Source organism: Chitinophaga sp. GbtcB8 (assembly GCF_019091455.1).
GTDB lineage: Bacteria > Bacteroidota > Bacteroidia > Chitinophagales > Chitinophagaceae > Chitinophaga.
Genome location: NZ_JAGXJN010000004.1, coordinates 1 through 230,686, shown reverse-complemented (window position 1 = coordinate 230,686; position 230,686 = coordinate 1). Strand labels below are relative to the sequence as shown.

The 230,686-nt window shown below is 47.1% G+C and carries 195 protein-coding genes (1 of these 195 cut by a window edge); 128 read left to right on the top strand and 67 right to left on the bottom strand.

Annotation, left to right across the window (positions count from 1 at the left end):
• Both metH and KVT36_RS07440 read right to left on the bottom strand, forming a co-directional pair.
• Positions 1 to 2,068 carry the 5' portion of a methionine synthase gene (metH, locus tag KVT36_RS07445; RefSeq protein ID WP_217602856.1) on the bottom strand. 671 nt of this gene lie to the left of the window's left edge, so only the first 2,068 of its 2,739 coding nucleotides appear in the window; it begins with the start codon at positions 2,066 to 2,068; its stop codon lies off the left edge, out of view.
• 14 nt (positions 2,069 to 2,082) lie between these two features.
• Positions 2,083 to 3,099: a homocysteine S-methyltransferase family protein gene (locus KVT36_RS07440; RefSeq protein WP_217602855.1), complete on the bottom strand. Its 1,017-nt coding sequence runs from the start codon at positions 3,097 to 3,099 to the stop codon at positions 2,083 to 2,085.
• A 483-nt stretch (positions 3,100 to 3,582) separates the two neighbouring features.
• On the opposite strand from KVT36_RS07440, the gene KVT36_RS07435 reads away from it, so the two are divergent.
• The gene (locus KVT36_RS07435; protein WP_217602854.1) at positions 3,583 to 3,783 is read left to right on the top strand and encodes a hypothetical protein; all 201 of its coding nucleotides are present in this window, start codon (positions 3,583 to 3,585) and stop codon (positions 3,781 to 3,783) included.
• A gap of 163 nt (positions 3,784 to 3,946) precedes the next feature.
• On the opposite strand, the gene recR is transcribed toward KVT36_RS07435, so the two are convergent.
• The 4 genes from recR to KVT36_RS07415 all read right to left on the bottom strand — a co-directional run bounded on the left by recR (position 3,947) and on the right by KVT36_RS07415 (position 10,562).
• Positions 3,947 to 4,564, bottom strand: a complete 618-nt coding sequence (gene recR / locus KVT36_RS07430; RefSeq protein WP_089907214.1) for a recombination mediator RecR — start codon at positions 4,562 to 4,564, stop codon at positions 3,947 to 3,949.
• A gap of 66 nt (positions 4,565 to 4,630) precedes the next feature.
• Entirely contained in the window at positions 4,631 to 6,106 is a 1,476-nt protein-coding gene (locus KVT36_RS07425; protein WP_217602853.1) for an Ig-like domain-containing protein, read from the bottom strand.
• A 193-nt stretch (positions 6,107 to 6,299) separates the two neighbouring features.
• The gene (locus KVT36_RS07420) at positions 6,300 to 9,470 is read right to left on the bottom strand and encodes an ATP-dependent DNA helicase (protein ID WP_217602852.1); all 3,171 of its coding nucleotides are present in this window, start codon (positions 9,468 to 9,470) and stop codon (positions 6,300 to 6,302) included.
• A gap of 93 nt (positions 9,471 to 9,563) precedes the next feature.
• Positions 9,564 to 10,562 carry a lipid A deacylase LpxR family protein gene (locus KVT36_RS07415; RefSeq protein WP_217602851.1) on the bottom strand — a complete coding sequence of 333 codons (999 nt, stop codon included), beginning with the start codon at positions 10,560 to 10,562 and terminating at the stop codon, positions 9,564 to 9,566.
• A 420-nt stretch (positions 10,563 to 10,982) separates the two neighbouring features.
• Between KVT36_RS07415 and KVT36_RS07410 the strand changes: the two genes are divergently transcribed.
• The 6 genes from KVT36_RS07410 to KVT36_RS07385 all read left to right on the top strand — a co-directional run bounded on the left by KVT36_RS07410 (position 10,983) and on the right by KVT36_RS07385 (position 14,613).
• Entirely contained in the window at positions 10,983 to 11,144 is a 162-nt protein-coding gene (locus KVT36_RS07410) for a microviridin/marinostatin family tricyclic proteinase inhibitor (RefSeq protein WP_217602850.1), read from the top strand.
• A 59-nt stretch (positions 11,145 to 11,203) separates the two neighbouring features.
• Positions 11,204 to 11,374 (top strand): microviridin/marinostatin family tricyclic proteinase inhibitor, encoded by a 171-nt coding sequence (locus KVT36_RS07405; RefSeq protein ID WP_217602849.1) that lies wholly within the window; start codon positions 11,204 to 11,206, stop codon positions 11,372 to 11,374.
• 18 nt (positions 11,375 to 11,392) lie between these two features.
• A complete protein-coding gene (locus KVT36_RS07400) occupies positions 11,393 to 12,406 on the top strand; it encodes an MvdC/MvdD family ATP grasp protein (protein WP_217602848.1) in 1,014 nt (337 codons plus the stop codon).
• Positions 12,399 to 13,397, top strand: a complete 999-nt coding sequence (locus KVT36_RS07395) for an MvdC/MvdD family ATP grasp protein (protein ID WP_217602847.1) — start codon at positions 12,399 to 12,401, stop codon at positions 13,395 to 13,397. The genes KVT36_RS07400 and KVT36_RS07395 overlap by 8 nt, the downstream gene beginning before the upstream one ends.
• A 149-nt stretch (positions 13,398 to 13,546) precedes the next feature.
• Positions 13,547 to 14,020 carry a hypothetical protein gene (locus KVT36_RS07390; protein WP_217602846.1) on the top strand — a complete coding sequence of 158 codons (474 nt, stop codon included), beginning with the start codon at positions 13,547 to 13,549 and terminating at the stop codon, positions 14,018 to 14,020.
• An 89-nt stretch (positions 14,021 to 14,109) separates the two neighbouring features.
• Positions 14,110 to 14,613, top strand: a complete 504-nt coding sequence (locus tag KVT36_RS07385; protein ID WP_217602845.1) for a lipocalin family protein — start codon at positions 14,110 to 14,112, stop codon at positions 14,611 to 14,613.
• A gap of 189 nt (positions 14,614 to 14,802) precedes the next feature.
• Here KVT36_RS07385 and KVT36_RS07380 read toward each other — a convergent pair whose 3' ends face one another.
• The 3 genes from KVT36_RS07380 to ispG form a co-directional block, all read right to left on the bottom strand.
• A complete protein-coding gene (locus tag KVT36_RS07380; RefSeq protein ID WP_217602844.1) occupies positions 14,803 to 15,714 on the bottom strand; it encodes a LysR substrate-binding domain-containing protein in 912 nt (303 codons plus the stop codon).
• Positions 15,715 to 15,939: 225 nt separating this feature from the next.
• A complete protein-coding gene (locus KVT36_RS07375; RefSeq protein WP_217602843.1) occupies positions 15,940 to 16,200 on the bottom strand; it encodes a hypothetical protein in 261 nt (86 codons plus the stop codon).
• 245 nt (positions 16,201 to 16,445) lie between these two features.
• Entirely contained in the window at positions 16,446 to 18,398 is a 1,953-nt protein-coding gene (gene ispG, locus KVT36_RS07370; RefSeq protein WP_217602842.1) for a (E)-4-hydroxy-3-methylbut-2-enyl-diphosphate synthase, read from the bottom strand.
• Positions 18,399 to 18,486: 88 nt separating this feature from the next.
• Between ispG and KVT36_RS07365 the strand changes: the two genes are divergently transcribed.
• A complete protein-coding gene (locus tag KVT36_RS07365; protein WP_217602841.1) occupies positions 18,487 to 19,347 on the top strand; it encodes a helix-turn-helix domain-containing protein in 861 nt (286 codons plus the stop codon).
• A gap of 83 nt (positions 19,348 to 19,430) precedes the next feature.
• Positions 19,431 to 19,811, top strand: coding sequence for an efflux RND transporter permease subunit (locus tag KVT36_RS07360; protein WP_217602840.1), 381 nt, complete (start codon positions 19,431 to 19,433; stop codon positions 19,809 to 19,811).
• 136 nt (positions 19,812 to 19,947) lie between these two features.
• Here the strand turns inward: KVT36_RS07360 and KVT36_RS07355 are convergent, their stop codons facing one another.
• From KVT36_RS07355 to kbl, 4 genes are all read right to left on the bottom strand, one after another.
• Positions 19,948 to 20,685: a tetratricopeptide repeat protein gene (locus tag KVT36_RS07355; RefSeq protein ID WP_217602839.1), complete on the bottom strand. Its 738-nt coding sequence runs from the start codon at positions 20,683 to 20,685 to the stop codon at positions 19,948 to 19,950.
• A gap of 2 nt (positions 20,686 to 20,687) precedes the next feature.
• A complete protein-coding gene (locus KVT36_RS07350; RefSeq protein ID WP_217602838.1) occupies positions 20,688 to 21,716 on the bottom strand; it encodes a VWA domain-containing protein in 1,029 nt (342 codons plus the stop codon).
• Positions 21,717 to 21,804: 88 nt separating this feature from the next.
• Positions 21,805 to 22,605, bottom strand: a complete 801-nt coding sequence (blaOXA, locus tag KVT36_RS07345; protein WP_217602837.1) for a class D beta-lactamase — start codon at positions 22,603 to 22,605, stop codon at positions 21,805 to 21,807.
• A gap of 316 nt (positions 22,606 to 22,921) precedes the next feature.
• Positions 22,922 to 24,127, bottom strand: coding sequence for a glycine C-acetyltransferase (gene kbl / locus KVT36_RS07340; protein ID WP_217602836.1), 1,206 nt, complete (start codon positions 24,125 to 24,127; stop codon positions 22,922 to 22,924).
• Between the two features lie 350 nt (positions 24,128 to 24,477).
• On the opposite strand from kbl, the gene KVT36_RS07335 reads away from it, so the two are divergent.
• The 6 genes from KVT36_RS07335 (at position 24,478) to KVT36_RS07310 (ending at position 31,490) form a co-directional block, all read left to right on the top strand.
• Positions 24,478 to 24,963, top strand: a complete 486-nt coding sequence (locus KVT36_RS07335) for an RNA polymerase sigma factor (RefSeq protein ID WP_089907257.1) — start codon at positions 24,478 to 24,480, stop codon at positions 24,961 to 24,963.
• A 2-nt stretch (positions 24,964 to 24,965) separates the two neighbouring features.
• Entirely contained in the window at positions 24,966 to 26,282 is a 1,317-nt protein-coding gene (locus KVT36_RS07330; RefSeq protein WP_217602835.1) for an anti-sigma factor, read from the top strand.
• Between the two features lie 31 nt (positions 26,283 to 26,313).
• Positions 26,314 to 27,258, top strand: coding sequence for an outer membrane beta-barrel protein (locus tag KVT36_RS07325; protein ID WP_217602834.1), 945 nt, complete (start codon positions 26,314 to 26,316; stop codon positions 27,256 to 27,258).
• Positions 27,259 to 27,412: 154 nt separating this feature from the next.
• Positions 27,413 to 27,628, top strand: coding sequence for a hypothetical protein (locus KVT36_RS07320; protein WP_217602833.1), 216 nt, complete (start codon positions 27,413 to 27,415; stop codon positions 27,626 to 27,628).
• A 196-nt stretch (positions 27,629 to 27,824) separates the two neighbouring features.
• Complete coding sequence (locus tag KVT36_RS07315; RefSeq protein WP_217602832.1) at positions 27,825 to 30,770, top strand: insulinase family protein; 2,946 nt, start codon at positions 27,825 to 27,827, stop codon at positions 30,768 to 30,770.
• 159 nt (positions 30,771 to 30,929) lie between these two features.
• Positions 30,930 to 31,490 (top strand): murein L,D-transpeptidase family protein, encoded by a 561-nt coding sequence (locus tag KVT36_RS07310; RefSeq protein WP_217602831.1) that lies wholly within the window; start codon positions 30,930 to 30,932, stop codon positions 31,488 to 31,490.
• 6 nt (positions 31,491 to 31,496) lie between these two features.
• Here the strand turns inward: KVT36_RS07310 and KVT36_RS07305 are convergent, their stop codons facing one another.
• The 5 genes from KVT36_RS07305 to KVT36_RS07285 form a co-directional block, all read right to left on the bottom strand.
• A complete protein-coding gene (locus KVT36_RS07305) occupies positions 31,497 to 32,438 on the bottom strand; it encodes an alpha/beta hydrolase (RefSeq protein WP_217602830.1) in 942 nt (313 codons plus the stop codon).
• A 171-nt stretch (positions 32,439 to 32,609) separates the two neighbouring features.
• Positions 32,610 to 34,529 (bottom strand): acetate--CoA ligase, encoded by a 1,920-nt coding sequence (acs, locus tag KVT36_RS07300; RefSeq protein WP_217602829.1) that lies wholly within the window; start codon positions 34,527 to 34,529, stop codon positions 32,610 to 32,612.
• A gap of 148 nt (positions 34,530 to 34,677) precedes the next feature.
• Positions 34,678 to 35,214, bottom strand: coding sequence for a hypothetical protein (locus KVT36_RS07295; RefSeq protein ID WP_217602828.1), 537 nt, complete (start codon positions 35,212 to 35,214; stop codon positions 34,678 to 34,680).
• A gap of 99 nt (positions 35,215 to 35,313) precedes the next feature.
• Positions 35,314 to 36,468 (bottom strand): lipopolysaccharide assembly protein LapB, encoded by a 1,155-nt coding sequence (locus KVT36_RS07290; protein ID WP_217602827.1) that lies wholly within the window; start codon positions 36,466 to 36,468, stop codon positions 35,314 to 35,316.
• A 510-nt stretch (positions 36,469 to 36,978) separates the two neighbouring features.
• Positions 36,979 to 37,269: a hypothetical protein gene (locus KVT36_RS07285; RefSeq protein ID WP_089907278.1), complete on the bottom strand. Its 291-nt coding sequence runs from the start codon at positions 37,267 to 37,269 to the stop codon at positions 36,979 to 36,981.
• Between the two features lie 433 nt (positions 37,270 to 37,702).
• Between KVT36_RS07285 and KVT36_RS07280 the strand changes: the two genes are divergently transcribed.
• A complete protein-coding gene (locus tag KVT36_RS07280; protein WP_217602826.1) occupies positions 37,703 to 38,329 on the top strand; it encodes a helix-turn-helix transcriptional regulator in 627 nt (208 codons plus the stop codon).
• Between the two features lie 216 nt (positions 38,330 to 38,545).
• The gene (locus tag KVT36_RS07275; RefSeq protein WP_217602825.1) at positions 38,546 to 39,079 is read left to right on the top strand and encodes a hypothetical protein; all 534 of its coding nucleotides are present in this window, start codon (positions 38,546 to 38,548) and stop codon (positions 39,077 to 39,079) included.
• Positions 39,080 to 39,084: 5 nt separating this feature from the next.
• Here the strand turns inward: KVT36_RS07275 and KVT36_RS07270 are convergent, their stop codons facing one another.
• Positions 39,085 to 39,603 (bottom strand): 5'(3')-deoxyribonucleotidase, encoded by a 519-nt coding sequence (locus KVT36_RS07270; RefSeq protein ID WP_217602824.1) that lies wholly within the window; start codon positions 39,601 to 39,603, stop codon positions 39,085 to 39,087.
• Between the two features lie 104 nt (positions 39,604 to 39,707).
• On the opposite strand from KVT36_RS07270, the gene KVT36_RS07265 reads away from it, so the two are divergent.
• The 7 genes from KVT36_RS07265 to KVT36_RS07235 all read left to right on the top strand — a co-directional run bounded on the left by KVT36_RS07265 (position 39,708) and on the right by KVT36_RS07235 (position 51,440).
• The gene (locus KVT36_RS07265) at positions 39,708 to 40,454 is read left to right on the top strand and encodes a DeoR/GlpR family DNA-binding transcription regulator (RefSeq protein WP_217602823.1); all 747 of its coding nucleotides are present in this window, start codon (positions 39,708 to 39,710) and stop codon (positions 40,452 to 40,454) included.
• Between the two features lie 52 nt (positions 40,455 to 40,506).
• Positions 40,507 to 41,727, top strand: a complete 1,221-nt coding sequence (locus KVT36_RS07260) for an MFS transporter (protein WP_254639884.1) — start codon at positions 40,507 to 40,509, stop codon at positions 41,725 to 41,727.
• A gap of 255 nt (positions 41,728 to 41,982) precedes the next feature.
• Positions 41,983 to 44,799, top strand: a complete 2,817-nt coding sequence (gene carB / locus KVT36_RS07255; protein ID WP_217602821.1) for a carbamoyl-phosphate synthase large subunit — start codon at positions 41,983 to 41,985, stop codon at positions 44,797 to 44,799.
• A 929-nt stretch (positions 44,800 to 45,728) separates the two neighbouring features.
• On the top strand, positions 45,729 to 47,795 hold the full coding sequence (locus KVT36_RS07250) for a ComEC/Rec2 family competence protein (RefSeq protein ID WP_217602820.1): 2,067 nt from the start codon (positions 45,729 to 45,731) through the stop codon (positions 47,793 to 47,795).
• A 12-nt stretch (positions 47,796 to 47,807) separates the two neighbouring features.
• Positions 47,808 to 49,322, top strand: a complete 1,515-nt coding sequence (gene purH, locus KVT36_RS07245) for a bifunctional phosphoribosylaminoimidazolecarboxamide formyltransferase/IMP cyclohydrolase (RefSeq protein ID WP_217602819.1) — start codon at positions 47,808 to 47,810, stop codon at positions 49,320 to 49,322.
• Positions 49,323 to 49,504: 182 nt separating this feature from the next.
• Positions 49,505 to 50,062 carry an RNA polymerase sigma factor gene (locus tag KVT36_RS07240; protein WP_254639883.1) on the top strand — a complete coding sequence of 186 codons (558 nt, stop codon included), beginning with the start codon at positions 49,505 to 49,507 and terminating at the stop codon, positions 50,060 to 50,062.
• Positions 50,055 to 51,440 (top strand): GDSL-type esterase/lipase family protein, encoded by a 1,386-nt coding sequence (locus KVT36_RS07235; protein WP_217602817.1) that lies wholly within the window; start codon positions 50,055 to 50,057, stop codon positions 51,438 to 51,440. Before KVT36_RS07240 ends, KVT36_RS07235 begins: the two co-directional genes overlap by 8 nt.
• 66 nt (positions 51,441 to 51,506) lie before the next feature.
• On the opposite strand, the gene KVT36_RS07230 is transcribed toward KVT36_RS07235, so the two are convergent.
• From KVT36_RS07230 to mutY, 7 genes are all read right to left on the bottom strand, one after another.
• Positions 51,507 to 51,704, bottom strand: a complete 198-nt coding sequence (locus KVT36_RS07230) for a YqaE/Pmp3 family membrane protein (protein ID WP_217602816.1) — start codon at positions 51,702 to 51,704, stop codon at positions 51,507 to 51,509.
• 10 nt (positions 51,705 to 51,714) lie between these two features.
• Positions 51,715 to 53,094 carry a LutB/LldF family L-lactate oxidation iron-sulfur protein gene (locus KVT36_RS07225; protein ID WP_217602815.1) on the bottom strand — a complete coding sequence of 460 codons (1,380 nt, stop codon included), beginning with the start codon at positions 53,092 to 53,094 and terminating at the stop codon, positions 51,715 to 51,717.
• Positions 53,095 to 53,256: 162 nt separating this feature from the next.
• On the bottom strand, positions 53,257 to 53,871 hold the full coding sequence (locus KVT36_RS07220) for a DUF3109 family protein (RefSeq protein ID WP_254639882.1): 615 nt from the start codon (positions 53,869 to 53,871) through the stop codon (positions 53,257 to 53,259).
• Positions 53,872 to 53,931: 60 nt separating this feature from the next.
• Positions 53,932 to 54,510, bottom strand: a complete 579-nt coding sequence (gldD, locus tag KVT36_RS07215) for a gliding motility lipoprotein GldD (RefSeq protein WP_217602814.1) — start codon at positions 54,508 to 54,510, stop codon at positions 53,932 to 53,934.
• A gap of 33 nt (positions 54,511 to 54,543) precedes the next feature.
• Entirely contained in the window at positions 54,544 to 55,905 is a 1,362-nt protein-coding gene (gene gldE / locus KVT36_RS07210; RefSeq protein WP_254639881.1) for a gliding motility-associated protein GldE, read from the bottom strand.
• A 153-nt stretch (positions 55,906 to 56,058) separates the two neighbouring features.
• On the bottom strand, positions 56,059 to 56,514 hold the full coding sequence (locus KVT36_RS07205) for a single-stranded DNA-binding protein (RefSeq protein ID WP_089907311.1): 456 nt from the start codon (positions 56,512 to 56,514) through the stop codon (positions 56,059 to 56,061).
• A gap of 97 nt (positions 56,515 to 56,611) precedes the next feature.
• Positions 56,612 to 57,676 carry an A/G-specific adenine glycosylase gene (gene mutY, locus KVT36_RS07200; protein WP_217602813.1) on the bottom strand — a complete coding sequence of 355 codons (1,065 nt, stop codon included), beginning with the start codon at positions 57,674 to 57,676 and terminating at the stop codon, positions 56,612 to 56,614.
• Between the two features lie 385 nt (positions 57,677 to 58,061).
• Between mutY and KVT36_RS07195 the strand changes: the two genes are divergently transcribed.
• The 3 genes from KVT36_RS07195 to KVT36_RS07185 all read left to right on the top strand — a co-directional run bounded on the left by KVT36_RS07195 (position 58,062) and on the right by KVT36_RS07185 (position 61,256).
• The gene (locus KVT36_RS07195; RefSeq protein ID WP_029464490.1) at positions 58,062 to 58,349 is read left to right on the top strand and encodes an HU family DNA-binding protein; all 288 of its coding nucleotides are present in this window, start codon (positions 58,062 to 58,064) and stop codon (positions 58,347 to 58,349) included.
• 24 nt (positions 58,350 to 58,373) lie between these two features.
• Positions 58,374 to 59,222, top strand: coding sequence for a tetratricopeptide repeat protein (locus tag KVT36_RS07190; RefSeq protein WP_217602812.1), 849 nt, complete (start codon positions 58,374 to 58,376; stop codon positions 59,220 to 59,222).
• 483 nt (positions 59,223 to 59,705) lie between these two features.
• On the top strand, positions 59,706 to 61,256 hold the full coding sequence (locus KVT36_RS07185) for an Rne/Rng family ribonuclease (protein ID WP_217602811.1): 1,551 nt from the start codon (positions 59,706 to 59,708) through the stop codon (positions 61,254 to 61,256).
• A 91-nt stretch (positions 61,257 to 61,347) separates the two neighbouring features.
• Here the strand turns inward: KVT36_RS07185 and KVT36_RS07180 are convergent, their stop codons facing one another.
• Entirely contained in the window at positions 61,348 to 61,674 is a 327-nt protein-coding gene (locus KVT36_RS07180) for a cupin domain-containing protein (protein ID WP_217602810.1), read from the bottom strand.
• Positions 61,675 to 61,825: 151 nt separating this feature from the next.
• Between KVT36_RS07180 and KVT36_RS07175 the strand changes: the two genes are divergently transcribed.
• Positions 61,826 to 63,481, top strand: coding sequence for a murein L,D-transpeptidase (locus KVT36_RS07175; RefSeq protein ID WP_217602809.1), 1,656 nt, complete (start codon positions 61,826 to 61,828; stop codon positions 63,479 to 63,481).
• Between the two features lie 131 nt (positions 63,482 to 63,612).
• On the opposite strand, the gene KVT36_RS07170 is transcribed toward KVT36_RS07175, so the two are convergent.
• Positions 63,613 to 63,993, bottom strand: a complete 381-nt coding sequence (locus tag KVT36_RS07170) for a RidA family protein (RefSeq protein ID WP_217602808.1) — start codon at positions 63,991 to 63,993, stop codon at positions 63,613 to 63,615.
• Between the two features lie 121 nt (positions 63,994 to 64,114).
• Between KVT36_RS07170 and KVT36_RS07165 the strand changes: the two genes are divergently transcribed.
• The 6 genes from KVT36_RS07165 (at position 64,115) to KVT36_RS07140 (ending at position 68,964) form a co-directional block, all read left to right on the top strand.
• On the top strand, positions 64,115 to 64,777 hold the full coding sequence (locus KVT36_RS07165; protein ID WP_217602807.1) for a 3-hydroxyacyl-CoA dehydrogenase family protein: 663 nt from the start codon (positions 64,115 to 64,117) through the stop codon (positions 64,775 to 64,777).
• Between the two features lie 5 nt (positions 64,778 to 64,782).
• Positions 64,783 to 65,460: a tRNA (adenosine(37)-N6)-threonylcarbamoyltransferase complex dimerization subunit type 1 TsaB gene (tsaB, locus tag KVT36_RS07160; protein ID WP_217602806.1), complete on the top strand. Its 678-nt coding sequence runs from the start codon at positions 64,783 to 64,785 to the stop codon at positions 65,458 to 65,460.
• A gap of 310 nt (positions 65,461 to 65,770) precedes the next feature.
• Positions 65,771 to 66,130, top strand: a complete 360-nt coding sequence (locus KVT36_RS07155) for a helix-turn-helix transcriptional regulator (RefSeq protein WP_073084462.1) — start codon at positions 65,771 to 65,773, stop codon at positions 66,128 to 66,130.
• 181 nt (positions 66,131 to 66,311) lie between these two features.
• The gene (locus KVT36_RS07150) at positions 66,312 to 67,733 is read left to right on the top strand and encodes a rhodanese-like domain-containing protein (RefSeq protein ID WP_368670004.1); all 1,422 of its coding nucleotides are present in this window, start codon (positions 66,312 to 66,314) and stop codon (positions 67,731 to 67,733) included.
• Between the two features lie 348 nt (positions 67,734 to 68,081).
• On the top strand, positions 68,082 to 68,561 hold the full coding sequence (locus tag KVT36_RS07145; RefSeq protein WP_217602805.1) for a BON domain-containing protein: 480 nt from the start codon (positions 68,082 to 68,084) through the stop codon (positions 68,559 to 68,561).
• Between the two features lie 19 nt (positions 68,562 to 68,580).
• Positions 68,581 to 68,964: a LysM peptidoglycan-binding domain-containing protein gene (locus KVT36_RS07140; RefSeq protein ID WP_217602804.1), complete on the top strand. Its 384-nt coding sequence runs from the start codon at positions 68,581 to 68,583 to the stop codon at positions 68,962 to 68,964.
• Here KVT36_RS07140 and KVT36_RS07135 read toward each other — a convergent pair.
• The 5 genes from KVT36_RS07135 to KVT36_RS07115 all read right to left on the bottom strand — a co-directional run bounded on the left by KVT36_RS07135 (position 68,961) and on the right by KVT36_RS07115 (position 74,999).
• On the bottom strand, positions 68,961 to 69,821 hold the full coding sequence (locus tag KVT36_RS07135; protein ID WP_217602803.1) for a lysophospholipid acyltransferase family protein: 861 nt from the start codon (positions 69,819 to 69,821) through the stop codon (positions 68,961 to 68,963). The genes KVT36_RS07140 and KVT36_RS07135 overlap by 4 nt on opposite strands.
• 16 nt (positions 69,822 to 69,837) lie before the next feature.
• Complete coding sequence (nadB, locus tag KVT36_RS07130) at positions 69,838 to 71,433, bottom strand: L-aspartate oxidase (protein ID WP_217602802.1); 1,596 nt, start codon at positions 71,431 to 71,433, stop codon at positions 69,838 to 69,840.
• Positions 71,434 to 71,529: 96 nt separating this feature from the next.
• A complete protein-coding gene (locus tag KVT36_RS07125) occupies positions 71,530 to 72,204 on the bottom strand; it encodes a lysoplasmalogenase (protein ID WP_217602801.1) in 675 nt (224 codons plus the stop codon).
• A 50-nt stretch (positions 72,205 to 72,254) separates the two neighbouring features.
• Positions 72,255 to 73,592: a PAS domain-containing sensor histidine kinase gene (locus tag KVT36_RS07120; RefSeq protein WP_217602800.1), complete on the bottom strand. Its 1,338-nt coding sequence runs from the start codon at positions 73,590 to 73,592 to the stop codon at positions 72,255 to 72,257.
• Positions 73,593 to 73,679: 87 nt separating this feature from the next.
• Complete coding sequence (locus KVT36_RS07115) at positions 73,680 to 74,999, bottom strand: sigma-54 dependent transcriptional regulator (RefSeq protein ID WP_254639880.1); 1,320 nt, start codon at positions 74,997 to 74,999, stop codon at positions 73,680 to 73,682.
• 293 nt (positions 75,000 to 75,292) lie between these two features.
• Between KVT36_RS07115 and KVT36_RS07110 the strand changes: the two genes are divergently transcribed.
• The 9 genes from KVT36_RS07110 to KVT36_RS07070 all read left to right on the top strand — a co-directional run bounded on the left by KVT36_RS07110 (position 75,293) and on the right by KVT36_RS07070 (position 89,575).
• Positions 75,293 to 76,540: an efflux RND transporter periplasmic adaptor subunit gene (locus KVT36_RS07110; protein ID WP_217602799.1), complete on the top strand. Its 1,248-nt coding sequence runs from the start codon at positions 75,293 to 75,295 to the stop codon at positions 76,538 to 76,540.
• Positions 76,541 to 76,600: 60 nt separating this feature from the next.
• Entirely contained in the window at positions 76,601 to 77,290 is a 690-nt protein-coding gene (locus KVT36_RS07105; protein ID WP_217602798.1) for an ABC transporter ATP-binding protein, read from the top strand.
• Positions 77,283 to 79,715: an ABC transporter permease gene (locus KVT36_RS07100; protein WP_217602797.1), complete on the top strand. Its 2,433-nt coding sequence runs from the start codon at positions 77,283 to 77,285 to the stop codon at positions 79,713 to 79,715. The genes KVT36_RS07105 and KVT36_RS07100 overlap by 8 nt, the downstream gene beginning before the upstream one ends.
• Before the next feature lie 251 nt (positions 79,716 to 79,966).
• The gene (locus tag KVT36_RS07095) at positions 79,967 to 82,333 is read left to right on the top strand and encodes an ABC transporter permease (RefSeq protein WP_217602796.1); all 2,367 of its coding nucleotides are present in this window, start codon (positions 79,967 to 79,969) and stop codon (positions 82,331 to 82,333) included.
• A 12-nt stretch (positions 82,334 to 82,345) separates the two neighbouring features.
• Complete coding sequence (locus tag KVT36_RS07090) at positions 82,346 to 84,757, top strand: ABC transporter permease (RefSeq protein WP_217602795.1); 2,412 nt, start codon at positions 82,346 to 82,348, stop codon at positions 84,755 to 84,757.
• A gap of 11 nt (positions 84,758 to 84,768) precedes the next feature.
• Positions 84,769 to 85,431 (top strand): ABC transporter ATP-binding protein, encoded by a 663-nt coding sequence (locus tag KVT36_RS07085; RefSeq protein WP_217602794.1) that lies wholly within the window; start codon positions 84,769 to 84,771, stop codon positions 85,429 to 85,431.
• A 167-nt stretch (positions 85,432 to 85,598) separates the two neighbouring features.
• On the top strand, positions 85,599 to 87,059 hold the full coding sequence (locus KVT36_RS07080) for a TolC family protein (RefSeq protein ID WP_217602793.1): 1,461 nt from the start codon (positions 85,599 to 85,601) through the stop codon (positions 87,057 to 87,059).
• Between the two features lie 27 nt (positions 87,060 to 87,086).
• Positions 87,087 to 88,469: an efflux RND transporter periplasmic adaptor subunit gene (locus KVT36_RS07075; protein ID WP_217602792.1), complete on the top strand. Its 1,383-nt coding sequence runs from the start codon at positions 87,087 to 87,089 to the stop codon at positions 88,467 to 88,469.
• Between the two features lie 92 nt (positions 88,470 to 88,561).
• Entirely contained in the window at positions 88,562 to 89,575 is a 1,014-nt protein-coding gene (locus KVT36_RS07070) for an NAD(P)H-dependent glycerol-3-phosphate dehydrogenase (RefSeq protein WP_217602791.1), read from the top strand.
• A gap of 109 nt (positions 89,576 to 89,684) precedes the next feature.
• Here KVT36_RS07070 and KVT36_RS07065 read toward each other — a convergent pair whose 3' ends face one another.
• Positions 89,685 to 89,924: a hypothetical protein gene (locus KVT36_RS07065; protein ID WP_089907363.1), complete on the bottom strand. Its 240-nt coding sequence runs from the start codon at positions 89,922 to 89,924 to the stop codon at positions 89,685 to 89,687.
• Between the two features lie 368 nt (positions 89,925 to 90,292).
• Here KVT36_RS07065 and KVT36_RS07060 point away from each other — a divergent pair, with 368 nt between their 5' ends.
• Genes KVT36_RS07060 through KVT36_RS07045 form a run of 4 tightly spaced genes read left to right on the top strand, consistent with a single transcriptional unit; the run spans position 90,293 to position 94,955 of the window.
• Positions 90,293 to 92,581: a glycosyltransferase gene (locus tag KVT36_RS07060; protein WP_217602790.1), complete on the top strand. Its 2,289-nt coding sequence runs from the start codon at positions 90,293 to 90,295 to the stop codon at positions 92,579 to 92,581.
• Between the two features lie 4 nt (positions 92,582 to 92,585).
• Positions 92,586 to 92,948 carry a response regulator gene (locus KVT36_RS07055; protein WP_254639879.1) on the top strand — a complete coding sequence of 121 codons (363 nt, stop codon included), beginning with the start codon at positions 92,586 to 92,588 and terminating at the stop codon, positions 92,946 to 92,948.
• 59 nt (positions 92,949 to 93,007) lie between these two features.
• The gene (locus tag KVT36_RS07050; protein WP_217602788.1) at positions 93,008 to 94,459 is read left to right on the top strand and encodes a sigma-54 dependent transcriptional regulator; all 1,452 of its coding nucleotides are present in this window, start codon (positions 93,008 to 93,010) and stop codon (positions 94,457 to 94,459) included.
• 10 nt (positions 94,460 to 94,469) lie between these two features.
• Complete coding sequence (locus KVT36_RS07045; RefSeq protein ID WP_217602787.1) at positions 94,470 to 94,955, top strand: low affinity iron permease family protein; 486 nt, start codon at positions 94,470 to 94,472, stop codon at positions 94,953 to 94,955.
• Between the two features lie 110 nt (positions 94,956 to 95,065).
• On the opposite strand, the gene KVT36_RS07040 is transcribed toward KVT36_RS07045, so the two are convergent.
• Together KVT36_RS07040 and KVT36_RS07035 are read right to left on the bottom strand one after the other, a co-directional pair.
• A complete protein-coding gene (locus tag KVT36_RS07040; protein ID WP_217602786.1) occupies positions 95,066 to 96,523 on the bottom strand; it encodes a hybrid sensor histidine kinase/response regulator in 1,458 nt (485 codons plus the stop codon).
• Positions 96,524 to 96,627: 104 nt separating this feature from the next.
• Positions 96,628 to 98,046, bottom strand: coding sequence for an ATP-binding protein (locus KVT36_RS07035; RefSeq protein ID WP_217602785.1), 1,419 nt, complete (start codon positions 98,044 to 98,046; stop codon positions 96,628 to 96,630).
• A gap of 279 nt (positions 98,047 to 98,325) precedes the next feature.
• On the opposite strand from KVT36_RS07035, the gene KVT36_RS07030 reads away from it, so the two are divergent.
• From KVT36_RS07030 to KVT36_RS07015, 4 genes are all read left to right on the top strand, one after another.
• Positions 98,326 to 98,517, top strand: coding sequence for a hypothetical protein (locus KVT36_RS07030; RefSeq protein ID WP_217602784.1), 192 nt, complete (start codon positions 98,326 to 98,328; stop codon positions 98,515 to 98,517).
• Between the two features lie 43 nt (positions 98,518 to 98,560).
• On the top strand, positions 98,561 to 99,127 hold the full coding sequence (locus tag KVT36_RS07025; RefSeq protein ID WP_217602783.1) for a ferritin-like domain-containing protein: 567 nt from the start codon (positions 98,561 to 98,563) through the stop codon (positions 99,125 to 99,127).
• Between the two features lie 192 nt (positions 99,128 to 99,319).
• Positions 99,320 to 99,829, top strand: a complete 510-nt coding sequence (locus KVT36_RS07020) for a CinA family protein (RefSeq protein WP_217602782.1) — start codon at positions 99,320 to 99,322, stop codon at positions 99,827 to 99,829.
• Positions 99,830 to 99,927: 98 nt separating this feature from the next.
• Entirely contained in the window at positions 99,928 to 100,971 is a 1,044-nt protein-coding gene (locus KVT36_RS07015) for a DNA topoisomerase IB (protein WP_217602781.1), read from the top strand.
• A 67-nt stretch (positions 100,972 to 101,038) separates the two neighbouring features.
• Here KVT36_RS07015 and KVT36_RS07010 read toward each other — a convergent pair whose 3' ends face one another.
• Complete coding sequence (locus KVT36_RS07010) at positions 101,039 to 101,380, bottom strand: hypothetical protein (protein WP_089908419.1); 342 nt, start codon at positions 101,378 to 101,380, stop codon at positions 101,039 to 101,041.
• A 113-nt stretch (positions 101,381 to 101,493) separates the two neighbouring features.
• Here KVT36_RS07010 and KVT36_RS07005 point away from each other — a divergent pair, with 113 nt between their 5' ends.
• The 3 genes from KVT36_RS07005 (at position 101,494) to KVT36_RS06995 (ending at position 106,384) form a co-directional block, all read left to right on the top strand.
• Positions 101,494 to 102,285: a Ku protein gene (locus tag KVT36_RS07005; protein WP_217602780.1), complete on the top strand. Its 792-nt coding sequence runs from the start codon at positions 101,494 to 101,496 to the stop codon at positions 102,283 to 102,285.
• Positions 102,282 to 104,966: a DNA ligase D gene (ligD, locus tag KVT36_RS07000; protein WP_217602779.1), complete on the top strand. Its 2,685-nt coding sequence runs from the start codon at positions 102,282 to 102,284 to the stop codon at positions 104,964 to 104,966. The genes KVT36_RS07005 and ligD overlap by 4 nt, the downstream gene beginning before the upstream one ends.
• Before the next feature lie 80 nt (positions 104,967 to 105,046).
• Complete coding sequence (locus KVT36_RS06995) at positions 105,047 to 106,384, top strand: sigma-54 dependent transcriptional regulator (RefSeq protein ID WP_217602778.1); 1,338 nt, start codon at positions 105,047 to 105,049, stop codon at positions 106,382 to 106,384.
• Here the strand turns inward: KVT36_RS06995 and chrA are convergent.
• The 4 genes from chrA to asnS all read right to left on the bottom strand — a co-directional run bounded on the left by chrA (position 106,381) and on the right by asnS (position 110,949).
• Positions 106,381 to 107,574, bottom strand: coding sequence for a chromate efflux transporter (gene chrA, locus KVT36_RS06990; RefSeq protein ID WP_217602777.1), 1,194 nt, complete (start codon positions 107,572 to 107,574; stop codon positions 106,381 to 106,383). The genes KVT36_RS06995 and chrA overlap by 4 nt on opposite strands.
• Positions 107,575 to 107,627: 53 nt before the next feature.
• On the bottom strand, positions 107,628 to 108,587 hold the full coding sequence (locus tag KVT36_RS06985; protein WP_217602776.1) for an isopenicillin N synthase family oxygenase: 960 nt from the start codon (positions 108,585 to 108,587) through the stop codon (positions 107,628 to 107,630).
• 147 nt (positions 108,588 to 108,734) lie between these two features.
• Entirely contained in the window at positions 108,735 to 109,262 is a 528-nt protein-coding gene (locus tag KVT36_RS06980) for a biopolymer transporter ExbD (RefSeq protein ID WP_217602775.1), read from the bottom strand.
• A gap of 250 nt (positions 109,263 to 109,512) precedes the next feature.
• The gene (gene asnS / locus KVT36_RS06975; protein ID WP_217602774.1) at positions 109,513 to 110,949 is read right to left on the bottom strand and encodes an asparagine--tRNA ligase; all 1,437 of its coding nucleotides are present in this window, start codon (positions 110,947 to 110,949) and stop codon (positions 109,513 to 109,515) included.
• A gap of 480 nt (positions 110,950 to 111,429) precedes the next feature.
• Here asnS and rho point away from each other — a divergent pair, with 480 nt between their 5' ends.
• The gene (rho, locus tag KVT36_RS06970; RefSeq protein WP_368670003.1) at positions 111,430 to 113,172 is read left to right on the top strand and encodes a transcription termination factor Rho; all 1,743 of its coding nucleotides are present in this window, start codon (positions 111,430 to 111,432) and stop codon (positions 113,170 to 113,172) included.
• A 56-nt stretch (positions 113,173 to 113,228) separates the two neighbouring features.
• On the opposite strand, the gene KVT36_RS06965 is transcribed toward rho, so the two are convergent.
• The 8 genes from KVT36_RS06965 to trmB all read right to left on the bottom strand — a co-directional run bounded on the left by KVT36_RS06965 (position 113,229) and on the right by trmB (position 118,403).
• Positions 113,229 to 113,402: a hypothetical protein gene (locus tag KVT36_RS06965; protein ID WP_202909143.1), complete on the bottom strand. Its 174-nt coding sequence runs from the start codon at positions 113,400 to 113,402 to the stop codon at positions 113,229 to 113,231.
• Positions 113,403 to 113,470: 68 nt separating this feature from the next.
• The gene (locus KVT36_RS06960) at positions 113,471 to 114,217 is read right to left on the bottom strand and encodes a LytTR family DNA-binding domain-containing protein (protein WP_217602773.1); all 747 of its coding nucleotides are present in this window, start codon (positions 114,215 to 114,217) and stop codon (positions 113,471 to 113,473) included.
• Positions 114,218 to 114,246: 29 nt separating this feature from the next.
• Complete coding sequence (locus KVT36_RS06955) at positions 114,247 to 116,232, bottom strand: histidine kinase (protein ID WP_217602772.1); 1,986 nt, start codon at positions 116,230 to 116,232, stop codon at positions 114,247 to 114,249.
• Between the two features lie 107 nt (positions 116,233 to 116,339).
• Positions 116,340 to 116,570: a 4a-hydroxytetrahydrobiopterin dehydratase gene (locus tag KVT36_RS06950; RefSeq protein WP_089907406.1), complete on the bottom strand. Its 231-nt coding sequence runs from the start codon at positions 116,568 to 116,570 to the stop codon at positions 116,340 to 116,342.
• An 83-nt stretch (positions 116,571 to 116,653) separates the two neighbouring features.
• On the bottom strand, positions 116,654 to 117,097 hold the full coding sequence (locus KVT36_RS06945) for an IPExxxVDY family protein (protein WP_217602771.1): 444 nt from the start codon (positions 117,095 to 117,097) through the stop codon (positions 116,654 to 116,656).
• Positions 117,098 to 117,153: 56 nt separating this feature from the next.
• The gene (locus KVT36_RS06940) at positions 117,154 to 117,597 is read right to left on the bottom strand and encodes an MGMT family protein (RefSeq protein ID WP_217602770.1); all 444 of its coding nucleotides are present in this window, start codon (positions 117,595 to 117,597) and stop codon (positions 117,154 to 117,156) included.
• Positions 117,515 to 117,724 (bottom strand): DUF5522 domain-containing protein, encoded by a 210-nt coding sequence (locus KVT36_RS06935; protein WP_217602769.1) that lies wholly within the window; start codon positions 117,722 to 117,724, stop codon positions 117,515 to 117,517. Before KVT36_RS06935 ends, KVT36_RS06940 begins: the two co-directional genes overlap by 83 nt.
• Entirely contained in the window at positions 117,699 to 118,403 is a 705-nt protein-coding gene (gene trmB / locus KVT36_RS06930; RefSeq protein ID WP_217602768.1) for a tRNA (guanosine(46)-N7)-methyltransferase TrmB, read from the bottom strand. Before trmB ends, KVT36_RS06935 begins: the two co-directional genes overlap by 26 nt.
• 525 nt (positions 118,404 to 118,928) lie before the next feature.
• On the opposite strand from trmB, the gene KVT36_RS06925 reads away from it, so the two are divergent.
• On the top strand, positions 118,929 to 119,396 hold the full coding sequence (locus KVT36_RS06925; protein ID WP_029465139.1) for an Lrp/AsnC ligand binding domain-containing protein: 468 nt from the start codon (positions 118,929 to 118,931) through the stop codon (positions 119,394 to 119,396).
• Between the two features lie 118 nt (positions 119,397 to 119,514).
• Here KVT36_RS06925 and KVT36_RS06920 read toward each other — a convergent pair whose 3' ends face one another.
• Positions 119,515 to 120,204, bottom strand: coding sequence for an alpha/beta fold hydrolase (locus KVT36_RS06920; RefSeq protein WP_217602767.1), 690 nt, complete (start codon positions 120,202 to 120,204; stop codon positions 119,515 to 119,517).
• A gap of 154 nt (positions 120,205 to 120,358) precedes the next feature.
• On the opposite strand from KVT36_RS06920, the gene KVT36_RS06915 reads away from it, so the two are divergent.
• The 14 genes from KVT36_RS06915 to KVT36_RS06850 all read left to right on the top strand — a co-directional run bounded on the left by KVT36_RS06915 (position 120,359) and on the right by KVT36_RS06850 (position 136,409).
• Entirely contained in the window at positions 120,359 to 121,087 is a 729-nt protein-coding gene (locus tag KVT36_RS06915; RefSeq protein WP_217602766.1) for a DUF4290 domain-containing protein, read from the top strand.
• Entirely contained in the window at positions 121,084 to 122,394 is a 1,311-nt protein-coding gene (gene murA / locus KVT36_RS06910) for a UDP-N-acetylglucosamine 1-carboxyvinyltransferase (RefSeq protein ID WP_217602765.1), read from the top strand. Before KVT36_RS06915 ends, murA begins: the two co-directional genes overlap by 4 nt.
• A gap of 126 nt (positions 122,395 to 122,520) precedes the next feature.
• Entirely contained in the window at positions 122,521 to 123,087 is a 567-nt protein-coding gene (gene gmk, locus KVT36_RS06905; protein ID WP_217602764.1) for a guanylate kinase, read from the top strand.
• 123 nt (positions 123,088 to 123,210) lie between these two features.
• Positions 123,211 to 124,479, top strand: coding sequence for a hemolysin family protein (locus KVT36_RS06900; protein WP_217602763.1), 1,269 nt, complete (start codon positions 123,211 to 123,213; stop codon positions 124,477 to 124,479).
• A gap of 672 nt (positions 124,480 to 125,151) precedes the next feature.
• Positions 125,152 to 125,970 (top strand): twin-arginine translocase subunit TatC, encoded by an 819-nt coding sequence (gene tatC / locus KVT36_RS06895; RefSeq protein WP_254639877.1) that lies wholly within the window; start codon positions 125,152 to 125,154, stop codon positions 125,968 to 125,970.
• A 50-nt stretch (positions 125,971 to 126,020) separates the two neighbouring features.
• Positions 126,021 to 126,482, top strand: a complete 462-nt coding sequence (gene rpiB, locus KVT36_RS06890; RefSeq protein ID WP_217602761.1) for a ribose 5-phosphate isomerase B — start codon at positions 126,021 to 126,023, stop codon at positions 126,480 to 126,482.
• A 134-nt stretch (positions 126,483 to 126,616) separates the two neighbouring features.
• Entirely contained in the window at positions 126,617 to 128,200 is a 1,584-nt protein-coding gene (locus KVT36_RS06885) for a M28 family peptidase (protein ID WP_217602760.1), read from the top strand.
• 550 nt (positions 128,201 to 128,750) lie between these two features.
• Positions 128,751 to 129,251, top strand: coding sequence for an RNA polymerase sigma factor (locus KVT36_RS06880; protein ID WP_089907435.1), 501 nt, complete (start codon positions 128,751 to 128,753; stop codon positions 129,249 to 129,251).
• Between the two features lie 79 nt (positions 129,252 to 129,330).
• Complete coding sequence (locus tag KVT36_RS06875) at positions 129,331 to 131,682, top strand: ATP-dependent helicase (RefSeq protein WP_217602759.1); 2,352 nt, start codon at positions 129,331 to 129,333, stop codon at positions 131,680 to 131,682.
• Between the two features lie 75 nt (positions 131,683 to 131,757).
• Positions 131,758 to 132,219 carry a regulatory protein RecX gene (locus tag KVT36_RS06870; protein ID WP_217602758.1) on the top strand — a complete coding sequence of 154 codons (462 nt, stop codon included), beginning with the start codon at positions 131,758 to 131,760 and terminating at the stop codon, positions 132,217 to 132,219.
• A 73-nt stretch (positions 132,220 to 132,292) separates the two neighbouring features.
• Positions 132,293 to 133,087, top strand: coding sequence for an amidohydrolase (locus tag KVT36_RS06865; protein WP_217602757.1), 795 nt, complete (start codon positions 132,293 to 132,295; stop codon positions 133,085 to 133,087).
• 53 nt (positions 133,088 to 133,140) lie between these two features.
• Complete coding sequence (locus KVT36_RS06860; RefSeq protein ID WP_217602756.1) at positions 133,141 to 133,530, top strand: VOC family protein; 390 nt, start codon at positions 133,141 to 133,143, stop codon at positions 133,528 to 133,530.
• Between the two features lie 10 nt (positions 133,531 to 133,540).
• Positions 133,541 to 134,644, top strand: a complete 1,104-nt coding sequence (nagA, locus tag KVT36_RS06855; RefSeq protein ID WP_217602755.1) for an N-acetylglucosamine-6-phosphate deacetylase — start codon at positions 133,541 to 133,543, stop codon at positions 134,642 to 134,644.
• A 70-nt stretch (positions 134,645 to 134,714) separates the two neighbouring features.
• Entirely contained in the window at positions 134,715 to 136,409 is a 1,695-nt protein-coding gene (locus KVT36_RS06850) for a glycosyltransferase family 39 protein (RefSeq protein WP_217602754.1), read from the top strand.
• 55 nt (positions 136,410 to 136,464) lie between these two features.
• On the opposite strand, the gene thiL is transcribed toward KVT36_RS06850, so the two are convergent.
• A complete protein-coding gene (gene thiL / locus KVT36_RS06845; RefSeq protein ID WP_217602753.1) occupies positions 136,465 to 137,499 on the bottom strand; it encodes a thiamine-phosphate kinase in 1,035 nt (344 codons plus the stop codon).
• Positions 137,500 to 137,513: 14 nt separating this feature from the next.
• On the bottom strand, positions 137,514 to 138,284 hold the full coding sequence (locus KVT36_RS06840) for an inositol monophosphatase family protein (RefSeq protein WP_217602752.1): 771 nt from the start codon (positions 138,282 to 138,284) through the stop codon (positions 137,514 to 137,516).
• An 85-nt stretch (positions 138,285 to 138,369) separates the two neighbouring features.
• On the opposite strand from KVT36_RS06840, the gene KVT36_RS06835 reads away from it, so the two are divergent.
• Both KVT36_RS06835 and KVT36_RS06830 read left to right on the top strand, forming a co-directional pair.
• Complete coding sequence (locus KVT36_RS06835) at positions 138,370 to 139,914, top strand: GH3 auxin-responsive promoter family protein (RefSeq protein ID WP_217602751.1); 1,545 nt, start codon at positions 138,370 to 138,372, stop codon at positions 139,912 to 139,914.
• 94 nt (positions 139,915 to 140,008) lie between these two features.
• Positions 140,009 to 140,650 (top strand): LysE family translocator, encoded by a 642-nt coding sequence (locus KVT36_RS06830; protein WP_217602750.1) that lies wholly within the window; start codon positions 140,009 to 140,011, stop codon positions 140,648 to 140,650.
• A 92-nt stretch (positions 140,651 to 140,742) separates the two neighbouring features.
• On the opposite strand, the gene KVT36_RS06825 is transcribed toward KVT36_RS06830, so the two are convergent.
• The 4 genes from KVT36_RS06825 to KVT36_RS06810 all read right to left on the bottom strand — a co-directional run bounded on the left by KVT36_RS06825 (position 140,743) and on the right by KVT36_RS06810 (position 146,469).
• Positions 140,743 to 141,777 (bottom strand): 2-oxoacid:ferredoxin oxidoreductase subunit beta, encoded by a 1,035-nt coding sequence (locus tag KVT36_RS06825; protein WP_217602749.1) that lies wholly within the window; start codon positions 141,775 to 141,777, stop codon positions 140,743 to 140,745.
• Between the two features lie 104 nt (positions 141,778 to 141,881).
• Complete coding sequence (locus tag KVT36_RS06820) at positions 141,882 to 142,226, bottom strand: carboxymuconolactone decarboxylase family protein (RefSeq protein WP_217602748.1); 345 nt, start codon at positions 142,224 to 142,226, stop codon at positions 141,882 to 141,884.
• Between the two features lie 561 nt (positions 142,227 to 142,787).
• Positions 142,788 to 144,533, bottom strand: a complete 1,746-nt coding sequence (locus tag KVT36_RS06815) for an N-acetylmuramoyl-L-alanine amidase (RefSeq protein ID WP_217602747.1) — start codon at positions 144,531 to 144,533, stop codon at positions 142,788 to 142,790.
• A gap of 142 nt (positions 144,534 to 144,675) precedes the next feature.
• Complete coding sequence (locus tag KVT36_RS06810; RefSeq protein WP_217602746.1) at positions 144,676 to 146,469, bottom strand: acyl-CoA dehydrogenase family protein; 1,794 nt, start codon at positions 146,467 to 146,469, stop codon at positions 144,676 to 144,678.
• 183 nt (positions 146,470 to 146,652) lie between these two features.
• Here KVT36_RS06810 and KVT36_RS06805 point away from each other — a divergent pair, with 183 nt between their 5' ends.
• The 3 genes from KVT36_RS06805 (at position 146,653) to KVT36_RS06795 (ending at position 149,186) form a co-directional block, all read left to right on the top strand.
• Positions 146,653 to 147,453 carry an alpha/beta fold hydrolase gene (locus KVT36_RS06805; RefSeq protein ID WP_217602745.1) on the top strand — a complete coding sequence of 267 codons (801 nt, stop codon included), beginning with the start codon at positions 146,653 to 146,655 and terminating at the stop codon, positions 147,451 to 147,453.
• Between the two features lie 155 nt (positions 147,454 to 147,608).
• Positions 147,609 to 147,911, top strand: a complete 303-nt coding sequence (locus KVT36_RS06800) for a M23 family metallopeptidase (RefSeq protein ID WP_217602905.1) — start codon at positions 147,609 to 147,611, stop codon at positions 147,909 to 147,911.
• A 132-nt stretch (positions 147,912 to 148,043) separates the two neighbouring features.
• On the top strand, positions 148,044 to 149,186 hold the full coding sequence (locus tag KVT36_RS06795) for a glycosyltransferase (protein ID WP_217602744.1): 1,143 nt from the start codon (positions 148,044 to 148,046) through the stop codon (positions 149,184 to 149,186).
• Here KVT36_RS06795 and KVT36_RS06790 read toward each other — a convergent pair.
• The 4 genes from KVT36_RS06790 to KVT36_RS06775 all read right to left on the bottom strand — a co-directional run bounded on the left by KVT36_RS06790 (position 149,183) and on the right by KVT36_RS06775 (position 154,782).
• The gene (locus KVT36_RS06790) at positions 149,183 to 149,521 is read right to left on the bottom strand and encodes a DUF4280 domain-containing protein (protein ID WP_217602743.1); all 339 of its coding nucleotides are present in this window, start codon (positions 149,519 to 149,521) and stop codon (positions 149,183 to 149,185) included. The two genes, KVT36_RS06795 and KVT36_RS06790, sit on opposite strands and share 4 nt — an antisense overlap.
• A 2-nt stretch (positions 149,522 to 149,523) precedes the next feature.
• Complete coding sequence (locus KVT36_RS06785) at positions 149,524 to 150,147, bottom strand: hypothetical protein (protein WP_217602742.1); 624 nt, start codon at positions 150,145 to 150,147, stop codon at positions 149,524 to 149,526.
• Positions 150,148 to 150,265: 118 nt separating this feature from the next.
• Positions 150,266 to 153,373: a phage baseplate assembly protein V gene (locus KVT36_RS06780; protein ID WP_217602741.1), complete on the bottom strand. Its 3,108-nt coding sequence runs from the start codon at positions 153,371 to 153,373 to the stop codon at positions 150,266 to 150,268.
• A 197-nt stretch (positions 153,374 to 153,570) separates the two neighbouring features.
• Positions 153,571 to 154,782 carry a glycosyltransferase family 87 protein gene (locus KVT36_RS06775; RefSeq protein ID WP_217602740.1) on the bottom strand — a complete coding sequence of 404 codons (1,212 nt, stop codon included), beginning with the start codon at positions 154,780 to 154,782 and terminating at the stop codon, positions 153,571 to 153,573.
• A gap of 63 nt (positions 154,783 to 154,845) precedes the next feature.
• Here KVT36_RS06775 and KVT36_RS06770 point away from each other — a divergent pair, with 63 nt between their 5' ends.
• The 26 genes from KVT36_RS06770 (at position 154,846) to KVT36_RS06645 (ending at position 183,198) form a co-directional block, all read left to right on the top strand.
• Positions 154,846 to 156,012: an ABC transporter permease gene (locus KVT36_RS06770; RefSeq protein WP_368670005.1), complete on the top strand. Its 1,167-nt coding sequence runs from the start codon at positions 154,846 to 154,848 to the stop codon at positions 156,010 to 156,012.
• 54 nt (positions 156,013 to 156,066) lie between these two features.
• Positions 156,067 to 156,522, top strand: a complete 456-nt coding sequence (locus tag KVT36_RS06765; protein ID WP_217602739.1) for a hypothetical protein — start codon at positions 156,067 to 156,069, stop codon at positions 156,520 to 156,522.
• 187 nt (positions 156,523 to 156,709) lie between these two features.
• The gene (locus tag KVT36_RS06760; protein ID WP_217602738.1) at positions 156,710 to 157,825 is read left to right on the top strand and encodes a glycosyltransferase; all 1,116 of its coding nucleotides are present in this window, start codon (positions 156,710 to 156,712) and stop codon (positions 157,823 to 157,825) included.
• A 115-nt stretch (positions 157,826 to 157,940) separates the two neighbouring features.
• Positions 157,941 to 158,291, top strand: a complete 351-nt coding sequence (gene gldC / locus KVT36_RS06755) for a gliding motility protein GldC (protein WP_217602737.1) — start codon at positions 157,941 to 157,943, stop codon at positions 158,289 to 158,291.
• 147 nt (positions 158,292 to 158,438) lie between these two features.
• A complete protein-coding gene (locus KVT36_RS06750) occupies positions 158,439 to 158,891 on the top strand; it encodes a GatB/YqeY domain-containing protein (protein ID WP_089907519.1) in 453 nt (150 codons plus the stop codon).
• Between the two features lie 86 nt (positions 158,892 to 158,977).
• Positions 158,978 to 159,520, top strand: coding sequence for a CvpA family protein (locus tag KVT36_RS06745; RefSeq protein WP_089907522.1), 543 nt, complete (start codon positions 158,978 to 158,980; stop codon positions 159,518 to 159,520).
• A 71-nt stretch (positions 159,521 to 159,591) separates the two neighbouring features.
• Positions 159,592 to 160,356 carry an alpha/beta fold hydrolase gene (locus KVT36_RS06740; protein WP_217602736.1) on the top strand — a complete coding sequence of 255 codons (765 nt, stop codon included), beginning with the start codon at positions 159,592 to 159,594 and terminating at the stop codon, positions 160,354 to 160,356.
• Positions 160,357 to 160,563: 207 nt separating this feature from the next.
• Positions 160,564 to 161,226 (top strand): CBS domain-containing protein, encoded by a 663-nt coding sequence (locus tag KVT36_RS06735; protein WP_089907528.1) that lies wholly within the window; start codon positions 160,564 to 160,566, stop codon positions 161,224 to 161,226.
• 135 nt (positions 161,227 to 161,361) lie between these two features.
• Positions 161,362 to 162,786, top strand: a complete 1,425-nt coding sequence (locus KVT36_RS06730; protein ID WP_217602735.1) for a BamA/TamA family outer membrane protein — start codon at positions 161,362 to 161,364, stop codon at positions 162,784 to 162,786.
• A gap of 70 nt (positions 162,787 to 162,856) precedes the next feature.
• Positions 162,857 to 163,747, top strand: coding sequence for an NAD kinase (locus tag KVT36_RS06725; RefSeq protein WP_089907534.1), 891 nt, complete (start codon positions 162,857 to 162,859; stop codon positions 163,745 to 163,747).
• A 228-nt stretch (positions 163,748 to 163,975) separates the two neighbouring features.
• Positions 163,976 to 164,842 (top strand): DUF6089 family protein, encoded by an 867-nt coding sequence (locus KVT36_RS06720; protein WP_217602734.1) that lies wholly within the window; start codon positions 163,976 to 163,978, stop codon positions 164,840 to 164,842.
• A gap of 263 nt (positions 164,843 to 165,105) precedes the next feature.
• Complete coding sequence (locus KVT36_RS06715; protein ID WP_217602733.1) at positions 165,106 to 165,867, top strand: isoprenyl transferase; 762 nt, start codon at positions 165,106 to 165,108, stop codon at positions 165,865 to 165,867.
• Complete coding sequence (locus KVT36_RS06710) at positions 165,848 to 168,583, top strand: outer membrane protein assembly factor (RefSeq protein ID WP_217602732.1); 2,736 nt, start codon at positions 165,848 to 165,850, stop codon at positions 168,581 to 168,583. Before KVT36_RS06715 ends, KVT36_RS06710 begins: the two co-directional genes overlap by 20 nt.
• A gap of 100 nt (positions 168,584 to 168,683) precedes the next feature.
• Positions 168,684 to 169,202: an OmpH family outer membrane protein gene (locus KVT36_RS06705; RefSeq protein ID WP_089907544.1), complete on the top strand. Its 519-nt coding sequence runs from the start codon at positions 168,684 to 168,686 to the stop codon at positions 169,200 to 169,202.
• Between the two features lie 51 nt (positions 169,203 to 169,253).
• The gene (locus KVT36_RS06700; RefSeq protein ID WP_217602731.1) at positions 169,254 to 169,763 is read left to right on the top strand and encodes an OmpH family outer membrane protein; all 510 of its coding nucleotides are present in this window, start codon (positions 169,254 to 169,256) and stop codon (positions 169,761 to 169,763) included.
• A 505-nt stretch (positions 169,764 to 170,268) separates the two neighbouring features.
• Positions 170,269 to 170,424, top strand: a complete 156-nt coding sequence (gene rpmH, locus KVT36_RS06695) for a 50S ribosomal protein L34 (protein ID WP_012788729.1) — start codon at positions 170,269 to 170,271, stop codon at positions 170,422 to 170,424.
• Between the two features lie 21 nt (positions 170,425 to 170,445).
• A complete protein-coding gene (locus tag KVT36_RS06690) occupies positions 170,446 to 170,841 on the top strand; it encodes a ribonuclease P protein component (protein ID WP_217602903.1) in 396 nt (131 codons plus the stop codon).
• A gap of 88 nt (positions 170,842 to 170,929) precedes the next feature.
• Positions 170,930 to 171,160, top strand: a complete 231-nt coding sequence (gene yidD / locus KVT36_RS06685) for a membrane protein insertion efficiency factor YidD (RefSeq protein WP_089907553.1) — start codon at positions 170,930 to 170,932, stop codon at positions 171,158 to 171,160.
• A gap of 33 nt (positions 171,161 to 171,193) precedes the next feature.
• Entirely contained in the window at positions 171,194 to 172,861 is a 1,668-nt protein-coding gene (locus KVT36_RS06680; RefSeq protein ID WP_217602730.1) for a S41 family peptidase, read from the top strand.
• Positions 172,862 to 173,104: 243 nt separating this feature from the next.
• Positions 173,105 to 173,767 carry an RNA polymerase sigma factor gene (locus KVT36_RS06675; protein WP_217602729.1) on the top strand — a complete coding sequence of 221 codons (663 nt, stop codon included), beginning with the start codon at positions 173,105 to 173,107 and terminating at the stop codon, positions 173,765 to 173,767.
• A gap of 75 nt (positions 173,768 to 173,842) precedes the next feature.
• A complete protein-coding gene (locus KVT36_RS06670) occupies positions 173,843 to 174,871 on the top strand; it encodes a FecR family protein (protein WP_254639875.1) in 1,029 nt (342 codons plus the stop codon).
• A 17-nt stretch (positions 174,872 to 174,888) separates the two neighbouring features.
• Positions 174,889 to 178,395 carry a TonB-dependent receptor gene (locus KVT36_RS06665; protein WP_217602728.1) on the top strand — a complete coding sequence of 1,169 codons (3,507 nt, stop codon included), beginning with the start codon at positions 174,889 to 174,891 and terminating at the stop codon, positions 178,393 to 178,395.
• An 8-nt stretch (positions 178,396 to 178,403) separates the two neighbouring features.
• Positions 178,404 to 180,077 (top strand): RagB/SusD family nutrient uptake outer membrane protein, encoded by a 1,674-nt coding sequence (locus KVT36_RS06660; protein WP_217602727.1) that lies wholly within the window; start codon positions 178,404 to 178,406, stop codon positions 180,075 to 180,077.
• 16 nt (positions 180,078 to 180,093) lie between these two features.
• The gene (locus KVT36_RS06655; RefSeq protein ID WP_217602726.1) at positions 180,094 to 180,906 is read left to right on the top strand and encodes an endonuclease/exonuclease/phosphatase family protein; all 813 of its coding nucleotides are present in this window, start codon (positions 180,094 to 180,096) and stop codon (positions 180,904 to 180,906) included.
• 87 nt (positions 180,907 to 180,993) lie between these two features.
• Positions 180,994 to 182,388, top strand: a complete 1,395-nt coding sequence (locus KVT36_RS06650) for a Gfo/Idh/MocA family protein (RefSeq protein WP_217602725.1) — start codon at positions 180,994 to 180,996, stop codon at positions 182,386 to 182,388.
• A 12-nt stretch (positions 182,389 to 182,400) separates the two neighbouring features.
• Complete coding sequence (locus tag KVT36_RS06645) at positions 182,401 to 183,198, top strand: DUF1080 domain-containing protein (RefSeq protein ID WP_217602724.1); 798 nt, start codon at positions 182,401 to 182,403, stop codon at positions 183,196 to 183,198.
• A 69-nt stretch (positions 183,199 to 183,267) separates the two neighbouring features.
• Here the strand turns inward: KVT36_RS06645 and KVT36_RS06640 are convergent, their stop codons facing one another.
• Positions 183,268 to 183,879, bottom strand: coding sequence for a superoxide dismutase (locus tag KVT36_RS06640; RefSeq protein WP_089908432.1), 612 nt, complete (start codon positions 183,877 to 183,879; stop codon positions 183,268 to 183,270).
• Between the two features lie 419 nt (positions 183,880 to 184,298).
• Here KVT36_RS06640 and KVT36_RS06635 point away from each other — a divergent pair, with 419 nt between their 5' ends.
• Together KVT36_RS06635 and KVT36_RS06630 are read left to right on the top strand one after the other, a co-directional pair.
• Positions 184,299 to 185,006 (top strand): LuxR C-terminal-related transcriptional regulator, encoded by a 708-nt coding sequence (locus tag KVT36_RS06635; RefSeq protein WP_217602723.1) that lies wholly within the window; start codon positions 184,299 to 184,301, stop codon positions 185,004 to 185,006.
• Between the two features lie 209 nt (positions 185,007 to 185,215).
• Positions 185,216 to 186,154, top strand: coding sequence for an SPFH domain-containing protein (locus tag KVT36_RS06630; protein ID WP_217602722.1), 939 nt, complete (start codon positions 185,216 to 185,218; stop codon positions 186,152 to 186,154).
• Positions 186,155 to 186,928: 774 nt separating this feature from the next.
• Here KVT36_RS06630 and KVT36_RS06625 read toward each other — a convergent pair.
• The 3 genes from KVT36_RS06625 to ligA are packed head-to-tail and all read right to left on the bottom strand — an operon-like array spanning position 186,929 to position 190,297.
• Positions 186,929 to 187,372, bottom strand: coding sequence for a nucleoside deaminase (locus KVT36_RS06625; RefSeq protein ID WP_089907588.1), 444 nt, complete (start codon positions 187,370 to 187,372; stop codon positions 186,929 to 186,931).
• 16 nt (positions 187,373 to 187,388) lie between these two features.
• A complete protein-coding gene (locus KVT36_RS06620; protein ID WP_217602721.1) occupies positions 187,389 to 188,183 on the bottom strand; it encodes a class I SAM-dependent methyltransferase in 795 nt (264 codons plus the stop codon).
• Between the two features lie 5 nt (positions 188,184 to 188,188).
• Positions 188,189 to 190,297, bottom strand: coding sequence for an NAD-dependent DNA ligase LigA (ligA, locus tag KVT36_RS06615; protein WP_217602720.1), 2,109 nt, complete (start codon positions 190,295 to 190,297; stop codon positions 188,189 to 188,191).
• 48 nt (positions 190,298 to 190,345) lie between these two features.
• On the opposite strand from ligA, the gene KVT36_RS06610 reads away from it, so the two are divergent.
• Both KVT36_RS06610 and KVT36_RS06605 read left to right on the top strand, forming a co-directional pair.
• A complete protein-coding gene (locus KVT36_RS06610; protein WP_217602719.1) occupies positions 190,346 to 191,995 on the top strand; it encodes an amidohydrolase in 1,650 nt (549 codons plus the stop codon).
• Positions 191,996 to 192,135: 140 nt separating this feature from the next.
• Positions 192,136 to 192,846, top strand: coding sequence for an NUDIX domain-containing protein (locus tag KVT36_RS06605; RefSeq protein ID WP_217602718.1), 711 nt, complete (start codon positions 192,136 to 192,138; stop codon positions 192,844 to 192,846).
• A 485-nt stretch (positions 192,847 to 193,331) separates the two neighbouring features.
• Here KVT36_RS06605 and KVT36_RS06600 read toward each other — a convergent pair whose 3' ends face one another.
• Positions 193,332 to 196,655, bottom strand: a complete 3,324-nt coding sequence (locus KVT36_RS06600) for a methylmalonyl-CoA mutase family protein (RefSeq protein WP_217602717.1) — start codon at positions 196,653 to 196,655, stop codon at positions 193,332 to 193,334.
• Positions 196,656 to 196,824: 169 nt separating this feature from the next.
• Here KVT36_RS06600 and KVT36_RS06595 point away from each other — a divergent pair, with 169 nt between their 5' ends.
• From KVT36_RS06595 to KVT36_RS06560, 8 genes are all read left to right on the top strand, one after another.
• Positions 196,825 to 199,272: a bifunctional YncE family protein/alkaline phosphatase family protein gene (locus KVT36_RS06595; RefSeq protein WP_217602716.1), complete on the top strand. Its 2,448-nt coding sequence runs from the start codon at positions 196,825 to 196,827 to the stop codon at positions 199,270 to 199,272.
• Positions 199,273 to 199,329: 57 nt separating this feature from the next.
• Positions 199,330 to 200,763: a glycoside hydrolase family 125 protein gene (locus tag KVT36_RS06590; RefSeq protein WP_217602715.1), complete on the top strand. Its 1,434-nt coding sequence runs from the start codon at positions 199,330 to 199,332 to the stop codon at positions 200,761 to 200,763.
• Positions 200,764 to 200,785: 22 nt separating this feature from the next.
• Complete coding sequence (locus KVT36_RS06585; RefSeq protein ID WP_217602714.1) at positions 200,786 to 202,564, top strand: hypothetical protein; 1,779 nt, start codon at positions 200,786 to 200,788, stop codon at positions 202,562 to 202,564.
• A 106-nt stretch (positions 202,565 to 202,670) separates the two neighbouring features.
• Complete coding sequence (locus KVT36_RS06580) at positions 202,671 to 203,756, top strand: PA0069 family radical SAM protein (RefSeq protein WP_217602713.1); 1,086 nt, start codon at positions 202,671 to 202,673, stop codon at positions 203,754 to 203,756.
• 632 nt (positions 203,757 to 204,388) lie between these two features.
• Positions 204,389 to 204,961 (top strand): DinB family protein, encoded by a 573-nt coding sequence (locus KVT36_RS06575; protein ID WP_217602712.1) that lies wholly within the window; start codon positions 204,389 to 204,391, stop codon positions 204,959 to 204,961.
• A gap of 735 nt (positions 204,962 to 205,696) precedes the next feature.
• Complete coding sequence (locus KVT36_RS06570; protein ID WP_217602711.1) at positions 205,697 to 206,758, top strand: AAA family ATPase; 1,062 nt, start codon at positions 205,697 to 205,699, stop codon at positions 206,756 to 206,758.
• Positions 206,759 to 206,777: 19 nt separating this feature from the next.
• Entirely contained in the window at positions 206,778 to 208,187 is a 1,410-nt protein-coding gene (locus KVT36_RS06565; protein ID WP_217602710.1) for an RtcB family protein, read from the top strand.
• 194 nt (positions 208,188 to 208,381) lie between these two features.
• Entirely contained in the window at positions 208,382 to 209,596 is a 1,215-nt protein-coding gene (locus KVT36_RS06560) for a sterol desaturase family protein (RefSeq protein ID WP_254639874.1), read from the top strand.
• A 168-nt stretch (positions 209,597 to 209,764) separates the two neighbouring features.
• Here the strand turns inward: KVT36_RS06560 and KVT36_RS06555 are convergent, their stop codons facing one another.
• Positions 209,765 to 210,889, bottom strand: a complete 1,125-nt coding sequence (locus KVT36_RS06555; RefSeq protein WP_217602709.1) for an acyltransferase family protein — start codon at positions 210,887 to 210,889, stop codon at positions 209,765 to 209,767.
• Positions 210,889 to 211,383 (bottom strand): RNA polymerase sigma factor, encoded by a 495-nt coding sequence (locus tag KVT36_RS06550; RefSeq protein ID WP_217602708.1) that lies wholly within the window; start codon positions 211,381 to 211,383, stop codon positions 210,889 to 210,891. The genes KVT36_RS06555 and KVT36_RS06550 overlap by 1 nt, the downstream gene beginning before the upstream one ends.
• A 335-nt stretch (positions 211,384 to 211,718) precedes the next feature.
• Here KVT36_RS06550 and KVT36_RS06545 point away from each other — a divergent pair, with 335 nt between their 5' ends.
• The 15 genes from KVT36_RS06545 to KVT36_RS06475 form a co-directional block, all read left to right on the top strand.
• The gene (locus KVT36_RS06545) at positions 211,719 to 214,217 is read left to right on the top strand and encodes an SLBB domain-containing protein (protein WP_217602707.1); all 2,499 of its coding nucleotides are present in this window, start codon (positions 211,719 to 211,721) and stop codon (positions 214,215 to 214,217) included.
• A 12-nt stretch (positions 214,218 to 214,229) separates the two neighbouring features.
• Entirely contained in the window at positions 214,230 to 215,522 is a 1,293-nt protein-coding gene (locus KVT36_RS06540; protein ID WP_217602900.1) for a nucleotide sugar dehydrogenase, read from the top strand.
• 26 nt (positions 215,523 to 215,548) lie between these two features.
• Positions 215,549 to 216,625: a hypothetical protein gene (locus KVT36_RS06535; protein WP_217602706.1), complete on the top strand. Its 1,077-nt coding sequence runs from the start codon at positions 215,549 to 215,551 to the stop codon at positions 216,623 to 216,625.
• A gap of 38 nt (positions 216,626 to 216,663) precedes the next feature.
• Complete coding sequence (gene pseB, locus KVT36_RS06530) at positions 216,664 to 217,680, top strand: UDP-N-acetylglucosamine 4,6-dehydratase (inverting) (protein ID WP_217602705.1); 1,017 nt, start codon at positions 216,664 to 216,666, stop codon at positions 217,678 to 217,680.
• A gap of 22 nt (positions 217,681 to 217,702) precedes the next feature.
• Positions 217,703 to 218,596 carry an SDR family oxidoreductase gene (locus tag KVT36_RS06525; RefSeq protein WP_217602704.1) on the top strand — a complete coding sequence of 298 codons (894 nt, stop codon included), beginning with the start codon at positions 217,703 to 217,705 and terminating at the stop codon, positions 218,594 to 218,596.
• Positions 218,593 to 219,663 (top strand): N-acetylneuraminate synthase family protein, encoded by a 1,071-nt coding sequence (locus KVT36_RS06520; RefSeq protein WP_217602703.1) that lies wholly within the window; start codon positions 218,593 to 218,595, stop codon positions 219,661 to 219,663. The genes KVT36_RS06525 and KVT36_RS06520 overlap by 4 nt, the downstream gene beginning before the upstream one ends.
• A complete protein-coding gene (locus KVT36_RS06515; RefSeq protein WP_217602702.1) occupies positions 219,663 to 220,193 on the top strand; it encodes a GNAT family N-acetyltransferase in 531 nt (176 codons plus the stop codon). The genes KVT36_RS06520 and KVT36_RS06515 overlap by 1 nt, the downstream gene beginning before the upstream one ends.
• Positions 220,193 to 220,885, top strand: coding sequence for a pseudaminic acid cytidylyltransferase (pseF, locus tag KVT36_RS06510; RefSeq protein ID WP_217602701.1), 693 nt, complete (start codon positions 220,193 to 220,195; stop codon positions 220,883 to 220,885). Before KVT36_RS06515 ends, pseF begins: the two co-directional genes overlap by 1 nt.
• Before the next feature lie 285 nt (positions 220,886 to 221,170).
• Positions 221,171 to 222,622 carry an oligosaccharide flippase family protein gene (locus tag KVT36_RS06505; RefSeq protein ID WP_217602700.1) on the top strand — a complete coding sequence of 484 codons (1,452 nt, stop codon included), beginning with the start codon at positions 221,171 to 221,173 and terminating at the stop codon, positions 222,620 to 222,622.
• Between the two features lie 64 nt (positions 222,623 to 222,686).
• The gene (locus KVT36_RS06500) at positions 222,687 to 223,610 is read left to right on the top strand and encodes an alpha-2,8-polysialyltransferase family protein (protein WP_217602699.1); all 924 of its coding nucleotides are present in this window, start codon (positions 222,687 to 222,689) and stop codon (positions 223,608 to 223,610) included.
• A 1,120-nt stretch (positions 223,611 to 224,730) separates the two neighbouring features.
• A complete protein-coding gene (locus KVT36_RS06495) occupies positions 224,731 to 225,885 on the top strand; it encodes a glycosyltransferase family 4 protein (protein ID WP_217602698.1) in 1,155 nt (384 codons plus the stop codon).
• Positions 225,882 to 227,672, top strand: coding sequence for a DUF4091 domain-containing protein (locus KVT36_RS06490; RefSeq protein WP_217602697.1), 1,791 nt, complete (start codon positions 225,882 to 225,884; stop codon positions 227,670 to 227,672). The genes KVT36_RS06495 and KVT36_RS06490 overlap by 4 nt, the downstream gene beginning before the upstream one ends.
• Before the next feature lie 35 nt (positions 227,673 to 227,707).
• On the top strand, positions 227,708 to 228,787 hold the full coding sequence (locus KVT36_RS06485; RefSeq protein WP_217602696.1) for a DUF1972 domain-containing protein: 1,080 nt from the start codon (positions 227,708 to 227,710) through the stop codon (positions 228,785 to 228,787).
• Positions 228,788 to 229,013: 226 nt separating this feature from the next.
• On the top strand, positions 229,014 to 230,030 hold the full coding sequence (locus tag KVT36_RS06480) for a hypothetical protein (RefSeq protein ID WP_217602695.1): 1,017 nt from the start codon (positions 229,014 to 229,016) through the stop codon (positions 230,028 to 230,030).
• Between the two features lie 155 nt (positions 230,031 to 230,185).
• Positions 230,186 to 230,686, top strand: a 501-nt coding sequence (locus KVT36_RS06475) for a GDP-mannose 4,6-dehydratase (RefSeq protein ID WP_217602694.1), incomplete at its 3' end; no start/stop codon positions are given.

Genomic DNA, 230,686 nt, shown 5'->3' with positions numbered 1-230,686 from the left:
TAAAGATGCCTATTACGGCATTGGCAGTGAGCCACTTTTCATTTACAATACGTTTCAGCATTGCCTGCGCATCCTCATACAAACGGGTGGCTTCCTTACCTACTACCTCATCTGTTAAGATCTGCGGGAATTTGCCGTGCAGCTCCCAGGCAATGAAAAAGGGCTGCCAGTCTATATATGGAGCTATTTCGCCCAGGTCATAATCCTTAAACACCTGTATGCCGGGCTGTTTGGGCTGTACCGGGGTAAAGCCGTTCCAGTCAATGACAGCTTTATTTTTTCTTGCATCTGCTACAGACAAGTATTGTTTTACCGGGCGCTTATTACGGAAGCCTTCATTCAGCTTTTCATATTCTTTTTTAACTTCTGCGAGGAAGTTCTTTTTCAGGGCTTTGTTCAGCAGGCTGCCTGTAACGGTTACGCTGCGGGAGGCATCCAGTACATGCACTACGCCATGCTCATACTCCTGCGCTATTTTTACAGCGGTATGTGTGCGGGAGGTGGTAGCGCCGCCTATAAGCAGCGGTATATCAAACTGCTGGCGTTTCAGCTCCCGGGCTACGTGCACCATTTCATCCAGGCTGGGGGTAATAAGGCCGCTTAAGCCAATAATATCCACCTGTTGTTCCCGGGCGGTTTGTAAGATCTTTTCGGTGGGCACCATTACGCCCATGTCTATTATATCATAGCCATTACAGCCTAATACCACCCCTACTATGTTCTTACCTATATCATGCACATCACCTTTAACGGTAGCTAACAGTATTTTGCCGGCTGACTTTATTTGTCCGCCGTTCTGTGCCACTAGGCGCTTTTTTTCTTCTTCTATAAAAGGGGTGAGCACCGCCACGGATTTCTTCATTACACGTGCGCTCTTTACTACCTGCGGCAGGAACATTTTGCCACTGCCAAACAGGTCGCCTACTATGTTCATGCCGTCCATCAGCGGGCCTTCAATTACATCCAGCGGGCGGTCATATTGCTGGCGCGCCTCTTCCGTATCTGCTTCTATATAATCGGTGATACCGTTTACCAGCGCATGGCTTAGCCGTTCCTGCACCGTACCCTGCCGCCAGCTCTCGTCTTTCTCTATTACCTTGCCTTTGGCTTTCACGGTTTCGGCAAAATTGATCAGCCTTTCCGTTGCATCGTCCCGGCGGTTCAGTATTGCATCTTCACACAGATCGCGCAGCTTCGGTTCTATTTCATCATAGATCTGGATCATGCCTGCATTCACAATGCCCATATCCATACCGGCTTTAATGGCATAGTACAGGAATACGGAGTGCATGGCTTCACGCACCACATCATTACCGCGGAAAGAGAAGGAGATATTACTTACCCCGCCGCTTACACGGGTAAGGGGCATGAGGCGTTTTATTTCACGGGTAGCTTCAATAAAATCTACCGCGTAGTTATTATGCTCTTCAATGCCGGTGGCTATGGCAAAGATGTTGGGATCGAAGATAATATCCTGTGGGTCATAGCCTACCTGCTCTGTAAGGATCTTATAGGCGCGGTGGCTGAAGCTTATTTTTTTCTCCATGGTATCTGCCTGGCCATGCTCATCAAACGCCATTACTACTACGGCTGCACCAAAGCTTTTACAAATAAAGGCCTGCTCAATGAACTTGGCTTCGCCTTCTTTTAAGCTGATGGAGTTTACAATACATTTACCCTGTATACATTTAAGACCCGCTTCAATAATGCTGAACTTACTGGAGTCTATCATGATAGGGATCTTGGAAATATCCGGTTCTGCCACTACCAGGTTCAGGAAGGTGGTCATGGCCTTTTCCCCGTCCAGCAGGGCATCGTCCATGTTCACATCCAGGATCTGGGCGCCGCTTTCCACCTGCTGCCGGGCTACGGACAGGGCTTCTTCGTACTGGCCTTCCCGTATGAGGCGGGCAAACTTTTTGGAACCGGTTACGTTGGTACGCTCCCCTATGTTCAGGAAATTGGTCTCCGGCCTTACTACCAGCGGTTCCAGCCCGCTTAGCCGCAGGTATGGTTTAATGACCAGCGTTCCGTTTGATGTATCAGAATTAGTTATTGTTGCACTCATGTTGTTATTGCTGTTTATGCCAGGGTGGGTTCCAGCCTGGGTAAGGGACGGGGCTTAATGGTTTTTACATGTTCTGCAATATGGCGGATATGATCCGGCGTGGTACCGCAGCAGCCACCTACAATATTTACAAAGCCTTCTTTTGCAAAATCTTCAATAATGCAGGCGGTATCTTCCGGCTGCTCGTCATACTCGCCAAAGGCATTGGGCAACCCTGCGTTAGGGTAGCAGCTTACATAACATGCGGCTATGTGAGAGAGCTCCTCCACATGCGGCCGCATTTGTTGTCCGCCCAGTGCGCAGTTCAACCCTACGGAGAAGGGATGCGCATGCATTACGGATATGTAAAAAGCTTCCAGGGTTTGTCCGCTCAGCGTTCTGCCGGAAGCATCGGTAATGGTTCCGGAGATCATGATAGGCAGCTCCGGCTTACCGGTTTCCCGGAAGTATTGTTTAATAGCGTAAATGGCTGCCTTACAGTTAAGCGTATCAAAGATGGTTTCTATTAATAAGATGTCGGCCCCGCCTTCTACCAGTCCTTTGATCTGTTCTGTATAGGCAGTGGCCACCTCATCAAACGTTACAGAGCGGAAGCCCGGGTTATTTACATCCGGGGAAAGGGAGAGGGTTTTATTGAGCGGGCCAATGGCGCCGGCTACAAACCGCGGCTTATCCGGGTTTTTAGCGGTGTACTCCGCAGCGGCCTTTTTGGCAATGCGGGCTGCAGCTACGTTCAGCTCAAAAGCCAGGTGCTGCATGTCGTAATCCGCCATGGCAATGGAAGTGCTGCTGAAGGTATTGGTTTCAATAATATCCGCGCCGGCGTCCAGGTAAGCTTTGTGGATGGCTTCAATAATAGCCGGCTGGGTAAGGTTTAGCAGGTCGTTATTCCCTTTCACATCGCTGTGATGGTCTTTAAAACGTTCTCCCCTGTAGTCGGATTCTTCTAATTTGTAGCGTTGGATCATGGTGCCCATTGCACCATCGATAATCAGGATGCGCTCTGTGGCGCATTGTTGCAAAGATTTCATGTGCTTGATGTTTATTAGTTACGGTTAAGAAGATTGTGAAACCGGGGGGTCGAACAATAAACAAATCCACCCGCCGGGAATCCTGCAAAGATACTAAACTCCTGAGAGAAAAGCATGATTTGGTATATGGAGTATACCAGATGTTAAAGGCCTGTTAAATGGCCCCGCCTTGTGCCTGCGGCATATCAGGAATATATACAGGAGCTTCCGCATGCATTTACAGCCTCTTTTGCCACGGAATAAAAAATAATTTTGTTTAGTATTATTAGTCTACTATATTTGTAGGGTAATTGGAAGCCATGCTTCTTCATGCACTTAGATCATGCAAAACGAATACAACAAATATCTGACAGCTACCACGGTAACCACCAATACTCTTTTCATTACAACGTGTATGCCTGAATGCAGCATGCGCTCCTGTTGTAACTGAAGTATAATACCACCACAGCCTTGTTCTTATTGTTGACTTGTAACAACCCAGCCATGCGAATTGCAGAGCATATCCATAGTTTACAACAGCACCTGGCAGTATTAGGACTGCAGCCGGTACCTGTGGCAGACGGACCCGGTGATAACGACCATTCAGAAGTATTTAAAATATGCTTTCTGAACAAGTATGAAATGCAAAAGTGGAGGCAATTACAGGAAACACAAACAGATCCGGCAGCGGAACCAACCCCATAAAACGCATTGTCAGCGCGCCTTACGGGCTGATACCTTTTTCATAACGTGGAATTACAGGTTAAACACACACGGGTGCTATTAAGCACCTGTATTTTTTATGCTAAATGCTTAACGCCTTAGCAAAACGCAGGAAGCGTTCAGCGTTTGGCATTCAGCATTCAGCTTATTTCTGCATATAGCTTTCCAGCGGCAGCCTGTTCGTAATAGACCTTGCCAGCGTCATTTCATCCGCATATTCCAGCTCACCGCCAAAGGCAATGCCACGGGCAATGGTGGTAATTTTTACGGGCAGCTCCTTGAGCTTTTTGGAAAGATAATAGATGGTGGTATCGCCTTCAATAGTAGGGCTTAAGGCCATAATAACTTCTGTAATGCCTTGCTGCTGCACCCTTTCCACCAGGGAGTGAATGTTCAGCTGGTCCGGGCCAATACCGTCAATAGGGGAGATGATGCCGCCCAGCACATGGTATAGCCCATTGTACTGCTGCGTGTTTTCAATAGCCATTACATCGCGTATGTTCTCCACTACGCATACCAGCTCTTTTTTACGGCTATGGCTGGCGCAAATGCTGCAAATATCTTCGTCGGAAACATTATGGCACTGTTGGCAAAACCTGATCTGCTGGCGCATACGGGCAATTACCTCACTAAACTGCTGTACTTGCGAAGGCTCCTGCTTCAGCAAATGCAACACCAGCCGCAGGGCTGTTTTTTTGCCGATGCCCGGCATCCTGGCAAATTCATTGACCGCATTTTCAATCAGGGCAGAGGAAAAGATCATGCAACAAAATTAATGAAAAGGAGAGTGCGGTGAAAAGTGAAATATCAGCATAAAGGGTGGAAGCTCCTACAACGTAAGATCTTCCTTCACCCCCCAGTTGGCTTTAATATTCTTCTTTTCCGGGAAGCTCACCACCCGTTCCGGCTGTTTTTTAGGATGCTTGTAATATACGCCGCGGTCCCACTTGCCATTGCCATTCTCATCCAGCAAAATACGGATCTCGTACTCTGAAGGGGTGATGAGGGTTTTGGTCCAGGTGCCATTTACCACTACGCCGGAGTATTTAACATCTTTATCTTTTACCAGCTGCACTACAAAATGTATGCTGGTATCGCCTTTCAGGGCAGCGGCAGTACTGTCGCTGAGCTTCAGCTTCAGGAACAGTTTTCCGTAGTCCGATAGTTTTTTGGCGGAGAAGTTAATGGTATCAGCTTTGGTCATTTGCTGGTTCAGCGTATCCGTAGCAGCCGTTTTATCCACAATCAGCCGGTAATGCATACCTTCTTTCCAGAGATATTTAAGGGTTAGCTTACTGCGGGTTGAGTCCAGCTTCATATGGGCAATGTTCACAGGTTTCAGCAAGGTATCTTCCACCAGGTGGAACTGGGTGCTATCCATATGTGCCAGCGGAATGGTGAAGTTCAGCACCATGGGCGTATCCAGCTCCTGCTGGTTCTGGTCCAGCTGCGGCTGTATCTGCAGGCGGGGCTTTTTCTTTTTGTCCTTATCCTTTTCCTTCTCTTTTTCTTCCGGCGCCGGTTCTTCAGTTGGCGGCTGCTCCCCGGGTACTTTTATGGTGCTGTCCTGTTCTATGAACAGCAGCATGGTAAGATCTTTTATGTTAGTTTCCCGCAGGTGTATCAAACTATCCTGGAAGGCAATCAGCTCCGTGGTGGGCTGGGTATATTGCAGGTCGCGGTCCTCTTCCTTAATGGCAAACAGCTTATAATCGCCGGGGGCCAGGTTCTTGAACCAGAAGGTGCCATTGCCTTTGGAACGGGCATAATACACCGGTTTTTCCTTGGATACTACGGAATCCGTGTGATTGCGGTACAGCATCACAGACACGTTACTGTCTATTTTACCGGTTTCCGCATCAATGGTGCGGCCCAGCACCTGCAGGGAATCCAGGTAATCGCCGGTAGATACCACGTAGGCAAAATCAATGATCGGGTTACGCTCATTCACATCCTTGATGGCATCGGAAAAGTTAAAGGTGTAGGTTGTATTTGGCGCCAGGGTATCCTTGATCTCCATGGTTACGGTACGCAGCTTGGAGGTAACGGTGGGCACCCGTTTCAGGGTAGGGGAAACGATCATTTTATCAAACACGTTATCCATCTCCACATATTCATCAAAGGTAAAATGCACCTTGCGGCTTTTAAAATGCAGGGAAGAATCCGGCGGATCAACGGCCAGCAGCAGGGGAGGGAGGGTATCCCTTGGGCCGCCGCCCGGGGGCACTATATTGGCGCAGCGCGACAAAAAAAAGGAAGCGATGACAATTAATCCCAAAACCAGGCTCCGGAAACGTTGGATCATTTGCTTTGATTAATAAACTATTACCAATTTAGGAGGCGAAAAGGAATGTAAAATTTCAAATGCTAAATGTAAAAGTTAACCGGCATTGTTCCGCCACCGCTTACTTTTACATTTAAAAATTTAACATTTAGGATTTTACATTCTTCCAGCCCGCCGTTTTGAACAGCAAACTTAGCGCTTTCGTTCCTTACTTTTACTCCTCTTCGGTCAGGGCTTCCTCTTCCAGGTTGTGCAGGGCTACGTGCAGTTTATTATCCTTCACAAAATTGCACCAGGGACATTCCTCTTTGCCGCAGCCGGTATAAAACTCCTTATTCTGAATCTTTTCCCAGGTGCTCACGATCTGCTGGGTAACGGTGGTTACATCCTGCGGGGTAATCTGCACCTTTTGTTTATGATATACCTTTTGTTTATTGGGCTCAATAAAATCAAACTCCGTGCTTACCACCTGCCAGTTCTTTAGCTTGTAGTTGTCCAGCAGGATCTTATAGAATACGGCCTGCCGCCAGTAATCGCCCCCATTGGGGTGGCGCTCATTGGGCAGCTCAAACTTTTTATATTCCTTGATGGCTTTTTCATAATCACCGGTTTTATAGTCCACTACATTCACCTCGTTGCCATCAAATTCCAGCTTATCTACTTTCCCTTTTATGGGCACGCCGCTTACCACTACGTTGCGCACATTACGTTCCACGCTTACTACGCGGGGCCAGCTGTTAATATAGGTATCGTAATAGTTGTTGAGAATATCCCGCCCGTATTCCATGCGCCGGTCATAGGCTTCTTTGGTAAAAGATTCCCGGTTACGGCGCATGCTCCAGGTAAAATCCCGCAGGAATTCCTCTTTGGCAGGGAAAACGTTTTGCGGGTTTTCCTGCATTTTCTGGAACAGCTTTTCCAGGGCATAGTGCACGGCGGATCCAAACTCCGTATTCTCCGAACGGCCTGTGGGCACCCGTACCAGGTTCTTATAAAAGAAGCCCAGCGGGCAATCCAGGTAATTGTTCAGCGCTGTTACGTTCATCACAAAACCGGCCAGCAGGGTATCAATAAACTGCTGGTCTACCCGCGCTATTTCCGGCGCCTGGCCTTTAGCGTAGTTCAGCAGCTCAAAGGCAAACAGGTCTTCCTCTGCCAGCTCCATTTTGGCGCCTGGCAGCTGATGTTGTTCCAGTATTTCTGTAATGAACATGCTGGGTTCCAGCGGTTTGCCATCCTGCCGGAACTCCGGGTAGCTGATGTATAAGTGTTTTTCCGCCCGGGTAATGGCTACATAGAACAGGCGGCGCAGCTCCTGCTCGTCGGTAGAGGTGCTTTGCGTTACAAACACTGTATCCGGGAAAGAGAAACCGCTGCTGTTCTTACGTTTCTTTTCCCACAGGTGAGAGTTAGTGCCGGCCAGGAACACATGCTCAAACTCCAGCCCTTTGGAGCCGTGCGCGGTAATAAGGTTTATGCCCTTATCGTTCCCGGCCACCTGCACCAGCGGTATGGGAATGCCGTTGCTTTCCATCAGGTTCACCATTTCCATCAGGGAGGTTACGTTCAGGTCCGGGTTGCGGTGGGTTTCTTCTTTAATGAAATCAAACAGCGCCTGTAAGATCTTCATCAGCCAGATCTTTTCCGGCGACTGCATAATGTGGCCCATTACGCCGCCGTCATTAACAATGCTGGCAAACAGCTGCTGCAGCGTAATATTATGCGCTTCGCTGATCCATTTTTCCACCATGCTGCTTACGTTCATCATGGCCAGGTCCGGCGCTTCTGTAAATAAGGTCAGGTTGCGCGTTTTCTGCCATTCCTGTAAATACTGGCGGATGGAGTTTTTTTCCTGGTAACCTTTTTCCGCTACCCGTATACTTAATTTGGCTACTTCTATGGGTGGTATGTTATAAAAATCAAAGTGCAGGATGGAGAACAGCAGGTCGTCCCCGCTGTAGGGCGTATCCAGCTCACAGGCTATGTAACGCAGCAGGGTTAATACTTTGCGGGCAAAGGGTACTTCAAATAAATTAATGTTACGTTTGGAGTAGATGGGCAATCCTCTCAGGCGGAAGTACTGCGCCAGCTCCTCACCATACCGGTTCTCACGATATATGACCGCTATTTTTCCCGGCGCCACGCCTTCTTCCAGCAGGCGGGTAACGGTATTGGTAATACCGGCCATTTCATCACGGGCGGTATTATAACGTTGTATAACAGGCGGTATAGAAAGCGGTGTGAGCCTGGCATTGCTGGCAGTAAGCTCTTTGCTGAGGCCCGGTAGCTGGTTCACCAGGCGGGAGCCGCCGTTATTGTCTATCAGGGCCATGGCCACATCCAGTATATTCTGTACGGAGCGGTAGTTTTGTGTAAGCACCACGGTAAGCAGCGTTTCAGCAAAGCCGCCGGCAAACTGCTCCATGTTTTCTATGTTGGCGCCCTGGAAGCGGTAAATGCTCTGGTCATCATCGCCCACCACAAAAATATTGGGCAGCTCTTCATCTTTGATCAGCAGCTGTATAAGGCGGTTCTGCGTACCGCTGGTATCCTGGTATTCATCTACCAGTATGTACTGGAAGCGTTCCTTATAATCGGCCAGCAGGTTGGGGTTGTTCTCAAATGCGCGGATCACCCAGTTGATCATATCATCAAAATCATAGCGGTTAGCGGCCTGCATCATAGTCTGGAACACATCAAACTGCTCTACTGCGGCCTGTAAGCGGGCCATTTTTTCCTCTTCCACAGCTATTTTATCCGTACGCACATCGCCCTTCTTAAATGTTTTGGTGGCGCGTTTGCAAATGTATTCATCGCGCTGCGGCAGGCTGTCTAAATATTCTTTAATACGGCCGCGAATATAATCTACTGTCCAGCCTTCCCGTTTCATGGTAGAGAAAAGGGCGGCCAGGTTCTTCATATCAAAATACACATCGCCCCGGTAGCGTTTCAGCGGGTTGTCTTTCGCAAAACCATCGATCAGCTTTTTAAGCAGCTGAATTTTTTCCAGCTCGGAAATAGCATCCAGCACATTTTTTTCAAACAGGGCCAGGTTATCCTGGATCACCTCATTACAAAAGGAGTGAAAAGTATGTATGCTTACACGGTACGCATCCGGGCCAATAAAGTCCGTCAGGCGTTTACGCATGGCCACGGTGCCGGCATCTGTATAGGTGAGGCACAGAATGTTCTGCGGCAGGAAATCCGTATCCTGTAAGATCTTACCGATACGGCTGGCCAATATCTGTGTTTTACCGGTACCCGGGCCGGCAATTACCATTACCGGGCCTTCCGTATTATCTACGGCCTGGCGCTGGCGCTCATTCAACCCTGTATATACTTCCTGGAAACGCTGCTGGTGATGTTGTGATAATTCGCGGGACATGTAGCAAAATTACGGGAATCGCTTTACTTCTGGGGAAAGTGAAAGGTGATTGAAATTTTATCAGCAATAGAACAAGGACCGGGAACGGATTGTTCAGCTGCCTAAAGGAATATACACGGATATATTGCCTACCTCATGTGAGCGGGTGCCTTTCAGGGAGGCGCTTTGCGTTTTTTGGGTAAAAGCTACCTGGAAGCGGTGAAAGGCAATGCCCATCCCATAATCTATGCGGGTATTCCAGGGCAGCAGGGTGGCTTTGTTGAAAGATTTACGCACCTCAAACCGGCTATTGCGCCAGCTAAACAGGCCGCCTTCCAGCAGGGCATTGTACCAGGTATACTCCACCGTGGGGCGCAAAAAGGCATAGATCTGCAGCTTTTTTTCCTGCTGTGCGCTGCCGGCCTTGATACCAAAATAAGGGTTCATATGCCCTACACGCAGGGTGGCATGCACGGCGCCGCCATCCAGCATAGTACCTACATTAGCTGAGGCGCCTCCAATAAGCTCTACAGAAGGGCCGGGCTGCCATACCATTCTTTCATAGGTAAAGTTGTAGTTAAGCAGCGGGGCATTGGGCAGCTGGTTTTCCCAACCCATGGGTGGCTCATAGTTCATTACATTATGCACCCATTTCTGGGCATCTTCCGCAAAAGACAGTGGCCCCATTACACCCATGACCAGCTCCGACTGCAGGCTGAACTTTCTTACCGGGTCGTAGGAATCCAGCCCATGGCTCAGGAACAGTGCGCCGGAGTAAGAGTAATCATCCGGCAGGTACTTGGTTTCACTCAGGTTCTCAGGCGTTATCATTACCTGCATCACACTCCAGTGATAGGTGTTAATGGCATTTTTACCCGTACGTGGCAGTATGAGCTTGTCTAAAAAACGGGTGGGTTTCTTTTTCTGGTAAAAGTAATCTATACGGGTGCCGTTGGTATAGGATTCATCAGTACCCTGCCCGCGGATATTCAGAAAATCATTGTCCTCATAGATACGCAGCAGGTGATGAATGCTATCGGCCGTGCTGATCACCTGGCAGTTAGCTTTTGCCGCTAAAAATAATAATAGTGCTCCTGTCAATAATGCTCTCATACTTCCTGTTTTACCGGTTCAGTTTTGTTCAGTGCATTACAGCGGTAGCAGTGGCAGGTTGGCATAACAATATGTCAGTGCTGACTTACATCAACATGGCATAGCAGTAACAATTTTGTCAGTTGCAGGAGTTTGGGATAGTGGTATAGTAAACGACAGATCTGGCGATCAATAACTATGCCGGGGGGCCGGTTATTGACTGGATAAAGATAAGGTTTGGGAACAAGAAATCTTGGTGAAAATTGTCTTGTGCATCATATATTTTCTCTATGAGCGTAACATTGCCGGGAAGCGGCCGTTATAAAAACAGTTGTTCTTTTAACCATTATTTTTACTTAATATGCAAACGTTCGTTTGTGAAACCGCATAAGATTACTGTAGATACATTTTTTATTTTTTAACCATTAAACCCAATTTGGTATGCAACCCAACAACCAAACCCAAAAACCCTTCTTTGCACAATTCCTGGAAGACCAGGCCCCGCAACAGGAAGAAAGCCGTAACACCGGATCAGCAGAAAATTTAATGACATTAAAATTCCCTTCTGACCGGGAAGAGGACGGCGGCGATTGGCTGCACTAAAGTCATCACAACATTGGCAGTACCCCTGCTTTTTTTTAACAATCTAAACCCTTTTAATTATGCAATTGGACAATCAGGTGCAGAAGCCTTTTTTTGCTCAATTCCTGGAGGCGCAACAGTCTGCTGAAGGCCAGGGAAACGGCATTTGGCCCATTATTACAAGTAAGCTGACAGATCATCCGAATGAAACACAAAAGTTTCCTTCTGATGGGGATGAAACCGATATCTAAACCGGTAAAACTTTCATCGTGCAAGCAATAGCCAAGGGGCTATTGCTTGTTTTATTAATAAAGGGCATGATACTTTGCATTACGCACACACAGGATTATTATACCATAGATAAGGTGCAGCAGCACCTGGAAAAACTGGGTCATGCCACCTGGCGCCTGAACTCCGATGAATTTGGCACCCAATACCAGTTTGAATTTACACCGGGTAAGGCTATGTACCTGCAGCAGGGCGCAAAACGTATAGCGGCCGCCGGTATTGCCGGTGTGTGGTACCGGAAGCTGTGGGCGCTGCAAACACCTTCTGCGCTGGATACCGCCTACATACCCGTGTTCAATAAAGAATACCGAACCAGCCTGCATATTTTTTTTGATGCGCTGCAGCATGTTCCATGGATCAATAAAATGGAAACAGACCATGCAGTGAGTAACAATAAGCTGTTACAGCTGCAGGAAGCGCAGCTGAGCGGCTTAACCATACCCCGTACCCTGCTTACCAATAACCCCGAGCAGGTGCAGGCTTTTTATACGGCCTGCCAGGGTAATATGATCATGAAGCTGCACGGGGCTTTAAGCCGCAGCATGGATGCCAGCGGCGCATTTTTTCCTACTACCCGCGTTACAGAACAACATTTATTGCAGCTGGATACGCTGGCTTATTGCCCCATGATATTCCAGGAGCATGTGCCCAAAGCCTATGAGCTGCGCATAGCTTATGTGGATGGGGCTTTTTATACCGGTAAAATTAATGCCACGCTGGATGCCGCCGGGCAAACAGACTGGCGTGCGGCCAATGTAACCCTGCCCTGGGAGCCCTACACGCTGCCGGATGCAGTAGCGGCCGGCTTACATACATTTATGCAGCGGCTGGATTTGCCCTTTGGCGCTATAGATATGATACGGCGGCCGGATGGGGAATATGTGTTCCTGGAAGTAAACCCGCAGGGGGAGTGGGGCATGCTGCAAAAATACCTGGGTTATCCCATTGCCGAAACCATTGCAGAAAAACTTGTAAATAAGATACAACATGGCTAAACAAAAGGTAGTTATCATTACCCATACCGCAGATAATATTTGTATAGATACGGTAAGCCGCTTTGTGCACGAAGCAGGAGGCGAAGCCATCCGCTTTAACGTAGATACTTACCCGTTACATACCCGTTTAAGCTCCATATACCAGCAGCAGCAACAGCACATTTTCCTGGAAAATGAAACCGGCTCTCATACCCTGCATGATGCAGCGGGCATCTGGTACCGGCGCAGCTATAACGTTGGCAAGGGGCTGCAGGATGCGCTGGATAAGGAATTCCGGCAGGCAGCCATGCAGGAAACCAAACGCACCCTGTTTGGTATGATGGAGGCCCTGGATATTTTCCAGATGGAACGTTTCAGCGTATACCGCCGCCTGGAAAGTAAGGAAGAGCAATTACGTATAGCCGTGGCCTGCGGATTAAAGGTGCCCGCCACCTGTATTAGTAATGATGCCGCGGCCATCCGCCGGTTTATAAGTTCAGTAAACGCACCGGTGATCACCAAAATGCAAAGCTCTTTTGCCATTTACCGGCAGGGCGTAGAACATGTGGTATTTACCAATGCGGTAGATGAAAATCATTTGCAGGAGCTGGAGAGTGTGCAGTACTGCCCCATGGTGTTCCAGGAGCGGATTGAAAAACAGCTGGAGCTGCGGGTAACGATCGTTGGGTATGAGGTGTTTGCTTTCAGCATTAACTCCGCCGTGTCGGAACGGGCTGCTACAGACTGGCGTAAAGAAGGCGCTGCCCTGATACAAAGCTGGGAGCCCTACCGCCTGCCGGATGAGGTGCAGCAAAAGCTGCTCACTTTTATGGACCGTTACGGGCTTAACTATGGCGCCATTGACCTGATACTGACGCCTGATAATCAATACTATTTCCTGGAAGTAAATGCCGCAGGGGAGTATTTCTGGCTGGATGAGCTGTGCGATAACGCCATTTCCCGGCAAATAGCCCAGGTGCTTATGGGAAAGGCCGCCCACCGCGGCACCTGACACGAATTATGCATTTTTGTTATCTGATGAAAACGAATGTTATCCGTGCTACGTATATATAATTCTAATACCTGGTACTGATAGATGAATGCGCGGGGAACTGTATATTTAATCCATCATTCTACGTATCCGCCATTAAAAGTTTGTCATTGGATCTCAAATCATATATAGACAGTGGGGCAATTGAGTGCTGCCTGTTAGGGTTGGCTACTCCCGATGAGGAGGGGCAGCTGGACCATATGCGGCGCCGGTATCCTGAGCTGGAATCTGAAATTTCTGTGGTGGCATTTAAACTGCAGCAGGCTGCTATGGCAGGTGGGGTTACGCCACCTGCACAGGTATGGGAATACATTAGCCATAAGGTGCAATGGGAAACCGGCGAAAAACGCCGCCGTCATAAACGCCGGGAGCCACCAGCCTATACCGTTATTAACTTACAGGAAGCGCCGCACAACCAGTATATGCAGATAAGTATCTGGTGGCGTTGTGTTTTTATTGGTTTATGTGTGCTGCTGATAGCGCTGCTGGCAAGCAGCATTTATTTCTATAACAAATACCAGGAACTGGAAAACAGGCTGCTTCATAATTATCCTGCATCAACCGCACCTGCTTCAACAAAATAACCTTCCCCGGTGTTTAACTGGTATATTTCTTGCTTTTGTATCGTGCAAAAGTTGAGATTTGCAGTCAAATTAAATTTTAACAGATGAAGATGAAAAATCTTGCCCTGGCAGCATTATGCCTGATCGTAGCATCCCTGTTTGCAGTTTCCTGCGCCAGCTCATCCGGCGCTACTTCCACCACACAGGACATTTCCAAAAGCAGTGTAAAAGGTAACTGGGTAGTTACCGACATCCAGTTTGAAGGGATCCCCGCCAACAGTAAGGTAACTGTGTTTGATGAGGCTTCCTATAACTGCTTTAAAGGCAGCAACTGGGTATTACCTTCCAATGGCAAAGGTTCTTATACTTTATCGGCCACTTCAGATGGGTGTACTACTGCTACCCAGCCCATTATGTGGTCGTTATACAAAAATGGCGGATCCAGCATGTTCCAGTTCAAGAAACTGTCAGATGGTGTAAAGGCCAAAAATGTTACAGATGGTTATCGGGTAGAGCTTAGCTCTAACGATGGTAATACAATGGTGTGGAGAGCACCGGTAACTTTTGAAGGTAACAGCGCCTATATTATTTATACGCTGCAGAAAACCAGGTAAGCTTACCTGAAGGAATGTAAAATCATAAATGCAAAATTTCAAATGTAAAAGTGAATGCCGCAATACGGGTACAAACCCATGTTCGCGGCATTCACTTTTACATTTATGATTTTACATTTTACATTTTACATTCTTTTTTGGCCCAGCCCCTCCTTTTATAAATAGCGCATCATATTTTTATCGCAGCCTTTAGCCTGCTTCCCCTTTTTCTCCTTTGATCTCTTTGCCGGCAAAGCGCATAAAAAGCTGCGCCAGCTTATCCTGCTGGCCCTGCAGGTGAGTGAACTGGAACTGCCGCACCAGCTTGAAATTTTTCACCGGTAATATTTTAAACTCGCCTGCTTCCAGCTCCCTGCTTACAGCCTGTAAGGAAAGAAAGGCAGCGCCGGGCGCATGATGCAGGTACGACTTCATGCTTTCCGTGCTGCTCATATACATGGCTATATTCAGGTCGGTTAACTTTAGCTTTAAGCGTTTAAGCTCCTCCGTTATAACCTCCAGTGTGCCGGAGCCCTGTTCCCTTACCAGCAGGGGAATGGCCGCCAGCTCTGCTGCGGTTAATACTTCACCGGCGCCGTAGCTGTAATTCACATTGCCAATAAGGGCAATTTCGTCTTTGGCAAACTCCGTGTACTTTAACTGCGGGCTGCGGGAGCTGCCTTCTATAATGCCCAGCTGAATATTCTTTTCCAGCAGGTCCTGTTCTATTTGTTCTGAGTTACCACTGATAAGGGAGGTTTTAATTTCAGGATACCTTTGGTTAAACCTTGCCAGCAGCGGTGGTATAAAATATTGCGCAATAGTGGTGCTGGCGCCTATTTGCAGCCGCCCGCCCCTTTCATGTTTTAACTGGTTAATATCATATTCCAGGTTGCGGTAGCTGGTAAAGATCTCATCTGCATACCGCATTACAATACGGCCTGCCGGCGTAATGGTGATCTTATTGCCAATGCGTTCAAACAGCGCCATACCCAATTGCTGCTCCAGCTCATGAATATGTTTGGTAACGGCCGGTTGTGAAATAAACAGCTCTTCTGCAGCCTTGGTAAAGCTTAAGCGCTTAGCCACGGTATAAAAGACCTTTAATCTGAAATCCAACATGGTGTGAAATTACGAATTATGCTGAATGCGGAACGCTGAATGCTTAACGCTGGTACTGAACCGCTGTGGGGTGAACGCAAGCAATTGAGATCGCCCGGCTAATAACCAATAAATTAGCATTCGGCAGTCAACATCCGGGCTTCGGCGTTAAGCATTCAGCATAAAAAAAGGGGTGTTTCCGAAGAAACGCCCCTTTACTATAACAGTTTTAAACCTTACTAAACGTTAACTTTTCTTTTTTGCAGCATCCTTATTGGCTTTATAGCGCATATCAGCGGTGCCGTCTTTCTTTTTAGGGCCTTCAGTGGCCGTGGTTTTATTGGCTTTGTAGCGTTTGTCCGGTGTACCATCCTTCTTTAAAGGCGTACCGGTGCTGGCTACCGCTTTTTCCGTTTTGGCTTTGGATTTGGCGGTGGCCGGCGTTTGGGCCATGGATACAGAAGCGCCTAAGAGCAGGATCAATATCGCCGTCAGAAATTGCTTCATACAAAAGGTGTTTTAGACTAGTAATATACGTATAAAAAGTATTTCCCCGTAAAAAAACCCGTATAAATACGCTTGTCCGGCATGATCATCAGAATGTACCTTTGTACTGTCCAATAGATGCAGTTAACCCCTAAGATTTCACCACCTATTGATGCAATGTGTTGAAACGCTTTTCTCAACATCCTGTTAACCTCAAAAAATAGCTATAGCAAAATGTCCGCCCCACCCCAGGCGGGCATTTTATTTTAGTTGGCCTGGGTTTCTACCCACATGCCATTCTCTTTTATCAGGTTTATAAGCTCTGTTACGGCTACTTCGCTGTTCAGTCCCCGCTTTACCACTTCCTTACCGCGGTACAGGGTTATTTTACCTACCCCGCTGCCTACATAGCCAAAGTCCGCATCCGCCATTTCACCAGGGCCGTTTACAATACAACCCATAATAGCAATTTTTACCCCTTTCAGGTGGTTGGTTACTGCACGGATCTTAGCGGTGGTTTCCTGCAGGTCAAACAAAGTACGGCCGCAGGAAGGGCAGGAGATGTATTCTGTTTTGGATATACGCGTGCGCGTAGCCTGTAAAATGCCAAAGGCCACGGGATTGATACGGGCCAGGTCCTGCAGGCTGCGTTGCTGTGTGTAATTAATGCCCAGGCCTATACCATCGCCAAAACCATCCAGCAGCAGGGCGCCGGTTTCTATGGCGTATTGCAGCAGGCGGTCATCTACTTCGGTATGTGTGCTGGAGCTTAATAAGATCACCGGGTTAGCTACCTGCTGTTCCATCAGCGTCATTAACATACGGCGCACTTCCGGCATGGCATGCTTATTCTCTGTAGCCACTATGCATAGTACGGCCGTAGTATCTGTTTTCAGCTTTTGCAGCAGGGTACTTGTTAAGGGCTTTCCGCTGTCGGTATCTATTACGTTCAGTACAGCCGATCTTTTGCCCGTGCCCAGGTAAGCTTCCTGCGTCAGATAAGGAAAGTACTTTTCCTTATCTGTGGCCTGTAGCCAGGTTTCATACGGAGTTATCACCTTTAAAGTGCCCGGTAAGGCAAAAGGTAATACCTGCTCTGTAAAAATATAATCAGCTGCCTGGTCGGCAATGTTCCATTTGTCGGTGTCCGCATCGTAATGGTACCCAATGGCTTCCAGGTCATTGGGCTGAACATTTTTAATACCGCCGAAATCTGCTACTACTACCGGTACCTGTTTGCCGCCAATATTATCCACGGCAATGGTTTCCCGGCGTTTGTACTCAAAGGGTGAGTAAGGCGGCTTATCTATGGAAAGGATAGGTGCATGTCCTTCCCGGTTAGTATAACGTTTCACCAGGTCGCGGCACACGGGCAGCTCAAATTCCGGGTCTTCTGTCAGTGATACGCGAATGGTATCGCCCACGCCATCTTCCAGCAGGGCGCCAATTCCAATGGCGGATTTAATACGGCCGTCTTCCCCGTCGCCGGCTTCCGTTACGCCCAGGTGCAGGGGATAACAATGCCCCAGCTCCTGCTGCATGGTATGTACCAGCAGGCGGTAGGCCTGCACCATTACCTGCGGGTTGCTGGATTTCATGCTCAGCACAATGTTATGGTAGTTCAGATCTCCGGCAATGCGCAGGAATTCCATGGCGCTTTCCACCATGCCCATGGGCGTATCCCCGTAGCGGCTCATAATACGGTCGCTGAGGGAGCCATGGTTGGTGCCGATACGCATGGCAGTGCCATATTCCTTACAAATATTCACCAGCGGGGTAAACCGGTCGCGGATGCGCTCTATCTCTTCTGCGTACTCCGTATCAGTATATACCAGGGTCTCAAACTTCTTTTTGTCCACATAGTTGCCCGGGTTCACCCGCACTTTTTCTACGATACGGGCGGCAATTTCAGCTGCATTGGGCGTAAAATGTATATCTGCTACCAGGGGCGTGTGATAGCCTCTTTTGCGTAATTCGTTCTTAATGGGCAGCAGGTTCTCCGCCTCGCTTTTGCTGGGGGCGGTAATACGTACCAGCTCTGCCCCGGCTTCTATACAACGGATAGCTTGCGCCACGGTGCCGGCGGTATCCATGGTATCCGTGGTGGTCATGGTTTGAATACGGATAGGGTGATTGTTCCCGATAAGCAGGTCGCCCACCTTTACTTCCAGGGTGGGTAAACGCTTATATGCTGTGAGTGAAGGGCAATATAGCTGCATAGTGCTGCAAAGGTAAAGAATAGTGGCAAGTTGTTAATTATTATGAGCGGCGTACACCTGCGGTTCCAATTTTTTAAATTTGAAGTGTATGCTGCAAAAACACACGGATATACCATATCAGCAGCTGCCTTTTACAGGGCAGTTCAATATTTTTCCACTGCAGGGCTTTAAAACGGAGCTTACCCGGCAGCCGCACCGGCATGATCATTACCAGGTGGTATGGTTTTCCAAAGGCAGCGGGCAGCATATAGTGGATTTTGTATCCTATGAGCTGGAAGATAATATGCTGTTCCTGCTGGAACCCGGGCAGGTGCACCAGCTGCTGGATGATGCCAAGGAAGGCCACGTGATCACCTTTACGGAGCATTTTTACTTCAGCAACCGCCATGAGCAGGCTACCATGTACGATTTTACCAACCTGTTTGATGCTACCCGCGGGTATGCGCCCATCCGTATCAGTAACCGTACCGCCGCCACTTTCCAGCTGCTGGCAGAGCTGATGTACCGGGAAAAAAGCGCTTCCGGCAGCAGCCGCAGCATCATAAAACATTACCTGAACGCCTTTTTACTACAGGCGGAAAGGGAGAAAAAGCGCAATGCTGCCCAGGCTATTGCGCCCCTGAAGGGCGATGAGCGGGTAGTGCTGCTGCGCCGCCTGCTGGAAAAAAATTTCCGGGCACAGCATCACGTTACCTTTTACGCCAGCGAATTTTCCCTTACGCCCAAACGCCTGAACGAGATAACCCGCGAAAAGACAGGCAAAACCGTTACAGAGCTGCTGCACGACCGCCTGGTGCTGGAAGCCAAACGCAAGCTCTCTTTCAGCCACCAAAGCGTAAAAGAGATCAGCTATGAGCTGGGCTTTGAAGACCCGGCCTATTTTAGCCGCTTTTTTAAGAACCACGCTGGTATTGCCCCGCAGGATTTCCGGGATGTAATGTTCAAATAGTACAAGGCAATAACCGTTTTGTCCTAACAGGAACGCGGCCCGTCTGCTAATTTTGCCCTGTTCCCTTTCACTCAACTACACTCATGAACCTGATCAAGCTAGCCTTACAAAAGCCCATTGCTGTCATTGTAATTGTGATAGGCCTGCTTTTTTTCGGCATTTCATCGTTGCGTGATATTAAGATCGATATTTTCCCGGATCTGAATTTACCTTCCATCTATGTATCACAGCCCTATGGGGGTATGTCGCCGCAGCAAATGGAAGGTTTTATTTCTACCAACTACCAGAACCTGTTCCTGTATGTAACCGGTATTAAAGCCATTGAAATAATATTACCCTGGATATTAAGGGAATTGCTTACAGTATTAACCTTACAGAAGAACAATTTCAAAATTATTACAAACAAGACAATGCACCTAATGAGCTGTTTTCGTTATTACGGGCACAATACAACGATTTCTTAAAGTACACTTATCATAAGATATCCATTGAAGTGGAACTGCCTGATCCACTGGAAGAAGAGGGCCTGGAATAAAATTCAAAGCCACCGGGCGAGGATGGCTTTGAACGGGCATAGCTTATATTATATACTCTATATAACTACCAATCTTTTTCCACCTGCACCGGCTGGCCTTTTGCTTTTTTCATTTTATCCTGGAGCTTCTTTTCCTCCTGGTTCAGGGCCTGCAGCAGGCGTTCCGCTTCCTGTTTATCCAGCTTGCTGGGTTGTGGCTGCGGTTTTTGATCCTGTTGTTCTTTGTCTTTATCCTGCTGGTCCTTTTGTTTATCCTGCTGATCTTTATTCTGGTTTTTGTTCTGCTGGTCCTGCTTTTTCTTGTCTTTATCCTTGTTCTCTTTATTATCCTTATTATTACCACCACCGCCTTGCTGCTGCTTTTTCAGCATAGACTGGGCATAGGCCAGGTTATAACGGGCCTCTTCATCTGCCGGGTTCATTTTCAGGCTTTGTTTGTAGGCCTTAATGCTTTCTTCCCATTTTTTACCTTCCATATAGGTGTTGCCAATGTTATAGTTAGCATCACTTTTTACGGTTTTATCCTTGGAAAGCTTTAGGCTGTTGGTGTACTGGGTACGGGCATCGTCATACCGTTTTTGCTCGTACAGGGAGTTGCCCAGGTTATACCGGCCTACATCCGACTGCTGGTTTTGTTCCAGCGCCTTTTTGTAATTGGCTTCCGCATCCGTATACTGTTTTTGCTGGTACAGCTCATTACCTTTACGGATATACTTATTGCCGGTTTGCGCAAAAGCCGCGCTGCTACAGCATAACAGGCTGACTACAAAAAGCATATGGTAGATAGAACTCAATTTCTGCATGATCATTCTTTAACAATGGTAACAACTTCTTCTTCTTTCCGCCGTCTTACTTCCGGTATAAAAAACTCCGCTACTATCAGCAGCAGGCAGGCTGCCAGGAAGTACTGAAAATAGCTGTTATAGTCTGTAAATATATTTTCGCCAAACTCCTTTTGCTCCATGCCGTCAATTTTACTCACCAGCGTGTTCACTACTTCTTCCGTATTATTATCCAGGTGCTGGTAAATGCCTTTGCCGGCCGCCGCAATAGCTTTCAGCTCGTTTTCATCCAGTTTGGAAATAATGATATTGCCATCCTTATCCTTTTTAGGACCACCGGTTTCCGGATCGGGCAGGGGAGAGCCGGTGGGGGAGCCTACACCAATGGTATTGATCACCACTCCTTCATCAAAAGCTGCGCGGGCTTTTTGCAGGGAGCCTTCGTCATGATCTTCCCCGTCGGAGATAATAATGAGGGCTTTATGTTTGCGCTCTTTTTTATTGAAAGCATCGTTGCTGGCCTGTATAGCCTGGGGAATGGCCGTACCCTGGGTAGGGATCATGTCCGGGCTTACAGTGCTCAGGTACATTTTAGCGGCAGAGTAGTCAATGGTAAGCGGCATTTGCAGGTAGGCATTACCAGCAAATACTACCAGGCCTATTCGGTCATTATCCAGCTTGTCCATTAGCTTGGTAATAAGCTGCTTGGAGCGGGTAAGGCGGTCCGGTTTAATATCGCCGGCCAGCATGCTCTTACTTACGTCCAGGGCAATTATTACATCCACGCCTTTACGGGTGATCTTTTCCATACGGCTGCCCTTTTGCAGGTTAGCCAGCCCTACCACCCCAAAAAAGAAGGCTACAAACAGCAGCAGGAATTTGAGGGTGAACAGGCGGCGGCTATACCCCAGGAATAGTTTTTCCACCAGGGTAGGGTCGCCCAGCCTGCGTATGGAACGGCGTTTCCACCAGGTAACGCTGATGAAAGCCAGCTGCAGCACCAGCAATAACGCCAGCGCCCATAAATATTCACTATGCTGAAAACGTAACATATGGCTCAAATATAATTTTTTTGCCACGTTTTACAGAACGAAAAGATGGGGTTTAGGAGATTTTTAACGGTAACCCCCTCAGGCCACATCACTTATGCCCTTCAAAATATCCTTCCTGCTTCAAAATATCCTTCAGGATCTTCATCCGCACATCAGGCATTTCAATATTCGGATCGTCAGATTCAATATTCAGCACATAAAACGCAGGATGCCCGTTTTCCTCTACCCAACCGGTGATCCAGCCTATTTTTTTGCGGCCGTTAATACCCCAGCCGGTTTTATAGCTCAGCTCATATTTACCGTTTTTTTCCATCAGCATTACGCTGCGCACCCATTGCATAGAGGTTTTGGTAAAAGGTAAATTGTCGAAGTAGAGTTTTTTTACAAAGCCCAGCTCTTCATCCGGGGAGATCTGCAGGGAATTATCTAACCAAAAGGTATCTATCCGGCTCATCTTCATGTTGCCGTATTTAATAGTATCCAGCCAATGCTGCATGGTGGGTTTGCCAATACGGCGGGCCACTTCCTGGAAGTAGGGTACGGATGATAAGCGGAAAGCCTGCTGCATGCTCAGGTCCTGGTCCCATTCCTTTTCACGGGGAATGCCGTCCCATTTGATCACCATAGCGGTATCCCTGATCACCCCGGTTTCCAGACCAACCAGGGCGTTGAATATTTTAAAGGTAGATGCCGGCAGGAAACGTTCCTTGGCCCGGTCAAGGTTATATACCTTAAAGGTGCCCTGGCTGTTGTCATACAGCATAAAGCAGCCTTCTACCTTATTTTCTGTAAAGTATTTTTCCCAGCTTTTTTCTTCACTTACATTGTTAGGAGCGCAGGCATTGATCAGTAAGGTTGCCAGCAGGCCTATCCAGCCTAAATATTTCATCGGTTGTTGAATTAATTGCTGCAAAAGTAGATAAATCAGTGGTAAGGATGCAGGCTATGTCGGGAGCATTCTTAAAAACAAACAGCCCCGGCAAGTTTTTAAACCTGCCAGGGCTTGTATAATATGTCTCCTGAAAAAGTTCCGTAATGGCGCCGCAACCCGTATGCAACCCGTGCGCAATTGCTGCGCAACCAGGGTCCTGCCCTCCTAAAACACCCCTTTTTCCCTACTGACATCCCTGTGCAACTCCTCCCCCCTACATAAAACCCTACATCATTTTGCTACAATTTTCAACCTCCCCACACTAATCATCGCCCTACTTCGCTCCCACTCCCTCCTTAATCACCCCAAGCTCTTTCCCTACCTTGGTAAATGCTGCAATAGCCTTATCAAGGTGCGCCTGCTCATGCGCAGCGCTCAGCTGCACGCGTATACGCGCCTGCCCTTTGGCCACCACCGGGAAAAAGAACCCGATTACATACACCCCTTCCTGCAGCAGCTTATCTGCAAACTGCTGGCTCAGCACCGCATCGTACAGCATTACCGGTACTATAGGGTGGTCGCCGGGTTTTATATCAAAGCCTGCTTCCGTCATTTTGCTGCGGAAGTATTTGGTATTGTATTCCAGCTTATCCCGCAGGGCGGTGGTGTGGCTCAGCATATCCAGCACGGCAATAGAGGCGCCTACAATGCTGGGGGCTACGGAGTTGGAGAACAGGTAGGGCCGGCTACGCTGGCGCAGCATATCTATTACTTCCTTTTTACCGCTGGTAAAACCACCGGAAGCGCCGCCCAGGGCTTTGCCCAGGGTGCCGGTAATAATATCTACCCGGCCCATAACACCCCGGTATTCGTGGGTACCCCGGCCGGTTTTGCCTAAGAAGCCGGAGGAATGGCTTTCGTCGCTCATTACAATGGCGTCGTACTTATCAGCCAGGTCGCAGATCTTGTCCAGCTGGGCAATGGTACCGTCCATGCTAAAGGAGCCGTCCGTTACAATAATGCGGCTACGGGGGCCGGCGGCTTCCTGCAGCTTAGCCTCCAGGTCGGCCATATTATTATGTTCATAACGCAGGCGCTGTGCTTTACACAGGCGCACCCCGTCAATAATAGAAGCATGGTTCAGGGCATCGGAAATAATGGCATCCTGCTCGCCAAACAGGGGCTCAAATACCCCGCCATTGGCATCAAAGGCAGCAGCGTACAGGATGGAGTCTTCCAGGCCCAGGAAAGCAGCTATTTTCTGCTCCAGCTCCCGGTGAATGTCCTGTGTGCCGCAAATAAAACGCACGCTGCTCATACCATAACCATGGCTGTCAATAGCCTGCTTGGCAGCCGCTATTACATCCGGGTGGGAGCTGAGCCCCAGGTAATTGTTGGCGCAAAAATTCACCACGGTTTTACCGTTCACCTGTATTTCAGCTCCCTGTTCGGAAGTAATGATCCGCTCATTTTTATACAGGCCGGCAGTCCGGATCTCATCCAGTTCCTGTTGCAAACGGGTTATAAAGCGCTGGTTCATAAACTTGGGTATTTATGTGACAAATTTATGAGAATAAATGTAGCACCATTCCATGAGCTTGCCCGTCCTTTCCCGGTTTTACCTAAAAAGTTTGACCGGGTTGTAACATTTCCCGCCCGCCCTACGTCATAGTACTATCATTTACGCGATAAATTGAATGAAAGCAATTCCTGCACGGTTATGAAAAAGTGGGCCAGAAGCGGGAATCTGTTAGCCGGCAGTTCCACGTAGGCAGTTTACTATACTGAACTATTCACTGCCTGCTGCGGACAGCCAACTGCCCACTAAAACGGGATGGAGCGGTTTTCAGGTATTTGTCGGAACTTAGCACTAAAATCCCGCAACACCGGATGACGGAAAAGGAGTACAATAAATGCGTGGACCTGTACGCGGATAATCTCTTCCGGTTCATTGTTAAGAACCTGGAACATACGGAAGACGCGAGAGACGTGGTACAAAACGCATTTGAGATATTATGGAAGCACTGTAATGACGTACCTTTTGAAAAGGCGAAGTCGTACCTTTTTACGGTAGCGTATCATAATATGATAGATCATGTGAGGAAAGTGAAACGTATTACCCTGGTGGATCAGTTCCGCGAGGAAACAAAAATATCGGAGCAACGCGTACACAATGCCAAAAATGTGCTGGAAAAGGCATTGAACCGGCTTACGGAAGTACAGCGCTCCCTGATACTGCTGAAAGATTATGAGGGATACAGCTATGAGGAGATCAGCAGCATCATGCACCTGAACCCATCACAGGTAAAAGTTTACCTGCACCGGGCCAGGATACATTTAAAGAACTATCTGGTAAAAATGGAAAACGTTATATAATTGTGCCTGTAGACATCAACATATCGAATTATGAGGAGTTCCTGCTCAGTTATATAGATGGAGAGCTGAACACGGAGAAAAGGGCCGCCCTGGAAGCCTTTCTGAAACAGCACCCTGCACAGGCAAAGGAGCTGGAAGTGTATAAGGCTGCCATTCTGAAACCGGATACCGGCGAGGTGTTTAACGATAAAGCTTTGCTGTACCGCAGCACCATTATTACCCTGGAAAATTATGAACCCTTCCTGCTCAGCTATATTGATGGTGAGCTAAACGCCGCCGAAACTACCGCCCTGCAAGCTTTCCTGGATAAGCACCCGCATGTGGCGCAGGAGCTGGAAACCTGGCAGGCTATGCGCCTGCCTGCTGCGGATACACCGGCCTTTGAGCATAAGGAAATGCTCTACCGTCACACCGCCACCTTAACAACAGATAATTACGAAACGTATTTCTTAAGTTATATTGATGGCGAGCTGACTGCCGCTGAAGAACAAACACTGCAGCAGTTCCTGCAACAGCACCCGGAGCTGCAGGCCAGCCTGCAGCTGTTACAACGTACCAGGCTGCAGGCAGATCTTGCCCTGCGCATGCCCGGTAAAGCCAGCCTGTACCGCAAAACCACAACTAAAGTACGTATAAGCCCCATTTGGTGGGGCGCTGCCGCCGCTGTAGTAGCCGGCGCATTCCTGCTCTGGATACTGCCTTTACAACAAGGCGCACAGAATGCGGCTATGGTTGCAGCCAGCCAGCAACAGCAAACAGCTACGCCTGCAGCACCAGGGCAAAACCTGCAAAGGGCGGCACCCCCCGTACAATCACTCCCGGTTACACAGCAGCCCGCACCTGCGCTGGCTAACAATACCCCGGCTGCAGTACCGGAAAAACATGCGCTGATAGCTAAGAACAATACCCCCATAAAACGTACTGTTACACAAAAAGCGGCTGTAAGCCCATCTGCTGCGGCATCTGCCAATACCAATACCGTTATTGGTAGCAATGCACAACCTGCGCTGGCACAGCTGCCCCAGCCGCGTGCTACCTCTGAAGAGGTGGTACAGCAACACCTGGAAAAGAAGATCCAAACCACGGCAGAAGTGCCTCCTGTACAACAGGATGTAGCTGCCAACCGGGACCAAACCATGGCCAGCTCTGTGAAGATGCCCCATACACCAGCCCCTGATGTGCAGCCGGCAGCCGCCGCACCTGCACCGGAAATACAGGGAGAGCTGATTATGTCCGTAACCAGCAGCAGCGAAAGCCGGTTGCTGAACGGGGTTACCAATGTGGCTAAATTCTTTTCCCGGAAAAAACGTCAGAAATAATGCGGAACCATATCAACACAGAACAGAACATATGAAGTATAAAATTTTACGCTGGATCTTTTTATTGCTCATGCTTACAATAGGGAAGGTACAGGCCCAAAAGCTTGCCCCTGCCGCTACTGTGCCTACGGCAGATACTATCCAGATCAAAGGCCTTATCATCATCAAAGGCAAAGACGCGCGGGGAAAGAACCACTACAAGTTTTATAACGATACCGTATACACGCGCAATAAGCTTAAAAAGAACCTGCACACCCGCTGGCTGGTAATAGACCTGGGCTTTAATAATTACATTGACCGCAGTGACTACGCCGGCGCAGGAGCCGCAGCCCTGATGGCCTATGCCACCCCCGGTTATGCAATGAACGCAGCCGGTAAAAGCTATGATTATTCTGCACAGGGCCTTAATACCTTTGCCCCCCGCAGCGCCAGCGCACCCCTTTCACCGGACGAGTTTAAGCTGATCCCCGATAAATCCATTAATGTTAACATTTGGGTGCTCATGCAGCGCTTAAATATCTATAAGCATAAATTAAACCTCATATACGCTATAGGCGTCGAAATGAACAACTATCGTTATGCCCGTAGCATTACGTATGTGCCAGGGTATCCTACACAAATAATCCGGGAAGATTCTATACATTTTTCAAAGAATAAATTGTTTGCAGAATACCTGAGCGTACCTTTGATGCTGAATTTTACGTCTAATCCGGCCAGGCCCGGCCGCTCTGTGGATGTTAGTATGGGTGTAATGGCAGGCTACCTGGTAAAATCACGCACCAAACAGATCAGTGAAGAGAGAGGCAAAGTAAAGCGTACAGACGATTTCAACCTGAACAAATGGCGGATGGGCATTACCAGTGAGCTGGGCTATGGACCAGTGAAACTTTATGGTAACTTTGCGCTCACACCGCTGCATTCCTACGGGCTGGAGCAATATCCATTTTCCGTAGGCATCCGTTTTAATGGCTTTTGACGTTTTTTCATAACCTTAACCCAGCACACTTAAGACTAGGCTTATGCGTACTTTTTTGACCTTCTTAGCTTGTTCCGGATTTATTGTATGGGCACATTCCTGTGATACACGCATTCTGGGTGTAAACCCTACCCCTGCAAAAAAGGAAACGTTTATGGCTAAACGGTCAGAAGCCCCGCCCAGCAGTTCCCGCCAGCAATATCTTAAGCAGCTTTTCTCCGCCGCCGCATTAACCATGGTAGGCAGCAACCCGCAGCTATACCTGGTAAGCTTCCGCTACCTGGCCAGCCACCATTATCTGTCGCCTAAGGCCGATACCCTGATGACACGCCTGCGCCCCCGGTACCAGTTTGCCAGCCAGCGCCAATAGGCATTTGAGCGTACTTATCAAGTGAGAATATTATTCATTGGAATTTCCGGCCCAAGAGGCTGCGGAACGCTATTGTTATGCCCCTCATTCATCACTTTTCACGTTTTTTCACCTTTCTTCCCTTTTCCCCTGTTTGTGGCTTTCCCCTTTTCTATATATTTGGCGATCTATATTTCATTTTTCCAAAAACCAACGTATGACTATTTTGAAAAGAGCCATTTTCATGCTGTTACTGTCCTGTACTATGTACAGCGTACGTGCACAGGACAAATATGAATGGAAAGAAGCCACTTCAGGGGGATATACCTATCGGTACGTGACCGATGACCCCATGCAGGCACGTTTCTATACACTAAAGAACGGGTTAACCGTTATCCTGAGCGTTAACAAAAAAGAGCCCCGCATTCAAACCCTGATCGGCGTGCGCGCCGGTAGCGACAATGATCCCAAAGACCACACCGGCCTGGCCCACTACCTGGAGCACCTGCTGTTTAAGGGCACCGACAAATTCGGCTCCCTGGACTGGGCGCAGGAAAAAGGTTACCTGGATAAAATAGAAGGTTTATATAATACCTATAACCACACCAGCGGCGCCGGCCCCCGCAAAACGGTATACCACCAGATAGACAGCGTTTCCGGCCTGGCAGCCAAATATGCCATTGCCAATGAGTATGATAAAATGATGGCCGGCATGGGCGCACAAGGCACCAATGCCCATACCTGGGTAGAGGAAACCATTTATGAAGAAGATATTCCCTCCAATGCCGTAGATAAATATTTGTTTGTACAGGGAGAGCGTTTCCGCGAACCCGTTTTCCGCCTGTTCCATACAGAGCTGGAAGCAGTGTATGAAGAAAAGAACCGCGGCCTGGATAATGATAGCCGTAAGATGTATGAAACCATGCTGGCAGCGCTGTTCCCCACGCATAACTACGGGCAGCAGTCAACCATTGGTACCGTGGAGCACCTGAAAAATCCGAACCTGAAAGCCATCCGCGATTTTTATAATGCCTACTATGTGCCCAATAATATGGCCATTGTAATGGCAGGCGATTTTGACCCGGATTATGTGATCAAAAAAATAGACACAGAGTTTGCCTACATGCAGCCCAAACCTATCCACGAATACAAAGCCCCGGTAGAAAAACCTATTGCGGCGCCCGTGGTAAAAGAAGTGTTTGGGCCCGATGCTGAAAACGTGAACATTGCCTTCCGTTTACCCGGAGCAGTGGATACCAAAGCAGCCGTAGTAACAAACGTGCTGGCGCAGATCCTGAACAATGGTAAGGCCGGCCTGCTGGACCTTAACATTAACAAGCAGCAGAAAGTGCTGAACGCCAGCGTAGGCCAGCTGCAATGGAAAGACTATACCGTGTTTTACCTGAGCGGCAAAGCCAAACAGGGCCAAACACTGGAAGAAGTTAAAGATCTGCTGCTGGGCCAGTTGGAGATCCTGAAAAAAGGAGAGTTTGATGAAACCCTGGTAAAAGCCATCGTTAACAACGCCAAGCTTTCTGAGCTACAGGGCCTGGAAAGTAATAACAACCGCGCCAACTCCATTATGGACGGTTTCATTAAGCACCGCGGACAAAACTGGCTGAATGATGTGGAGATGGTAGATGCCATGAGCAAGGTTACGAAAAAGCAGATCGTTGATTTTGCCAACGAATACCTGAAAAATAATTACGTGCTGCTGTATAAGCGTAAAGGGGAAGATAAGAATATTGAAAAGGTAGAAAAGCCCTCTATTACCCCGGTAGAGGTGAACCGCGAAGCGCAGTCCCCCTTCCTGAAAGAAGTAGCCGCCATACCCGCCACACCGGTACAACCGCAATGGCTGGATTATAATAAAGACATTCAGAAAAGCCAGGTAGGCCCGGCAGAAATGCTGTATGTGCAGAACAACGATAACGCGCTGTTCCGCCTCCACTACCGTTTTGATATGGGTAGCTGGAATAACAAAAAGCTGCCCCTGGCCGCGCAGTACCTGCAGTTCCTGGGTACAGACAAGTATACCACAGAGCAGATCAGCAAAGAGTTTTATAACATAGCCTGCAACTTTAACGTAAGCTCAGGTACCGATGTTACTACTATTACTATCTCCGGCCTGCAGGAGAATTTTGATAAAGCCATAGCGTTGTTTGAGCACCTGCTTACCCACTGCCAGCCTAATGAAGCAGCCCTGGCTGCGTTAAAAGGCCGCCTGCAAAAAGCCCGTACAGATAATAAGCTGAGCAAAGTAGCTATTATGCGTGGCCTGGTGCAGTACGGCATGTATGGTCCTAAAAACCCCTACAACAACCAGCTAAGCCAGGCAGACCTGGATGGCTTAACCTCCGCAGAGCTGATAGAAATGCTGCACACACTGCCTTCCTATAAGCATACCGTTATTTATTACGGTCCGCAAACATTGGCAGCAGCATCAGAAGCCGTAAAGAAGGTGCATACCATACCCGCCACCTTCCAAACCGCACCGGCAGCCGTGAAGTTTGAAAAGAGCACGCAGACTGGCAACCAGGTACTGTTTGCCGATTACGATATGGTGCAGGCAGAAGTAAACTGGGTGCGTAACAGCACATCAGCTTACAACCCGGAGAACACCGCAGTGATCTCTTTATTCAATAATTACTTTGGCGGCGGCATGGGATCCATCGTGTTCCAGACCATCCGTGAATCCAAAGCCCTGGCATACTCCACCTACGCCTTCTACGTTTCACCTGATAAAAAGGAGGACCGCTATTCTGTAGTAGCTTATGTAGGCAGCCAGGCCGATAAAATGAATGAAGCCATTACCGGTATGAATGAGCTGCTGAATGATATACCCCGCTCTGACAAGCTGTTTGAAACTGCCCGCGAAAGCATGAAGCAGGACCTGGAAACAGAGCGCATTACACAAGATGGTATTATTATGAGCTACCTGGCCGCCAAAAAGCTGGGCCTGGACACCGATTACCGTAAACAGGTATACGCTGCTGTTGATAAGCTGACCTTTGATGATGTGAAGAAGTTCCATGATCAGAACCTGGCAGGCAAACCTTACACCTATTGTATTTTAGGTTCAGAGAAAAAGGTTAGCCAGGACGATCTTAAAAAATACGGCGAAGTAAAAAAAGTAACGCTGGACGAGTTGTTCGGATACTAAAAAAGCGCAAAGCATAAAGCTGAAAGCACAAAGCAAATGCGAAAAAGCAGAAAGGCTACTATAACCTTTAAGCTTTCTGCTTTTTGCTTTCAGCTTTGCGCTTCATACAATAAACGATTTAACAGCATCGTTATCATTGTACTAAATTACCCTTGTGAGATGCCGCGCTACTGTTGGAGTATTTTATTATTACTGCTGATCCCCCTGGCCGGGTTTAATAGCGAGAATGGGTTATACACCGTAAAGCTGAACCCTGCAGCCATTGATGCAGACAAAGTGTTCCTGCTGATAGATAAAAGCGATTACAGGATGTACCTGTATGAGGATGTAACGCTCATTAAAATTTATAAAGTAGTATTCGGCAGCCGTGATATGCTGGATAAACAAAGGCAGGGCGACCGGCAAACGCCGGAAGGCACTTTTCATATTTCAAGTAAACGGTATGATGGCCGCTGGAGCCGGTTTATGCTGCTGGATTATCCCAATGAAATTTCCTGGGCCAAATTCCATCAGCGCCAGCAGCAGGGCATTCTGCCTGCTAATGCGGATATTGGCGGTGGCATTGGCATTCATGGCGTAGAGTACAACTCCGGCATCCGCGATGCGTATGTGGATAGCCGCATTAACTGGACCTTAGGTTGTGTGAGTATGAAGAATGGGGATGTAAATGAGCTGTACGATGTTATTAAAGTAGGTACCCCGGTAGTAATACGCCGCTAATTTTTTCTATTGCAAAAAATGGCTCACCGCAGCTTTCCATTTCTCCGGCTCATTCCGGCAAAATGATTGGTGACCGGATGTTTCAAAGACCACCAGCTGCTTTTGTTTAGTACCCAGCTGTGTATACACGCTGCGTGTTTCATGCTCCATTACACGTATATCATGTTTACCCCAGCATAATAAAGTGGGCACCTGTATCTTCTTTGCATACTCCGCCGGCTTAAAACCAGCTGCCCAAAAGCCCTGCTCCACACCACCCCAGAAGGTAACGATCTGCGCCAGCGGCGTACCCGGCATATGCACAGCCCACATACGGCTTTTCACGGCATCCGTTAAAGTAGCAAAAGGTGCTTCCAGCATAATCTTGTCCGGCTGTAAATGATATTGCGGCACTGCTTTCAGAATAGCTGCCGCGCCCATGCTCATGCCCCATAGGGAAATGTGCTGATAGCCGCAGCTGCGCACATAATCATACGCCAGCTTTACATCCTCCGCTTCTTTATAACCAATACTGCATACATACCCTTCACTATTGCCATGTGCACGGAAATCCAGCAGAAAGGTATTATACCCCAGCTGCCGGAAATACGCCGCTTCCGCCAGGGGCGAGCTCTTGCTGGCGCCATAACCATGGAACAGGATCACCGTGCCTTTAGCCGGTTGCTGGGCATCTATCCACCAGCCTTCCAGCCGCAGGCCATTTTTAGTATGCAGGTTAATGGTTTTATAAGGCACTGCCGGCCGGTCCCTGTTAACAGATTTTGACAGGTTTACCCCAAACAAAATAATGCGTGTTTTTTCCCAGGCGTTCATCTGCTCCGGGCGTTTGTTCCTGTGGCCCGCGTCGTCATAAAAATGCGTGAACTTCCAGGCATGAAAGGCCAGGATAATGTTGGAGAGAAGGAAGAATACCAACAGTATTTTACCAATACGCTTCAGTAATGACATAGTTCAGGTATTATACAGTCCATGGTCCATAGTCGATGGTCCATGGCATTTAACGTTGTGATATTAAACAAGAACAGGCAATAAACGATCATCCCGGGTGGAAAAATCTTTTATTGCCTACTTGTACCACCGCACCAGGCAATGGACCATCGACTATGGACCATGGACTTTTTAAAGCCTTCCCCGCTTAATCTCATCCACCACCGCAGGGTCCAGCAAGGTGCTGGTATCGCCCAGGTTGTCCAGCTCATTCTCAGCGATCTTGCGCAAAATGCGGCGCATGTTCTTGCCGGAGCGGGTTTTAGGCAGGCCGCTTACAAACTGGATCTTATCCGGTTTGGCAATAGGCCCAATAATGCGGGACACGGTTTGTATAATATCTTTCTTCGTAAGCTCTGCATCTTTAGAGGGATTGGTATCGCAGATCACGTAAGCATAAATACCCTGCCCTTTAATATCGTGGGGATAGCCTACTACGGCGCTTTCCACTACGCCGGCGTGCATATTAATGGCATTTTCCACTTCGGCAGTACCAATACGGTGGCCGCTTACGTTCAGCACATCATCCACACGGCCGGTAATGCGGTAATAGCCGTCTTCATCGCGCATACAGCCATCGCCGGTAAAGTACAGGTTCTCGTATGTAGCAAAGTATGTTTTACGGCAGCGCTCATGATCGCCGTAGGTAGTACGCAGCATACCGGGCCAGGGGAATTTAATGCAGAGGTTCCCGTTTACACCGTTGCCCTGGATCTCCTTACCATTTTCATCTACCAGTATGGGCTGCACTCCCGGCAGCGGCAGGGTAGCATAACCGGGTTTTTCCGGGGTAATGCCTGCAATGGGCGTTATCATATGCCCGCCGGTTTCTGTTTGCCACCAGGTATCAGCAATAGGGCATTTGCCTTTGCCAATATGGTCTTTAAACCAATGCCAGGCCTCTTCATTGATCGGTTCGCCTACGCTGCCCAGTTTTTTCAGGGAGCTCAGGTCTTTATGATTTACGGGGCCTAAGCCAAAGCCCATTAAACTACGTATAGCTGTAGGGGCAGTATATAAAGTATCAACCCGGAATTTATCGGTAATATCCCACAGGCGCCCCGCATCCGGCCAGGTAGGCACGCCTTCAAACAGCACGGTAGTGGCCCCGGCGCTCAGCGGGCCATAGAGGATATAGCTGTGCCCCGTGATCCAGCCAATATCTGCCGTGCAGAAAAATACCTCGCCGGGCTTGTACTGGAAAGTATTTACAAACGTGTAATTGGTGTACACCATGTACCCGGCGCAGGTATGTACTACGCCCTTGGGTTTGCCGGTGCTGCCGGAGGTGTACAGGATGAACAGCATATCTTCCGCATCCATTTCTTCGGCAGAGCAGGGTGGGTTACCCAGGGTCTCTACCTGTTTTATTTCATCCTCCCACCACACATCGCGGCCTTTCAGCATGCTGATGGGGGTACGGGTACGGGTACATACAATTACTTTTTTTACGCTGGGGCAGGCCATCAGGGCATCATCTATTACGGACTTCAGCGGAATGTCTTTATTGCCGCGGAAAGCGCCGTCACAGGTAATTACCAGGTTACACTGCGCATCCTGTATACGGTCGGCAATGGACTGGGCGCTGAAACCGCCAAACACTACGGAGTGTATGGCGCCTATACGGGCGCAGGCCAGCACCGCTATGGCCAGCTCAGGGATCATACCCATGTAAATACAAATACGGTCGCCTTTTTTTATACCATTGTTTTTCAGCACATTGGCAAACTGGCATACCTTGTTATACAGCTCACGATAGGTAAGTATGCGGTGGCGCTCCTCCGGATCATTCGGCTCCCATATAATGGCAGGCGTATTGCCCAGGGTAGCCAGGTGGCGGTCCAGGCAGTATTCAGTAATATTCATTTTTCCACCCTGGAACCACTTTATATCGGGATCTTTGAAATTCCATTCCAGCACCTTATCACATTTCTTGCGCCATAAAAAATGTTCGGCTACATTACCCCAAAAACCTTCGGGGTCTACAACGCTTTGGTTATAGGCTTGCTGGTATTCTTCAAAATTTTTGATCTGATACGGGTAGGAGGCCATAGCTGCTTTGTTTTGTAGTTACGTTTGTTACAACGGAGAGTAAATTTATTTTCTTTTCTCCATTTCTCACAGCAGCTATAAATTATTTAAAAAACAAATGCCCCCGGAAAGGAGGCATTTTGTACTGGTTAAAGTTTGGTATAGGGATCTATTTAGGGATTCTAATGCCGTAGGTATGTACATTTACACCTGCATTGGTATAATATTCTTCATATTTCAGGCGGCCGTCTTTAAAGCTCAGGTTACTCCAGGTAATAGTAATAGGATTGCCCGGAAAACTCACCGTATAAGCGATCCGGCTACTGTCGGAGGTGCTAAAGTCCCAGGTCAGGTTACTTTTACCGCCATTATTATCCGTGTACATACCGGTTTTATCTGTGTTGAAAACAATGTATTCATTGTCAAAGTTGTCCGTATTACCAGTAGCACCCCGCAGGTAATAAAGGGTTTTATTGGTACCCTTCAGTCCACGGATCTCCTGTATTTTCCAGGGGTTGGCAGTAATGATCTGCATATTCACCGAAGTATCTTCCCGGATGATAGTATCCTTCTGAATAACAGTATCTTTCTGTATTACGGTAACCGTGTCAATAGATTCTTTGGTACAGGACACAACGCTCATCTGCAGCGTGGATAACATAACAATAAAGGCAATCAGGGATAAGCCTCCGTAAAATTTTTTCATATACGTCAAATGGTACTCTTGTGAACCCACTGCAAATATAGTGGCAGTCCCCGATAATCATATGGCTAGTAAGTGCTATATTATTTACGCATTGCTTTCTTATTTTCCGCCCCCCATTTCCCTTAACCGCTGGGTTACATACCTGGAAATAGCCGGGTCATCATCCTTATTACGTGCCAGTAACAGGTAACGTTTATAATACCGCTGTGCGATGGCCGGGTTTTGCAGGTGATAGTCATAAATGCGCCCTATGCTATACTGCCGCAGGGGTGCGTGAAACAGGTAGTACGCAGTATCCAGGCAGGCGGTAGCTTTCCTGAATACATGCTGCCCTTCATAGTTCACGCTCATAGCGCTGTAGTAGTCATCCAGGCTTTTGGATTTTGCCAGGTCAATGCAGGTTTGCAGCAGCGTATTGCTGCGGGTATAGTCCTTTAGCTGCGTGCAGGCCATAGCTGCATAATACATAATAGCTTCGGTTGACATATTCATCTGCGTCAGGAAATCATTTACATATATACATTCCTGGTAGCGCTTCAGATTGTAGCAGGCGGCTGCTACAAAAGTATAGGCAGCAACAGAAACAACCTGCTGCCGCATTAGCCGCTGCCCCAGCATAATGGCCTGCGCATAGTCTTTCCGGAAATAGGCCGTTTTCACAGCCGGTATGATCACCGTAGTTTGCAGGGAATCTTTTGCCAGGTAGGGCTGCAGCACACTATCAGCCGCATTGTACCGCTGCCGGTCCAGCCATTCTTCTGCCATGCGCGCCACCACCTTACTGTCAAACGGGTTCAGGGCATATGCCTGTTGCAGGTACACAAAACCACTGTCGGCTTCCCGGGCGGCAAACAGCGCAAAGCTCAGCTGCTTAAAGGTTTGCGCCTGCGGTTGCAGGGCCGCCAGTTTGCGGTAATGCGGAATAGCTAGTCTGGCCTGCTCCTGCTGCATATAAATGCCGCCCAGGTATTGGTAGGCCGGGATATATGTACTGTCTAAATGCAGTATTTGCTGATATGTTTGAATAGTTTCCGGCCACTTACCGGCCTGGTAATAGGCATACCCCAATAATGCCAGCTGTTTAATATTATCCGGCTGTATACGGCTTTGCAGGTATTGGATAGCGGGTTCATATTGCTGGTCCTGGAAGTAGCTCATTACTACTGCCTGGTCTATTTCCGGCGCCTGCTGTGCATAGGTGCTGGAAAGGCCCAGGTGTATCAGCAACAGGAGCAGGTAACAACGTGCATGCATAGGTACATCTTTTCATAAAACTAAGTATTTAGTTTTAAATACTAAAACTTTAGTTGAAGAAAGAATGTTCCTTGAAAAGACACTGGCATACACATTAATCGAGGGTGGCTGTTTTATAGAACATATTTTCAGTACGGAATAAGACACTAGCATTCACCTTAAATCCAGTGCTGCAGTTTATGAACGCATTTCCCATACAGGATAATACACTAGCATTCACCTTAAATCCGGTGCTGCTGTTTATTAAGACATTCCCATACAGGCTAATACACCAGCATTCACATTAAAAACCAGGGTTGCAGTTTATGAACACATTTTCCATACAGGCTAATACACCAGCATTCACATTAAATCCAGGGCTGCTGTTTATGAACACATTTCCAATAAGGGATAATACATCAGTATTCACCTTAAATCCAGGGCTGCTATTTTATAAAACGCATTTCATAACATACACAGTAATCTTCCTACCCGGGAATAGCTAAAACAAAATCCGCAATGGCAAAATGCTTAACGTGGTTTTTTACGGTATTGCTCACTGTAGGTATGCAGCTCCTGGAATGCTTCATCCAGTACCGCCATAATTTTTTCTTTCTCAGCATTACTTAATGCAGGGATCATCTTTTTGTCCCCTTCGGCAGGCTTATCCACTCCCCGCATTTTACGGTAAAAAGTAGGGATGCTCCAGGAACATTCTTCACAAACCTTTTCCCGGAAACGGATGGGGAAGTTAATCAGGTTGGCATGAATATCCTGCAGCATGTTCACAGGCACCGGTGTGTGCGGCACTAATTTCTTCATGGTTTGGAGGTTTAATACGTTGCTATCAAAAAAAGTGTTTGATGTTAGCATTGATAATTAGTTAGGATAATCAATAATTGCCTGCTTTTATATCAGCAAATATATTGATAATGATTTAAATGAACCATTTTTTATTGACTAATTTATCAAATCGCCAACCTGTAGCTAACACTTTACCCTGGCGGGTTTCAGGCCACACACCCTTATTTTGTGGATAATTAATGACGATATCATTCTCACATCTTTTGTAAAATTTCTTTTAGATGAAATCCCTGCTAAATCTTGTTAGTTGTGCCCCAACAGTTGTATAATGCTATGATAAGAATCAAAATGAAATTTTAATTCGCCAAAAGCAACAGAAATAATTTATATTGTAATAATGTTATAATATGAAAAACTGACACCAAACGAAAACCGAAAAATTTGATGTAAGATGCAGCTAGGGTTAATCCACATGGGCCAGCGCTTAAAACAGATACTGAAGCAGCGGAAAATAAAAATTGTTGACTTTGCCCGTATGGCGGGCTTTACCAACCAGATAGCACATTACCACCTGCGTAAAAGCGATATGAAAAGATCCACCCTGGAGCGCTTTTGCACCCTCATAGGGATCAGCAGTGACGAATTTTACAACTGGAATAATAAAGTAGTCCCTAAAGCAGGCAAAGGGCAGGTGCCTACCATCGCCCACCACGGACAGCGCTTTACAGAGCTCATAGAAGAAAAAGGCTTAAACAAAAGTAAGCTGGCACGCCGGCTGGATATGAGCCGCAGAACCATGTACAACCTGTTCGATAAAGCTGTCTTCGATCCGCTGGAGCTGGAAACCGTAACCAAAGCGCTGGAAATAACCGAAACCGCTTTCCTGCACCCCAACGCCGTTGAAGATACCCGCATAGCAGATTCCGAAGAAATGCTGGCCCTGCGCGAAAAATATTATAAGCTCCTCGAAGAATATAACCAGCTTCTCAAACAGCATAACGCCTTAAAAGAAACCATGGATACGTTTAAGAAAGATATTGTACAGCTCCGCAAACAGGTACGCTCCAAAAAAGTCTGAACATTTACCGGATGATAATAATGTAATCAGGAAAATAAAAAGTTGATAGTTTCTGCGCAAATTCGTTTTTGATGGATTTTATCGCAATCTCCATTCTGATATGGATTTTATGAAGATCAAATCAATAGGATTTTTTCGTATGAATCATTTTTGTTTATATTTGTATTATCCTGTTGTAAAAAATATCAGTAAGGTTAAAATTTAATCAGGTTACACATGACTAACCCAAAATTTTCGGAGATCTGGTATTTATCCATGTCCGTGATCGGTGGCCCCAATCTGTTAACAAGACCCCGGTACGCCGGTTTGCTTGCCCGGCGGATCAATGCCAGCCACGAAGCAGAACAGATCATTACCCGGTATTATACCCTGTTGCCCGATCAGTTATTGCTGCTCATTGAACCAGTGAAAATAGCTTACCAGGATTGGATGAAAGAGTTTAAGCATAATACTGCCCGCGATATTTGTAAAAGCCTGGCCACAGATAAGGAGGAAGACCGGCGCGCATGGTACGAGATCTTTGTGAACAGGGATCATAATGGCGAGGACGTATTCTGGTCTAAAACAGAAGCACACCAGGTAGCATCCCGCAATCAGTATGAAACATTCCAGGCCCAAATGTTCAATGCGCCTGTAAAGGCAGGTTATGTAAATGATGGCGGAGCATATCCTTATGGCATGGCCCACATGAACAGGGCCGGCATACTCTATAAAGAAATGGAATTTCCGGAAGATAACAGAGACGTATAACTCCTTTACAACAACAATCCCCCAACCTCTTCCCACGTATTCACCCGCTTATATTCCTGCACATTTACATTATGCGGCGCAGTAAACATCAGCGGCTCTCCTTTAAAAGTGCTCAGGTTCTTCACATGGTCATCAATCAGGTAATCTGCAGCAACAATGTGCTTATGACCGCAAAACACAATGTTATGCCAGCTGATAAAGGGAAAATGTTCCTCCAGCCAGGCCAGCTTCTCTGCCAGGGATAAGGGAAACTCCATAGCGGCAGATACAATGAACACTTCGTGTTTTTCCTGTAAAGCTTTAATTACTTCCTGCGATCCGGCTATTACCGGTTTGGTGCGGAAAAAATTGGGTTCATACAGGAACTGCCTTACCACCCCATCCAGCGGAAAACCCGTGGTTTCAGGTTTGCCCAGCAGGCTTTCCTTAGCTACGGTAACACCGTAACGGTTGGCGTACCAGTTAATGTACTGCTGTGTGCTGTCTGCCATAACTCCATCCATATCAATTGCAATTCTTGCCATATTCTGCTGTTTTCTGCAAATATATGCGCTATTTTTGAGCTGTGCAATGAATGTGTTATTAAATTATTGCAAATTATTTCATAATATTGCAGAAAATAGCAAATATGCTGAAGGAAGAGCGCCTGGATTATATTCTTAAAAAGCTGCAGGCAGATAATAAGGTACTGCAAACAGAGCTCAGTAATGACCTGCAGGTATCTGAAGATACCGTGCGCCGCGACCTGGAATCGCTGGCGCAGAGCGGCTTGCTCATAAAGGTGAGGGGCGGCGCTATTCCGCATTCCCCGCATCCCTACAGCTTTAAAGAACGCATCGGCATTCACGAGGATGATAAACGCACAATTGCCGGCAAGGCCTTATCCTTCCTGCACGACGGGCAAACCATTATCATGGATGGGGGCACCTCTACCTACACCCTGGTAAAAATGTTCCCCGCAAATTTGCGCCTTACCGTTATTACCAACAGCGTACCCATTGCCATGCAGCTCATGGAGCATCCCTCCACAGAGGTGATCCTTACCGGCGGGCGTGTTTTCAAGAACTCGCAGGTAACCTCCGGGCTGGATACCATCCGTATGCTGGAAAAGTTTCGGGCAGATATTTGTTTCCTGGGCGTTTGCAGCCTGCACCCCACGGCCGGCATCACGGGCATTGACCTGGGCGAGGCAGAAGTGAAGTACAGCATGATACGGTCCGCCAGCCGCGTAATGGCGCTGGCTACCATAGATAAAATGGGCACCGCAGAGCCATTCAAAGTATGTGATATAACAGAATTAGATACGATTATAACCGACCGGGTGAATGAAGGGGTGATACAGCCATATCTGAACCTGGGTATTAAAGTGATTTAACGTCCTATCCTATAAAATGATTTAAATGTTGCAGTCATTATCAATTGAAGTCATGCCGCAAAAAAGAGCCACACGTATAGCCGTTAGTTCCCTGTTTTTCCTGACAGGATTATGCTTTGCCAGCTGGGGCTCCCGTATTGCCGCCATTCAGCAGTCGCTGCATATGAGCGACGGTGGTTTGGGTACCGCGCTGCTGGCTTTACCCATTGGTTCCGTATTGTCTATGCCGGTAGCTGGTTATATGATAGCACGGTTTGGCAGCCGGCATGTATTAATGGTGGCCGCCATTTGTTATGCGATCATATTGCCATCACTGGGTCTGGCCCAGGCGCCCTGGCAATTGTTCTGCATTTTAATGTTGTTTGGTTTTGCCGGCAACATGGCCAACATTGCGGTAAATACCCAGGCTGTAGCGGTGGAAGCTTTATATGGCCGTACCATTATGGCCTCTTTTCACGGGTTATGGAGCCTGGCCGGTTTTACCGGCGCTTCAATAGGTGTTTTCATGGCCGGGCAGGGCATAGCGCCCTACCAGCATTTTCTGTTAATAACCGCCATTGCAGTAGTAATAGTGGCGGTAAGCGCTAAATATACAGTAGCACATACTGCAGTAAAAGAAAAGCCCAAACGGCTTCCTTCTGTTGAGGGGCAGCCGCAGCTAAGCACCATCAAAAAAATAAGGCTGTGGGTATTAAAAACGCAGGTTAAGCTGCGCGGCTTATGGTCCCTTGTTATGGCTTTGCGTGTACTGGGGGTTATTGCTTTTTGTTCCATGATCTGCGAGGGCACTATGTTCGACTGGAGTGTGGTATACTTTAAAAAAGTGATCCTTGCACCGGATGGCAGGGCCGGTATAGGCCTCTCAGCCTTCATGTGCACCATGGCCTCTTTCCGCTTTGTGGCCGACTGGCTTACTACCCGCATGGGACACCGCAAGGTATTGCAGCTAAGCGGCATCCTAACCGCATCCGGCTTACTGATAGCAGTAGCGCTGCCTTATTTTGTAACCGGTGTTTTGGGCTTTTTGCTGGTGGGTGCCGGCGTATCATCTGTAGTACCACTGGTATACAGCGCTGCCGGCAAGTCTAAAAAGGCAGAACCGGGCGTGGCCCTGGCCACTGTATCCACAGTAGGTTACCTGGGCTTTTTAATGGGCCCCCCGCTGATAGGTTTTGTAGCGCAGGCATCCAGCCTGGTCATCTCTTTTTCTATTATCGCAGTAATGGGCGCTTGTATTGCCATTATGGGCAGCCGCATTAAAACAGCTGATTAACGTATAAGCATATAATAAATGTAAAAGTCCCGGTAAAGTGTTACCGGGACTTTTTTGACTAAAAACAGGATAGTTATCTAACTTCTTTTCGTGTGCTGGAACAAAGGTACAGCATTTACATTAATAATTATAATAATGTTTGATGAAAAATTTATTGCTGCTAATTCTTTGAAACACTTAATTTTGCACGATTTTTTTTGTCCATCACACGGCATGAAGATCAGTAGGGTTTTTCATTTTCAATAGATTATACAAATGCCAAAAGACTCATCTATCACATCTGTTCTTATTATCGGTTCCGGGCCTATTATTATTGGTCAGGCGTGCGAATTTGATTATTCCGGTTCACAGGCTGCCCGTTCCTTACGGGAAGAGGGTATTAAAGTGATCCTGATCAACTCTAATCCGGCCACTATTATGACAGACCCCATGATGGCCGACAGGGTATACCTGTTGCCGCTGACTGTGGAAAGTATAGAGCAGATACTGGAAGAAAACCAGATAGATGCCGTGCTGCCAACCATGGGCGGACAAACAGCGTTGAACCTCTGTAAAGAGGCCGATGAGCTGGGTGTATGGGAAAAATATAATGTGCGCCTTATTGGGGTGGATATTAAAGCCATTAATAAAGCGGAAGACCGGGAGCTGTTCCGCCAGTACATGATAGAGCTGAAGATACCGGTGGCCCCGGCCCGTACTGCTAACTCTTACCTGGAAGGGAAGGAGTTTGCGCAGGAAATAGGCTTTCCGCTGGTAATACGCCCCTCCTTTACCTTAGGCGGTACCGGTGGTGGTTTTGTGCATAGTAAAGATGAGCTGGACGAGGCGCTGAACCGCGGCCTGCAGGCCTCTCCCATACACGAAGTGCTGGTGGAGAAAGCTGTGCTGGGCTGGAAAGAGTTTGAGCTGGAGCTGCTGCGCGATAATAACGATAACGTAGTGATCATTTGTACGGTGGAGAACCTGGACCCCATGGGCGTGCACACAGGCGACTCTATTACCGTAGCACCGGCCATGACACTGAGTGATACTGCCTTCCAGGACATGCGTAACAAAGCCATGCTGATGATGCGCAACCTGGGGAACTTTTCCGGTGGCTGTAACGTGCAGTTTGCCCTGAACCCGGAAAATGAGGAGCTGATAGCCATAGAAATTAACCCGCGCGTAAGCCGTTCATCAGCCCTGGCCTCCAAAGCCACAGGGTATCCTATTGCCAAAGTAGCCGCCAAGCTGGCCATTGGTTATACGCTGGATGAGCTGAACAACCAGATCACCGGCAATACCTCTGCCTGTTTTGAGCCTGCCCTGGATTATGTAATTGTAAAGGTGCCGCGCTGGAACTTTGATAAATTCAAAGGCGCTGATGAAACCCTGGGCCTGCAAATGAAATCCGTAGGTGAGGTAATGGCCATAGGCCGTACTTTCCCCGAAGCTATACAGAAGGCTTGCCAGAGCCTGGAAAATGAAGCCATTGGCTTAGGCTACTACGGCAAATCGCTTATGAAGAGCGAGCAGCTGCTGGAAAGGCTGAAAACTCCTACCTGGGACCGCATTTTCCGTATTAAAGATGCGCTGATGGAAGGCGTATCCGTAAAAACCATTCAGCAGCTTACCTTAATTGACCGCTGGTTCCTGCATCAGATCAATGATATTGTGAACCTGGAAAAACAGATCCAGGAGCACGACCTGGAATCCATACCGGTGGAGCTGCTGCGCGAAGCCAAACAAATGGGCTTCTCTGATAAGCAGCTGGCCTCCCTGTTTGGTAATTGCGAGGAAGAAGAGGTGTACGAAAAACGTAAAGGCCTCAACATCCGCCGTACCTATAAGATGGTGGATACCTGTGCTGCAGAATTTGAAGCAAAAACCCCTTACTTCTACTCCACCTTTGATACAGAGAACGAAAGTATTCCCTCTGAAAAGAAAAAGGTGATAGTACTGGGTTCCGGTCCTAACAGGATTGGCCAGGGCATTGAGTTTGACTACTGCTGCACCCACGGCCTGCAGGCCATACAGGAATGCGGGTACGATGCCATTATGGTGAACTGTAACCCCGAAACTGTGTCAACTGATTTTGACATGGCCAATAAGCTCTACTTTGAGCCGGTGTTCTGGGAGCACCTGTGGGAGATCATAGAGCTGGAAAAACCGGAAGGGGTAATTGTGCAGCTGGGCGGCCAAACCGCGTTAAAGCTGGCCAAACGCCTGGAAGAAAAAGGTATCCGCATTATCGGTACCTCTTTTGACAACATGGATATTGCGGAAGACCGCGGCCGTTTCTCGGACCTGCTGAAAGATCTGGGCATTCCTTACCCTAACTACGGTACCGCTTACAGTACAGATGATGCCATTGAAGTGGCTAAAGAAGTGGGCTACCCCGTACTGGTGCGCCCCAGCTATGTATTGGGCGGCCAGCGTATGCGCATTGTAATTAATGAGGAGGAGCTGGAAAAGGCGGTGATCAGCCTTCTGAAGCACCTGCCAGGCAACAAAATATTGATTGATCACTTCCTGGACCGTTGCCAGGAAGCTGAGATAGATGCCATTTTTGACGGGGAGGATTTTCATGTGATGGGTGTAATGGAGCACATAGAACCAGCCGGCATTCACAGCGGGGATAGTAACGCAGTATTACCGGCCTTTAACCTTACACCGCTGGAAGTAACCACCATGGAGTACTACGCGGAAAAAATAGCACGTGCGCTCAATATCCGCGGGTTAATAAACATACAGTTTGCCGTGAAGAACGGGAAGGTGTTTGTGATAGAAGCCAACCCCCGCGCATCCCGCACCACGCCGTTTATTGCCAAGGCTTACCAGGTACCTTACCTGAATATAGCTACCCGGGTAATGCTGGGCGCCAATAAGCTGAAGGACTTTACCATTGAGAAAAAGCTGGATGGTTTTGCCATTAAGGAACCGGTGTTCTCTTTCAATAAATTCCCGGGCGTGAACAAAGAGCTGGGCCCTGAAATGAAGTCAACCGGTGAGGCTATCCGCTTCATCAAAGACCTGCGGGATCCTTACTTCCGCCAGCTGTACAAGGAAAAGAGCATGTATTTGAGTAAATAGCGTAAAGCAGAAAGAATAAAGCATAAAGCTGAAAGCGAGGGGTGATACTCCGGTAGCTTTCAGCTTTTTTTGTTTGCTGTATTTTTGATTGATGGTTTTAGCATTCGGCTTTGTATTTACTGTGCCCTTGCGGCTCCTTTGGTGAATTACTCCCGGCGTAGTAAGCCCAGATGGGTGCTACTATAACAGTTATCCCATCAGTATAAGTAACTATAAATACCTGCTGGTATATCCATGGTAGTAAGGCTTCCTTATTTCTTTTCTGGGAAAATGAATAGATGATGCTGCACATACATTTATTGCAATCCATTGCAAATGCAGGCCCTGGCTCGTCAGTCTTATATCACCTGTATAGGCATTCAATTTTATCATAGTTAATAAAGGAGAGGAGTTATAACAGTAGCGCTATCAGAAGTTATTCCTGTAAGGAATAAAAGAATGTTCCGCAACGCATAGATGAATCAATTACGAAAGCTGCCAGTCTCCCTGCGATGTAGCCCTGGCGGTTTACTGGCGGCGGTGTGAATGCGGTAACCCGGAGATGGCTGTAAAAAATCAGAGCCTGATAAAGATCAGGCTCTTTCTTTTCCCTCAAAATAACCATTAAAGACACGACTATTTATAATAAAATAGCGTGACCGGTAATGCATTTTACTATAAATATTATAATTTAAAAAGATGTTAACTAATCAATAACAGATTTTAAATATACATATTTGATATAAACTGATTTTCAATTCATTTCAAATTAATGTTTTTACTATTTGTTAAAGCCTTCTTAAAGGATTGTCCTGTTTTGCACCTTTTTGAGGGGTCTTTTACAGGTGGTTTTTCTATATCATCCCATTAACATATGATAAACTTTTGGAGTAAGGTAGTTCTCCTAAATTCGCTCTTTTCCTGAAAGTTTAATAACCCGGAAAACCCAATTGAGAGCAACACCATTTCTTCGTTTATGCATACCGTTAGCCTTTGGTATCTGCCTGCAAATATGGCTGGTTATAAGCTGGTGGTGGTTAACAGGTATCTTGCTGCTTATGCTTGCAGGCTTGCTGGCCTGGAGCTTCCTGCCTTTGGGAAAACAATATACCACTAACCCGCTTCGTGGGGTATTGTTGTATGTATTGATTATATGTGCAGGCGCTTTGCTGGTGTTGCTGAAAGATATACGCAGCCAGCCCCGTTATTTTGGAAAACTTTTGCAGGGCAGGGATACTTTGCTGGTAAGCATCCAGGAACCCCTGCAGGAGCGTGCCCGCAGCTGGAAAACCACGGCCGTGGTACAAGCCATTGTTCACCACCGGCAGGTAATACCGGTAAAAGGTAACCTGCTGCTCTATTTTCAAAAGCATAACACAGTTAGCAGCCTGCAGTGCGGGGATGTGGTCTGGATAAGCAGCACGCTTAACCCTGTAAGCAGCAGCGGCAATCCCGGCGCCTTTAACTACCGGCAGTACTGCGCTGCTAAACAGATCTTCCACCAGGCTTACCTCAAAGCCGGCAGCTGGAAAAGATCAGCGTATAATAGCAATACACTGGCAGACCGTTACCTGTTACAGGCCCGCGCCTGGTGTATACATACCCTACAACAATACCTGGGCAACGGGCCGGATGCTGCGCTGGCTGCCGCGCTGCTGATAGGCTACCGGTATGATCTGGACCGGGATATGGTGCAGGCCTATACCAATGCAGGCGTAGTACACATCATTGCTATTTCAGGTATGCACCTGGCGCTCATTTATGCATCCCTTTTATGGGTGCTGCAATGGTGGCCGCCGCACCGGCTTTCCAACCTGGCTAAAGCCCTGATCGTGATCAGCATGTTATGGGGTTTTGCCCTGATCACCGGCGCGGCTGCATCTATATTGCGGGCAGCCGTAATGTTCACCGCAGTAGCTCTCGGGCAGTTTGTGCTGGACCGCCATACCAATACCTATAACACCCTGGCGGCATCGGCTTTCCTGTTATTGTGTTATGATCCCTGGCTGTTGTGGGATGCGGGTTTCCAGCTCTCCTACCTGGCAGTATTAAGCATTGTACTATGTTATAAACCGCTGTATGAATTGTGGCTCATTCAAAACAAATGGTTAAATAAGCTATGGGAGGCAGTAGCCCTGACCCTGGCGGCACAGCTGTTTACTATACCGGTATGCCTCTATTACTTTCACCAGTTCCCGAATTTGTTCCTGCCTGCCAATTTATTGATCGTAACACTATCCACTATTATCCTGTATGGGTTAATTGTATTGCTGGTAGTGGCGCCCTGGCCGGCCCTGGCGCATTATACCGGCATGGGTATAAAGTACCTGATCATAGTTATGAACCGCCTGGTACTGTTTATAGAACAATTGCCCTACGCTGTTACCAACAATATTTATATGCCGCTCTATGCTACGGTATGTGCCTATGTGATCATAGCAGCTTTAGTAACAGTATGGTTGGGTAAGCAGCCCAAAGCCTGGCTGCTGGCTTTGTATGCAGGTTTGTGCTGGGTAGGGACAGATGTTACACTGACCATACAGGCTGCTAACCACCGTACTATTATTATTTATAACGTACCCGCCTATACGGCAATAGATGTGATCAGCGGGCATCAGCTGCAATTTGCAGGTGATACGGCCATTCAGCAAAATGATAGCCTACGCAGCCGCTACCTGCAGCCGGCCCGTTTGTTATATGGTGCAGCCCCTGGTGTTATACCCGCCTTTTCCCGCAAAAACGCATTTATAAGCATGGGCCATACCAGGATGGTGGTAGTGGACAGTACCTGGCGGCCTTTTAGCCCGGCAAAAAAATTCAGTACAGATTATATTTTGCTCTCGCACCATCCCCGTTTGACTATCAGCCAATTAAAGAACATGTTTACCTGTAAGATGATTATTTTCGATGCTTCCAACCCATTATGGCAGATACAACGGTGGAAAAATGATTGCAGCACACTAACTTTGCGCTGCTTTTCGGTCCCTGAACAGGGAGCCTATCTTATTAATTTCTAATGTTTTCCATTCATGCAAAAGCAAATTAAATCAGCACTGATCTCCGTTTTCTATAAAGATAACCTGGAGAACATCGTGAAAGAATTGGGTGCGCAGGGCGTAACAATTTACTCCACCGGCGGTACCCAGAAATTTATTGAGGAGCAGGGCGTGAAATGTGTAGCGGTAGAGGACCTCACCGCATATCCTTCTATATTGGGCGGCCGGGTAAAAACCCTGCACCCGAAGGTTTTTGGCGGCATATTGGCACGCCGCGGTAATAACCAGGACCTGGAGCAATTGCAGGAATATGGTATCCCGGAAATAGACCTGGTAATAGTAGACCTGTACCCCTTTGAGGAAACCGTTAAAAGCACTACGGAAGAACAGGCCATTATTGAAAAGATAGATATAGGCGGTGTATCCCTGATACGCGCTGCCGGCAAGAACTATAAAGATGTAGTGATTGTTGCTTCCAAAGACCAGTATGCCGACCTGGAAAAAGTACTGGTAGAAAATAAAGGCGCTACCAGCATAGAAGACCGCCGCCGCTTTGCTGCCAAAGCATTTGAAGTGTGCGCACACTATGATGTAGCCATTGCAGGGTATTTCCTGAACAATGAGCCCCAGCAATATTTCCAGGTATCTGCCCCCCAGGGCCAGGTAATGCGCTACGGGGAAAACCCGCACCAGCGCGGCATTTTCTTCGGTAACCTTCAGGAGCTGTTTAACAAGCTGCATGGTAAGGAGCTGTCTTATAACAACCTGGTGGATGTGGATGCCGCCTGCCAGCTGGTGCAGGAGTTTACGGAAACCACCTTTGTAGTAATAAAACATACCAATGTATGCGGTATTGCCAGCCGCGCTACCCTGAAAGAAGCCTGGGAAGCTGCCCTGGCAGGCGATAAGGAAAGTGCGTTTGGCGGTGTGCTGGCTGCTAATAAAGTAATAGACAAAGCTACCGCAGAAGCGATCAACGAAATTTTCTTTGAAATACTGATAGCGCCCGGGTTTGATGAAGATGCCCTGGCCGTGCTCACCACCAAAAAGAACCGCATTTTGCTGCAGCAGAAACAGGCGGTAAAACAGCCCTATGTGTATAAGAATGTGCTGAACGGTGTACTGGTGCAGGATAGCGATACCGTTAACTATAAAGATTGGACCGATGCTGGCGCCCGCCCTGCGGATACCGCTGAAAAGGCCGACCTGGAGTTTGCCAACCTGGTGTGCAAGCACCTGAAATCAAACGCTATTGCGCTGGTTAAGAACAAACAGCTGATAGGCAAAGGCTGCGGCCAAACCTCCCGTATAGATGCGCTGCGCCATGCCATTGAAAAAGCCAAACAGTTCAACTTTGACCTGAAAGGCGCTGCCATGGCTTCTGACGCTTTCTTCCCCTTTAATGACTGTGTGCAGATAGCGCATGAAGCAGGCATTACTTCCGTAATACAACCCGGTGGTTCTGTACGCGATAACGACTCTGTTGAATACTGTAAGCAGAATGGCATGGTAATGATCATGACTGGCATACGGCACTTTAAACACTAAGGGAATGTAAAATGTAAAATTTCAAATGATAAATGTAAAAGGGAGTGTGGCAATAATGCTGCACTCCCTTTTACATTTGAAATTTAACATTTATGATTTTACATTTTCACTCACCTCCACCCGTTACAGATTTTTTTTATAGTATTGTGCCATAGCCTATGGCATTCCTACACCATAATATCATGCAAAATGCTGCGGATGCAGACCTGATCCGGGAGTACAAAGCTTCCGGTAAGCTGGATTACCTGGCGGCCCTGTATCAGCGTTATATGAACCTGGTGTACGGGGTATGCCTGCGGTATTTTGATGAAGCAGCCAGTAAGGATGCAGTAATGCAGATCTTCGAGGAGCTGATACCCAAGCTGAAACAGCATGAGGTACAGAATTTCAAAAGCTGGCTTCACGTGCTGGCCCGCAACCATTGCCTCATGAAGCTGCGGTCCCTGAAAACAAAGGAGGGCTGGCAGGTTTCCATAGAAGACAGGCCGCTTATGGAAAATGAGGAAATTGCACATCATGAGAACGGAATAAGCCTGGAGGATAATTTGCAGGCCATGGAAAAATGCCTGGAAACCTTACCGGAGGAGCAGCAAAAAAGTGTAAACCTTTTTTACCTGCAGGAGAAAAGCTACCGGGAAGTAGCCGCCCTTACAGGGTATGAAATGAATAAAGTGAAAAGCTATATACAGAACGGGAAGCGTAACCTGAAAATTTGTATGGAGCAACAACAACATGCCTGATAATCATTCAAATAATAAACCCGTCAGCGAAGAGCTGATACGCCAGTACCTGGCCGGTGAGCTGGATGATAAGGCTATGCATGCCCTGGAACGGCAGGCGCTGAACGATCCTTTCCTGACCGATGCGCTGGAAGGTTACGCTGCCCATGGGCCGGACCAGTCAGCCCACCTGGCCGATCTGGAAAACCGCTTAGAGCAGCGGGTGAACAGTGATAAAGGAAAAGTACGGATCATGTATTACCGCTGGGCATCAGCCGCGGCTATTTTGCTGATACTGGGCCTGAGCTTTATCTGGATCAACCATCAGGAGCTTAACCACCGGAAAGATATAGCAAAGGTATCTACCACTGAAAATGCCATTCCCAGCGTACAGGATAGCATTGCACAACCGGCAACACAGGCTAGTGAGCCGGCAGTCAAACCGGGCACCATACCACCGTCACTACCAGCTGTTGCCAGCGCCCCGGCTAAAGATGTAGTGCAGCCATCTGCACCCGCTCTTAAGGTGGAAAAAGCCAGCGATGCCGCCATAAGATCTGCAGAGGCAGAGGCACCGGCAGAAGATGCGCTGGTACAAGCCGCACCTGCAGCGCCCCGTATAATGATGGCAGATACCACAGCGGATGCAAAAAAGGATGCATATAACAACTTCTCCCAGCAAAAAGCGAACGGCAATGCCAATGAAGCAAAGGGTTTTGCCCGTGTGAACCGTAACCAGGCCATGGTAGCCCAGGAGCGTACCCCGGATGAAAAGCTGAGAGCCAAAATGATGATGGCGCCGGTGGCCCGGCATATTGTAGTGCTGGGATCCTCTACCGCGGAAGGTGTTGGGCCTAAAACCAAAGACAGTACCTGGGTAAACCTGCTGCGTAAATACCTGCAGGAAAAAGCGCCGCAATCAACGGTTACCAACCTGGCAGTAGGTGGTTTTACCTCTTACCGCATACTGCCCAGCGATGCGGATGTTCCCTTCCTGAAGCCCAAACCGGATGCTGCTCACAACATTACACAGGCACTGGCCCTGCAGCCGGATATGATCATCATTAACATGCCCTCCAATGATATTAATGTTGGTTACTCATTAAAAGAATACCAGCGTAACCTGGATGCAGTAATGAAGCTGGCGCGCCAGCAGCATGTAACCTGTTATATTACCACCACCCAGCCCCGTAATACGGGGGCGGCTAAACGAAAACAGCTGATAACAATGCGGGATTACATTATCCGGCATTACCCTCATAACTATATTGATTGCTGGGAAGGACTCAGCGCTCCGGATGGCTCTCTGTTACCGCAGTACAATAGTGGCGATGGGGTACACCTCAATGGCCTGGGCCACCAGCTGATGTTTGAGCGGATAAAGGCGAAAGTTAATTGATGTGCGGATGAAATGATATTGAAGGTTAACGTTCTGCTATCATCTCCATCATTTGCATATCTGCAATTACTGGTTTCTTATCGCCCGTATCAGCTTCCGGTTCCTTCTGTCTGCGCGGCTTTCATTCAGGGAAGATAATGCCCAGAGGGCTGCAGGCAGCCAGCCAATAAGGGTGATCTGCAATAGCAGGCAAAGAATACCCCGCAGTATACGTCCCCTTAATAAAAAGGAAAGCCAGGGTAACAAGATTGCTAAGAGGGTCATAAAACAGGTATTAGTGCTTTTTTCTTTCTTTCCACATCTGGTTAAATGATTTAGGGGCAAACACAGGTAGCTCCCGGTCATCGCCCCAGGCTTTGGCAAAAAAACGTTTCATGAAAAAGTTCTTCATTTTGCCATTGGTCATGTTCATCATTCTACGGCTCAGGGAGGCCTGCTTCCAGCCAAACCAGGCCATTTTTTCACCACCGGATGTATAGTTCTCTTCTACTGCTTTGTGGCGGTTGTGTAATAACAGCTCATGCAGGTTAATACGCACGGGGCATACCTCTGTACAGTTGCCGCAGAGGGAGGAGGCATAACTTAAATGCCCATACGATTCCATGCTCTGAAGGTAAGGGGTGATCACCGCGCCTATAGGGCCGCTGTATGTGGTACCGTATGCATGGCCGCCAATATTTTTATATACCGGGCAGGCATTCAGGCAGGATCCGCAGCGTATGCAGTACAGCGCTTCGCGGGCTTCCGTATCCTGTAACAGGCTGGTGCGCCCGTTATCCATGAGTATCACGTACATTTCTTCCGGCCCGTCTGTTTCCCCTTCCTGGCGCGGACCACTGAAAATGGAGTTGTACACCGTTACCTGCTGCCCGGTGCCGTAAGTGGCCAGCAGGGGCCAGAACAGCGCCAGGTCGTTGACGGATGGCAGCACTTTTTCAATGCCTACCAGCACAATATGTGTTTTGGGAAAAGCCGTGCTCAGGCGGGCATTGCCTTCATTTTCACTCACGGCTACAGAGCCGGTATCTGCTATAATAAAATTGGCGCCGGTAATACCTATTTCTGCCTGCAGGTATTTTTGCCGCAGGTTCTCACGGGCTACCAGCGTAAGCTGTTCAGGAGTAAGGCCGGGTGCAGTGCCCAGCTTTTCGGTAAAGAGCTGTGCTACATCTTCCTTGCTTTTATGCATGGCCGGTGTAACAATATGGTAAGGCGGTTCCCCATCCAGCTGTTGAATATATTCACCCAGGTCGGTCTCTACACATTCAATGCCTTGTTTAGCCAGGAAGTCGTTCAGGTGCACTTCTTCCGTTGCCATGGATTTACTTTTTACAATGCTTTTGCATTGTTTGGCCTGGCAAATGGCCAGTATCTCCTCCTGCACCTGCTGGGTATTCTCTGCCCATATCACCTTGCCACCCCGTTTGGTGAACTGCATTTCAAATTCTTCCAGGTATTTATCCAGGTGTTCTATGGCCCGCCACTTAATATTCTTGGCCCGCTCCCGGGCAGTTTGCAGCTCTGTGAACTGCAGCTTGCCCGATTTTACGGCAGTATTATATTTACCAATGTTGAAATTGATAGTACGGCGGTGTCCCAGATCAGCGGCTTTCTGTTCGCTTTTTTCCAGGAAAGTGGATGCAGTTTGTTGCATAAGCAATATAAAATTCCAAGATCCAAAATAAAGATAGGGAACTTCAAGGGATAGGTCAGTTAGTATATCTCAGACCTGACGGGTCTTGTTCTTGTTTGCTATGTTAAAGCTGTCAGGCCGTTTCTAAAACCTGACTGGTCCGGTCAAAAACCCGGCCAGCTTTTAAGGGTACTTTTTCTTTGCTATCTTATCCAACACGGTATAAAACTCTTCCCCGTATTTACGTATAAGCGCTTCTCTTAAAAAACGGTACACTGGTACCTGTAGTTTTTTACCGTTGCGGCAGGCGGGTGCGCAAACATCCCAGCGGTCATAATTCACAGTTTCATAACTGTCGTACTTTTTAATGCGGATGGGGTACAGATGGCAGGAGATAGGTTTCTTAAAATCCACTACGCCGTCATTATATGCTTTTTCAATACCGCAGCCTACTATGCCTTTTTCATCAATGGATGCATAGGCGCAGATCCCTTTATTTACGATGGGGGTTACGTATCCGTATTCATCGTCAATAGTATGGGTGCCTGTTTTTGCTATTTCTTCCAGGCCTTCTGCCCGCAGGTAAGATCTTATTTTAGGTAAGATCTTTTTCAGGGTTTTTACTTCCTGTTTGTCCAGTGGCGCGCCACAGTCGCCGGCCACACAACAGGCGCCCTTACAGGCGCTCAGGTTGCACACGAACTGCTCCTCAATTACTTCGTCACTAATGTATATGTCGTCTATTACAATCATGTTCTTCAGTTCACAGTTCACTGTCCTGTGAATGCCTGGTTGCAAAGTTACAGTTTTTAGTCCACTGTCCACAGAGCACTGTCTGCGAACGTGAATACCAATCCGCTACCGCCACCGCAGTGTCTCCACCAGGTGCCACATATCTTCCTGCAGGAATTTATTCACCGGCGCCAGGGAGTCCGCATTGGGCGTTGCATCAAAGTAAAGCGCGCCGCGTAAAAAATGATGAGTGGAGTCGGTAGCAAAAAATTGTTTGGCGCTGGCGGCATTTCCGCCCACCTCGTAAAACAGGCCGCTTACGCCATGCCCGTTATTAATATCTTTCTCGTCAATATAATCAGCCTTATAGGTGTGCTTATAGGTCATTTTAAAGGCATCGGCCACCAGGTTTTCCAGTTTGTTCTTAGCGCCTATCTCCTTGTAGCTCACGTATATCTTACCATCCAGGGAAGGAAAGTCTATATTGATCCAGTAAGGGTTCTCAGGATGCTCGCCAAAAAAGGTGCTGTCTTTGGTTACCTGTGCGTAGGCCGGGTATTCAAAGGTATAAGGGTATCCGGGCTGGTCAAATACCCGATATTGCTTTTGTGGAAAGGTGATGTTGAAATAGCCTCTTGGCTTGGGTGTGTAGCTTTGCTCGCAGGCGGCAAAAAAAAGTATGCAAATAAAAAGCAGGTACCTCATGTTACAGCGGTTGGAATAGTTGAAAACAGCAGGTTAGCCGGCGGCTACACCTTCATCCTGACGAATGGTTACCTGTACTTTCTGTATGCGCATTTTGCTTACTTCCAGTACGGTAAAGTCAAAGCTGTTGTAATTAATAACGCTGTTCTCTTCCGGAAATTTGCCGGCCAGCTCTAATATCAGCCCGCCAATGGAATCGCTTTCGCCTTTTACATGTTCAAAAGTATCGGGCGGCACGTTCATAATGCGGCAAACATCGTTCAGCATGGTCTTTCCTTCAAACACATAGGTGAAGTTATCTACTTTGCTATAGTTAAATTCTTCCTCGTCAAATTCATCCTTAATATCGCCGATCACTTCCTCCATGATATCTTCCAGGGTTACAATACCGCTGGTGCCGCCAAATTCATCCACCACTACGGCAAAGTGCATACGCCGGGTCTGGAATTCTGTCAGCAGGTCCTCTATCAGCTTGTGGCCATGCACAAAAAAAGGCTGGCGCATTACCTCATGCCAGTCAAAACCAATGGCTTTGCCAAGGTGGGGCAGCAGGTCCTTGGTGTGAATAACACCTACAATATTATCCAGGTTGCCTTTATATACCGGCAGGCGGGAGTAGTGCAGGTCTGCCACCTGTTTGGCTATCTGTTCAAAAGAGCTGTCATATTCAATACCGGAAACATCCAGGCGGGTACGCATGATCTGTTTCACCGTGATGTTGCCGAATTTGAGAATGCCTTTCAGAATATTCTTTTCCTCCTGGGAGGTGGTAGGGTCTACGCTCAGCTCAATGGCTTCATCTATTTCCTGGTAATTAACGGCGCCGCCGCTTAAACGGTGAAACAGGCGGCCTTCTATGCTGGCGCTCATATCTACAAAAAAATCACTTACCGGCTCCAGCGTAGCATGTATAATGCTTACAAACCAGGCAAAGTAAGTGGCAAAGCGAATGTTGTTCTGCGCCGCCCATACACGGGGCAGCACCTGCCCAAAGAACAGGAGTATAAAAGAGATCACTGCTATCCGTACTACCAGGGAAACTACCGGCAGGGTTTGCAGGTCTTCCATTTGGGTGATCAGGTAGTTGGTGACCATTATAAAGGCAATGGCCAGTAAAATGCCGGCTATTTGTAAAGATGCCAGTAATGATTTGGGCTTTTCCAGCAGCTTGGTAATGAGCTTGCCGCTGGTGTTCTGCCTGGTTTTCAATACGTTCAGATCCTTGTAGTTGAGCGTAAAAAAGGCAACCTCAGCACCGGAAACTATAAAGGCCAGTAATAATAATATGAATATTACCAAAAGGTATATAACCACGTTGGGCGTGGCAATAGGGGGCGCTGCAGCCTGTAGCAGCAAAGGCGTGCCGGAAAAAATGCTTGCCGAATGGAACTCCAAAATATGTTCAACTTTAGGTCAAAAATAAGGGGAAAGTAGACCCGTTGTTCATTGCGGATTGCTTTCCCTTATGCAAATATAAGGTAATGTCCCAATTGGGACGGTTATAAAAATACGTAATATTTTTCATGGATAATGGAGTGAAGCCCAATTTTAGAAGGGCAGATCGTCTGCCGGTTCACTCATGGAAGGAGGTATTTCCATGTTGGGGAAATTTTCGCCGGTGGAACTTCCGGTGTTGCTATGGTGGATGGCATGCTCGGCATTATTCAGGTCCATGCGTTTGTCCAGCATAACCAGGTTATCGCCCACTACCTCTGTAGCAAATTTCTTGTTGCCTTCCTTATCTTCCCAGCTGCGGGTACGGAGACGTCCCTCAATATATACCAAACTGCCTTTGTGCAGGTACTTTTGTGCCAGTTCCGCTAATCCGCGCCATAAAACCACCGTATGCCACTCTGTTTGCGAAATGAGCTTCCCAGCCCTGTCCTTAAAAGTTTCAGTCGTAGCGAGAGAGAATTTAGCTACCGCAATATTGCCTTCCAAAAATTGTACATCCGGATCCCTACCTAAGTTGCCAATCAGGATTACTTTATTAACACCTCTCATAGTTGTAGGATTTAATCTATTGATGAAATGTTCTTCTATAAACAACCTCTTTAAAGTTAATGTTTTTTTCCAATCGGCGGATAAATTTTTATAAGTGCTAAAACAATCCCAGCGACTTATTCTGCAGAAAATCCGTGATGGTTTTCGGGAAGGCATAGCTGTTCAGCCGGGCTCGGGGAACGGCCATGTAGTGCGCCAGCTCAGGGGCTTTGGCCGCTGTTAGTAAAATGAACTGGCTGTAAATGGTTTGGTGTGTTAGCTGCTGTTTGAATGCAGGGGATATACCCTGCACAGTGTATGGTATGTTGCGCATCACCTCCTTAAAAGCGGTATATGCTTCCAGCTCATTTGCGTTTACAGGCCCCGGCATTTCTATTAATATGAACTCGTGCAGGTTTTGCCATATATCATTCTCCGTACGTTTACGGATATACAGCTGGTCTTTATATTCCAGCACTATATAATAGAAGTATCTTTTCTTAATGACCAGCTTTTTGGTCTTTGCCGGCAGCTGCGTTACCAGCTGTTGTTTGAAAGCCACACATTTATCAGATAAAGGACATTGGTGGCAGGCCGGCTGCTGGGGCTTACATACTACAGCCCCAAAGTCCATAATGCTTTGATTATAAACGGCTGACTGGTTAGCAGGCAGCAACGACTGGGCCAGCGCGGAAAACTCTTTTTTACCGGCCGTACTATCCACCGGGGTATGAATGCCAAAGTAACGGGCCAGCACACGGAACACATTGCCATCCAGCACAGCATGCGGGCTGTTAAAGGCAAAAGAGGCAATAGCGGCAGCGGTGTAGGGGCCTATGCCTTTCAGGGTTTGTATTTGTTCGTGAGTATCAGGGTATTGTCCCTGGAAAGTATCTACGATCTGTCGGGCGGCGGCCAGCATATTCTTACAGCGGGCATAATAACCCAGGCCCTGCCACATACGGAACACTTCCTCCTCCGGGGCGGCAGCCAGGTGCTGCACGGTAGGGTAGGCCGTGGTGAACTGCTCGTAGTAGGGCAGGCCCTGTTCTACGCGGGTTTGTTGTAGTATAATCTCTGATAACCAGATCTTATAGGGATCTTTAATACCTTTCCAGGGCATGGTGCGGGTGTTTTGTTCCCGGTTCCAGGCCAGCAGCAGCTCCGTAAAAAACTTTTTCATGCGCTGCAAATATAGAAGTTGCGGTGCTAATGTACTGATATGCTGTAGGAGGGATATTAAATATTTATTCAGGATTTAGCTAAAAAGCATAAAAAAAATAATCTGATATGAATATTATTTTTTGTATATTCGTTACTCAATGGTTTTGTGAAATTTTGATTTATGGGGTGGTAACCATTGGAAAGCATGGAGCACACGCATCTGGTCCATTTCCCACAGGGGCTTTTTGCAGGGTCTTTGAGCAGTGAAACGCATCAAAATAAGCAGGTTATACGATTGGAAATAATTAGTATAAAGAAAAAAGATAAAATTTATCTCGCTTAAAATCAGTAATTATAATTTTTTTATATATTTTTGAGACATTAAGTAATCCTCCGCTTCAATTATGAGAAAAGCTGACTTGATAAACAACATTGCTGAAAAAACCGGCATCCCCAAAGTAGATGTGTTAGTGACACTCGAGGCTATGTTTAAGGAGGTAAAAGAAGCGCTTGCTAATGGCGAGCACATTTACATCCGGGGTTTTGGTAGTTTCATCACTAAGAAGAGAGCCGCCAAGATTGGCCGTAACATTAAAAAGAATGTGGCTGTGGAGATCCCAGAGCACTACATTCCAGCCTTTAAGCCGTCGAAAGAATTTGTTGCTGAAGTAAAGAAGCTTAAAAGTTCTTAATTTTGCAGCCTAATTCATTTAGGCATGCAAAAATCACAAGTTCTCCTGGTAGGTACTGCTGTAGCATTACTCGTTGTATTGCTGGCATTTGGCCGTACCCTGCCCCGGCCTGATAAGAATGCAATGCCAACTGTCACACGCCCCATGGGCGGCAACGGACAGGAAGTAAAACCCATCTCATTCAGTGAGCTGCTCGCATCTGCCAAGCAAAAGGTCCCTGCTGAAAAGCTATTGCTGATCAATTCCTGGGAGAATAAAGTGGTCAGAGGCGATGTGAAGAACCAACAAATAGCCGCTTACAAACAACTCTATTCCGCCTGGGATAGCCTAAACCAATTGCCTGTAGCCGCGTACTACTTAGGCCAGGCAGCCAAGTTGGAAAATTCCGAAAAAAGCCTCACCTTTGCAGCCAATTTATTTTTGGAGCACCTGCAGCATGCCCAAGAGCCCGGCGTAATGAAATGGGAGGCCCAGGAGGCCATTACGTTATTGGATCAGGCCATTACCCTGAATCCCGCAAACGATTCCCTGAAGATCAAACAGGCACTGGTGTATATGAACACCGGAGATCCTATGGTTGGCGTTCAGAAGCTAAGGGCGCTGGTAGCAGAACATCCTGATAATATAGAGGCCCAGGTAACACTGGCTAACCTTGCTATTACATCAGGGCAGTACGACAAAGCAATTGAGCGAATGGAAACATTGCTCCAAACGCATCCGGATGAAGCCAAAGCCTATTTTGTGCTGGCAGAAGCTTACCGGGGCAAAGGAGATGTGAAGAAAGCGGTGACCTTGTTTCAGAAATGCAAGGAATTACTAAAAGATCCGGAACTCAAGGCAGAAATAGACGGTTATATTAAAAGCATTCAATAATATTCTATTATTAAACATTTAAAAACTTATTAAAGTATGCCTTGCGGTAAGAAAAGAAAAAGACATAAAATAGCCACACATAAGCGTAAGAAAAGGTTAAGAAAGAACCGGCATAAGAAAAATAAGAAATAAGTATTTCTCCTGTTTCCCGCCATTTATACTTAAACAGGTATATGGCTGACGCGTGATCGCATATTTTCTTTATATAGCCTGCATGATCCCGGCAATGATTATTTAATTGTGAATTGCTCTCAATTTATTAAATTGCCGATGTCATGCAGGTAATTTCCCTAGATCCCGCAACAGCATTCCCGGATATCACCTGCAGATCACTAAACCCTTAAGCAATCCATCATCACGTATGTGACGAAAATGCTGATTGTGTTATACAGTTGGCGATTTTTTGGTATGCAGTTAGTTGTACCACCAACAACAGGCATTCCCAATTTTAGGTGAAGTTATAATGGTAAAAATTTTGGACGCTTGAATAAGGAACTTATTATAAATGCGGCACCCACCGGTGTGGAGATAGCGTTGCTGGAGGATAAGAAGTTAGTGGAGCTGCATCATGAAAGCGGCAATCCCAATTTTGCAGTCGGGGACTTGTACCTGGGAAAAGTTAAAAAACTCATCCCGGGCCTCAATGCAGCTTTTGTAGATGTAGGCTTCGAAAAGGATGCCTTTCTACATTATACGGATCTTAGTCCCTATATACGTTCTATCCTTAAATTCACCCAGCAGGCTGTCAACGATAAATCCCCTGAAGGATTTGACTTTACGAAGTTTAAGAATGAACCGGAAATTGTAAAAACCGGTAAGATCACTGATGTGTTAGGCGGTAAGCCCAACATACTTGTTCAGATATTAAAGGAGCCCATCTCTTCAAAAGGCCCGCGCCTGAGCTGCGAGATCTCTCTTCCAGGAAGATTTATTGTGTTAACACCCTTTAATGATATTGTAGCCGTATCTAAAAAGATACACTCTTCCGAAGAAAGAAAACGCCTGCAGAAAATTGTAGAAGCTATTAAAACGCCCAACTTTGGCGTAATAGTGCGTACCGCAGCTGAAGGCAAGAAAACAGCAGAACTGCATGAGGACCTGACCACCCTGGTAGAAACCTGGAAGAATATACAGGCTAACCTGCGTGGTGCACAGCCCCCGCAGAAAATACTGAGCGAACAGACAAAAACCACCAGCATACTGCGCGACCTGCTGAACGAGAGCTTTAACCGTATAGTTATTAACGATAAGAACATCTACTCCGATACCAGGGCCTATATTCAAAAAATAGCCCCGGAAAAGCAGGACATTGTTACTTACTACCATAACGGCGCACCCATATTTGATCACTTTGGCATTACCCGCCAGGTGAAAGCCTCTTTTGGTAAAACGGTGAACCTGGACAGTGGCGTGTACCTTATTATTGAGGCTACGGAAGCGCTGCACGTGATAGATGTGAACAGCGGTTACAAAAGCTCCAGCAACAACCAGGAGCAGAACGCCCTGGCCAGCAACCTGGAAGCAGCCGCTGAAATAGCCCGCCAGCTGCGCCTCCGCGACCTGGGTGGTATTATTATCATTGACTTCATTGATATGAAGCTGCCGGAGAATAAGAAGGTGGTATATGAAGCTATGGAGAAATTCATGGCCCAGGACCGTGCCAAGCACACCATTCTGCCTATCTCCAAATTCGGCTTAATGCAGATCACCCGCCAAAGGGTAAAACCGGAAGTAACAATTTCTGTTGCGGAAGATTGCCCGGCTTGTAAAGGCACCGGCAAAATAGGCGCCTCTGTATTAATTATAGATGATATAGAAAAGAACCTGCACTACCTGATCAACCATCAGCATAAGGGTTTAACCATCCGCGTGCACCCCATCTTATTTGCCTTTCTTACCAAAGGCTTCCTGAAGAGCAAACAATGGAAATGGTACTTCCAGTTTAAGAAATGGATCCGGATCAAGGCGGATACTAACTACCACCTGACAGAATACCGCTTCTTTGATGCAAGCGACGAAGAGATAAAATTATAATGTGCAAATATGCAGCTATGCGAATGTGCAAATGGAGCTCCATTTGCACATTTTCATTTTAGTACGTTACTGATCACAGGCCCCACTCCCCTTATCTATAATCCTCCCTTACCGGGCAAAACGTATCAATGATCTTACAGGTAGTAATAGCTTTGCCACCGTGCAGGGTATTAGGGGGTATCAGCAGCGTATCACCCTGGTTAAGGGTGTACACGTTATCACCCAGCTGCATTTCAAAGGTACCTTCCGCAATGTAGGTGATCTGCTCATGCATATGCTGGTGTATGGGCGATATAGAACCTTCCGTAATTTCCCAGAAAGCCAGCGTACTTTTTTCCCCGTGTACAAAACGGCCTGTGTGCCCGGGTACGGTAAGGCGCCCGGGAATGTCTTTTACAGATTTAGGTGCAGGTAACATGGGTCAAACTTATTTAGGTGAAAATTGTTTTAAAAATAACCGGATACCGGGATTTTACCAAACCGGCAAATTACCGGGTACGTATATTTGCGTATAGTGATCATTTCCTTTAACACAGTTTGTTACGGACGTTTTAAATCCACTCACGCTTATGCAGGTACGAAATTTACTCTTTTGGCCGGGTATTGTATTGATATTATGGATCAGCGCCTGCCGGCAGTCCGGCGTAAAGGGGCCGCTGGGGCGCGATTCCACCCACTATACCGGGCAGGAGTACCTGGACCGTATGCTGGATAGCAATACCCTGCAGGGATTTTTAAAAGCAGATTCTGCTTACCATGCCTATAGTGATCAGATCCAAAACTTTTACCGGAAGCGGAGCTACCACTACGCCTGGATCTCTAATGAAGGCCGCTTAACAGAGCAGGCAGGTAACTTCCTGAACATGATCAGTAATGATGAACCGGCAGGTACACCAGACAGTAAGATCGTAAACCCTGCGCTTAGAAAATTATATGATAAGGTAACAGAGGACAGCAGCCGTGTAGCCGCCCGTGATATTACCACGCTGGAAATGATGCTCACCGGCCAGTTCTTTGCCTACGGCAATAAAGAATGGGCCGGCATGACAGCGGATACGGCCAAAGACCTGGAATGGTTCATACCCCGTAAAAAGCTGGACATTGAAACCCTGCTGGATTCTTTGGTGCAGGAGCCCAACAATACGTTTGAAGAGCCGGTGAACCGCTATTATATTACCCTGCGCAGCGCATTGAAAAAACTGGTGGCGATGGAGGAACATACCCACTGGGATTCTATTCATGCAGATAAAAAACTATATAAAAAGGGCGATTCCGCAGCAGTGGTCAGCGTAGTAAAGAACCGTTTATATGCCTGGGGCGATCTGAAAGCGCCGGATACCAGCGCACTTTTTACCCCGGCACTGGATACGGCTATACGAAAATTCCAGGAGCGCATGGGGCTTGCTGTGAACGGTACTATACAGCAACCTGTGCTGAATGCGCTGAATGTATCCCTGCAGCAACGTATTCAGCAGATCTTGCTGAACATGGAGCGTATGCGCTGGATCCCCGTAGATCCCGGTAAGGAATACCTGCTGGTAAATATACCGGCATTTAAATTATACGCCTATGAGAACGGGCAGCTGGCCTGGAGCTGTAATGTAGTAGTAGGCAAGCCCGGCGCCAGTACAGTTATTTTTACACGCCCTATGCAGTTCATTGTTTTTAGCCCGTACTGGAATGTAACGCCCAGCATAATAGCGCATGAAATATTGCCGGCCATAAAACGTAACCCCGGTTACCTGGCGCGCCAGAATATGGAAGTAGTAGGCGCCAGCGGTAAAGAGATCCCTGCAGGCAGCATTAGCTGGGGTAAATACAGCGGGAACAATTTCCCCTACATCATCCGGCAAAAGCCCGGTGGCGCCAATGCCCTGGGTAAGGTAAAGTTCCTGTTCCCCAATGAGTATAATATTTACTTACATGATACGCCCTCCCGCCATTTGTTCGGGGAAACCAAACGTTCCTTCAGCCATGGCTGTATCAGGGTAGGGGAGCCGCAGCACCTGGCAGAGTGGCTGCTGCGTAATGATCTGGCGTGGACAAAAGATAAGATCGTGAAAGCCATGAATGCGGCTAAGGAGCAATACGTACCCCTGAAAAATAAGATCCCGGTATTTATTGGCTATTTCACAGCCTATGTTGACAGCCAGGGCCAGCTAAACTTCCGCGATGATGTGTACGGGCATGATGCGAGGTTAGCCGCGCAGCTGTTTGGAAAATGAGTAGATGTGCAAATATGCAGATGTGCAGATGTGCAATTGAAAGTCTGCGAGGTGCAAATATGCAGCTGAAATTGTAAAAACTGTATCCATTTATCTGCACATTTGCATATTTGCACAACCGCACATTGGAACTATTTCGCTGCAATCACAGAGATCTCCACATTTACAGCTTTGGGTAATGCAGATACCTGTACGGTTTCGCGGGCAGGAAAATGACCGCTGAAGTATTTGCCATACACTTCATTCACCTGCGAAAAATTATTCATATCGGTAATGAAAATGGTGGCTTTCACCACATCGCTGAAATCCATATGGGCGGCGGAAAGTATATGTTTAATGTTCTGCATCACCTGGTGCGTTTCATCCATAATGTTTTCCTTTACCAGCTGGCCGGTTTCCGGGTGCAGGGCTATTTGTCCGGATACAAACAACATATTGCCCGCTTTAACGGCCTGGTTATACGGTCCTATGGGCGCAGGGGCATCCTGGGTATTAATGATCTGTTTTTCCATAGCGCAAAAATAGTAAAGAATGAATGATCAAAATTGATCAGGTGCTGCCGGCCTGTATTGCTAAAATGATTAGTTGTTTGTTTTTACCCGGAATTAGATACGTTTGCAAAAACTTTTGAACATGAACATCCTGGTAGTTGGCGATGCCGCCCGTTACGAAGAATTGCAGCAGAAAGGGCTGGGCAGCCACCGGGTACGTTGGGTACAAAATTTAGATATTGTAACTTTGCCCGGCTCATTTGATCTTGTAATAGACCTGGTGCTGGATGATGCATTGCACCATGCAGCTATTTATGCAAAAGCGGCGGCCGTGCCGGTACTGGCAGGCCTGGCAAAAACATCGCTCAGCGATCTGATGCATGCATATGCATTCAGCTATGGGTTTAATATAATAGCCTGTAACTGGCTGCCGGGTTTTATTAACCGTCCGCTTACGGAAACGGCTATACTGGATGAGGAACAAAAGCCTGTGCTGGACAGCCTGATGCAGCAGCTGGGCTGGCAGTATGCGCTGGTGCAGGATAGCGTAGGTATGGTAACGCCGCGGGTAGTGAGCATGATCATTAATGAAGCATATTACACTACAGAAACAGGCATCGCCACCCGGGAAGATATTGATACTGCTATGAAGCTGGGTACCAATTATCCGTACGGGCCATTTGAGTGGGCACAGCATATAGGTATTAAACATGTGTATGATATATTAACTGCAGTGCATACTGCTACCGGCGATGAACGGTACCGCGTATGCAGCCTGCTACAGCAGGAAGCGCAAAAACAATAACACCCTTGGCAATTATATTAAATATAGATACGGCTACGGCCACCGGCTCAGTAGCGCTGTCAAAAGATGGCGTAGTGCTGGCCATGCGTGAGAATACGCAGGAGCGGGATCATGCGGCTGTTCTTACCTTATTTATCCAGGAAATGTTACGTACGCAGAATATATTACCTGCGCAGCTGGATGCTATTGCTGTAAGCGCGGGCCCGGGCTCTTACACCGGTTTACGTGTAGGCGTGGCTACCGCTAAAGGATTGTGTTACGCCTGGAACAAACCGCTGCTGGGTATTTCTACCCTGCAAATGATGGCGCAGGGAATGATCAGCGCTACGCAGGATACGCATGCGCTGTATTGCCCGCTGCTGGACGCGCGCAGGCAGGAAGTGTACACCGCTTTGTATAATGCGCAGCTGGATGAATGTATGGCTCCGCAGGCGCTCATATTAACAGCAGATGCATTTAAAGAATGGCTGGATAAAGAGAAGATCTATTTTTTTGGAGATGGCAGCTTAAAGTGGCAGCAGCTGATGCTGCCGCATAATAATGCTGTTTTTGCATCTTATCATATCAGCGCAGCGCACATGATACCCCTGGCAGAAGCGGCTTGTCAGCAGCAACAGTTTGCAGATGTAGCCTATTTCAGCCCCTATTACCTGAAGCCGTTCTATACACCTGCTAAAGGGTGAAAAAGATCCTTTTTGCGTGTTTTTTGTCCTTTTTCAGCTCCCATTTTATGTCAATTCTAGTTTTTAGCATCTTTCTGAAGCATATTTGCCTCCTATATTCATGCTATAATGTCACAGAATTGTCAAATAACGCTATTTTAGCACATAACGCCAATTATATATGAAAAAATAAGGTATAGAAGTTTTTTTTATTGTGACAAATATTATAATTTTGTATAAATCGATACCCGGTACTGTTTTCTAACAGTTGTGGGTTGAAAACTGTCCGTTGATCCCTTTCATTTCATCATTTTTAAAAAACTATTATGCGATGGAAAAAACATTATTAACGACCTCTTCTAATACTCTTATTATTTCTAGAGGTAACAATGAAAAAGACCAAATCAAATTGGATTACATTGCCGTTAAAAAGGCAGCTATGGTATTGCGTGCAATTAATCATAAGCTGCGCCAGCAAATGATAAAGCTGCTGGAAGATCACAAGAAAATGACCGTAACAGAGATCTACGTAAAGCTTCGACTGGAGCAGTCCGTAGCCTCTCAGCACCTGGCTATTTTACGCCGGGCTGGCATTGTAATTACAGAGAGAGATGGTAAATTTATCCACTATACTATCAACAAGCAGCGCATTGCTGAAGTAGCAAAGTTTGTGGAAGAACTGGTTGGCTAATTTTAGTAAAAGTAAGAATAGCCCTTACCGGAAATTATACCGAATTGAAAAGTATCCGCCGCAATGGTGGATACTTTTTTTATATATACCCATTATCCGGAATGATCATTTTACCTTGAATGTTAAAATAAAGTAATACCCTGAAATCCCCTGTTCAGTAAACCCCCAAACCTTCGTATTTTTGCCAAAATCAAAAACCATGTTCATTAAACAGTTATATACTAATTGTTTGTCGGAAGCTGCGTACTTCATAGCTTCTGATGGAGAGGCGGCCGTTATAGATCCGGTAAGGGATATTGATGCTTACCTGGAGCTGGCCAAAGAACATAACGTAACCATTAAATATATTTTTGAAACGCACTTTCACGCTGATTTTGTTTCCGGCCATCTGGATCTGGCTGCTGCCACTAAGGCGCCCATTGTATACGGGCCTAATGCGGAAACAGGTTTCCCGGTGTATTTAGCGAAAGATGAAGAGCAGTTTAAGATCGGTAAAATAACCTTAAAGGTGCTGCACACCCCCGGCCATACTTTAGAATCATGCTGTTATTTATTGCTGGATGAAAACCAGCAGCCGCACAGCATATTTACCGGCGATACACTTTTTGTTGGAGACGTAGGCCGCCCGGACCTGTTTAGCGGTAACCTGAGTAAAGAAGAATTAGCCGGTTTACTGTTTGACTCACTGAACACTAAAATAAAAACGCTTCCGGATCATGTAACCGTGTACCCGGCGCATGGCCCTGGCTCTGCCTGCGGTAAGAACCTGGGACCGGATACCTATAGCACCATTGGCGATGAAAAAAGCGGCAACTACGCGCTGCTGGCTAATGAGAAGGATGAATTTATACAGGTGGTAACTACAGACCTTACGGCGCCACCCTCTTACTTCCCGGTAAATGCAAAGATCAATAAAGAAGGGTATGATGCCCTGCAGGCCATTATGGAAAAAAGCCTGAAGCCTTTAACCGTAGCGGATTTTAAGCGTAAGATGAAAGATGAGGTGCTGATACTGGATACCCGTAATGCCAATGAATTTGCAGAAGGATTTGTGCCCACCTCCATCAGCATAGGGCTGGAAGGCCGCTTTGCAGAATGGGCCGGCAGCCTGCTGCCCTTTGACCAGGAAATTATACTGGTTACTGCACCGGGGCAGGAAGAAGAAACGGTAGTACGCCTGGCCCGTGTAGGATTTGATAATGTAAGCGGTTACCTGGAAGGCGGTTACCAGGCCTGGGTTGATGCCGGTGAAGACCGTGACCTGATCATTAGCATAGAGCCGGATGAACTGGCCATGGATATTCCGCATGATCCTAACTTAATAGTGGTGGATGTGCGCAAACCCGCAGAGTATGCAGACGGGCACGTGAAAGATGCGCAGAACCTTACTTTGAGCGATATGGCCGATCCCGGTACTATGGCGGATTTTGATGACAATCATAACCTGTATGTACACTGTGCCGGTGGCTACCGCAGCATTATTGCCTGCTCTATATTGAAACGGGAAGGCATTCACAACCTGCGGAATGTAACAGGTGGTTTTGCCAAAATAAAGGAGGAGCAGGGAATTGAGATCGTAAAGGAAAAGAATGTATTGAATTAATGTGTTAATATGCTGATGTGCTGGTACGCATCGGCTGCAAGCAGGCCCTGACAGATGTTTAGATTTGTCAGGGTTTTTGTTGCGCATTCAATTAAACACAAACCGGCACATTAGCACATCAGCATATTAGCACATTAATTCATATCGTAAAATTAGGTTAAGCATAGCGGCGATGTGTGATCCCCGGCAATACTTATCTGTACGGTAATAGCAGCTTTTTATATGATTTACTGGATGCGGTGGTTTGTTAACAAGGCTTATTCTTTTTGCTTGATTAGCAATAACTTAAAACAAAAATTAATTGCCGGTTATCCCCTAATTCGTTAAATTCCTATAAAATACTTAACCATGAAGAAACTATTAATGGCCTGTTGCTTGCTGGCAGGCATCTTCCTTTTTGCCTGCAAACCCAATGACTCCAAACTGCAGCAGGCGGTAAATGAAAAACTGATGGCTACCCCTGGCGTTAGCGCCACCGTAAAGGATGGGGTAGTAACCCTGAATGGCGAAGTAACCGATGATACCGCCAAACAAACAGCGGAAGATGCCGCCAAAAATGTAAAAGGCGTAAAATCGGTAACGAATAATATCACCGTACAGGTGCCTGTGCCCACGCCCTCACCCGTAAGCATTAACCCCGACGACGTGTTAAAGAACACATTGGACTCCACTTACAAAGCAGCTGGTTATTCCGGTGTAACCGTTTCCGTTATGGATGGGGAAGTAACGCTGGAAGGTAAAGCAAAAAAGAGCGACCTGCGCAAGATTATGCAGGCTGCCCAGGAAGCCAAACCTAAAAAAGTGAACAACAAACTCACCTTGCAATAACCATCAAAACTTTACAGCCATGGGCTTACAGGACAAATATAAACAGCTGGTAGACCAGGCTAACAGCGCCGGTATCAGCAACCTGCAGGTAACAGAGCAGGATAATGTATTGTACATAAACGGTACCGCACCTTCTGCACAGGTAAAAGACCAGTTGTGGGATACATATGAAAAGCTGGATCCTGAAATGCGCTCTGCGGATGTGGTCATGAACATCAGCCTTGCAGAAGGAGCCGCTTCCAGTGAGCAGGTGTATGAAGTAAAATCAGGTGATAGTCTGAGCAAGATTGCCAAAAATTATCCCGGTGTAAGCTGGAAAGATATTTTTGAAGCCAATAAAGACCAGATCAAGGATCCAAACATGATACACCCGGGTCAAAAGTTGAAGATACCGGCTGTTTAATCCCCTTTCCATTCATGCTTCCAGCGTTTGTGGCTCCATACCCAAACTTCTGGCTGCTCGCGGATGTTTTTTTCCAGGAACTGTACAAATGCTTCGGTGATCTTACCCTCTGGTACTTCCAGCGGGTTTTCAAACGCGAGGCTTAGCTGTGCTTTGTAATAACCGCGCTTTACTTTCCTGATATCTGCAAATACCACCGGTATATTATTGCGGCGGGCGCTCATTTCAGGGCCTTTGTAAAAAGCGGTCATTTTATTGAGAAAGGGGAACCAGTAACAGCGGCGCGGATCGCCGGGGTTCTGATCCGCCACCAGGGCTATCAGGTATTGTTTGTGCAGCCAGGGCGCCATGGCGTTGCGGATATCATTTGCCGGCAGCAGTGTGCTGCCGGACCTTTCCCGGAAGTGCCGGAAAAACCGGTCAACCGCCTTATTGGTAATAGGCATGTACACCACCAGGAAGGGGAAACGTACGCCCTGTATACAGAACAGGTTAGCCCATTCCCAGTTAAAATTATGGCCCAGGTGCAGCTGGCAGCTTTTACCCTGCTCATACAACTGTTGTAATACGGTAAGGTCGCAGTCAAAGCGGCGGCGCAGCTGTTTTCGACCTATGGTCAGCAGCTTGATGGTTTCCACCATCATATCCGTAAGATTGCGGTAGTATTTGCGGGTAAGCTGTTTTATTTCCTTTGGGCTTTTATCCGGGAAAGCCTGTACCAGGTTGGCATGCACTACAGCGCGGCGGTAACCGGCTATGTGGTACACTACCAGGTACAGCACATCACTTACCCCATACAGCAGCCACAGGGGCAGCAGTGAAATAGCGTAAGCAAATATCAGCAACAGGTAATACATGAGGCGCAAAGGTACGTTACAACACAATATTCTGTACCAGCGCTGCCTTATACGGGTAATCAGTATTATAATGCAGGCCGCGGCTTTCTTTACGGAAATCAGCCGCTTTCACGATCAGGTAGCCTACGGTGATCAGATTACGCAGCTCGCATAGCTGGGGTGAGACCTCTGTTTTCTGATACAGCGCTTCTGTTTCCTCGTGCAAAATATCCAGGCGGCGTGAGGCGCGTTGCAAACGTTCATTGGTACGCACAATGCCCACGTAGTCGCTCATGATCTGCTTTAATTCCTTAAGGCTTTGCGTAATGAGGATCATTTCACGGGGGGCGGTAGTGCCGGCTGCATTCCAGTTTGGCACATCCTCTTTAAAGGCGGTATAGCTTATTTTTTTCACCGCATCCTGGTAACAGCGGTGGGCAAATACCATGGCTTCCAGCAGGGAGTTGGAGGCCAGGCGGTTAGCGCCGTGCAAGCCGGTGCTGGCGCATTCGCCGCAGGCATACAGGTTATTGATAGAGGTACGGCCCCACTCATTGGTTTTAATACCGCCGCAGCTGTAGTGCGCGGAGGGTGCAATGGGTATCATATCCTTACGGATGTCTATACCTATGCTCAAACATTTTTCATAAATATTGGGGAAGTGGTGCACAAACTTCTCATGGTCCATATGCCGGCAATCCAGGTACACATATTCAGTACCGGTTATCTTCATCTCACTGTCTATGGCCCGGGCTACAATGTCGCGTGGGGCCAGGGCAAGGCGGTGGTCATACTTGTGCATGAACTCCTCGCCGTGTATGTTACGCAATATGCCGCCATCGCCACGCACGGCTTCCGTGATCAGGAAGGAGTTGTTAACCCCCGGCTGATACAGCGCAGTAGGGTGGAACTGTATGAACTCCATATTCTCTATTCGGCCTTTTGCGCGGTATACCATGGCCACACCATCACCGGTAGCAATAGAGGGATTGGTGGTGCTGCGGTACACCTGCCCGTTACCACCGGTAGCCAGGAGGGTTACCCGGCTCAGGATCTTTTCGATCTGTTTGGTTTGCAGGTTTAATACATATACGCCGTAACACTCAATATCCGGGGTGCTTTTGGTAACCAGGTAGCCCAGGTGGTGCTGGGTAATTAAGTCTACCACAAAGCAGTGGGTAACCAGCTCTATGTTGGGTTTTTTATGAATAGCGTTCAGCAGGGCCCGTTCAATTTCTTTGCCGGTAACATCTTTATGATGGATAACGCGGAACTCAGAGTGCCCGCCTTCCCGGCCCAGGGAGTATTCACCATCGGGGTTTTTATCAAAGTTGGCGCCCCATTCAATAATTTCGTGTACCCGTTCCGGTCCCTCTTTCACTACTATCTCTACAACATGTTGGTTACACAGGCCATCGCCGGCAATAAGCGTATCTTCTATATGTTTTTCAAAGCTGTCGTTCTCCAGGTCATTTACCACGGCTACCCCGCCCTGCGCGTATTTGGTATTGGTTTCGTCCTCCCGCGTTTTGGTAATGATGGTGATCTTTTTATCCGGATAATACTCTGCTACTTTTAAGGCATAGGTAAGTCCTGCAATACCCGATCCAATCACTAAGAAGTCTGTTTGCATAACCAGTCTGAGTTTAGATTTTAGATGTACGATCTTAGATTTAAAGGTATACTTCCAAAAAATCGTAAATCTAAAATCTAAAATCGCAAATCAAATTTACGCTTTAACGCGTGAATTCAAATACCTGGTGCCGCCTTCTATCAAAGCCCATTGTGCCAGGCCATAAGTGAGCATGATAAGTACACTGGCTGCCGGAAAGTTGTGGTAAAAGCGCTGCAGGGCTATCATGGCATCGGAACAAATGAAAAGGAGGGCGCCGGCAATGCAATACCAGCCCATAGGCTGCTCCCCGAAGCGGAAAGCGTGCATAACACATAACAGGGTAAAGGAAATGGTACTGGCGTATACTATAACGGGCACGCGCATACTACCCAGGTAAGGGAACATAAAGAACAGGAAGGCTATTACTACTGCTTCTGATAAAAAAATGAACAGGTACTTACACAGGGGCAGGGGATAGTTGGTATACCGTACTTTCAGGAAAAAGCCAATGTAGGCCAGGTGGGCCAGCAGAAAACAGCCCAGGCCGGGTAAAAAGTATGCCGGCCACAGTAAAAAAATATCTCCTGCCCAGGAAAAAAAGAGCGCAGCCAGTAAGAAATTACGGAAAACAGCCGGCCGCAAATGGTTAATACGCGCCAGCAAATAAACGCCCAGCAATACCATCAGCAGGGGTTTGGTAACAAATCGGACTGTATCTGCCTGCAGCATAATGGCAATAAGATCAGCCAGCAGCAGGATGAAATAGAGCACGGGCCAGCGTAAGTTCATACAGTGGTGGTTATCAGTGAGGTGTTAGTACAGCATCTAATATAACAAAACTATACCACTCCCAGCACAATGTAAAAGGTGGTGCCTTCTTCATTGCGGCTGCTTACTTTCAGCTGCCCGCCATGTGACTGTATGATCTGCTGGGAAAGGCTTAGCCCAATGCCGCTGCCTTTTTTCTTGGTGGTATAAAAGGGGATGAAGATCTTATTCAGCGCATCGGCATCAATACCGGGGCCGTTATCAATAATGGCAATACATACCTGCTGGGGATTGCTCATGTAGGTTTTAACATGAATATCCGCCGCAGTGGTATGTTCCAGCGCATCCATAGCATTCTTAATAAGGTTAATGAGCACCATTTGCAGCTGGGCAATATCTGCATGTATGTAGGCATCATCTGCTTCCGGGGTGTATTGGTAATGTACGCCGGCCTGCCGCAGCTCCGGCAGCAGCAGGTTACTAACGGAGGTAATAAGCGCCTTCAGGTTCACATCAGTGAACTGTGGTTTGGGCAGGGTAGTATAATCGCGGTAGGCGTTCACAAAGTTCATAATGCCTTTGCTGCGGCTTTCTACGGTTTGCAGGGCTTCCTGCAGGTCGGCTATGGCTTCCGGCTGCTGGGTATAGGGTGCAATATCCTGCTCAACTATTTCCTGCATGGTGCCAATAAGGGATACAATGGGTGTAACGGAGTTCATGATCTCGTGCCGTAAGATCTTGGTAAGGTTTTGCCAGGCTTCCAGCTCCTTTTCCTGCAGCTCCGTATGAATGTTTTGCAGGCTGATAAGCTTTACCAGCCTTCCTTGCAGGCGAATGGTGGCAGCGTGTATAGATAGCTGTTGTTCCTGGCGGGTGCGGTATAGGATCTTATTGCCGGAGCGTAGCTGTAACAGCAGCTCAGGCAGATCGGGGTGGGTGCTTTTTAGTTCTGCAATATTGCGCAGGCGGTAAATATTCAGCAGGCGGAAAGCAGAGGGGTTGATGAGCTCTATTTTTCCTTCTGCATCAAAAGACAGCATACCAATGCTGATATGCTGTACAATTGTATCAATATACTTCAGGTTGGCTTCTTTCTCAGCACGGGTTTGGCGAAAGGCGTCCAGCACTTCATTAAACTGCTGGTTCAGCTCCCGGAAGCTTTTACCCATTTTATTGTCCGCATTAAAACGAATGGAAAAATCTTCATAGCGGATGGATTCCAGGAACAGCGTCAGCTTGCGGTTCACCCGGTTCAGGTAATAATACAAACCATAGATCTGGATAATGATAAGTATGATCAATGCTATACCCGGGATAACGCCTGCCAGCCGCCATAGCCAAACACCTGCTGTTATGGTAACTGTTAGCAGCAGAATGCGGAGAAATATATTTATGCTGAAATGACTCATGGAGTGCTTAACGCTAAGTGCCTGACGCTTAACGCTGAATGCTGCCCGCACTGTGCGTTAAGCGTTAAGCGTTTTGCATTCAGCATTTTAAAGATTGTATTTTTCTAGCCGCCGGTACAACGCAGCTCTGCTCAGCCCCAGCTCCCGTGCGGCCTCTGTAATATTGCCATTCACCTTTTTCATAGCCTGGGTAATAATGGTACGTTCCATTTCTTCCAGGTTATAACCGGTATCCAGCTCCTGCTCTTTAGCCGGGCTTTTCACAAATACGTCTTTAGGCATCAGGCTTTTACCCTGTGACAGGATAACGGCCCTTTCAATGGCATGCTGCAGCTCGCGGATATTGCCCGGCCATTCGTACTGCTTTAGCTGCTGCACCAAAGATTCATGTAAAGTGCTTACCGTACGTTTGTATTTATCGCGGTATAGCTGCAAAAAGTGTTCAGCCAGCGGCACAATATCTTCTAACCGCTCCCGCAGGGGAGGGAGCTGGATCTCTATGGTGTTAATGCGGTATAACAGATCCTGGCGGAACAGGTGCTGGCTGGCCATTTGCTGAATATGGCGGTTGGTGGCGCAGATCAGCCTTACATCTACCGGGATGGTTTTGTTGGAGCCTACTTTGGTAACAGAACGGTTTTGCAGCACCGTTAGCAGCTTGGCCTGGAAGGGGAGGGAAATATTGCCTATCTCATCCAGGAAAATAGTACCCCTGTCAGCTTCTTCAAAACGGCCGTTGCGGTCCTCACGGGCATCCGTAAACGCTTCTTTTACGTGACCAAACAGCTCGCTTTCAAAAAGCGTTTCGCTAATGGCGCCCAGGTCCACACTTACAAAGGGTTGTTTATTACGCTGGCTCAGGTGGTGAATGTGACGGGCCAGCATGTCTTTACCGGTACCGTTCTCGCCCAGTATCAGTATGTTAGCATCCGTGGCAGCTACCCGGTTCACGGTATCCATTACCTGCTGCATGGCAGCGCTGTTGCCGGTTATCAGCTCCCCGTCCGTATTATTTGCGGGCTTTTCTTTTTGGGTGGCGGCACGGTGTTTATTAAAAGCGGCCTGCATGGTAGCCAGCAGCTTTTCATTTTCCCAGGGTTTCAGCACAAAATCAGTGGCGCCGGCTTTAATGGCGCGTACAGCCATCTCTACATCGCCATAAGCTGTGAACATAACTACGGACGACTGGGGTTTCAGGTCCAGGATACGGTCCAGCCACTCAAAACCTTCTTTACCACTGCTCAGGTCGCGGGTAAAGTTCATGTCCAGCAGTATTACATCATAATCAAAGTTGGAAACCAGGTAAGGGATCTTTTGCGGGTTGCGCTCAAAGTCCACCTGTTCAAAATGGCGCTTTAATAACAGGCGGGCAGCCCTCAGCACATCCATATCATCGTCAACTATCAAAATTTTTCCGGGTAGTGTTGTCGTCATCATATTTTTTAGTTCTGCAAACTATATTCCTGTATCGGTGCCAGGGGTTGGATAATGGCGGCAGCCCGCCACTGGCAATATTAATCAAAGATTTCCTTTTTCCCGGCGGTTTTCGCCGGGTTTTAAAAGTGTCCGGAAATGAACAAGTATTGTCCGGTACAGAACGTTTTTAGCCGCCTGTTTTTTCGGAATCCCTTACTGGTAAAGGTTTTATAGCTTTGGCATGTTGGTTGAACTTCCAGGGCAGCCAAATAGGCATGTCAATCATGGATAGAAAATTAGAAAAAAAATTCTGGTCAGGTAAACGTATTCTTCTGATAGGCGGCGGCAGTCTGGTGGTACTGCTGCTGGCATATAACCTCATATTTGCCGATCACCGTTCCCGGCTGAATGTGGAAAAGGATAAGATCACTGTCAGCACTGTTACCAAAGGTACTTTTGATCAATATATAGCCGTTACGGCCGTGGTACAACCATTAAAAACCATTCGCCTGGATGCTATTGAAGGCGGGTATGTAAGCCAGAAATACCTGGAAGGCGGCAGCATGGTTAAGCGGGGCGATTCTATTTTGCGCCTGGAAAACCAGCGTATGCAAATGGAGTTTATGAACCATGAAACAGAAATGTACCGCCTGATCAATGAGCTGCAGAACACCCGCCTTAGCCTGAAACAAAACCGCTATACGCTGGAAAAAGCGCTCAGCGACCTGGATTACAAGATAGACCAGGCCAAGGATATTTACGACCGTAATAAACAGCTGGTGGATGAGAAGATAGTAGCCCGCCAGGAGTTTGTTAAAACCAAGCTGGATTATGAAGGCCTGCTAAAGCAGCGGCAAATTGAAATAGAAAGCCAGAAATACCAGGAAGAAAATGCCAAATTGCAGATAGCACAGCTGGAAGGTACTATTGCACGCACCCAGCGTAATCTGCAGATGATGAAGGACAACCTGAACAACCTGATCGTACGGGCGCCTATTGAAGGGCAGCTGTCGTCCGTGAATGTGGAGGTAGGCTCCAGCATTACCGCGGGGCAAAATATCGGGCAGATAGATGACCTGGATGGTTTTAAGATGCGCGCAGAAGTGGATGAGCATTACCTTTCCCGGGTATTTGCCGGTTTAAAAGCCTCTTTTGAATTTAACGGTAAAACCTATCAGCTGGAAGTTACCAAAGCTTTCCCGGAGGTGATCAACGCGCGTTTTAATGTGGATATGAACTTTGTAAAGGGTACCCCGGAAGGCATACGCCGCGGGCAATCCTCCCCCATACGCCTGGAGCTGGGTAAGTCATCAGAAGCAGTGCTGCTGCCGGTAGGCGGCTTTTTCTCTGATACCGGCGGCAACTGGGTATATGTGCTGGATAAAGGCGGTAAGCGTGCGGTAAAACGCAACATATCCCTGGGTCAAAAGAACCCGCTGTTCTTTGAGGTGCTGGAAGGGCTGCAGCCTGGTGAGCAGGTGATCACTTCCTCTTACGAGAACTTCGGGGATAAGGAGGTATTGGTGTTCTAAGACCGGCCTTCCATCTATTGTATTGTTGGATCAATCTATTGGATATTTAAATTAATCAACATGATAAAAACCGTTAATCTTCAAAAGTTATTTACAACAGAAGAAGTAGAAACTACCGCCCTGAACGGTATTAATATGGAAATTCAGGATGGAGAGTTTGTAGCCATTATGGGCCCCTCCGGCTGTGGTAAATCCACCTTGCTGAACATACTGGGCCTGCTGGATAACCCCAGTGGCGGTGAATATTTTTTCTGGGATAAGGAAGTAGCCCGTATGAGCGAGCGCCAGCGTGCGCAGCTGCGTAAAGGTTCTATTGGTTTTGTGTGCCAGAGCTTTAACCAGATCGAAGAGCTAACGGTGTTTGAAAATGTTGAGCTACCCCTCCTGTACCTGAAAGTGCCGTCCAGTGAAAGAAAGCAAAAAGTGGAGGCAGTGCTGGAGCGCATGAACATTATGCACCGCCGCAACCACTTTCCGCAGCAGCTGTCCGGTGGTCAGCAGCAAAGGGTGGCCATTGCCCGCGCTGTAGTAGCCAAACCTAAAATGATACTGGCGGATGAGCCCACCGGTAACCTGGATAGTACGAATGGTGAAGAAGTAATGAAGCTGCTGCAGGAGCTGAATGATGCCGGTACTACCATGGTAATGGTTACACACAGCCCTTATGATGCAGGTTTTGCACACCGCATTATTAACCTGTTTGATGGTAAGGTGGTAACAGAGAATATCAAAGAACAGTTTCATGTTTAAAAACTACCTGAAAATAGCCTGGCGCAATTTGTGGAAGCAAAAAGTTTTCACGCTCATTAACGTGGGCGGATTAACTATAGGCCTTACCGTAGGCCTGCTGTTACTCTTATGGGTGCAAAATGAGCTGAGCTATGACCGGTATAATAAGCACTGGGAACGTATTTACAGGCTTAGCACCAACATCCGCGTAAATGGCAGCAGCTATATTTCCAGCCTGGTACCAGACCCTATGGGCCCTACCATGGTAAGTGAATACCCGCAGGTTGAAAAAATGGTGCGCCTGCTTACCTCACGGGATATTATGGTGAATAAAGGCCATGAAACCCTGCAGGAAAAAAATGCCACCTGGGCCGATTCTACGATGTTTGAGGTATTTACGCTGCCGCTTATTGCCGGTGATCCCAAAACAGCATTAAGGGATCCCTTTTCGGTAGTAATATCTGAAAGCGCTGCCAGGAAATATTTTCAATCCACTGATGTGGTGGGAAAAATGCTGCACATCAACAATACGGCTGATTACCGTGTAACGGGTGTAATGAAAGACATTCCCGGCCCCTCACACTTCCATTTTAATTTTATTATGAGCATGTCGGAAATAGCCGACAGCCGCAGTAATAACTGGCTTAATAATAACTACTACACCTACCTGCTGGTACGCCCCGGCACCACAGGAGAGTTTCTGAAAGCCCGCGTAAAAGATGTGGTGCGTAAGTACATGGGCGTCCGTTACCAGCAATTGTTCCACATTAGCCTGAACGACCTGGAGAAACAGGGCGGTTATGTACACTACGGTATACTGCCGCTGGCAGATATACACCTGCATGCGGATAAGGCAGACCAGAGTACCATTGAACCGGGCGGAAATGTGCAGTATGTATACATCTTCTCTGCTGCCGGTATTTTCATACTGCTTATTGCCTGTATAAATTTCATGAACCTCTCCACCGCCCGTTCTGCCAGCAGGGCTAAAGAGGTAGGCGTACGTAAAACACTGGGCTCCCTGCGTAAGCAGCTGGTAATGCAGTTCCTGGCAGAAAGCTGGCTTATATGCACCATGGCTATGGGCCTGGCATTGCTGGCCGTAATACTGCTGCTGCCCTACTTTAGCCAGATGGCAGGGCAACAGATGAGCATACACCTCTTATATAGCCCCCGCATAATTGCTTACTTCCTGTTACTGCTACTGGTAGTGGGCATGCTGGCCGGTGCTTATCCCGCATTTTTTCTTTCCGGTTTTAAGCCTTTGCAGGCACTTAAGGGCAGGCTTACTTCCGGCGCTAATACCAAAAACATTCGCAGCACACTGGTAGTGTTCCAGTTTGTAATATCTTCTGTACTTATTGTAGGCACCATTGTTATTTATAACCAGCTGCATTATATACAAAACCGGCAAATAGGCTATAACCGCCACCAGGTGCTGGTTTTGCAGAACACCTACCCGCTGTACAAGCAGGTAAAGGCTTTTAGGGAAGCCGTATTAAAGATAGCGGGTGTGGAAAATGGTACCATGACGGGCTTTTTGCCTACAGGGCAGTACCGTAACAGCCCCGGCTTTTTTAAAGACCGTAACCTGGACCCTGCCAGTGTGGTAACGGCAGAAACCTGGTCCGTGGATGAGCATTATATTCCTACCCTGCGCATGCAAATGGCGGACGGCCGCAATTTTGCGCCGGAAAGTTTTGCATCAGATTCCACCGGTATTATTGTAAATGAAACAGCGGCCCGTTTGCTGGGTTTTAATAACCCGCTGAACCAGGAGCTGTATCTTCCCCAAGGCGCCAATGTAGCCAGCAGGACCACCTTTCACATTATAGGCGTGGTAAAAGATTTTAATTATAACTCTATGCACCAGGCCATAACGCCTTTGCTGTTGTGGATGGATGAGGAAAGAGGCAGCATGGCCTTCCGTATTAAAAGTAACAATATGCCTGCCGTGGTAGCGCAGGTACAAAAACAGTGGGATGCCATGGTGCCCGGCCAGCCTTTCCTGTACTCTTTTATGGATGATGATTTTAACGCTATTTACCAGGCCGACCGGCGTACCGGCAATATCTTCATCTGGTTTGCCGTGCTGGCCATTGTAGTAGCATGCCTGGGCCTTTCCGGCCTTGCCATATTTACTGCAGAACAGCGCACCAAGGAAATAGGCATCCGTAAGGTACATGGCGCATCCGTAGCAGATATTGTTACGCTGTTAAGCCGCGATTTTATTAAGCTGGTGCTGATAGCTATTGTTATAGCTATACCGGTGGGCTGGTATATTATGAATAGCTGGCTGCAGGAGTTTGCATACCGTACCACCATACAATGGTGGGTATTTATACTTTCCGGGAGCATTGCCGTAATAATAGCATTATGTACCATCAGCTTCCAGTCTGTAAAAGCGGCGCTGATGGATCCTGTAAAAAGTTTAAGAACAGAATAAATGAGCTGGCATTGAGTGGTAGATGTTTGTGGTAGCCGGTTTATACGCCGTAGTAATTGCGTTGTTCACTATTAGTTTTCAATTTGTGAAAGCAGCTTTAATGAACCCGGTAAGATCATTGAGAACAGCATAAACGCTTTAAATAACTATGGTTTCAATCAGTACATGTTTACGAGTAGAATAACAAGTCAAATGCCGGGGGATGTGTCTACATGCCCCACATTTTTTTATCAAACAAAAAAAATTAAAGGATGTTCCGTAACTACCTGAAAATAGCCTGGCGTAACCTGTGGCGGCGAAAGCTATTCACCGTTATTAATGTGCTGGGCCTTGCCGTAGGGCTTACGTGTGTAGCCTTCCTGGTGTTGTGTGTACAGCAGATGGTAGTGAAGGATAAGTTTCATAAGAACCTGCCTAACCTGTACCTGCTGCAAACGGATAATGATAATGAGAAAAATGTATTTCCCCTGCTGGAGGTAATGCTGAAAGATTTTCCGCAGGTGATGAACGGCTCCCGTGTTAATAGCTGGGATGCACCCTGGATCAGCTATAACGATAAAACCATTAGTGAAGCCATAACCTATGTGGATACCGGTTTCCTGGATGTATTCACTTACCCGCTTAAATACGGCAGTACCGTTACTGCGTTAAAAGATAAATCTTCCATTGTGCTGTCTGCCCCGGTAGCGGAGGAATTATTTGGCAGCCAGAACCCGTTGGGTAAAAGTGTAACGTTTGCGGATAAACGCCGGTTTACTGTATCCGGCGTAATGCAGCCTATACCGGCCAATGCATCTATACAACCCGCAATACTGTTATGGAATAAGAACTTAACAGACAATAAGGATTTTAGCCCAATGGCAGACTGGTATAACTGTTTTACCAGCAGCTATGTGCTGCTGCGGCCCGGCGCTAATGTAGCGGCTATAGAGGCACAGCTGAAAAAAATAGTGGCCACGCGTTTTGCAGAAGGCGCAAAAGACCGGGTCATGCACCTGTACCCTTACAGTGGATATGCAAAAAAATATGGCGCGCTGAACTTTGACTTTTATGTATATGGCCTCACCTGCATAGCGGTGTTTATTTTATTGCTGGTAGCCATTAACCTGGTGAACCTGAATATGGCAGTATCTTTTACCCGGGTGCAGGAGGTAGCGGTGCGCAAAGTATTAGGCTCCGGCCGCAGGGCTATATTAATGCAGTTCTTTACCGAAGTTGGTTTAATGGTATGTATTGCCTTGCTGCTGGCATGGAGCATGGCATTTATACTGCTGCCCCTGTTGAATGAGCAGCTGAACGGCTTACAGATCACTGCTGTTATGTTGTACAGGCCATCCTTTATTGGTATATGGCTGCTAACCGGCGCTCTGTTAACCCTGGCGGCAGGCGGTTACCCGGCTGCATACATCAGCGCATTAAAGCTGGCCAATGCAGTAAAAGGTAAGCTGCAGGCGGCCCCGCAAAAAGCATATTTACGCCAGGGCCTTATTGTAGCGCAATTTGTAATAGCAGTGGTTTTTATTGCAGGCAGCCTGATAATGCAGCAGCAGGTGCGGTACATGAAACAGGGCGATGTACGGTTTAATAAAGAACAGGTGCTGACCGTAAAGCTGGATCTTGATTTTATGGATACTGCGCAAGCCCGCAGCGGTATTGAGCATTTAATAACGCAGCTGCAGCAGCAGGCCGCAGTAAACAGCGTATCTACCTCCCAGTGTGTACCCGGCCAGTTCTGGGAAAACTACAACACCTTTGTTGCAGATGATAACAGCAGTAAAGAGGTGGGTATGCGCCAAACCGGTATTGACAATGGTTTTGTGCCCACCTATGGCATACGCATGTTACAGGGCCGGAACTTTTCTGAGGATATGGCCCTGGATAAGGAAGCAGTGCTGATCAATGAAACAGCCATGAAGAACCTGGGCTGGACCAGCATTGAAGGTAAAAGCATTCACGCCAAAGGAGGTAAGGAAAGCCTGCGGGTAATTGGCGTAACGGATGATTATCACTACCGTTCCCTGGCGGGCAGCGTAGAGCCGCTGATCCATTTTTTTGCAGGCAAAACCGCTATACAGTCCGGGAAGAATTACCTGAGCATAAGCATTAAACCCCAACGGGCCGCACCCGTGATTGCATTGCTGAAAAAGGCTTTCAGCCAAATGCCCTCTTACCGGGAATTTACTTACAGTTTCGCAGATGAGGTATTCAATAAACAATATAAAACCATTGAAGGCATGCTTACCCTGATCCGTTTTTTCACCATTGTAAGCGTACTCATAGCCTGTGCCGGCATATTTGCGCTGGTAGCGTTGGCCGCACAGCAGCGTACCCGTGAAATAGGCATCCGCAAGGTATTAGGTGCCAGCATTGTTAGCCTGGTATCCCTGTTATCAAAAGACCTGTTAAAGCTGGTGGGTATAGCTATACTCATAGCCGCACCGCTGGCCTGGTGGGCTATGCAGCGCTGGCTGCAGGATTTTGCTTACCGTATCACCATATCCTGGTGGCTGCTGGCCGGGGCGGGTATGGTTACGCTGGCCATTGCCCTGCTAACGGTAAGCATGCAGGCCATAAAAGCCGCTTTAATGAACCCGGTAAAAGCATTGAAAACAGAATAGAAACTAAACCGTATGTTCCGTAACTACCTTAAAATAGCATGGCGTAACCTTTGGAAAACAAAGCTGCTTACCGCTGTAAATATACTGGGCCTGTCTGTTGCCTTTGCTGCCGCCATACTGCTGGTAATGACAGCCTACCGGGAATTTTCCTATGACCGGTTCCATACAAACAAGCAGCTGTACATGCTGTATATTAACACCTACCATGCGCAAGGCCTGGAGCAAAGAGCTAACATGCCTATGCCGCTTACACCGGCCATGAAACAGGAGTTCCCGGAAGTAAAGGCTGCAACGCGTATGTTATATACCTCTGGTATGCTGCGCTACCATGATAAAATATTTGAAACAGACCTGGAAGGAGTGGATGTGGATTTCCTGCACATGTTCTCCTTCCCGCTTATAAAAGGTAACACGCAGGCGCCTTTGGCCAGCCTGGATAACATCGTACTTTCAGCCCAAAAAGCTAAAAGCATTTTTGGCAACGAGGAACCGGTGGGCAGGCAGCTGGAAGTGCGTATAGGCGATAGCTGGAAAAGTTTTATAGTAAGCGCGGTCATGAAAGATGCGCCGGACAATTCCAGTGTTGAATTTGATGCCCTGTGCCGTTTTGAGAATGCAGGCGGTTATGAAAGCCAGAAGGATGCCTGGAGCTCCAGCACACATTCTGTGTACGTGCAGCTGGCAAACCATGCCACTGAAGCGGCTTTTGAGCGCCGTGCCAAAACATTTGTGAACAAATATTTTGCAGAGCGGCTGCGGGACCTGAAAAGGGATGGCGCCACACCCGGCGAAAACGGGGAGCTGATAGGCCTGCACCTCAGAAAACTTACAGACCTGCATTTAAACGGCATTGGCTCAGAAAGCCAGGGCAAATTTTATCCTTACCTGTTATTGCTGGTAGGTGGGTTCATACTTTTCATTGCCTGCATAAATTTCATGAACCTTACTATTGCCGGAGCTTTCACCCGCTCCCGGGAAATAGGCATGCGCAAAATACTGGGTGCATTCCGCTTGCAGCTCATTACCCAAATGTGGGGCGAGGCTGTGCTGGTATGCGGGCTGGCGCTGCTGATAGGGTTAGCGGCAGCTTACCTTTTATTGCCGGGTTATAATTCCTTATTCAATAGCAAGCTTACATTTGGGCTGTTACAGCAACCGCTGTTGCTGGGTATTGCAGCGCTGATATTTTTCCTGGTTACGTTAATGGCCGGCGGTTATCCCGCCTGGGTTATTGCACGTATAAACACCATTAAGGTATTAAAAGGCAGTATGCAGGCCGGCAGGTCAGGCAAGGTGCGTAATGTGCTGATGGTAACACAGTTCGTGATCTCTTCCCTGCTTATTTGCTGCACCCTTATTGCCTGGCAGCAGCTGAACTACCTGCGTAAACAGCCGCTGGGATTTAACAGGGAGCAGGTTATCAGCCTGCCGTTGCCGCATGATGTAAACCCCGGGCAGGCGCTGAAACGTATGCGTAATAAGCTGGCAGGCGAGGCCAATGTATTAAGCGTTAGCGGCACAGATATTAACCTGGGCCGTGGCCGCGATGGCTCGTCCGCCACCTCCAAAGTTTCCTACGACTATAAGGGCCATGTGATAAGCAGTAACTGGCTGCGGGTTGATTATGATTATGTAAAAACACTGGACCTGACCCTGGTAGCCGGCCGCGATTTTTCACCGCAATACGGTGCAGATTCTATGGCCTTAGTGATCAATGAAAAAATGGCGCAGCAGCTGGGCGGCGTAAAAGCTGCGTTAGGCGCGTTACTGCCGGTGAGCGACAGTGCGCACCCTATGCAGGTAATAGGTATTGTGAAGGATTTCAACTTCCACTCCCTGCAGGAAAAAATAGAGCCGCTTTCTATGTTCATGTCGCCAGGGTCCCCGGTACAATATATTTTTGTAAAGGTGCCCCCGGGTAACCTGCCGGCTTCTATGGCGCTGGTAACAAAACGCTGGAACGAGGCCTACCCCGGTAACCAGACAGACCCCTCTTTCCTGGATGAAAATACAGACCGGCAGTATCGTAAAGAAAAACGCTTTTCCAGTATATTTATCAGCGCTGCGGTACTGGCCATTGTAATATCCTGTATGGGGCTGTTTGCTATTTCTGTGCTGGTAATGACACAGCGCACCCGGGAAATAGGCGTGCGCCAGGTGCTGGGCGCAAGCGTTACCAGCATTGTTACCCTGCTGTCAAAAGATTTTGTGAAGCTGGTGCTCCTGTCCGTGATCATTGCCAGCCCTATTGCCTGGTACCTGATGGAGCAATGGCTGCAAAATTATGCATACCGCATCCATATTAATATAGGCATCTTTATAGGAGCCGCTGTAATTGCAGTGCTGGTGGCCGTTATTACCGTAAGCGTACAATCCATCAGGGCTGCTTTAATGAACCCGGTAAAGTCTATCAGAACGGAATAAACAATTTAACTATGATACAATTAAGACATATTTCCAAGCATTACCCGGTAGGATTCGGTAAGAATGAAATTTTAAAGGATGTAGACCTCACGATCTTTGAAGGAGAGTTTGTGTCTATAATGGGCCCCTCAGGGTCGGGAAAATCTACCCTGCTGCATATACTGGGATTGCTGGAAGAACCTTCCAGCGGCGATTACCTGTTTGAAGGGGAGCTGGTAAGTAAGATGAACGAGAAAAAACGTACGCAATTACACCGGGGCAGTATTGGTTTTGTGTTCCAGGCCTATCACCTGATAGATGAGCTGACGGTATACGAGAATATAGAAACTCCATTATTATATAAGAACATGCCTGGCGCGGAACGTAAAAGCCGCGTAGCCGATGTGCTGGACCGTTTCAATATGGTAGCCAAAAAAGACCTGTTCCCCAACCAGCTTTCCGGCGGCCAGCAGCAGCTGGTAGGCATTGCCCGGGCTATTGTGGCAGAACCCCGGGTTATACTGGCCGATGAGCCTACCGGCAACCTGCACTCTGACCAGGCCCGGGTAATTATGCAGTTATTTAAACATTTGAATGAAACGGATAAAATCACCATCATCCAGGTCACACACTCTGAAACAAATGCTGCTTTCGGGCACCGCATCATTGAGATCCGGGATGGAAAGATCCAGTAAAACCCTCGCGTAAAACCTGCGTTAACATACATTTCAGAAAAAACAATAAATAAAATGTTATGTTTTACACTAAATTAGTGTGGCCGTTAGCCATACCTAATAAAAATTTGCCTTTTATAAAGAAATGGCAAAGGCTATCATCACAATTACTATATTTTTGTTACGCTATGAAACTATACCAGTTTCCGGGACCTATCCTGGTAATATGTTTATTGTTTGCTAACACTGTACATGTAGCTGCCCAGGATAAATGGAGCCTCAAACGTTGTGTGGATTATGCGATGGCTAATAATATCTCCATTAAACAACAGGACGTACAAAAGCGCCTGGCAGAGCTTACGTTAAAGCAAAGCCAGTTATCCCAGATCCCGAATCTGAGCGGTAGTGTTAGTGGTAACTACAACGCCGGCCGTAGCGTAAACCCTACCACCTACACGTATGAAACGCAGGGATTCCTTTCTTCCAACGCCAGCCTGAATACGAATGTTACCTTATTCAACTGGTTCAGCAAGCGTAATACTATTGCCTCCAATATTTATCAGGCCAATGCTTACGGCTTTTTACTGGAAAAAGCCAAGAACGATGTGGCCTTTAATATAGCCTCCACCTTTTTACAGATCCTGCAGAACAATGAGCAGGTGCATGTAAATGAAACCCAGCTTACCCTTACCAAAGCACAGCTGTCCAATACGGAGAAGCTGGTGGCTGCCGGCTCTGTACCGGAAAGTAACCAGGCCGATCTGCTGGCCCAGCTGGCAAGGGATAGCGCCAACCTTATTACTGCGCAGAACAATGTAATATTATCTACCCTGCAAATGAAGGCGCTGCTGAACCTGGCTTTTGATATTCCCTTTCAGCCGGAAATACCAACAGATATTTCCAATATACCCTTGCCCAGCCTGAATGAGGTGGATCCGGAAATGGTATACAGTGCTGCTATGAGCACCAACCCGCTGATACGGGCCGATTCTTTGCAGATTAAATCCTGGGAAAGATCGGTAGCAGCATCTAAAGGCGCTATGTTCCCTACCCTTTCTTTAACAGCCGGTATTGGTACTAACTACGCTAATAATGTAAATGATATCAGGAACGTGGTATTAGGCCCCTTCCAGGATACCCTGGGTTCCGTAAGTGTGGGCGGTACCAAGTATGATGTTATTGGCCGGCCTTATACAGTGCCCTCTCAGCAGGTAGGAGGTAAAACCTCCTTCGGCACACAGATCAGCAATAACTTTCAGCAGGCAGTAGGCCTGAACCTGAGCATTCCCATCTTTAATGCATGGCAGGCACGCGCCCAGTATAAACGCAATAAGCTGAACCTGTATAACCAGGAGTTGACCCGCGATAAGGATAACCAGCAGTTAAGACAGGATATTTATACCGCGCATGCCAACGCCGTAGCTGCCATTCAAAAGTTCTATGCCGCCAGCCGGGGAGTAGATGCGTCCCAAAAAGCCTTTGATTTTGCTACAAAACGCTTTAATTTGGGATTAATGAACACGATCGATTATATTACGACCCAAAATAATTTGTTCCAGGCCCAGATAAATAAGGTGTCTGCGCAATATGATTATATATTCAGAATGAAATTGCTGGAGTTTTACCGGGACCAGAAAATAACCCTGTAGGCTCCCCCCTTGTAACAAACCGCCTCTATGAAGAAAAAGACACTTTATTGGATTGTTGGTAGTGTAGCAACGCTGATAATACTATTATTGGTACTAAAAGCCTCCGGTGTGATCGGTAAGGAGGAAGGTACCAAAGTGGCTGCTGATAAAGCTGCCAACAAAGATATTATTGAGGTGGTAGCTGCTACCGGAAAAATTTACCCTGAAATAGAAGTAAAAGTAAGCTCTGATGTATCCGGCGAAATTGTGGACCTGCCCGTACTGGAAGGCGATTCTGTAAAGAAAGGCCAGGTACTGGTACGTATATACGCAGATATTTATGGCTCACAACGCGACAAAGCTACAGCAGCCCTGAGCCAGAGCCAGGCGCAAATGGCCAATTCCGCCGCTGCGCTGAACGCTTACAAGGCAAAGCTGGAGCAATACAAAGCTGCCTATGACAGGAATAAGGAATTGTATGCGCAGAAAGTAGTATCCAAAAGTGAATTTGAAACGGCGGAATCTGCCTACCGATCTGCCCTGGCAGATTTTACTGCCGCCACAGAGCAGGTGAACAGTTATAAGTATGCAGTAGCCAGCGCACAGGCAGGTTTAACAGAAGCTAATAAGAACCTGGGCCGTACTACCATCGTATCGCCCATGCACGGGGTAGTATCCCTGCTGCCGGTTAAAAAAGGGGAGCGTGTAGTAGGTACCCTGCAAATGACCGGTACAGAGATCATGCGCATTGCCGACCTGAATGTAATGGAAGTACAGGTTGATGTAGGAGAGAATGATATACCCCGCGTAAAATATGGTGATACCGCCGTTATTGAGGTAGATGCCTATACCAACCGTAAGTTCAAAGGTATTGTAACACAAATAGCCAGCTCCAGCAAAGGCGCCGCCACGGCCACCGCCTCCGGTACCACCTCCTCGGCAGAGCAGGTAACCAGCTATATTGTACACATCCGCATCCTGAACGATAGTTATAAAGACCTGATAGATCCTTCCCAGCCGAAGAATTTTCCCTTTCGCCCGGGTATGAGCGCCAGTGTGGATATACAAACCAAACGTAAAGCGCAGGTATTATCTGTACCCATTAACGCAGTAACCACCCGCGAAGTGGAAAGTGCTACCGCCAAAGCAGATGCCGCCAAAAAGAAGAAAGCAGAAAATGGTGATGATCCGCCGGCAGCAGGTAACAAGGATACCAAAGAAGTGGTGTTTGTGTTACAAAAAGATAATACGGTAAAACAGGTGGAGGTGAAAACCGGTATCCAGGACGATAATTATATTGAGATCCTCTCCGGCCTGCAACCCGGCGACCAGGTGATCAGCGCGCCTTACGCAGCAGTGTCCCGTGAGTTAAAAAGCGGTAAAAAAGTAAAAGTAGTACCCGCCGCTCAGTTGTTTGACGCCACTAAATAATTGCTTTATAAATTATAGCAGGGTGAAAAGTGAAATCCATATTTCACTTTTCACCCTTTGCCTTTTTAAGTACATTGCGGAAAATTCAACCGGTGAGTACAGGCATTATTGGCAGCGGCAGCTGGGCTACCGCTTTGGCAAAAATTTTAACAGATAATGGTCAGCAGGTGAATTGGTGGATCCGGAGCGAAGATACCATCCGCCATTTGCAGCAGCGCCACCATAACAAACATTACCTTACCTCGGTATATTTTGATACCCACCAGCTAAACCTCAGCAACCGGCTGCAGGAGGTAGTGGCCAATAGTGATGTGCTGGTGCTGGCCGTACCCTCTGCCTTCCTGGAAGAGGTGCTGAAGGTGCTGCCGCCGGAGGCTTTACAGCATAAAAAAGTGATCTCCGCCATCAAGGGGCTGGTGCCGGAAAGCAACCAGTTCATTAATGAGTACCTGGCGGATGATTTTGGGCTGGCGCTGGAACAATACTTCACCATTACGGGCCCCTGCCACGCCGAGGAAGTGGCGAACGAAAAGCTTTCTTACCTTACCTTTTCCGGCTTGCAGCTGGAAGAAACCCAGAACATCGCCGATCTTTTTGCCAACAGCTACCTGCAAACCATTGTGAATAATGATGTAATAGGCGTGCAGCTGGCCGCTGTGTTAAAGAATATTTACGCCATGGGCGCCGGCGTGGCGCATGGTCTGGAGTATGGCGATAATTTCCTGAGCGTGCTTATTACCAACTGCTTCCGGGAAATGCAGCACTTCCTTGAAAAATATACTACCTGGGCCGGGCCTGTACATATGCCGGTTACCCAGCATAATTATAATGCCAGCGCCTACCTGGGCGATCTGCTGGTAACCTGCTACTCCCTGCATAGCCGTAACCGCACCTTTGGCAATATGATAGGCAAGGGCTACAGCGTAAAAGCAGCCCAGCTGGAATTAAATATGGTAGCGGAAGGGTATTACGCCAGTAAATGTATTTTTGAAATGAACCACGAAATAGGGGCCTATATGCCGGTGGCAAGGGCCGTATATGCGGTACTGTGGGAGCATCTGAATGCGGAAGAAGCCTTTCTGGCACTGGAAAAGGGTTTTGTATAAAAAAAAGGCCAGGCCGCAAGTCATTTTAATGGTTGGTTTAAATGACACATGCTTTAAGGCCCGGCCGTTGCGCTAGATTATAACCCTTACTAATAAAAAACCATTTTTTCTAAATAAGCTGTTTCGTATTCTGGAAATAGTGGCGGATCATCCATTCAATATGCGGTAATAATGCTGTGTCGGGCAGTGGGCTGTCGCTCACCGGCTCAATATGATCCTCATCGTTTAATGAATAGTCTATCTGAATGCCTTCTACAGTAACCCGGAATTTTCTTTCTTTCGCTATTTTTTTGAGGCAGATCCGCTTAGGAATGCCATTCACTTTGAATGTACAGGCGAGGTTTCTCATGCGTAGAATTTTATCGTCCCAATAAATGAATTTCAGTATTTGCCAGGAAATACGGCTGGTTGCATTACCTTTAGTTGCTTTGGTGTTAGCGCTCTGTGCGCAAATCTAAAGGCATTGATGCATTTAAATGTGAATACGCCGTTAATGTCGCCAAAAACTTGTTCCCCTCTTTGGTCCCGCCGTGCCAATAAAATATCTCTGGAAATGTTTGGGGAAGCGCAGGAACGAATGTGGAGGTTATTCCACAATTTAAAGTAAGGCTCAATTCCACAGTTGTCCCTAATACAATATAGCCGTGGTTGGAGTGATATTTGACTAGATTGCTTTTTCACAGAGCAGTGAATTTGTCCCGGAAAAAAATTGACACAATGAATAAAACTTTGCTTTTTGTTACAACTTTTCCGCCCCGTGAGTGTGGTATTGCAACCTTTGCCCAGGACCTGGTGAATGCACTGCAGAAGTCATTTGCAGAAAAGCTGGATGTCAGCATTTGCGCATTGCTGGAAGCGGGCAAGTCCCAGGCGCCGGCCTACAAGGCGCCTGTAAAGTATACAGTGGATCCGTTTGATATTGACAGCTGCATCACCTTTGCCCACCGGGTAAATGCGGATGAGCAGATTGACCTGGTGTGTTTTGAGCACGAGTTTGGCCTTTATGGTGGCGATTACGGGCATAATATGCTGGCCATGTTATCCCTGCTGGATAAACCTTTTGTAGTGCGGTTCCATACCGTATTACCTTATCCGGAGCCTAAATGCCTGAAAGTAGTGAGCATTATAGGCGCCCTGGCCAGCAAGATCATAGTAATGACGCAAACCTCTGCAGATATCCTGCTCTCTACCTACCACCTGCCTGCACATAAGATCGTACATATACCGCATGGCGTACATGCGCGTATTACGGAGAACGTGACTGAGCTGAAAGAGCGGTATAACCTGCAGGGCAAAAAAGTGCTGACCACCTTTGGACTGCTGAGTGAGAATAAAGGGATGGAAACAGCCATCCGGGCTATGAAGCCTATTGCAGAACAGTTTCCGGATACCGTGTACCTTATACTGGGTAAAACCCACCCGGTAGTGCTGGCGCGGGAAGGAGAGCAATACCGGCAGCGCCTGCAGCAGCTGATAGCTGAGCTGGGATTGCAGCAGCATGTAAAATTTGTAAACAGCTACTTAAGCCTGGATAACCTGCTGGATTACCTGGCTTTAACTGATATTTACCTGTTCACCTCTAAAGATCCGCACCAGGCAGTAAGCGGTACGTTCTTATACGCCATGAGCGCCGGCTGCCCCATTGTAAGCACGGCCTTTTCCCAGGCCCGCGAAATGCTGGACGAGTGTTGTGGTTACCTGATCGAGATGGGCAGTCATGAGCAGCTGTCAGAAAAAGCCATCCGCCTGCTGAAAGATCAGCAGCTGCGCCAGCAAATGGGCCGCAATGCCATTGAAAAAACACGCAATGCCATCTGGGAAAATGTAGCTATTGCGCATATGTCTATGTTTAAAGAGATCATGGCCGAAAAAGACCTGATGATTCCCAGCCTGCCGCCCGCTTACCTGGATCACATTGACCGTATGACGGACGAATTTGGGATGATACAGTTTTGTAAACATGATCAGCCCGACCCTGCTTCCGGTTACACGCTGGACGATAATGCCCGTGCCCTTATAGCCATGAGCATGTATATCAGCACGGTAAACGGCAGCAGCTTTGTAAACTCTCTTTGCCACAAATACCTGGATTTTATAGAGTACTGTCAGCAGCCGGATGGCCGCTTCCTGAACTATGTGAACATCCGCGGTTATTTTGATAGTGCTAATTACGAAGTGAACCTGGAAGATGCCAACGGGCGTGCCATTTGGGCCCTGGGTTATTTACTGAGCCAGCATAATGAAATGCCCCCGCTGCTGGTACTGCAGGCTAACCGCATATTGCAGCCCTGCCTTACCTGGCTGGAAACACTTACGGCGCCGCGGGCCATGGCCTTTGCCATTAAGGGATTGTACTATTACATGCAATACAAACCGGGCGGCATAGTAGAAGATATAATTAATACTTTAGCAGGCCGTTTATATAATATCTATCAGCAGGAGGCAGATGCACAATGGAGATGGTATGAACCGTACCTGACCTATGGAAATGCCGTGCTGCCGGAAGCTATGATGATGGCTTACCAGGTAAGCGGCAATACCAGCTGGCTGCATACGGCAAAAGAAAGCCTGGAGTTCCTGTGCAGCAAAACCTTTACGGATAATTACATGAAAGTGATTAACAACAGGACCTGGTATCACAAAAACACACAGGAAAATATTACAAATACTTTGGACGGCGGAGAACAATCAATTGAAATAGCCTATACCATGCTTACCCTGCACACCTTTTTCCGGGCCACGGGCAACCATGCATACCTGGAGAAAATGCGCTTGGCGTTTAGTTGGTACCTGGGCAATAATCATTTAAAGCAACTGATATACAACCCGCTCACCTACGGCTGTTATGACGGTTTAGAAAAAAATAATGTCAATCAGAATCAGGGCGCCGAGTCGAGTGTTTGTTACCTGATAGCCAGGTTATTAATGGAACAATGGAATAAGCACAAGTATGTTACAACACAGAAAACAGGGATTGAGTCTGGTGTCAGACTTAGTCTCAACTGAAAACATGAAAGGATCGTTTGTCCTTATAATTGATGATGAACCGGATATATGCAGGTTGTTACAATTGAGTTTAGTAAGACTGGGCTATGATGTAAAATATGTGCATGAACTACGCGCAGGTTTACAGTGTATTCAAAGTCAGCAACCGGATATACTTTTTCTGGATATACACTTGCCGGATGGTTCCGGACTGGAAGCAATTTCTGTTTTCAAAAACAAATATCCAGCCTTAAAAGTGATCACGATCAGCGCATATGATAACGGCATGGAAAAGCAAACTGCACTCAGTGCAGGAGCCAGTTATTTTCTGGCCAAACCCTTTAGTGTAAAGAATGTGGACGAGTTGATGAAAGATGTTAAAAGTTAATCGTCCTGCAAATTATTTCGTAACTTTAAAAGCTTATAGCCAACATCATACATACCATTATGAGAAATATAATGATCATAGATGATGAGATCAATATCTGTACTTTGTTAAGTAAATTTCTTGGCAAACACGGATTTAAGGTAGATACTACAATGTCGGGTAATGCAGCGTTGAAAATGATGAAGGAGAAGACCTATGACCTGGTACTATGTGATTATCGTCTCAAGGATACTGACGGTGCCCAGCTCCTGCAGGATATCCGCCAGTTAAATCCGCGTACCATTGTAATTATCATTACCGGGTACACGGATGTAAGGGTTGCAGTGGAAATGGTTAAGAATGGTGCTTATGACTATTTATCCAAACCGCTGTACCCGGATGAGATCCTGAACCTGGTGCACAAAGCATTTGCGCACCTGGATGCAGAAAGTGAAAGAGAAGCCCTGCAGGCCGTTTCCCAGCCGCAAACCATGTCGGTTAACCGGGAGAATGGGAATGCCAACGGCAAAGCGCCTGTTTCCGAAATGCTGGATAAAAGCAACAAGTATGTATACGGGGAAAGCAGCGGTGCAACGGAACTGTTCCGCCAGATCAAGCTGGTAGCTCCTACAGACTATAGCGTGATCATTTTCGGGGAAACAGGCACCGGTAAGGAATCCGTAGCACACCTGATCCACCATCACAGCAAACGCAGCTCACAGCCTTTTGTGGCGCTGGATTGCGGCAGCCTTTCAAAGGAGCTGGCAGCCAGTGAATTATTTGGTCACGAAAAAGGCGCTTTTACCGGCGCTATAAATACCAAGATCGGTGCTTTTGAACAGGCGACGGGCGGTACCCTTTTCCTGGATGAAGTATCCAACCTTTCTTACGATATACAGGTAGCGCTGCTGCGCGTAATACAGGAAAAAGTGATACGCCGTGTGGGCAGCCTGAAGGAAATACCCATTGATGTGCGCATCATTGTGGCCTCCAATGAAAAGCTGTCAGAATCCGTACAGCGTGGCCGTTTCCGGGAAGACCTGTTCCACCGCTTTAACGAATTCACCATTTACATACCGCCGCTGCGTGAACGTAAGGAAGACCTGCAGCTGTTTGTAAATTCCTTTATTGGACAGGTGGAAAAAGAGCTGCAAAAGAATTGCGGTAAGATCACCCAGGAAGTATGGGAATGTTTCCAGAAGTACACCTGGCCGGGCAACATCCGTGAGCTGAAGAATGTAATACGCCGGGCATGCCTGCTTACGCCGGAGCACCAGGATATTACCATGAGCGCCCTGCCGCTGGAAATGAAAGAGGCATTTGTACAAAGCTATGAGGAAGACCCGGTGAGCGAGCTGGCAGCTATTGCCAATGAGAATGATCTTAAAACCGTAGCCTTACAGGCAGAGTATAACAAGATCATTAACGTGCTCAAAGAGGTAAAGTACAATAAAACCAAAGCTGCGCAGCTGCTGAATATAGACCGTAAAACGCTGTATAACAAGCTGCGCCTGCTCAATATTAATTATTGAACGCCGGGTAATGAAAAAAGAAGAAATAAATCAACAGTTGGGTGAGAACAAAAAAGGAGGCGTTGTTGGTTTTTTCGAACGCTTTTCTACCCACGTAATTAATGTTACAGGGTCAGTATGGGCCTTTGGTACTGCGTTGGCTGTTATTATCATCTGGGCGGTTACCGGGCCGGTATTTGGTTTTTCTGATACCTGGCAGCTGGTAATTAATACCGGCACTACCATCATTACCTTCCTGATGGTGTTTGTGATCCAGAAATCGCAGAACAAGGAATCCAAATCCGTGCAGCTGAAGCTGAATGAGCTGATAGCCGCTAACCGCCTGGCCAGCAACCGGCTGATAGTAGCAGAAGACCTCACGGAAGATGAATTGGATGTGCTGCATAAATATTACTGCAAGCTGGCGGATGAAACCAAAGCGCGTATTAATATGAAAGAATCCCACTCAGTGGAAGAAGCCATTGAGAATACGGAGGAAAAGATCAGCGCACAGTAACAGGCTTGAATTTACGATCGTAGATTTACGATTTTAGATTTGATCAGAGCGAATATCTAAAGTAATGATAAAAAGAAGGGCCGGTCATTGACCGGCCCTTTTGCATGGTGTTAGTTAGTGGGAAAGGTAATGCTGAACGTGGTGCCTTTACCAGGCTCACTATCCACATGTATATTCCCCTTATGATTAATAATAATGTTCTGCGTGCTGGTTAAGCCCAAACCGCTGCCTTTAGGTTTGCTGGTAAAGAAGGGGTCAAACAGCTTGGCCTTCATATCTTCCGGTATCCCCGGCCCGTTATCGCTCACCTGTATAACTGCCCGGTCGTTATGCCGGGCGGTATAAATGTTCAATTCCCCTTTACCGGGCGTCATGGCCTCAATGGCGTTAATGATAATATTCAGCAGGGCTATTTCTACTTTTTCCGCATCGGCGGGTATCATTACATCCGGGTCAGAGAGGCGTTTGTCTACCCGTATCTCATTCAGCTGTAAACGGTCCTGCGCCAGCGCCAGCGCTTTTTCCGTAAGCTCGTTAATGCCATGCTGCTGCACGTGTAGCTCTATCATGCGGGTGCTGTTCAGCAGCTCTGTGATCAGCTGGTTTATGCGTATGCAGTTACGTTCTATAATATCCGTATACAGCTGGCTGTCTTCCGTAACGCCGGGTTCCAGTTTAAACTGGCTTACTGCCAGTAAAATGTTGGTGAGGGGGTTACGTACCTCATGGGCAATTACGCGGGCTATACGGCCTGTAATTACAAATTTCTGCTGCTGCTGTTTTTCCTGCTCTTCTTTTTTCCTTTCCGTAATATCCTGCACCACGCACAGGAATATCTGGGCGGCGGCATCCAGCATTACGGCATTTAGCATTACATCCAGCTTTTTGCCGGCACTGTTCACAAAGTTATATTCTGCAGGCCCGCAACCGTCTTCCCCACAGATCTGGTCAAAGAAATGCCGGTACTGCTCCTCAAAAAGGAACAGGTCTTTCAGGTTCATTGCCAGCATTTCTTCCCGGGAGTATTGCAGGGTTCTGCAGGAGGCGGGGTTGGCGTCAATAATATTCTTATCGCAGTCGGCCAGTAATATCAGGTCATGCGCTTTTTCAAACACACCGTAATACTTTTTCTCGCTTTCCGCCAGGGTGCGCAGGTGGTTCATTTCATCCAGCGCGTAACGGATAGAGCGTTCCAGCAGGTCGCCGCTGATCTCTCCTTTTACCAGGTAATCAGAGGCGCCGGCCATCATGGCCTCTTTATCAATGGTGTAATCCCCTTTACCCGTAAGCATGATCACCGGGGCCTTATACCCGATCTGCTGGAAATAGTGCAGCATATCAATACCGGTGTAAGGTCCCAGGCGGTAATCCACCAGGTAAATATCATGTGCCTTGCGGCTGATCTGTTCCTGTCCCTGCGCGTAGGTAGAGGCCCAGTTCAGCTGGTACTGGCCGGGGGATATGTCCTGTAAAAGCTCGTTCACCAGGAAAAAATCATCCTCGTCATCATCTATCATCAAAATGTGTATGGGCTGGTCCGTCATGATCGTGTCTGAATAGTTTGGCAAGTATATAAAATTATGTATCTGGAACAACCGTCTTCAGCAGTAGAGATTGTCCGCATCATTTCCCGCAATTAAAGTGCTAAACTTTCCGGTAAGGCGGCGGCGGGTCATTTTTTTTGTTTAACTGGCAAAATAATTACAAAAGCGGCTCCTTTTCCCGGGTAGCCATAAGCCATAATGTACCCCTGGTGGCTGTCTACTATCTTTTTACAAATGGCCAGCCCAATGCCGGTACCGGAGTATTCGCTGATGCCGTGCAGGCGCTGGAAAATAAGGAAAATACGTTCCGCATAATCCGGGTCAAAGCCAATACCATTATCCTCAATACAAATACGGCAAAAGGTCTCGTCCCAGCGGTTCTCCTTTACAATATTGATCTCTTTGCCTTTTAGCAGCTGGGAGCTGATGTTGATCTCCAGCTGCCGTTCCTCCTGTGAAAATTTAATAGCGTTGGTAAGTATGTTCTGGAACAGCTGCTGAAAGTTGGTAATGTTCCCTTCTATGATGGGTAGCTGGGTACTGTGTACTACGGCGTTCTTTTCCTGTAACGCTACTTCCAGGTCGCTTAGTACATTTTGCAGCAGGGCGCTCATATCAACCTCCGTAATGCTTTCCGGGGCTACGCGCCCGGCCCGGGAAAACAGCAGCAGGTCATTGATCAATATCCGCATACGGCCTACTGCCACTATCATACGGTCAATAAGCTGGGAGGCATCAGGGGGCAGCTGGTCTTTATACTTTACCTGCAGCCGGTCGCTGAAGGTGGATATTTTACGCAAAGGCTCCTGCAGGTCGTGTGAGGCTACGTATGCAAATTGTTCCAGCTCCTGGTTGCTTTTGTTCAGCAGCTGTATGTTCTGCTGCAGGTCGCGCTGGTAAGATTTCAGTTTGGATTCAATATGCAGCTGCAGCTTAAATTCTTTGGTTAAGGTAATGTAAGAATAGAGGCCAATAAAAATGGCTACTATGGAAGAAATAAAGATCACCGGTATCCACAGGCTGGAGAAGAAGTGGAACAGCTCTGTTTTTTCATGCAGCTGGGTATCCTCTATCTGCATCATGTCCTCTACTACATGTTCTATACGGTCCATTATTTTTTCGCCTTCCGTTACAGACAGCCGCTCTGTACGCGGGCTGACGGAATTAATACCGGCCTGCAGCTGCTGGTATTTAACAGCCAGCAATGCCTTCAGCGTATCCATATGTTGCTGCTGCCGGTGGCTGTCAATAATAATGCTGCGCAGCGCTTCATATTCTTTCTGAAGACTGTTAGTTCTTTCCTGCATATCGGGGTGCAGGAAAGAGCTGTCGTTTGTAAGGCTGAAACCTCTTATGGCAGCTTCCGCATCCTTCAGCTGTTTAATAATTGTTTCCAGCCTTTTGGATACTTCTATTGTATGGTTCAGCCTGCCCGCATTATCCAGCAGGTTCTTTGTTACAAGGTAAGAAAAGAACGATGCAGCGATGATAACGGAGAAAGCTATAAAAAAGCCAAGTCTTATTTTTCGTTGTACAGGATTGTGCATGAGCTCAAATAAGGGAACTTCCGAAGTTATCTAATTTACCGCATCTGCCTCAAAAAAAATTGTTAAATGAGATCTTAGGCATTTACGTGCAAGATTTTCTACATTATGAAAAGCAATTTCTACGGGATTGACGCGGCTTTCAGCCGATTTTAAATTGCTTTTATCTCTTACGCCTATAGGTATTTGTATTACAGGTACTATGGAATGAACTTTGATTTCTTTTTGTTACTGTTAACTTTTATCACTGTACAAATATTCGTTCACCAAAACATCAAAGCCATGAAACAGCAACCGGATAAGGGCATCAAAAGCAACCCTTCGCAACAACAACCTGGCACGGAGCAACCTGATAAAAAACCTGCTACACCAGGGCAGCAATCACCCAATAAACAGGATATTCCTGATGATGTACCTGAAAGGGAAATAAAACATACCCCTGCTAACCCGCAAGACGGGGAAAAGGGTAAATAATATACAACACTAACTATTTCATCATTCTTAAAATCTTATAAAAATGGCTGGTACAACTAAAGCATCCTCCAAAACTACCTCAAAGACCTCCGCCGCTAAGAATAAGGGCAACGGCGAGCCCTCAAAATTCCAGCAGCTTTTCATGGATGAGCTGAAGGATATTTACTGGGCAGAAAAAAACCTGGTAAAATCATTACCCAAAATGCAAAAAGCCGCCACTTCTGAAGAATTGGCCAATGCTATTGCAGAACATGTAGAAGTAACAAAAGGCCACGTAAGCCGCCTGGAACAGGTATTTGAAATGCTGGGGGCAAAAGCTGTAGCTAAGAAATGCCCGGCTATGGAAGGTTTGATAGCAGAAGGACAGGAAGTAGTAAGCGATACGGAAGAAGATACCGCAGTACGTGATGCCGGTATTATTGTGTGCTCACAAAAAATTGAGCACTACGAAATAGCCGCCTATGGTAGTCTTCGTACGCTGGCTAACAGGATGGGGCAAAGCGAAATAGCTTCTTTGCTGGAACAAACCCTGGAAGAAGAAAAAGAAACAGACCAGACGCTGACACAAATAGCAGAATCTTCTGTAAATGAAGAAGCTGCTGCTGAATAAGCAACAAAATTCATTTATTGTTACGGAAACCTACGAAGGCCTCTGCATACTGCTGGAGGCCTTTTTAAATTTTCAATTACGGATTACGGATTGAGTTGAGCATGGATGAAGATCTTTCACATGCACATGCTTTATAAGCATGGAGTCTTACTTCCCGCAGTACTCAATTCGTAATTGGATAATTCGTAATTCATGATAGAGCACGTTAACTATATCCACGATCATTGCCTGGCAAACGGCCTTACAGTGGCAGTAGCGGAAAGTGTAACCGCAGGTCAGCTGCAGCTGAATTTCAGCCGGGCTACCAATGCTGCACAGTTCTTCCAGGGCGGCATTACCGCTTATAACACCGGGCAAAAAGTAAAACATTTGCAGGTAGAGCCTATTCATGCGCTGGATTGTAATGCCGTATCACAGCAGGTAGCCATACAAATGGCCCTGGGTGTTTGCGCCCTTTTTAACAGTACGGTGGGCATTGCCGCTACGGGTTATGCTACTCCTGCGCCGGAGCTGGGGATCTATACCCTGTATGCTTATTATGCCATTACCTGCAAAGGACTGGTGCTGGCTGCCGGCAAAATTGTACCCATTGCAAAAGACCCTGAAGAGGTAATGCAGGAATACGCACAAAAGATCATTGATGCCTGCTGCCGGCATTTTAAGGAAAGGGAAAATATGGAAGCAGCAGAGCAGACTAATTAACAATGAATAATTAATAATTAATAATGAATAGCAGGAGTGCGGTAAGCGGGCTTTACTATTAATTATTCTTTTCAGTTTTAATCAGTATTACTTGGAAAATGGAGAATGAAGAAGCACTGTTAACAGCCAAAGCCGCACGGCTGCGATATGTAACTACAGATATGCCCGGTATTAGCCGTGTAAAAAATGGAAACGGCGTATTTTATACGGACACAAAAGGAGAGAAGATCCAGGATGAAGCCATACTGGAACGTATCCGTAAGCTGGTGCTGCCGCCAGCCTGGGAGCAGGTATGGATCTGCCCCTATGAAAATGGCCACTTGCAGGCCATAGGTGTAGATACCAAAGGCCGCCGCCAATACCGCTACCATACCACCTGGCAGCAGGTGCGTAATGAAACCAAGTACGACCGGCTTCAACATTTTGGGGAAAAACTACCTCAAATACGCAAACGTGTTAAAGCAGGGCTGCGCAAAAGGGACATGAATAAGGAGAAGGTATTGTGCATTGCCCTTAGCGTATTACAGGAAACATGGATCCGCGTAGGCAACTCATCTTACGAGAAATTATATGGCTCTTACGGTCTTACTACCCTGCGCAACCAGCATGTGAAAATTAACGGTAATACTCTGTTCTTTCACTTTAAGGGGAAAAAAGGAGTAGAGCAGAAGATCACGATCAAACATTCTTCATTAGCTAAATTATTGAAGAAGGTGCGCGAAATTCCGGGCCAGGAGCTATTCCAGTATTATGATGAGAATGGCGAGCATAAAGGCCTGGGCTCCGGTGATATTAACGACTTCCTGAAAGAGTGTACCGGGGAGGATTTTACCTGCAAGGATTTCCGCACCTGGGCCGGCAGCGTGCATGCTTTGAACATGCTGGCAGATATGGAGGCTTTTGATACGGCTGCTGCCTGTAAAAGGAATATTGTAAGCGTAATGGATGGAGTGGCCTGTAAGCTGGGTAATACGCGGGCGGTGTGTAAGAAATATTATGTGCACCCGCGTTTGTTAATTGCCTATGAGGAGGGGAAACTGGAGCCTTATATGCAGCAGGTGCGGGAAAGCCGCAGTAAAGCCGGAAAAGGAGAGCTGCATAACGATGAAAAAGTACTGCTGAAATTCTTAAAAAAATGCTGATGTGCTAATAAAACATCTTTAACTGCCCGTTGTTCATTAGCACATCAGCAAATTATCTGCAATCAAATCAGATCTGCTCCTCCCTGTCCTCAACCGGGATCTTTTTAATAAAGTCGTCAAAGCCGCTTTCTTCATGAGAGCTATACATTCCATAAGCATCCAGCACAAATCCTTTTTCCCCTTCCGCATCTTCCATTAAGTATAAAATGTTGGAATCGGCAGGGTCGGATTCTCCCTCAAAACGGAATGTTTTAACAATCTTCAGATCCTCCGGGTTAAATACCTTATTACTTTCTGTTGATTGCATTCTGCCATGGTCACTCATTTTAAATTCATGATCATAGCCCTTATGTCGCATTTTTTCCATGACCTGGGACAGCGTGGTCATTTCACCTGGTTTCTCTTGCATAAAAAGGGAATTTAGTTCCAGGAGTAAAAGTCAAAAGTTATGCCACCGGTCCCTTTTCCCCGCGCCACTATGGTACTATTTGTGTTATAGTCTATTTACTAATAATTAATACTATGAGATCAATCTGGTCAGGATCAATTGGTTTTGGGCTGGTAAATATCCCGGTTAAATTATACAGCGCTGTGCAGGACAGTCGGCTGGACCTGGATATGCTGGATAAAAAGAACCACGCCCGTATTAAATTCCAGCGCATTAATGAAGATACCGGCAAAGAAGTGCCCTGGGAACAAATTGTGAAAGGTTATTTGTATAACGATGAGTATGTGATACTGGAAGACGAGGATTTTGAAGAAGCCAGCCCTAAGAAAAGCAAGATCATAGAAATAGAAGCCTTTGTGATGGAAGAGGAGATAGACGATATCTATTTTGAAACGCCTTATTTTATTGAGCCGGATAAAGCGGGTATAAAGGCGTACGAGCTATTGCTGAAAACCCTGCAAAAAACAAAGAAAACAGGCTTAAGCCGTTTTGTACTACGCTCCAAAGAGCACCTGGCAGTAGTGCGCGCACGGGATAATTACCTGCTGCTGCAGCAGCTGCGTTTTGAGCAGGAGCTGCGCTCACCCGAAGAGCTGACCCTGCCGGATGCCCGCACCAAAGTGAGTAAAAAGGAGCTGGATATGGCAGAGGCGCTGGTGAAACAATACAGCACCAAGTTTGACATTAGCCAGTATAAGGATGAGTATACGGCAGAACTGATGAAGATCATTAAAGCCAAAGCCAGCGGCAAACGCCGCACCGTGAAGAAAATGAAGGTAGTGCATACTAAAAGTACAGACCTGTTTAGCCAGCTGAAAGCCAGCCTTGGCAGCAATGGAAGTACAGGTAAAAAACGGGCCTCATGACTACTTTAAGCACGTACAATAAAAAACGGGATTTTAAGCAAACCAGCGAGCCTAAGGGTGGTAAGGCGGCAAAAGGACAACATATTTTCGTGATCCAGCGCCACCATGCCTCCCGTATACATTATGATTTCAGGCTGGAAGTAGCCGGGGTATTAAAAAGCTGGGCAGTGCCTAAAGGCCCCTCTTTAAACCCTGCTGATAAAAGACTGGCCATGCAGGTAGAAGACCATCCGTATGACTATAAAGATTTTGAAGGTACTATACCCAAGGGTAACTATGGGGCAGGTACTGTGTACGTATGGGATAAGGGCAGCTACGAGCTGTTACATGCCGATGGTAAAAATTTTGACAAGGAAGCCCTGCATGAAATTAAAGAGGGCAACCTGAAAATAAAGATGAAGGGCCGGAAGCTGAAAGGTGAATTTGCCTTAGTGAAAATGAAGGGAAAAGAAGATAACTCCTGGCTGCTGTTAAAACATAAAGATGATTACGCAGTAAAAGAGGAGTATAACAGTGAGGACTATACGCCAAAAAAAGTAATTGAGCAGGGACTGAAATTTAAGGAGCAGGAAAATGGCGGCAGCAGCGCCCGGAGGAAAGTGGCGGCTACAGCAAAAAGCAGTACTGCGGCTACTGCTAAGCGCAGCAGCACCGCTACTACAGCAAAAAGCGATGTTAAAAAAAAAGCGCCGGCCACACCCAAAGCAAACGTAAAAGCCGGTCCTAAAAAAATGTACAAGCCTACCATGGCTACCCTGGTAGATGCCCCTTTTAGCCGGGAAGGCTGGTTGTTTGAGCCCAAGTGGGATGGCTACCGCGCCATTGCCGATGTGCGGAATGGTAAGGCCGACCTGTATTCCCGCAATCATCTTTCTTTTAACAAAGATTATCCTCCCATTGTAAAGGCCGTAGAGAAAATTTCGCACAATGTGGTACTGGATGGAGAAGTAGTAGTGCTGGACAGTAAAGGCAATACCAACTTCCAGGCTTTGCAGAACTACAAGAATACCAATACAGGCAAGCTCACTTACGTTGTTTTTGACCTGCTGAACCTGAATGGCCAGGACCTGCGGGACATGCCCTTAATACAACGTAAAGAGCTGTTAGCAGAGGTGGTAAAACAGCTGGATGATCCGGCCGTGATCTATTCCGCTCATATACTAACAAACGGTGAGAAGCTGTATGAAAAGGCCCAAACCAAACAATGGGAAGGTATTATAGCCAAGAAAGCGGACAGCGTATATGAGGAGGACCGCCGCACCATGAACTGGCTAAAAATGAAGGTGCTGAATGAGCAGGAAACTATTATTTGCGGTTACACCGCACCGCGCGGCAGCCGTAAAAAATTAGGGGCACTGGTACTTGGCGTGTTGGATGATAAAGGCGCCCTGCATTATGTAGGGCATTGCGGGGGCGGTTTAAACGGAGGGCTGATAGATATGCTGTATGATAAGCTGCAACCGCTGCAGCAAAAAACACCGGTGTTCAAAGAAAAGATTAAAACCAATATGCCGGTTACCTGGGTAAAACCGGAGCTGGTATGCCAGGTGAAATTTTCATCCTGGACAGAAGGCGGCCACCTGCGGCAGCCTATATTCATGGGCTTGCGAAAAGATAAGCCTGCTAAGGAAGTAAAAAGGGAAACTGCAAAACCGTTACAAATGGCTACCACTGCAAACCGCAAAACAAAAACATCCACCAGGACAAAAGCTGGTGATACAAAAAGTAAAGCTGCTGCAAAAACAGCTCCTGCTGTGCAGCATGAAAAGGAGCGCACATTAAAGCTGAATGGTAAGGAAGTAGCGCTTACGAACCAGCAGAAAATTTACTGGCCGGATGAAAAGATCACCAAAGGCCAGCTGATTGACTATTACCTGTCTGTTGCAAAATATTTGCTGCCCTACCTGAAAGACCGGCCTATGAGCCTGCACCGTTTTCCTAACGGGATTAAAGGCAGCAGCTTTTACCAGAAAGATATTGATCATGAAAATACGCCGGACTGGATAAAAACCATTCCGCTGCATGCCGCCTCCACCGGGAAGGATGTGGATTACCTGCTGTGTAATAATGAGGCTACACTGGCTTATATGATCAACCTGGGGTGTATTGAGGTGAACCCCTGGTTATCCCGTGTAAACAGTTTGGATAACCCGGATCACGTGGTAATGGACCTGGACCCGGAAGGCATTGGTTTTAAAGCGGTCGTTGAAACGGCCCTGTGTATTAAAGAAATACTGGACGGGCTGAAAGTAACCAGCTTTTGTAAAACCTCCGGTGCGTCCGGCCTGCACATTTATATTCCTACGGGTGCTAAATATGAGTATGAAACCTGCCGCCTGTTTGCAGAATTTATTGCGCAGCAAACCAATCAACAGCTGCCGGGTATTACCAGTATTGTACGGGCAAAATCGGCCCGCAAGAAAAAGGTGTACGTAGATTTTTTGCAGAACAGCCGCGGGCAAACCGTAGCCGCACCCTACGCCGTACGCCCCAAGCCGGGAGCCACGGTATCCGCGCCACTGTTGTGGGAAGAAGTGAATGACCAGCTGCAGATCTCAGACTTTACTATGCACAATATGTTGCAGCGGCTCGAAGAAAAAGGTGATCTGTGGCAACCCACGCAGCAGGCAAAAAATGATCTGAAGAAAGTGATCAAACAAATAGAAACGGCGGAACGCTGAATGCTTAACGCTTAATGCCAAACGCCCGCTGCATTTTAGCGTTAAGCGTTCCGCATTCAATTCGTAATTACCTTTGCTCCATGCCAAAAGGTAATATTCTCCTTATCGATGATGAAGAGCAGCTGCGTAAGCTGCTCAGCCGTTTATTAGCACTGGAAGGTTATACGCTGTATGAAGCCGCCAATGCCCGTAACGCCCGGAAGCTGCTGGAAAAAGAGGAGATCCAGGTAGTATTATCCGACGTAAAGCTCCCCGATGGCAATGGCGTAGACCTTGCCCACACTATTAAAACCGCCCACCCGGATACAGAGATCATTGTACTAACTGCCTACGGCAATATTGCCGATGGTGTGCAGGCCATTAAGAACGGCGCCTTTGATTATATTACCAAGGGCGATGATAATAATAAAATACTACCGCTGGTAAGCAAAGCCATGGACAAGGCTTTACTGCAGTTCCGCGTGCGGGAGCTGGAAAAAAAGATAGGCAGCAAATACAGCTTTGAAAATATTATAGGCCGGTCGCCGGCTATTAAAGCTGCCATAACGCTGGCTGAAAAGGTAGCGCCGGCAGATATTACAGTATTGTTATTAGGCGAAACCGGCGCCGGTAAGGAAGTATTTGCCCAGGCCATACACCAGGGCAGCAGGCGCAAGCAGCAGCCTTTTGTAGCGGTGAACTGCAGCGCTTTTGGTAAGGAGCTGCTGGAAAGTGAATTGTTTGGTTATGTAGCAGGCGCCTTTACCGGCGCTGCCAAAGACCGGAAAGGTTTTTTTGAGGAAGCGCGCGGCGGCACCATTTTCCTGGATGAGATAGGGGAAATGCCAGTAGAGCTGCCGGCCAAGCTGCTGCGGGTGCTGGAAACCCAGGAATTTTACCGCGTAGGAGAGGCGGTACCCACTAAAACGGATGTACGTATTATTGCCGCTACCAACCGTAACCTGGAAACAGAGATCAGTAACGGGCATTTCCGGGCCGACCTGTTCTACCGCCTTTCTGCTTTCCAAGTGCAGCTGCCTTCCCTGAACCAGCGCAAGGAGGATATTCCTGAACTGGCCATGTGGTTTATACAGCAGCTGGGCCCCAAGCTTAATAAGCGTGTAAGCAATATGACCCCCGCCTTTTTACAGGCCCTGCAACAGCATACCTGGAAAGGGAATATCCGTGAGCTGCGTAATGTAATAGAACGCGCTGTAATACTAACGGATACGGATATGCTGGATGCCGCTGTATTACCCCTTGACTTTTTATGGAACCAGCAAGGGGGTGACCCTGCTTCCCTGAGCCTGGCCGGCATGGAAAAACAGCACATCTTAAAAGTGCTGGCTTATACCAAAGGCAATAAGACCAAAGCCGCAGAATTAATGGAAATAGGATTAACTACCCTATACAATAAGATCAAGGAGTACGGCATCTAAAGCCACCAGCCTAATAATAAACAGGCCAGTACAATAAAGGGAGAAGGCAGCCGGGTCATACACAGGATAGCCAGCGTGGTGGCCATGATCAGCAGGTTATACCAGTGAGGCGTAACAGCCATGAACAGCATAATAGTGGCTGCCCACATAATACCCACCACCACGGCATTAATACCTTCCAATGCCCGGTAAATAACTACATACTTTTTCAGGTTATGCCAGATGGGAAAGAAGAACAGCACCAGCAGCAGGCTGGGTAAAAATATAGCCAGCGGCGCCAGTATGCAGCCCAGGAACTGGTAACCCATACCCAGGTTACGCATAACCATCCCGCCCACATAGGCCGACAAAGAGAAGGTAGGTCCGGGTAAAGCGCGCATAATACCAGCCCCGGTCAGCAGTTCCGTGCCGCTCATAAACTGTGTTTTGGCGCGGGTAACATATTGTTCCAGCATCATGGCAATAAGGATGTCGCCGCCGCCAAATACCAGGCTGCCAAAACGGTAAAAGTTCTCAAACAGGTTAAAGGGTCTGCGCGTGATCCAGTTATGGGTACGCGCCAATTCTGAGAAAAAGCCCGCCAGTATAAACAGCAGGGCAAAGAGCCATAGGTTGGTCCACTGTATTTTACGGGGCGCTTCTGTAGAACCGGGAATACGTTTATTACTGAAATTGGATACAATGCCGCCCAGTATGATCAGGGAGGGAAAGGTCCAGGGTGATTTCAGGAAAAGTGCGGCTGCCATGGCCACCAGCATAATAAAAAAGGTAGCCGTATTACGGATACTGATCTTATAAGCGCGCAAACCGCCATAAGCCAGGAAGCCTACCGCCATAGGCTGTACGAATTTGAAAATATCTACGTTCAGCGCTTTCTTGTCAAAGTATTGCAGCAGGAAGCTCAGGGAGCCCATTAACAGGCAGGCAGGTGTGATCCAGATCAGCAGGGTCATAAACGCCAGGGGTACGCCACCCCGCTTATAGCCAATAAGGGTAAGGGTTTGCGTGGAGGAAGCGCCCGGCAGCAGCTGGCAGAAGGCATTGTATTCCATCAGCTCTTCTTCCGTAACATCTCTACGTTGCTGCACAAAGGTTTTCAGCATCATGGCCAGATGGCCCTGAGGCCCCCCGTAAGCCGTAATACTGTGAAACAAAACAGCCTTTAAAAAAGGTATATGACGTAGGAACACAGCCGAAGTTAAAAACAAAATTGAAACATTCAGACCTCAAATAAGCTGAATGGTCATTTTTTCAATCCGATCTCTCTTAAACGCTCGTCTAAATATTCACCGGCAGTAATGGGCGCATATTCCTGTGGGTGCGTATCCGTTATACAGCTTTCCAGGCAGTTCAGCGGCATCCCGGATTTGGGATGCAGGAAGAAGGGGATGGAGTAACGGCTGGTATGCCACATTTCCCGGGGCGGGTTTACCACGCGGTGGGTGGTGGATTTTAAACGGTTATTGGTAAGGCGCTGTAACATATCGCCTACATTCACTACAATTTGTTCCGGCAGGGAAGTAACCGGTACCCAGTTATCCTGTTTGTCCAGGATCTGTAACCCGTCTGCAGAAGCACCTACCAGCAGGGTAATAAGATTAATGTCTTCATGCTGCTCCGCACGGATAGCGGATTTGGGTTCCTGTGTAATGGGCGGGTAATGGATGGCGCGTAAAATAGAATTGCCATTATGTACCTGGGTATCAAAGTAATGCTCATCCAGCCCCAGGAAAATGGCAATGGCCTGTAACAGGTATTTACCGCTTTTTTCAAAAGCACGGTATGCTTTATGAAAGGTAGGTGTGAATTCCGGCACCTCTTTTACCACCACATTCGGCGGGTATTCATCTTTCACCGGATCATCATCTTCCACCTCTTGCCCAAACTGGAAAAATTCTTTCAGGTCCGGAGCATCAAAACCCTTGGCATGCTCCTTCCCGAACGAGGTATAACCCCGCTGGCCGGCCAGCTCAGGGATCTCATACTGATACTTGGTATCAGAGGGCAATGCAAAAAATTGTTGTACGTATTTATACAGATCGGCTATCAACGCATCCGGGATACCATGGTTCTTTACCGCTACAAAACCTACTTCTTCATAGGCTTTTCCTAATGCCTGCACAAAGGCTGCTTTGCTTTTGGCATCGCCGGAGGTAAAGGCGGCCAGGTCTACAACAGGGATGGAGTGAGTGATAGTTGCCATAATGGTTTATTTAGGAGAAATAAAGTTACCGTAAAAATGTAAGATCATGAATTAATAAACGCACAAAAAAGCCCCTTGTACAATTGCTGAAGTTGACAAGGGGCGGGGTAACAGGTATGGAGATATGAGAAGCGGGGTATAACTAAACTATTGGAGGAAACCTTTTTCCTGGCCGGTAATATCAACCATTGCGTAGCGGGCAACATCATTGATCAGCATTTCATCCATAATATCCACTACGTTCTTATAGTTGGAAGTATTGTCTGCTTTTATCAGCACCATCAATTCATTCTTCCCGAACTTTTCCATTACCTGCCGGCGTTTGCTGCGTATTACATCGCCAATGCCATTACGTGCGGCAAAGCTGCTGTACTGCACCTGTGGCGGGTTTGCAGGATCATTACCCATACCTTCATACCAGGCCACACGGTCACGGCTGCCCAGCATAATGGTAAGCGCTTTACTATCCGGTAAAGCCATGGAATCACCATCAGCGCGGGGCATAGTAAGGTCCATTGTTTTTGGTTTTGCAAGGGTGGTGGTGAGCATGAAAAAAGTAATGAGTAAAAAGCCCAGGTCAACCATAGGAGTCATGTCAACGCGGGTGGAATGTACTTTGCGGCGTACGTCGCCCCGGCCGCGGCCAGTAGCGGATGCGGTGTTAATTTCTGCCATACAACAACAGTTTATATATGAGAAAATGGATGCGTGCTTTCTGATATATAGATGCGGTTGCTGATATAATCCATAAAAAAAGTCCATGGTCGATGGTCCATAGCATTGTGCGTGGAAAGATTTGAGCGGGGTTAAGCGAGTGAGTATAAATGAAGATGGTCCATCATCCACAACCTTCACTCATGCAAACTGCATTTCGTAAAAGGCAATGGACCATGGACCATCAACTATGGACCGCAGCCGCAGGCTGCTAAAACTCAGCGCTCTTGGGCGTTCTGGGAAAAGGTATTACATCGCGGATATTACCCATACCGGTTACAAACAACACCAGCCTTACAAAGCCCAAACCGAAACCCGCATGCGGGCAGGCGCCAAAGCGGCGGGTATCCAGGTACCAGCTAAGCTCCTCTGTAGGCAGGTGTAATTCCTGCATGCGTTTTACCAGCTTGTCATAATTCTCTTCCCGCTGGGAACCGCCCACTATTTCACCAATGCCGGGGAATAATATATCCATCGCACGTACGGTTTTACCATCCTCATTCTGCTTCATATAAAAAGCTTTTATGGCGGCAGGGTAATCCGTTAATATCACCGGTTTCTTAAAATGTTTTTCTACCAGGTAACGTTCATGTTCACTCTGCAGGTCTGCGCCCCATTCTTCTATCAGGTAGTTGAACTTTTTACTCTTATTGGGTTTGCTGTTCTTCAGAATATCAATGGCCTCTGTATAGGTAAGGCGCATAAATTCATTGTTCAGCACAAATTCCAGCTTTTCCAGCAATCCCATTTCACTGCGCTCCTGCTGGGGTTTTTGTTTTTCTTCTTCTGCCAGGCGCTGGGCTAAAAATTCCAGGTCTTCCCGGTTGTGCTGCAATACATATCCGATCACATATTTAATAAATGCTTCGGCCAGGTTCATATTATCTTCCAGGTCATAGAACGCCATTTCAGGTTCTATCATCCAGAATTCCGCCAGGTGGCGGGCCGTGTTGGAATTTTCTGCACGGAAAGTGGGGCCAAAGGTGTAAATATCCCCAAAGGCCATAGCGCCCAGCTCGCCTTCCAGCTGGCCGGATACGGTAAGGTTGGTAGCGCGCCCAAAGAAATCTTCTTTAAAATCAATATCACCGCTTTCTGTGCGGGGCGGCTTATTCAGGTCCAGCGTGGTTACGCGGAACATTTCACCTGCGCCTTCTGCATCAGAAGCGGTAATTACAGGTGTATGCAGGTATACAAATCCTCTTTCATTAAAGAACTGGTGCACAGCAAAAGCCAGTGAGTGGCGTACCCGGAAAACGGCGCCAAAGGTATTGGTACGGAAGCGCAGGTGCGCTATTTCACGTAAGTACTCCAGGCTGGGCCGGTTTTTTAGCTGCAGGGGATATTTTTCCGGGTCACAATCGCCCAGCACTTCCAGCTCGCGGGCTTTCAGCTCCACTTTTTGCCCTTTACCCAGGGAGGCAATGACCTCACCCGTTACGCTAATAGCCGCACCGGTGGTAAGGCGTTTCAGCAAACCCGCATCTGTACCGGGTTCTATAACTATTTGCAGGTTATTATTGGTAGAGCCGTCATTTAACGCTATAAACTGGTTGTTACGGAACGACCGTATCCAACCTTTTACCGTTACGTCGTATTGCACCTTGTCATCGGACAATATTTGCTTGACTTTAACTCTTTGGCTCATAATTTGATTTTTAGGACTGCAAAAATAAGGGTTAAACGTCATAGTCCATAACCCCGGCAGGATAAGTACCCAATAATAGGTTCCTGCACAATTAGCACAAAAAAATGTTAAATCTGTTAAGAATGCAAAAGGCAATACCAGGGCGGGCTGAAAAAAGAGGCCGGCCGGAACAGGCCACGGCTATGATTTCCGCAAGGTTGAGAGGGGTGTACCCTGCCATGGGCAATGATCTGTAGGGTATACAGGTATCCAACTTTTTTTGGATAATAATAAAAGTTGTATTAATCTTGCAGTTATTATCTGCCTGATCAAGTTTATTATTTCCATCTTCATCAGCAGTTCCTGAACTCAACAATCCCTATCAGATTTAATAACCAAATTAAATTTATTGGACTCAAAAAACAATTATTTGTAATTGGTGTATGTTGGTATGTAGTGGTACCCGCCTAAACACACTCCTAAAAAATTTGACAACACACGATGATGTACGACATCTTACAATTGAACGACATGCTCGTTCCTGAGCTGCTTGACATTGCAGAGAAACTCGATGTGACCAACGCAAAGAAACTTAGCAAACAGGACCTCATCTACAAAATCCTGGACAAGCAGGCAGTGATGGCCTCTGAAGGTAACCCGGCCAACGGCGAAGAAAAGAAAACACGCAAACGGAAACCAACTAAAAAAGACGAAGAAGAAGCACCAGTAGCTGAAGAACCTGCCCATGCAGAAGAAAAACCTGCCAAACGTGGAAGAAAACCCGGCGCCAAAACTAAAGGAGCCGACCATGATGATCACGATCAGGAAGATGAGCAGCCGGTAAAACCAGCAGCTCCTAAATCAAAAGCAAAAGATTTTGATATAGACCTGGATAGCATTCCTTCCCTCACATTTGATGACGACGACGATATTGTATTACCGGCTTTTACAGAAGATGAAACCCATGAAGAAGAACCGGTTGCAGTAGAGGAGGAAGAAGAGGAAGAGGATGACGATGATGACTTTGTGTTACCCGACGAAACACTTTTCCCCGCTGCCGGCAAGCCGCAACCGCAGGCTCAGCCGCAACGTTTTCAGCAGAAAAAAGAACCTGTATTCAACATTGAGTTTGACGGTATAATAGTAAGTGAAGGCGTATTGGAAATGATGCCCGATGGTTATGGGTTCCTGCGCTCATCTGATTACAATTACCTCAGCTCACCGGATGATATTTATGTTTCTCCTTCCCAGATAAAATTGTTCGGTTTAAAAACCGGCGATACCGTGAAAGGCTCTGTACGCCCGCCGAAAGAAGGAGAAAAATATTTTGCTTTACTGAAAGTGGAAACCATCAACGGCAAATCGCCGGAAGAAGTGCGCGACCGTGTACCTTTCGATTACCTGACCCCGTTGTTCCCTTTCGAAAAAATGAGATTAACAACTACTTCCAATAACTACTCCACCCGCATCATGGATATGTTTACCCCCATTGGTAAAGGCCAGCGCGGACTGATAGTAGCGCAGCCTAAAGTGGGTAAAACCATGTTGCTGAAAGAAGTGGCCAACGCTATTGCTACCAACCACCCGGAAGTTTACCTGATGGTGGTGCTGATAGACGAACGCCCTGAGGAAGTAACCGATATGGAACGCAGCGTGAAGGCAGAAGTAATTGCTTCTACCTTTGATGAACCTGCGGAAAAACACGTGAAAGTATCTGCCATTGCATTGCAAAAAGCAAAACGTTTGGTAGAGTGCGGACACGATGTGGTGATACTGCTGGATTCCATTACCCGTCTGGCCCGTGCCCACAATACCGTGGCGCCGGCATCCGGTAAGGTACTGAGCGGTGGTGTGGAAGCCAACGCCATGCAAAAACCCAAACAGTTCTTTGGCGCTGCCCGTAAAATTGAAAACGGCGGTTCCTTAACTATACTGGCTACTGCTTTGATAGACACCGGCTCTAAAATGGATGAGGTGATCTTTGAAGAATTTAAAGGTACCGGTAACATGGAGCTGCAGCTGGATCGTAAGCTGGCCAACAGGCGCGTATTCCCGGCTATTGATGTAACGGCATCGTCTACACGCCGTGATGAATTGCTGCTGGAAAAAGACATGCTGAAACGCATCTACATCCTGCGCAACCACCTGGCCGATATGAACACGGAAGAATCCATGAACTTTATGCTGCAGCACATGCGCGGTACTAAGAACAATGAGGAATTCCTGATATCCATGAACGGATAAAGAGTTTAACATATTCAGTAATAAAAAAAGTTCCGGCTATAACCGGAACTTTTTTATTAGTATCCTTTTTTCTGCTGCCCCGGTGCAAAGGGTTTGGCAGATTTTGTTCCATAGATCTTTTTCTGTTGTCCGGGTGGTAAGCCATTAGGATTATGCGTTGTAACACAGCTGCTTAATAAGATACCAGCAGCCAGTATTCCGCAGCATACCTGCAAAGCACGATTTTTCATAGTGATATTTTTATATGATACTGCTAAAATATTGCCAAAATTAGCAATTCCGGGCAGCGGTGTAAAGCTTACCGGTAAAAACTCAACAGATCCTTCTTCCTCCGCTCCGTTATTTCCAGCTGCGCACCACTGTTTAGCAGGATATGCTGGCTATCATTCATTACGCGGTTAATATGTGAAAGCTGTACCATCTGCGTATTGTTCACCTGGTAAAAACGCAGGGGTATAAACAGGTCGGCATAATGCCGGAAGCTGCGCTCCACCTGCAATACAGTACCATCTTCCAGGTAAAAGCTGCAACCTTCCGTACCGGATTCCAGGTATTCAATAGCCGTAGTGCGTATGGTAGTTTCCTGGCGGTTGGCCAGGGGTAGCAGTAAGTTCCAGTTAGCCTGTTTGCCGTGGTTAAAATTATCCAGCAATACACGGTAGCGGTTTTTGCTGGCCTGTGAATTTATACGCTGGGATACCGTTTGCACGGCCTGCAGCAGGCTTTCTTTATCAATAGGTTTTAAAATGATCTCTACTTCACTGAAGCGGATGGCATGCAGGAATTTTTTTTCAAAAGCAGTCACAAATACAGCTTCAAAAGAGGCATCGTCCTGGGTGCCCTGCAGCACGTCAAACCCGGTGCCATCCGGCATTTCAAGATCCAGGAAAACCAATTGCGGCTGATGTTGCTTTATTTTGCTGATGCCGTCTGCGCAGTCAGATGCCGTATCGGCAATTTGCACCTGCGGGCAGTATTTGCCCAGCATCAGGGAAATAATATCCCGGCTGTTACGCTCATCATCTATAATAATCGCTTTTATCATATGTTGATCCAGGGGTCTGACTTAGGCTACTAAAGTTGTGGTATTAAAATTCTTACAATAGTACCGCTTTCTGTAAAATTCCGGGCGAATTTATCAATCACCTCAATATGTATATCCGTATTATACATTTTGTTCAATAGCTCTGCGCGGTTAGAGCTTATTTCCATACCGGATGACTGGTGATGTTTGGGTAAGGTACGCAGCTCTTTAGAGCGGGTAATACCAATGCCGTTATCTTCAACAATACATTCCAGAATATCGCCGGCCAGCTGCTGGAAGCGGATGATCAGCCGTCCTATAGGTTGATTGGGATTGGTCATACCATACTTCACGGCATTTTCCACATAAGGCTGTAACAGCATGGCCGGAATTTCCAGCTCCGTAGTGGCAATAGCCGGGTCTACCCTTATATCATACTCCATTTTATTTTCAAAGCGCATTTTTTCCAGGCCAAGATAAGTATTGAGGTAGGTGATCTCATCTGTTAAGGTAATAAAATTGCGCCGGGAAAAATCCAGTGTTTTGCGTATGAGGTAGGAGAAATCAGACAGGTATTTCTGCGCATATTCATAATCCCGCTGCATTACAAACAGCTGGATGGAATTAAGGCAGTTAAAAATAAAGTGCGGGTTGATCTGTGCACGAATGGCTTTCAGCTCTATTTCCGTCAGCTTTTTATCATACTCTATATTCAGCTGTATTTGCCGCTGCTCTTCCAGCTCCTGCTTTTTACGCAGTATTTCAGAGGTTTGTTCTTTTACCAGCTCTTCCAGCTGCTCATTCAGCTTACGTTGCAGTTCCTTATTCTTATTCAATTGTTTAATAAGCATTTCCTGGGTTTTGGTGCGTTCATGATGCACCAGCTTGTTGCGGTAGCTTAATCCTGCCAGGAAAAACATAGCCTGTAAGAACACGCCTGCTATCATGGGCATGGTAGGCGCGGAAAACATGCCTAGTGCATTAAAGAAGCCCAGGGGTTTTATCTGGAATATAAAACCCAGCAGGCTGGCCAGGTAATAACAGATAGAGCCCAACAGGAAAAAACGCACCAGCGGATGGTGGCGGGAACGTTTTGCCAGCGCTACAAATACGATCAGCTGCGGCAGCAACAGGCCCAGGTATAAATAGCTGTAAATAATACCCGGCACGTGGTATAGCTGCTGGCCAATGCAGTAAAAGAAAATAATGATCACGCCCCCGGTACAGGCAGCTGCAACGGTAAAAATACGTTCCATGTAAGGGTACCTTTCCTTCAGGTTCAGGAAGGCATTGCCAAACATCAGGTACATCAGGTAAAAGCAGAACAGCAGCGCCGGAATATTCCAGTAATATTTTAACATGGGCCAGCGGTGAAAAACAGACAGCTGGTAAGGCTTGCTTTCCAAACGCAGGGCAAAGAACATTATAAGACCCAGGATGTAAGCTGCAAAGTACAGGTAAGAGCGGTCCGGCAGCTGTATGTAATTGATTATAGCAATGGTTAGGAATACTAACAACATGCCCAGCAGTACCTGTATCACTACGGCTTCTGCCCGGAATGTATTGATCTGGTGGTTACGGAAACGTTCATACCCCAGGCCGTCATACAGCACGGGCATCAGCGCGCTTTCGTTATAGGACCGGTTAATGATGTGCAATAAAAAGGTGCGTGACTGACCGGCAGGCACCACTACGGGGAATGCATAACGTTCCCAGCGGTTTACATTACCATGGTCCAGCATTAAACCGGTTTGTGATAACAGCTGGTAGTGGTTATTGGTACCGGCATACCAGTACATAAAGTCGTGCCAGCCGGTAAAGAAGGTGAGGCTGCTGTCTTTCAGGCCGGTATTGCGGATGGTGAATTTCAGCCAGCAGTTATGCGGCTGTTTGTTATACCTGGGCTGTGGGTGGAACAGTCCGGGCTGATGTGTAAATGTTTGCTGGTTAATTTGTGAGAGGGAAAAGGATTGGCCGGGTATATCCAGGCTGTATAGGTAGGGGCGCAGGTCTGCACTGGCAGGTGGCGCCCCCATATCTATTGATAAAGTATCTTCAGTGGGTGGTTGGGCGTATATGCCAGCGGAATAACAAATGAATAAGAATAAATAAGCGATCCGCTTCACAGGTATTTAATATATGTTTATAACAAACCGTCAATGGTTTTAGCCAACCGGTGATCTTTTTCCGTTACCACATTGCCCGCATCATGCGTGTTCAGGTATATTTCTACCTTGTTGTAAACATTGGTCCAGTATGGATGGTGATCCATTTTCTCTGCGGCCAGCGCTACTTTGGTCATAAAAGCAAAGGCTTCCTTAAAATCACTGAACTCGAAAGAACGGTACAGTTGATTGTTCTTTTCTTGCCACATAAAATAGGTTTATGTTAAAACAATAAAATGCACGGAGCTGGTAACGGGAATCCCTAAACGGTTTACTGTCCTTTCTTGTCCTGTTAAAATATAAGGTTCACCTTATTTTTGATATCTTTTAGGTCCAATAAAGATACTAATTGTACTAGCTCTACGCGGCGTAATTCCTCTGTTAATCTTTTCACATCCTGCAGCTGGTAATAATCCCCTTTGATCAGCCACAGGTAATCTATATTCTTTAATTCAGGCAACAAAAACTCTGCCTTGCAGTGATTATTGTAAAGATAGTGTGATACGGACTTCGTAGGCTCCTGAAATTCAAATACTGTAAAATAAAAAGCGCGCTGGTGTTTGGTCAGTTTTATTTCCAGGGAATTGTTTACCCGGAAATGATAAAACAGCTGATTATTCAATTGCCAGCACAGCTGGTAATCACGGGCAGCAGATACAATACCCACCAGGTGGGTACAATCAAAGAAATCTTCTACCAGCTGATCTTGATCCAGCTTAAGTTTTAATGCCGACATAATAAATTTTCAGGATAACAGGCCGTGGTAATTTGTTATCTGTTTGTTATTGTAATCTACACTTCGTTTTTTTTGTCCGCTGCTTTTCTTCTTGTCCCTTTTTGGGAGGTTACCGGGTCCCAAAATACGGTTTTAAAATCTTGAATTTTATCTTTCTTTATAATAATTCCTTCCTGCTCCAGCAGCTCCTGCATAAGGGTAGGGGTTTCAAAGTGATGTTTACCGCTTAATGCCCCGCTGCTGTTCACCACGCGGTGCGCAGGTATGGGCGGTTTGGCCGTGGGCGCTGCAAACATAGCCCAGCCTACCATGCGTGCGGTTATACGAAGGCCGGAGGCTTCTGCCAGCGCACCATAAGAGGTTACACGGCCTTTGGGTATTAGCCGCACTAATTCGTATACCCTTGGAAAAAAGGAGTTAGTCTCTGCTGGATCCTTCTTCCTGCTGCTTTTGGCGGGCGGCAAGGAGGGTACTTCTTTTGGGCTCCGGGACTTTTTCATAATCAAATGGACAATGTTTACAGCCATTTCCACAACAGTTTCCACGGTTCAGGTGGTACTGTGCGGTAAATACCATATAGCCGTGTTCGTTATAATAAAAATCAATATGCTCCTTCAGTGGCTGCATCTGCAGTTAGCTTTATCTCGCGCCAGTTAATGGGCGTAACCGGCAGGCGGAAACGCAGGTAGCGGATGGTGCGCCCGTTGCTCAGGTGCATGCCTTCATAAAATGTTTTGATCTGTAACAGGGCAGGTACTTCCGGCAGCGCATATACGTCGCTGATATCTTCCAGGGTTTCACAGTTACAGGCCGCTATTACTTCTTTGGTAAAGGCATACAGCTCCGGGCTGTCTGTTTTCAGATTGATGGTAGCGCCCGGCGCCAGCAGGGGCTGGTAGAGCTGTAAGAATTTTGGATGGGTAAGCCGCTTTTTTGATTTTGACTGGCGCAGAAACGGGTCGGGGAAAGTGATCCAGATCTCGCCTATCTCTCCCGGTGCAAAATACCGGTCCAGCTTATCAATCTGGGTGCGCAGGAAGGCTACATTCCGTAGAGGTTCCTCTATAGCAGTTTTAGCGCCCCGCCATATGCGGTTACCCTTCAGGTCCACGCCCAGGAAGTTCTGTTCCGGAAACCGCCGGGCCAGCGCCAGGGTATAATCCCCCTTGCCGCAGGCCAGCTCCAGGGTAAGTGGGTTTTGATTGCCAAAAAAGCCGGCCCACTTACCAGGCATATTCTCCGGGTATATCAGCACATTCGGAAAAGTCTCGATTTCAGCAAAACGCTGCAATTTCTTTTGTCCCATTAGCGCAAAAATATCTCATTTGCGGGTTTTGTTTATCAAAATCAAAGGAAAGATGCAGATCTTATGAAGATGTTCATTTTATAATGGATATATTTGACGGCAGGGGACGCAGGTGGATAGCAATCTATTTTGGAAACGGCTAAGAAACAAAACGGCCGTTCCAATTACTTGAAACGGCCGTTGAAAGCTGTAGGAGAAGGATTCGAACCTCCACGGGGCAGTTAGCCTTAGCACAAATAAGATTAGTGGTCAACCCATTACGCTATGTTTATCCTGGACTCCCCACCCTCGAGACAAGAGGGCATGTCTGCCAATTCCATCACCCCACAGTATATGTTGGCAATTTGTTTCGGAAGGCGTGGGCTACTTTTTAGCCTGGCTTATTTCCGTTTTTCAAACTTTCAATGATGCAAATCTAAACAGAGAGGGGATTTTTTGCAAATTTTTTAAGAAAAATTTTTGAAATTTCGATATTTTTTAAATATTTGCATGGGTATTTAAAACAATCAAAAACAAATTGTAAAAATGAGCCACAATTTGAATATTGACAAACTTGATCTTCAGATCATCAGTGAAATGATGAACAACGCAGAGATCTCCTACGCCGACCTCGGGAAGAAATTGTTTGTTTCCGGTGGAACGATCCACGTAAGAATGAAGAAACTACAAGAACTGGGTATCGTTAAAGGTACAAAATTACATGTAGATTTAAAAATGATCGGGTACGATGTAATAGCCTTTATTGGTATTTACCTGGAAAAAAGTTCTATGTATGACACCGTGGCCAAAGAACTGCGTAAGATACCTGAAATGGTACGCCTGAACTATACAACCGGCAGCTACAGCATGTTTGCAGAGATCATCTGTAAAGACATTACCCAGCTGCGGAGAATATTACATGATGAACTGCAGAAGATCAAAGGCATTGAAAGAACGGAAACCCTCATTTCCCTGGAAGAGAGCTTTTACCGTACCATCAATGTAGTTGAGTAGCCCTGAGCGAATCCCGTTGTGAAAAGAACGTTGTGAATTAAAACTGAGCAAGCTAACACAGAACTGTAGCTACTGTAGGTAAGCATAACCTCCTTCACGTACTATGAATAATACAGCGTTATTCATTTAAAAATCTCTGTAGCAGCGCCGCTACCAGCGCAGGATCCGCCTTTTCCAGCGGATGCGGTGTATTGGGCAGCACGGCCAGCTGCGCCTGTGGTAAGGCACGGTACACTTCCACCGTTTCTGTTAAGGTTACCATCGTATCCCGGTCGCCCAGCATCAGCAGGGCCGGGGTAGTAATGGCCGCATAGTCTTCCGCTGCCAGCAAAGGCTGCACGCCCAGCTGCTGCATCAGGCCTGCAGTATGGGATAACACCTTTTTCCAATCCTGCCGGGCATGGCGCTGCTCTAAAGCCGTGGCAAAGGCAGGCACCTTTTGCTCAATAACAGCAGCATCCATCATGTTCACTTCTTTGGCGGCAATAGCAGCATTCCAGTGGTACTTGGTAGCTAATGTGATCACTTTACTTACCCGCTGCGGGTAATGCCTGGCCAGGTACATAGCTACATACCCGCCCATGCTGTAACCAAAAAGGGGGATGGCGTTCAACTCATAGGCATCCAACTGATCCAGCACCTGCTGCGCCAGCAGCGGTACGCTAATACCTTCCCGGGCCGGTTCAGCCAGGCCATGGCCTATAAAATCAAGTGTGTAAACGGTATGCTGTTCTTCTAACAGGGAACGTAGGGGTAAAAATTGTGCTTGAGTGCCCAATGCGCCGTGTAGCATTAAAATGGCAGGCATATTGTAAAGTATATTTGAGGTTTTTTTGCTAAGTTTGCAGCTACGGTTACTTCACAGCAAAGTACACTTTATTCCTTACTTTGTTTCTTCGCGTAAAGTTGACTTAACAATCCGAACAAATTTATTGACTTTTATACTATAGATAATTCTTCTAATGGAATACAATACAACCCGTAATCATTTAATAATGAAGGAATACGGCAGGAATATTCAGAAAATGATCGAATACCTGCTGAGCCTTGAAGATGAGGAGCAACGCCAGGGCCAGGCTATGGCCTTAATAGAGCTGATGGGCACCCTGAACCCCCACCTCAGGAACGTTGAGGATTTCCGGCATAAGCTGTGGGATCACCTGTTCCTGATCTCTAATTTTAAGCTGAACGTAGAATCTCCCTACCCCATACCCACCCGTGAAACGCTGAAATACAAGCCTGAAAAGCTTACGTACCCTAAAAAATATCCCAAGCTGCGCCACTTTGGCAAAAACCTGGAAATGGTGATTGACAAAGCCCTGCATGAGGAGAACCCGGAGAAAAAAGAAGGGTTTACCCAGTGTATCGGCAACTACATGAAACTGGCTTACAGCAACTGGCATAAAGAAAGTGTGCATGATGATGCGGTACGTTCAGAGCTGAACACCATTACCAATGGGCAGCTGGAATACCATGCCGGCACCGGCAGCAGCCATGTGGCAACTCCCAGCTTCAGCGGTGGTAACACCGGTAACGAGTTTCCCCGCAGCGGTAATGTTAGCGGCGGTGGTGGAGGCAGCATGAAGCGCAAATCCTTCCAGCAAAATAAATTCAAGAGCAACAACGGCAAAGCCGGTGGTGGTGGTAAGCACAGCAACAATAAGTACAATAACAAAAACAGGAACAAGTGAGCAGTGCTTTTGAAGTAAGGGGCGGTAACCGCCTCAAAGGGGATATTGTGCCCCAGGGCGCCAAGAACGAAGCATTACAGATCATTAGCGCGGTATTGCTTACGCCGGAAAAAGTAACCATCAGCAACATCCCGGACATTCTGGATGTAAACCTGCTGATAGAGCTGCTGGCAGATATTGGGGTAACCGTGAGCCGCGTATCCCGCGATACCTGCGAATTTACCGCCGCCAATATAGATATGGCTTACCTGCAGAGTGCCGAATTTAAAAAGAAATCCGGCCGCCTCAGGGGTTCTGTAATGATAGCCGGCCCGCTGCTGGCCCGCTACGGCAAAGCCTACATTCCCAAACCCGGGGGTGATAAAATAGGACGCCGCCGCCTGGATACACATATTATTGGTTTTGAGAAGCTGGGCGTACAGTTTGTGTACGATACAGATGATAACTTTTTCCGCCTGGAAGCTGCAGACGGTTTAAAAGGCACTTATATGCTGCTGGATGAACCTTCTGTAACCGGTACAGCCAATATTGTAATGGCCGCCGTAATGGCCAAAGGCACCACCACTATCTACAACGCTGCCTGTGAACCCTACATACAACAGCTGTGCAAAATGCTGAACAGCATGGGGGCTAACATTAGGGGCGTAGGCTCCAACCTGATCACCATTGAGGGTGTAACTTCCCTGAAAGGCTGCAGCCATGCCATGCTGCCGGATATGATCGAGATAGGCTCCTTTATAGGGCTCGCTGCCATGACGCAGAGCGAGATCACCATCCGCAACGCCGGAGTAGAGCACCTGGGTATTATACCGGAAAAATTCCGCCAGCTGGGTATTCACCTGGAGTTGAGGGGCAATGATATTTATGTACCTGCACAGGATTCTTACGAGATACAAACGTTCCTGGATGGGTCTATCCTTACCATGTACGATCATCCCTGGCCGGGTTTTACCCCCGACCTGCTGAGCATTGTGCTGGTAGTAGCTACCCAGGCTAAGGGCAGTGTAATGATACACCAGAAAATGTTTGAGAGCCGCCTGTTCTTTGTGGATAAGCTCATAGATATGGGCGCCCAGATAGTGCTGTGCGATCCGCACCGCGCCGTTGTAATAGGCCTGGGCCGGGAGCATGCGCTAAGGGGTATTACCATGTCATCGCCCGACATACGGGCAGGGGTGGCCCTGCTGATTGCCGCCCTGAGCGCAGAAGGCAAAAGCACCATTCAAAATATTGAACAAATAGACCGCGGCTACCAGTACATTGATGAGAGGCTGAGAAGGCTGGGCGCGGACATTAAGCGCGTATAACTTTTTTAATTACGAATTAGGCCGAACGCTGAATGCCTAATGCTGAACGCTGATTGTGTTTTGCTTCAGGCATGATGTTTTCAGCGTTAAGCGTTCGGCGTTAAGCATTTAGCGTAACTCATTTGGATGGACCATAAGATCATCATCATCACCGCCCCCTCCGGCGCAGGTAAAACCACTATTGTAAGAAGATTGTTAGCGGAGCTGCCGCAGCTGGCATTCTCTATTTCCGCCAGTACCCGCAGCCCCCGGGAAAATGAAGTGCACGGGCGTGATTATTACTTCCTTTCTACCGACGAATTTCATCAGAATATTGAGGCGAACGCCTTTGCAGAATACGAAATGGTATACGTAGGCAAGTACTATGGCACCCTTAAAAGTGAGCTGCAGCGTATCTGGGACCTGGGTAAGGTGCCCATGGTGGATATTGACGTAAAAGGCGCTGTGTCCATAAAAGAAAAGTACCAGCAGGCCGCCCTTACCATTTTTATACAGCCGCCCTCCCTGGAAGCGTTGCGTGAACGCCTCAGTGAGCGGGGAACAGAAACACAGGCATCCCTGGAAGAGCGCCTGGCCAAAGCCCGCTATGAGCTTTCCTTTGCTCCTGAATTTGATGAAATAGTGCTGAATGATGAGCTGGAAAAAGCATATGCCACGGTAAAAGCGCTGGTTTTGAACTTCATAGAAATTTAATAGCCCCCTGAACGGGCCCTCTCCCTCAGGAAATACCTTAAGTACCGGTGAATAGTGAAATACGCTTGCATGCAATTTGCAGTGGCGTCATTCGCAATTGTGTAAAATCTTATATTTGTTGGAATGGACAGTTATACTACCCTAATATTGGTTGGCTTGGTGCTTCTGGCTGGTTTTTTTGCCGGTCTGGAAACGGCCTTTGCCAATGTGAATAAGCTGAGTATTGAGCTTAAAAAGAAGCAGGGCAGGGCTACCGGCAAGATCCTGGCTACTTTTAATGAGAACCCGGCCCGGTTCCTGGCTACCAGCCTGCTGGGCCTTGGCATTATACTGGTTATTTACGGGATCATGTTTGCGGGCATTTTCCAGCCCCTCTGGGAATCTAACGTAACGCCGTCGCTAAGTACCAGCTACCAGCCCCTTTTGCTGTTAATGGAAGTATTAGTGGCCACCTTTATGGTGCTTTTCCTGGGCTTTTTTATACCCCGGGCCATTTTCCGCTCCCGGCCGGAAGCGCTGCTAAGCTTTTTTGCCTTACCGATTTCTGTTATTTCCAAGCCATTATACGTAATAGGCAACCTGCTGGTATCTATTTCCGAATGGATCCTGAAATACCTGTTCAACGTAAGGATCATGGAAAACAGGCCTTCTTTTGTACGGGTGGATGTGGAGCATTTCATACGTCAGTCGCAGCAGCACTTTGCAGAAAGCCAGGAGCTGAATACGGAGCTGTTTGAAAATGCGCTGTCGCTGGCCCATGTAAAGATCCGGGGCTGCTTAATACCCCGTAAGGAGATAGAGGCGCTGGAAATAGTAAGCCCTATTGCGGAAGCACGGCGTAAGTTCATGGAAACCAAGCTGTCAAAAATTATTATTTACGAAAATACTATTGACAATATCCTGGGTTACATTCACCAGCTGGATATGTTCAAGAACCCGGCGGATATTACGGCTATCATACATCCCATTATGGTGGTACCGGAAACCATGAGCGCCATAGACCTGCTCAGCAAGTTCAATAAAGAGCGTAAAAGTATTGCCTGGGTGGTGGACGAGTTTGGTGGCACTGCTGGTATTGTAACTATAGAAGATGTGCTGGAAGAGATCTTCGGGGAGATCAAGGATGAGCATGATGTAGAGGAGTTTGTAGAAAAACAGATTGCTGAAAAAGAATATATCTTCTCCGGCCGCCTGGAGTTGGATTACCTGAACGAGCGCTATGGATTTGATTTTCCGGAGGATGAGAGTGAAACGCTCTCCGGTTACATTATTAACCACCACGAGACCATTCCCCGGCTAAAAGAGCGCATTATTATTGACGATTATGAGTTTGATGTGCTGAATGTAACAGATACGCGGATTGAAATGGTGAAAATGAAAATTTTAGCGTAGGCATACAACCCGCTATGGTTCCGGAGTTTAGCAGAGATAAACAAATCCTGAAAAAGAAATAAGAACCAATCCTTGACATTGTCTATATTTTTTTAATATATTTGCAATGTGAAGAAGGGAAAGCCTGCAAAAACGATTGAGTAAAAATATTTGCTAAATCGTTTTAAAAAAAGTCTTAGGAATTTAACATGGATTTTATACATTTGCTACAGACGATGTAACACTATTATTTGATTTTTGTTAAAGGGTTGTAAAAAATATTGTTACAACGTTGATAATAAAATAATTCTTTCTATTTTTGTGATAGAAATTTAGACGCAACCAGAGATAAAACTTATTTTGAAAGCTTGCCATCAATCGAATAAGCAGCAGATCTGGAAGCAGAAGACATTCTCGAATTCAACTTTTTTGGGGTTAACAAACAATGGATGAAAGGCCGGCTCTTGATTCTTCTCGGGCTGGCTCTTTTTTTGTACCTACCTCATCTCCCCTTGTGTAGTTCACCTATACCACTACTACCTCCACTTAAAGTCTTAAATAAAGCCTTCATCTACATTTTTACTTATTGCTTGGAGCCTTTCTATATATTTGTGATTTTGATTTCATTCTACACCGATCTACTTTAATACGATGTTCAAGAAGATTTTCGCGAATAATAGTGACAAGGCAGAAATGTCTTTTTTCGACCACCTGGAAGACCTGCGCTGGCACATTATCCGGTCAGTATTAGCCATTTCGGTGTTCAGCATTTTTGGTTTCGTATATACTAAAGAGATACTGGACAATGTGATCTTTGGGCCTACCAATGCCAACTTCCCTTCTTATATACTCATGTGTAAGGTGAGTCATTGGGTGGGCATGGGCGATAAGTTGTGTATCACGCCTGTAAAGGTGCAGTTCCAGAACTTTAAGATGGCCGGGCAGATCATGCTGCAGTTTAAGCTGGCCTTTATACTGGGCCTGGTGCTGGCCTTCCCTTATATCTTCTGGGAGTTCTGGCGGTTTATTAAACCCGCGCTAAAGGACAGAGAGCTGAAAGGCGCCCGGGGCATTATTTTCTGGGTATCGTTCCAGTTCTTTTTAGGCGTGGCATTCAGCTATTTCCTGATGGCGCCTTTTACCATTAACTTCCTGGCCGGTTACACGGTAACAGATAAAGCGGTGAACCAGTTCTTCCTGGATGATTATTTCTCTTTAATGACGCAGATCATACTGGGTATGGGTGTGTTGTTTGAGCTGCCGATACTGGTATTCTTCCTCACCAAAATAGGCCTGTTAACGCCGGATTTCATGCGCTCTTACCGCCGCCACGCTATTGTGGTGATACTGGTGCTGGCAGCGGTTATTACACCGCCCGATGTGGTGGATCAGCTGATTGTATTTACGCCGCTGTATTTACTGTATGAAATCAGTATCTTTATATCCAAGAAGGCGCTGAAAGATATGGATGACAGCGATCGCCGACCGGTAGTAGATGAAGAGTGGTCTTAACAGGTTTCAGACAGGATCGCAGATCTGAAATCGTAAATGTGAAAACTGATATGCAACATCCACCATTATTTAACATGTCATTACCGGTAGCTGTAGGTTCCGACCATGCCGGGTTTGAGTATAAAGAAGAAATTATTTCTTACCTGGAAGGCCTGGGTCTGCAGGTGAAAGATTTTGGCGCACATTCAAAAGATTCAGCCGATTATCCGGACTATGCGCACCCGGTAGCTACTGCAGTAGAAAGAGAGGAAGTAGCCTTTGGCGTACTGGTATGCGGCAGCGCAAACGGAGTGGCCATTACCGCTAATAAACACCAGGGCGTACGCGCTGCCATTTGCTGGGGCGAGGAGCTGGCCAGGCTGGCACGTGGGCATAATGAGGCTAACATCATCTGCATTCCTGCCAGGTTTGTAGATACGGATGTAGCCAGGCAAATGATCAATGTATTTATCAATACACCGTTTGAAGGCGGGCGCCATGAGAACAGGGTGAGAAAGATAGCCTGTTTGTAAGAAGAAGATACACTGTAATACAGCCATCGTATAACAAAGCAAATTATTAAGCCGGGATGAGTATGCAAAACTTGCTCCCGGCTTTTATTTTTTATAACCGGCAACTTGATTATCCTTCCAAATAATCTGATACTATGAAACGATCTGTACTCCTTGCTGTTGGCTTGTCCTTGTGCATAAACGTATGGGCCCAGCAGGATGAAAAAATTGCTACACCGGTCGGCCAGCCGGCAGTGGCCGCACGTTTTGGAGAAGGCATTACCCCCCATGCTGTAAAAGAGCAATTGCAGATAGTGGCCGGCGCCGGCATGCAGGGCCGGGAAACCGCTACAGAAGGGCAGCAGAAAGCCGCTAACTATATCATATCCCAATTTGACAAAGCAGGGTTGCAGCCAGGCGCTAAAGGTAAGTGGGAGCAATATTTTTATTTGTACCAGGATACGCTTACCAGCAGCAAAATAGTGGTGGATGGGCACAGCTATATCTTTGGCAAAGATTATTACAGCAGCCTGTATGCCTGCCAGAACCAGCAGGTGAAAACTTCCAGGATAGTATTTGCGGGGTATGGCATTAACTCCGGTGAATATAATGATTACAACAACCTCGATGTAAGCGGCCAGGTGGTATTGCTGCTGCCCGGGGAACCGCATAAGGATGATACTACCTTCCTGCTTACCGGCACCCGCCGCCCCTCTGCCTGGGGAGGTGTGAACAAAAAAATTATAGAAGTGGTGGAACGTAAGCCGGCAGCAGTGCTGGTAGTAAATGAAGGAGCCAGCCGTATGGAAAAAGTAAGCGGTAACGGTTTGTATAAAACGCCTACTTACATGCGCAATCCCAAACAAACACCAACAGCTGTCACCAATGTATATTATATATCTCCTGAAATGGCAGCAGCCCTGTTAGGTATAAAGGATGCAGCGGCCCTGCTGGATCCTGCAGCAGCAGATAAGCTGAAACCGCGTGTTATAAGAAAATCGGTACAGCTGCAGTTTAAAAAAGATGTGAAGGAGCTGCGCTCCAGTAATGTAATAGGTTACCTGGAAGGTACAGATAAAAAGAACGAGCTGGTATTTGTAACTGCCCATTATGATCACTTAGGCAAGCGTGGGGAAGAGTTATTCTATGGTGCAGATGATGATGGCTCCGGCACATCGGCCGTAATGGAAATAGCCGCTGCTTTTGGCCGTGCGGTGAAAGCCGGTTATAAACCCCGCCGCAGCCTGGTGTTTATGACGGTATCCGGCGAGGAGAAAGGTTTGTTAGGCTCTAAGTTTTATACAGATAATCCTATTTACCCGCTGGAACAAACCGTGGCGGATCTGAATATAGACATGATAGGCCGCATTGATCCCATGCATGAAAAAGATACGAACTATGTATATGTGATCGGGGATAATAAGCTGAGCTCTGCCCTGCGGCCCATTAATGAAGCGGCTAATAATACCTTTACCAAATTCCACCTGGATTATAAGTATAATGATCCTGATGATCCTAACCGCTTCTATTACCGTTCCGATCATTACATGTTTGCGCTGCATAACATTCCTATTATCTTTTACTTTAACGGCACACATGAAGACTATCACCGGCCAACCGATACGGTGGATAAAATAGATTTCCCTTTGCTCTCCCGCCGCGCCCAGCTTGTGTTTTATACGGCCTGGGAAATAGCCAACCGTGAGGAAAGGCTGCCGGTGGACCGGCATGAAAAATAATGTGCAGGTGTGCAGATATGCAAATGTGCAAATGAAATATGCGGTACATCTCCGCCATTTCCATTTGCACATTTTTGTTATTAGTTATATTACCCAAATCTGCACATTTGCATATCTGCATATCTGCACATTTGCCCATTTCGTATAGCCACAAAAAAAATAGGTTATCCTCTTTTTTTTCAATAACTTAGATATGGTTGTATAAGCATTAAACAAGTAAAATATTTTTTATTTATTTAATGTTAACGCAACGGATCATGTTGGAATAGAATACCAGCAATCAACCAAGACAATAGGAAACCCTCGGAATCAAATTGAAGAACCTGGTATTTGTTCTGTTGCTAATCTGTAAGAAATAATCATTGAGCGGTCATCAGAGTTTAATGTAGAATGCAAGTTATTGTGCCCCCCGCTTTGTCAGGTAAACAAAAAGGTATTACCGTTATGAAAAAAATCTCCTGAGCTACGTACCCCCCATACCGTAAGGAATGGATAAATGGCTTTAACAGCAGGACAATGTCATATTGTATAATCCTAAAAGTAACGTCATATGTGTTCCACCGAATTCAACACTTTGTTAATGGGAAATGCTGATTTCCTCAGGCCCTACGCAATTACCCTTACCAAGGATTCGGAATCAGCCAAAGATCTTTACCAGGAAACCTTATTCCGCGCACTGGCTAACCGGGAAAAATACCTGGCCGGCACCAACATACGGGCCTGGCTGTATACCATTATGCGCAACATTTTCATTAATAATTACCGCCGTGGCAACCGGCAGTACCGCTTGCTGGATAATGCGATGGGCGATTTTCTTTTGCACCAGCAGCAGCCCTCCATTGGCAACTATGCGGAAAATGGTTTACGCGTAAAGGATGTGCATATGGCCATTTACAACCTCCCTGTTATTTTCAAGCAACCCTTTCTGCTGTATTTTGAGGGATATAAATATTATGAAATTGCAATGATCCTGAATGAGCCCCTGGGTACGGTGAAAAGCCGCATCCACTTTGCAAGGAAAATGCTGAAATCGCGCATTGCACGCTACTGAAGCCGCTCCGGCTCCCACTATCCACTAACTACTAACAACTATCATTTGGCATAGGGAATTTGGTTATTTTTACACCCTGATGAAGCCAAACTACCTAGACGAACTGAATGAACGGCAGCAAGAGGCCGTAATGCATATTAACGGGCCGCTGATGATAATAGCGGGCGCCGGCTCCGGTAAAACCAAAGTGCTTACTACCCGTATTGCCCACCTGATGCGGCATGGGGTAGATGCCCTTAAGATACTATCGCTCACCTGTACCAACAAGTCTGCCCGTGAAATGAAAGAGCGTGTAGAAAAAATATTGGGCGGCAATGAAGCCCGTAACCTCTACATCGGCACCTTTCACTCCGTATTTGCCAGGTTATTACGCGCAGAAGCGCACCGCCTGGGTTATCCCAATGATTTTACCATTTACGATACGGACGATGCCAAGAGCGTGCTCAAAACTATTATTAATGAGCAGAACCTGGACGATAAACACTATAAGCCTAACTTTGTATACAACCGTATTTCCGCGGCCAAGAACAGCCTGATGGGCCCGGAGGAATACCAGCACGATAATTTCGTACAGCAGGAGGATATGCGGGCCAACCGCCCCATGATAGGCAAGATCTATGACATGTATGCCAAACGCTGTTTTAAGAACGGCGCTATGGACTTTGACGACCTGTTGTTTAAAATGTACATTCTGCTGAAGCAGTTCCCGGAAACCCTGCACAAATACCAGCATAAGTTCAAATACATTATGATCGATGAGTACCAGGATACCAACCCGGCGCAGTACGAGATCATAAAGCTGTTAGGATCTGTGCATGAAAATATTTGCGTGGTGGGGGATGATGCACAGAGCATTTACTCTTTCCGTGGCGCCACCATTGAGAACATTCTGCAGTTTGAAAAGGATTATGATGATGTGCACGTGGTAAAGCTGGAACAGAACTACCGCAGTACCAAATCCATCCTGAACGTAGCCAACGAAGTAATTGCGCATAACAAAGGCCAGATAGAAAAAGCCCTGTGGACCAACAACATGGAGGGCGAAAAAATTAAGCTGGTGCGCACCATGACGGATAATGAGGAAGGCAAGTATGTAGCAGATACGATTGCAGAACAAAAGCTGCGTAACCACTATGATAACCGCGACTTTGCCATCCTGTACCGCACCAATGCGCAAAGCCGCTCTTTTGAGGAAAGCCTGCGCCGCAAAGCCATTCCCTACCGCATTTACGGCGGCATTTCCTTTTACCAGCGGAAAGAAATAAAGGATTTCCTGGCTTACCTGCGTATAACCATTAATACCCGCGATGAAGAGAGCCTGAAACGTATTATCAATTACCCGGTAAGGGGCATTGGTAAAACCACTATAGAAAAAGCAGTGGTCATCAGCAATGAGCAGAACATTACTTTCTGGGAAGTGCTGGAACGTGGCCGTGAGTTTGGCTTTAAAGGCGGTACACTGGAAGCGGTGGAAGGGTTTGTAACGATGATCAAAAGTTTCCAGGCCATCCTGGAAAAACATAATGCCTACGATGTGGCCGTACAGGTGGGCAAAAGCACCAACATTGTAAAAGAGCTGTTTAACGATAAAACTACGGAAGGCCTGGCCCGGTATGAGAACATACAGGAGCTGCTGAACTCCATAAAAGAGTTTACAGAAACGCCTACGGAAGATGGGGAGCTGCTGGATAAAAGCCTGGGTTCTTACCTGCAGCAGATCACACTGCTCACGGATGCAGACCAGGGCAATGATGAGAACAGCGATGTGGTAAAGCTCATGACCATTCACGCTGCCAAGGGGCTGGAGTTTCCGGTGGTGTTTTCTGTAGGGCTGGAGGAGAACCTGTTTCCGAGTACCCTTTCCATTAATACCCGCGAAGAGCTGGAAGAGGAACGCCGTTTGTTCTACGTAGTTATTACCCGTGCCAAAGCCCGGCTGTGGCTTACCTACGCCAGCAGCCGTTATCGTTTTGGCAGTTTGGTGAATAATGAGCCCAGCCGTTTCCTGGAAGAAATGCCGGAGCAGTTCATAGACCGTAGTTATGCAGGCGGCAATGCCATACGTGGTTTTGGCGGTGGCGGCGGTGGTGGTTTGTGGAACAATGGCGGCAATAATATGTTTGACCGCATGCAAAAGAAAGCGCCTACAGGTCCTGCAGCCGGTTCTTCCGCTTCATCATCCTCTGCACGCCCGGCGCCCAAGCCCGCTGCACCGGTTGGTAACCATGTACCTTCACCGGGTTTTGCGCCCGATGATCCGGCTACTATGGAAGCAGGTATGGAGGTAGAACATCAGAAGTTTGGCTTTGGAACCATTCTGAGTATGGAAGGCGCCCCCAATAACCGTATTGCCACAGTGGTATTTCCCAAAGGAGGCGGCGAAAAAAAGATCATGCTGAACTACGCACGGTTAATGATCGTGAAGAAATAAATAATTAGCTGTTAGCCTTTAGCTGTTAGCTTTTAGCCCGCTAATGGCTAATAGCTAACAGCTAAAAGCTTTAGAATGAACAATGCTGCTTTACAAAAGCTTCGCCACTACTGCGCCTACCAGGAGCGCTGCCATAGCGAGGTACATCATAAATGCCGGGAGCTGGGCCTGCGGGGCGAAGAAATAGACCAGGCCATTGCGGAGCTGATCGCTGATAATTTCCTGAATGAGGAACGTTTTGCCAAAGCCTTTGCCGGCGGCAAGTTCCGCACCAAACAATGGGGCCGCCGTAAAATAACCATGGAGCTGCAGCAAAGGCAGGTATCGCCCTACTGCATTAAAAAAGGCCTGCAGGAAATAGATGCGGATGATTACCGGGATACGCTGGAACGGCAGGCCGCCAAAAAATACGCTTCCCTGGAAGGGGAGCATCCCCTGAAACAAAAGCTGAAAACCATTCAATACCTGGTACAAAAGGGCTTTGAGCCGGAGCTGGCTCAGGCCGCGCTTGAACAAATTGTAAATGACAAGCCATAAAATTTAAAAGTTTTTAAGCCCGTAGAGCGTACATTTGTTAACTACGAATTGACCATTCGTAACTATAAGCATTATGTCAGATCTGAAAGTAACACTTATACAGTCGCAGCTGCATTGGGAGAATATAGCAGAGAACCTGCGTATGTTCGATGAAAAGATCAATGCGATCCCTGAACGTACAGAAGTGATTGTGCTGCCGGAAATGTTCAGCACCGGTTTTAGCATGGAATCCGCCAGGCTGGCGGAAACGATGGATGGCAGCGCTGTACAGTGGATGAAGAAAAAAGCGGCGGAAAAAAATGTGATCATCACCGGCAGCCTCATTATACAGGATGGCGACCGTTATGTGAACCGCCTGGTATGGATGCAGCCCAACGGCGTATATGGCATTTATGATAAACGCCACCTCTTCGGGTATGCCGGCGAGCATGAGCATTACCTGCCTGGCGACAAACGCCTGATAGCACAGGTAAAGGGCTGGAAAATAAACCTTTCTGTTTGTTATGATCTGCGCTTCCCGGTATGGGCACGTAACGCAATTGTTGCAGAAACCGGGGCCCCGGCCTACGATGTGCTGATCAACGTGGCTAACTGGCCGGAGCGGCGCAATACCCCCTGGAAAACCTTGCTGCAGGCCCGCGCCATAGAGAACCAGGCTTTTGTAATTGGTGTGAACCGTGTAGGGGATGATGGTAACAACATTTACCACAGCGGCGATAGCAGCATTATTGATCCCATGGGCGAGATCATTTACCAGAAAGCGCATGATGAAGATATATTCACTTACACGCTGGAACGCGTACGCCTGGAGGCGGTACGGAAAAACCTGCCTTTCCTGAAGGATGCGGACAGGTTCCAGGTATTGTAGTCATACTGAGCCCGTGGCCTTTCCCGGGTTTACAAACCTCCTAATTACATTCCATGTCTTTGCTTTCCGGTATTCATCACATTGCCATTATCTGTTCTGATTACGAACGTAGTAAAACCTTTTACACACAGGTATTGGGTATGCAGATAGTGCGGGAAGTATACCGGGAGGAACGCCGGTCCTGGAAGCTGGACCTGGCTTTGGGTACGCAGTATGTAATAGAGCTGTTCTCTTTCCCCGAGCCGCCACCCCGGCCCAGCAGGCCGGAAGCGCAGGGTTTGCGGCACCTGGCCTTTACCGTGCAGGATGTGGATACGGCCGTAGCGCAGCTGCAGGCCAGTGGCGTAACACCGGAACCCATACGAGTGGACCCTCACACGGGTAAGCGCTTTACTTTTTTTACCGACCCTGACGGACTACCCTTAGAGCTATACGAAATTTAACTTTGCCAGCATGTCAGTTACTTACACCAATGCACGCATTTTCACCGGCGACCGTTTTCTGGACAACCACGCAGTATTAACCGATAACGGGCGTATTGTGGGCCTGCTGCCTGTTACGGAAGTGCCTTCCGGCACTCAGGAAATAGACCTGGGCGGGGCTACCCTGGCGCCGGCATTAATAGACCTGCAGATCTATGGAGGTAACGGGCACCTGTTTCCCTTTAGTACGGATGCAGCATCGCTGAAAGGCACCTATGAATATTGTGTGAGCGGTGGTGCTGCTTATTTTATGCCTACCATACCTACCAGCTCACGGGAGATAATGTTACGCTCTATGCAGGCGGTGAAAGATTACTGGCAACAGGGCGGCAAAGGTGTGCTGGGCCTGCACCTGGAAGGGCCTTTTATGAACCCGGCAAAAAAGGGCGCCCACCTGGAACAATATATTACTTCCCCAACACAACAGGATATAAACTGGTTACTGGAACATGGGCGGGATGTTATTAAAATGATGACCCTAGCACCGGAGTGCTGTGATCCGCAGCTGGTAAAACAGTTACAGGATGCCGGCATACTGGTATCTGCCGGGCATAGTAATGCGACGTATGAGCAGGCATATGCCGCTTTTGAGCGGGGTATTCCAACCTCCACACACCTGTTCAATGCCATGTCGGCCCTGCAAAGCCGGGCTCCGGGCATGGTAGGCGCTATTTATGATCATGATCGTATATGCGCCAGCGTAGTGGCAGACGGGATCCATGTTGATTTCTCTGCTATCCGCATCAGTAAAAAGATCATGGGGCAGCGGTTGTTCCTGATCACGGATGCAGTGGCGGAAGCCCGCAGCGGCGACTACATTTACATTTTTGATAAAGACCGTTATGTGAATGCCCAGGGTACCCTGGCCGGTTCCTGCCTGACCATGATGCAAGCTGTAAAGAACTGCGTGGAAAAGGTAGGCATTCCCCTGGACGAGGCATTGCGCATGGCCTCTGCTTACCCTGCCGCCCTGGCCGGGATGGAAAATGAGCTGGGCCGCATCAGCGCCGGTTACCGGGCTGCCATGGTGGCTTTTAACGAACAGCTGCAGGTGGTACAGACCATTACGGAATGAGGGAAGATGGTATGCTGCTCCGTTTTAGTATCTTCGCGCTTAACAATTTCTTAATCTGTTCAAGGAAGATATGTCGGCACTAACGCGTTTTTTCACCAAAGATCATTACAGGAATAGTTTTTTACTGGGCTGGCTGGTGCTGGCATTGGTGCAGGCTGGCGTAACGGAACTAATGGATGATGAGGCCTATTACTGGGTATACTCCCGCCACCTGGACTGGGGTTATTTCGATCATCCGCCCATGATAGCCCTGCTCATAAAAATGGGTTATGCCCTGTTCCACAATGAGTTTGGCGTGCGCCTGCTAATGGTAGTGCTGAATGTTTGTACCCTTTGGATCACCTGGCGCCTGATACCCCAAAAACATAACCGCCTCTTTTACATGGTGCTGTGCGCTATGGGAGCTATGCAAATAGGGGGCATGCTGGCCGTGCCGGATGTACCGCTGATCTTCTTTGCCGCTTTATACTTCTGGATATACCGCTTGTTCACAGAACAGCAAAGCTGGCGTAATACGCTGCTGCTGGGCATTAGCATGGCCCTGCTGTTTTACAGTAAATACCATGGCATACTGCTGGTGTTCTTTACCGTAGTATCTAACCCTAACCTGCTGCGGGTATTTAAGTTCTATGTAGCGGTGATCATTACCACCGCCTTATTCCTGCCGCATATTTACTGGCAGGTGGCGCATGGGTTCCCTACCCTGCAATACCACCTGGTAGAGCGTAATGCTCCCAGCTATGATATTAGCTATACCCTGGACTATTTGTTAGGGCAGCTATTATTATTTGGTCCACTTGCAGGCTGGCTGCTATTGTACTATGCCTTCATTTGCCCCATACAAAGCAGCTTTGAACGTACATTAAAGGTAACCCTGATCGGAGTGCTGGCCTTTTTCCTGCTCAGCACTTACAAAGGCCGCGTAGAGGCCAACTGGACGGTGATGGTATTTGTACCGGCGGTGATACTGGCCCACCAGGCTATTATCCGCCGCAGAGGCTCCTGGAAGCTGCTGCGGTACCTGGCCTATGCTACCCTGGCTATTGTACTGGTGGTGCGTGTGTATATGGCCTGGGACTTTTTACCGGGTGTGGAGATACGGCCGGAAATTCATCATAACCGGGAGTGGGCCGCTGCCCTGCAGGCCAAAGCAGGTGATAAGCCGGTGGTGTTCATGAACAGCTACCAGCTGCCTTCCAAGTACATGTTCTATGCGCCGGGTACCTTATCCTATAGCCTGAACAGCCGTTATGCACGGCGCAGCCAGTATAATTTCTGGGATACGGAAACACAGCTGTGGGGCAAACCCGTAATGCTGGCTTTTCAGCGGGGAACAGAGCTGCCCATTACTGATAGTATAAAAACGGTAAAAGGCACCTGGGACTACTACAACATACCGCAATACTATTCTTACTCCCTGAGCCGCCTGATACCGGCTATGAAAAAGGTGCAGGCCCGGCCTGGTGAGCATATGGCCTTCATACTGAAGGTACGTAACGATTACGGGCGTCCCATTCCGCAGGATACAGCCCATGAAGCCCTGCTGGGGTACGCTTTTGTGCACAAAAGGGATGGGCTGCCGGCAGTGAAAAGCTCCATAGATCTGTTCAAAGCTATTGAACGCCGTATTATCCGTATGGAAGTAATTATGCCGGAGCAGCCGGGCACCTACCAGCTGAAGTTCTGCGTATTTGCCGGCATATTACCGCCCACGCATAATAGCGAGGCCGTGGAGGTAATAGTGAGTGATAAGATCAACAAATAAAAAAAGCCGCAACTGTTTTGGTAGCTGCGGCCAATATATTTATACCGATTTGTAATTACTGCTCAAACGCGTTCCAGCCCTGGGCTACCAGCTTATACTTATTACCGCCTTTGGTAATAATATGCGCGCCTTCGCTAATATCCGTCATGTAGCCGATAACGCTGATCTGTTCTGACAGCACCAGCTTATCATAGTCCTCCTGTTTAATGGTGAACAGCAGCTCATAGTCTTCCCCGCCGCTTAATGCGCAGGCAGTAGGGTCTAAGCCAAATTTGAGGGCCTGCTGTTTGGTTTGATCCTCAATGGGGATCTTTTCTTCATACAGCACACAACCCAGGTTACTTTGCTTGCAAATATGCAGGGTCTCAGAACTAAGGCCATCGCTGATATCCATCATGGCAGTGGGTTTTACGCCCTGCTCTTCCAGGTATTCCACAATATCCTTACGGGCTTCCGGTTTCAGCTGCCGGCCTATAATGTAGGTTTGGTCTTCCAGGTCCGGCTGCAGCTGCGGGTTTTCCTGGTAGATCTTTTTTTCACGTTCCAGCAGGGTAAGGCCCAGGTAAGCGGCGCCCAGGTCGCCGGAAACGCAGAGCAGATCGCCTTTTTGGGCGGTAGAGCGTTTTACGAACTGGTCGGGTGTTACTTCGCCCAGCGCGGTTACGCTGATCACAAAACCTTTCTGGGAGGAGGAGGTATCCCCGCCTATGAGGTCTACGCCATATTTTTCACAGGCGGCATATACGCCGTCATAGAACTCGTTTAAAGCCTCTACTGAAAAGCGGTTGCTGAATGCAATGCTTACTGTAATATGGGTAGGGGTGGCGTTCATGGCATAAATGTCTGACAGGTTCACCACCACAGATTTATAACCAAGGTGTTTCAGGGGGGTATAAGCCAGGTCAAAGTGAATGCCTTCTACCAGCATATCAGTGCTGATAACGGTTTGTTTGCCAAAGTGATCGATCACGGCGGCATCATCGCCTACACCTAATACGGTGCTGGCCTGCTGGATCTCTATGTTACGGGTTAAAAATTCTATCAGGCCAAACTCCCCCAGGGAGCTGATCTCTGTGCGTTCGTCACTCATAAATTTATCTGTTACTATTTGGCGTTTACTGCTTGCAGTAGCTGCTCATGTATTTTACCATTACTGGCAATGATCTTCTTCTGGTGGGGGGAGAAATAGTTTCCCTTAAAGTCCGTTACCTTACCGCCTGCTTCTTCCACAATAACAAACCCGGCAGCGGAGTCCCAGGCATTCAGCTTATGCTCATAAAACCCGTCAAAGCGGCCGGCGGCTACCCAGCAAAGGTCTATAGCAGCAGAACCCAGGCGGCGTAAGGGCAGCCCTTGTTTAATGAAGCGGCCAAATACGGTTACGGGATCATTATCCTCTTCTTCCCAGGTATAGGGGAAACCGGTTACCAGGCAGGCTTTGGCCAGATCGGTTTTGGCTGATACCTGTATGGGCTTATTGTTCAGGGTAGCGCCCTGTCCTTTTTCTGCAAAGTAAAATTCGTTCATGAAGGGGTTGTACACCGCGCCCATGATCATTTTCCCATCCTGCTCTATACCTATGGATACGCAGCACAGGGGAATGCCGTGCGCAAAGTTCACCGTACCATCCAGCGGGTCTATGATCCACTTAATATTGGAGGCGGTGCTCAGCTCCCCGGCTTCCTCACTTAGAATGTAATGGTCCGGGTAAGTTTCGCGGATGACGCTGAAAATAGCGCTTTCTGCTTTTTTGTCGGCCTCTGTTACCAGGTCGTTAGCCGTACTTTTGCTGTCTATTTGAAAAGTGCCGTTGAAATATTCCTGTAATATTTTTGCCCCGGCTTCTGTAGCTTTGAGTAAAGTGGCTTTTAACATGCCGCAAAGGTAGGAATTTACACCTACTCACCACTTATAACTAATTACCGTATTTTTGCATTTCAAATAATGTGAAGGAAAATTAATGGCCATCATCGGTAATCTCATATCCAGGTCACTGCGTATCCGTAAAAAGTTCACAGTTAAGTTAGGGACTCCCCGCCAATACCAGCTTCAGGTACTGCATAGGTTGCTGGAAAAGGCAAAGAATACACAGTTTGGCCGCCATTATAAGTTTCAGGAGATCTTGGATAGCCCGAGCTTTATGGCACAGTACCGGGCCCGCATACCGGTGCATAACTACAACAAAATGAATGCGGAGTGGTGGTATAAGGCCCTGGAAGGGGAAGATAATGTGAGCTGGCCGGAAAAGGTGAAATACTTTGCCCTCAGCTCCGGTACCTCCGAATCTGCCAGCAAGCACATACCAGTTACCCGCGACATGCTGCGCACCGTGAAAAAAGTAGGGGTGAAGCAGCTATACTCCATGGCTAACTTTGATATACCGCCCCGCTCCTTTGAAAAAGGCATCCTGATGCTGGGGGGCACCACCTCCCTGTATGAAAAGGGCGATTATTACGAGGGGGATATGAGCGGTATACAGGCCAAGAACATTCCCCGCTGGTTCCGCCGCTTTTACAAGCCGGGCGGCCGTATCTCCAAAAAGCCCAACTGGGAGCAGCGTATTAAGCTCATTGTGCGTAAAGCGCGGCAGTGGGATGTAGGTACCGTATGTGGCGTACCTGCCTGGGTGCAGATTGTGCTGGAGGAGATTATTAAGTACCACGGTGTAAAAAATATTCATGAAATATGGCCTAACCTGGCCATTTACATACACGGGGGCGTATCTTTTGAGCCTTACCGCGATAGTTTCCAGAAGCTGCTGGGCAAGCCCATTACGTTCATTGAAACGTACATGGCTTCCGAAGGCTCCTTTGGTTTCCAGGCCCGGCCCGGTACCAAAGGCATTAAGCTGGTGCTGAATGCAGGCATTTTCTTTGAATTTATTCCGTTTAACGAGGAGAACTTTGATGCAGACGGGGAAGTAAAACCCAATCCCAAATCCTACATGATACACGAAGTGGTGGAGGATGTGGAGTATGCCGTAATGCTGAGCACCTGTGCCGGCGCCTGGCGTTACCTGATAGGTGATGTGGTAAAGTTCACCTCTGTAAAGGAACATGAGATCGTGATCGTAGGGCGTACCAAACAGTTCCTGAGCCTATGCGGAGAGCATATGAGCATTGATAACATGAACAAGGCTATTGATATGGTGCAAAAGAAGCTGGGCATTACGGTAAAGGAATTTACCATTGCAGGCTTCCCATACGAGAACCTGTTTGCCCACCGCTGGTACATAGGTACGGATGATGTGAATGTAGACAGCAGCAAGGTGCGCGAGATCATTGACCAAACGCTGAGCGAAGTAAATGATGACTACGCCGTGGAAAGAACTGCTGCCTTAAAAGAGATCTTTGTAGAGATATTGCCGAACGAGGTGTTCATTGATTACCTGCGTTGCAAGGGCAAGGAAGGAGCCATGAACAAATTCCCAAGAGTGCTGAAGGGTGAAAAGGCAAAAGACTGGCAAAGTTTTTTGGAAACAAAAGCAGTAGCTAACGGAAAGTAAACTTATTATAATGGGGCCCGTTCACTCTGGGCTCCATTTAACATTTTAAAAAAGATGGGTAACTTTAGCGATTCAGTTACCCTTTTTTTATTACATGATAGCAGCAATCGTAGCAGGATTAGGACTGGGCGTTTTTCTATCATTATCGGTGGGGCCGGTAATATTTGCCATCATTAAGTACAGCATCAATAACGGCTTTAAGGCAGGCATCAGCTTTGTGCTGGGCGTGAGCTTCAGCGATATATTGTTTGTGCTGATCGGCAACCTGGGTACCGCTTTTATTGAAGGCCTGGAAGATTATAAGCGCACTATTGGCGTAGTAGGCGGTATTATGCTGGTGGGCATGGGACTGTACGGCCTGTTCTTCAAAAAAATAAGGATCAGCACCGGGGAGGAAAAACCGGAAATGTTCCGCACGCATGATTACCTGAAGATCTGGCTGGCGGGTTTCCTGATGAATACCCTGAACCCCGGCGTGATCATTTTCTGGTTAGGCGTATGCGTGGCTAACAGCGCTACTGCAGTAAGCCACCGGCTGATCATGTTCACCCTGTGTTTGGTGTTTGTATTGTCTGCTGATATTTTTAAGGTATTTGTAAGTAATAAGATCCGTCATAAGCTTACTATGAATAACGTAGTATGGCTGAATAGAATTGCCGGCGCCAGTATGGTGCTGTTTGGCGTGGTGCTGTTGTATAAGGTGCTGTTTGATGTGGGAGCATTGGGCGCGCATTAGAAAATGTGCAGATAAATTGAATGATATTATAAAATGAAAAGGTGCAAATGATCAGTCATTTGCACCTTTTCTATTTTGCGTATATGCTTGGTCTAGCGGATTGTCCAGGTTTCATTACCAGCCAGCAGCTTATCCAGGTCGCCGGGGCCTCTTTTGGCAATAGCGTCTTCTATCTGGCGGGCCATCCCTTCTTCATAAGTAGGGCGGGTGGTTTGGTAAAACACGCCAAAGGGGCGGGGCAGGTGGCCTTCGATCCGGGGATCATCAAAGATACGGGTTAAAAGCTGTGCCTTATAAAAGTCCTGTTCGTCGTGGATCCACAGGTCGCTGGCGCTGTATTGCTCGCCCAGGGTTACTACCACCGGTTTTAAACCGTCCAGGCGGATGCCTTTATCTTTCTGCGCACCAAAGATCAGGGGCTGGCCTTGTTCCAGCGTCACGGTTTCTGTGGGGCGGGTGCCTTTTTCTGTAAATATTTCAAAAGCGCCATCGTTAAAGATGTTACAGTTCTGGTATATTTCCAGGAAGGAGGCGCCTTTATGGGCATGGCTGCGTTTCAACATTTCCTGCAGGTGTTTGGGATCACGGTCCATGCTGCGGGCTATAAAAGTAGCATCCGCACCCAGGGCCAGGGCCAGGGGATTGAACGGATGGTCTATACTACCCATGGGGGTGGACTTGGTGACCTTGTTCTCCTCGGAAGTAGGGGAGTACTGGCCTTTGGTAAGCCCGTATATCTGGTTGTTAAACAACATGATATTCAGGTCAAAATTGCGGCGCAGCAGGTGAATGGTGTGGTTACCACCTATGGACAGGCCATCGCCATCACCGGTTACTACCCATATGCTCAGCTCCGGACGGCTGGCTTTTAAGCCGGAGGCTATTGCCGTGGCACGGCCGTGAATGGAGTGCATGCCGTAGGTGTTCATATAATACGGGAAGCGGGAAGAGCAACCGATACCGGAAATGATCACTATATTTTCGCGGGGAATATTCAGCCCCGGCATTATGGTTTGTACCTGTTTTAATATGGAGTAGTCTCCGCACCCCGGACACCAGCGTACTTCCTGGTCCGTTGCAAAATCCTTGGCGGTCAGCGCCTGCGGAGCTATAGTTGTTGTTGACATCCGTTTATATATTAAAAGTCTGCAAATTTAAGTGCCAATTGATAATTAACAAGGAATAATTAATAAAGTACTGCGCCCTCGAAGCCCCTGTTAATTATTAATGCTTAATTATTCATTAAAAGATCCCAGTATTCAGCCGCACGGCGGGTATGCGGTATTACAATTGTACCCCCTACTATATTGGCTACGGCAAAGATCTCATACATTTCTTCGGTTGTGATCCCCTGTTCATGGCATTTACCCAAATGGTATTTGATACAATCATCGCAACGCAGCACCATAGACGATACAAGGCCCAGCATTTCCTTTACTTTGGTGCTCAGCGCCCCTTCTGCATACGTATTGGTATCCAGGTTAAACAGGCGGTTAATAACCTTGTTCTGCTTACCCAGGATCACTTCATTCATTTGAGCCCTATAGTCGTTAAATTCTTGGATCTGATCTGCCATACGTCTTTTTATTTCACCGCTAAAGCTATGAAAGGATTGGCAAATATAGATATAATCTACTTCATTGGTGGACTATTGGGCGGGAGATAGGCTATAATAAAAGGTTATAGGTTATAACCGTAGATTATAAGGGTGATAGGGGGGATGGCCCAACAGGGAAGTTTGGGCTTTGACATGGACTTCACCAGGGATGGACTAGGGAAAAACATGGGATCTAGTAGGGAAACTCATGAGAAAGACATGAGAAACACATGGAAAAGACATGGGAAAATTGCGGTAAAATGATGGGGAGGATTATGGGTAGGGTTTTATGTAGGGGGGAGGAGTTGCGCAGCAATGTCGCAGCAATTACGGGGCCTTTTTAGGAGGGAAGGGTACCAGTTGCACAGCAATCGGAGAGGGGTATGGGGCTGGCGAAAAAGAATGTAAAATCATAAATGTAAAATTTCAACTGTCAAAGTAGAATGCCACGATCCCTGGTACAGACTTATGTTCCCGGTATTCTACTTTTACATTTATGATTTAAAATTTTACATTTTACATTCTTTTAGTCAGGCCCATTTATTTACCGGCGGCTTCCAGGTAATCTTTCACCCCCTGCACAATCTTATCTGCCATCAGCTGGCGGAAAGCCGGGTCTAATACTTTGGCCTCATCGCCGGGGAAGCTCAGGAACAGGGTTTCTATGAGGGCATCCGGAAATTCTGTGGGGTTGTTGAGGATAAAATTGAAATTACCGTTACAGCCAAAGCCTGATAAACCGGTTTCCTGCATGCGGTTGTAAATAAAACGGGCCAGCGGCTCGCAAAAGGGATGTTTATAATAAGTGGCGGTACCCTTTATATCCACCGGGTTTACGGATGAGTTCAGGTGCACGCTTAACAGCAGGTCAGGATCTGTGCGGCGGAAGTTGGAGAGGCGGTCCTCGTTGGCCACAAACTGATCGCGGGTGCGGGTGGCGATAACAGTGGCGCCTTCTTTTTCCAGCGCGGCTTTCAGCAACAGGGAAATGGAAAGGCTCAGCTCTTTTTCATACACGCCCATATTACCTAATGCACCTACATTGCTGCCGCCATGGCCGGCATCCAGCCCAATGGTAAGGTCTTTCAGCTGCAGGCTGGCAGGGGTGCGCTTTACTTTTACCTGGAGGGTATCGCCCCTGTAATAGACCTGGTATCCCCATGGGAAGGCGTGACGCAGGTTAATGACCATGCGGAACACTTCCGGCTCTATCTGCTGCCAGGCCACCTGCTGAATTTCACGGGTAGTGGCCAGCTGTGTTTGCAGCCCTTCTTCTGCATAAGCGCCATACACATCTACAATGATCTTACCGGGTTCTACTTCCTGGGTGGAGGTGTAGGGCAGCTTATCTGCCAGGGGCACGGATACGTAATCGTAATCCTCATCGGCCCAAACCCTGGCCGTGTTAATAATGCTTATGGGCGACAGCTCCTGCAGGGTAGCGGTGTCCAGCAGGGGCTCCGGTATATAGGCTATGTGGCGGGGCGCAAGCTTTATTTTATAATAATCCCCTTCGCGCCCGGCAATCTGCAGCAGCACGCCTTCATCCAGGTAGCCTATTTTTTCCGGACCCAGGCGGTCGCCATGGGGCGAGGTGGTGAGGTAGGTCATGTTATCAATAGTGCGGCCGGTGAACAGCCCTTCATTACGCATAAAACTGTAATAATTGCCGCTTTCCTTTACCGTGCTGTTGCCATTAGTATCCTGCAGGGTTACTTTAATACGGCCAAACAGCAGGCTGTCCGTATCCTGTATTACGTACAGGCCTTCGTAAAAGCCGGGCACGCCCTGCGTTTCATCTGCAGGCAGCTCCTGTAAGGGCCTGTTATTGATCCAGGTGGCTTTGCAGCCGGGGTAAGCCTTCATTTTAATGCGCAGGGTATCTCCTTCTACCAGCTGCAGATTGCCCTGGGGCAAGATATTAAAGTAATCAATGCGGAAAACGGGCGTAACGCTGGGGGGCGGTAAAGGGCGGTAATAATACACTACCTGTTTCGTATAGGTTTTACCGGTATTATCTGCTGCGGTTAGGTTAAAGGCGGTTCTGCCAACTGCCAGGTCTTTTTTAATGGCAAAAGCGCCGGTGGGGTATACGTAAATACTATCGTTGTTGAGATATAACCGGCAGCCCTGACAGGTGCGGCCCGAGAGGTATTGTCTGGCGCTGCTTACATTATTCTGTTCCCTTACAGGCTGGTTCAGGTGTAGTAAAACCTGTGCGATGGCCGGCTGCTGCATTCCGCACAAAATGATCACCAGCAGCCTTTGCAAAAAACGTTTAGTCATGATCCCCGGAAGATAATGTGCAAATTTAATGTGCTTATATGCTAATGTGTTAATATGCCGGTAAATCAATGCAAAAGAAAATGCATTTATTCATTGGCATATCAACATTCACCAGCACATTAGCACATCAGCACATTATCTATTACCAAATATACCGGTTTTCGGCAATCAGCTTATCCGCTATTCTGCGGCGGGCATCTTTGGTATTAAAGGGTTCTGTTTTTGTAAAACGTTTCAGGCCTAACAGCATCATACGTTGTTCATCACCTTCTGCAAAACCGTTAATAGCATCTTTACCATATTTGTGGATACGGTCGGCAGCATCGGTAAGGTAGGTGCGCACCATATCGGCCTGCAGGGCAGCAGCGCTTTCGCCCTGTGTGTCTACCATCTTTAACAGGCGCAGCAAGCCACTTTCTGCGGTAAAGGTTTCAATGGCCATATCGGCAATATTCATCAGCAGCTCCTGTTCTGTTTCCAGCCTGGCCATCAGCTTCTGGGCGGCGGCGCCGGCTACCAGCAGAATGGCTTTTTTCAGGCTCAGGATCAGCTTTTTTTCTTTGCTGAAAGGGGTTTCATCGTCGCTTCCAAAGTCCGGTATGCTCATAAGCTCCTTCATTACGTTCATGGCAGGCGTCATCAGGTCCAGCTTGCCTTTCATGGCGCGTTTCAGTGTCATGTCCAGTGTAAGCAGGCGGTTAATTTCGTTGGTGCCTTCAAAAATGCGGTTGATACGTGCATCACGGTAGGCTTTTGAAATTACGTATTCATCACTAAAGCCGTTGCCCCCGTGGATCTGTACACCTTCATCCACTACATAGTCCAGCACTTCAGAGCCATTCACCTTTAACATGGCGCATTCCACTGCATATTCCTCTGCTGCGCCCAGCACTGCTTCATTAAAGGGTTTACCGGCGGCCAGCAGCTCCTGCTCCTGCTGCTCTATCAGCTGCGCAGTGCGGAACAGGGATGATTCTGCCATCCAGGTGCGGATGCTCATTTCAGCCAGCTTATGTTTTATAGCCCCAAAGTTGGCAATAGGCTGTTTAAACTGCTCGCGGGTGCTGGCATAGTTCACTACGATGGTAATGGTTTTTTTACAGGCGCCCAGGGCAGCTGCGCACAGCTTCAGGCGGCCTATATTCAGGATGTTAAAGGCTATGAGGTGGCCTTTGCCAATATCCCCCAGCACATTTTCTGCAGGTACCTTTGCATCCTGGAAATAGATCTGGCGGGTGCTGGAGCCTTTGATACCCATTTTATGCTCTTCTGCACCCAGGGTAAAACCGGGGGTGTCTTTATCTACAATAAAACCGGTGAACTTATCGCCGTCTATTTTTGCAAATACAGTGAATACATCTGCAAAACCGGAGTTGGTGATCCAGCACTTTTGCCCGTTCAGCAAATAATATTTACCATCATCAGAAAGTTTGGCGGTGGTTTTGGCGCTCAGCGCATCGGAACCGGAGTTAGGCTCCGTAAGGGCGTAAGCGCCTTTCATTTCACCGCTGGCCAGCTTGGGAATATATTTTTGTTTCTGTGCTTCTGTTCCGAAATATAAAATGGGCAGGGAACCAATGCCGGTGTGCGCCGCCATGGCTACGGAAAAGGAGTGGCCGGAGCCCAGTGCTTCATTAATAATGGTGGCGGTTACAAAATCTTTTCCCAGGCCGCCGTATGCTTCCGGGAAGCTAGCGCCCAGCAGGCCCTGCTCACCGGCTTTATCCAGCAGGGAAGGCATGAGGCCTTCTTCCAGCTTATCCAAACGGTCCAGCACAGGGGTTACCTCTTTCTCTACAAACTGCTCCGCCATTTCTTTGATCATGCGTTGCTCCTCATTAAAATCTTCGGGTGTGAATACATCATAGGGAGTGCTTTCTTTTACCAGGAATTCGGCCCCTTTGAGGGATGTTTTTTTATCAACTGTAGTATCCATAACTAGGTATTTGAAATAATGAAGTAAGAGGTATGAAGTATGATAGCTGAAAGCGATGGCAAGGATATGATCTGATTAACTGAATGCCTGGAACTTACACCGCAAACTTCAAGACCCGTGTATCGTAATTTACTTAGTTTGGGGCAAATGGCAAAAGTTGATTAAAATTGTTGGGTTAACAGTATGTCATCTTTTTACTTACCATATGGCAAGAGCCGTTTTCACGGTGTGCTGGCGGGGAACGGCCCGCAGCTGCTTATTTGCCTGCATGGTTTTGGGGAAAGCGCCCTGCATTTTTTGCCGCTGGCCACTACCATGGGCGAACGGTTCACCATTATTGCGCTGGATATGCCGCTGCATGGTAAAACAGAATGGAATGAGGCGCGTGCTTTTACCCCGGCAGATCTGAAAGCATTGGTGGCACTGGTATTGCAGCAGCAGCAAAAAGAGATGTTCTCTTTAATGGGCTACAGCATGGGCGGGCGGCTGGCCCTGTGCCTGGTGCCGCAAATGGCGGCACAGCTGCAGTACCTCTTCTTACTGGCGCCGGATGGCATTAAAAATAACCCCTGGCATATGTTTGTAACCCGTACCTGGTTAGGCAACCGGCTGTTTAAATATGTAACCTACCACCCGGCCGTCTTTTTTAAACTACTGTCATTTGTACGGCAACTGGGAGGGGTAAACGAAAGTGTATACAAATTTGTTTTCAGCAGCATGAACAAGGTGGATAAACGGGTGCAGGTGTACCAGGTATGGACGGCTATGCGCCGTATGCTGCCAGACCTGAAACGCTGTAAACAGCTGCTGGCGCGGTACAAGATCCCTACTCTGCTGATCTACGGGAAGTATGACCGCATTATTCCCGCAGTGCTGGGCCGGCGTTTGGTGGATGGTTCTTTTAACGGCGAGATACTGGTGCTGGATAAAGGGCATCAACTAATGTCGGCAGAGCTGGGAAATGTTATCATGTTAAAAATATAACATATATTTACACCTCAAGGACCGGTCTGTACTTATAACCATTTCTTAATTAAAAACCATCTAACCTATGTACACAAAGACCGCGGCCACGATAGGGATCCTATCCCTTATGCTGACTGTAGCAGCCTGTAAAAAAAGTGAAATTGTAGCAACTCATTCAAAACCGGCACCGAGCGCCTAAAGGCAAAAAAGTGGTAGCTGTACTGGCTGGCACTATTGCATGGTCCAACAGCAATGGCGGCTCCTATGGCAACTGGATAGGCCTGCGCACGGCTACCGGTCGTGACTATATCTATTGCCACCTTTCTGTGCGTTCTGTAAAAGCAGGAGATAAAGTAGTAGCTGGTCAGAAGCTGGGAGAAGTAGGCGCCACCGGTAACGTTACCGGGCCTCACCTGCATTTTGAGGACAGGCCCAAGGGAGGCGGTTATGGCAATGACCGTAAACCTAAATGGTAATCTGAGCTGATTGATAGCCCCCTGTGTATGTAAAGCATTAGACCGGTCCTTTTCGGTGCTTTGCAGAGCAGGGGGCTCTATTTTTAGTGAGAAAGATATACTTTTGACCGCCCTCCCGGAGGTGAAAGTGATATGAATATTTTTCTGATTATAGTATTGTTGTTAGGGGTAGCCTATTGCCTGCTGCTATTGTGGTATGGCCTGGGCTGGAAACAGCTACGGCCCTTTGTCCCTTCCAAACCGGTTAGTGGCAGTACCCGCGTAACCGTGATCATTCCTGCGCGGGATGAGGAGCAGAACCTGCCACCCCTGTTAGAAGCCCTGCAGCAGCAAACCTATGCAGCGGCCCTGCTGCAAATAATAGTGATAGATGATTTTTCTACTGATAACACGGCGCAGGTAGTGCGCAGCTTTCCTGCATCCAATGTGCAGCTGCTGCGCATGAGCGATCACCTGGATCTTACACAGCGCTTAAACTCCTATAAAAAGAAAGCCATTGAATTAGCCATAGGCCAGGCTACCGGCGATCTGATAGTTACTACTGATGCGGATTGCATTATGGGTCCCCGCTGGATTGAAGTGCTGGTACAGTTCTATGAAACACACTCCTTTAAATTTATTGCTGCCCCGGTGAGCTTTTATAAGGAGTATAACTTTTTTAAGATCCTGCAATCGCTGGATTTTATGAATATGCAGGGCATTACCGGTTCTGTAGCACAGCTTAAAATAGGCACTATGTGCAACGGGGCTAACCTGGCCTATAAAAAAGCAGTGTTCCATGAAGTGGGTGGCTTTAATGGTATTGATACCATAGCCTCTGGCGATGATATGCTGCTGATGTACAAGATCTATAAAAAATACCCTAACGGTATTGGCTATCTGAAGAATGAGGACGCTATTGTGCGTACGCTGCCGGTAGATACTTTAAAGGGCTTTATGCACCAGCGCATCCGCTGGTCGTCCAAGGCAGATAAGTATGAAGATAAGCGCCTGACCTGGATGCTGGCCATTGTATATTTCTGGAATGCAGCCCTGCTGCTGATGGGGCCTGTGGCTGTTTTTTACCCGGAGTGGCGCAACTGGTTCCTGATATGCCTATTGTTTAAGATCACTGTGGAGTTATACTTTATGATACCCGTGGCCCGTTTCTTTCACAAAACCATGTTGCTGGTATGGGTAATTCCCGGCCAGCTCTTTCACATTCCCTACATTGTAATTGCGGGCTGGCTGGGAAAGTTTGGATCTTATCAATGGAAGGGAAGAAAGGTAAATTAGTTATGTTCCCCCTGTGCGCCGTGGCCTTTGTCTTTAATGCTGATGGTGCCGCCTAGAGCGCATTTGCAGGTACTGGATTTTAAAAGTACTTTACTTCCTTCTACATCTTCCAGGTCTGCGGGCGCATCCCATTTCATGGTGGCAGGTGTGCACTTTGAGCGGGTTACCATACAGGCGCCAAATGAGGGGATGTTTGATTCCGGCGCAGCATCTTTTTCGGTGGCAATGAGCTTATCGTCATAGCTGGAAAATTGCTGGCTGGTTACTTTTAGCTGTGAAGGCGCCGCACCTTTATTGCATAAAAGCAGGGCGCCTTCTGTGATAATATCCGCCATAATCAGCTGTTATTATATTTTTGATCTACTCTTTTGGTCACTTTCCCGGTGTTGCCATCCAGCACAATTTCCTCAATGGTGTTCGGCATTTTGGTTTTGTCCTTTAACCACTGGATCTTCCAGATGGGGCCTTGCGCGCCTTCATTTCTCCAGATGGTGGTTACCATGCCCTGGTCAGGTTTTGCAGGGCCTTTGGCCAGGGGAATATGTTCTGACTGCAGGAACTGCATTACATTTTCCAGGGTGAATTTAAAGGGGGCATCAAAGTTGGTGGACTTTGTTAAAGCGCCTTTCTCATCAAAGAAATACCAGGTTCCTTTATTAAAACCGCCGTTAATGAATTTAAGTCCTTTGGACTTTATATTACCATCAGGATAGTATTCTTTATTCACTTCAAAATAACTATCGGGCGATGTTTCTTTTTTTGTATATCCGTTTACGTTATTGCCTGAAATGGTAATGATAGCGCCATCATCGCCGGGGGTTGTAAGGTCGTAGCTGGTAGCTGCTACCATGTTACCATCTGCTTTGGCAACACCGCCTTCGCTTTTGCTGCCTTTTGCCTGTAATTCTGCTATATCCAGTTTTTCAAATTTATCGTCGATAGAGTTTTTTGTTGTTTGCATATCATTGTTTTTTGCAGCTGTTTGCTGGGACGTGTGATGGGTTTGCGACTGGCAGGCAGTGGCTCCGTAAATAAAGAAAGTTGCTATTAAAATTGGTTTCAGCAGCATATGTATGGTTTTATACTTTATCCGCATGGGCATTGGCAATTTTCCACTGCCAGTACCACAGGGTGTATCGGGTAATATTATTCCAGTGGGAATAATCCATCAGGTTATCTGTTTTTTTAGATTCGTAGGTGAATAATGCATTCGGGTCGGCTTCCGCATTGGTAAAGGTATGCGGCAGCTTTAGCGAGTGCAGGAATTCATGCGCGGGTGTGGAGCTGATGGCGCTTTTGAACAGCACCACTTTATCGCCCATTGAATAACCGTTTAGCCGTATCAGGCTGCCTGAACTCATAACGCCGCCATTGCCACCCAGGTAAAAGGCTTTAAAATACGAATCGTATTTGGCGCCTACGCCCGGTATTTTTTTCAATGCGGTGGTCATATAGTTTGCGATGTCGGTTACAGCTGGTTTACTATCATCAGAAGAAACAATATCCGCGCCACTTACATAATTGGTAGTAAATACGGTATCCTTGCTAAGGTCCAGCTTTAGAGTTTCCACATGAGGATCAATATAGGCCTGGTTCAGCGAGTGGCGGAACAGGGATTCCTGTCCGCTGGCGCTGCCTGCACCGGGGCCGCCGGTTACTTCCACCAGCAGGACCTTTTTCTTTTTACGCTTGGTGGCATCATTGGCCCAAACCATCAACTTGCCGGCTACGGCGGTTTTTTCCTTGCCATCCGGTCCTTTGGTAACGGCCAGCACTTTTATGGTCTGATCGGTATTAAACTCTTTGGTACACTCTATGGTAACAAAATCGGCCAGCTTATGTTTTCCTTTTGTTTTGGGCGTGATCTCTTTTGGTGTGATGGTGAAATTGGGATGATCTGCAAACTTCAGGTGTTCCGGCTCTTCCTCTATTTCTATTTCCAGGCTTAATACGGCCTTGTTCTTTTTTATTTTATTGGGATACAGGCTTAACCAGGCGACAAAGTAATCATCCGGTACATCTTTGCCGGCTTTATCCTTGTGCGTTTTCCAGGGAATGCTATGTACATGGTATTTGGCTTTCAGCCTGCCGTACATGGCATCATCCTTTTTCTGGTAAGGGGTATCTGAGTTAATATCGCGGTTCACGTTGGTAAAGGCGGCATCCAGGTAATATTTGCCCATGGCAGTTTCATAAAGAATGTCGCCTGCTTTGCCGGTATCGGTATTGCGCATCCAGTCAAAACCATAGTCCTCACCCTGCCAGCTTTTCTTGGGCCGGAAGTTCACGATACATTTGGCGTCTATCACCGGTTTTACGGCTTCATAGGCATCGGCCTTGTTGCTGTGTTTATTGCCTTCTGCGCCTTTCAGGTGCAGGGTGCCTTTACTGTTGGCGGTGATCTTCTCATCACTGTGCAGCATCAGCTGCTGGGCGCCTGCGGCAAACAGCTGTGGTGATTCTATCTTTATTTCATTGCCGGAGTTAATGAGCGTTTTGGCGGATTGCAGATGCATGAACGCGGCTGCCAGCTGCTGCAGGAAGGGGGCGGTCATAAGCATTTGCTGTCCTGCATTCAGGAGGAACTGCTGCCCGGTGTTCATTTGGGTGTTCAGTCCCACATTCAGCTCCATATGCTGGGCCACATTAATGTTCATGTTGCGGGCCTGGAAGGTCATGGTTTCCGGGGCGGTTACCGTAATGTTCCTGCCGGCGGTATCCAGGAAAATTTCATTGCCACCGGGATCACGGATGATCAGGTGGGTGCCTTCGCCGGCATCATTAAATTCCACGGTATGGCCGCTACGGGTGCGGATGGCTTTTACGTTATTGCGGCTATCGCCCATATCTGCGCTGGCAGTGCCGTTATAGGTAGTGCCCAGCACAATGGGGGCTTCGGGGTTGCCGCCTTCAAAATCCACCCATACCTCTTCCCCTACTTCCGGTACAAAATAAAATCCTTTTTTGCCGCCGCCATGCGGCGCTACTACGCGCAGCCAGGGTGTGGAGCCCTGATCCTGCCAGCGGAAGGCCACTTTTACGCGGCCCAGCCCGCGGGGATCATTATTATCGGTGACTGTGGCGCTTTGCGGCTCGCACAAGGGGTGCAGGTCCACGTTCACTTCCGGCATGGCTACATCTGCCGGTATGCCTTCAAATGTGTTCTGGTATTCGCCGTTACTGGTGCAGGTATGTGAAAGGCGGGTTACTACAAACTCGCCATGGTCTGTAGTATCCGGGAACTGCTCGCCTATGCTTACAATATCCCCGATCTTAAGGGCGGTATGCCGGCTGTTGCCGCTAACGGTAACCATACGGGCTAAGCGGCCTTTATGCTGGATGGAAGTCTGCTTATCTACCTGCTGCCGGGAATTGCTGGTAAAAGGCTGGTTCATTTTATACAGCGAAGTTTTGCGGTACAGCTTGCGGCTGATATCATGCGCGTGCTTCGAGTAATTATTGATGCCTGAATCCGGCTGTGTGGTAGTGCTGTTGCGGGAAACAGCATCCTGGCGGTAGTCAAAGCCATTCAGCTGTATATTATTCGGCAATACATTCAATGCCAGGTCAAAATCAATAAGGTCTGTCAGATGGGTGAGCGCAGTTTTCTGCGGCTGGTAACGTCCGAACACGATCTGCTGCCCGTCATAAAAGAACCATTCGCCATGCCTTTGAGCCAGCCGGCGTATAAATTCATAAGACGTTTCCTTATACTGCACCGTGTACTTTAACGGATCTTTTTCCTCCGGGTTCACACTGGCTTTATTGAAATAAGGTTCCGCCAGTTTAAGCGTTGACGTTATGATCTCTGCCAGTGGCTGAGGACCAAAGGAGGTGATGTGCGGATCATTTTCCAGCAGCACAGTGGGGCTGCTGCCTTTTATTACACAAAATCCGTGGGTGCCATCGCGTTCTTTACCGGCATGTACACTGGTAATGATCCCGTTAAAGATCACCGGTTTATGCTGGCTGGTGAGGGATACGGAGCTAATGGAAATGCTGATCTCTTTTCCCAGGAACTCTTTGCCTGCTGTGAAAAGGTCTTTACCAATGCTGCTGAACCAGTCGTAGCTGATGAGCAATTCAACCTGATGATGATCATTAATAAACTGATCTATCTTCAATGACTTGAAAGTGGCAAACACATGATCTCCGATCGTTACTGAGGTTACGGTGTGTAAGGACATGAAACAAATATGGTTTTAAATTGCAGCCTTCCATGACTCGTATGAAAGGGGGGTATTGGGTTAAGGCTACAAGATAAAAAAATTTTGTTTACTAACTAATATATATGGTTTTAATACGTAGAACTACTTGTTTGAGCAGAAGTAGAAAGCATAAAGCCAATGCAGCATACCTCTCCAAAGGCTTTATGCTTTCTGCTTTAAGCTTTTGGCTCCAACCGGGGAACTAACTTACCAAAAGTAAGGTCCCAAATGAGCTTGAACCAGATAATGGAGCAGAACACGGCTTTTACCGCATACGGCTCCACCCAGGTGCGGGCTACTTTATAGGGCGTTATAAGATCTGTGGAAGAAAAGGAGGTAAATACCAGCGCCAGTAACAGCAATACCAGGTTACTGCGTGTAGGCGCCTGCGTATAGTACCAGATGCCAATGCCTGCCATGGCAATAACATAGGTGGGCGATTCTCCTTTATGGTTAAAGATCACTACCCAGATCAGTACAGACGCCAGCATATGCAGGCGGTACACAGGCTGCGCCCAGCTGCGCACACGCAGTAAGGGCAGGCAGAAAAGCAGCGCGCCTATGAGCACAAACCATTGTTTGTTCATGTTAAAGCCAAACCAGGTATGCCACCAGCCATACAGGGATACCCCTACAGAAGCGCCATGGTCCTGGCTAAGCAGCGTACCCCAGCTTTTGTACAGGAACAGCAGCTGGCTGGGAGAAATAACCAGCAGGGGCATAATACCTATTACAATGATCCAGCAAATGGTGGCCAGCGCCGATTTCCAGCGGGAAGGATACAGCAGGCATAAGGCCAGGCCCACAATGCCGAATATCTTGATATAAAAAGTGATGACAATGAACAGGGTGGCCCACCAGGGTTTATCATTTTCCAGGAAGTACCAGGCCAGCACCAGCAAACCGGTAATGAGCGCATTCACCTGCGAGCTGGTGAAGGAGATCATGGTTTCTATTAAGATCAGCAGCAGGAAAATGTTCAGGTTCTTTTGGCTGAAAGGCAGCTTGCGTACGGCTATGATCAGCACCACTGCATTGGCCACATTAAATAAGATGAGCGCAGGCAGATCCGGCAGCCAGGCAAAAACACCCATGCACAGCGCAAAGGAAGGACTGTATTTATACAGGTCATAATACTCCGGCTGGTAAAACGTATAGAGGTCCTGGTTGTGAATGAGGTGAAAGAAGGCGTGTTTAAAAATAACGAAGTTGTTATAGCGGGTATGCAGCGCCATATCCTGTGACTGACCCCATGATACACAGGCAATAACAGCCGCCAATGCCATAAAGAACAGGAAGATATATTTCGTAGGCCAGCGGCCAATATTATCTCCAAGGCGGGTAAAGAGCTGTGATACCGGTGAGGACGACTGTGTAGCTGTGGTCATAGGAACAGAATAAACTTTTGCCCGCAATGATACCTATTTGTTGCCTATTTTTGAGCATTCAGGATCTTCAATTTATATTTTATTCATTCAGCAGCTACCATCCGTTCCTCTTTCAGCCGGCAGGCCTGGAAGCGCCTGCAGCGCAACAGGGGCGCTATGGCCGGGTTAGGCATTATTGTGCTGGCCATTTTCATCAGCGTTACTGCTTACTTTTTATCGCCGGACCCTACGCCTTATGCCAACCATATGGTGCTGGAAATAAGCGGGCAGCGCCCGGGTTTCAAAGTTACCATGCTGGCCATGCAAAAAGAGCGGCCACCGGCCAGGGCAGGCTTTTTCCGCCGGCTATTATACGGGCAGGAGAGCGCCCTTACCTATGTGCCTATACGTAGCTGGCAGTTTGCAGGTAATGATATAGTAGTACAGCGGTATGTGGATGAAGAAACGTCTATGCCTGAACGTTATTCCCTGACCAAAGTGTGGTACGGGCAGCAGCAGCCCTTAGGGCAGCCATTAGCCACCCTGCAGCGGCAAATAACAAAACAACGTATTGTTACCAACACTTACTGGCTGGGCACCGACCGGTTTGGGCGGGACATCTTAAGCCGCCTGCTGGTAGGCACGCGGGTAAGCCTGGGCGTGGGCTGTATAGCGGTATTAATATCCCTGAGCCTGGGCGTGCTGCTGGGTGCTATGGCGGGCTATTTCCGCGGCTGGGTGGATGATGCGGTGATGTGGCTCATAAACGTGATCTGGTCTGTACCCACGCTGTTGCTGGTGTTTGCCATTACCCTGGCTTTGGGTAAAGGTTTCTGGCAGGTGTTCATAGCCGTGGGCCTTACCATGTGGGTAGGTGTGGCGCGTATTATACGCGGGCAGGTACTGAGCCTGCGGGAGCTGCAGTTTGTAGAGGCGGCACGGGCATTGGGTTTTGGGCACCTGCGCATTATTGTAAAACATATTTTACCCAATATTATGGGGCCGGTGATGGTGGTGGCGGCCAGTAATTTTGCCTCGGCCATTGTGGTGGAGGCCGGCCTTAGCTTCCTGGGGGTAGGGGTGCAGCCTCCGCAGCCCTCCTGGGGTTTGATGATCAAAGAGAACTACAATTTTATTATTACCCATAACCCTTTGCTGGCCCTGGCGCCCGGGGTAGCTATTATGCTGATGGTGCTGGCATTTAATCTGTTAGGTAACGGTTTAAGGGATGCGATGGATGTGAGGGGTTAAGGTGGCCCATGGACAGATTAATGTTTGCTTAGTATTATAAAATAATATAATTTTATGCAAACCTTCAATGAGACCGCTATGCCTTTTAAATCATATCTTATAGCTGCTTTAGCATTGTTAATGCTCACCTTTACTGCCTGCAGTAAAAAGAAAAAAGCTCCCGGCGAAGATCCCGGCCCGCAGGAAGAAGTACTGAAAGCTACGCTGGATGGCGTTGCGGAAGGTAATTACACGGCTTCCCCCGGCGCTACTTATTCTTTTACGGTGAACATTAGCTCCAAGCTGCCTACCAAGGGCGTAAGCATTACAGTAGACGCAGTTACAGACCCCGGTGGAGAGGTGATCCCCCAGGATGCCATTCCTTCCCCGGTTACTGCTGCCACTACCACTATTAACCTGAAAGGCCTGGAACCTATCCGTACGGTGAAGGTGACCATTACCATTACCTCCCTGGATAATCCGAATAATATTGTGAAGAAGGAGTTCTGGATCACGAATAAGACGGATTGATGTGCAAATGTGCAGATATGCAGATGTGCAAATGAAGGGCGGATGAGCGCTTTTCATTTGCACATTTTGTTTTTAGGGCATAGGTAAGGTCCAGCGCTGCTGTTAGCCTGCTACCGCCTGTACCTATCTGCACATTTGCATATCTGCACATCTGCATATCTCCTCATTTCCCATTAATTTTGCGCCCATGATCATTGGAGTAAGCGCAATAGGGATGAGCCAGGATACACCTGCCGATACGGGGAATATGCATACAGAGCTGCTGTTCCGCATGTGCCGGCAGCACCCGGAACATACTTTCCTCTTCTTTTTTGACCGGCCTGTATCGCCGGATCTCCTTTTTCCTGCTAATGTTACACCCATTATAGTACCGCTGAAAGGCCCGGCAGTATGGCGGCGCCAGTGGTGGCTGCAATGGCAGCTTCCCCGTGCGCTTAAAAAACAGGGTGCAGATCTGTTCCTGGGTATGGACGGTATGCTGCCCCTGCGCAGCAAGGTCCCGGCGGTGCTGTTCCTGAAAGATCTTTCCTTTTTACAGCCGGTAGCCGGTGTACCGCAGCAATGGCAGCGGTTCTTCAAAAAGGAAACGGTAAAATATATTACCAGCGCAAAAAAAATAGTTTTGCCGGGCGCCCACCTGGAGCAGCCTTTACTACAATATGCCCCGGCTGCAGCCGGTAAGGTGCAGGTGATACCTGCCGGCATTCACGAAAGCTATCAGCCCCTGGACTGGGAGCAGCGGGAGGTAGTTAAAAAAATGTATACCGGCGGCACGGAGTATTTTTTAGTGACCGGCCCCCTGGACCCGCGTAATAATATTATGCCCCTGCTGAAAGCATTTTCTGCGCTGAAACGCCGGCAGCGCTCCAATATGAAGCTGGTGCTGGCAGGTAAGGTAACCGCAGCGGGGCAGGAAATAGCTAACAGCCTGCAAACCTATAAGTTCCGCCAGGATGTGGTGTTGCTGCCTGGTCTGGACCAGCCTTCCCTGGCCAATTTAACGGCCGCCGCTTATGCCATGGTGTACACCACCCGGCTGGAAGGCGCTGCCCTGCCGGTATATGCCGCCCTGCGCTGCCAGGTGCCGGTAATAGCCATTGACGGACCGGCTGCCCGCGAAGCCGGCAAAGAGGCCCTGTTATACGCAGACCCGGAAAACCTGGCCGATCTGGCTGAGAAGCTAAGCCTGTTATATAAGGATGAAGTACAGCGCAGCCGCCAGCTGCAGCAAATGGCAGCATTGCCGCTGCCCGGGAGCTGGGATACAGGGGCAGAAGCGCTGCTGAGCGCAGTGGTGAATTAATGTGCAAAGGGCCCTAAGGGAATAAAATAGAACCATCATCTGCACACCTGTCTCACCATCTGCACATATTCCCCTATTTTTGCCCTCTGAAAAAAGCTAAAAGCACAACTATAATATGACTAAAACATCTACCATCCAGATACAGGTAGCGCTGGATGAGAATAAAGTACCGGAAAAAATAGAATGGACCGCCTCCGATACCACCGCTGACCGTATGAATAAAGCTAAAGCCATGATGGTGGCTTTTTGGGACGCTGCGGAAGCTACTGCCCTGCGCATTGACCTGTGGACCAAAGACATGATGATGGATGAGATGGCAGATTTCTTTTTCCAGACCATGATGACCATGGCCGATACCTGGGAGCGCGCCACCCCGCATAAAGATCAGTCAGAAGACCTCCGCAACTTTGCCAAAGACTTTCTGAAGAAGTTTGATGATAAGCTGAAGGAAGGGGAGAAGAAGTAGTTTGTAGTCCATGGGAATGCCGGGATATTAATAGCAGGTTGTGCCATTTTAGCAGTAAATAACCATTAACCATTATTTGCACAACAATTGCTATTATAGTAGTCCATGGACTATGGACCATTGACCATGGACTTTAAAAAAACAAGTATGTCATTAGAACTCAATATAAACTCCGCCATCAAAGCCGCTATGCTGGCTAAAAGTGAAGCTGAGCTGCGTGCCTTACGCGCTATTAAGGCCGCTATCCTGATCGCCAAAACCGCTGAAGGCGGTAACGGTGAGCTAACGGAAGCCGATGAAAGTAAAATGCTGCAAAAGCTGGCCAAACAAAGAAAAGATTCTTTGGAGATCTTCCGGCAGCAGAACCGGGAAGACCTGGCCGTGAAAGAAGAAGAGGAGCTGGCCGTTATAGAACGCTTTTTACCCAAACAGCTGGATGAGAGTGCGTTACGCGAAGCGGTGATCCGTATTATTGCGGAAACCGGCGCCACCTCACCGGCAGATATGGGAAAGGTAATGGGCACCGCCACCAAACAGCTTGCAGGCCAGGCCGACGGCAAAGCTATTTCCGCCCTTGTAAAGGAATTACTAAGTAAATAAGTTAGCTTTAGCTGTTAGTCTTTACCGGTTAGCGATCTGTTTTCGCTAACCGGTAAATTTATGGCGCCAACAGCTTATTAAATTCTATGTTAATCGATATCCTTTTCGCCATCCTGATGGTGATCGCTATCTATAAAGGCTACTCGCGGGGGTTAATTGTAGCGGTATTTTCTTTTATAGCGATCATTATAGGCCTGGCAGCTGCCCTGAAGCTCACTACCGTTACGGCATTGTATGCCCAGCAGCACTGGAATGTGCATTGGCGCTGGCTGCCTGTACTTTGTTTCATTGGCTTGTTCCTTGGAGTCATTTTGCTGGTACGCCTGGGAGCTACGGCCCTGCAAAAGCTGGTGGAGCTGGCTTTGCTGGGATGGGTGAACCGCCTGGGAGGCATTTTACTGTATATTCTTATCTTTACTATCAATTACAGTATCCTGTTGTGGATAGCCAACCAGTTGTATTGGCTAAGCCCGGAAACCAAACTGCAATCTGCAGTATACCCTTATATTTCACCCGTTGGCCCGGCTGTAATAGACAGCATGGGTAAAATAATACCGATTTTCAAAGATATGTTCGCTGGATTGCAGTCCTTTTTTGACAACGCAGCCAAAGAAATGAGAGCTATCTAACTCGCTTCAAAGATTATTTGAATTAATAAAAAGAATTATTTTAGCGCAAAATTGACTTTCAAGCTTTGGCAATGGATTACGAAATCAAAACACAGGGGAAGTTTAATTACATTGAGGAAGGAGAAGGTGAACCACTGGTAATGCTGCATGGATTATTTGGGGCGTTGAGTAATTTCAGAGACCTGCTAGACCATTTCAAGCTGTCTAACAAAGTTGTGATCCCTATGTTGCCTTTGTTTGACCTGAATATCCTTGAAACCACGGTAAGCGGACTGGCTAAATATGTACACAAATTCATTGAAGCACGGGGCTACGAGAATGTGCACCTGCTGGGCAACTCCCTGGGCGGACATGTAGCTTTGGTATATTTACTAAAACATCCTGAAGCGCCCGTAAGCTCGCTTACGCTTACCGGCAGCTCCGGCCTGTTTGAGAACGGTATGGGGGAAACGTATCCCAAGCGGGGCGATTATGAGTATATCCGTAAAAAAACGGAGCTTACCTTTTATGACCCGGCTATGGCCACCAAAGAGCTGGTGGATGAAGTATTTGAGATTGTAGGTAACCGGTTAAAAGTGATCAAAATTATTGCCCTGGCTAAATCGGCCATCCGGCATAACCTGGGGGAGGAGCTGAGTGATCTTAAGATACCGACTTTGCTGGTGTGGGGACAAAATGATACTATTACGCCACCGATGGTTGGTGAAGAATTTCACAAGCTGATCCCGAATTCAGAATTACATTTCATTGATAAGTGCGGTCATGCGCCCATGATGGAAGTACCTGGTGAGTTTAACATGATCTTGCACGCGTTCCTGGATAAACTGAAAAAGTAAATCACTATCCTTTATTCATCAGCTATCCTGTAACACCGCTTATCCGTCATCTGTAATCAACCGTTCGTAATTTTATTCTGCCTCTGCAAACTCCACGCTGTGATTAAACGTATCTTTATAGTGCTGTACCGCACCTAACGGTAAGGTATATTGGTGAAACTTGGAATATTCTTTGTTATATTGATCATACGTTAAATCTTATTAATCATGCTGGCGAGAGATCTCATATCAACAGTTCCGGTGCTGCATCCAATGGATTCAGGATCCAGGGCGTTGCGCCTCATGAATGAATATCATTTGACACAGCTGCCGCTGGTGCTGGAAAACAAATACCTGGCGATGGTGGAGGAAGATGATATCCTGGATCTGGAAGATCCTGAGACGCTGCTGGAGAACATGGAGTACAACGGGCCCCGCCATGCTATTCAGGAAAATGCACACTTTTACGAAGCCCTGAAGGTTTTTTACGATCAGAAGATGTGTGCGTTACCGGTTATCAGCAAAGAAAATGAATATTTAGGCATCCTTACAAAAGATAACCTGCTGGCCGTACTGGCCCAATATAACGGGGTAAAGGAACCGGGCGGCATCCTGTCGCTGGAAATAGAGCCCCGCGATTACAGTCTCAGCGAAATTGCCCGCATTGCAGAATCCAATGATGTAACCCTGCTGAGCGTAAATACCATTACCAACCCCGCTACCGGCCGCCTGGAAGTACTGCTGAAGACCAACCGGCAGGAGCTGCAACCCCTGGTAGCTACCTTTGAGCGTTTTAAATATTACGTAGTAAAATATACCATTACTGCGGAGGACGAGGAGGATACGCTCAAGAAGAATTACGATCTGTTCATGAACTACATCAGCATTTAATTACGCTGAATGCATAATGCCGGACGCTAAACGCTTAAAGGCAGCGTATAGTGTGGCGGTATGGAGTATATGGCATTCGGCATTAAGCATTCCGCATTTATTTGTAGCTTGCGGCCCGCTATAGTTTTACATTGCATGGTCAAGTTCTGTTATCTGTTAGGCATATACTGCCTGCTACTGCTATTGCCCTGCCGGGCGCAAAAGCCTGCCCCGCCAACATTGGCAGTGGTATCAGATACCAGTTACATCATAGTAAGGAATGTGATCATTTCCGGTAACAAAAAAACAAGAACACCTTTTATTGTACGTGAGCTGACTACTGTACCTGGTGATACTATCCGCCTGAAAGACCTTTCCCAAACACTGGAAAGCTGCCGCCGTCAGCTCATGAACACCACCCTTTTTCTTACCGTAATTGCCAATGTAAAGAACTGGGAAGGTAACTCAGCCGACCTGGTATTTGAAGTATGGGAACGCTGGTACCTGCTGGCGTTTCCCATTTTCAAGCTGGCCGACCGTAACTTTAACCAGTGGTGGGTGGAGCAGGGCAAAAGCCTGGACCGTGTGAACATTGGCCTGAGAGGCTCTCACAGCAACCTTACCGGCCGTAATGACGACCTGGAAGGTGTAGTGCAGATAGGATACACGCAGCAGCTGGCCTTTACCTACAGCCTGCCGTATGTGGATAAAAGTTTTCATAACGGCTTGGGGATCACATTTGCCTATAGCCGTAACCGTGAGCTGAACGACAGTACCAGCAATAACAAACAGCACTTTTACCGGCAGGATAATAATAGATTTTTAAGGGAGATGTTCAACTTTGGCTTCAGCTATTCGTACCGGCGCGCCATTAATACCCGCCACCAGGTGTTCCTCACCTATAATTCTGAAAAAGTGAGCGATTCCGTGGCCCGTTATTCACCCAACTATATGAGAGCAGGCCGGCGCCGCGTGCAGTATATGGACCTGCTGTACCGTGTTACGTATATGCAGGCCGACAGCTGGATATACCCGCTTAAAGGCATTAGCCTGCAGGGCGAAATAGAAAAGCTGGGCTTTGCACCCTTTAATGATGTTGATAACTGGAAAATAAGGGCCAAGGTTACCAAATACTGGCAGCTGTTTCCCCGCACCTATGGCGCTTTGGGCGTAAGAGGGCAGGCTAAGTTCCCGGCAGACCAGCCTTACCTGAACCAGAAAGCCATGGGTTACCAGGAAGATTACCTGCGCGGTCTGGAATATTATGTAGTGGATGGCACCAGCTTTTTTATAGTAAAATCAACCCTGCGCCAGGAAGTGTACAGCTTTAATGTAAAGCTGCCCTGGATCCCGCAAAAGTTTAACACCATACCTATACGCCTGCTGTTAAAAGCATATGGCGATGCAGGTTATACCTACAGCCAGTTTCCGGGTAACGGTTTTTTAAACAATAAAATGCTGTATACCTGCGGCATGGGGCTTGACATTGTTTCTTTTTACGATACCTGTGTACGTTTGGAGTACAGCATAAACCAGTTAGGGCAAAAAGGGCTATTTTTACACACTAAAATTGATATGTAGTTAAACATGCCGTTAGTTTTTGGCAATTAGCTAATGGCTAAAAACTAACAGCCAACAGCTTATCTCAAACATGCAAATTGCACTTTACAGCCGTGGATTTATTACCGCCGACCTGGGGAATATAAAGTTGTTGCTGGATGAGCTGCAGCGCCAGGAGATCACCCCCGTGATGTATGAACCATTTTACCGCAGCCTGCAGCCGCACATACCTTTTGCAGGTGAGCCGGAAACGTTTGCCCATGCAGGTGACCTGGATAGCATGACCATTGACTGCCTGGTAAGCCTGGGCGGGGATGGTACCCTGCTGGATACAGTATGTTTTGTGCGGGATAAGAACATTCCTGTGCTGGGCATCAACTTTGGCCGGCTGGGATTTTTGGCCAGCATTGGTAAGGAAGAAATTCATGCCGCCGTAAAAGCCCTGCAGCAGCGCACTTACGTGGTAGACAAAAGAACCCTGCTGCACCTGGATTGCAATATCCCGCTGTTTGGCGATGTACCCTATGCGCTGAATGATTTTACCATCCATAAAAAGGATACCTCCGCCATGGTAAAGATCCATACTTACCTGAACGGGGAGTTCCTGAACACGTATTGGGCAGATGGATTGATCGTGGCTACCCCCACAGGATCAACCGGTTACTCCCTTAGCTGCGGCGGGCCGGTAGTGTTCCCGGAAGCCGGCAGCTTTGTAATTACCCCGGTAGCGCCCCATAACCTGAATGTACGGCCGGTAGTGGTACCGGATAATAATGTGATCTCTTTTGAGGTAGAGGGCCGCAGCGATCTTTTTTTATGTACGCTGGACAGCCGTATGGAAACCATTGACAATACCGTGCAGCTGGCAGTTAAAAAAGAAGCCTTCACCCTCAGCCTGTTACGCCTGGACGACAGTAATTTCCTGCACACTCTGCGGCATAAGTTGTTGTGGGGTATTGATACCAGGAACAGGTTGAAGTAGGTTTTGGGTCCATGGTCCATAGTCCATAGCAATTGCGCAGGGCAAATTTTTCGTTACAGATTTAAGTTCATATACTTGTATTACCGAGCACCACGCTAAACGCCATGGATCATCGACTATGGGCCATGGGCTACACAAGGCTATCAATCATTTTACCTACATTTGCTTAATTTTTAATATAACTAATACCAAAAGCAGGAAAAATCGCGTTTAAGTAGGACCGTAATTATGCAACTACCTATTTTTCATTTTCGTCGAATCATTACTTCCGGCCTTATTGCCCTGGGAATGCTGCTGGCATATCCTGCTTTGGCGCAAAATGAACTGCAATATGTAGGGGAGCTGGGTTTTTCTGTGGGAGGCGCCCAGTATTTTGGTGATCTGAATACCAGCAGCGCCCTGAATACCGTAAAACCTACTATTGGTGTATTCTACCGTAAATACATGAACGATTATATCGGGGTGCGGGCGCATCTCCGTTATGCACGGCTGGGATATTCCGATATCTATAACGATAATGAGTTCCAGCGCCGCCGGAACCTGAGCTTTAATACGGATATTTTTGAGCTGGCGCTGCAGGGTGATTTTAACTTTTTCCGTTTTGAGCCGGGCAGCTACAATTACCGTTTTTCCCCCTATTTTACCGGTGGGGCCAGCATTTTCTACTACAATCCCTACGCATACCTGGATGGTAAAAAATATTATTTACAGCCCCTGCGTACTGAAGGGCAGGGCTCTGCCCAATACCCGGACCGCAAGCCTTACAGCCTGGTAGCCCCTGCTTTTGTGGTGGGCGGCGGTTTTAAGTATAATGTATCCCGTAGTGTGAACCTCGGACTGGAGCTGTTATACCGTTTTACCGGGACAGACTACCTGGATGATGTAAGTAAAACCTACGCCGGCCCTGCGTTATTCCCGCCCAAAGTCAATGGGGATAATACCGTGGCTTACCTGCTGCAGGACCGCTCCTACGCCACCGGCGAACCGATTGGGGTGCCTGGCCGCCAGCGGGGCAACAGCCGGGATAAAGACCAGTTTGTGACCATCGAGTTCACCATCAGTATATTATTTACCAAGTACGAATGTAAATTCTAACTGGCAGTTGCCAGCAGGCGGTTGGCAGTCCGGAAGGCGCCAACCGCAGATTTTTTACCCCCGGGAGGGGCCATGAAACGCCAGATATCCCCCGAAAGTTACAGGCCACATTCCCCAAACTGCCCACCCGCAGGGACTTTCGCTGTTAAAACTACGTTAAAACAACCTGTCAGACTTTGCCGCAATAGGCATATATCTATTTTTGTATCTTTGCACACTTTTAGTAAATCTGTTATTCTGTTTTTTAATACGCCTGAACACTCATGAGTTTGAAGGATAAACTAGACTTACAACGGTTACCGCGCCATATAGCTATTATTATGGACGGCAACGGCCGTTGGGCTAAGGAAAAAGGGCAGGACAGGCTTTACGGGCACCACGAGGGAGTGGAAAGTGTGCGTAACGTTGTTGAAGCCTCCGCTGAGCTGGGAATCGGGTACCTTACCCTTTATGCCTTTTCTACTGAAAACTGGGACCGCCCGGAGAATGAGGTAAATGGCATTATGGAGCTGCTGGTGAATACCATCCGTAAGGAAGTGAATACCCTCACTAAAAATAACATTAAGCTGCATGTAATAGGTGATATGAACATGTTGCCCCCGCATTGCCAGCGCGAGATGGAGGAAGCCATTGCCATTACCAGCGGCAACACCGGCTTAAACCTGGTGATGGCCCTTAGCTACAGCGCCCGTTGGGAAATAGTGAATGCCGCCAAAAAAATGGCCGAGGATGTACAGGCAGGAAAGTTAAACCCCACCGATATTACACAGGATGTATGGCAGAAATACCTATGCACTGCTACGCTACCAGACCCGGAACTGATGATCAGGACCAGCGGGGAATGCAGGATCAGTAATTTCTTATTATACCAGTTGGCTTACGCGGAACTATATTTCACAGACACCCGTTGGCCGGATTTCCGCAAAGAAAATCTTTACGAGGCCATCTTAAATTATCAAACCAGAGAACGGCGTTTTGGCAAAACAAGCGAACAAATTCAGCAGAATGAAGAAATTATTTCCTAAGAGCCTACTGGCCATCGCATTATGTTGCAGTGCAGGGATTCGTGTATCCGCCCAGCAGAGGGATACTCTGCCGGTGCCTGTAACCACACAGCCAGATTTGCCCACGGCTTTGGGAAACCCTCAGCAGTACGAGATTGCAGAAATAGCGGTTACCGGTACACAGTTCCTGGATAAAGCCTTGCTTATCTCCCTATCCGGCCTGAATGTAGGCGATAAGGTGGTATACCCCGGCGGCGACCAGTTTGCCAAGGCCATACAAACCCTGTGGGGCCAGCGCCTGTTTGCCAACGTAGCCATTTACGTTACCAAGATAGATGATGGAAAAATATGGCTGGAAATTAACCTGACCGAACGCCCCCGTTTGGCCAATTTCATTTTCCGCGGTATCAAAAAATCCGAAGCAGAGGATATGGCCAAAAAGTCCGGCCTGCGTAAGGGAAGCGTAATTACGGAAAGCATGAAGCAGAACACCATTGCGGTGGTGCGTAAGAATTATGAGGAAAAAGGCTTCCGTAACGTAGGCATTACCGTTACAGAACGTGCGGATACCTCGCAGGTGAATGCTGCTGATGTGATCTTCACCGTAAGTAAAGGCGGCAAGGTAAAGATCAACGATATTAACATCGTAGATAACAGCAACATCAGCGATTCTAAGATCAAGAAAAAAATGAAGGGCACCCGGGAACGCACCCGCTTTACCCTGCACCCCGATAAGGAACAGATATACCAGGATACCAGCCACGTACAATCTGATTACTGGAGCAGCTTCGGCTTCCTGGTACCTTCCCGTACGCTGGAAGAGCTGGATCCCTACTTCCGTTTTAAACTCTTTACTTCTGCCAAGTTCAATGAAACCAAATATGCAGAGGACAAGGAAAAAGTAATTTCTTATTATAACTCCCAGGGCTACCGCGATGCACAGATCGTAAATGACACCACTTATAAAACCAAGGCCGGTGGCCTGAATGTGGACATGGAGATACTGGAAGGCAGAAAATACTATTTCGGCGATATTACCTGGAAAGGCAATACCCGTTATAACGATTCCCTGCTGACCCGTGTGCTGGGTATTAAAAAAGGTGATACCTATAACCTGGAGCTGCTGGAAAAACGTATTGGTAAGCAATTGTCGCCAGAAGGCGGTGATATCAGCGGCCTGTATATGGACTATGGTTACCTGTTCTTCCGTATTGAGCCCGTAGAAACCGGCATCCATGGCGATACCATTGACTACGAGATCCGTATTACAGAAGGCCCGCAGGCAACCATTAAAGAAGTACGTATAGCCGGTAACGATAAAACGAACGAACACGTAATACGCCGCGAGCTGCGTACGCTGCCCGGTGAAAAATTCAGCCGTGCGGACCTGATGCGTTCCCAGCGGCAGATTGCCAACCTGGGTTATTTTAACCCGGAAAAAATAGGTATTGTTCCGGTACCTAACGTACAGGATGGTACGGTGGATATTGACTATACGGTGGAAGAAAAAGCAAATGACCAGCTAGAGCTGTCGGCCGGCTGGGGTGGTTATATTGGTTTAACCGGTACCCTGGGTGTAACGTTCAACAACTTCTCCCTGCGTAACATTTTCCGGAAAGAGACCTGGGATCCCTTACCCAGTGGTGATGGTCAGAAATTATCCGTACGTGTATCCTCCAACGGTAAAGCTTACCGCTCCTATAACTTCTCATTTACAGAACCCTGGCTGGGCGGTAAAAAGCAAAACCAGTTCTCTGTAAACTTTTATAACAGCTACCAGAACCCCAGCGCATATAACCAGTATATTTATGGTACCACCACCGGCAACGATACCTACTTTAAGGTACTGGGCGCCACGGTATCACTGGGTAAGCAGCTGAAATGGCCGGATGATTATTTTACCCTTATTTATGCGCTGAACTATCAGCAATATAAGCTGAAGAACTACGATTATTTTAACATCGGGTTCTCTAACGGTACTTCCAACAACATCAGCTTTAAGCTTACGCTGGCACGTTCTTCTGTGGATCAGCAGATCTTCCCGAGGAGCGGTTCCAACTTCCTGATCAGCGGCCAGTTCACACCGCCTTACTCTTTGTTCAATCCTGATAAGGATTACACCAAAGAATCCATTGCCGACCAGTTCAACTTCATAGAATACCAGAAATACCGCTTTAATGCAGAATGGTATGTACCATTAACCAAACCTAAAGGCACAGATAATAAATCCTTTGTGCTGAAGGTGGCCGCCAAATTCGGTTATATCAGCCGGTATAACAACCGCACCACGCTGTCGCCCTTTGGCCGCTTTGAATTGGGTGGTGATGGTTTGAGCAACTTTGCGATCTATGACCGTGACATTATTTCCCAGCGCGGTTACCCGGTATATTATACCAGTAATCCGAAGCTGAACCCGGAAAACGGGCAGCCGGTTGGTTATGAAGGGTTTACCATCTTCAACAAATATGTAATGGAGCTGCGTTACCCGCTTAGCCTGAACCCCAGCTCCACCATCTTTGGCCTGGCGTTCCTGGAAGCGGCTAACGGTTACCGGGACTTTAATGAATACAACCCGTTCCGCCTGCGCCGCTCCGCCGGTTTGGGTATGCGTTTTTACCTGCCCATGTTTGGTTTGCTTGGATTTGACTATGGCATAGGTTTTGACCGTTTGACCCCCGGCAATGGGTTAAAAGATGCGGCTAAATTCACATTTATGTTGGGCTTTGAGCCGGAATAAGGGGGCTTAGCGTGTTAGTTCAGTGTTAGATTGATGTTAAAATAAATTATAAACTTTATATTGCGTTTTCTAAAAAAGTAGCGAACTAAAATCCATACTAATGAAAAAACTATTCATCACATTAGCTGTTATCCTCGTTGCTGCCTGTGCGGCGAATGCGCAACGGTATTGTGTGATAGACACAAAGTATATACTGGAAAGCATTCCCGATTATAAAGATGCACAAACCAAGCTGGATGCCATTGCAGACCAGTGGCAGAAAGAGATAGATGCCAAGTTCCAGGATATTGACAAGATGTACAAGGCATATCAGGCAGAGCAGGTAATGCTGACGGATGAACTGAAACATAAAAGAGAGGACGAGATAGTAGCGAAGGAGAAAGACGCCAAGGACCTGCAACGTAAACGCTTTGGTTATGAGGGTGATCTGTTTAAAAAGCGGGAAGAGCTGATCAAACCCATACAAGATAAGATCTACAACGCCGTACAGAAGCTGGCTGCCAGCAGGATGTACGACTTTGTGCTGGATAAATCAGGGGGCATTACCGTTATTTTTTCAGATCCCAAGCTGGATAAGAGCGAAGACATTCTAACGGCGCTGGGAGTAAAGAAAAAGTAAACCATTTTTTAACCAATAAGATTTAAAATTTTTTTAAACACAGACAACATCATGAAGAAGTATGTAATTATTGCTTTTGTAGCTGTTTCCGGTTTATTCGGCGTAAATGCAATGGCACAGACGAAAGTAGCACACATCAATACGCAGGCGCTGCTGGATGCAATGCCTGAGACCAAAGCAGCACAAACCAGCCTCCAAACCTATGCACAATCCCTGGAAGCTGATGGTAAAGGCCTGGTGGATGAGTACACCAAGAAAATGAAGGATTTTGACGCGCAGGCTGCCAGCATGACGGATAACATGAAAGAAATCAAAGGCAAGGAAATACAGGACATTCAGAAACGTATTGAAGAATACCGCTCTGCTGCTGACCAGAAAATAGATGCTAAGCGCCAGGAAGTGCTGAAACCCATCTACGACAAAGCCCGCAAGGCCATTGAAGATGTAGCCAAAGAAAAAGGTTACGGTTATGTGCTGGATAGCTCTGTAGGCGTGCTGCTGGTATCACCTGCCGGTGATGACCTGCTGGCTTCCGTAAAGACCAAATTAGGCGTAAAATAATTTGATTGATACTTATTGGTAAAAACCTGCCCTGCATGGACACAGGGCAGGTTTTTGCTTTTAGGGGAAGGGCAGAGATCAGGGGCTAGGAGTGTGCTGGCCTGAACGGCTTGGCCGCAGGGTACCGGGTAGTGAAACTGGAAAGCGCTGGTGCCGGGTTGATCGTGGATGACGTTCGCAGACGGCCCTTGCCGGTAAGCAAAATGTTGTTACCGAACAGGGTGTTAAGCGTTCAGCATTAAGCATTTAGCGTTCAGCGAATTTTTAGTAAACTTTCAAGAAACTTTTTGCAGCATATTTAAAAGAAATCCCTACCTTTGCCTTCCATTTTGAAAACAGGATATCCGTCCCGGCGGATTTTTGTATAGTCCAGGTAAAACACAAAGAAAATGAAACGACCTTGCTGACGCTTAAAGCAGCAGAAAAGTAGCGAAAAGTGATGCTGCTGCGAGAAGCGAAAAGCCAGGGAGTTCCATCTGACCTTATAAAGTATAAAAATTAACAGATGAAACGTACTTTTCAACCGCATAACAGACGCAGAAAGAGCGTACACGGCTTCAGAAAGAGAATGGAAACTGCTAATGGCCGTAAGGTACTGGCATCCCGCAGGGCAAAAGGCCGTAAGAAGCTGACGGTTTCTGACGAGCGCAAGCTGAAATAAGATCGCAAAACTCAATACGCTATAAAAGCTTATTCTTTTAAACGGGAAGAAAGGTTAAAAAGCAGGAAACTGATTGAAACGCTTTTTCGGGACGGAAAAGCGTTTTCTGTTTTTCCATACCGCATCATTTACCTGCCGGTGCAGCTACCGGCAGGCGCCCCGCCCGTGCAGGTGGGGTTTACAGCCGCTTCCCGGCACTTTCCCCGCGCGGTGGACCGTAACCGCGTAAAACGCCTGGGCCGCGAAGCCTGGCGCCTGCAAAAGCAGGTTTTATATGATCACCTGCAGCAACACTCCCTGCAGCTGGCCGTTTTCCTCATTTATACCGATAAAAAAATAGCCTCCTTCAGCACCCTCCACCACAAAATTTCGGTAATTTTAGAGCGTTTGCAAAAAGAAACAGGCAAGCCTGCATAAAATGTTAAATTGTTGACGGAGGCGCGCCTGCATGGCCTGCCGGCGTTAATTAGCAGTACCTTTAGCAGGCTATCTAACCATAAGCATAATGAAGCATCTGACACGCTGGCTGGGGATTCCGTTTATTGGTTTGATCAAGGTATATCAATGGTTTATATCGCCTTTACTGGGCGCAAAATGCCGTTATACACCCTCCTGTTCGGAATATGGCATCACAGCATTTAAAAAATACGGGCTTTTTAAAGGAGGTTATCTCACTGCAAAACGTATCCTGTCCTGCCATCCCTGGGGCGGCCATGGTTATGATCCGGTGCCTTAACGTTTTACCTTTTAAGTTTTTACTTTAGTTACTATGCGCAACATCTTTAATAAAAGAAGAAAACTACTGCTGCTGGTATTATTACTGGCCGCCGGCGGCGCCGGTTTACTGGCCTTTAATGAAAGCGATAAATACTTCCAGATAGCCAAGAACCTGGATATTTTTGCCGCTTTTTACCGGGAGCTGAACACCTATTATGTGGATGACCTTTCGCCCGAAAAAGTAATGCATAAAGGCATTGAATCCATGCTGGAGGAAACAGACCCCTATACGGATTTTATTCCCGAAGAGAACCTGGACGATCTGAAGTTTATGGCCACCGGCAAATACGGCGGGGTAGGCGCATCCATCAACACCCTGGGCGATACCACCGTGATCACAGATATTTACGAAGGCAGCCCTATGCACCGGGCAGGCGTTAAACCCGGCGATATCTTATTATCGCTGGATGGTAAGCCCACCAAGGGCATGGACCAGGAAGAAATTAGCCGCGTGCTGAAAGGTAATGCCGGCACCAGCCTGGATATGCTGCTGAAAAACCCATTCACCGGGGAGGAAACCACTAAAAAGATCGTACGGCAGGAGATCAATGTAATGCCGGTAAGTTATTCCGGTATGGTAAGCAGTGATGTGGCCTACATTAAAATGGTGCAGTTCACTGAGAACAGCGGCGCCCAGGTGCAAATGACCTTTGAAAGGCTGAAACAGGAGCACCCTGACCTGAAAGGCGTGATCCTGGACCTGCGGGGCAACCCCGGCGGGCTGCTGGATGAAGCCGTGAATGTATCTAACATATGGATAGACAAAAATAAGCTGATCGTAAGCACCAAGGGAAAAGTAAAGAACTGGGACCGGGAATATAAAACCCAGCAGGCCCCGGCAGATATTAACATGCCGCTGGTAGTGCTCACCAACCGCTCCTCTGCCTCCGCCTCTGAAATTGTTGCCGGCGCCGTGCAGGACCTGGACCGCGGGCTGGTAGTAGGGCAGCGCTCTTTTGGAAAAGGGCTGGTACAAACCACGCGCCCCCTGCCTTACAATGCCAAGCTAAAAGTAACTACCGCTAAATATTACACCCCCAGCGGCCGCTGTATACAGGCCATTGATTACAGCCACCGTAACCAGGAAGGTGAGGTGGACTATGTGCCGGACTCTATGCGCCGCTCCTTTACCACCCTGGCCGGCCGTAAGGTAAAAGACGGCGGCGGTATTGAGCCGGATGCGCAGGTAGAGCCGCAGTTCCTGAGCCAGGTAGCCATTACCTTATTACGCAAGCAATACATTTTTGATTACGCTACCCAATACTATTACGCGCATCCTAAAATAGCCGCTGCAAGCAGCTTTCAGCTGAGTGAAGATGATTTTACAGATTTTCTGCGTTTCCTGGACGGTAAGGATTACAGCTACAAAACACATAGTGAGGAAGCGCTGGAAAGTTTTCAGTCCACCGCGCGGAAGGAAAAGTATTATGATGCAGTAACCAAAGAGTTTGAAGCATTGCAACAGAAAATGCGGCATGATAAAAAGCAGGACCTGCTGAAAAATAAAACAGAGATCAAACGCCTGCTGGAAGAAGAAATAGCTAACCGCTATTACTTGCAGAAGGGCCGTATAGAGCGGTCCCTGGCCTGGGATAACGAGGTGAATGAATCCATACGCCTGTTCCACAACCCCCAGGAATACCAGCAATTACTGAAATAAAATATTTGTTGTAACATACACAGGCACAGATGCCGCAGGACCAGCAAGGTTTTGCGGCATTTTTGTTTTTACTATTGGAATTCTGTTTTTTTTATTAGTTTGGGAACACTTAAGAATGTAAGTACTTTATAAATTCCACGTTATTACCATCAACCAAACTACAGAAAGGGCATTTTCTTAATTGAAAGATAACACAACAGCGCGGTCAATATTGATAATTTTACGTTTTCCAGTTCAGTGTGAATGAATGATCAACAACACATAGATCCTGCTATTTGGGAAGCTTGCAAAGGGGGCGATAAAAATGCATATGCATGTATCTACACGTTGTATTATCCCCGCTTATTTAATTATGGCTGCAAGTTTACAGTAGATGCTGCGCTTATAGAAGACAGCATACAGGAGATCTTTGTGCGCTTTTGGGCCAACCGTGAAAAGCTGGCAGCAGTAAAGGAATTAAAGAGCTACCTGTTTGTATCGTTCCGGCATTATTTATTAAATCTCCTTGCCCAATATAAAAGGATCCAGGAAAATATTGCAGCTACTGATAACTATGCCTTTGCGCTGGAAATATCTGCAGAGCAGCAGCGCGTAGTAGCAGAAGAAGCGCAGGAGCAGCTGCAGGTGCTGCGCAATGCCATGCGCCGGTTAACGCCCCGGCAAAAAGAAGCGGTGTTCTTCCGCTTTTATGAGAACATGAGCTACGAGGAGATTGCAGACATTTTAAATATTTCTGTTAAAGCCACCTATAAATTAGTAGCCCGCGCCATCCTTATGCTGCGCGATGCCTATAATACTACTCCGCTTGTAAAAGCCATGCTCTCAATGGCCCCGCTGGCAGCGGCGCTGGGCAGCATGCAGCTTTCCCTTCTCATCTGCTCCGCGCAGGATTCCAGCCTCCTTTAAATTTTTTTCAAAAAAGTTTTATTCCCATGGGGTAAAAGGTAAACCTCAGCGCTCCTATACCTGTAACACCACAAAATGGAGCAGCCAACGGATTACGAACACTTTGATACAAGCGATTTTATTGCCGATGATCGTTTCCTGCAATGGGTAAAATTTCCCACGGCAGCAAGTGATGCTTTCTGGAATACCTGGATAGCAGCGCATCCGCATAAACAGTCGCAAACAGCGGCTGCGCGCGCTTTTATACTGGGGTTACAGTTTAAAGAGGAGCTGCCCTCCCAGCTTATGATAAACGCTTCGCTGGAACGTAACCTGGACCGTATTGCGGCCTTGGAGCAAAAGCAGCAGCCGGTAATAAAAGAAAAAGGGCCGCGTAAAATATGGTGGTGGGCTGCTGCCGCCGTGGTGGTGGGTTCCATGGGGCTCATAGGCCGGCAATTATTACCAAAGCCACCTGCCAGAGTGGAGTATACCGGCCTGGCAGATGGTGTGCGTACCATATGGCTGCCAGATAGTTCCAAAGTAATATTAAATGCCAAAGCATCCGTATCCTTTCATGCTAACTGGGCTGCCAATGGCCAGCGGGAAGTATGGCTGGAAGGGGAAGCATTTTTTGATATTAAACCGGCAACGGCACAGGCTTTTGTAGTGCACAGCGGCAACCTGGATATTGATGTATTGGGCACCTCATTCAACGTAAAGAAAGATACTGCCTTTACGAATGTAACCCTGAACACGGGTAAAATAAAAGTGCGGTTTAATGAGCTGCCGGAACAGCCGTTGTTGCTGGCCCCCGGCGATTTTGTACAATATGCTGTAAAGAAAAATAAGATCATCAAGAAAAAAGTAAATGCAGATCTATATGCGGTATGGAAAGACGAAAGGCAGCAGCTGCAAAATGTAACCCTGCAGGAAATGGCTGCTTACATAGAAGATATTTATGGTTACCAGGTAAGTATTAGCAGCGCGGAGCTGGCGCGTACAAAGCTTTCCGGCGGGTTGCGTGTAAAAGATGAAAAGCTGCTGCTGGAAACTTTAGCCTTTGCGCTGAATGTAAAAATTGAAAAAAGCGGAGACACGGTCTTTATTCGACCAAAAAAATAAAAAATAAAATCCCTGATATGCTGACAAATGTACCGTTAAAAATAATGGGCGGCTACGCATTGCTATGTGCGGCCTGTTTGGTGGGGCCTTCCCTGCATGCACAGGACCTGGCAGCCATTAATACACCGGCGTACAACGTGTACCCCTCCCAGGTAGCACGCAAACAAGTGCAAACATTGGGAGAAATATTACAGGTAATAGAAAAGCAGCATGATGTAAGCTTCATTTGCAGATCAGAGCTGCTGCAGCTGAAAATAAATGCCGGAAAAGAAAATTTCAAGGAAAAAGCATTTGTGCGTTCCCTGCTGAATGTAATTAAGCCTTACGGCTTAGAGCTGAAGCAGATCACGGCGCAGCAGTTTGCCATTTCATCTCAGGAGGAAGACTCTCCTTCCTCTCCGGACAGTAATAACGCTAATACACCTGCTAATCTGCAGTTCCTGGGCCAAAGGATCAGCGCAGTAAATAACACGGCGTTTGATAACCGCTACTGGAGCAACATACAGGTGCAGCGTATAAGCGGTACTGTAAGGGGCGCCGGTAATATTCCACTGCCCGGTGTAACGGTTACGGTAAAAGGTACGGGTAACGGCGCAGTAACCAATGCCGACGGCCGGTTTGAGATCAATGTAACAGGCAGCAATGCCGTACTGTTATTTTCTTATGTAGGATACCTGCCTAAAGAAATTACAGTAGGCGATCAGCAGCAGATAGATGTGGTGCTGAATGAAGATACCCGCCAGCTGAACCAGGTAGTTGTAGTAGGTTATGGTACGCAAAAGAAGGTGAACCTTACCGGTGCAGTAGCCATGGTAGGGGAGAAAGAGCTGGCCGGCCGCCCGGTTACCTCAATGTCTACCGCCTTACAGGGCCTGCTGCCCGGCTTAACAGCCATCAACAACACCGGTTTCCCCGGTGCGGGCGGCGCTACGCTGCGTATACGCGGTACAGGTACCACCAACAATGCCAATCCTTTTATATTGATTGACGGAATACCAGGCGATATTAACTTCCTGAACCCAACAGATATTGAAAGCGTATCTGTATTAAAAGACGCCGCTTCTGCCGCCATTTACGGTTCCCGTGCTGCCAATGGCGTTATACTGGTAACTACCAGGAAAGGAAAGCAGAACCAGAAACCGATGCTTAGCTATAATGGCTACTATGGTATACAAAAGCCATATTCGCTGCCTAAAATGGTGAGTGCGCCGGAATATATGGAAATGCTGAATGAGGCCCAGCGTAATGTGAACCTGCCGGAAACCTATACCGCAGAAGATATTCAGAAAGCAAAAGACGGCACAGACCCGGATTATTTTGCCAATACCAACTGGCCTAAAGCCCTGTTCAAAAGCACAGCGCCGCAGCAGGAACATAACCTGAGTGTGAATGGCGGCTCGCAGGATGTTACCTATTACCTGTCCTTTGGCCGGCAGAACCAGGATGGCCTGGTAGTGGGCGACCAGTATAGTGCCGTACGTAATAACGTACGCGCACGCTTGAACGCTATGCGTTTATTTGACATTGTAGATATTGATGGTAACCTTGGGTATATAGACCGTACGCAGAACCAGCCCGCAGGTGGTACGGATGGGGATTCCGGGCCTATTTATACCTCACTGACCATGTCGCCACTGAACCCGGTAAAGTTCAGCAACGGCACCTGGGGGTACGGCGGCGGCTCCAGCAACCCGGTAGCTATTGCTACGGATGGAGGTTATAACAATTTTAAATCACAGGAAGTAACAGGCAATGTTTCCGCCAAGGTGCATATCTGGAAGAACCTTGATTTTACAGGGCAATACGGCACCAATATCATTAACCAGCGCCGCAGCACCTTTAGCCGCAAATTAGATTATTACTACCCGGACACCGGCGCTTTCTGGTACAGCAATGCTACCAGCAACAGCCTGGAAATGCGGGATTATACCAGCCGTATGGAGAACCTGTCCGGCTTATTGAACTATGCGTTCAAGTTAGATAAGCACAATTTCAAGGTGCTGGCCGGTTACCAGCAGGAATCTTACCGCTATGAATCCTGGGCAGCCAGCAAACAGAATTTTTCCAGTGATGATGTACCGGTGTTTAACCTGGGATCCGATAACCCGAATGCTACCGGCGATGGTTACCAGTACGCGCTGCGCTCCTGGTTTGGCCGCCTGAACTATGACTTTAATGAAAAGTATTTGCTGGAGCTGAATGTGCGTTATGATGGCTCCTCACGTTATTCGCCCGACCGCCGTTATGGTACTTTCCCATCTGCATCTGCCGGCTGGCGTTTTACGCAGGAGAACTTTGTAAAGAGCAGCAGCATTAGCCGTTGGTTAAGTGAAGGTAAATTGCGCGCGTCCTACGGCAGCCTGGGTAACCAGTACGGGGCAGATGGTTCTGCTTATTCAGAATGGTATCCTTACATGCAGGTGCTGACCGGCGTAGGTACCATGCCTATAGGTAATATACTTACCAGGGGCGTAGCGCAAACCAACCTGGCTAACCCGCTGCTGCGCTGGGAAAAAGTGAACATGCTGAACATTGGTCTTGACCTGGCCTTCTTTAATAACCGCCTTTCTGTAAGTGCAGACTGGTTTGATAAACAAACAAAGGATGTGCAGCTGAAAGTACCGCAGCCCGATATCTTAGGGCTGGAAGTACCTGACCAGAATGCAGGTGACGTATCCAACAAAGGCTGGGAGCTAAGTGTGGGATGGACAGACCAGATCAAAGATTTTTCCTATGGTTTTACGGCCCAGCTCTCCGATGTACGCAACAAGGTATTAAACCTGGGTGGCGCCCCGCCGGTGCTGGATAACAGGATATTGCAGGTAGGTTATCCCATTAATGCATTTTATGGTTACCGTACAGATGGTTTAGCACAGGAAGGTGATTTTACCAAAGACGCCAACGGTAAGCTGGTGCCCAACTTTGCCATTTTTGATGCAGACCGTGGTAAGGTAGGCCCCGGCGATATTAAGTACCGCGACCTGAATAACGATGGCAAGATAACGGCTGATAAGGACCGTACCGTGATAGGCGATGCATTTCCGCGTTATACCTATTCCCTGCGTGGCAACTTTGGCTGGAAGAATATTGACTTTTCCTTTTTTATACAAGGAGTAGGTAAAGGCAATGGTTATATCAGCAGCATTGGCATACATACCTTCCAGGCATATGGCTCTTACCCGCAGGAGGTGCACCGCGACCACTGGACACCGGAAAACACGGATGCCTGGTACCCGCGCTTTACTTATCTGGATACGCGTAATACCACGGCCCGCCAGTCGGACTACTGGCTGCAGGATGCCGCCTACCTGCGCCTGAAAAATATACAGATCGGTTATACGCTGCCCGGTAACTGGACCAGCCGCCTGCGCATACAACGGTTACGCGCCTACGTATCAATGGACAACCTGTTCACCAAAACCAATTTCTTTTACGCCTACGACCCGGAAACGGTTACCACCAGCGGCGGTACTTACCCGCAGGTGAAAACCTTTGTGTTTGGTCTTAACATTAACTTTAAATAACCACTGCCATGCAGCAACATATATTACGTATAGCCCTGTGCATAACAGCTGTTTGTTTTTTTGCCGGCTGCTCCAAAGATTTCCTGGACCGCGGCGCGCTGGATGCTATTCCCAACGATGAGTTCTGGAAAACAGAAGGACAGCTGAAGCTGGCCGTGAACGCCTGCTACGACTACCTGAAAGGTAAGAACGTAGTGGATATGGAGAACATGGGCGATAATACGGTATACCCGCCCATGACTGATTACCTGGCCATTTCCACCGGCAATTTTGATTTTACCCTGGGTACGGTTAATTCAGAGTGGGTGAACCAGTATAAAGGCATACGCCGCTGTAATCACTTTTTAGAAAACTATCAGAAGGCCACCGGCATTCAGCAGGCAAAAATGAACCAGTATGCCGGTGAGGTGCGTTTTCTGCGCGCTTTCCTGTACAGCTACCTGAGCTTTTTTTACGGTGACATACCACTGGTGACCAATACCCTGAACATTGGCGATGATATAGTGTACGGCCCCCGCACACCGCGTGCGCAGGTGGCGGATTTTATATTACAGCAGCTGGATTCTGCTGCCACAGAGTTGCCGGCCACCTACGCCGCCGCAGACCTGGGCCGTATTACCAAAGGCGCTGCACTGGGCTGGAAATCGCGCGTGGCGCTGTTCTATGGCAAGTATGATGTAGCAGAAGCAGCTGCCAAAGCAGTCATGGACCTGAACATATACCAGTTGTACACAGCCGGTGGTACTAATAGTTATAATGAGCTGTTCACCCAGAAAGGCAAGCTAAGCGCAGGCGCTAATAAGGAAACCATACTGGCCAGGTTGTACCTCATAGATGTATCTATGCACAACATGAGCCGGGAATGCCAGGTGCCGGATCAAACCTCCCGCTTTTGCCCTACCAAATCACTGGTGGATGCCTATTTGTGTACCGATGGTATGCCCATTGAAAAATCGCCGTTATACAATGAAGGTGCGCAGCAGGCCTATGGAGATGTGTTTCAGAACCGCGACCCGCGCATGCCGCAGACCATACTGGCGCCTGGCGGCAGCTGGGGTGGTAAGGATGATGGCGACCAGGATGCCAACCCTTCCGACATTTTTAACCTGCCAAAATTCAATTCAGATAAAAAAGGCAGCGTAACTGCTACCGGTTACTACTTTACCAAGTATGTAACGGTATCTGCAGTGGCTACCTACAACAAAGACCCGAACGACATTCACATTATGCGGTTGGCAGAAGTATTGCTGAACTATGCAGAAGCACGTGAAATGCAGGGCAAGCTTACCCAGGCCGACCTGGATATAACCATCAACAAGCTCCGCGACCGTGTAGGCATGCACCACATGATCATTGCGGAGCTGGGCGCCTGGGGCATGGACCTGCGCACTGAAATACGCCGGGAGCGCCGCGTAGAGCTGGCGCTGGAAGGGCAGCGCTACTTTGACCTGCTGCGCTGGAAACAGGGCAGTCTGCTGGCCGCAGATGTAAAAGGCATGAAAAAAGCCTTTGTACCCAGCTATATGCAGCAGTATGTAGCCAGCGTGCCGGTAGATGCAAATGGTTACATGATCGTGAATACGGGCCGCCGTTTTGTTGATCCTAAGAATTACCTGTGGCCTATACCCTTAACACAATTCCAGCGGAATGCTGAGCTGGGGCAGAATACAGGATGGGAGTAAATTTTGAATGAGTATTATGAAGTATTGTATAATAATAAACCTGTGCATTTTGCTGGCTGCGTGCAGCACTAACAAAACTGCTACAGGAACGGAAACCATGCCGGCTGATACCATTAAGGTATTAACCTACAATATTCATCATGCAAACCCGCCGTCTAAGAAAGATGTAATAGACCTGGATGCTATTGCCGCTGTTATTAACCGACAGCATCCTGATCTTGTGGCTTTGCAGGAAGTGGATGTACATACCGGCCGCTCCGGCCGCGATGTGCATGAGGCGGAAGTGCTGGCAGCCAAAACCGGCATGCACGCACAGTTTGCGAAAGGTATACCTTATGATGGCGGTGAGTATGGCATTGCCGTATTATCCCGCTATCCCATACAGGAGGGGCATGCTTATCAGCTGCCATCAGCCCCGGGTTCCAAAGGGGAGCCGCGTGCCTTATGTACGGTTACAGTAAAGCTGAAGAACGGCCGGCGTGTAATGATGGCCAGCACACACCTGGATGTATTAAAACCGGATACTGACCGCTTGTTACAAATGCGTGAAATAAGCCGCTTACTGGGCCAGGCAGGTATGCCGGTAATACTGGCCGGTGATTTTAATGCTAAGCCGGGCAGCGCTGCCATACAGGTGCTGGACAGCGCCTTTACCCGCACCTGCGATGACTGCCCGTTCACCATCCCGGTGGATGCGCCTAACCGTACCATAGACCTGGTAGCCTATGCCCCGGCAAAGGCTTTTCATGTAATAGAACATACCGTGATACCGGAACGCTATGCATCGGACCACTTACCCGTAGCGGTTAAGCTGGTGCTGTTGCAATGAATTAAATTATGATTTCCCGCATTTAAGTCATAAATTAAAAGCCTTCTGTCAACCAAATCACGTTATCTAACATCAAACCGGAAAAACATGTCTGAAAATTCGATGGAAAATTCCCGCAGAGGGTTTATCAGTAAGTTAGCCAAAGGAGTAGTAGGCGCTTCCCTGTTCCCAAACATTATTACTGCTGCAGATAGAAAGCGTAACCTGGAATCACTGTCACGCATAGGCGAAAAATACAGTGCTAATGACCAGATCCAGATTGCGCTGATAGGCGCGGGTGGTATGGGCTCTGCCGATACCAATACGGCTATTACGGTGCCGGGCGTAAAATTAATTGCAGCCTGTGACCTGTACGACGGCCGTTTGGCGGATGCTAAAAAGAAATGGGGTAATGATATTTATACTACCCGTGATTACAAAGAGATACTGGAACGTAAGGATGTGGATGCCGTGATCATTGCTACGCCTGATTTCTGGCATAAGGATATTTCGGTGGCTGCCATGAACAAAGGCAAATCCGTGTACTGTGAAAAGCCCATGGTACATGAGATTGGCGAAGGCCCTGCCGTGGTGGAAGCACAGCAAAAGAACGGTAAGGTAGTGTACCAGGTAGGCAGCCAGGGCATGAGCTCACTGGGTAATGAAAAAGCCCGGCAGCTGCTGAAAGACGGCGCTATTGGTAAGCTGAACTACGCAGAAGGTTTTTGGGCGCGTATGTCGCCACAGGGCGCCTGGCAGTACCCCATACCGGCAGATGCATCGCCTAAAACAGTGGATTGGGAAACTTACCTGCTGCATGCGCCTAAACGTGAATTTGACCCGCTGCGTTTCTTCCGCTGGCGTAATTATAGAGATTATGGCACCGGTGTTTCCGGCGACCTGTTTGTGCACCTGTTCTCCAGCCTGCACTTTGTAACCGGTTCCATAGGGCCCAATAAAGTAATGGCTACCGGGGGGCTGCGTTACTGGAACGATGGCCGTGAGGTGCCGGACATTATGCTGGGTATGTTCGATTACCCGGAAACAGCGGCACATCCTGCATTTAACCTGTCGTTGCGGGTGAACTTTGTGGATGGTACCGGCGGCACCAACTACCTGCGCATGGTAGGCAGTGAAGGTTCTATGACGGTAGAGTGGGATAAGGTAACCCTGCTGCGGAACAAAGGAGATGAGGAAGATCCTTTACTGAAAAGTAAAAAAACGGAAGGCGCTGCTAATGCTAACGGCCGGCAATATGTGTATGACCGGAAAAGCATGCTGCCGCCTGAGAAGCTGGAGTATGTAGCGGATGCAGGTTATAAAGGCGCGCATTTTGATCACTTCTATAACCTGTTCAATGCTATGCGTACCGGTGGTAAGGTGCATGAAGATGCGCTGTTCGGCTACCGTGCAGCCGCACCGGCATTGCTGTGTAACGACAGCTATTTCCAGAATAAAATTATTGGATGGGACCCGAAAGAACTGAAATTGATAAACAAGTAAAAAATACTGATCATGAGAAAATTATTTGTTCCGGCTTTATCTGTGTTAACCGTTGCTGCAATGGCATGCGGTAATGCATCTACCCCGGAAAGCAGCACCGATTCCACCACTGTGAGCGCTGATACAACCGCAGCTGCTACTGCCTCTACTGCAGATACGGCGCCGGCCAATGTATTAACCGATGCTGAAAAAGCAGATGGCTGGAAATTGTTGTTTAACGGGCAGAACCTGGATGGCTGGCATATTTACAAGGGCAAAACCTCCAATAGCTGGGTAGCAGAAAATGGTACCCTGCATTGCCTGGGCAGCGAAAAAGATAAAAGTGATAAAAGGGCCGATCTTACTTCCGATGGCACCTATGATAATTTTGAGCTGCAGGCCGACTGGAAGCTGGCTCCTAAAGGCAACAGCGGCATCATTTACCTGGCATCAGAAGAATTTGATGCAGCGTATAAGAGCGGCCCGGAATATCAATTGATAGATGATGAGAACTTCCCTGAAAAGCTGGAAGGCTGGCAAAAGACCGGCGCTAACTACGCTATGGGCGATCCGCTGGTAGCTGCTGCAAAACCCATTGGCGAATGGAACCAGGCCCGCATTACTGTAAATAAGGGGCATGTGGAACACTGGCTGAACGGGCAAAAAACAGCTGAATATACTATTGGCTCACCGGAGTGGAAGAAAGCCAAGGAAACCGGTAAATGGAAAGATGCCAAGGGATATGGCGCTACCAAAAAGGGCCATATAGACCTGCAGGACCATGGCAGCGAAATTTGGTTTAAGAATGTAAAGATCAAAGAGCTGAAGTAATCAGCACTTACTACATAAAAAAAGCATCTCACGTACATGAGATGCTTTTTTGTTATAGGTAGCTGGTGACTATTTTTTCACCGCTGCATCATAGTTTTTGCTAACGGCATCCCAGTTAACAGCATTCCAGAATGCTTTCAGGTATTCCGGGCGGCGGTTCTGATATTTCAGGTAGTAAGCATGTTCCCATACGTCCACACCTAAAACAGGAGTGCCTTTAACTTCAGCCACATCCATCAGGGGATTGTCCTGGTTGGGGGTAGAAGTTACTTCCAGTTTGCCATCCTTTACAATTAACCAGGCCCAGCCAGAACCAAAGCGGGTAGCGCCGGCAGCGTTCAGCTTTTCTTTGAACTCATCAAAAGAGCCAAAGGTGCTTTTAATAGCTTCGGCCAGTGCGCCTTTAGGCTCGCCGCCTGCATTGGGGCCCAGGATCTGCCAGAAGAAGCTGTGGTTCCAGTGACCGCCGCCATTGTTGCGTACAGCAGGGCTTATTTTACCGGCGCTGGCTACCAGCTCATCCAGTGATTTATTTTCATGCTCAGTACCGGCAACGGCTTTATTCAGGTTATCTACATAAGCCTGATGGTGTTTGCCATGGTGAATTTCCATGGTGGTTTTATCAATATGCGGTTCCAATGCGTCGGTTGCATATGGTAAGCTCGGAAGTGTAAATGCCATAACTTGATTTTTTATGGTTAATGAATAAGTATAAATTTTACGGGTTTCAAATTTACTGCCTAATAGGGGAATAATCAAACATAGTTAGTCCATAGTCTATAGTCTATATCCATGGCATACAACATATGGCAGTAGTGCAAAGGATTACAGGTGATTGTTAACAGGGGTTTAAATAATACAAAAGATTGCAGAAATAACATTAGTGCCTCAGCATTATGTTAGCTGTGGCACAATTGATACAGGCAGTGGACTATGGACTATGGACCGGCATTGACCCGCCTGCAAAATAACCTTGCACATATAGGTTTTTATTTTAAATTTACAGAATAAGCGTTGCAACAGCTTTTCATATACATATTTTTTCGTATATACTAATACGTGAGAGCCCGTTTCATTATTGTTTGTTTAAAACTTAACGTATGCAGACTGAAGACCCTGGCATGAAACCAAACCCATCCACCGCAGCATTGCAGAAGGAGCACAGGCAATTAAAAGAACGCGTACAGTGGCTGGAAAACATGCTGCATCATGTGCCGGCAATGGTGTTTACCGCCGACCAGCGCAACAGCCAGGTAAGCTGGTGTAATGCATATATGGAAACCTTTACCGGTTACACTTTAACGGAAATGCATACACTGGGCCTGGAATTTTTCCGGCAATTCATACACCCTGATGATTTTGAGATAACCCGTATTGCCCAGGAATCTTTCCAGAACAATAAGAATATTTTTGGCGGCGTAACCCGGGTGCGGCCCCGTGGGCAGCGCGACTGGCGCTGGCTGGTGGGCTTAACCATTCCTTTCAGTCATGATGAGAAAGGGGAGGTAAAAGATGTGATCTGCACCTTCCTGGACCTGACCATGGCCATTGATACCCATACCCAGCTGGCCGATGCAATGAGCGAAGTGCTGCGCCGGCAGAATGAGAGCCTGCTGCATAAGCTCACCTTTCGTGAAAAAGATGTGCTGGCGCTGGCCGTAAAGGGCTTGAACAATAAAGAGATTGCCCAGCAGCTGAACCTGAGCCGCCATACGGTGGAAACCCACCGCAAGAACATACGCCTGAAGCTAAAGGTGCGGAATACTACAGAGCTGGTGACCATTGCCCGTAAGATCGGGTTCCAGTAAGAACATATTAACAAAATTTTTTAAAAAATACCCAAGCTTGGGTATTTCATCGCAGAAGAAACACGACTAATTTAGTGAGTGTTAATAGTATCAGGGATTCCTGTTTACTATAACCATTAGGAAAAGGCCTTCATCCGTTGTTTGTTTTTCCTTAACATATATATTCGGCAATTTGGTTATATTTATTCTCTAAATCCAAATCCCTGCATATGCCGAGTATTGTATTTACCACCATCATTGTCCTTTTAATTCTCTGGGTTTTCTTTTCGTCGTTTGTAACCGTCCAGCAAGGTACTATTGCAATTACTACTATTTTCGGCAAGTACAGCCGTATCATGCGCCCCGGTTTAAACTTCAAGATCCCCATAATTGAAAAGGTATTTAAACGCATTTCTATCCAGAACCGCTCTGTGGAGCTGGAGTTCCAGGCCATTACCATTGACCAGGCGAATGTGTATTTCAAGGCCATGCTGCTGTATGCCGTATGGAACCAGGAAGAAGAGACCATTAAAAGCGTAGCTTTTAAATTTATGGATGAACGCAGCTTTATGCAGGCGCTCATCCGCACTATTGAAGGCAGTATCCGTGGTTTTGTGGCTACCAAGCGCCAGTCTGAAGTGCTGGGCCTGCGCAAGGAAATTACGGAGAACGTAAAGGAGCAGATCGACAAAACGCTGGAAGGCTGGGGTTATCACCTGCTGGATCTGCAGATGAACGACATTACCTTTGATGACGCCATTATGAAATCCATGGCGCAGGTAGTGGCTTCCAACAACCTGAAAGCAGCTGCTGAAAACGAAGGCCAGGCTTTGCTGATCACCAAAACCAAAGCAGCAGAAGCAGATGGTAATGCCATTAAAATAGCTGCAGAAGCTGAGCGGCAGGCTGCCCAGCTGCGCGGTCAGGGTGTGGCGCTGTTCCGGGAAGAAGTGGCCAAGGGTATGACCATGGCTGCCAAAGAAATGCAGCAGGCCAACCTGGATACTTCCGTGATCCTGTTCTCCATGTGGACGGAAGCCATTAAACACTTTGCCGAAAACAGCAAGGGCAACGTGATCTTCCTGGACGGTTCTTCTGAAGGCATGGACCATACCATGCAACAGATGATGGGAATGAATAAGCTGATGGAACAGGGAAACAGGAAGTAATTACGAATTGTCAATTACGAATTGGGTTACTCATAACAAAAAGCCCTGCATATTTTTGCAGGGCTTTTTTTATCGGACTACTTAATTCCTGGGCAAATAATAGCACGGGGGCTATGAGTATGCATAAGAGCATACTGGTTAATAAACGTGTAAATTTTTACATGTCTCGACCTGGGATTTTAGATTTGGTAAAGTTCTGTACCGCGTGTTTGCGGGTATTATATAATCATTAATTATGGGTGTAACGTGGGTTTACAGAGGCTGTATTGAAATTACGGATTTTGGTTTTGGAAATGGAATTTTTCCTGGGGTTTTAATTTACTTTGGTAGTGCTTCATTTTGCAGGTCCAAAGCCGGACTGCGCCCGCCTGGTTGGATGGCTATTGGGCGGTATCAAGCGGATGGGCTTTGGAGGGTTGATGAGGCGTTGGTGGTTCGTGTCACGCCGGGCAAAGGTCCTTGCTTTGGACCTGCAAAAATTCAGTAGTGCGTTTATCAGAAATGGAATATCGCTGGAATGTTAATGTTGCGTAATTATAGTGCAATATGTAATTGATGTATCTGTGCCGCAAATCAGTAATGCGTGATTACTTTCTGCAACCCATTCACTATATCAATCCTGCATCAACGCAGGCCCTCATTTTATTGAAATGGCTGTGTCCCCAAATTCGTAATTATTCATAATCACGATTATTTTCAATGGCATTCCCCGCTTGGCGGGGCAGGCTATGCGCCGCTTTGGGCGGGGTCGTAATTGATAATTCGTAATTAACCTCAGCGCAGTCTTCTTTTCTCAAAGAATGTTTTTACCAGCTGCAGGCTTTCGGTTTCTCCCGGGCCTTGTTCCAGCCTGGTTTTGGGGTGAAAGGGAATGTGGTCGCCGGTGGAGCGGCGGTAGCTGTGTTTATCATCGCGGGCTGCATAAACAATGCGGCCTATTTTGCTCCAGTATAAAGCGCCGGCGCACATCAGGCAGGGCTCCAGGGTTACATAGAGGGTTGCCTCCATCAGGTATTTGCTGCCCAGCGAATTGAAGGCGGCTGTTAAGGCAATCATTTCTGCATGGGCCGTACAATCGTTTAGGCGCTCTACCTGGTTGTAGCCGCGGCCAATAACCTGCTCATTCATCACTACTACGGCGCCTACCGGTACTTCGCCATCGTCAAAAGCTTTGCGGGCTTCTTTCAGCGCCTGCTGCATGAAATAATTATCGTCCATAACTATTGGTAGGATTTTATATCCCGGTTGGTTTTCTGCAAAGGAAATGTAAAAAATACGGTACTACCTGTGCATCCTGTAAGGATGGATATTTTGCTAATACTGCATCATCCGGGTAAGGTTCATTGATGCGCCCCAGCAGAAAACCTGCATCAACAATGGCGCTGACCCATTGGGTAAGCGTTCTGTTAAACATGGGTACTTTAAAGTTAGAGAACTGCTCCTGCCGCTTACCGGCTGCGCTGCTAAAAGTCCATTCTGCTACTTTTCCGTTCTGGTAGTTAAAATAACCCCCAATTTCTACCGCATATGTTTCACCTGCTGCATTCCTTAAATTCTTGCGATGCGGAGTATCAAAGCAGGGATGGGTAATGGAAAATTGAAAAAAGCCGCCTGGTTTCAACACCCGGAAAGCTTCTTTCAGTGCTTCTTCCGGATGGGGAATATCCATCAGGCACATGAAGGAGGTAGCAAAGTCGAACTGCTGGTTGTTAAAGGGCAGCTTAGCGGCGCTGGCTATAGAATAGGTAATGCCCAGGGGATCCTTATCTTCTGCTTCCTTTGCGTGCGCAATAAAATTCTCTGCAATATCCACAGCCTGTAAGGCAGCGCCGTTCTTTGCCAGCAGCCGGGTATTGGCGCCTTCCCCGCAGCCAATATCAATACCGGAAAGCCCTTTTATTTCCGGCAATAGCTTAAAGAATGCGGGAGTGTTATAACCATCCCGGTGAATATCAAATCCCGCCCGGGCCAGTATGGTCCAGGCTTCTGCATTTTCATTCCAATGTTGTCCTGCTTCCTGTTCATTCATGGGAATTAGCTTTCTGTCATCTTAATAAATTCGTCCTCTGTTAGTATGCGGATGGTGTTGATCTTCTTTGCTTTTTCCAGCTTGCTGCCGGCATCTTCACCTACTACCAGGTAATTGAGCTTGCTGCTTACGCCACTCAGTATTTTACCACCCTGCTGTTCTACCATTTCTTCCGCATCACTGCGTTTCAGCTTGGCTAAAGTGCCGGTGAACAGGAAGGTTTGGCCTTCCAGGCTGCCACTGCCGGATTGGGAGGATTTATTATTGACCAGTGTTACACCCAGCGATTCCAGCTTTTTCAGCACAGCTATATTATCTGCATTGGCAAAGAACTGCGTAATGGAGCCGGCCACTTTAGGGCCAATGTCTTCCAGTTCCAGCAGCTGCTCCGCCGTCCAGTTCGTATAGTCTAAGAGGTGATGAATGGCATTGGCCAGTGTTTTGGCAGTGGTTTCTCCTACATAACGGATGCCCAGGCCAAAGATCAGCCGGTGCAGGGGCTGTGTTTTGGATTGCTCAATAGCTGATTGCAGGTTATCCAGGGATTTTTTACCAAAACCTTCCAGCTTTGCCAGCTCAGTAAAATCCATCTCATAAATGCCGGGAATATCTTTCATTAATCCCAGGGTATAGAATTTACGCACATTGCTTTCACCCAAACTGCGTATATCCATGGCATCCTTACTCACAAAATGGATCATGCGTTCTATTACCTGCGCTTCGCAGTTAATATTGGGGCAGCGCCAAACGCTTTCTCCTTCCGGTTTTTCCAGCTTGCTGTTACATACGGGGCAGTTCTTGGGAAATACAATATCCTGCTCAGAACCATCGCGCAGGTCTGCCACGGACTTTACAATGTAGGGGATCACATCACCGGCTCTTTCTACCAGCACGGTATCGCCTATTTTCAGATCTTTTTCCTTTACCACATCTTCATTGAACAGGGAAACAGAGCCCACGGTTACGCCGCCAATAGGCACGGGATCAATTTTAGCTACCGGTGTAATAGAACCGGTGCGGCCTACCTGGAACTCTACTTTCCGCAGCTTGCTGGTAGCCTGCCGGGCTTTGAATTTATAGGCAATGGCCCAGCGCGGGTGGTGGGTGGTCATGCCCAGCTTATCCTGCAGGGTATAGTCATTTACCTTTATCACCATGCCGTCTATTTCATAGGGCAGGTTATCCCGTTCTTCTTCAAATTTCAATACGTAGTCAATTACAGCGTCTATGCCTTTCACTACTCTCTTTTCCTTGCCGGGACTGCGGAAACCCAGGTGGCTCAGGAGGTCCAGCGTATTGCTATGGGTTTGGATCTCTTTAGGCTCTTCCTTTCCTTTATCCATTACATGATAGCTCATGTGGTACAGGAAGGCTTCCAGCCCGCGTTTGGCTACTTCGCGCGGGTCTACCATGCGCAGGGAGCCGGATGCGGCATTACGTGGGTTGGCCAGCGGCGGCAGGTTATCTGCAGTGCGCTGATCGTTATAGGCTTTAAAAGTGTTTTTGTTGATAAGCACCTCGCCCCGGATCTCAATAGATTGAATGCCATAGGCGCTGAAGTTGGCGGAGAGGGGAATATTGCGGATCTGCCGGATGTTAACGGTAATATCTTCTCCGGCTACGCCATCACCACGGGTGGCGCCCCGTACCAGGCGGTCGTTTTCATAGATCAGGGAAATACTGGCCCCGTCAAACTTAGGCTCTATACAATATTCAATATCTGTAAGGCCGGTGAGCTCGCGTGCTTTGCGGTCCCAGTCTACCAGGTCGTCGGAATTGTAAGAGTTGTCAAGGCTCAGCATGGGCACCAGGTGCTGTACGGTAGGGAACGATTTGCTTAAGCCCAGCGCTACCCGCTGTGTGGGCGAATCAGGGCTTACCAGGTGCGGATTTTCCTGTTCCAGCTGTTTAAGCCAGGCAAACAGCTGGTCGTACTCAAAGTCGCTCAGCACCGGATCGCTTTGTACATAATAGCGCCAGTCATTGTAAATGATCACGCGCTGCAAGGCTTCCAGTGTTTCTTCCGGGTTATTGAGCAGCTGTTGTTTGCTTAATTTACCCAGCAGCGTTTTGGCCAGCTGGGCAAGGGTGCGTTCTATTTCCTTCGTATACATATATTCAAAACTGTGCGTAAATTTAGTTTTTATACATAATACTCCCTCATGAAGTTATTACCCATTTGCTGTATGGCCCTCCTGTGCTGGAGCTGCAGCAGTAAAAAACAAGCCGACCTTATTATTCATCATGCAAAGATCTATACGGTGGATGCGCATTTCAGCCAGGCGCAGGCAATGGCTATCCATCATGGAAAGATAGTAGCCATTGGTGACGAGCAGGAAATACTGGAAAAGTATACTGCTCCGCAGGTGCAGGATGCAGGCAGCCATTTCATATACCCGGGATTTATTGATGCCCATGCCCATTTTATAGGTTATGGTTTTAGCCTGCAGCAGGTGAACCTGGTGGGTACCCAAAGCTGGCGGGAGGTAATAGATCGTGTAAAAACCTTTACAGCAGCCCATCCACCGGCTGCAACACAGTGGGTGATGGGCCAGGGCTGGGACCAGAACGACTGGCCGGAGAAAGCCTTTCCTGATAAAACAGTGCTGGATAGCCTGTTTCCCCATACGCCGGTTTTATTGGGTAGGGTAGACGGCCATGCGGCCATTGCCAACCAGGCAGCATTGGATGCAGCCAGCGTACATGCAGGGCAAACTTTAACAGGTGGTGTAGTTGAAACAAAGAATGGGAAGCTCACCGGGATCTTAATAGACAATGCAGTGGGGATAGTATTTGACAAAGCGCCGCAACCCACCAGCGCCCTTTTGCAAAAAGCATTACAGGATGCAGCTGCCAGCTGTTTTGCAGCAGGCCTAACCACTATTGCGGATTGCGGCATTATGAAAAATGAGGCATTGATGATCGATAGCCTGCAGCAACAGCAGCTTTTGAAAATGCGTTTATACGTGCTGTTAACAGACAGCACGGAGAACTACGACTACTTTTTACCCAAAGGCCCTTATCGTACGGATCATATAAACATAGCCGGTTTTAAATGTTATGCAGATGGAGCTTTAGGCTCCCGCGGGGCCTGCCTGTTACAGGATTATACAGATAAACCAGGCTGGAAGGGCTTTCTGCTGAAGGATAGCAGCTATTTTGCCATGCGGGCCGCACAGCTGATCAACACAAAGTTCCAGTTATGCACGCATGCCATTGGCGATTCTGCCAACCGCGAAATACTGCGTATATACAGCCACGTATTAAAGGGTAAGAACGACCGGCGCTGGCGTATAGAACATGCGCAGATAGTGGCCCCGGAAGATGTGCCTTTGTTTGGGCAGTACAGCATTATCCCATCTGTACAGCCTACGCTTGCCACCTCTGATATGTACTGGGCCGGCGCCCGCCTGGGGCCGGAGCGTCTTAAAAGCGCTTATATCTACCAGCAGCTGTTGCAGCAAAATGGCTGGATGCCGCTGGGGACCGACTTCCCGGTAGAAGATATTAATCCCCTAAAAACATTCCTGGCAGCAGTAGCCCGTATGGATGCCAATAACTATCCGCCCGGCGGCTTTCAGAAAGAGAATGCATTAACCCGGCAGCAGGCCTTGCAGGGCATGACCATTTGGGTAGCTAAAGGTTGTTTTGAAGAGGATACCCGCGGCAGCCTGGAGCCGGGTAAGCTGGCAGACCTGGTAATACTGGACCATGATCTGATGGAAATGCCGTTGGACTCAGTGCTGAAAACTAAAGTGCTGGCTACTTTCAGCGGAGGGGAACAAGTATATAAAGCAGGTGGTGTAAAATAATTTTCGTTGATATAAAAAAATCCCATAACTTTTATAATACATTACGCTCATTCAACCAAGCGGACGGCCATCCCTAAGAAACCGAATACCAATACAACAAAGAGCAAGCTAACATTTAAGAATTCCACGTTTTTATAGCTATGCAGGCAAAGAACATTAATGCGCATCTGACAGAGATCAGTACCTACTTTAAAATGGCTATTTCGGTAGACTGTGTCATCTTTGGCTTTGACAATGATGAACTAAAAGTATTGCTGATAAAATCCGACCTCAATGAATTTACAGGTAAATGGTCATTACTGGGCGATATTGTACGCCCTGAAGAAGAGCTGGACGAAGCGGCCTACCGTGTGCTGAAAACCCGCACAGGCCTGGATCATGTGTACATGGAGCAGGTGCAGACCTTTGGCGGCGTGCAGCGGCATCCCGCAGGACGGGTAATTACAGTAGCCTATTATTCACTGGTGAACATAGAGCAGAATGAGCTGAAAAAGCACGGGAACGAGCTGCACTGGCATACTGTGAAGAATGTAACGGATATGGCTTTTGATCACCGGGAAATTTTACACAGCTGTCACGAGCGTTTAAAGCATAAGGTCATAGAGCAGCCGGTAGGCTTTAACCTGTTACCTAGAAAATTCTCCCTGCGCGAGCTGCAAAACCTGTATGAAGCCATACTGGATGTAAAGCTGGACCGGCGCAACTTCAGAAAGAAATTTTTATCGATGGACCTGTTGGTTGATCTGCATGAAGAAGAGGATGATGTACCGCACCGGCCGGCCCGCTTGTATAAATTCAATTTTGAAAAATACGATCAGCGGAAGAAGCGGTATTTAGGGATTGGGTTCTGAGTGGACTATGGTCCATCGATCTCTTAAAGCGTAATTAATACGCTTTTAAAAAAAATTTCTTTTTAACAAAAATTTAAGCTAAGATTGTGTAAGTGATACACATCCTTAGATGTTGTAACCATAGAACCAAGATTTAAGCTGAAAACCAAAATCTGAATTAATCACGCTATTCTGTTTTAAAGCAAACTTGTTATCGTCTTTTTTGAAAAGGAAAACCTATTTGTTACCGTCATTCTAAAAAGAAACAAGCCATTTTATTTAATGAACCAGGAAGATCCAGGATCAACATACTGCTGATTTATAATTCCACGTAATGAAAACTTGTAGTCTTTCCGCAATTTGCCGGATGCCTTGTTGTTTTACTTTCCCTTGCACAGTATTTTTTGCGCAGGGGAAAGTAATTCCGGGCGACTAACTTTCCTTTAAAAATGCAGCCATAAAAAAAGTGGCCACAAAATGCGGCCACTTCCTGATATAAAGATCAATTACATATTCCTTCTATACTGCCCGCCTACTTCATACAGCGCATGTGTAATTTGCCCCAGGGAACAGTGTTTCACCGTTTCCATCAGCTCCGCAAACAGGTTACCGTTATTTACCGCTACCTGTTGCAGCTGCTTTAAAGCATTTACACTTTTATCTGCATGCCGTGCTTGAAACGCCTGCAGCGTATTGATCTGAAATTCTTTTTCTTCCGTGGTGGAACGGATCACTTCTGCCGGTATAATGGTAGGGGATCCTTTTTTATTCAGGAAAGTATTCACACCCACGATCGGGTATTGCCCGTCATGTTTCAGTGATTCGTAGTATAAGCTTTCTTCCTGGATCTTATTACGCTGGTACATTCTTTCCATAGCGCCCAGCACCCCGCCGCGTTCTGTGATCCGGTCAAATTCCAGCAGCACAGCTTCTTCCACCAGGTCGGTCAGCTCTTCAATAAAGAAAGAACCCTGTATAGGATTTTCATTTTTGGCCGTACCCAGCTCCTGGTTAATGATCAGCTGAATGGCCATAGCACGGCGTACACTTTCTTCCGTAGGCGTGGTAATGGCTTCATCGTATGCATTTGTGTGCAGGGAATTGCAGTTGTCATAAATAGCGTACAGGGCTTGCAGGGTGGTGCGGATGTCATTAAAATCTATTTCCTGCGCGTGCAGGCTGCGGCCGGAGGTTTGAATATGATATTTCAGCTTTTGTGAACGGTCGTTGCCCTTATATTTCTGACGAATGGCTTTGGCCCATATGCGGCGCGCCACGCGGCCTATTACAGCATATTCAGGATCCATGCCATTGCTGAAAAAGAAAGAGAGGTTGGGTGCAAAATCATCTATATGCATACCCCGGCTCAGGTAATACTCCACATAGGTAAAACCATTCGCTAAGGTAAAAGCCAGCTGTGTAATAGGGTTGGCGCCTGCTTCCGCAATATGGTAACCGGAAATGCTTACAGAGTAAAAGTTGCGTACCTGCTGTTTAATAAAATAATCCTGCACATCGCCCATAAGCTTTAATGCAAATTCGGTGGAGAAAATGCAGGTGTTCTGCGCCTGGTCTTCTTTCAGTATATCTGCCTGCACGGTGCCCCGCACAGTATTTAAAGCGTGTGCTTTTATTTTTTCATATACATCCCTGTCCAGCACTGCATCGCCGGAAATGCCCAGCAGCTGCAGGCCTAAGCCACTGTTGCCCTTTGGCAGACCGCCATTATAATGCGGTAAGGGATGTGCTTTGAACTTTGCTTTAATGCGCTGCTGTACCTGTTCCGTTAACCCGTTCTCCGAAATGTATTTTTCACATTGCTGGTCAATGGCTGCATTCATGAAAAAGGCCAGCAGTATGGGCGCGGGGCCATTAATGGTCATGGATACAGAGGTTTTGGGATCACAAAGATCAAACCCGCTGTACAGTTTTTTAGCATCATCTACCGTGGCAATGCTTACCCCGGAATTGCCTACTTTTCCATAAATATCGGGGCGGTGGGCAGGGTCTTCCCCATAAAGGGTAACACTGTCAAACGCAGTGCTGAGGCGCTTTGCCGGCTGGTCCAGTGTTACGTAGGGGAAACGTTTAATGGTCCCTTCCGGGCCCCCTTCCCCGGAAAACATACGGGTGGGGTCTTCCCCTTCCCGTTTCAGCGGGAACACGCCGGCTGCATAGGGGAATTCACCCGGCAGGTTTTCCGTAAGCTGCCAGCGCAGTATATCGCCCCAGTCTTTGTATTGCGGTAAGCTGATCTTGGGAATGCGCGACTGCGAAAGGCTGGCTGTATATAAAGGCAGCTTGATCACTTTGTTCCTTACCTGGAACTCATAGTGATCTGCAGTGTATTGCTGCTGCAGCTTTGGCCAGTTCTCAATCAGCTGCAGGCAGCTGGGGTGCAGCTGCTGTTGCAGATGGGCCTTTATGTTATTCAATTCATCTTTGGCCTTTACCTCCTGCATAGCCAGCACTCCTTCCAGCTGGTACAGCTGGCTGGCAATGGCGCTTTGTTCATTTACCCATTTACCATAATCATGGATCACCTCTGTGATCTCTGACAGGTAGCGCACCCGCGCAGGAGGAATGATCTGCGATTTGGTAGTGGTATCCCGGGGCCGCTCATGAGTTACTTCTCCAAAGCGTACCCCATTCTTTGATTCAATAATATGGATCACTTTTTCAAACAGCTGGTTAATACCGGCGTCATTGAACTGGGAGGCAATGGTGCCTACCACCGGCAGGTCTTCGTCCTTTGCGGTCCATAAGCCATGATTGCGTTTGTATTGTTTGCGCACATCATGCAAGGCATCTAAGGCGCCGGCTTTATCAAACTTGTTGATAGCAATGGTATCTGCATAATCCAGCATGTTGATCTTTTCCAGCTGGGAGGCTGCGCCGTATTCCGGCGTCATTACATACAGGGATACATCGCAGTGGTCTGTAATAGCCGTATCACTTTGGCCAATACCGGAAGTTTCCAGGATAATGAGGTCAAACCCTGCCTGCTTGCAGATGTCTACCGCTTCCTGGATATGTTCACTGATGGCTTTATCACTTTCACGGGTAGCCAGGGAGCGCATATAGGCGCGGGGATGGTGAATGGAGTTCATGCGGATCCGGTCGCCCAGCAAAGCGCCACCGGTCTTTTTCTTGGAGGGATCCACAGAGATCACTGCCACGGTCTTATCTTCAAAGTTGTGCAGGAAGCGGCGCACCAGCTCATCTGTTACACTACTTTTACCGGCCCCGCCGGTACCGGTAATACCCAGTACGGCCTTGGTTTTTTGCTGGTCTGGCTGCCAGTCGGGCAGCTGGTCGTTTTCTGCAATGGTAATGGCCTGCGCAATGATCTTGTATTGTTTATCGGCTAATTTCTGCAGCTGCCCGTTCAGCACGGGTACGGTCAGAAAATCGCACTGGCGTATTACATCTTCGATCATGCCTTCCAGGCCCATGTGCCGTCCGTCATCCGGGGAGTACAGGCGGGTAATGCCATAGGCATGCAGCTCATCAATTTCAACCGGTAAAATGGTGCCGCCGCCGCCACCGAATATTTTAATATGGCCGCAGTGTTTTTCCTGCAGCAGATCGTACATGTATTTAAAGAATTCTACGTGCCCGCCCTGGTAAGAGGTAACGGCAATACCCTGTGCATCTTCCTGGATGGCGCAGTCTACAATTTCAGCGGCAGAGCGGTTATGGCCCAGGTGTATCACCTCTGCGCCCTTGGATTGCATAATCCGGCGCATGATGTTAATGGCGGCATCATGCCCGTCAAATAAAGCCGCAGCAGTAACAATGCGTACTTTATGCTTTGGTGTATAACTCATAATATCAGTTTTCCATTGGTATAAGCCAACGTTGCAAGTTACGAAAATAGGGGCAGCACGGCACACAAGCACGGTAGTTGTTATGGTACCATTAATTTACAGTGAACATTTCCCTATTTTACACAGCCCTTTCTAACTTTACCCTCTTCCTGTTTCAAAATATGCACTGATGAAAAAACTATGCTGGATCCTGGCCCTCGTAACCGCCTTACCGGTTATGGCACAAAAGAAAACCACTGATACTGCTGCCCGCCGCATTACCCTGCCCAATGGCTGGTCCCTTACGCCAGTGGGGCGTTCCCTGCCCCTGGGCGATCTGCCGTTGAACATGGTATTATCCAGCTCCGGCAAATTTCTGGCAGTTACCAATAACGGGCAGGGCCGGCAAACCATTCAGCTCATAGCTACAGCAAAGGAAACCCTGCTGGATGAGGTGACCATTCCCAAATCCTGGCTGGGCCTGGCCTTTAGTAAAGATGAAAAATACCTGTATGCATCCGGCGGTAATGATAATGTGATCTGGAAATATGCTATTAATAATAACAAGCTGCAGCTGGCAGACAGCATTTCCCTGGGCAAACCCTGGCCGGAAAAAATAGGACCTGCCGGTATAGCCATAGATGATGCGCATAAAAAGCTGTATGTAGTAACCAAGGAAAATAACAGCCTGTATATTATAGACCTTACCACTAACAAGGTCCAGAACAAGGTGGCTCTGGAAGCAGAAGCCTATACCTGTGTGCTGTCGCCGGATGGCAAGCAGCTCTACATTTCCCTGTGGGGAGCGGATAAGGTAGCTGTGTTTAATACAAAACAGCAGCGTATTACAACCAGCATTGCAACAGAAAGCCATCCGAATGAGCTGATACTTTCTTCTAATGGCCGTTACCTGTATGTGGCTAATGCCAATGATAATACTGTATCTGTTATAAACGTAAGCACCGGTAAAGTGATCGAAACCCTCAATACTGCTTTATACCCCGGTGCGCCTGCAGGCTCCACTACTAATGGCTTGGCCCTTTCCGCCAACAACCGCACGCTGTACATTGCCAATGCAGACAATAACTGCCTGGCGGTATTTGACGTGGAAAAGCCGGGTAAAAGCCGTTCCAGGGGTTTTATACCGGTAGGCTGGTATCCTTCCTGTGTAAGGGTATTGGGTAAAAAAGTGCTGGTGGCCAATGGCAAAGGATTTACCTCCCTGGCTAACCCGGAGGGGCCTAACCCCATTCGCCGGCAGGATGCGGCCGGCCGCCATGAAGGCAATACACGGGCCGATAAGCCGGTACAATATATTGCGGCGTTGTTTAAGGGCACCCTTTCCATATTCAGCGAGCCAGATGAGGCAACACTCAGCCGCTGGTCAGGGCTGGTATATGAAAATACGCCTTACACCAAAGCCCGGGAGCAGCTGGCGCCGGGAGCAGCAGGTAATCCTATTCCGCAAAAGCAGGGCGATGTTTCGCCGATCAAATATGTGTTTTATGTGATCAAGGAAAACCGCACGTACGACCAGGTGCTGGGCGATATGCGGGAAGGTAACGGCGATAGCAGCCTGTGTATATTCCCGGAAAAGATCACTCCTAACCAGCATGCCCTGGCCAGCGAGTTTGTGCTGCTGGATAATTTTTATGTAGATGCAGAAGTAAGTGCAGATGGGCACAACTGGTCTATGGCTGCTTATGCCACCGATTATGTGGAAAAAACCTGGCCTACCAGTTATGGCAAACGTGGCGGCACCTATGATTATGAAGGCAGCCGTAAAATAGCCTACCCTAAAAAAGGTTTTATCTGGGACTACTGCCAGCGGGCAGGGGTAAGCTACCGCACCTATGGCGAGTTTGCAGAAAGCAATAAAACTAACCTGAAATCGCTGGAAGGTCATTTCTGTATAGGGTATCCGGCTTTTGACCTGGCCATACAGGATATTCACCGGCAGCAATTGTGGGCGCAGGACTTTGACTCGTTAGTGGCTGCAGGGGCCTTACCGCATTTTAATACTATACGCCTGGGCAATGATCATACCAGCGGTATGCGCAAGGGCGCCTATACACCTTTTGCCGCTGTGGCAGATAATGACCTGGCAGTGGGCCGGCTGATAGAGCACATCTCCCATAGCCCTGTATGGAAAGAAAGCGCCATTTTTATTCTGGAAGATGATGCGCAGAATGGCTCCGACCATGTGGATGCACACCGTTCCCCCGTATACGTGATAAGCCCTTATACCAAACGGAAAACCCCGGTGCATAACATGTATGCCACCGCGGGAGTGTTGCGCACCATGGAGCTGATCCTGGGCCTGCCGCCAATGAGCCAGTATGATGCTGCTGCCACGCCTTTATGGGAATGTTTTACCCCCACCCCGGACCTGCGCCCCTATACAGCGCGGGAGGCGAATGTAAGCCTGGAAGAACGTAACACTGCCTGGAATGAGAGCGCCCGGCGTTCCGCGGCCTTTGACCTGGAGCATGAAGACCGTGCCCCGGACCTGGATCTGAATGAAGTGGTATGGAAAGCTATTCATGGCGAGCAGGCCGTTATGCCCGCCCCGCGCAGAAGCGCTTTTGTAAAGCTCCGTGCAGATGATGACGAAGCAGAGGAGGAAGATGAACGATAGTTGGGGTTTATACTGCCAACTATTTTTATATCTTGCGCTTTCATAAGTTATAATTCCATGGTAGCACGAAGAGATTTTATCCGTAACAGCAGCCTCCTGGCAGGCGCAATAGGGCTGGGGTTTCCTAAACAGGTATTGGGTTGGGATGGTTATGCCTCACAACGCCCGCCGCTGGCACAACGTAAGTTCACCAGCCAGGCAGTGGAAAAAGCAATTACCTCTATCAAAAAACAGATAGCCGATCCCAAGCTGGCCTGGATGTTTGAGAACTGCTTTCCCAAAACGCTGGATACTACTGTAAACCATAAAACTATAGACGGCCGCCCGGATACGTTTGTGCTTACAGGTGATATTCATGCTATGTGGCTGCGCGATTCCTCTGCCCAGGTATGGCCTTACCTGCCGCTGGTGAAAGAGGACAATGCCCTGCAGCAGCTGATTGCCGGTGTTATTAACCGTCAAACGAAATGCATTTTAATAGATCCTTATGTCAACGCCTTTAACGAAGGCCCCACCGGCAGCGAGTGGGATAAGGATATTACTGATATGAAGCCGGAGCTGCATGAGCGCAAATGGGAAATAGATTCCCTTTGTTATACCGTACGCCTGGCCTACCATTACTGGAAGATCAGCGGCGATACCAAGGTGCTGGATGATAGCTACCGCAAATCATCTGCCCTGATCGTAAAAACTTTCAAAGAGCAGCAGCGTAAAGACGGCAAAGGCCCTTACAAGTTTCAGCGTGTTACGCCGGTGCAGTCAGATACTGTGGCCAACAGCGGTTATGGCGCGCCCATTTCCCCGGTAGGGCTTATTGTATCTACTTTCCGTCCTTCGGATGATGCTACGGTGTTTCCCTTCCTGATCCCCTCTAATATGTTTGCCGTAGTATCCCTGCGGCAGCTGGCGGAGATCAGCAACACCGTTTGGAAGGATGCCGCTTTTGCCAAAGAATGTACAGACCTGGCCAACGAAGTAGACCGTGCTATTAAGGCTTATGCCGTGGTAGAACATCCGCAGCTGGGCCATATGTATGCTTTTGAGGTAGATGGATTTGGCAACCGCCTGTTTATTGACGATACCAATGTGCCCAGCCTCTTATCCATCCCTTACCTGGGATATACCACGGCCGATGATCCGCTGTACCAGACGGCCCGCCGTTTTGTATGGAGCACTTTTCACCCATGGTTTTACCAGGGTAAATATGGTGATGGCGTAGGCAGCCCGCACACGGGTGTAGACTACATCTGGCCCATGAGCATTATCATGAAAGCCATGACCACGCAGAACAAGGAGGAGATTGCAGAATGCATCCGTACCATCCGTAATACGGATGGGGATAAAGGGTTTATCCATGAATCTTACCAGAAGGATGATCCGACCAAGTTCACCCGCCCCTGGTTTTCCTGGGGCAATACCCTGTTTGGTGAGCTGATCATGAAAGTGAGCCAGGAATACCCGGAACTGCTGAAAAGACAATACAGTTTATAATTTCAAAGCATTTTCCCTCGCCATGCCCCCGGAAAAAATTTACGCCGACCGTTTAGCCCAGCTGCAACAACAGATCACAAAGGCCCGCGGCCAGCTGCAGGTATTGGGCTGGGTGCGCCTGGGCTGCTTTGTGGGCATACTGGTATGCGCCTGGCAATACATTGCAAAGAATTTTGAACCCGTATGGTGGCTGCCTATATTGGCGCTGCTGGCAGGTTTTATATATGCCCTGGCCAAATATCAGCGGGTAAAGGATAAGCTAGAGCTGCTGTTAACCTTGCAGCAGCTGAATGAAAAGGAGCTGCACCTGCAAACTACCTATGAATCCCGGTTTGAGGCGGGGAATGATTTTGTGGAGGAGCAGCACCCCTTTGGTACGGATCTCGATGTTTTTGGCCCTGCATCCTTATACCAGCATCTAAACCGTACCGGTACCTTAATGGGCAGGCAGGAGCTGGCTTATGCGCTGCAGTTCCCTTTACAGGAAACCGCCGCCATACAACAAATGCAGGCTGCTGTAAAAGAGCTTACGCCGAAAGTGGAGTTCCGGCAGCTGCTTACCGCGCAGGCCATGCTGGCGCATGAAACCCCTGCTGACCGGGCCTCCCTGCAGCAATGGCTGCAAATGCCTTTCTCTTTTAAAGATAAAAAATGGCTGCGTTTACTCAGCTGGCTAAGCCCGGCCTGTTTGATCATCAGCATCATTATATATAGCTATACCCGCAATTATTACCCCGCCACTTTTTTCTTGATGGTAAACTGGCTGCTGCTGGGATCAAATTCCAGGCAAATGCTGGCGCAGCATCAGCAGTTAAGCAATAAGGAGCAGGTATTACGCAAGTTTGCCACGCTGCTGCAGCTGGTAAAAAAAGAATCGTTTGAAACATCCGCGCTGCTTAAAACGCAGCAGGAGCAGGCCGCAGTAGCAGGGGATGCGCTGCACCGGCTGGCCCGCATCAGCAATGCGCTGGATCAAAGTCTGAACCTGATAGTAGCTACCGTCCTGAACTCTTTGGTGTTATACAGCCTGCATTGCATGTTTAGCCTGGAAAAATGGAAAGCCCGCTACCAGCACCAGGTGCAGGACTGGATGCAGGTAATTGCACGTTTGGAAGCCTGGGGCAGCCTGGCCACTTTTGCCTTTAACCATCCCGCATACATCTTCCCGGAAGCTACGGAACAGGGCGGGCTGGAAGCCGCGGCAGTAGGCCACCCGCTGATACCGGCCAAAGAATGCGTAACCAATAGCATTACAGTAGGCCGTCCGCAGCATTTCCTCATTATTACCGGTTCTAACATGAGCGGCAAAAGCACTTTTTTGCGCAGTGTAGGCAGCAACCTGCTGCTGGCCATGTGTGGTGCGCCGGTATGTGCGGAAAGGTTTTCCTTTACGCCTGCGCACATCATGACCTCCATGCGTATTAAGGATTCCATTGCCCGGCATACCTCTTATTTCCAGGCAGAGCTGTTACGCCTGCAGCAGATCGTAAAAGTGCTGCAGCGCGGCGGCAACGTATTTATATTGCTGGATGAGATATTGAAAGGCACCAACTCCGCTGACAAGCTTACCGGCTCACAACAATTGATCACCCATCTTTTGCAATATAATTGCATGGGCATGATAGCCACTCACGACCTGGAGCTGGGACAGCTGGAACAGGTATACCCGCAGCAGATCAGGAACTATTGTTTTGAAAGTACCATCCAGGAAAATCGCTTATACTTCGATTACCGCATCCGCGAGGGCATTGCCCACAACAAGAATGCTACTTTCCTGATGCAGCAAATGGGAATTATATAATGTGCAGATGTGCACATCTTCACATTTAACACATGTGCATATCTAATCCATGTTTAATTTGGTAAATAGCTAATTAATTTAGTATTTTTACTAAAATAATTAGTATATGACTTTGCCTTTCCAGGAAGGGGGCGCACCTGAAGATCCATATTATAAGGGCAGGGGTGCGCAGCTCAATCCAAAGAATAAATTCCTGCAAAGTGAATACGCGCAGGATCACCCGGAAGGGATCGATGAATGGTGGCAGGCGGATGTGCCTACCCAGATCATTGAGGAGCATGCAAAATCATTGGTGAATAAGGTAGATAGCCCGGATGTGGGGATGTGGTACTCCATGAATCCTTACCAGGGCTGTGAGCATGGCTGTATCTATTGTTATGCGCGTAACTCGCACCAGTACTGGGGCATGAGCGCCGGGCTGGATTTTGAGCGCAAGATCGTAGTAAAAAGAAATGCCCCGGAGCTGCTGCGCAAGTTCCTGGATAATAAGAACTGGGCGCCAAAGCCTATCAGCCTTTCCGGGAACACGGATTGTTACCAGCCGGTGGAGCGTAAAATGTGGATCACCCGCCAGCTGCTGGAAGTAGCCCTGGAATATAAACAGCCCCTGGGTATTATTACTAAAAATGCACTGGTGCTGCGGGATAAATACCTGTTACAGAAACTGGCGCAGGACCAGCTGGTATGTGTTTATGTATCCATTACCTCCCTGCAGGAGGACCTGCGTTTAAAAATGGAGCCCCGTACCACTACGGCTGCACAGCGTTTTCGTATAGTCAAAGAGTTAAGTGATGCCGGGATACCCGTAGGGGTAATGACCGCCCCCATGATACCCGGGCTTAATGAGCATGAAATGCCTCAGCTGCTGGAAATGGCCGCCCAGAACGGGGCTAAGTTTGCCGGTTACACCATTGTACGGTTAAATGATGCCATAAAGATCATTTTCAATGACTGGCTTTATAAGAACTTCCCTGACCGGGCAGATAAGGTATGGCACCTGGTAGAAAGCATGCACGGAGGGAAGGTGAACGATAGTGAGTTTGGGCGCCGCATGCGGGGAGAGGGCAATGTAGCAGACCTGATCCGCCAGCAGTTTAAGATCCATACTAAAAAGAACGGGTTGAATATGGAGAAGCTTGAATTAAATACTTCGCTGTTTCAAAGGCCGCAGCAGCAATTACGGCTTTTCTGATAGGGGCAGTCCACAGACCACGGGCTACAGAGGGCGCCGGGCGGTAAGTGTTCATAACCTGTTGTTGACTGTAATCCGTGGACTGTGGACCGGCTTTTATGAAAAAAACCTTAATTCTCAAAAAAAAATATCTTTTGGATTTTGTGCAATAAAAAAATAAAAATATCTTTGTTGCAGCAAAAGAAAAAAAATGTCACGCAACCGTCAACATATTATTCCTGCGGTGTCCTGCAAGCTTAAGAAGCAGGTCTGGAGCAGGTTGCGGGCATGTTGCACCAATTGTTAACAAACTAGTTATCAAGTGATAAAACAAAAGTCCCGCAGGCAAGATGCGGGACTTTTTGCTTAAGCGTAGTTCGTAATGATGACTGAACACAAGACAAAAAGTAGTATAGCAACTGTTGGATGTATGAGCGCATCACCGTCAAAAGATGGTGCGGTTATGCAATGGGAAAAACTTGTGTTAAAAAAGCCTGATGGGCAAGATATATAGCAAAGCAAGTACAGTTTTTGTTATAAGATCCCGGCCCGTTGGAAATCGTGCCGGGATTTTTGTTTTTAAATACTTTAATACGTTATGTACTAGCCCGTACAAAGGATCAGGAAGGTGCATAACCCCAAATAGTGAGATCATGAGAAATATTATTCAAACAGTAAGAGAGGCTTTGCTGAACAACTTCAAGGAGTTGGATACGTGGTTTGACCGGGACCCGGTTTTGCTGGATTTTAAACCAGGGCCGGATCAGTGGAATGCCCATGAAGTGCTGGAGCATATCAGCCTTACCAATTATTTTTTATTGCTGATCATTAACAAAGCTACCCGCCGTGCGCTGGATCGTAAAACTAATGGCCATACGGTAATACTGCCCGGCGACTACTTTGACAAATTTGAGCAGATAGAGGTGATAGGCAGCCAGTCATTCGGCTGGATACGCCCCGATCATATGGAGCCTACGGGTATGAAGGATATGCAGGTAGTAAGAGCTTTGCTGAAGCAGCAGTTTGCGCAGTGTATGTATAACCTGAGCCTGTTGAAGAACGGGGAGGGGCGCCTGGTGTTTACCAATATGTCTGTAAATAACCTGGGTAAGCTGGATATATACCAGTATATCTATTTCCTTACCAAGCATATTGAAAGGCATATCCGCCAGCTGCAGCGGCTGGAAAAACAATTCTCTTCTACAAGTAGTATGGAATTAATATAAAAACGGTCGACCAGCATCATCTGTTGCTGTTAATCCTTTTTTTGCTTTCGAGTTCATTTATAGTGCGTGCCATCCAATAGCTTAGCGATGGCACGCTGTTTTAACAGGAATGGATAAACGAAAATATTTTTAAAAACCGGCAGAAAAATTTGTAGGATCAGAAATATTCGATTTATCTTTGCAGGGTTCAATTCAATTAATCACAAAACCATTTTAACATGCGTCTATTCATCATAAATAAAAAAGCAGCGGGGTCCTTTCCAAAGGGACATCACAGTTGCCGGGCATGTTATAACGAGAAATGAGACAAAGAGATTTGTGTATATAACAAAAAGCCCGGCTGATAATGAGCCGGGCTTTTTTGTTACCCGGAATATGCTTCAGATACTAATAAACACACACCGCCGTGGGCAGTTGCCCGGTATTACAGCGCCTGATACAGGCCGCTATTACCGGAACAGGGCTGGCTTTGCGCATCGCAAGGTCTGTTGGGTAAGGTATGTAATGATGTAATGGTAAAACATGCACATTATTCAGCCCTGCCCGTGTACGCGAGCAGGGCTTTTTTGTAAGATATTTTTTTTCGTCTCTGTTTGCATTAACCTCCTATTCAACAACGCCAGGTGCGTTACAATGTATTCATCTTTACCAGGGGCCGGCAGCATAAGGAACGCTGTGAGTGCACTGGTAAAGAAACGAATACGGATCCGCGCCCGGCTATTAACACAACCACTGATGAACCATCATATACAACAACAACGTATCATATCGGCAGACAGCATTTTCGGTACTCGGCTGCTGGAATCCAAGCAGTTCTATATGTACTGCTTTAATGCTATACCCAGCGTAAACCTGGTATTAGGCATTGATGGATACCGCGCGCTGAAGATTTTCCGGGAAACATTTGCAGCTGATATACAACACAGCTACCAATACGGTGTGCTGGAACGCAAAGAAAAGAAATACGAATATTCCATTACCCTGATAGTAATGAACAACAACTGCATGGTGGAATTTGGAGAGGGTTATGGTGAAATACTGCACAACGGGCAAAACACCGCTTTTATGGATGAAGTGACCGCACTGTTGCGCAAGTTCAGAAAACGGGTAAAGCACAAGAAGAATAACATTAGCCTTATCACCAACGATGGTCATGGCCTGGAGCTGAGCAACATGGAGATCAAAAAAACAAAGCTGGACCTGGGCCTTTATTATGAAGATGATTTTGCGGCGATCGATAACACCATTCAAAAGCGGCTGAACAAGCAGAATGATAAAGGTATTGTGCTGCTGCACGGTTTACCGGGCACCGGTAAAACCACTTACCTGCGGTATTTGATAGGTCGGCTGAAGAAGCGGGTATTATTCGTATCACCCAGCATGGCTACCCACATTACGCAGCCCGGTTTTATAGACCTGCTGATAGAAAACCCGAACAGCATTCTGGTGATTGAAGATGCAGAGAACATTGTAATGGACCGTAAGCTCACCGGTCAATCAACCGTATCAAACCTGCTGAACATTTCAGACGGCCTGCTGGCAGATTGTTTGAATGTGCAGGTGATCTGCACCTTTAACAGTGACCTGTCTATGATAGACAGCGCGTTGCTGCGGAAGGGGCGGTTAATTGCGAAGTATGAATTTTCCCGGCTGTCGGTGCCCAAAGCGCAGCAGCTATCGCGCCACCTGGGTTTTGATACGGATATTTATCAGCCTATGAGCATTGCGGAAATTGCTAATCAAAATGAAAAGTCCTTTGAAAGAAAGGCATCCCTGATAGGTTTCAGGGCAAACTAAAATATTCAAAACCCACGATATGCCCAGATTAAGACTTACCGGTAAGGCGCTACGCAACATAGGATACCCTGAGGGGCCTGCGATCAGCGTAGCCATTACCGCTATGGAAAAACAATTCAGACATCATTCCGAAGAGGCGGCGTTGGATATCTTAAAGCAGGTGCTGTTAGATCCGATGGCCTACCTGGCGGATGATGGTTTGCGAAAAGTAGCGGGTAAGTTGATGGAGACAAAGGAGGAAGAAGATATTCCGCTAAAAGAAATACCGGTACCCTATGAAATATACGGGGCCGGGTTTATTGAAACCGGCGCCCTGCAGCAAATGAATAACGCGGTAAGGCTGCCGGTAGCGGTAGCCGGCGCTTTAATGCCGGATGCGCACCATGGTTATGGTTTGCCCATTGGCGGTGTGCTGGCTACCCATAATGCTGTAATACCCTACGGGGTAGGGGTAGACATTGGCTGCCGTATGTGCCTGAGCATACTGGACCTGCCGGTGGTTTCCCTGGAGCGGCATGCCGCTAAATTTAAAAAAGAGCTGGTAACACAAACAGAATTTGGGGCCGGCGCTACCTGGGTTGGCAAAACAGAAGATACTGTGCTGGAGCATGCGTTGTTCCGGGAAATACCCATGCTGCGGCACCTGCACAAAAAAGCGGTGGAACAGCTGGGCACCTCGGGCAGTGGTAACCACTTTGTAGAATGGGGCATTGTACAAATAACAGGCACCAATGAATTTAACCTGCCTGCAGGTACGTATGTTGGCCTGTTATCGCACTCCGGCTCACGGGGTTTAGGTGCACAAATAGCCGCGCACTATACCCGGCTGGCGCGGGAATTATGCCAGCTGCCCAGGGTGGCGCAGCACTTTGCCTGGCTGGAATTAGATAAAGCAGCAGGCCAGGAATACTGGGCTGCCATGAACCTGGCCGGCGATTATGCCAGCGCCTGCCATAACCAGATACACCGGCGTTTAATTAAAGCCATGGATGCACGACTGCTGGCAAGGGTTGAGAACCATCACAACTTTGCCTGGAAAGAGATCCATAACGGACAGGAGGTGATAGTGCACCGCAAAGGCGCTACACCAGCGGGCAAGGGAGTGCTGGGCATTATACCCGGCTCTATGACAGCGCCCGGTTATATTGTAAGAGGCAGGGGAGAGGCTGCATCATTACACTCCGCATCACATGGCGCAGGCCGTGCAATGTCGCGCTTTAATGCGGCACAATCCATATCCCGGTTTGAGCTGAACAAATACCTCAAAGAGCAGGGGGTAATACTGGTGGGTGGTGGCCCGGATGAAGCGCCCATGGCGTATAAGAACATTAATGAAGTAATGGCGGCGCAAAGCGGTTTGGTGGATGTGATAGGACGCTTTCAGCCAAAAATAGTGCGCATGGCTGATGATGGCAGCAAGGAAGATTGATAGTTTTTTGAATTGGGTAAGTAGTAGTAAGTATAATGGTCCGTTGCCTGACGTTTGTATGATGTAATACAATGTTATGGTTCAATGGGCCATTATTACTTTTAAATAGTCTATTGTTTTTGTAGACTATTTAAAATAAAAGCAGTATTATTGTAACCGTTTACCACCACCTTATTATTGTTTAGCCGTAGTCTATGCACTTAAATCACATGGCATGGGCCATTCCACTATTCCTGTTACTCATGGGTATTGAATATGGAGTAGCCCGTAAAAAAGGATGGGGGTATTTCAGCTTTTCCACTTCCATATCTAACCTGAATGTAGGGGTAGCAGAGCGTTTGCTGGATACCTTTACCATAGGCATCTTCTATTTTGTATATGATTACCTGCACCGGCATTTTGCCATCTTTAATATACAATCCAGCGTGCTGTTGTGGATAGCATTGCTGATCCTTACGGATTTTATATGGTACTGGTATCATCGTCTGGCACATGAGGTGAATATTTTGTGGGGCGCGCATGTAGTGCATCACCAGAGCGAGGATTTTAATTACACGGTATCTGCGCGAATTACGGTGTTCCAGGCAGTTGCCAGAATGATGTTCTGGTCTGTGCTGCCGGTAATAGGTTTTCCGCCGGCCATGATCATCAGTGTGCAGCTGGTGCATGGGTTATACCCGTTCTTTATTCATACGCGCACTATTGGTAAGCTGGGCGTGCTGGAATACATATTTGTAACGCCCTCGCACCACCGTGTGCACCATGCCTGCAATGAAAAATACCTGGATAAGAATTACGGCGATGTGCTTATTATCTGGGATAAGCTGTTCGGCACTTTTGTAACGGAAGAGGAGGAGCCGGAGTATGGGCTCACCAAACCGCTGGACAGCCATAGCTTTTTATGGCAGCACTTTCATTTTCTGCTGGAAATAGCCTATGCCTTCAGGCAGGCGAAGGGCTTAAAACAAAAATGGCTGGTGGTGTTCGGTAAACCGGATCATATTAACCCAGGCATCAGGGAGGTGCTGGAAGAAAAGTTCCTGTTCCGGAACCCAACCGGCACTACTACCCGGCGGCTGCATAATTATGTAGTAGCACAAATGGCAATGACGCTGACCGCGTTGTTCTTTTTCCTGCTGCTGGAAAAATATATTCCCCTGTTTGTGCAGGCCTGTTTTACGGTATTCATTTTCCTGACGCTGATCAACAGCGGGGCCATACTGGAACAGCGGCAATGGGTGTTTTACCTGGAGTACGCGCGTTTGCTGGTGATCTTTTTAGCGGTATACTATTGCTGGCCCAGGCCTGGTTTGTTATGGCTGATAGCCCTGGTGCAAACGCTGGTATTTTATTATAAGGCTACTATTCAGCAAAGATATTTGCGCCTGTTATACGGCATAGCAACTTAATATGCAGGTTACGTGGCCGAGAGACGAGGTAAAGGTCGGCAAAACCTTTTACGACGGTTTGAATCCGTCCGTAACCTGCTTGCTCTATTAAACAAAGCAGGAAGCAAGAGATCCACTCTTTTGCTTCCTGCTTTTGTTTTTAGCTGCTTTTTAAAACGATGCAGGCATCTAAACCCGGATATAGATCTTTCGTTTATCCATCACCCAGCCCAATAACCAGAACAGGCCTACATGGAACAGGGCAAACAGCAGGGAGCCGGGATAGTTGCCGCCAATGGGGCGGAAAATATGTTGATACAGCCATCCATACAGGTTCTCACCCGGCCCGGTACGCACCAGCAGGTACAACTTTACCACCACGCCGGACATAACGTAAATGAACAAAGGATTTTTCCCGAACACCTCAAAAAAGGCCGCGGGTTTGGTCCAGCCCCGGAATTCAATGGCATATATAAGCACAGACAACAGCAGCAGGGCAATACCTACAGTATACAATACATAGGAGCTGGTCCATATTTTTTTATTGATGGGGAACACCATGTTCCAGCACAGCGCAGTAAATACCAGCAGGCAGCCGGTAACCAGCAGGCCGCACAGCATGGGATAGTCCTTTCCTTTTTGCTGGATATACATACCGGCCAGGTAGCCGAATATTACATTACAAATAGCCGGCAGGGTGCTTAAAATACCTTCCGGGTCAAAGGGTACGCCCTCGCCCCGGTACAGATGCTGCTCACCCAGCAGCCATTTATCCAGCCGCAGGCCTGCATAACCATCCAGGCTATAGGGATCGCCCTGGCCAAAGGCCAGCACCAGCCACCAGTATACCAGCAGCAGGCAGCCCGCTATTACAAAGGCACGCCGCTCTCCCCAAAAATGAATGATCAGCGCTGCCAGCCCGTAACACAGGGCAATGCGGGGCAGCACGCCCATAATACGCAGCTGGGAAAGGGATTTAAATACCAGCTGTCCTTCCGCATTCCACCTGAAAAAGGGGAACCAGTTCAGGAATACCCCGATCAGGAAAATGAGCAGGGTACGTTTCAGGATCTTCCTGACAGCGGTGGCATGGCCCTGTTCCTGGTACTTTTTCATGGAAAAGCTCATGGCATTGCCTACGGCAAACAGGAAAAAGGGAAATACCAGGTCAGTAGGCGTGCAGCCATGCCAGGGGGCATGCTCCAGCGGGGTATATACATATGACCAGCTGCCCGGGTTGTTAACCAGGATCATACCGGCCACAGTAAGGCCGCGAAAAACATCTAAGGATAGGAAGCGTTGTGTGTTGGACATTAGTGGGCGATCTGTTGCTTTAGCATTTTCCGTGCAAAATGGATCCGGCTTTTAATGGTGCCCATAGGCTCGTGCAGCATATCGGCTATTTCATAGTATTTAAAACCTTCATAATACAACAGAAAAGGACGTTTGAATAAATTAGGGAGCCGGTAAATGGCGTGTTGAATATCTTTTACCTGCATGCTGGTTATGGCCTGGTTATCCACGTATGGCTGGTGTAGCAGGACCAGCGCCCGGGTGGCGCGTTCCAGGAACAGCTGCTGTTTTGCCTTGCGGCGGTAATGGTTAATGAACAGGTTACGCATGATAGTAAAAAGCCAGGCACGAATATTGGTGCCCTCCGTGTATTTTTCCCGGTGTAGCAGCGCCCGGTACATGGTTTCCTGGTAAAGATCGCGGGCAGCTTCCGAATCACGGGTAAGCGCTATTGCAAAAGGCTTCAGGAAATCGCCCTGAAGCAGCAACAGGTCCGTAAATTCGGCGGGTGACATGGGCGCTGATTTTGGTTTTAGCTAATTTAAACAAAACAGGTAATAAATCCTAGAAAAGCTACAGGAGTGGTAAACGTAGCCGGGTGAATGTCAGGCTGCTTATGCCCGGAAGGCCTATGCCGGCAAAAAAAACGTTGTTTAGTATTAGTATATATATGCCATGTATAAAAAATTACGTTGCCGGGAAGGGCTTATTATCCGGCTGATTTTCATTAACGTAACGCAAATATGTTATTTTTAATAGATTTGCACCTGATTTGCCGGTTCCTGGCAGGTTAGTGAGGTCCAAAAAGAGGCATTTACAGAATCATTCAAGAAAGTACATTCGATAATTCATGCTCAAGAAGATATTACTGTTACAACTCTGTTTGCTCGTAGGCTTTTGTGCGGCAGCGCAGATCCCTTCCACTATCTCCAAAGACCAGTTAAAACAGATCCATGTAGATGATTTGTCGGACGACCAGATCAGGCAGCTGGTGGCAAAGATGAAACAGAACAATATTTCATTTGATGAAATAGACGAATATGCGGCAGATAACGGCATCTCTGATACAGAGGTGATCAAACTGAAAGCACGCATACAGCAACTGGGGCTGGATACTATGTTATCCGGCAAAGGAGGGAAAAATAATAATACCAATACGGATACTTCAGAGGAATTAGACCGCATGGTGAATGATACTACGGACTATTGGAACGATAAACTCCGCAGGCTTAACAGCAAGGAGGATTACGAGCGGGAGCTGCGACGGAAAAAGATATTTGGCGCAGAGCTGTTCAGTAACCGCAACCTTACTTTTGAGCCTAACCTGCGCATGCCCACCCCGCCTAATTACCAGATAGCGGCTAATGATGAGCTGATCATAGATGTGTACGGCTATTCTGAAGTACAGCATCAATTAAAGGTTAGCCCGGACGGTTATGTGCGTATCCCTTACCTGGGGCCGGTGTATGTGAACGGCCTTACCATGGAGGAAGCCCGCACCCGCATCACCAAACAATTATCTTCTATTTACGGGGGCATAAAAACAGGGAATACTTTTGTACAGGTTTCATTAGGCAGCATACGCAGCATAAGAGTGCTGCTGATCGGTGAGGTAGAGCGCCCCGGTACTTACAGCTTACCAAGCCTGGCCACGGTGGCCAATGCACTGTATGTATCCGGCGGGCCTGGTGAAAATGGCTCGTTCCGTAATATACAGGTTATCCGTAACGGACAACCGGTAGCCACTTTTGACCTATACGATTTTCTGGCGCATGGCGATCTTACTAATAACGTAGTACTGCGCGACCAGGATATTGTAAAGATAAATCCCTATAAAACACGGGTAGAGCTGGCAGGTGAAGTAAAACGGCCGGCTATTTTTGAAGCAAAGGAAAATGAAAGCCTGCAGCAGATCCTGGACTATGCAGGTGGTTACACAGATAAGGCTTATCATGAAGTGATCCGCGCTAACCGGGTCACCAACAGGCAGCGGGAGGTAGTAAATGTACCGGCCAGCCAGATAGCCAGCTTTCAATTAAAATCAGGTGACCTGTTTTTAATAGACTCTATCTCTAACCGCTTTACTAACCGGGTAACTATCACCGGTGCTGTATTTCACCCGGGTGATTATGCGCTGGAACCGGGAATGACGGTAGGTGACCTGATAAAGAAGGCGGATGGGGTAAAGGAAGAAGCGGCATTGGCGCGCGGAGTAGTGCGCCGCCTGCAGGCAGATTATACACCTGCTATGATCAGCTTTAATGTACAATCAGCTCTGAACGGGCAGCAGGCACTTGCCCTGCAACGGGAGGATAGCGTGGTTGTGTATTCCAAAATAGACCTGCGGGAGCTGTACCAGGTGAAGATAATCGGTGAAGTAAATGCCCCCGGACAATACGTATATGCCGACAGTATGCAGCTGGAAGACCTGATACTGATAGCCGGCGGCTTAAAAGACGCCGCTTCCCTGAAACATGTAGAAATAGCCAGGCGCATACGTAATAACAGTGCAGATTCTGCAGATAGTCGTATGGCTATTATACAACAGTTTGATATTAATGCAGATCTGAGTAATAACCCCGGCGCAGCGGCCTTTGCCCTGCAGCCTTTTGATGAGATCATGATCCGCAAGGCGCCTTCTTATGTGAAACAAGCCAATATTGAAATAGGTGGTGAAGTATTATACCCGGGTGAATACACTATTAATACAAAACAGGAACGCATTTCAGATGTGTTACACCGTGCAGGCGGCCTGCGTCCGGAAGCCTACCCCGAAGGGGCTGTATTGCTGCGCAAAACTTTTGTCAATGAATCCGACAGCGCTTTCCTGACCAACAAGCTGGAAGTATTTTACAATAAGCTGCAGGACAGCTCAGATATTGAAAGGGTGCGGAGTGCGGTACAGCGTAAAGAGCAGCTGCTGGGCATTAACCTGGACCTGATCATAAAGAACCCTGGTTCTAAATACGACCTGTTGCTGGAAGAAGGTGATGTGCTGAAAGTGCCTAAAAAGCTGCAAACAGTACAGGTTTTCGGCGAAATATATTTCCCGAAAAAATTGCGGTTTGATAATTCCACCAGCTTCAGAAATTACATACGCGGCGCCGGCGGCTTTACTTCACAGGCGCTGAAAAGGCGGAGTTATATTGTATATGCCAATGGTGAAGTGAAGAATACCCGCAAGGTATTATTCTTTAACAGCTATCCAAAGGTGAGACCCGGTGCGGAAATATATGTACCCACCAGGAGGGAGCGAAAAGGATTCAGCGGGCCGGAAGCCATTGGCATTGCCAGCGGGCTGGCCTCTGTAGCGCTGATAGTAGTAACATTATTGGATAAGATCAAATAATAAAAAATTGTGATGGACCCTGTGCCCTGCAAAATTGGAGTGATTGGTTTAGGATATGTAGGGTTGCCTCTGGCAATTGAGTTTGCTAAGCATTATGAAGTAACCGGCTTTGATATTAAGAGTGCAAGGGTTAAAGAATTAAATGCCGGCAAAGATCACACACAGGAGGCTGATGCCGAAGCGCTGAGAACAGTACTCCGGCAGCAGGAACAACAAACAGGAAATGGCTTATGGTTCTCCGATGAACCAGCCGCCATCCGGCAATGTAATATTTACATTGTTACGGTGCCTACACCGCTGAACCGGTTTAAAACGCCAGACCTGGGCCCTTTACTAAAAGCATCGGCCATGATAGGGCAATTGCTAAAGAAAGGAGACCTGGTGATCTATGAATCTACAGTGTATCCTGGTTGTACAGAAGAAGATTGCGTACCAGTGCTGGAAAAGGAGTCGGGTTTACAATTCAATAAGGATTTTTTTTGCGGCTATTCCCCTGAGCGGATCAATCCCGGCGATAAGGTGAATACCCTTACAAAAATTAAAAAAGTAACCTCCGGCTCCACCCCGGAAATAGCGGTACAGGTAGATGAATTGTATAAAAGCATTATTACGGCGGGTACACACAAGGCTCCCAGTATTAAGGTAGCAGAGGCTTCCAAGGCTATTGAGAATGCGCAGCGGGATGTGAATATCAGCTTTGTGAATGAGCTGGCCCTGATATTTGACCGGATGGGTATTGATACCATGGACGTGATTGAGGCCGCCGCTACCAAGTGGAATTTTTTAAAATACAAACCCGGTTTGGTGGGCGGGCATTGTATAGGGGTAGATCCTTATTACCTGGCCCATAAGGCAGAGGCACTGGGGTATCATCCGCAGGTGATCCTGTCGGGCCGGCGTGTGAATGATAATATGGGTATGTTTGTGGCCAATAAAGTAATTAAGCTGCTGATAAAGAAAGGACATAAAATAGAAGGCGCCCGTGCATTGATATTGGGAATTACCTTTAAGGAGAAGTGCCCAGATATAAGAAATTCAAGGGTGATAGATATATATAATGAGCTGGTGGAGTTTGGACTGGCCGTGGATGTATATGACCCGTACGTGAACGTGGCACAGACAAAGGCGGAATATGGCATTACATTATTACAGGAGCTGGGTAAAGAATATGATGCAATTATTCTTGCAGTGGCACACCAGGAATTTAGGGAACTGGATTACAGGAAATTAAAGAGCGGAGAGAGAGGGGTTATATTTGATACAAAGGCTTTTTTGGACAGAACATTGGTGGATGCCAGACTATAATTTTATTTAAGAGATTATAAATATACATGCAGGAAATTAAGCAAATAGAAGCCCAGCAGGTAAACCAGGTCTCGTTAAAAGAGATCATTCTGAAATTACAGGAATGGTGGAAGTATTTGTTAAGCAAGTGGTTGGTAATTGTCATAGCTGGAATTGCAGGCGCTGGATTAGGCGTTACCTATGGCTTTCTGGAACATAAGGAATATGTGGCCGAACTGACGTTTCTGTTAGAAGATAGTAAGTCAGGTGGGCCTTTGGCGGCTTATGCCGGACTGGCAAGCCAGTTCGGGATTGACTTGGGAGGAATGTCATCCAGTGGTGTGTTTGAAGGAGATAATGTTCTGGAATTTTTAAAATCCAGGTTAATGATTGAAAAGACCCTGCTTTCACCGGTAAAAAGCGGCGGACAAAAAACTCTAGCGGACCTGTACATTGAGACATATGAGTTTGATAAGAAATGGGAGAATAAACCGAAGTTGAACAAATTACATTTTCCGGTAGGGCTTGCCCGGGCAAAATTTACCTTGCTGCAGGATAGTATTTTGAATGTTTTACAGGAAAGAGTAGTGAAGAAAAATCTTCTGATAGAAAAACCGGATAAAAAACTAAGTTTTATCTCTGTTGAATGTACTTCTCTGAATGAGGATTTTTCCAAGTCATTTACGGAACGTTTGGTGAAGGAAGCGACCGATTTTTATGTAAGTACCAAGATCAAACGTTCGCAGGTAAATGTTGATAAGCTGCAGGTAACTGCAGACTCGCTGGAGATACTGCTAAACCGTAAAACCTATTCAGTAGCCGCTGCAAAGGATGTGAATCAGAACCCGGCAAGGCAGGTAGCAACTGTGGAATCTGAAGTAGGAGCAAGGGACAAAATGGTGCTGCAAACCATATATGGTGAGGTGATTAAGAACCTGGAAATAAGCAAAATGACTATGGCGCAGGAAACGCCGGTAGTACAGATTGTGGATTCACCGATCTTACCACTGGAAGTGAAAAGACTGGGTAAGCTGAAAGGGTTGATAATAGGCGGTTTTCTGGGAGGATTCTTTACTGTTTTATGGTTGGCGATGAAACGCATCTATGAACAGATCATGTTATAAAGCGTAAAATATTTACTGTATACATAATAAAATTTCGAATGCTGGATTTAAACGAAAAAAGTATCCTGATAACAGGAGGAACCGGTTCTTTTGGTAAGGCATTTACTAAAATTGTTTTAGAAAAATGGCCCCGCATAAAGCGGCTTGTTATCTTTTCAAGAGATGAGCAGAAGCAATTTCAAATGGCACAGGATTATCCGCCTGGCAAATATCCGATGATCAGATTTTTTATTGGTGATGTGAGAGATTATGACAGGCTTCGGCGTGCATTGAAAGGAATTTCCTATGTAATACATGCTGCTGCAATGAAACATGTGCCTATTGCGGAATATAACCCGTCAGAATGTATTAAAACCAATATTATTGGTGCGGAAAATGTTATAAATGCATGTCTGGAAGGAGAGGTTGAAAGAGTAGTGGCATTATCAACCGACAAAGCAGCAGCACCTATAAATCTATACGGTGCTACTAAACTGGCCTCTGATAAACTGTTTATTGCAGCAAATAATATTCGTGGGTACAATCCCATAAAATTTTCTGTAGTACGTTATGGAAATGTAATGGGTTCTAACGGATCTGTAATTCCCTTCTTTTTAAATAAAAGGAATGATAAAGTATTGCCTATTACCGATACTGCAATGACCCGCTTTAATATCTCACTAAAAGAAGGAGTAGAAATGGTATTACATGCTCTGGATACGGCTTGGGGGGGAGAACTTTTTGTCCCCAAAATACCTTCCTACAGAATTACAGAAGTAGCAACGGCAATAGGACCCAACTGCGAGCAAAAGGTAGTAGGCATCAGACCCGGTGAAAAAATACATGAAGAGATGATCACATCATCAGACTCCTATTCCACTTACGATCTGGGAAATTATTACGTGATACTTCCCCAGGTGACCAGGTGGAACATGGAAGAATATATAGATAAATTTAAGGCGGTTAAAGTTCCGGAGGGATTCCAGTACAATTCCGGTACAAACACTGCCTGGCTTTCTGTTGAACAGATCAGGACCCTGATAAAAGAACATGTAGATCCTTCATTTAATGTCTAAACGGTCTAACTAAATAAAAGGAATGCATCCCATTAAAATATTAGTAACAGGAGCAACGGGTATGCTTGGAATCAGGATACTTAAATTGCTTAAAAGTAATCCTGCATATCATGTATTTAGCATAGGAAGATCCGGTAGCGGTAGTGACCACATTACCTGCGACATTACTGATATCGAGGTTTTTGCCGGCATAATAGAAAAGCTTTGTCCTGATTACATTGTGCACTGTGCGGCCAATACAGATATTCAACACTGTGAGAAAGAAAAGGACTACACTTATAAATTACATGTACTCACAAGCAGATTGATTGCGTCCTGTACTAATCTTAAAAAGAGCGTTTTTATTTCAACAGACTCTGTTTTCGATGGCAGTAAAGGAGATTATAAAGAAAATGATTTTATTGCGCCACTTAACTACTATGCATTAACAAAAGCGCTGGCAGAAGAATGTTTTATAAATGCCAGTCATCCCAGTATTGTACTCCGTACAAACATGTTTGGATTTAATGAGCCGGCCAAAAGTTCTCTTTTTGAATGGGCCTGGAACAGCCTAAACCAGGGAAAGGAAATTTCAGGTTATAATAATGTCTTTTTTAATCCGCTATATGTTGGTACCATAGCTCAAATAATAGTGGCGGTATTAGAAAATGACATAACAGGACTGCTCCATATTGGCAGTAGTGAGGCGCTTTCAAAATATGCATTTATCCAGAAAATTGCCGATATATTTGACTTTCCACGTGAACTGATAAAACCCTTCCAGGCAGATGACAAAGGTGTTTTAAAAAGGCCATTGAACACCACGCTCAATACACAGTATTTTCAAGAGATGTCAGGTATTACATTACCGGACATTGATATAGAATTAATGAAGCTGGCCGGAGATTTTAAAAAACAAATAATTGATCAACTATGATTAAGGATTTTCATATCGGAAACAGGTTGGTGGGGTTAAATCATCCGCCATATTTTATCGCAGATATTGGAGCCAATCACGATGGTAGCCTGGAAAGGGCTTATAGGCTAATTGAGTTAGCAAAGGAGGCCGGCGCAGATGCTGCAAAATTTCAAAACTTTACTGCATCAAAAATTGTGAGTAAAGAGGGATTTGAAAATATGCAGGGCAAATTGTCTCATCAAAGCGGCTGGAAGAAGTCCGTTTACGAAGTGTATGAAGATGCGAGTATCAGTACTGACTGGACGGCTGCATTAAAGCGAAAATGTGATGAAGTAGGGATTGAATATTTTACAAGTCCTTATGATGTTGAGGTGGTTGATCATATTGACCCGTACGTAAATGTTTACAAAATTGGATCAGGCGATATTACGTGGTTAGAGATCATAAAACATATTGCACAAAAAGGAAAACCTGTAATTATAGCAACAGGCGCATCCGACATGGCGGATGTGGACCGTGCAATGAATGTACTTGCAGCTGAAGGGGTAAATGTTTGTCTGCTGCAATGCAATACTAATTATACAGTGGATGCTGATAAGTATAGGTTTGTTAACCTCAATGTGCTTAAGACTTTTCAACAAAAATATCCCGGTGTTTTGTTAGGCCTTTCTGATCATACCCTGGGAGTAGCCACGGTAGCTGGTTCCATTGCATTAGGCGCCAGGATAATTGAAAAACATTTTACAGATGACAATGACAGGGAAGGGCCTGATCATAAATTTGCAATGAATCCCAAAAACTGGAGGGAGATGGTATCTATTTCCAATGAAATTTTTTATTCTTTAGGAGATGGTATCAAGAGAGTAGAGCCGAACGAAGAGCAATCCAAGGTAGTACAACAACGCTCTTTAAGGGCAAAAGAAACTATTAAAGCCGGTACCACCTTAACCGCTGACCTTTTTGAGGCTTTACGGCCTTGTCCTGCTGATGCGCTGAAGCCGTATGAACTCGGTAACCTGATAGGGAAAAAGCTTATAAAGGATCTTTCAAAAGGTACTCACATCACATTAAAGGACATTAATTAATGATAACAGGTAAAATAGTAGGGCTCCGTGCCGTTGAACGGGCTGACCTGGAGCAATTGAGAGATTGGCGGAATATTAATGCGTTCAGAAGGAATTTCAGGGAACATAGGGAATTGAGCCTGGCCAACCAGGAAAACTGGTTTAATAAGATAGTCACCAGTACCAATGACTACATGTTCATTATAGAGCGGCTGTCAGATCGCGAACTGCTGGGCGCTTGTGGCTTGTTATATGTAAACTGGATAAACCGCTCAGCAGATTTCTCCTTTTATATTGGATATAAGGACCTGTATATCGATCAGGATGGCCTGGCCGAAGATGCAGCCCGGTTGTTGATAGAATATGGGTTTAAAAATTTGAACCTGAATAAGATATGGATGGAATTGTATGAGTTTGATACAAAAAAGCTAACCTTCTTTAAGGAAAAGTTCGGGTTCCGGGAAGACGGTATGTTAAGGGAGAACTGTTTTGAAGACGGGCAATATTTTAATTCATATATTATATCACTACTTAGACGGGATTATTTGTAATGCATACCCTAGCAATTATAACTGCCCGGGGAGGCAGTAAACGTATACCGGGTAAAAATATAAAAGACTTCCTGGGCAAACCGATCATCGCTTATTCTATTGAAACAGCCAGGGCCAGTGGTTTATTTGATGAGATAATGGTATCTACAGACGATGAGAACATTGCTGCAGTAGCTAAAAAATACGGTGCCGTAATTCCTTTTTTGCGCAGTGAGCAAAATGCAAATGACTTTGCTACTACCGCTGAGGTTTTAGTTGAAGTATTAGAGCAATATAAAAAGCTTGGACAGCATTTTACACACGTGTGTTGTATTTATCCCTGTGCGCCTTTTATAACGGGAAGCCGTTTAAAACAGGGTTTTGATCTGTTGCTGCAAAAAGAGGCAGATGCTGTTTTCCCGGTTATGAAATTTCATTTCCCTATTCAGCGCGCCATAAAGATCAACAATCAGGGGCTGATAGAAATGTTTCAGCCTGAACATCTCAAAACCCGTTCCCAGGACCTGGAGCCGGCCTATTGTGACTCAGGCCAGTTTTATTGGCTGAGTGTGCCGCGTTTCCTGGAAAAAAAGGCTATATGGACAGATAATACCGCTGTTATCGTTATTCCGGAAATGGAAGGTCATGATATTGATAATTTGGACGACTGGAAAGTTGCTGAGATCAAATACAGGATTCTTAATGAGCTATAGGTTTTTCGTGTTTGCATACTCACTTATACAATAGCAAATTTATAGACAAACAATTCTGGATCGCGATACCGGATCACATCTCTTATTTCAATAAAGCCGGCTTAACCAACATAGGCAGTGAAACAGATTGGCAAGGCTTATGGTTTTTATCTGACTTTCCTATCGGCTTTAATCCAGCCAACAAAGAAGCCAATTTTATGATGGACCGCACAAAAAGTAAAGCCGCCCACGAACAACATACATTATTGATATATTTGAATAGGAGCCAATGTAAATTATTTCAGAATGGGAATTGGAGGAATTAAAAGCGTTTTAGCAAACAAGAATATTCGGTTTATTTTTTTCAGATACTTTGTTTATTTAATCCAATTCGGCAATTCTATTTTCATTGCAAAATACCTCGGACCTTACTTTTTCGGGATATGGGGTTTTATTTTGCTTGTAATTCAATACCTGACACAGATCAATTTTGGAATTCCCTATTCACTAAACGTAAAGCTGGCAGGGTTTGAAGGAAAAGATGATGAGCTGCAGGTGGCATACCTGGGCAATTCCCTTATCCTTGTTTTCCTGCATTCAGTGTTAATTATACTGGCAGCAGTAACGGTTTCCCTTTTCAACATTCCTATTTTTCATAAGTTCAGCTTCTATCCATATATATACCTGGTGGCCATTACATCAGTTGTACAAAATCTGGACCTGGTGTTTATTTGCGCATACCGGATAAAGAACTCATTGGCGTTAATTACTTTTTACCAGGCGGCCATGCCCATTTCTACTTTATTGGTATGTTTTTTCTGGAAAGGGCAAAGTCTTTTATACGCGCTTATATTTTCACAGCTGATCAGTTACCTTTTATCTTTTATATTCTTTCTGGTCAATTCACCTATCAGGCTTAAATTCAGATCTGTTTTTAATATTCAGAAAGACCTGCTGAAAAACGGTATGGCCCTGCTATTGTATAATGCCAGCTTTTATTTTATTATGATCGTAACCAGAACCTTTGTTGGTTATTACTTTAGCGTAAAGGAGCTGGGATACTTTTCATTTGCAGTAAGCCTGGCACAGGCTGTTTTCCTGGCGTTGGATACCATCTCTTTTTTAATATTTCCGAAGCTGGTAAACCGGTTTAAATATAAAGAGGGAGAAGAGCTTTTCAAGCACGTAGAATACATAAGAAGCTACTATAGCCTGGTAGCTTATTTACTGATATTCTCCTTTTTACTAGCCTTCCCGGTTATATTAATATTTACGCCGCAATATTATGCATCTTACAAACCTTTTGCACTGCTGTCTACCAGTATGGCGTTATTATCCAGTAGCTTTGGGGTATCTGTTTTATTTATTTCCTTTGGGAGGGAGCTGTTATTGGGTAAAATAGCGTTATCCGCACTCATATTGAATGTAATAATCGGGTGGGTCATCGCAACGCATACAACTATTTTTTATGCGTTATGTTTTGCGCCTTTAATAACGTACTTTATTTATAGCTGCCTGTTAACATATTTTTATGGAATAGTATTCCTGAAAAAGTCAGGCTTCAAGGAAATGTTTTCAAATCTGGATGTAAGGCTGTTGTTGCCTACCCTGGTGCTGCTGATATCCATCATGATGGATAATACCATAGCCCAGGTACTTGCCTATTTATTGGTAATACTTTTAAATATTCGGAAGGTCAGAAGTCTGGTGCCAATTGTGAGACGAATTATTCATAACCCATCCTTATTTAAAATTTAATATGCCGGATAGTATAGACATTTATATCTGTTCAAAGCCATTTCAATATTTCAATGCGCGCAATTTGCCGAAGGATAAAGAGCGTACTAATATACTGATCATAGAAAACAGGTTTAAAGACGCAGATCTTTTTTATAAAAGCGTGATAGCAAATGATCATGACTGGAGCACGGTTTTATTTGTTAAAACCCGGCTGCAGGTATTATTGATCTGCCTGTTTAAGTACCGGCCGGCAAGGTTATATTATTACCTGGACTGGTTACTGGTACCGGCTTTAATGTTATATTTTATACCATGTAAGAACATTTACATATATGAGGAAGGTATTGGAAGCTACAGAACGGATATTTTTAAGAACCTTGCCAGGTATAAAAGAAAGATAAGGGAGCTGTTTGGTGTATATGAATATCCGGGCTTTCATCCCAGGGTTAAAGGGATGTATGTATATTGTAAGGAATATTATCTTAAAAAGCTGGCGCCTTACAGTAAACATAAAACGCTCAATGCCTTTTCATTTAACATGTCTTTTCCAAACATGTTGGAAAACAATAAGGAGCTTGCAAAAGAGCTGTTTCAATTTAATATACAGCGGGCTTTCCCGCATCTTAAAAATAAAAGGCTTGTCCTTTATATCACTTCATGGCCACTCAATGAAAGTTTTTTTGATGTAGTTAATTTAGAGGAATATGATTACTGCATCATAAAACCCCATCCACACATTACGGATGTTGACTCTTTCAACAAGTGGAAAAATGATTGTACCATTATTATTAATTCCATAATACTGTCAGAATTTCTGATCAAACAATTGCTGGATGAAAATAATACGCTCGATATTTATCATTGTAGTTCCACGGCGCTTTTATACCTTAGTGAACATCCAAACATCCGGAAAGTGATCAATCTGACGCATGGACTGATAGAGTTTGATCAGATCTTTAACGGCATCCGGTCCGAATGTGAACATTCAGATATACCTGCCAGTTGAATAATGCAAAAGTCATATCAGGTAACGATTGGAGGAAAATATTGCTTGTTTTCCTTTTAACAGCCAATACCTTGTTCCCGCTGCCATTGGACAAAATGTTAATGGCGGTGCTGGTGATGGCTATTTGCTGGCTTTATCCGGATTCCCTAAAACAATCTACCGAGAACTATATTGTGTATGGGTTTGTATGCCTGACCTGTGTGTTGAGTGCTGTAGTAAACCTTATTATACGGCCTATACCATTATTCCCCATTATAGCACTCGCTTTTGTTTTTTTAGTAGCCCGGCATAAACAGATAATAGATCTTTTATTTGTGGCATTAACCTGGCATATTATAATGGGAGTAATATTGCTAATGGTATCCTATGCGTACAAGGATATGATCTTTTATTCCTCTTTAGCTGGCAAGGGCCTGCCCTTCATTCACACACCGGTTGGATTTGTTTCTACCGTACAGGTGTTTGGTACGTTGTGTATCATCTGGATGATCATTTACTTTGAAAAAGTAAAAGCAACCGGGCATAAAAAGGGCTATAAGTTTCTGTACTTCATTGTTACGCTGGCATTATTGTTGACTTTGAACAGGTCAACATTTCTTTTCTACTTTGTATTGCTGGCTTTTAAGGATAGAAGGTTGTTATGTATATATGTTTTTTTAATAATGCTAACAATTGTCATTCTTGTCAAAGTAGGGCTGGGTTCCATATTTTTTGGCACGCAAACGTTAACTTCCCGGTCTGAGCTGCTGGAAGGATTTAATTTGTCCTTCTGGAGAGGAGGTACCATTATGACTTACATTTTTGGGAAAGGAGACAATTTCCTGACTCAGGACATACTGAACCGTGTAAAATGGGATTTCAGACAGGATATTGAGAATGGGTACGCCATGTTATTACATACCTATGGATTCTTTGGATTGACTATATTTATAATATCGGGTTCGATTTTTGTGCTTAAGTTGATCCTGGAACAAAGGTGGTACCTGGCAGCTATAGTGGGCTATTACTTCTTTGTTTCCAGTTTTTTTACACAGGAATTTGTTTCGGTGTCTTTTTACATCTTTCTGTTAGTGATATTGATAATAAGAAAAAACACAGGAACTTTAAGGTATAAGATTATATGAATCTGCTTGTAGTAAACGGAAGCGCCGATTTATATGGAGCAAACAGGATACTGGCTAATACGCTTGGATTTTTGCAGCAAAAGTATGAGATCGTATTAGTATTACCTGAAACAGGGCCCCTGGTAAATTATCTGGAAGAAAAGAAATTAAAGATCCGGATTATAATATACAAAGAACTGCCCATGATTGCGCGTTTTATGTTTAAAAGCGTGAATGGGCTCAGTGTTTTAGGCACAAGATTATATAAAGCCCGCTCCTGGTTCAGGCAACTACAGCAACAATATCATTTTGATCTGGCATATGTTAATACACAGTCTTGTTTGTTAGCATTAAAGTATTGTCAGTTGAATGGCATTCCCTCAATGTTACATGTACATGAAATAGTGGATACGCCTGCTTTACCTGCCCGCCTTATTAACAAATACTCACTTAAGTGGGCTGATCAGATTATGGCGGTTTCAGAACCTGTTAAGGAAAATTTATTGGAGCAAGCTAACATGCCCCGGTATAATGAAAAAGTAAAGGTAGTACTAAATGGAATTACAGATCCGCTAACAAAGTTCGTAGGTAATGAGAGTGCTATGGGGCAAGACAGGATCATCGTTTCCCTGATAGCCAGGATAAAACCGGAAAAGGGAATCTGGTTCTTCCTGGATGCTATTGCAGCTTTGCCGGCAGCAGTGGCGGAGAAATGCCTGTTCAGGATTGTAGGAAGCGCTGCTCCTAAAGGAGAGTACTTTGTTGAAAAACTGAAGCAGGATATCAACGCACATAGATATGGAGCCACTGTCTGTTATGATCCATTTATGAATGACGTATCGGCCGTGCAACATGACTCAGATATCCTGGTAGTGCCGTCTCTGATGAAAGACCCCTTCCCGACTACTATTTTAGAAGCAATGGCATTAGGAAAACCGGTAATAGCTACTAATACGGGAGGGGCAGTGCAGTCCGTGGAACACGGAAAAACCGGTTACCTTATCAACGCGGATGACATACCGGATTTTGTTAAATATTTGACGTTACTTATTGAAGATAGGGATTTGAGAAGAGCATTAGGAACGGAAGCCCGGCATCAATATCTGGCTAGATTCACGATGGATGTGTTTAAAGAAAACTTTTTAGGTACATTTAATTCATTGGTGTTATGAAAGTTCAAGGTCTGATATTAAGCGCAGTTGTACTCATTACAAGCTGCTGTAAAGCCCAGTCGCCTGAAAGCAAATTTGAAACGTTTGGAGACATCAGTAATATTACTGCGCCTGATCAAAGAAAATGGCAGCAACAAAGGGAAGATGTCAAGCTATCAGTGGCTGATTTTAACAACCGGATTAACTACAACAGAAATCCTGTTACCAACATTGATGCTGAGGTGGATGTAGAGGGCTGGAGAGGAGAGTGGGTGAACTGTTTGCTGGTAGTAAGCAGTAAAACAGATATCCATTCAGTAAAGGTAAACGTCAGTGATCTTACCTCTGCCAGCGGAGCCAGCATAGATCAGAAGTCCTGCAAGGTTGGATATGTGTATTATGTATTGAGTGATAACTCCAGGGGCATTTGTCAAAAGAAAAATGTAAAGCTGGATGATATTATCGTTCCGGACATAATTGATTTTACAGCAGGTACCTCTTTCGTAAAAGGCTTTACAAACCGGCCTATATGGATCAGCATAGCGGTTCCCGGTAATGCCACCCCCGGCACTTATAAAGGGAAAGTGAATGTATCCCTGGATGGGAAAACGGCCGCTACTGATATTGTATTGAAAGTTTCTAATAATACATTGCCCCCCTTGGCCAACAGGAACTATTTCCTGGACCTGTGGCAATACCCGGTAGCAGAGGCTGACTATTATAAAACCAAGCCCTGGACAGACCAGCATTTTAATCTCATGAAGCGCTCTTTGATACAATTAAGGGATGCCGGGCAAAAAGTGATCACCACCAGCTTTTTCTGGGATGTATTTAACCCTGCGGTTAGAAGCGCAGATGATATGATGATTAAAGTAACCAAAACAAAGTCTGGTCAGTGGACCTATGACTTTACAAATTTTGATAAATGGGTGCAGTTCATGATGGGCTTGGGAATAAAACAGCAGATCACCTGTTTTGGAATTGCGCCGTTAAATTACCGGTATTATTATTATGACGAAGGAGCCGGAAAGGTTACCTATTTTTCACAGGGCGTAAACGGAAATGACTACAAACAGTTCTGGACACCCTATCTTAAAGCATTTGAACAGCATTTGAAAGAAAAAGGCTGGTTTAATATTACTACACTTGGTATAGATGAAAAGGAAATGAGTGTATTAACGGCCTTAATTGATTTCATAAAAAGCCAGGATAAGGACTGGAAGATATCCCTGACAGGTAAATATTTCCCTGAAATACAGGATAAGATCTATAACTATTCGGTGATCTCGAATCAGCAAATACCGGCTGATGTAATGGCACAGCGAAAAGCGAAGGGATATATTACCACTTTTTATACAAGCTGCTGGGAGCTGTTTCCCAACACATTTGTAATGTCAGATCCCATAGACGCTACCTGGTTAGGCTGGAACGCAGCCAACAGGAGCATGGATGGTTACCTGCGCTGGGCATTTGATTACTGGTCAAAAGGGAAAAATGCATTAATAGATACACGGTCAGGTATATCAAGTGGCGATAATTTTTTAATTTATCCCTCCGGTTACAGTTCTGTTAGGTTCGAAATGCTGAAAGACGGTATCGAAGATTATGAAAAAATAGGCCAAAAGTCTGGTAATAACTTAGCAGCGGGAGCTGCCCGTTTTGCTGGCACTGCAAGAAGCGCAGCTGCGGCGCCAGCAGGTATCAAGCAATTAAAAACCAGGCTGTCTGATTTTGATTTCAAGAAGGTAAGCGCCAACCGTTCAAGAGGGCTTCAGATCCAGGAGGCCCGTGGTTTATTGGATAACTAAATTCATAAATAGTAGTACTTTATTTTTAAAAAGAAATGAGTAAAAAGCATGTGGCAATAATCGGTACGGTTGGCATCCCTGCTAAATATGGAGGTTTTGAAACACTGACGCAAAACCTGGTCCAGCACCTTAAAGACGATTTTGACTTTACCGTTTATTGCAGCAGCAAAGAATATGAAAAGCGGCTTCCTGGATGGAAAGGAGTGCAATTAAAGTATATCCCTTTAAAGGCAAATGGGATCCAGAGTATTCCCTATGATATCTTATCGTTTCTGTCTGCTCTCAGGTGTGCAGATATTATCCTGGTTTTAGGCGTGTCAGGCACTATTATACTGCCATTCATGAGTAAAAAGACCCGGAGCAAAACCGTGATCAATATAGACGGCCTGGAGTGGAAAAGAGCTAAATGGAATAAACGGATCAGTAATTTTTTAAAATATTCTGAGAAACTGGCAGTTAAGTATGGCCGTTACATTATTGCCGACAATGAGGAGATCAGGAAGTACATAACCGAAGAATATAAGAAGGACAGTGCGCTCATAGCATATGGTGCAGACCATATCATTAAAAAGGGACGCATTTCCGGTAAAACGGAGCAGCCCTATGCCTTTACGGTTTGCCGTATTGAACCTGAAAATAATATACATGTTATTTTGGAGGCTTTCAGGGAAAGTGGCAGGTCAATAAAGATTGTGGGCAACTGGCAGCTCTCTCCCTATAGCAGGAAATTATATGAACAATATTCCACCGCCGCAGAAATAGAGCTTCTCCCACCTATCTACGATCAGGAAAAACTGGATGCCTTGCGTGCTAACTGCCGGTTATATATACACGGACATTCTGCCGGTGGTACAAACCCCTCTTTAGTGGAAGCTATGTATCTGGGTTTGCCGGTAATAGCGTTTGATGTGCCCTATAACAGGGCCACTACAAATAATGAAGCCCTTTTTTTTAAGGACAAAGTAGCCCTTATTGAAATACTGAATACAGCTAATGATATGAAAATCAATGCAGTTGCGCAGAAAATGAAAGAAATTGCACAAGCGAACTATACCTGGGAGAAAATAGCCCGAAAGTATGCAGAGATATTTGATAAAGTATTAGATGTTAAATAATTATTACCCATAAAAAAATTATACCTGGAGATTGGTTTGACCACTTATATTTGATTTTTTTTGTTTATTTTAGGGGGTTATCCATTAGACCTTACTTTTTTCCTTTACCGTATTTTATAAAAACAAAGCTAACTTTCTTGTATCTATGAAATGGAATTTCCTTTGGTGTTCTCTCTGCCTTCTTGCAATAATAGGAGGCTGCAGGAAGGATAATGAGGTTGATAGTGTGGACAAAATAGTAAATGACATCGATTCTACTTTTAAATATGAACCCAAACAGCTAACCAAAGGGATATTGTTAGGGGAAATTTATAGCACTGAGAATTTTGCGGCATTTACTGATATTGCCTATTATAATAACAATTGGTATGTCGTGTTCCGCGCAGGTACTGCACATGCCGACAATCAGCCTGGCAAAATTAAAATATTAAAGAGCAAGGATGCCACTACCTGGAAGGTAGAAAAAATTATTGCCACTAAGAACATTGATCTCCGGGATCCCAAGCTCACTATTGATACCTTCCATAATGATTTATACCTTAATTATTTTGGCAGAAATATAAAGGATGGTGGGGTGCGTGTTAACTATCTGGTGCAGTATAATAAAAGAACAGCCTGGAATGTACAACCTGCCAGCATAGATCTGGATGGTGTTGGACAGGACCGTTTTGTTTTATGGCGGTTTACCTATTCCCGGAATAAAATGTATTGTGCCGGTTACAGAGTGCCCCTATCCAATAGCACCACAAATGGTATTGGATTGTTTGAAAGTGAGCGCACATTTAAACGGTTTAAATCTGTAGGGAGTGTGGACCTTGGCGGAACTCCCAGTGAAGCAACCATCCGCTTTGATGCCGAACATAAAATGTATTTCATTATCAGAACAGAGGACACAAATAGCCCTATCGGGATCTCTACTCCTCCTGAATATGTAAAGCTGAAATGGATCCCTGATCCGCTGATCATGCGGCTGTCATCCCCCAATTTCCTGATCTATAAGAACAAGCTGCTTATAACTGGCAGGGATGGTACAACAGGTATTTTTAAATTCCTGGTCTTTGATCTGACAACCATGAAAGTGCAAAAAATATATACCTTTCCCTCCGGTAAAGAAACCGGGTACGCCGGTATGAGTTTTAATCCGGATAATGCGGACGAAATGCTGATCAGCTACTACTCTATAAGAGACAAAGAAAGTGTAATATACCTGGCTAAAGTTGATTTAAAGGTTATAATACCGTAAGCCAGGTCCGTAAAATTAATGGGTTAATGAAAGATGCAGCTGCTGCACTTTTATTAACCCATTTTTGTTTTATACGAACACTTGTTAAGGTCCCCCTGCACGCTGCTATTTTTACAAAATAAGTAAGTAGTTTTACCAAACACTTCCACTGCATAATGAAAACAGCCTTAATCACCGGTATCACCGGCCAGGATGGCGCCTACCTCGCCGACTTGCTCCTTCACAAGAACTACCAGGTACACGGCATTAAACGCCGCAGCTCTTTGTTCAATACAGACCGTATAGATTACCTGTACCAGGACCCACATGAAACCAATGTGCATTTTAAGCTGCACTACGGCGACCTTACGGATTCCACGAACCTGATACGCATTATACAGGAAGTACAGCCGGATGAGATCTCTACGCTGGGCGCCATGAGCCATGTGAAAGTAAGCTTTGAAACGCCGGAGTATACCGCCAATGCAGACGGTATTGGCACCTTACGCATACTGGAAGCCGTTCGGCTGCTGGGTCTTATGCAAAAAACAAAGATCTACCAGGCATCTACCTCAGAGCTGTATGGCCTGGTACAGGAAGTGCCGCAATCGGAGCGCACACCTTTTTACCCACGCTCTCCCTACGGTGTGGCTAAATTATATGCCTACTGGATCACC

Coding starts and splice junctions, on each gene's coding strand:
- KVT36_RS07440 (WP_217602855.1), bottom strand. CDS start 3,099: ATGAAATCTTTGCAACAATGCGCCACAGAGCGCATCCTGATTATCGAT.
- KVT36_RS07435 (WP_217602854.1), top strand. CDS start 3,583: ATGCGAATTGCAGAGCATATCCATAGTTTACAACAGCACCTGGCAGTA.
- recR (WP_089907214.1), bottom strand. CDS start 4,564: ATGATCTTTTCCTCTGCCCTGATTGAAAATGCGGTCAATGAATTTGCC.
- KVT36_RS07425 (WP_217602853.1), bottom strand. CDS start 6,106: ATGATCCAACGTTTCCGGAGCCTGGTTTTGGGATTAATTGTCATCGCT.
- KVT36_RS07420 (WP_217602852.1), bottom strand. CDS start 9,470: ATGTCCCGCGAATTATCACAACATCACCAGCAGCGTTTCCAGGAAGTA.
- KVT36_RS07415 (WP_217602851.1), bottom strand. CDS start 10,562: ATGAGAGCATTATTGACAGGAGCACTATTATTATTTTTAGCGGCAAAA.
- KVT36_RS07410 (WP_217602850.1), top strand. CDS start 10,983: ATGCAACCCAACAACCAAACCCAAAAACCCTTCTTTGCACAATTCCTG.
- KVT36_RS07405 (WP_217602849.1), top strand. CDS start 11,204: ATGCAATTGGACAATCAGGTGCAGAAGCCTTTTTTTGCTCAATTCCTG.
- KVT36_RS07395 (WP_217602847.1), top strand. CDS start 12,399: ATGGCTAAACAAAAGGTAGTTATCATTACCCATACCGCAGATAATATT.
- KVT36_RS07385 (WP_217602845.1), top strand. CDS start 14,110: ATGAAAAATCTTGCCCTGGCAGCATTATGCCTGATCGTAGCATCCCTG.
- KVT36_RS07380 (WP_217602844.1), bottom strand. CDS start 15,714: ATGTTGGATTTCAGATTAAAGGTCTTTTATACCGTGGCTAAGCGCTTA.
- KVT36_RS07375 (WP_217602843.1), bottom strand. CDS start 16,200: ATGAAGCAATTTCTGACGGCGATATTGATCCTGCTCTTAGGCGCTTCT.
- ispG (WP_217602842.1), bottom strand. CDS start 18,398: ATGCAGCTATATTGCCCTTCACTCACAGCATATAAGCGTTTACCCACC.
- KVT36_RS07365 (WP_217602841.1), top strand. CDS start 18,487: ATGCTGCAAAAACACACGGATATACCATATCAGCAGCTGCCTTTTACA.
- KVT36_RS07360 (WP_217602840.1), top strand. CDS start 19,431: ATGAACCTGATCAAGCTAGCCTTACAAAAGCCCATTGCTGTCATTGTA.
- KVT36_RS07355 (WP_217602839.1), bottom strand. CDS start 20,685: ATGCAGAAATTGAGTTCTATCTACCATATGCTTTTTGTAGTCAGCCTG.
- KVT36_RS07350 (WP_217602838.1), bottom strand. CDS start 21,716: ATGTTACGTTTTCAGCATAGTGAATATTTATGGGCGCTGGCGTTATTG.
- blaOXA (WP_217602837.1), bottom strand. CDS start 22,605: ATGAAATATTTAGGCTGGATAGGCCTGCTGGCAACCTTACTGATCAAT.
- kbl (WP_217602836.1), bottom strand. CDS start 24,127: ATGAACCAGCGCTTTATAACCCGTTTGCAACAGGAACTGGATGAGATC.
- KVT36_RS07335 (WP_089907257.1), top strand. CDS start 24,478: ATGACGGAAAAGGAGTACAATAAATGCGTGGACCTGTACGCGGATAAT.
- KVT36_RS07325 (WP_217602834.1), top strand. CDS start 26,314: ATGAAGTATAAAATTTTACGCTGGATCTTTTTATTGCTCATGCTTACA.
- KVT36_RS07320 (WP_217602833.1), top strand. CDS start 27,413: ATGGCTAAACGGTCAGAAGCCCCGCCCAGCAGTTCCCGCCAGCAATAT.
- KVT36_RS07315 (WP_217602832.1), top strand. CDS start 27,825: ATGACTATTTTGAAAAGAGCCATTTTCATGCTGTTACTGTCCTGTACT.
- KVT36_RS07310 (WP_217602831.1), top strand. CDS start 30,930: ATGCCGCGCTACTGTTGGAGTATTTTATTATTACTGCTGATCCCCCTG.
- KVT36_RS07305 (WP_217602830.1), bottom strand. CDS start 32,438: ATGTCATTACTGAAGCGTATTGGTAAAATACTGTTGGTATTCTTCCTT.
- acs (WP_217602829.1), bottom strand. CDS start 34,529: ATGGCCTCCTACCCGTATCAGATCAAAAATTTTGAAGAATACCAGCAA.
- KVT36_RS07295 (WP_217602828.1), bottom strand. CDS start 35,214: ATGAAAAAATTTTACGGAGGCTTATCCCTGATTGCCTTTATTGTTATG.
- KVT36_RS07290 (WP_217602827.1), bottom strand. CDS start 36,468: ATGCATGCACGTTGTTACCTGCTCCTGTTGCTGATACACCTGGGCCTT.
- KVT36_RS07285 (WP_089907278.1), bottom strand. CDS start 37,269: ATGAAGAAATTAGTGCCGCACACACCGGTGCCTGTGAACATGCTGCAG.
- KVT36_RS07280 (WP_217602826.1), top strand. CDS start 37,703: ATGCAGCTAGGGTTAATCCACATGGGCCAGCGCTTAAAACAGATACTG.
- KVT36_RS07275 (WP_217602825.1), top strand. CDS start 38,546: ATGACTAACCCAAAATTTTCGGAGATCTGGTATTTATCCATGTCCGTG.
- KVT36_RS07270 (WP_217602824.1), bottom strand. CDS start 39,603: ATGGCAAGAATTGCAATTGATATGGATGGAGTTATGGCAGACAGCACA.
- KVT36_RS07265 (WP_217602823.1), top strand. CDS start 39,708: ATGCTGAAGGAAGAGCGCCTGGATTATATTCTTAAAAAGCTGCAGGCA.
- KVT36_RS07260 (WP_254639884.1), top strand. CDS start 40,507: ATGCCGCAAAAAAGAGCCACACGTATAGCCGTTAGTTCCCTGTTTTTC.
- carB (WP_217602821.1), top strand. CDS start 41,983: ATGCCAAAAGACTCATCTATCACATCTGTTCTTATTATCGGTTCCGGG.
- purH (WP_217602819.1), top strand. CDS start 47,808: ATGCAAAAGCAAATTAAATCAGCACTGATCTCCGTTTTCTATAAAGAT.
- KVT36_RS07240 (WP_254639883.1), top strand. CDS start 49,505: ATGCAAAATGCTGCGGATGCAGACCTGATCCGGGAGTACAAAGCTTCC.
- KVT36_RS07235 (WP_217602817.1), top strand. CDS start 50,055: ATGCCTGATAATCATTCAAATAATAAACCCGTCAGCGAAGAGCTGATA.
- KVT36_RS07230 (WP_217602816.1), bottom strand. CDS start 51,704: ATGACCCTCTTAGCAATCTTGTTACCCTGGCTTTCCTTTTTATTAAGG.
- KVT36_RS07225 (WP_217602815.1), bottom strand. CDS start 53,094: ATGCAACAAACTGCATCCACTTTCCTGGAAAAAAGCGAACAGAAAGCC.
- gldD (WP_217602814.1), bottom strand. CDS start 54,510: ATGAGGTACCTGCTTTTTATTTGCATACTTTTTTTTGCCGCCTGCGAG.
- KVT36_RS07205 (WP_089907311.1), bottom strand. CDS start 56,514: ATGAGAGGTGTTAATAAAGTAATCCTGATTGGCAACTTAGGTAGGGAT.
- mutY (WP_217602813.1), bottom strand. CDS start 57,676: ATGAAAAAGTTTTTTACGGAGCTGCTGCTGGCCTGGAACCGGGAACAA.
- KVT36_RS07195 (WP_029464490.1), top strand. CDS start 58,062: ATGAGAAAAGCTGACTTGATAAACAACATTGCTGAAAAAACCGGCATC.
- KVT36_RS07190 (WP_217602812.1), top strand. CDS start 58,374: ATGCAAAAATCACAAGTTCTCCTGGTAGGTACTGCTGTAGCATTACTC.
- KVT36_RS07180 (WP_217602810.1), bottom strand. CDS start 61,674: ATGTTACCTGCACCTAAATCTGTAAAAGACATTCCCGGGCGCCTTACC.
- KVT36_RS07175 (WP_217602809.1), top strand. CDS start 61,826: ATGCAGGTACGAAATTTACTCTTTTGGCCGGGTATTGTATTGATATTA.
- KVT36_RS07170 (WP_217602808.1), bottom strand. CDS start 63,993: ATGGAAAAACAGATCATTAATACCCAGGATGCCCCTGCGCCCATAGGA.
- KVT36_RS07165 (WP_217602807.1), top strand. CDS start 64,115: ATGAACATCCTGGTAGTTGGCGATGCCGCCCGTTACGAAGAATTGCAG.
- KVT36_RS07155 (WP_073084462.1), top strand. CDS start 65,771: ATGGAAAAAACATTATTAACGACCTCTTCTAATACTCTTATTATTTCT.
- KVT36_RS07145 (WP_217602805.1), top strand. CDS start 68,082: ATGAAGAAACTATTAATGGCCTGTTGCTTGCTGGCAGGCATCTTCCTT.
- KVT36_RS07140 (WP_217602804.1), top strand. CDS start 68,581: ATGGGCTTACAGGACAAATATAAACAGCTGGTAGACCAGGCTAACAGC.
- KVT36_RS07135 (WP_217602803.1), bottom strand. CDS start 69,821: ATGTATTACCTGTTGCTGATATTTGCTTACGCTATTTCACTGCTGCCC.
- nadB (WP_217602802.1), bottom strand. CDS start 71,433: ATGCAAACAGACTTCTTAGTGATTGGATCGGGTATTGCAGGACTTACC.
- KVT36_RS07125 (WP_217602801.1), bottom strand. CDS start 72,204: ATGAACTTACGCTGGCCCGTGCTCTATTTCATCCTGCTGCTGGCTGAT.
- KVT36_RS07120 (WP_217602800.1), bottom strand. CDS start 73,592: ATGAGTCATTTCAGCATAAATATATTTCTCCGCATTCTGCTGCTAACA.
- KVT36_RS07110 (WP_217602799.1), top strand. CDS start 75,293: ATGGATAGAAAATTAGAAAAAAAATTCTGGTCAGGTAAACGTATTCTT.
- KVT36_RS07105 (WP_217602798.1), top strand. CDS start 76,601: ATGATAAAAACCGTTAATCTTCAAAAGTTATTTACAACAGAAGAAGTA.
- KVT36_RS07100 (WP_217602797.1), top strand. CDS start 77,283: ATGTTTAAAAACTACCTGAAAATAGCCTGGCGCAATTTGTGGAAGCAA.
- KVT36_RS07095 (WP_217602796.1), top strand. CDS start 79,967: ATGTTCCGTAACTACCTGAAAATAGCCTGGCGTAACCTGTGGCGGCGA.
- KVT36_RS07090 (WP_217602795.1), top strand. CDS start 82,346: ATGTTCCGTAACTACCTTAAAATAGCATGGCGTAACCTTTGGAAAACA.
- KVT36_RS07085 (WP_217602794.1), top strand. CDS start 84,769: ATGATACAATTAAGACATATTTCCAAGCATTACCCGGTAGGATTCGGT.
- KVT36_RS07080 (WP_217602793.1), top strand. CDS start 85,599: ATGAAACTATACCAGTTTCCGGGACCTATCCTGGTAATATGTTTATTG.
- KVT36_RS07075 (WP_217602792.1), top strand. CDS start 87,087: ATGAAGAAAAAGACACTTTATTGGATTGTTGGTAGTGTAGCAACGCTG.
- KVT36_RS07065 (WP_089907363.1), bottom strand. CDS start 89,924: ATGAGAAACCTCGCCTGTACATTCAAAGTGAATGGCATTCCTAAGCGG.
- KVT36_RS07060 (WP_217602790.1), top strand. CDS start 90,293: ATGAATAAAACTTTGCTTTTTGTTACAACTTTTCCGCCCCGTGAGTGT.
- KVT36_RS07055 (WP_254639879.1), top strand. CDS start 92,586: ATGAAAGGATCGTTTGTCCTTATAATTGATGATGAACCGGATATATGC.
- KVT36_RS07050 (WP_217602788.1), top strand. CDS start 93,008: ATGAGAAATATAATGATCATAGATGATGAGATCAATATCTGTACTTTG.
- KVT36_RS07045 (WP_217602787.1), top strand. CDS start 94,470: ATGAAAAAAGAAGAAATAAATCAACAGTTGGGTGAGAACAAAAAAGGA.
- KVT36_RS07035 (WP_217602785.1), bottom strand. CDS start 98,046: ATGCACAATCCTGTACAACGAAAAATAAGACTTGGCTTTTTTATAGCT.
- KVT36_RS07030 (WP_217602784.1), top strand. CDS start 98,326: ATGAAACAGCAACCGGATAAGGGCATCAAAAGCAACCCTTCGCAACAA.
- KVT36_RS07025 (WP_217602783.1), top strand. CDS start 98,561: ATGGCTGGTACAACTAAAGCATCCTCCAAAACTACCTCAAAGACCTCC.
- KVT36_RS07020 (WP_217602782.1), top strand. CDS start 99,320: ATGATAGAGCACGTTAACTATATCCACGATCATTGCCTGGCAAACGGC.
- KVT36_RS07015 (WP_217602781.1), top strand. CDS start 99,928: ATGGAGAATGAAGAAGCACTGTTAACAGCCAAAGCCGCACGGCTGCGA.
- KVT36_RS07010 (WP_089908419.1), bottom strand. CDS start 101,380: ATGCAAGAGAAACCAGGTGAAATGACCACGCTGTCCCAGGTCATGGAA.
- KVT36_RS07005 (WP_217602780.1), top strand. CDS start 101,494: ATGAGATCAATCTGGTCAGGATCAATTGGTTTTGGGCTGGTAAATATC.
- ligD (WP_217602779.1), top strand. CDS start 102,282: ATGACTACTTTAAGCACGTACAATAAAAAACGGGATTTTAAGCAAACC.
- KVT36_RS06995 (WP_217602778.1), top strand. CDS start 105,047: ATGCCAAAAGGTAATATTCTCCTTATCGATGATGAAGAGCAGCTGCGT.
- KVT36_RS06985 (WP_217602776.1), bottom strand. CDS start 108,587: ATGGCAACTATCACTCACTCCATCCCTGTTGTAGACCTGGCCGCCTTT.
- KVT36_RS06980 (WP_217602775.1), bottom strand. CDS start 109,262: ATGGCAGAAATTAACACCGCATCCGCTACTGGCCGCGGCCGGGGCGAC.
- asnS (WP_217602774.1), bottom strand. CDS start 110,949: ATGAGCCAAAGAGTTAAAGTCAAGCAAATATTGTCCGATGACAAGGTG.
- rho (WP_368670003.1), top strand. CDS start 111,430: ATGATGTACGACATCTTACAATTGAACGACATGCTCGTTCCTGAGCTG.
- KVT36_RS06965 (WP_202909143.1), bottom strand. CDS start 113,402: ATGAAAAATCGTGCTTTGCAGGTATGCTGCGGAATACTGGCTGCTGGT.
- KVT36_RS06960 (WP_217602773.1), bottom strand. CDS start 114,217: ATGATAAAAGCGATTATTATAGATGATGAGCGTAACAGCCGGGATATT.
- KVT36_RS06955 (WP_217602772.1), bottom strand. CDS start 116,232: ATGGGGGCGCCACCTGCCAGTGCAGACCTGCGCCCCTACCTATACAGC.
- KVT36_RS06950 (WP_089907406.1), bottom strand. CDS start 116,570: ATGTGGCAAGAAAAGAACAATCAACTGTACCGTTCTTTCGAGTTCAGT.
- KVT36_RS06945 (WP_217602771.1), bottom strand. CDS start 117,097: ATGTCGGCATTAAAACTTAAGCTGGATCAAGATCAGCTGGTAGAAGAT.
- KVT36_RS06940 (WP_217602770.1), bottom strand. CDS start 117,597: ATGAAAAAGTCCCGGAGCCCAAAAGAAGTACCCTCCTTGCCGCCCGCC.
- KVT36_RS06935 (WP_217602769.1), bottom strand. CDS start 117,724: ATGCAGCCACTGAAGGAGCATATTGATTTTTATTATAACGAACACGGC.
- trmB (WP_217602768.1), bottom strand. CDS start 118,403: ATGGGACAAAAGAAATTGCAGCGTTTTGCTGAAATCGAGACTTTTCCG.
- KVT36_RS06925 (WP_029465139.1), top strand. CDS start 118,929: ATGAGCCACAATTTGAATATTGACAAACTTGATCTTCAGATCATCAGT.
- KVT36_RS06920 (WP_217602767.1), bottom strand. CDS start 120,204: ATGCCTGCCATTTTAATGCTACACGGCGCATTGGGCACTCAAGCACAA.
- KVT36_RS06915 (WP_217602766.1), top strand. CDS start 120,359: ATGGAATACAATACAACCCGTAATCATTTAATAATGAAGGAATACGGC.
- gmk (WP_217602764.1), top strand. CDS start 122,521: ATGGACCATAAGATCATCATCATCACCGCCCCCTCCGGCGCAGGTAAA.
- KVT36_RS06900 (WP_217602763.1), top strand. CDS start 123,211: ATGGACAGTTATACTACCCTAATATTGGTTGGCTTGGTGCTTCTGGCT.
- tatC (WP_254639877.1), top strand. CDS start 125,152: ATGTCTTTTTTCGACCACCTGGAAGACCTGCGCTGGCACATTATCCGG.
- rpiB (WP_217602761.1), top strand. CDS start 126,021: ATGCAACATCCACCATTATTTAACATGTCATTACCGGTAGCTGTAGGT.
- KVT36_RS06885 (WP_217602760.1), top strand. CDS start 126,617: ATGAAACGATCTGTACTCCTTGCTGTTGGCTTGTCCTTGTGCATAAAC.
- KVT36_RS06880 (WP_089907435.1), top strand. CDS start 128,751: ATGTGTTCCACCGAATTCAACACTTTGTTAATGGGAAATGCTGATTTC.
- KVT36_RS06875 (WP_217602759.1), top strand. CDS start 129,331: ATGAAGCCAAACTACCTAGACGAACTGAATGAACGGCAGCAAGAGGCC.
- KVT36_RS06870 (WP_217602758.1), top strand. CDS start 131,758: ATGAACAATGCTGCTTTACAAAAGCTTCGCCACTACTGCGCCTACCAG.
- KVT36_RS06865 (WP_217602757.1), top strand. CDS start 132,293: ATGTCAGATCTGAAAGTAACACTTATACAGTCGCAGCTGCATTGGGAG.
- KVT36_RS06860 (WP_217602756.1), top strand. CDS start 133,141: ATGTCTTTGCTTTCCGGTATTCATCACATTGCCATTATCTGTTCTGAT.
- nagA (WP_217602755.1), top strand. CDS start 133,541: ATGTCAGTTACTTACACCAATGCACGCATTTTCACCGGCGACCGTTTT.
- KVT36_RS06850 (WP_217602754.1), top strand. CDS start 134,715: ATGTCGGCACTAACGCGTTTTTTCACCAAAGATCATTACAGGAATAGT.
- thiL (WP_217602753.1), bottom strand. CDS start 137,499: ATGAGTGACGAACGCACAGAGATCAGCTCCCTGGGGGAGTTTGGCCTG.
- KVT36_RS06840 (WP_217602752.1), bottom strand. CDS start 138,284: ATGTTAAAAGCCACTTTACTCAAAGCTACAGAAGCCGGGGCAAAAATA.
- KVT36_RS06835 (WP_217602751.1), top strand. CDS start 138,370: ATGGCCATCATCGGTAATCTCATATCCAGGTCACTGCGTATCCGTAAA.
- KVT36_RS06830 (WP_217602750.1), top strand. CDS start 140,009: ATGATAGCAGCAATCGTAGCAGGATTAGGACTGGGCGTTTTTCTATCA.
- KVT36_RS06825 (WP_217602749.1), bottom strand. CDS start 141,777: ATGTCAACAACAACTATAGCTCCGCAGGCGCTGACCGCCAAGGATTTT.
- KVT36_RS06820 (WP_217602748.1), bottom strand. CDS start 142,226: ATGGCAGATCAGATCCAAGAATTTAACGACTATAGGGCTCAAATGAAT.
- KVT36_RS06815 (WP_217602747.1), bottom strand. CDS start 144,533: ATGACTAAACGTTTTTTGCAAAGGCTGCTGGTGATCATTTTGTGCGGA.
- KVT36_RS06810 (WP_217602746.1), bottom strand. CDS start 146,469: ATGGATACTACAGTTGATAAAAAAACATCCCTCAAAGGGGCCGAATTC.
- KVT36_RS06805 (WP_217602745.1), top strand. CDS start 146,653: ATGTCATCTTTTTACTTACCATATGGCAAGAGCCGTTTTCACGGTGTG.
- KVT36_RS06795 (WP_217602744.1), top strand. CDS start 148,044: ATGAATATTTTTCTGATTATAGTATTGTTGTTAGGGGTAGCCTATTGC.
- KVT36_RS06790 (WP_217602743.1), bottom strand. CDS start 149,521: ATGGCGGATATTATCACAGAAGGCGCCCTGCTTTTATGCAATAAAGGT.
- KVT36_RS06785 (WP_217602742.1), bottom strand. CDS start 150,147: ATGCAAACAACAAAAAACTCTATCGACGATAAATTTGAAAAACTGGAT.
- KVT36_RS06780 (WP_217602741.1), bottom strand. CDS start 153,373: ATGTCCTTACACACCGTAACCTCAGTAACGATCGGAGATCATGTGTTT.
- KVT36_RS06775 (WP_217602740.1), bottom strand. CDS start 154,782: ATGACCACAGCTACACAGTCGTCCTCACCGGTATCACAGCTCTTTACC.
- KVT36_RS06765 (WP_217602739.1), top strand. CDS start 156,067: ATGCAAACCTTCAATGAGACCGCTATGCCTTTTAAATCATATCTTATA.
- KVT36_RS06760 (WP_217602738.1), top strand. CDS start 156,710: ATGATCATTGGAGTAAGCGCAATAGGGATGAGCCAGGATACACCTGCC.
- gldC (WP_217602737.1), top strand. CDS start 157,941: ATGACTAAAACATCTACCATCCAGATACAGGTAGCGCTGGATGAGAAT.
- KVT36_RS06750 (WP_089907519.1), top strand. CDS start 158,439: ATGTCATTAGAACTCAATATAAACTCCGCCATCAAAGCCGCTATGCTG.
- KVT36_RS06745 (WP_089907522.1), top strand. CDS start 158,978: ATGTTAATCGATATCCTTTTCGCCATCCTGATGGTGATCGCTATCTAT.
- KVT36_RS06740 (WP_217602736.1), top strand. CDS start 159,592: ATGGATTACGAAATCAAAACACAGGGGAAGTTTAATTACATTGAGGAA.
- KVT36_RS06735 (WP_089907528.1), top strand. CDS start 160,564: ATGCTGGCGAGAGATCTCATATCAACAGTTCCGGTGCTGCATCCAATG.
- KVT36_RS06730 (WP_217602735.1), top strand. CDS start 161,362: ATGGTCAAGTTCTGTTATCTGTTAGGCATATACTGCCTGCTACTGCTA.
- KVT36_RS06725 (WP_089907534.1), top strand. CDS start 162,857: ATGCAAATTGCACTTTACAGCCGTGGATTTATTACCGCCGACCTGGGG.
- KVT36_RS06720 (WP_217602734.1), top strand. CDS start 163,976: ATGCAACTACCTATTTTTCATTTTCGTCGAATCATTACTTCCGGCCTT.
- KVT36_RS06715 (WP_217602733.1), top strand. CDS start 165,106: ATGAGTTTGAAGGATAAACTAGACTTACAACGGTTACCGCGCCATATA.
- KVT36_RS06710 (WP_217602732.1), top strand. CDS start 165,848: ATGAAGAAATTATTTCCTAAGAGCCTACTGGCCATCGCATTATGTTGC.
- KVT36_RS06705 (WP_089907544.1), top strand. CDS start 168,684: ATGAAAAAACTATTCATCACATTAGCTGTTATCCTCGTTGCTGCCTGT.
- KVT36_RS06700 (WP_217602731.1), top strand. CDS start 169,254: ATGAAGAAGTATGTAATTATTGCTTTTGTAGCTGTTTCCGGTTTATTC.
- rpmH (WP_012788729.1), top strand. CDS start 170,269: ATGAAACGTACTTTTCAACCGCATAACAGACGCAGAAAGAGCGTACAC.
- yidD (WP_089907553.1), top strand. CDS start 170,930: ATGAAGCATCTGACACGCTGGCTGGGGATTCCGTTTATTGGTTTGATC.
- KVT36_RS06680 (WP_217602730.1), top strand. CDS start 171,194: ATGCGCAACATCTTTAATAAAAGAAGAAAACTACTGCTGCTGGTATTA.
- KVT36_RS06675 (WP_217602729.1), top strand. CDS start 173,105: ATGAATGATCAACAACACATAGATCCTGCTATTTGGGAAGCTTGCAAA.
- KVT36_RS06670 (WP_254639875.1), top strand. CDS start 173,843: ATGGAGCAGCCAACGGATTACGAACACTTTGATACAAGCGATTTTATT.
- KVT36_RS06665 (WP_217602728.1), top strand. CDS start 174,889: ATGCTGACAAATGTACCGTTAAAAATAATGGGCGGCTACGCATTGCTA.
- KVT36_RS06660 (WP_217602727.1), top strand. CDS start 178,404: ATGCAGCAACATATATTACGTATAGCCCTGTGCATAACAGCTGTTTGT.
- KVT36_RS06655 (WP_217602726.1), top strand. CDS start 180,094: ATGAAGTATTGTATAATAATAAACCTGTGCATTTTGCTGGCTGCGTGC.
- KVT36_RS06650 (WP_217602725.1), top strand. CDS start 180,994: ATGTCTGAAAATTCGATGGAAAATTCCCGCAGAGGGTTTATCAGTAAG.
- KVT36_RS06645 (WP_217602724.1), top strand. CDS start 182,401: ATGAGAAAATTATTTGTTCCGGCTTTATCTGTGTTAACCGTTGCTGCA.
- KVT36_RS06640 (WP_089908432.1), bottom strand. CDS start 183,879: ATGGCATTTACACTTCCGAGCTTACCATATGCAACCGACGCATTGGAA.
- KVT36_RS06635 (WP_217602723.1), top strand. CDS start 184,299: ATGCAGACTGAAGACCCTGGCATGAAACCAAACCCATCCACCGCAGCA.
- KVT36_RS06630 (WP_217602722.1), top strand. CDS start 185,216: ATGCCGAGTATTGTATTTACCACCATCATTGTCCTTTTAATTCTCTGG.
- KVT36_RS06625 (WP_089907588.1), bottom strand. CDS start 187,372: ATGGACGATAATTATTTCATGCAGCAGGCGCTGAAAGAAGCCCGCAAA.
- KVT36_RS06620 (WP_217602721.1), bottom strand. CDS start 188,183: ATGAATGAACAGGAAGCAGGACAACATTGGAATGAAAATGCAGAAGCC.
- ligA (WP_217602720.1), bottom strand. CDS start 190,297: ATGTATACGAAGGAAATAGAACGCACCCTTGCCCAGCTGGCCAAAACG.
- KVT36_RS06610 (WP_217602719.1), top strand. CDS start 190,346: ATGAAGTTATTACCCATTTGCTGTATGGCCCTCCTGTGCTGGAGCTGC.
- KVT36_RS06605 (WP_217602718.1), top strand. CDS start 192,136: ATGCAGGCAAAGAACATTAATGCGCATCTGACAGAGATCAGTACCTAC.
- KVT36_RS06600 (WP_217602717.1), bottom strand. CDS start 196,655: ATGAGTTATACACCAAAGCATAAAGTACGCATTGTTACTGCTGCGGCT.
- KVT36_RS06595 (WP_217602716.1), top strand. CDS start 196,825: ATGAAAAAACTATGCTGGATCCTGGCCCTCGTAACCGCCTTACCGGTT.
- KVT36_RS06590 (WP_217602715.1), top strand. CDS start 199,330: ATGGTAGCACGAAGAGATTTTATCCGTAACAGCAGCCTCCTGGCAGGC.
- KVT36_RS06585 (WP_217602714.1), top strand. CDS start 200,786: ATGCCCCCGGAAAAAATTTACGCCGACCGTTTAGCCCAGCTGCAACAA.
- KVT36_RS06580 (WP_217602713.1), top strand. CDS start 202,671: ATGACTTTGCCTTTCCAGGAAGGGGGCGCACCTGAAGATCCATATTAT.
- KVT36_RS06575 (WP_217602712.1), top strand. CDS start 204,389: ATGAGAAATATTATTCAAACAGTAAGAGAGGCTTTGCTGAACAACTTC.
- KVT36_RS06570 (WP_217602711.1), top strand. CDS start 205,697: ATGAACCATCATATACAACAACAACGTATCATATCGGCAGACAGCATT.
- KVT36_RS06565 (WP_217602710.1), top strand. CDS start 206,778: ATGCCCAGATTAAGACTTACCGGTAAGGCGCTACGCAACATAGGATAC.
- KVT36_RS06560 (WP_254639874.1), top strand. CDS start 208,382: ATGCACTTAAATCACATGGCATGGGCCATTCCACTATTCCTGTTACTC.
- KVT36_RS06555 (WP_217602709.1), bottom strand. CDS start 210,889: ATGTCCAACACACAACGCTTCCTATCCTTAGATGTTTTTCGCGGCCTT.
- KVT36_RS06550 (WP_217602708.1), bottom strand. CDS start 211,383: ATGTCACCCGCCGAATTTACGGACCTGTTGCTGCTTCAGGGCGATTTC.
- KVT36_RS06545 (WP_217602707.1), top strand. CDS start 211,719: ATGCTCAAGAAGATATTACTGTTACAACTCTGTTTGCTCGTAGGCTTT.
- KVT36_RS06540 (WP_217602900.1), top strand. CDS start 214,230: ATGGACCCTGTGCCCTGCAAAATTGGAGTGATTGGTTTAGGATATGTA.
- KVT36_RS06535 (WP_217602706.1), top strand. CDS start 215,549: ATGCAGGAAATTAAGCAAATAGAAGCCCAGCAGGTAAACCAGGTCTCG.
- pseB (WP_217602705.1), top strand. CDS start 216,664: ATGCTGGATTTAAACGAAAAAAGTATCCTGATAACAGGAGGAACCGGT.
- KVT36_RS06525 (WP_217602704.1), top strand. CDS start 217,703: ATGCATCCCATTAAAATATTAGTAACAGGAGCAACGGGTATGCTTGGA.
- KVT36_RS06520 (WP_217602703.1), top strand. CDS start 218,593: ATGATTAAGGATTTTCATATCGGAAACAGGTTGGTGGGGTTAAATCAT.
- KVT36_RS06515 (WP_217602702.1), top strand. CDS start 219,663: ATGATAACAGGTAAAATAGTAGGGCTCCGTGCCGTTGAACGGGCTGAC.
- pseF (WP_217602701.1), top strand. CDS start 220,193: ATGCATACCCTAGCAATTATAACTGCCCGGGGAGGCAGTAAACGTATA.
- KVT36_RS06505 (WP_217602700.1), top strand. CDS start 221,171: ATGGGAATTGGAGGAATTAAAAGCGTTTTAGCAAACAAGAATATTCGG.
- KVT36_RS06495 (WP_217602698.1), top strand. CDS start 224,731: ATGAATCTGCTTGTAGTAAACGGAAGCGCCGATTTATATGGAGCAAAC.
- KVT36_RS06490 (WP_217602697.1), top strand. CDS start 225,882: ATGAAAGTTCAAGGTCTGATATTAAGCGCAGTTGTACTCATTACAAGC.
- KVT36_RS06485 (WP_217602696.1), top strand. CDS start 227,708: ATGAGTAAAAAGCATGTGGCAATAATCGGTACGGTTGGCATCCCTGCT.